145 protein-coding genes, 5 tRNA genes, 1 pseudogene and 1 riboswitch (1 of these 152 cut by a window edge) are annotated in these 167,015 nt (G+C 71.9%); of the genes and pseudogenes, 49 read left to right on the forward strand and 102 right to left on the reverse strand.

Features of this window, described 5'->3' with window-relative positions:
• Window positions 1-90, forward strand: partial view of a CAP domain-containing protein gene (locus tag ACH4F2_RS15245; RefSeq protein WP_398133176.1) — the 3' portion only. 1,092 nt of this gene lie to the left of the window's left edge; only the last 90 of its 1,182 coding nucleotides appear in the window; its start codon lies off the left edge, out of view; its stop codon occupies window positions 88-90.
• Window positions 91-163: 73 nt separating this feature from the next.
• Window positions 164-568 (forward strand): winged helix-turn-helix transcriptional regulator, encoded by a 405-nt coding sequence (locus ACH4F2_RS15250; RefSeq protein ID WP_398133177.1) that lies wholly within the window; start codon window positions 164-166, stop codon window positions 566-568.
• On the opposite strand, the gene mutM is transcribed toward ACH4F2_RS15250, so the two are convergent.
• The 9 genes from mutM to ACH4F2_RS15295 all read right to left on the reverse strand — a co-directional run bounded on the left by mutM (window position 558) and on the right by ACH4F2_RS15295 (window position 9,715).
• Window positions 558-1,418: a bifunctional DNA-formamidopyrimidine glycosylase/DNA-(apurinic or apyrimidinic site) lyase gene (gene mutM / locus ACH4F2_RS15255; RefSeq protein ID WP_398133178.1), complete on the reverse strand. Its 861-nt coding sequence runs from the start codon at window positions 1,416-1,418 to the stop codon at window positions 558-560. The genes ACH4F2_RS15250 and mutM overlap by 11 nt on opposite strands.
• A gap of 79 nt (window positions 1,419-1,497) precedes the next feature.
• On the reverse strand, window positions 1,498-2,340 hold the full coding sequence (gene rnc, locus ACH4F2_RS15260; protein ID WP_398133179.1) for a ribonuclease III: 843 nt from the start codon (window positions 2,338-2,340) through the stop codon (window positions 1,498-1,500).
• A gap of 7 nt (window positions 2,341-2,347) precedes the next feature.
• Window positions 2,348-2,521 carry a 50S ribosomal protein L32 gene (rpmF, locus tag ACH4F2_RS15265; RefSeq protein WP_003951102.1) on the reverse strand — a complete coding sequence of 58 codons (174 nt, stop codon included), beginning with the start codon at window positions 2,519-2,521 and terminating at the stop codon, window positions 2,348-2,350.
• Between the two features lie 2 nt (window positions 2,522-2,523).
• Window positions 2,524-3,168 (reverse strand): YceD family protein, encoded by a 645-nt coding sequence (locus ACH4F2_RS15270; protein WP_398133180.1) that lies wholly within the window; start codon window positions 3,166-3,168, stop codon window positions 2,524-2,526.
• A gap of 143 nt (window positions 3,169-3,311) precedes the next feature.
• Window positions 3,312-4,430, reverse strand: a complete 1,119-nt coding sequence (locus tag ACH4F2_RS15275; RefSeq protein WP_398133181.1) for a cell division initiation protein — start codon at window positions 4,428-4,430, stop codon at window positions 3,312-3,314.
• Window positions 4,431-4,562: 132 nt separating this feature from the next.
• Window positions 4,563-5,042, reverse strand: a complete 480-nt coding sequence (gene coaD, locus ACH4F2_RS15280; RefSeq protein WP_398133310.1) for a pantetheine-phosphate adenylyltransferase — start codon at window positions 5,040-5,042, stop codon at window positions 4,563-4,565.
• A 26-nt stretch (window positions 5,043-5,068) separates the two neighbouring features.
• A complete protein-coding gene (gene rsmD, locus ACH4F2_RS15285) occupies window positions 5,069-5,656 on the reverse strand; it encodes a 16S rRNA (guanine(966)-N(2))-methyltransferase RsmD (protein WP_398133182.1) in 588 nt (195 codons plus the stop codon).
• A 62-nt stretch (window positions 5,657-5,718) separates the two neighbouring features.
• Complete coding sequence (gene recG / locus ACH4F2_RS15290; protein ID WP_398133183.1) at window positions 5,719-7,932, reverse strand: ATP-dependent DNA helicase RecG; 2,214 nt, start codon at window positions 7,930-7,932, stop codon at window positions 5,719-5,721.
• 82 nt (window positions 7,933-8,014) lie between these two features.
• The gene (locus ACH4F2_RS15295; RefSeq protein WP_398133184.1) at window positions 8,015-9,715 is read right to left on the reverse strand and encodes a DAK2 domain-containing protein; all 1,701 of its coding nucleotides are present in this window, start codon (window positions 9,713-9,715) and stop codon (window positions 8,015-8,017) included.
• 268 nt (window positions 9,716-9,983) lie between these two features.
• On the opposite strand from ACH4F2_RS15295, the gene rpmB reads away from it, so the two are divergent.
• Complete coding sequence (gene rpmB / locus ACH4F2_RS15300) at window positions 9,984-10,169, forward strand: 50S ribosomal protein L28 (protein ID WP_013000438.1); 186 nt, start codon at window positions 9,984-9,986, stop codon at window positions 10,167-10,169.
• Window positions 10,170-10,309: 140 nt separating this feature from the next.
• On the opposite strand, the gene thiD is transcribed toward rpmB, so the two are convergent.
• The gene (gene thiD, locus ACH4F2_RS15305; RefSeq protein ID WP_398133185.1) at window positions 10,310-11,107 is read right to left on the reverse strand and encodes a bifunctional hydroxymethylpyrimidine kinase/phosphomethylpyrimidine kinase; all 798 of its coding nucleotides are present in this window, start codon (window positions 11,105-11,107) and stop codon (window positions 10,310-10,312) included.
• Entirely contained in the window at window positions 11,104-12,072 is a 969-nt protein-coding gene (locus tag ACH4F2_RS15310; RefSeq protein WP_398133186.1) for a thiamine-phosphate kinase, read from the reverse strand. The genes thiD and ACH4F2_RS15310 overlap by 4 nt, the downstream gene beginning before the upstream one ends.
• Window positions 12,073-12,328: 256 nt before the next feature.
• Between ACH4F2_RS15310 and ACH4F2_RS15315 the strand changes: the two genes are divergently transcribed.
• The gene (locus ACH4F2_RS15315) at window positions 12,329-12,562 is read left to right on the forward strand and encodes an Lrp/AsnC family transcriptional regulator (RefSeq protein WP_053137604.1); all 234 of its coding nucleotides are present in this window, start codon (window positions 12,329-12,331) and stop codon (window positions 12,560-12,562) included.
• A 295-nt stretch (window positions 12,563-12,857) separates the two neighbouring features.
• Here the strand turns inward: ACH4F2_RS15315 and ACH4F2_RS15320 are convergent, their stop codons facing one another.
• The 3 genes from ACH4F2_RS15320 to ACH4F2_RS15330 all read right to left on the reverse strand — a co-directional run bounded on the left by ACH4F2_RS15320 (window position 12,858) and on the right by ACH4F2_RS15330 (window position 15,936).
• Window positions 12,858-14,015, reverse strand: coding sequence for a D-alanine--D-alanine ligase family protein (locus ACH4F2_RS15320; protein ID WP_398133187.1), 1,158 nt, complete (start codon window positions 14,013-14,015; stop codon window positions 12,858-12,860).
• A 92-nt stretch (window positions 14,016-14,107) separates the two neighbouring features.
• Window positions 14,108-15,118, reverse strand: a complete 1,011-nt coding sequence (locus tag ACH4F2_RS15325) for an NAD(P)H-dependent glycerol-3-phosphate dehydrogenase (protein WP_398133188.1) — start codon at window positions 15,116-15,118, stop codon at window positions 14,108-14,110.
• Window positions 15,115-15,936: a 1-acyl-sn-glycerol-3-phosphate acyltransferase gene (locus tag ACH4F2_RS15330; protein ID WP_398133189.1), complete on the reverse strand. Its 822-nt coding sequence runs from the start codon at window positions 15,934-15,936 to the stop codon at window positions 15,115-15,117. The genes ACH4F2_RS15325 and ACH4F2_RS15330 overlap by 4 nt, the downstream gene beginning before the upstream one ends.
• Window positions 15,937-16,079: 143 nt before the next feature.
• On the opposite strand from ACH4F2_RS15330, the gene cofC reads away from it, so the two are divergent.
• Entirely contained in the window at window positions 16,080-16,718 is a 639-nt protein-coding gene (cofC, locus tag ACH4F2_RS15335) for a 2-phospho-L-lactate guanylyltransferase (protein ID WP_398133190.1), read from the forward strand.
• Between the two features lie 9 nt (window positions 16,719-16,727).
• Window positions 16,728-16,931: a hypothetical protein gene (locus ACH4F2_RS15340; RefSeq protein ID WP_398133191.1), complete on the forward strand. Its 204-nt coding sequence runs from the start codon at window positions 16,728-16,730 to the stop codon at window positions 16,929-16,931.
• Between the two features lie 182 nt (window positions 16,932-17,113).
• On the opposite strand, the gene ACH4F2_RS15345 is transcribed toward ACH4F2_RS15340, so the two are convergent.
• The 4 genes from ACH4F2_RS15345 to leuC form a co-directional block, all read right to left on the reverse strand.
• Complete coding sequence (locus tag ACH4F2_RS15345; protein ID WP_398133192.1) at window positions 17,114-17,770, reverse strand: HU family DNA-binding protein; 657 nt, start codon at window positions 17,768-17,770, stop codon at window positions 17,114-17,116.
• A gap of 137 nt (window positions 17,771-17,907) precedes the next feature.
• Window positions 17,908-18,138 carry a hypothetical protein gene (locus ACH4F2_RS15350; protein ID WP_398133193.1) on the reverse strand — a complete coding sequence of 77 codons (231 nt, stop codon included), beginning with the start codon at window positions 18,136-18,138 and terminating at the stop codon, window positions 17,908-17,910.
• A gap of 276 nt (window positions 18,139-18,414) precedes the next feature.
• The gene (leuD, locus tag ACH4F2_RS15355; protein ID WP_398133194.1) at window positions 18,415-19,008 is read right to left on the reverse strand and encodes a 3-isopropylmalate dehydratase small subunit; all 594 of its coding nucleotides are present in this window, start codon (window positions 19,006-19,008) and stop codon (window positions 18,415-18,417) included.
• A gap of 5 nt (window positions 19,009-19,013) precedes the next feature.
• Window positions 19,014-20,444, reverse strand: coding sequence for a 3-isopropylmalate dehydratase large subunit (gene leuC / locus ACH4F2_RS15360; protein ID WP_398133195.1), 1,431 nt, complete (start codon window positions 20,442-20,444; stop codon window positions 19,014-19,016).
• A 198-nt stretch (window positions 20,445-20,642) separates the two neighbouring features.
• Here leuC and ndgR point away from each other — a divergent pair, with 198 nt between their 5' ends.
• The gene (ndgR, locus tag ACH4F2_RS15365) at window positions 20,643-21,359 is read left to right on the forward strand and encodes an IclR family transcriptional regulator NdgR (RefSeq protein WP_217162275.1); all 717 of its coding nucleotides are present in this window, start codon (window positions 20,643-20,645) and stop codon (window positions 21,357-21,359) included.
• A 102-nt stretch (window positions 21,360-21,461) separates the two neighbouring features.
• Here ndgR and ACH4F2_RS15370 read toward each other — a convergent pair.
• Window positions 21,462-21,886 (reverse strand): annotated as a pseudogene (locus ACH4F2_RS15370) (monooxygenase family protein); the annotation flags it as partial.
• A gap of 142 nt (window positions 21,887-22,028) precedes the next feature.
• Here ACH4F2_RS15370 and ACH4F2_RS15375 point away from each other — a divergent pair.
• Window positions 22,029-22,196 carry a hypothetical protein gene (locus tag ACH4F2_RS15375; protein ID WP_398133196.1) on the forward strand — a complete coding sequence of 56 codons (168 nt, stop codon included), beginning with the start codon at window positions 22,029-22,031 and terminating at the stop codon, window positions 22,194-22,196.
• Window positions 22,197-22,255: 59 nt separating this feature from the next.
• On the opposite strand, the gene ACH4F2_RS15380 is transcribed toward ACH4F2_RS15375, so the two are convergent.
• The 10 genes from ACH4F2_RS15380 to ACH4F2_RS15425 all read right to left on the reverse strand — a co-directional run bounded on the left by ACH4F2_RS15380 (window position 22,256) and on the right by ACH4F2_RS15425 (window position 26,801).
• Window positions 22,256-22,328, reverse strand: a tRNA-Glu gene (locus ACH4F2_RS15380).
• A 28-nt stretch (window positions 22,329-22,356) separates the two neighbouring features.
• Window positions 22,357-22,428: transfer RNA gene (locus ACH4F2_RS15385), tRNA-Gln, on the reverse strand.
• Between the two features lie 21 nt (window positions 22,429-22,449).
• Window positions 22,450-22,522, reverse strand: a tRNA-Glu gene (locus ACH4F2_RS15390).
• A 62-nt stretch (window positions 22,523-22,584) separates the two neighbouring features.
• A tRNA-Glu gene (locus ACH4F2_RS15395) sits at window positions 22,585-22,657 on the reverse strand.
• 41 nt (window positions 22,658-22,698) lie between these two features.
• Window positions 22,699-22,770: transfer RNA gene (locus ACH4F2_RS15400), tRNA-Gln, on the reverse strand.
• 93 nt (window positions 22,771-22,863) lie between these two features.
• The gene (locus ACH4F2_RS15405; protein WP_398133197.1) at window positions 22,864-23,598 is read right to left on the reverse strand and encodes an HAD family hydrolase; all 735 of its coding nucleotides are present in this window, start codon (window positions 23,596-23,598) and stop codon (window positions 22,864-22,866) included.
• Window positions 23,599-23,660: 62 nt separating this feature from the next.
• On the reverse strand, window positions 23,661-24,056 hold the full coding sequence (locus tag ACH4F2_RS15410; protein ID WP_398133198.1) for a Rid family hydrolase: 396 nt from the start codon (window positions 24,054-24,056) through the stop codon (window positions 23,661-23,663).
• Window positions 24,057-24,182: 126 nt separating this feature from the next.
• Window positions 24,183-25,667: a glutamate--tRNA ligase gene (gene gltX / locus ACH4F2_RS15415; RefSeq protein WP_398133199.1), complete on the reverse strand. Its 1,485-nt coding sequence runs from the start codon at window positions 25,665-25,667 to the stop codon at window positions 24,183-24,185.
• Window positions 25,651-26,427: a fumarylacetoacetate hydrolase family protein gene (locus ACH4F2_RS15420; protein WP_398133200.1), complete on the reverse strand. Its 777-nt coding sequence runs from the start codon at window positions 26,425-26,427 to the stop codon at window positions 25,651-25,653. Before ACH4F2_RS15420 ends, gltX begins: the two co-directional genes overlap by 17 nt.
• Before the next feature lie 185 nt (window positions 26,428-26,612).
• A complete protein-coding gene (locus tag ACH4F2_RS15425; protein ID WP_398133313.1) occupies window positions 26,613-26,801 on the reverse strand; it encodes a hypothetical protein in 189 nt (62 codons plus the stop codon).
• Between the two features lie 602 nt (window positions 26,802-27,403).
• Between ACH4F2_RS15425 and ACH4F2_RS15430 the strand changes: the two genes are divergently transcribed.
• From ACH4F2_RS15430 to ACH4F2_RS15465, 8 genes are all read left to right on the forward strand, one after another.
• The gene (locus ACH4F2_RS15430) at window positions 27,404-31,369 is read left to right on the forward strand and encodes a nitrate- and nitrite sensing domain-containing protein (RefSeq protein WP_398133201.1); all 3,966 of its coding nucleotides are present in this window, start codon (window positions 27,404-27,406) and stop codon (window positions 31,367-31,369) included.
• Window positions 31,370-31,378: 9 nt separating this feature from the next.
• Window positions 31,379-31,792: a roadblock/LC7 domain-containing protein gene (locus ACH4F2_RS15435; protein ID WP_003993189.1), complete on the forward strand. Its 414-nt coding sequence runs from the start codon at window positions 31,379-31,381 to the stop codon at window positions 31,790-31,792.
• 110 nt (window positions 31,793-31,902) lie between these two features.
• A complete protein-coding gene (locus ACH4F2_RS15440; RefSeq protein ID WP_003973454.1) occupies window positions 31,903-32,301 on the forward strand; it encodes a DUF742 domain-containing protein in 399 nt (132 codons plus the stop codon).
• Window positions 32,282-32,857 (forward strand): ATP/GTP-binding protein, encoded by a 576-nt coding sequence (locus ACH4F2_RS15445; RefSeq protein WP_055421789.1) that lies wholly within the window; start codon window positions 32,282-32,284, stop codon window positions 32,855-32,857. Before ACH4F2_RS15440 ends, ACH4F2_RS15445 begins: the two co-directional genes overlap by 20 nt.
• A gap of 402 nt (window positions 32,858-33,259) precedes the next feature.
• A complete protein-coding gene (locus ACH4F2_RS15450) occupies window positions 33,260-36,544 on the forward strand; it encodes a nitrate- and nitrite sensing domain-containing protein (RefSeq protein WP_398133202.1) in 3,285 nt (1,094 codons plus the stop codon).
• 10 nt (window positions 36,545-36,554) lie between these two features.
• On the forward strand, window positions 36,555-36,968 hold the full coding sequence (locus tag ACH4F2_RS15455) for a roadblock/LC7 domain-containing protein (protein ID WP_055421938.1): 414 nt from the start codon (window positions 36,555-36,557) through the stop codon (window positions 36,966-36,968).
• A 94-nt stretch (window positions 36,969-37,062) separates the two neighbouring features.
• Window positions 37,063-37,635 carry a DUF742 domain-containing protein gene (locus tag ACH4F2_RS15460; protein WP_398133203.1) on the forward strand — a complete coding sequence of 191 codons (573 nt, stop codon included), beginning with the start codon at window positions 37,063-37,065 and terminating at the stop codon, window positions 37,633-37,635.
• On the forward strand, window positions 37,616-38,197 hold the full coding sequence (locus ACH4F2_RS15465; RefSeq protein ID WP_009314218.1) for an ATP/GTP-binding protein: 582 nt from the start codon (window positions 37,616-37,618) through the stop codon (window positions 38,195-38,197). The genes ACH4F2_RS15460 and ACH4F2_RS15465 overlap by 20 nt, the downstream gene beginning before the upstream one ends.
• Window positions 38,198-38,441: 244 nt before the next feature.
• Here the strand turns inward: ACH4F2_RS15465 and ACH4F2_RS15470 are convergent, their stop codons facing one another.
• The 3 genes from ACH4F2_RS15470 to ACH4F2_RS15480 form a co-directional block, all read right to left on the reverse strand.
• Complete coding sequence (locus ACH4F2_RS15470) at window positions 38,442-38,639, reverse strand: acyl-CoA carboxylase epsilon subunit (RefSeq protein WP_398133204.1); 198 nt, start codon at window positions 38,637-38,639, stop codon at window positions 38,442-38,444.
• Between the two features lie 17 nt (window positions 38,640-38,656).
• Window positions 38,657-40,240: an acyl-CoA carboxylase subunit beta gene (locus tag ACH4F2_RS15475; RefSeq protein ID WP_398133205.1), complete on the reverse strand. Its 1,584-nt coding sequence runs from the start codon at window positions 40,238-40,240 to the stop codon at window positions 38,657-38,659.
• Window positions 40,241-40,394: 154 nt separating this feature from the next.
• Window positions 40,395-42,755 (reverse strand): polysaccharide lyase 8 family protein, encoded by a 2,361-nt coding sequence (locus ACH4F2_RS15480; RefSeq protein WP_398133311.1) that lies wholly within the window; start codon window positions 42,753-42,755, stop codon window positions 40,395-40,397.
• A gap of 167 nt (window positions 42,756-42,922) precedes the next feature.
• On the opposite strand from ACH4F2_RS15480, the gene ACH4F2_RS15485 reads away from it, so the two are divergent.
• Window positions 42,923-43,480 (forward strand): YceI family protein, encoded by a 558-nt coding sequence (locus ACH4F2_RS15485; protein ID WP_398133206.1) that lies wholly within the window; start codon window positions 42,923-42,925, stop codon window positions 43,478-43,480.
• Here the strand turns inward: ACH4F2_RS15485 and ACH4F2_RS15490 are convergent.
• The 13 genes from ACH4F2_RS15490 to ACH4F2_RS15550 form a co-directional block, all read right to left on the reverse strand.
• Window positions 43,467-44,018, reverse strand: a complete 552-nt coding sequence (locus ACH4F2_RS15490) for a cysteine hydrolase family protein (RefSeq protein WP_398133207.1) — start codon at window positions 44,016-44,018, stop codon at window positions 43,467-43,469. The two genes, ACH4F2_RS15485 and ACH4F2_RS15490, sit on opposite strands and share 14 nt — an antisense overlap.
• A gap of 155 nt (window positions 44,019-44,173) precedes the next feature.
• Complete coding sequence (locus ACH4F2_RS15495; protein ID WP_398133208.1) at window positions 44,174-45,526, reverse strand: hypothetical protein; 1,353 nt, start codon at window positions 45,524-45,526, stop codon at window positions 44,174-44,176.
• Between the two features lie 60 nt (window positions 45,527-45,586).
• Window positions 45,587-47,191, reverse strand: a complete 1,605-nt coding sequence (gene cimA, locus ACH4F2_RS15500; protein WP_398133209.1) for a citramalate synthase — start codon at window positions 47,189-47,191, stop codon at window positions 45,587-45,589.
• A gap of 304 nt (window positions 47,192-47,495) precedes the next feature.
• Window positions 47,496-48,761: a TolB family protein gene (locus ACH4F2_RS15505; protein ID WP_398133210.1), complete on the reverse strand. Its 1,266-nt coding sequence runs from the start codon at window positions 48,759-48,761 to the stop codon at window positions 47,496-47,498.
• A 151-nt stretch (window positions 48,762-48,912) separates the two neighbouring features.
• A complete protein-coding gene (locus ACH4F2_RS15510) occupies window positions 48,913-49,524 on the reverse strand; it encodes a TetR/AcrR family transcriptional regulator (RefSeq protein WP_398133211.1) in 612 nt (203 codons plus the stop codon).
• A 149-nt stretch (window positions 49,525-49,673) separates the two neighbouring features.
• Entirely contained in the window at window positions 49,674-50,702 is a 1,029-nt protein-coding gene (locus tag ACH4F2_RS15515) for an agmatine/peptidylarginine deiminase (protein WP_398133212.1), read from the reverse strand.
• Window positions 50,703-50,719: 17 nt separating this feature from the next.
• On the reverse strand, window positions 50,720-52,435 hold the full coding sequence (locus ACH4F2_RS15520; protein WP_398133213.1) for an urease subunit alpha: 1,716 nt from the start codon (window positions 52,433-52,435) through the stop codon (window positions 50,720-50,722).
• Window positions 52,432-53,136, reverse strand: a complete 705-nt coding sequence (ureA, locus tag ACH4F2_RS15525) for an urease subunit gamma (RefSeq protein WP_398133214.1) — start codon at window positions 53,134-53,136, stop codon at window positions 52,432-52,434. The genes ACH4F2_RS15520 and ureA overlap by 4 nt, the downstream gene beginning before the upstream one ends.
• A gap of 272 nt (window positions 53,137-53,408) precedes the next feature.
• Window positions 53,409-54,497: a branched-chain amino acid aminotransferase gene (locus ACH4F2_RS15530; RefSeq protein WP_398133215.1), complete on the reverse strand. Its 1,089-nt coding sequence runs from the start codon at window positions 54,495-54,497 to the stop codon at window positions 53,409-53,411.
• A 259-nt stretch (window positions 54,498-54,756) separates the two neighbouring features.
• A complete protein-coding gene (locus ACH4F2_RS15535; protein WP_398133216.1) occupies window positions 54,757-55,800 on the reverse strand; it encodes a 3-isopropylmalate dehydrogenase in 1,044 nt (347 codons plus the stop codon).
• A 75-nt stretch (window positions 55,801-55,875) separates the two neighbouring features.
• The gene (locus ACH4F2_RS15540; protein WP_398133217.1) at window positions 55,876-56,007 is read right to left on the reverse strand and encodes a hypothetical protein; all 132 of its coding nucleotides are present in this window, start codon (window positions 56,005-56,007) and stop codon (window positions 55,876-55,878) included.
• A gap of 304 nt (window positions 56,008-56,311) precedes the next feature.
• A complete protein-coding gene (gene pruA / locus ACH4F2_RS15545; protein ID WP_398133218.1) occupies window positions 56,312-57,952 on the reverse strand; it encodes an L-glutamate gamma-semialdehyde dehydrogenase in 1,641 nt (546 codons plus the stop codon).
• A 49-nt stretch (window positions 57,953-58,001) separates the two neighbouring features.
• Complete coding sequence (locus tag ACH4F2_RS15550; protein WP_398133219.1) at window positions 58,002-58,928, reverse strand: proline dehydrogenase family protein; 927 nt, start codon at window positions 58,926-58,928, stop codon at window positions 58,002-58,004.
• Window positions 58,929-59,093: 165 nt separating this feature from the next.
• Here ACH4F2_RS15550 and ACH4F2_RS15555 point away from each other — a divergent pair, with 165 nt between their 5' ends.
• From ACH4F2_RS15555 to ACH4F2_RS15575, 5 genes are all read left to right on the forward strand, one after another.
• Entirely contained in the window at window positions 59,094-60,491 is a 1,398-nt protein-coding gene (locus ACH4F2_RS15555) for a PucR family transcriptional regulator (protein WP_398133220.1), read from the forward strand.
• A 218-nt stretch (window positions 60,492-60,709) separates the two neighbouring features.
• Window positions 60,710-62,203 (forward strand): ABC transporter substrate-binding protein, encoded by a 1,494-nt coding sequence (locus tag ACH4F2_RS15560; protein ID WP_398133221.1) that lies wholly within the window; start codon window positions 60,710-60,712, stop codon window positions 62,201-62,203.
• The gene (locus tag ACH4F2_RS15565; RefSeq protein WP_398133222.1) at window positions 62,200-63,984 is read left to right on the forward strand and encodes an ABC transporter permease subunit; all 1,785 of its coding nucleotides are present in this window, start codon (window positions 62,200-62,202) and stop codon (window positions 63,982-63,984) included. The genes ACH4F2_RS15560 and ACH4F2_RS15565 overlap by 4 nt, the downstream gene beginning before the upstream one ends.
• Entirely contained in the window at window positions 63,953-64,912 is a 960-nt protein-coding gene (locus ACH4F2_RS15570) for an ABC transporter ATP-binding protein (protein ID WP_398133223.1), read from the forward strand. Before ACH4F2_RS15565 ends, ACH4F2_RS15570 begins: the two co-directional genes overlap by 32 nt.
• A complete protein-coding gene (locus ACH4F2_RS15575; RefSeq protein ID WP_398133224.1) occupies window positions 64,909-65,586 on the forward strand; it encodes an ATP-binding cassette domain-containing protein in 678 nt (225 codons plus the stop codon). Before ACH4F2_RS15570 ends, ACH4F2_RS15575 begins: the two co-directional genes overlap by 4 nt.
• Here ACH4F2_RS15575 and ACH4F2_RS15580 read toward each other — a convergent pair.
• A complete protein-coding gene (locus tag ACH4F2_RS15580; RefSeq protein ID WP_398133225.1) occupies window positions 65,573-66,157 on the reverse strand; it encodes a TetR/AcrR family transcriptional regulator in 585 nt (194 codons plus the stop codon). The genes ACH4F2_RS15575 and ACH4F2_RS15580 overlap by 14 nt on opposite strands.
• An 84-nt stretch (window positions 66,158-66,241) precedes the next feature.
• Between ACH4F2_RS15580 and ACH4F2_RS15585 the strand changes: the two genes are divergently transcribed.
• Window positions 66,242-67,789, forward strand: coding sequence for an MFS transporter (locus ACH4F2_RS15585; RefSeq protein WP_398133226.1), 1,548 nt, complete (start codon window positions 66,242-66,244; stop codon window positions 67,787-67,789).
• Window positions 67,790-67,843: 54 nt separating this feature from the next.
• On the opposite strand, the gene serA is transcribed toward ACH4F2_RS15585, so the two are convergent.
• The 6 genes from serA to ACH4F2_RS15615 form a co-directional block, all read right to left on the reverse strand.
• Window positions 67,844-69,433, reverse strand: a complete 1,590-nt coding sequence (gene serA / locus ACH4F2_RS15590) for a phosphoglycerate dehydrogenase (RefSeq protein WP_398133227.1) — start codon at window positions 69,431-69,433, stop codon at window positions 67,844-67,846.
• A 267-nt stretch (window positions 69,434-69,700) separates the two neighbouring features.
• Window positions 69,701-70,699: a ketol-acid reductoisomerase gene (gene ilvC / locus ACH4F2_RS15595; protein WP_030866292.1), complete on the reverse strand. Its 999-nt coding sequence runs from the start codon at window positions 70,697-70,699 to the stop codon at window positions 69,701-69,703.
• A gap of 117 nt (window positions 70,700-70,816) precedes the next feature.
• Window positions 70,817-71,341, reverse strand: coding sequence for an acetolactate synthase small subunit (gene ilvN / locus ACH4F2_RS15600; RefSeq protein WP_398133228.1), 525 nt, complete (start codon window positions 71,339-71,341; stop codon window positions 70,817-70,819).
• A gap of 21 nt (window positions 71,342-71,362) precedes the next feature.
• A complete protein-coding gene (locus ACH4F2_RS15605) occupies window positions 71,363-73,204 on the reverse strand; it encodes an acetolactate synthase large subunit (protein WP_398133229.1) in 1,842 nt (613 codons plus the stop codon).
• A gap of 241 nt (window positions 73,205-73,445) precedes the next feature.
• Entirely contained in the window at window positions 73,446-76,568 is a 3,123-nt protein-coding gene (locus ACH4F2_RS15610; protein ID WP_398133230.1) for a putative bifunctional diguanylate cyclase/phosphodiesterase, read from the reverse strand.
• Between the two features lie 416 nt (window positions 76,569-76,984).
• Window positions 76,985-77,926: a 2-hydroxyacid dehydrogenase gene (locus ACH4F2_RS15615; protein WP_398133231.1), complete on the reverse strand. Its 942-nt coding sequence runs from the start codon at window positions 77,924-77,926 to the stop codon at window positions 76,985-76,987.
• Between the two features lie 75 nt (window positions 77,927-78,001).
• Between ACH4F2_RS15615 and ACH4F2_RS15620 the strand changes: the two genes are divergently transcribed.
• Window positions 78,002-79,000, forward strand: a complete 999-nt coding sequence (locus ACH4F2_RS15620; RefSeq protein WP_398133232.1) for an aldo/keto reductase — start codon at window positions 78,002-78,004, stop codon at window positions 78,998-79,000.
• Between the two features lie 95 nt (window positions 79,001-79,095).
• On the forward strand, window positions 79,096-80,265 hold the full coding sequence (locus tag ACH4F2_RS15625; protein ID WP_398133233.1) for a PQQ-dependent sugar dehydrogenase: 1,170 nt from the start codon (window positions 79,096-79,098) through the stop codon (window positions 80,263-80,265).
• Between the two features lie 9 nt (window positions 80,266-80,274).
• On the opposite strand, the gene ACH4F2_RS15630 is transcribed toward ACH4F2_RS15625, so the two are convergent.
• From ACH4F2_RS15630 to ACH4F2_RS15655, 6 genes are all read right to left on the reverse strand, one after another.
• Complete coding sequence (locus ACH4F2_RS15630) at window positions 80,275-80,469, reverse strand: DUF6191 domain-containing protein (RefSeq protein ID WP_398133234.1); 195 nt, start codon at window positions 80,467-80,469, stop codon at window positions 80,275-80,277.
• Between the two features lie 38 nt (window positions 80,470-80,507).
• On the reverse strand, window positions 80,508-83,591 hold the full coding sequence (locus ACH4F2_RS15635; RefSeq protein ID WP_398133235.1) for an AAA family ATPase: 3,084 nt from the start codon (window positions 83,589-83,591) through the stop codon (window positions 80,508-80,510).
• Between the two features lie 104 nt (window positions 83,592-83,695).
• Complete coding sequence (locus ACH4F2_RS15640) at window positions 83,696-83,881, reverse strand: hypothetical protein (protein WP_398133236.1); 186 nt, start codon at window positions 83,879-83,881, stop codon at window positions 83,696-83,698.
• Between the two features lie 230 nt (window positions 83,882-84,111).
• Entirely contained in the window at window positions 84,112-84,699 is a 588-nt protein-coding gene (locus ACH4F2_RS15645) for a hypothetical protein (RefSeq protein ID WP_398133237.1), read from the reverse strand.
• Between the two features lie 35 nt (window positions 84,700-84,734).
• Window positions 84,735-85,319, reverse strand: coding sequence for a GNAT family N-acetyltransferase (locus ACH4F2_RS15650; RefSeq protein WP_398133238.1), 585 nt, complete (start codon window positions 85,317-85,319; stop codon window positions 84,735-84,737).
• Window positions 85,297-87,543, reverse strand: a complete 2,247-nt coding sequence (locus tag ACH4F2_RS15655; protein WP_398133239.1) for an MMPL family transporter — start codon at window positions 87,541-87,543, stop codon at window positions 85,297-85,299. Before ACH4F2_RS15655 ends, ACH4F2_RS15650 begins: the two co-directional genes overlap by 23 nt.
• Window positions 87,544-87,841: 298 nt before the next feature.
• Here ACH4F2_RS15655 and ACH4F2_RS15660 point away from each other — a divergent pair, with 298 nt between their 5' ends.
• Window positions 87,842-89,818 carry a protein kinase gene (locus ACH4F2_RS15660; RefSeq protein ID WP_398133240.1) on the forward strand — a complete coding sequence of 659 codons (1,977 nt, stop codon included), beginning with the start codon at window positions 87,842-87,844 and terminating at the stop codon, window positions 89,816-89,818.
• Window positions 89,819-89,887: 69 nt separating this feature from the next.
• On the opposite strand, the gene gatB is transcribed toward ACH4F2_RS15660, so the two are convergent.
• From gatB to ACH4F2_RS15685, 5 genes are all read right to left on the reverse strand, one after another.
• Window positions 89,888-91,399 carry an Asp-tRNA(Asn)/Glu-tRNA(Gln) amidotransferase subunit GatB gene (gene gatB, locus ACH4F2_RS15665; RefSeq protein ID WP_398133241.1) on the reverse strand — a complete coding sequence of 504 codons (1,512 nt, stop codon included), beginning with the start codon at window positions 91,397-91,399 and terminating at the stop codon, window positions 89,888-89,890.
• A 15-nt stretch (window positions 91,400-91,414) separates the two neighbouring features.
• Window positions 91,415-91,654, reverse strand: coding sequence for a hypothetical protein (locus tag ACH4F2_RS15670; protein WP_398133242.1), 240 nt, complete (start codon window positions 91,652-91,654; stop codon window positions 91,415-91,417).
• Entirely contained in the window at window positions 91,651-93,144 is a 1,494-nt protein-coding gene (gene gatA, locus ACH4F2_RS15675; RefSeq protein WP_398133243.1) for an Asp-tRNA(Asn)/Glu-tRNA(Gln) amidotransferase subunit GatA, read from the reverse strand. Before gatA ends, ACH4F2_RS15670 begins: the two co-directional genes overlap by 4 nt.
• A 5-nt stretch (window positions 93,145-93,149) precedes the next feature.
• Window positions 93,150-93,446, reverse strand: a complete 297-nt coding sequence (gene gatC / locus ACH4F2_RS15680) for an Asp-tRNA(Asn)/Glu-tRNA(Gln) amidotransferase subunit GatC (RefSeq protein ID WP_003973500.1) — start codon at window positions 93,444-93,446, stop codon at window positions 93,150-93,152.
• 144 nt (window positions 93,447-93,590) lie between these two features.
• Complete coding sequence (locus ACH4F2_RS15685; RefSeq protein ID WP_398133244.1) at window positions 93,591-93,962, reverse strand: DUF4267 domain-containing protein; 372 nt, start codon at window positions 93,960-93,962, stop codon at window positions 93,591-93,593.
• Between the two features lie 85 nt (window positions 93,963-94,047).
• Between ACH4F2_RS15685 and ACH4F2_RS15690 the strand changes: the two genes are divergently transcribed.
• Entirely contained in the window at window positions 94,048-94,650 is a 603-nt protein-coding gene (locus tag ACH4F2_RS15690; protein WP_398133245.1) for a TetR/AcrR family transcriptional regulator, read from the forward strand.
• Between the two features lie 244 nt (window positions 94,651-94,894).
• Here the strand turns inward: ACH4F2_RS15690 and ACH4F2_RS15695 are convergent, their stop codons facing one another.
• The 5 genes from ACH4F2_RS15695 to ACH4F2_RS15715 all read right to left on the reverse strand — a co-directional run bounded on the left by ACH4F2_RS15695 (window position 94,895) and on the right by ACH4F2_RS15715 (window position 102,022).
• Window positions 94,895-97,231 carry a putative bifunctional diguanylate cyclase/phosphodiesterase gene (locus tag ACH4F2_RS15695; protein ID WP_398133246.1) on the reverse strand — a complete coding sequence of 779 codons (2,337 nt, stop codon included), beginning with the start codon at window positions 97,229-97,231 and terminating at the stop codon, window positions 94,895-94,897.
• Between the two features lie 259 nt (window positions 97,232-97,490).
• Window positions 97,491-99,686 (reverse strand): NAD-dependent DNA ligase LigA, encoded by a 2,196-nt coding sequence (ligA, locus tag ACH4F2_RS15700; protein WP_398133247.1) that lies wholly within the window; start codon window positions 99,684-99,686, stop codon window positions 97,491-97,493.
• A 15-nt stretch (window positions 99,687-99,701) separates the two neighbouring features.
• On the reverse strand, window positions 99,702-100,715 hold the full coding sequence (locus tag ACH4F2_RS15705; RefSeq protein WP_398133248.1) for a methionine synthase: 1,014 nt from the start codon (window positions 100,713-100,715) through the stop codon (window positions 99,702-99,704).
• 50 nt (window positions 100,716-100,765) lie between these two features.
• Window positions 100,766-101,455 (reverse strand): SDR family oxidoreductase, encoded by a 690-nt coding sequence (locus ACH4F2_RS15710; RefSeq protein WP_398133249.1) that lies wholly within the window; start codon window positions 101,453-101,455, stop codon window positions 100,766-100,768.
• 27 nt (window positions 101,456-101,482) lie between these two features.
• A complete protein-coding gene (locus ACH4F2_RS15715; RefSeq protein ID WP_398133250.1) occupies window positions 101,483-102,022 on the reverse strand; it encodes a TIGR00730 family Rossman fold protein in 540 nt (179 codons plus the stop codon).
• Window positions 102,023-102,114: 92 nt separating this feature from the next.
• Between ACH4F2_RS15715 and ACH4F2_RS15720 the strand changes: the two genes are divergently transcribed.
• Window positions 102,115-102,438: a DUF427 domain-containing protein gene (locus ACH4F2_RS15720; RefSeq protein ID WP_398133251.1), complete on the forward strand. Its 324-nt coding sequence runs from the start codon at window positions 102,115-102,117 to the stop codon at window positions 102,436-102,438.
• An 86-nt stretch (window positions 102,439-102,524) separates the two neighbouring features.
• Here ACH4F2_RS15720 and mnmA read toward each other — a convergent pair whose 3' ends face one another.
• A complete protein-coding gene (mnmA, locus tag ACH4F2_RS15725; RefSeq protein ID WP_398133252.1) occupies window positions 102,525-103,655 on the reverse strand; it encodes a tRNA 2-thiouridine(34) synthase MnmA in 1,131 nt (376 codons plus the stop codon).
• Window positions 103,656-103,715: 60 nt separating this feature from the next.
• Between mnmA and ACH4F2_RS15730 the strand changes: the two genes are divergently transcribed.
• Window positions 103,716-104,501 carry an N-acetylmuramoyl-L-alanine amidase gene (locus ACH4F2_RS15730; protein ID WP_398133253.1) on the forward strand — a complete coding sequence of 262 codons (786 nt, stop codon included), beginning with the start codon at window positions 103,716-103,718 and terminating at the stop codon, window positions 104,499-104,501.
• A 3-nt stretch (window positions 104,502-104,504) separates the two neighbouring features.
• On the opposite strand, the gene ACH4F2_RS15735 is transcribed toward ACH4F2_RS15730, so the two are convergent.
• The 3 genes from ACH4F2_RS15735 to ACH4F2_RS15745 all read right to left on the reverse strand — a co-directional run bounded on the left by ACH4F2_RS15735 (window position 104,505) and on the right by ACH4F2_RS15745 (window position 106,277).
• Complete coding sequence (locus ACH4F2_RS15735) at window positions 104,505-105,674, reverse strand: cysteine desulfurase family protein (RefSeq protein ID WP_398133254.1); 1,170 nt, start codon at window positions 105,672-105,674, stop codon at window positions 104,505-104,507.
• Window positions 105,675-105,807: 133 nt separating this feature from the next.
• Window positions 105,808-106,077 (reverse strand): DUF4190 domain-containing protein, encoded by a 270-nt coding sequence (locus ACH4F2_RS15740; RefSeq protein WP_398133255.1) that lies wholly within the window; start codon window positions 106,075-106,077, stop codon window positions 105,808-105,810.
• A gap of 32 nt (window positions 106,078-106,109) precedes the next feature.
• Window positions 106,110-106,277: a hypothetical protein gene (locus ACH4F2_RS15745; protein WP_398133256.1), complete on the reverse strand. Its 168-nt coding sequence runs from the start codon at window positions 106,275-106,277 to the stop codon at window positions 106,110-106,112.
• A gap of 115 nt (window positions 106,278-106,392) precedes the next feature.
• Here ACH4F2_RS15745 and ACH4F2_RS15750 point away from each other — a divergent pair, with 115 nt between their 5' ends.
• On the forward strand, window positions 106,393-107,100 hold the full coding sequence (locus ACH4F2_RS15750) for a TetR family transcriptional regulator (RefSeq protein ID WP_398133257.1): 708 nt from the start codon (window positions 106,393-106,395) through the stop codon (window positions 107,098-107,100).
• Between the two features lie 138 nt (window positions 107,101-107,238).
• Here ACH4F2_RS15750 and ACH4F2_RS15755 read toward each other — a convergent pair whose 3' ends face one another.
• Together ACH4F2_RS15755 and ACH4F2_RS15760 are read right to left on the reverse strand one after the other, a co-directional pair.
• On the reverse strand, window positions 107,239-108,099 hold the full coding sequence (locus tag ACH4F2_RS15755; RefSeq protein ID WP_398133258.1) for a thioesterase family protein: 861 nt from the start codon (window positions 108,097-108,099) through the stop codon (window positions 107,239-107,241).
• Between the two features lie 82 nt (window positions 108,100-108,181).
• A complete protein-coding gene (locus tag ACH4F2_RS15760) occupies window positions 108,182-108,967 on the reverse strand; it encodes a TioE family transcriptional regulator (RefSeq protein WP_398133259.1) in 786 nt (261 codons plus the stop codon).
• A gap of 58 nt (window positions 108,968-109,025) precedes the next feature.
• Between ACH4F2_RS15760 and ACH4F2_RS15765 the strand changes: the two genes are divergently transcribed.
• Window positions 109,026-110,249 carry an erythromycin esterase family protein gene (locus tag ACH4F2_RS15765; RefSeq protein ID WP_398133260.1) on the forward strand — a complete coding sequence of 408 codons (1,224 nt, stop codon included), beginning with the start codon at window positions 109,026-109,028 and terminating at the stop codon, window positions 110,247-110,249.
• A gap of 16 nt (window positions 110,250-110,265) precedes the next feature.
• Here the strand turns inward: ACH4F2_RS15765 and ACH4F2_RS15770 are convergent, their stop codons facing one another.
• The 9 genes from ACH4F2_RS15770 to ACH4F2_RS15810 all read right to left on the reverse strand — a co-directional run bounded on the left by ACH4F2_RS15770 (window position 110,266) and on the right by ACH4F2_RS15810 (window position 120,221).
• Window positions 110,266-110,925: a trimeric intracellular cation channel family protein gene (locus ACH4F2_RS15770; protein WP_398133261.1), complete on the reverse strand. Its 660-nt coding sequence runs from the start codon at window positions 110,923-110,925 to the stop codon at window positions 110,266-110,268.
• Between the two features lie 69 nt (window positions 110,926-110,994).
• Complete coding sequence (locus ACH4F2_RS15775; RefSeq protein ID WP_398133262.1) at window positions 110,995-112,302, reverse strand: ABC transporter ATP-binding protein; 1,308 nt, start codon at window positions 112,300-112,302, stop codon at window positions 110,995-110,997.
• Window positions 112,303-112,325: 23 nt separating this feature from the next.
• Window positions 112,326-113,423 (reverse strand): ABC transporter ATP-binding protein, encoded by a 1,098-nt coding sequence (locus ACH4F2_RS15780; RefSeq protein ID WP_398133263.1) that lies wholly within the window; start codon window positions 113,421-113,423, stop codon window positions 112,326-112,328.
• On the reverse strand, window positions 113,420-114,418 hold the full coding sequence (locus tag ACH4F2_RS15785) for an ABC transporter permease (RefSeq protein ID WP_398133264.1): 999 nt from the start codon (window positions 114,416-114,418) through the stop codon (window positions 113,420-113,422). Before ACH4F2_RS15785 ends, ACH4F2_RS15780 begins: the two co-directional genes overlap by 4 nt.
• Window positions 114,419-114,525: 107 nt before the next feature.
• On the reverse strand, window positions 114,526-116,328 hold the full coding sequence (locus ACH4F2_RS15790) for an ABC transporter substrate-binding protein (protein ID WP_398133265.1): 1,803 nt from the start codon (window positions 116,326-116,328) through the stop codon (window positions 114,526-114,528).
• 70 nt (window positions 116,329-116,398) lie between these two features.
• The gene (locus ACH4F2_RS15795; protein WP_398133266.1) at window positions 116,399-117,406 is read right to left on the reverse strand and encodes an ABC transporter permease; all 1,008 of its coding nucleotides are present in this window, start codon (window positions 117,404-117,406) and stop codon (window positions 116,399-116,401) included.
• A gap of 314 nt (window positions 117,407-117,720) precedes the next feature.
• On the reverse strand, window positions 117,721-118,518 hold the full coding sequence (locus ACH4F2_RS15800; RefSeq protein WP_398133267.1) for an enhanced serine sensitivity protein SseB C-terminal domain-containing protein: 798 nt from the start codon (window positions 118,516-118,518) through the stop codon (window positions 117,721-117,723).
• A gap of 190 nt (window positions 118,519-118,708) precedes the next feature.
• Entirely contained in the window at window positions 118,709-119,473 is a 765-nt protein-coding gene (locus ACH4F2_RS15805) for an enhanced serine sensitivity protein SseB (RefSeq protein ID WP_398133268.1), read from the reverse strand.
• 79 nt (window positions 119,474-119,552) lie between these two features.
• The gene (locus tag ACH4F2_RS15810; RefSeq protein ID WP_398133269.1) at window positions 119,553-120,221 is read right to left on the reverse strand and encodes an AAA family ATPase; all 669 of its coding nucleotides are present in this window, start codon (window positions 120,219-120,221) and stop codon (window positions 119,553-119,555) included.
• 180 nt (window positions 120,222-120,401) lie between these two features.
• Window positions 120,402-120,496, forward strand: a riboswitch (glycine riboswitch).
• Window positions 120,497-120,652: 156 nt separating this feature from the next.
• Here ACH4F2_RS15810 and gcvT point away from each other — a divergent pair.
• The 4 genes from gcvT to ACH4F2_RS15830 all read left to right on the forward strand — a co-directional run bounded on the left by gcvT (window position 120,653) and on the right by ACH4F2_RS15830 (window position 125,060).
• Entirely contained in the window at window positions 120,653-121,786 is a 1,134-nt protein-coding gene (gene gcvT / locus ACH4F2_RS15815; protein WP_398133270.1) for a glycine cleavage system aminomethyltransferase GcvT, read from the forward strand.
• A 152-nt stretch (window positions 121,787-121,938) separates the two neighbouring features.
• Window positions 121,939-122,316 (forward strand): glycine cleavage system protein GcvH, encoded by a 378-nt coding sequence (gene gcvH, locus ACH4F2_RS15820; RefSeq protein WP_398133271.1) that lies wholly within the window; start codon window positions 121,939-121,941, stop codon window positions 122,314-122,316.
• Window positions 122,317-122,330: 14 nt separating this feature from the next.
• Window positions 122,331-123,593, forward strand: coding sequence for a serine hydroxymethyltransferase (gene glyA / locus ACH4F2_RS15825; RefSeq protein ID WP_109036270.1), 1,263 nt, complete (start codon window positions 122,331-122,333; stop codon window positions 123,591-123,593).
• A gap of 99 nt (window positions 123,594-123,692) precedes the next feature.
• On the forward strand, window positions 123,693-125,060 hold the full coding sequence (locus ACH4F2_RS15830; RefSeq protein ID WP_398133272.1) for an L-serine ammonia-lyase: 1,368 nt from the start codon (window positions 123,693-123,695) through the stop codon (window positions 125,058-125,060).
• Window positions 125,061-125,227: 167 nt separating this feature from the next.
• Here ACH4F2_RS15830 and ACH4F2_RS15835 read toward each other — a convergent pair whose 3' ends face one another.
• From ACH4F2_RS15835 to ACH4F2_RS15860, 6 genes are all read right to left on the reverse strand, one after another.
• Entirely contained in the window at window positions 125,228-126,460 is a 1,233-nt protein-coding gene (locus ACH4F2_RS15835) for an FAD-dependent monooxygenase (protein WP_398133273.1), read from the reverse strand.
• Complete coding sequence (locus tag ACH4F2_RS15840) at window positions 126,457-127,854, reverse strand: MFS transporter (RefSeq protein ID WP_398133274.1); 1,398 nt, start codon at window positions 127,852-127,854, stop codon at window positions 126,457-126,459. Before ACH4F2_RS15840 ends, ACH4F2_RS15835 begins: the two co-directional genes overlap by 4 nt.
• Before the next feature lie 213 nt (window positions 127,855-128,067).
• The gene (locus tag ACH4F2_RS15845) at window positions 128,068-130,611 is read right to left on the reverse strand and encodes an FtsX-like permease family protein (protein WP_398133275.1); all 2,544 of its coding nucleotides are present in this window, start codon (window positions 130,609-130,611) and stop codon (window positions 128,068-128,070) included.
• Window positions 130,608-131,435: an ABC transporter ATP-binding protein gene (locus tag ACH4F2_RS15850; RefSeq protein ID WP_398133276.1), complete on the reverse strand. Its 828-nt coding sequence runs from the start codon at window positions 131,433-131,435 to the stop codon at window positions 130,608-130,610. The genes ACH4F2_RS15845 and ACH4F2_RS15850 overlap by 4 nt, the downstream gene beginning before the upstream one ends.
• 487 nt (window positions 131,436-131,922) lie before the next feature.
• The gene (locus tag ACH4F2_RS15855; protein ID WP_398133277.1) at window positions 131,923-132,630 is read right to left on the reverse strand and encodes a response regulator; all 708 of its coding nucleotides are present in this window, start codon (window positions 132,628-132,630) and stop codon (window positions 131,923-131,925) included.
• Window positions 132,627-133,853, reverse strand: coding sequence for a sensor histidine kinase (locus ACH4F2_RS15860; protein WP_398133278.1), 1,227 nt, complete (start codon window positions 133,851-133,853; stop codon window positions 132,627-132,629). Before ACH4F2_RS15860 ends, ACH4F2_RS15855 begins: the two co-directional genes overlap by 4 nt.
• Before the next feature lie 319 nt (window positions 133,854-134,172).
• Between ACH4F2_RS15860 and ACH4F2_RS15865 the strand changes: the two genes are divergently transcribed.
• A complete protein-coding gene (locus tag ACH4F2_RS15865; protein WP_398133279.1) occupies window positions 134,173-135,600 on the forward strand; it encodes an MFS transporter in 1,428 nt (475 codons plus the stop codon).
• A gap of 76 nt (window positions 135,601-135,676) precedes the next feature.
• Here ACH4F2_RS15865 and ACH4F2_RS15870 read toward each other — a convergent pair whose 3' ends face one another.
• Complete coding sequence (locus ACH4F2_RS15870) at window positions 135,677-136,411, reverse strand: D-Ala-D-Ala carboxypeptidase family metallohydrolase (protein WP_398133280.1); 735 nt, start codon at window positions 136,409-136,411, stop codon at window positions 135,677-135,679.
• Between the two features lie 178 nt (window positions 136,412-136,589).
• Here ACH4F2_RS15870 and ACH4F2_RS15875 point away from each other — a divergent pair, with 178 nt between their 5' ends.
• Window positions 136,590-137,147, forward strand: a complete 558-nt coding sequence (locus ACH4F2_RS15875; RefSeq protein ID WP_398133281.1) for a glycoside hydrolase family 25 protein — start codon at window positions 136,590-136,592, stop codon at window positions 137,145-137,147.
• A 90-nt stretch (window positions 137,148-137,237) separates the two neighbouring features.
• On the opposite strand, the gene ACH4F2_RS15880 is transcribed toward ACH4F2_RS15875, so the two are convergent.
• Both ACH4F2_RS15880 and ACH4F2_RS15885 read right to left on the reverse strand, forming a co-directional pair.
• Window positions 137,238-137,450: an EF-hand domain-containing protein gene (locus ACH4F2_RS15880; RefSeq protein ID WP_398133312.1), complete on the reverse strand. Its 213-nt coding sequence runs from the start codon at window positions 137,448-137,450 to the stop codon at window positions 137,238-137,240.
• 47 nt (window positions 137,451-137,497) lie between these two features.
• Window positions 137,498-138,412 carry a MerR family transcriptional regulator gene (locus ACH4F2_RS15885; protein ID WP_398133282.1) on the reverse strand — a complete coding sequence of 305 codons (915 nt, stop codon included), beginning with the start codon at window positions 138,410-138,412 and terminating at the stop codon, window positions 137,498-137,500.
• Between the two features lie 48 nt (window positions 138,413-138,460).
• On the opposite strand from ACH4F2_RS15885, the gene ACH4F2_RS15890 reads away from it, so the two are divergent.
• On the forward strand, window positions 138,461-139,099 hold the full coding sequence (locus ACH4F2_RS15890) for a GNAT family N-acetyltransferase (protein ID WP_398133283.1): 639 nt from the start codon (window positions 138,461-138,463) through the stop codon (window positions 139,097-139,099).
• A 27-nt stretch (window positions 139,100-139,126) separates the two neighbouring features.
• Here ACH4F2_RS15890 and ACH4F2_RS15895 read toward each other — a convergent pair whose 3' ends face one another.
• The 5 genes from ACH4F2_RS15895 to ACH4F2_RS15915 form a co-directional block, all read right to left on the reverse strand.
• Window positions 139,127-139,738, reverse strand: a complete 612-nt coding sequence (locus ACH4F2_RS15895) for an ADP-ribosyltransferase (RefSeq protein ID WP_398133284.1) — start codon at window positions 139,736-139,738, stop codon at window positions 139,127-139,129.
• A gap of 97 nt (window positions 139,739-139,835) precedes the next feature.
• Complete coding sequence (locus ACH4F2_RS15900; protein WP_398133285.1) at window positions 139,836-140,339, reverse strand: ATP-binding protein; 504 nt, start codon at window positions 140,337-140,339, stop codon at window positions 139,836-139,838.
• A gap of 273 nt (window positions 140,340-140,612) precedes the next feature.
• Window positions 140,613-141,380: an enoyl-CoA hydratase/isomerase family protein gene (locus tag ACH4F2_RS15905; RefSeq protein ID WP_398133286.1), complete on the reverse strand. Its 768-nt coding sequence runs from the start codon at window positions 141,378-141,380 to the stop codon at window positions 140,613-140,615.
• A 149-nt stretch (window positions 141,381-141,529) separates the two neighbouring features.
• Window positions 141,530-142,792, reverse strand: coding sequence for an Ig-like domain-containing protein (locus tag ACH4F2_RS15910; protein WP_398133287.1), 1,263 nt, complete (start codon window positions 142,790-142,792; stop codon window positions 141,530-141,532).
• 154 nt (window positions 142,793-142,946) lie between these two features.
• Window positions 142,947-144,179: an Ig-like domain-containing protein gene (locus ACH4F2_RS15915; protein ID WP_398133288.1), complete on the reverse strand. Its 1,233-nt coding sequence runs from the start codon at window positions 144,177-144,179 to the stop codon at window positions 142,947-142,949.
• 168 nt (window positions 144,180-144,347) lie between these two features.
• Between ACH4F2_RS15915 and glgX the strand changes: the two genes are divergently transcribed.
• From glgX to ACH4F2_RS15930, 3 genes are all read left to right on the forward strand, one after another.
• Window positions 144,348-146,600: a glycogen debranching protein GlgX gene (gene glgX, locus ACH4F2_RS15920; RefSeq protein WP_398133289.1), complete on the forward strand. Its 2,253-nt coding sequence runs from the start codon at window positions 144,348-144,350 to the stop codon at window positions 146,598-146,600.
• A gap of 96 nt (window positions 146,601-146,696) precedes the next feature.
• Window positions 146,697-146,792 (forward strand): putative leader peptide, encoded by a 96-nt coding sequence (locus tag ACH4F2_RS15925; RefSeq protein ID WP_395577316.1) that lies wholly within the window; start codon window positions 146,697-146,699, stop codon window positions 146,790-146,792.
• Between the two features lie 94 nt (window positions 146,793-146,886).
• Window positions 146,887-148,287 carry a sulfatase gene (locus ACH4F2_RS15930; RefSeq protein ID WP_398133290.1) on the forward strand — a complete coding sequence of 467 codons (1,401 nt, stop codon included), beginning with the start codon at window positions 146,887-146,889 and terminating at the stop codon, window positions 148,285-148,287.
• Between the two features lie 13 nt (window positions 148,288-148,300).
• Here the strand turns inward: ACH4F2_RS15930 and ACH4F2_RS15935 are convergent, their stop codons facing one another.
• The 4 genes from ACH4F2_RS15935 to ACH4F2_RS15950 are packed head-to-tail and all read right to left on the reverse strand — an operon-like array spanning window position 148,301 to window position 151,891.
• A complete protein-coding gene (locus ACH4F2_RS15935; protein ID WP_398133291.1) occupies window positions 148,301-148,945 on the reverse strand; it encodes a response regulator in 645 nt (214 codons plus the stop codon).
• Complete coding sequence (locus ACH4F2_RS15940) at window positions 148,935-150,206, reverse strand: sensor histidine kinase (protein ID WP_398133292.1); 1,272 nt, start codon at window positions 150,204-150,206, stop codon at window positions 148,935-148,937. The genes ACH4F2_RS15935 and ACH4F2_RS15940 overlap by 11 nt, the downstream gene beginning before the upstream one ends.
• Before the next feature lie 36 nt (window positions 150,207-150,242).
• A complete protein-coding gene (locus tag ACH4F2_RS15945) occupies window positions 150,243-150,992 on the reverse strand; it encodes an ABC transporter permease (protein ID WP_398133293.1) in 750 nt (249 codons plus the stop codon).
• Window positions 150,989-151,891 (reverse strand): ATP-binding cassette domain-containing protein, encoded by a 903-nt coding sequence (locus tag ACH4F2_RS15950; protein ID WP_398133294.1) that lies wholly within the window; start codon window positions 151,889-151,891, stop codon window positions 150,989-150,991. Before ACH4F2_RS15950 ends, ACH4F2_RS15945 begins: the two co-directional genes overlap by 4 nt.
• 148 nt (window positions 151,892-152,039) lie before the next feature.
• On the opposite strand from ACH4F2_RS15950, the gene ACH4F2_RS15955 reads away from it, so the two are divergent.
• The 7 genes from ACH4F2_RS15955 to ACH4F2_RS15985 all read left to right on the forward strand — a co-directional run bounded on the left by ACH4F2_RS15955 (window position 152,040) and on the right by ACH4F2_RS15985 (window position 163,333).
• Window positions 152,040-153,968 (forward strand): ABC transporter ATP-binding protein, encoded by a 1,929-nt coding sequence (locus tag ACH4F2_RS15955; protein ID WP_398133295.1) that lies wholly within the window; start codon window positions 152,040-152,042, stop codon window positions 153,966-153,968.
• Window positions 153,965-155,839 (forward strand): ABC transporter ATP-binding protein, encoded by a 1,875-nt coding sequence (locus tag ACH4F2_RS15960; protein ID WP_398133296.1) that lies wholly within the window; start codon window positions 153,965-153,967, stop codon window positions 155,837-155,839. The genes ACH4F2_RS15955 and ACH4F2_RS15960 overlap by 4 nt, the downstream gene beginning before the upstream one ends.
• A gap of 26 nt (window positions 155,840-155,865) precedes the next feature.
• The gene (locus ACH4F2_RS15965; protein WP_398133297.1) at window positions 155,866-157,665 is read left to right on the forward strand and encodes an ABC transporter ATP-binding protein; all 1,800 of its coding nucleotides are present in this window, start codon (window positions 155,866-155,868) and stop codon (window positions 157,663-157,665) included.
• Window positions 157,662-159,425 (forward strand): ABC transporter ATP-binding protein, encoded by a 1,764-nt coding sequence (locus ACH4F2_RS15970; RefSeq protein WP_398133298.1) that lies wholly within the window; start codon window positions 157,662-157,664, stop codon window positions 159,423-159,425. The genes ACH4F2_RS15965 and ACH4F2_RS15970 overlap by 4 nt, the downstream gene beginning before the upstream one ends.
• Window positions 159,426-159,512: 87 nt before the next feature.
• Window positions 159,513-160,364, forward strand: coding sequence for a phosphotransferase enzyme family protein (locus ACH4F2_RS15975; RefSeq protein ID WP_398133299.1), 852 nt, complete (start codon window positions 159,513-159,515; stop codon window positions 160,362-160,364).
• A 328-nt stretch (window positions 160,365-160,692) separates the two neighbouring features.
• Complete coding sequence (locus ACH4F2_RS15980; RefSeq protein WP_398133300.1) at window positions 160,693-162,732, forward strand: M4 family metallopeptidase; 2,040 nt, start codon at window positions 160,693-160,695, stop codon at window positions 162,730-162,732.
• 91 nt (window positions 162,733-162,823) lie between these two features.
• Entirely contained in the window at window positions 162,824-163,333 is a 510-nt protein-coding gene (locus tag ACH4F2_RS15985; RefSeq protein ID WP_398133301.1) for a DUF1990 family protein, read from the forward strand.
• Window positions 163,334-163,400: 67 nt separating this feature from the next.
• Here the strand turns inward: ACH4F2_RS15985 and ACH4F2_RS15990 are convergent, their stop codons facing one another.
• Window positions 163,401-166,019 carry a glycosyltransferase family 1 protein gene (locus ACH4F2_RS15990; protein ID WP_398133302.1) on the reverse strand — a complete coding sequence of 873 codons (2,619 nt, stop codon included), beginning with the start codon at window positions 166,017-166,019 and terminating at the stop codon, window positions 163,401-163,403.
• Between the two features lie 312 nt (window positions 166,020-166,331).
• Between ACH4F2_RS15990 and ACH4F2_RS15995 the strand changes: the two genes are divergently transcribed.
• Window positions 166,332-167,015: maltotransferase domain-containing protein (locus tag ACH4F2_RS15995; protein ID WP_398133303.1), on the forward strand; the 684-nt coding region annotated here is incomplete at its 3' end.

Consider the following 167,015-nt stretch of genomic DNA (forward strand, 5'->3'; position numbering starts at 1 on the left):
AACATCCTGAACTGCGACTTCCAGACCCTGGGCGTCGGAGTCCACTTCGGCTCCGGCGGCCCCTGGTGGACCCAGAACTTCGGCTACTAGCCACGCCCGGGAAGCACGGTCCGCGTCTCAGCGCCGTCTGCGGCGCCGCGCTGTGCTCACGTACGCTGGGCGTATGTCGACGACGCAGGAGCGCACGGAGGAGCCGGGCCTCCCGTTCGACGTGTTCTCCAGGGCCTGTCCCTCGCGCGGCACCCTGGAGCACGTCACGGGGCGTTGGGGCGCGTTGACGCTCGGCGCGCTGTACGAGGGCTCCTTCCGGTTCAACGAGCTGCGGCGCCGTGTCGACGGCGTCAGCGAGAAGATGCTGGCCCAGACCCTGCACGCGCTGGAGCGCGACGGCCTCGTGCACCGCGAGGCCCAGCTCGTCAACCCGCCCCGCGTGGACTACGAACTCACGCCGCTGGGGCGCGAGGTGGCCGGGCGGCTGATGGCGCTCATCCAGTGTCTGGAGGGGCGGATGGACGAGGTGCTGGCGTCGCGCGAACGGTACGACGCGCAGCGGATGCCTACGGTGTGATCCTCGGCGGCCGCTGGCACTTCGGGCAGAAGTAGCTGGAGCGGTTCATCCACGGCCGGCGGCGCATCGGTGTGGCGCAGCGGCGGCAGGGCAGGCCCTCGCGGCCGTAGGCGTCGAGGGAGCGGTCGAAGTAGCCGGACTCGCCGTTGACGTTGACGTAGAGGCTGTCGAAGCTGGTGCCGCCGACGGCGAGGGCGGCGTTCATCACGTCGCGGACATGGCCGAGGAGTTCGGCGGTGCGGGGGCGGGTGAGGGTCGCGGTGGGGCGTTCGTAGTGCAGGCGGGAGCGCCACAGGGCCTCGTCCGCGTAGATGTTGCCGACGCCGCTGATCAGTGACTGGTCCAGCAGGGCCCGTTTGATCGTGGTGCGCCTGCGGCGCAGCGCGAGGTGGAACCCCTCGTCGTCGAAGAGCGGGTCGAGGGGGTCGCGGGCGATGTGCGCGATGACGTCCGGCAGTCCGTCGGGGGTGGTGTCGTGCAGCGACAGGCCGCCGAAGGTGCGCTGGTCGACGAAGCGGAGTTCGGTGCCGAGGGCGTCGGTGAAGCGGACGCGGACGCGCAGGTGCTTCTCGGCGGGTGCCTCGTGCGGCTGGACCAGCAGCTGGCCGCTCATGCCGAGGTGCGCGAGGACCGCCTGACCGGTGTCCTCCAAGGGCAGCCACAGGTACTTGCCGCGGCGGCTGGGCATGCCGATGCGGTGGTCCTTGAGGCGGTGGGCGAAGTCGTCGGGGCCGGCGATGTGCCGGCGTACCGCGCGTGGATGCAGGACCTCGGCGTCGGCGACGGTGCGGTGGGCGACCCAGCGCTCCAGGCCGCGCCGTACGACCTCGACCTCGGGCAACTCGGGCATGGCTTCCCCCTCGGGTGGCCGGTGGACGAGCCGAACGCCCGCCCCGGGAGCGGGACGGGCGTTCGGAACGTGCGGTGGGTCAGGCGGAGGCCGACGGTGAGTCGGCGGTTTCGGTGACTTCGGCGACCGGCCGGTCCGCCGTCGCCCTGGCGCGCTCGTCCGCCGCGGCCCGGATGGACCTCCACGCGGATTCCGCGGCCTGCTGCTCCGCCTCCTTCTTGCTGCGGCCGGTGCCGGTGCCGTACGAGACGCCTCCGACGCGGGCGGCAGCAGTGAAGGTCTTCTCGTGGTCCGGGCCGGTCTCCGTGACCAGGTACTCGGGGACGCCGAGCCCTTCGATCGCGGTGAGTTCCTGGAGGCTGGTCTTCCAGTCCAGGCCGGCGCCGAGGTTCGAGGACTTCTCGATCAGCGGGTCGAACAGGCGGTGCACCAGTTCGGAGGCCGCGTCGAGGCCCTGGTCGAGATAGACCGCGCCGATCACCGCTTCGAGGGTGTCGGCGAGGATGGACGCCTTGTCCCGGCCGCCCGTGCCCTCTTCACCGCGGCCGAGCCGGATGAAGGAGCCGAGGTCGAGCCCGCGGCCCACCTCCGCCAGCGCACGCGAGTTGACCACCGCGGCCCGCAACTTGGCCAGCTGGCCTTCGGGCAGGTCGGGGTGGGTGCGGTACAGCGTGTCCGTGACGACGAGGCCGAGGACGGAGTCACCGAGGAACTCCAGCCTCTCGTTCGTCGGCAGACCGCCGTTCTCGTACGCGTAGGAACGGTGGGTCAGTGCACGCACCAGAAGGGCGGACTCGAGCTGATAGCCGAGCCGCCCTTCCAGAAGCGTGTGGGACGAGGCCTGGGTGTCCGCCTTCTTCTTGGCGGGTGGGTCCGCCTTGGCGTCTTCCGCCTTCTTGGGGACTGACACAGTGCCTCTCACCAGCCGCTCAGACCTCGAGGACCTGGCGCTTGTTGTAAGTGCCGCAAGACGGGCACGCGATGTGCTGCTGCTTGGGCTCGTGGCAGCGCTCGCACGCAACCAGGGTGGGGACCGCAGCCTTCCACTGCGACCGGCGGTGGCGCGTGTTGCTGCGCGACATCTTCCGCTTCGGAACAGCCACGGCTACTTCTCCTGCTTCTCGTCGACGCCAGGTTCGGCGCCGCTCATCTCGTCCTTCTCGCCGTCTCCGAGTGAACCGGCGAGTCCCTGCAAAGCCGCCCAACGAATGTCGACGGCGTCGTGGTGGTGGTCCGGGTCGTCCGCCAGGCGTGCTCCGCACTCGGAGCACAGACCCGGGCAGTCTTCCTGGCACACCGGCTGCATCGGCAGTGCGAGCACCACCGCGTCGCGCAGCACGGGTTCGAGGCCGATCAGTCCGTCCTCGACGAAGAGCCTGTCCTCGTCTTCCTCGGCGTCGTCGGCCGGTTCCGCCACAGGGCGGCCCCGGTCGTCGGCGTCAGGGTACGAGAACATCTCCTGGAAGTCCGCCACAAGCTGCTGCTCGAGCGGCTCCAGACACCTTACGCACTCCCCCTCGGCCTTGGCACGGGCGGTGCCTGTGACGAGCACCCCTTCCATGACCGACTCGAGCCGGAGATCGAGTTCCACCGGGGCGCCTTCCGGCACTCCGATGACTCCCTGGATACCGAAGTCCCGGGGAGCGTCGACCGTGCGGGTCAGGCGCTGCAGCGCACCGGGCCGCCGTCCCAGCTCGTGTGTATCGAACACGAGAGGGTTGCGGTGGTCGAGGCGCGCGTTCAGAACCATTCCTGCTTTCGGTCTTCGTAGCTTGGGGGACTGCCCTTCGGTGTTCCCGGGCAGCGCCGATCGCGGACGTACACGCGACCGAAGAGCCAGGATACTGGACCATTCGCTCACGGCCCAATCCGGCCGTGGGACCGGTGCGCGGGCTAGAGGCCGCGCCCCTGTTCGTAGGCCCTCAGCTGCTCGGCGCTGATCATGCTGGTGTCGAAGAGGCTGGTCTCGTCGAGGGTCTGCGGCTGAGCCTGCGGAGGCTGAGCGGGTTGTGCGGGCTGCTGGGGCTGTGCGTAGCCCTGCCCGCCGCCGTCGTACGCGTGCTGCTGGGGGTCGTACTGGTAGGTGTACGGGTCCGCTGTCTGCTGCTGGTAGCCGTACGGGTCCGGCTGGCCCCCGTAGGTCTGCTGGTAGCCGGCGTAGGGATCGGGCTGCTGGGCGTAGCCGTACTCCGGCTGCTGCGACGGCATCTCCGGCACGGCCTGTACCGGTACCTGGGCCGCCGCCGGCTGCTGCTCGCCGTACTCCCGCTGCCGGGGCTGCCCGGCGGGGGCGTCGGAGAGGCCCGCGAGGTCGGCGAGGTAGTCCGCGTCGCTGGAGTGCTGGACGGTGGTCAGGTCGTCCGCGAGGGCGCCGAGGTCGTCGGTGGCGATGCGGCCGTGCAGCTTCTGGCGGCCCCGGCCGACCGCGTCCAGGGTCTTGGCCAGTACGGCCTCGAAGGCGCCGAGCTTCGTGTCGACGTAGGTGTCGGCGTCGCGGCGCAGGGTCTCCGGGTCGTGGCTGCGCTCGGGGGCGTCCTCGTCCTCGTAGCCGTTCTCGTCGAGGCCGGGTCCGGTGCCGAGGAGCTTCTCACGGCCCCGGCCCACGGAGCCGAGGGTCTTGGTGAGGACGACCTCGAAGTTGGCGAGCTTGGAGTCGACGTAGTCGTCGGCCTCGGCGCGGACCTCCTCGGCCTCCTGGCGGGCCTCGGTGAGGATCCGGTCGGCCTCGGCCTGGGAACGACGGGCGACCTCGGTGTCGGAGATCAGGGAACCGCGCTCGGCGTGCGCGCCCTCGATGATGCGGTCGGCCTCCTGGCGGGCCTGCGCGACCATCTGCTCCCGGTCGCCGATCAGCTCCTGGGCCTGGGCGAGGGAACCGGGCAGCTCGGCGCGCAGCTCTTCGAGCATCGAGAGCAGTTCGGCGCGGTTGACCACGCACGAGGCCGACATGGGCATGGCGCGGGCGCCGGAGACCATCGCGGTGATCTCGTCGAGCTTCTTCTGCACGTCCACCGTGTGTGCTCGCCACTCTCTACAGCTGTGTTGGAGACGGACGGGACGACTGTACGACCCTGGGGTGTCCGGGGGACACCGGGTGACGGATTGTCAGCCTCCGGGAGCTGCGGGGCGGGCGCGGGGGCTCGCTCAGTCCTTGCGCAGGCGCTCGGACAGGGCTTCGAGGACCAGCGGCGGCACCAGGTGGGAGATGTCGCCACCCCAGGTCGCGACCTCCTTGACCAGGGAGGACGACATGAAGCTGTAGGTGGGGTTGGTGGGGATGAACAGGGTTTCGACGCCGGAGAGGCCGTTGTTCATCTGGGCCATCTGGAGTTCGTAGTCGAAGTCGCTGACGGCGCGCAGGCCCTTGACGATGGCCGGGATCTCGCGCTGCTTGCAGAAGTCGACGAGCAGACCGTGGAAGGACTCCACGCGGACGTTCCCGTACTCGGCGGTGACCTGGCGGATGAGGTCGATCCGCTCCTCGATCTCGAACAGGCCCTTCTTGGACCGGTTGATCATCACCGCGACGTAGACCTCGTCGTAGAGGCTGGAGGCACGGGCGATGATGTCGAGGTGTCCGTTGTGGATCGGGTCGAATGACCCGGGACAGACGGCGCGGCGCACTTGAGTTCCCTCGCTCTCCGGTCCGGTCATCGTGCGTCTTCGCACGTAGAGGCGGCGTGACCGTACCAAAACGTTCCCTCGCCGTAGCGACGGGCCCGGATCGCGTCGAAGCCGTGCGGCCAGCGGAATTCGCCGCCCCTGGTGCTGCGCTCCACGGTGACGAGCGCTTCCCCGGTGAGCCACCCCTCCGTGCGGAGTGTGAGCAGGATCTCCCGGAGATCGTCGTCCGAGACGGCGTACGGGGGGTCCAGAAAGACGATGTCGTACGGCTCGGCCGGGGCCGGAGTGCGGATGATCTGTTCCGCTTTGCCCGCCCGGACCTCGGCACCGGGCAGGCCGAGCGCCTTGACGTTCTCCCGGACCGTACGGGCGGCGCGGGCGTCGGCCTCGACGAGCAGGACGTGCCCCGCTCCCCGGGACAGCGCCTCCAGGCCGACGGCGCCGGAACCGGCGTACAGGTCGAGGACCCGCTCGCCGTCCAGCGGGCCGCCCAGCAGGGACTGCCAGGTGGAGAAGAGGCCCTCGCGCGCACGGTCGGAGGTGGGGCGGGTGCCGGTCCCTGACGGAACGGTGAGGCGGCGTCCGCCGGCCTTGCCGGCGATCACGCGGGTCATCTCTGGATCCTTGTCGGTGTTCGACGTGCTCGGGTGGACGGGCGGTGTCCGTCCCCAGTCTCTCAGCCCTTCTCCAGGTACTGCTCCCTCTCCTCGTCCAGGAGGGCGTCCAGGGCCGTCCGCAGACCGGGCAGGCCGGTCAGCTCGGGGTCGGCGGACACCACCGCCACCGCCTCCTCCCGCGCCTCGGCGATGATCTCCTCGTCCTCGATGACGGCGAGGACGCGCAGGGAGGTGCGGGCGCCGGACTGGGCCTGGCCTAGGACGTCGCCCTCGCGGCGCTGTTCGAGGTCGATGCGGGAGAGCTCGAAGCCGTCGAGGGTGCCGGCGACGGCGTTCAGGCGCTGCCGGGCCGCGCTCGCCTCGGGCATCTCGGTGACCAGCAGGCACAGGCCGGGGGCGGAGCCTCGGCCGACGCGGCCGCGCAGCTGGTGGAGCTGGGAGACACCGAAGCGGTCGGCGTCCATGATCACCATCGCGGTGGCGTTGGGGACGTTGACGCCGACCTCGATGACGGTCGTCGCGACCAGGACGTCGGTCTCCCCGGCGGCGAAGCGGCGCATGACCGCGTCCTTGTCGTCGGGCTGCATGCGGCCGTGCAGGACTTCGACCCTGAGGCCCTGGAGCGGGCCTTCGGCCAGCTGCTCGGCGATGTCGAGGACCGCGAGCGGGGGCCGCTTCTCCGCGTCCCCCTCAGAGGGCTGCTTGGTGTTCTTCTTCGGGTCGTCGTCCTCGTCGCCGATGCGCGGGCAGACGACGTACGCCTGGTGGCCGCCCGTCACCTCCTCGCGGACCCGCTCCCAGGCCCGGGCGAGGAAGTGCGGCTTGTCGGCGGCGGGGACGACATGGCTGGCGATCGGGGAGCGGCCGGCCGGGAGCTGGTCCAGGACGGAGGTCTCCAGGTCGCCGAAGACGGTCATGGCGACGGTGCGCGGGATGGGAGTGGCGGTCATGACGAGCAGGTGCGGCGGCTGTTTGCCCTTGCCGCGCAGGGCGTCGCGCTGCTCGACGCCGAACCGGTGCTGTTCGTCGACGACGACCAGACCGAGGTCGTGGAACTGCACCTTGTCCTCGATCAGCGCGTGCGTGCCGATGACGATGCCCGCCTCGCCGGTGGCCAGGTCGAGCAGGGCGTGACGGCGGGCGGCGGCGCCCATCGAGCCGGTCAGCAGCACCACCTTGGTGGCGTGTTCGGCGCCGCCGAGCATGCCGCCCTCGGCCAGCTCCCCCATCATCTCGACGACCGACCGGTGGTGCTGCTGGGCGAGCACCTCGGTGGGCGCGAGCATCACGGCCTGCCCGCCGGCGTCCACGACGGCGAGCATGGCGCGCAGGGCCACCATCGTCTTTCCCGATCCGACCTCCCCCTGGAGCAGCCGGTGCATCGGGTGGTCGGTGGCGAGGTCGTCGAAGATCTCCCGGGAGACCTTCCGCTGGCCGTCGGTGAGGGTGAAGGGGAGGCGGTCGTCGAAGGCCGTGAGCAGGCCGTCCGGGCTCGGTTTCCGGGGGACGGCGGGGAGTTGGGTCTCGGCGTGGCGACGGCGGGCGAGGGCGACCTGGAGGACGAAGGCCTCGTCCCACTTCAGACGGGCACGGGCGTCCTCGATGTCCGCCTTGGTGTGCGGGCGGTGGATCTTCAGGAGCGCTTCGGGGAGGGAGACCAGGCCACGCCCCTCGCGCAGGGAGCCTGGGAGGGGGTCGACGGCCTGCTGCGCGCTGGGCAGCACCGTCTGGATCGCCTTGCCGATCTTCCAGGACTCCAGCTTGGCGGTGGCCGGGTAGAGGGGGATGAGGGCGCCCGCCCAGGACTCGACGCTCTCGGCCCCGTCGTCGTCACCGCCGCGCAGCAACTCGTAAGCGGGATGGGCCAGTTGCAGCCGGCGGTTGAAGACGGAGACCTTGCCCGCGAACATCGCGCGGGTGCCCGGCAGCAGCTCCTTGTGGGGCTTGTGGACGCCGTGGCCGAAGAAGACCAGCTGGAGGCGTCCACTGCCGTCCGTGATGGTCACTTCGAGCCGCTGCCCCTTGCCGCGCGGCGCCTTGGCGGAGGCGAAGGTGTGCAGGCGGGCGTCGGCGACCTGGGCCACCACCGTGACGTGCTCGTCCATGGGCAGGTCGGCGAGGTGGGTGAGCTGGCCGCGCTCCTCGTATCTGCGGGGGTAGTGGTGGAGGAGGTCACCGACGGTGTGCAGGCCGAGATGCTCGGCCATCACCTTCGCGGTGGCGGGGCCGAGCACCTTCTTCAGGGGTTCTTGCAGTGCGGGCACGAGATCCATTGCACACCACGCCACTGACAACGGCCCCACACCTCCCGGGGAAACCCCTGGGAAACGCCGGGACGCTCCGGTATGCGCCGCGTCACTCCACGCCGATCAGCAGCGGCGCGCCCTGCCGCCCGCCCCGGTAGACCACCGTGTCGACGGCGAGGTACGTCTCGCGGACGCGGGCCTCCAGGTGGGCGGCGACGGTCTCGGGGGCCTCGTCACCGAGGACGAGGGTGACCAGCTCGCCGCCGGCCGCGAGCATCCGGTCCAGGACGGTGGCGGCGACCTCCGTGACGTCCGCGCCGATCACGGCCACGTCGCCGTCCACGAGGCCGAGCACGTCGCCGGCCTGGCAGATGCCGGCCGTGGTCCAGGCCTGGCGTTCGGCGATCGCGACCTCGGCGTAACGGGTGGCGCCGGCCGCCGAGGTCATCGCCACCACGTCCTCGTCGAAGCGTCGCTCGGGTTCGTGCACGGCGAGCGCGGCGATGCCCTGGACCGCGGAGCGGGTCGGGATGAGGGCGACGCGGATGCCCTCGGCGCGGGCCTGCTCGGCCGCGGCCGCGGCGGTGTGGCGCAGTTCGGCGTCGTTGGGCAGCAGCACGACCTCGCGTGCGTGGGCCCGTCGTACGGCCTGGACGAGTTCCCCGCTGGCGGGCGGCTCCCCGGGGCGCGCGAGCACGGTGGTCGCGCCGGCCTCGGTGTACAGCCCGGCCAGGCCCTCCCCGGGCACGACTGCCACCACGGCGCGCTGGGTGCGCTCCCGGGGCGGGCGCCCGGTCCCGGTGGCGCGTGCGTCGCCGTGCCCGAAGTGGGTGATGCGGATCCGGTACGGCCGCCCGGCCTCGACACCCGCCTCCACGGCGGCGCCCGCGTCGTCGACGTGCACGTGGACGTTCCACAGGCCGTCGCCGCCCACCACGACGAGCGAGTCGCCGAGGGCGTCGAGTCGCTGCCGCAGCCGTGCCACGGCAGCGTCCTCGGCCTCCAGAAGGTAGATCACCTCGAAGGCGGGACCGTTCCCGTCTCCCTCCTCCACGGCGCACTCCCCAGGCGGGTGCTCGCCGTCGTGCGGCACGCGCGCGTGCGGCACGACGCTCGCTCCGGGCCCCGGCGCCCGGCCCGTGAAGGTCTCCACCAGGGCCGCGAGCACCGTCACAAGGCCGTGTCCGCCGGCGTCGACCACTCCGGCGCGCTCCAGGACGGGCAGCTGGCCCGGGGTCGCGGCGAGCGCCTCGCGGGCTCCCGCGTAGGCCGCGCGGGCCACCGCCGCGCAGTCGCCCTCCGCCCCCTCGGCCGCCTCGGCGGCGTCGGCGGCGGCCGAGGCGACGGTCAGAACGGTGCCCTCGACCGGGTGGGCCACGGCCTGCCGGGCGGATTCCGCGGCATGCCGCAGGGCCAGCCGCAGGCCCGGACCATCGGTGTGAGCGGGCTCGTCCCCGGCGGTGAGCACCTGGGCCATACCGCGCAGCAGCTGCGCGAGGATCGTCCCCGAGTTGCCGCACGCGCCGATCAGCGCGCCGTGCGCCATGGCACCCACGGCATCGGCCAGCGAAGGACCGTCGCCGTCGTCCGGTTCCCCGGCGTCCACCTCGTGCGCCGCGAACACGGCCTCCACGGCGGCGACGGCCGACTCGACGGTCAGATACAGGTTCGTGCCGGTGTCCCCGTCCGCGACCGGATAGACGTTGATCGCGTCGATCTCCTCACGCGCCCGCCCCAGCGCGCGCAGCGACAGACCGCACCAGGTGCGCACCGCCAGAGCGTCGAAGAACCTCTGCGGCACCTGCGCCACCTGCGCCTCCCTGAGCTGCTGGACGTGGCAGGCAGCGTAGACCTTGGGAGGGTGTCCGCCGGAAGAGGGCCGGGGACGGGCCTCTGAGCTGCCGTGGTAGTTTCGTTGTACGGGAGCAGCCGTTGTATGCTGCTCCGGTTGCCCGATCCCGATCGGGCTCTCCCCCCTGGCACCGCCACTCAGATACCGGACCGTTCGCGGCTCCGGAACCTTGATCCCGGCATGCCGGGGTCAACCGTAAGTGCATCTGAAGTCTTTGGAGTGACCCGTGGCTGCCAACTGCGACGTCTGTGGCAAGGGGCCGAGCTTCGGCAACAACATCTCGCACTCGCACCGCCGTACGTCCCGTCGCTGGAACCCGAACATCCAGCGTGTGCGTACCGTGGTCGGCGGGACGCCGAAGCGCGTGAACGCTTGCACCTCGTGCATCAAGGCCGGCAAGGTCTCGCGCTGACGCGTCAGCTGAGCGCGCGGCCACGGCCTGGTCCGCTGCATTGAGCCGGTCCATCTCCGGGTGGGCCGGCTTTTTGCCGTGCCGGGAACCTGGCGCGGCAGGCAGTCCCGCCCTACGCCGCCCCCTCCCCTCCCGGGCGCTCAGCCGTGGTCCCGCCCGAGCGCCCAGCCGTGGTCGACCGGTCCGATGCCGGCGCCGAGCGCGAATCCGGCCCCGATCGCCCCGGTGACGTACTCCTTCGCCGCCGCGACCGCGTCCGGCACCGACCGCCCCTTCGCCAGCCCGCACGCGACGGCCGACGCGAGGGTGCAGCCCGTGCCGTGGGTGTGCCGGTTGTCGAGGCGCGGTGCGCGCAGCCAGTACTCCTCGGAGCCGTCGGTGAGCAGATCCACGGCGTCGCCGCGCAGATGGCCGCCCTTGATCAGGACCCAGCGCGGACCGTACTCCAGCACGGCCGCCGCCGCGCGGCGCAGATCGGTGTCGGACTCGACCCGTACGCCGGTGAGTTGCCCGACCTCGTCGAGGTTCGGGGTGGCGACGGTCGCCACCGGCAGCAGCTTGGTGCGTACGGAGTCCAGGGCGGAGGCGGCGAGCAGCGCGTCCCCGTGCTTGGAGACACCGACCGGGTCGACGACGGCCGGGGCGTCGGTGCCGCCGATCAACTCGGCGACCGTCTCGACCAGATCGGCGGAGGAGAGCATCCCGGTCTTGACCGCCTGGACGCCGATGTCGTCCACGACGCTGCGGTACTGGGCCCGCACCGCCTCCACGGGCAGCTCCCAGGCGCCCTGCACGCCGAGCGAGTTCTGCGCGGTCACGGCGGTGAGCACACTCATGCCGTGCGTGCCGAGGGCGAGCATCGTCTTCAGGTCGGCCTGGATGCCGGCGCCGCCGCCGGAGTCGGAGCCGGCGACGGTGAGGACCAGGGGCAGGCTCATGACTCCACGTCCTCGCCGAAGTGGTCCCAGCCGCCCTTGCTGGTCCAGGGCGCCCCGTCGACGGTCACCTGGGGCAGTGCGGAGGGGTTGAGGACCTCGCCGATGACCTTCCAGCGGGCGGGCAGCTTCACGTCCGGCGGGAAGGTCGCCACGATCGCGTGGTCCTCTCCCCCGGTGAGCACCCACTGCATGGGGTCGACGCCGACGGCCTGGCCGATGTCGTTCATCTGGGACGGGATGTCGATCTGCCCGGAGCGGATGTCGATCCTGACCTTGCTGGCCTCCGCGATGTGGCTCAGGTCGGCGATCAGTCCGTCGCTCACGTCGCACATCGCGGTGGCACCGAGGCCCGCGGCGGCCGGTCCCGCGTGGTACGGCGGCTCCGGGCGGCGATGGGCCTCGACGAAGGCGCGCGGCGAACGGAAGCCCCGGGACAGCACGGCGAACCCGGCCGCGGACCAGCCCAGCCAGCCGGTCACCGCGACGAGGTCGCCGGGCTGGGCGCCACCGCGGGTGACGGGCTCCAGGTTGCGCAGGTCACCGAGCGCGGTGATGGAGACGGTGATCGTGTCGCCGCGCACCACGTCACCGCCGACCACGGAGGCACCCGCGACCTGGCACTCGTCGCGCAGCCCGTCCATCAGCTCGGTCGGCCAGGTCACCGGCAGTTCGGCGGGCACGACCAGGCCGAGCAGCAGCGCGGTCGGTACCGCGCCCATGGCGGCGATGTCGGCGAGGTTCTGCGCCGCCGCCTTGCGGCCCACGTCGTACGCGGTGGACCAGTCACGGCGGAAGTGCCGCCCTTCCACCAGGATGTCGGTGCTGGCCACCACCCTGCGGTCGGGCGCGGCGACCACCGCGGCGTCGTCCCCGGGGCCTACGCGGACCGCCGGGGTGGTGGTGAGACGGGAGGTGAGCTCCCTGATGAGCCCGAACTCCCCGAGCTCACCAACAGTGCCCTTCATTGCCTTGGCTCCCCTTCTGTCCCTGTCCGTGCCCGGTCGCGCGTCATCTCTGTCCTCGTTACGGTCGAATGACCGTCGCCGTCCCCGTCACGGGCAAAACGACCGCCGCCACGGTCGGCCCGGCCGTCAACCCGTGTCATTCCGGCACCCCGGCGCGCGAGGCCCGTGCCCCGCGGGTCTCCCCGCGGAGAGCGGCGACGCGATACCGTGGCGTTCCTTTTCCCCGCATGATCCTCGCGGCCGCTCTGGAGGTTTCGTGGTACAGGCGTACATCCTGATCCAGACGGAGGTCGGCAAGGCGTCGACCGTCGCCGAGACGATCAGCAAGATCCCTGGCGTGATCCAGGCAGAGGACGTGACAGGACCCTACGATGTCATCGTCCGCGCCCAGTCCGACACCGTCGACGACCTGGGTCGCATGGTGGTCGCCAAGGTCCAGCAAGTGGACGGCATCACCCGGACCCTGACCTGTCCGGTCGTTCATCTCTAGCCCCCTTCCGTCCGCTCGCTCCCGCACCGCTGGTCGCCGCCGCAGGCTGCTCCCTCAGCAGACGACAGCGAGTCGGCGGCGGTTCCAGGCCCGGGCACGTCGGTCACCAAGCCGTGGCGGAACGCGGACAAGACGCTGACGTCGGCGGATGGCGAACTGGAAAACCCGCTGATCATACTGCGCTGCGGGGCGGGGCGACCCACGGAGGGACGTACGCGCCCCACCGGTCGCGCGGAAGGCGATCCCCTCGGGGATCGCCTTCCGGGCCGTGCGACGAGCTGATCCCAGCGGTACGTCAGCGCAGTCCCGTGGACCGCCGCAGCGCCGCCTGGACCAGCCGGTCCACCAGCTCCGGGTAGCTCACGCCGCTCGCCTGCCACATCTGCGGGTACATGGAGATCGGCGTGAAGCCGGGCATCGTGTTGATCTCGTTGATCACGAACTCGTCGTCCTCGGTGAGGAAGAAGTCCGCGCGCACCAGTCCCTCGCAGGAGGCCGCGTCGAACGCCGCCACTGCGAGCCGCTGGACCTCGGCGGTCTCCTCGGACGTGAGCGGGGCGGGCACGACGCCGGGGGTGGAGTCGATGTACTTGGCCTCGAAGTCGTAGTACGCGTGCTCCGAGGGCGGCGGGATCTCGGCGGGCAGGGAGGCCCGGGGGCCGTCCTCGAACTCCAGCACCCCGCACTCGATCTCCCGGCCGCGCAGCGCGGCCTCCACGAGGATCTTCGGGTCGTGGCGCCGGGCCTCCTCGATCGCCTCGTCGAGTCCGGAGAGGTCGTCGACCTTGGTGATGCCGATCGACGACCCCGCGCGGGCGGGCTTCACGAACAGCGGCCAGCCGTGTTCGCCGGCGAAGTCGACGATCTTCGCGCGGGCCGCGGAGCGGTCCTGCGCCCACTCGCGGGGCCGGATCACCTCGTACGGGCCGACCTTCAGCCCGTACGAGGTGAACACGGCCTTCATGTACTCCTTGTCCTGGCCGACGGCGGAGGCGAGCACGCCCGCGCCGACGTACGGCACACCGGACAGCTCCAGCAGGCCCTGGAGGGTGCCGTCCTCGCCGTACGGGCCGTGCAGCACGGGGAAGACGACGTCGACCTCGCCCAGCGCCTTGGGCACCGAACCGGGTTCGCTGTAGACGACTTCGCGGTTGCCGGGGTCGACGGGCAGGACCACGCCGCCCTCGGTCGACTCGGCCAGTTCCTCGACGTCGGGCGTACGGCGATCCGTGATCGCCATGCGTTCCGGTTCGTCGGCGGTGAGGGCCCAGCGGCCGTCCCTGGTGATGCCGATCGGCAGGACGTCGTACTTCGTCCGGTCGATGGCCGCGAGGACGGCGCCGGCCGTGACCACGGAGATCCCGTGTTCGGAGCTGCGCCCGCCGAACACGACGGCCACACGCGGTTTGCGAGGCGGCTGCTCGGGGCTCTGGGGGAGGTTCTCGGTGCTCATATCGCGTCGAGAGTACCCGCCCGTAGGGCCCCGAGACAGCGTCCCGGGGGCCGCGTGGCGCGGGTCGCGACCAGGTTCCGTTCCGGCGTCGCTCAGCGTCGTTCCGGCTTCGCGCTGCGCGACATCAGCTCCTTGAGCGCGACCACCGGAGGCTTGCCCTCGTGCACGATGCCGACGACCGTCTCGGTGATCGGCATGTCGACTCCGTGCCTGCGGGCCAGGTCGAGCACCGACTCGCACGACTTGACGCCCTCGGCGGTCTGCCTGGTGACCGCGATGGTCTCCTGAAGGGTCATGCCCTTGCCGAGGTTGGTGCCGAAGGTGTGGTTGCGGGACAGCGGCGAGGAGCAGGTCGCCACCAGGTCGCCGAGACCGGCCAGTCCGGAGAACGTCAGCGGGTCGGCGCCGAGGGCGACCCCGAGGCGCGTGGTCTCGGCGAGGCCGCGCGTGATGAGGGACCCCTTGGCGTTGTCGCCGAGGCCCATACCGTCCGCGATGCCGACGGCCAGCCCGATCACGTTCTTCACGGCGCCGCCGAGTTCGCAGCCGATGACGTCGGTGTTGGTGTACGGGCGGAAGTACGGTGTGTGGCAGGCGGTCTGAAGTCGCTGGGCGACGGATTCGTCGGGGCAGGCGACCACGGCGGCGGCCGGCATGCGGGCGGCGATCTCCCGGGCCAGGTTGGGTCCGGTGACCACGGCGATGCGCTCGGCGCCGACCTTGGCGACGTCCTCGATCACCTCGCTCATCCGCATCGCGGAGCCGAGTTCGACGCCCTTCATCAGCGACACCAGGACGGTGCCGGGCGCCAGCAGGGGCGTCCAGTCGGCGAGGTTGGCGCGCAGCGTCTGGGACGGGACCGCGAGGACGGTGAAGTCGGCGTCGCGCGCGGCCTCGGCGGCGTCGGTGGTGGCCCGCAGGTTCGCGGGGAGTTCCACGCCGGGCAGGTAGTCCGGGTTGGTCCGGGTGGAGTTGACGGCGTCGGCGAGTGCGGCACGGCGCCCCCACAGGGTGACGTCGCACCCCGCGTCGGCGAGGACCGCGCCGAAGGCCGTGCCCCACGATCCGGTGCCGAAGACGGCCGCCTTGACGGGCTTGCTCACGTGCTCTGCCCTTCTGCCCGCGGTCCCTGCGTGTGTGCCCGCGTCGTCTGTGTCTGCGCCTGGGCCCGAGTCTGGGCCTTGGCCTGCCTCTGCGTCCGCAGCCGCTGCTCGATCCGCTCCCGGCGCGGGTCGTAGGGGGTTTCGGGCGCCTTCTCGCCGCGGATCTCCTCCAGCTGGCGGGTGACGGCGGCCATGATGACCTCGGTGGCCTCCTTCAGCACCTCCGCGGTCATCTCCTTGTCGTAGAACCGCGACAGGTCGACCGGCGGCCCCGCGAGCACCTGGTGGGTCTTGCGCGGGAGGAGGCTGGGCTTCTTGGCGTACGGCGGCAGCAGTTCGTTGCAGCCCCACTGGGCGACCGGAATCACCGGGCACTTGGTCTGCAGGGCGACGCGCGCGGCACCGGTCTTGGCGGTCATCGGCCAGCCGTCCGGGTCGCGGGTGAGGGTGCCCTCGGGATAGAAGGCGACACACTCGCCGCGTTCCACGGCGTCGATCGCGGCCCGGAAGGCGCTCAGCGCGTCCGTGCTCTCGCGGTAGACGGGGATCTGCCCGGTGCCCCGCATCGCGGCGCCGACGAAGCCTTTCCTGAAAAGGCCACTCTTCGCCAGGAATCGCGGGACGCGACCGGTGTTGTACTGATAGTGCGCGTACGCGAAGGGGTCGACGTGCGAATTGTGGTTCACGGCGGTGATAAATCCGCCGTCGGCCGGAATGTTGTGCATTCCCCGCCAGTCCCGCTTGATCAGAACCACGAGCGGCGGTTTGCAGATCACCGCGGCCAGGCGGTACCAGAAGCCGATTCTGCGGCGGGGCACGCTGACACCTTTCCTCCAGGGCCTGGGGCCGGACAAGTGTCGCCCCGGGCCGCCCGTCTGTCGAGAACACCGTACGCCCCGGAGAGTGAACCGCCAGGTCGCCCAGGTGACAATGGCAGCGACGAGAGAAGGACGGAACGCTCGTGCAGTGGACCTTGGTCGTACCCGTGAAGGCCCTTGCCCGGGCCAAGAGCAGGCTGTCGAACACCGCGGACGACGGGGTGCGGCCGGACCTCGCGCTGGCGTTCGCCCAGGACACCGTGGCAGCCGCGCTGGCCTGCCCGGCAGTGGCGGATGTGGCAGTAGTCACGGATGACGTCCGGGCCGGACGGGAGCTGGCGGCGCTGGGCGCGGGGGTCATCCCGGACGAGCCCGGCGGCGGCCTGAACGCCGCCCTGGCGCACGGGGCGGTTTCGGTACGGGCGGCACGTCCCGAAAGCCCGGTGGCCGCGCTCAACGCCGATCTCCCCGCGCTGCGGCCGGCCGAATTGGCTCTCGTGCTGGCGGCGGCCACACAATTCCCGCGGGCTTTTCTCCCGGACGCCGCCGGAATCGGCACGACCCTGCTGACCGCGGCTCCGGGTCAGGAATTGGCCCCCGCATTCGGCACGGATTCCCGGGCCCGCCACCGCCTGTCCGGCGCGGTGGAACTGCGGCTCGGCGCGGTGGATTCCGTACGGCAGGACGTCGACACCGGCGGTGATCTGCGCACCGCGCTGGCGCTGGGGGTGGGACCCCGTACGGCCGCGGTGGCGGCGCGGTTGCTGATCGCCGGGCAGTAGGCTGCGGACATGCAGGCGACCGCATACACGTACGACCCGGAAAGCCGCAGCGGGCAGGTGCTGCTCGACGACGGCACGCCCCTGCCCTTCGACACGGCGGCGTTCGACGCGGGGGGCCTGAGACTGCTGCGGCCCGGTCAGCGGGTACGGATCGAGACCGAGGGCGCGGACACGGACCGCCGGGTCACGCTGGTCACACTCCACACCTTCTGATCCGCGCGGATCCCGTCCGATCGCACCGTTCCCGGCTGATCCGCGCAGTCCCCGTCGCACCCTGCCGGACTCCGAACACGCCGCGGGCCGGACTCCGAGAGGGAGTCCGGCCCGGCGCGTGAGTGCCCCTGTGCCCTGTGCCCGTTCGCCTGCCGCTTCCTGCTGTTACCTACTGCTACCTGCTACTTCTTGCGGGCGGTGGCCTTCTTGGCGGTGGTCTTGCGGGCGGTCGACTTCTTGGCGGGGGCCTTCGTCGCCGTCGCCTTCTTCGCGGGCGCCTTCTTGGCCGTGGTCTTCTTCGCCGCCGCCGTGGTGGTCTTGGCGGTGGACTTCTTGGCGGGGGCCTTCTTCGCCGTGGCCGTCTTCGCCGCGCCGGCGGTCTTCGCGGGCGCCTTCTTCGCCGCCGCGGTCGCCTTCTTGGCCGCGCCCGTGGCCTTCTTCGCGGCGCCCGTGGCCTTCTTGGCGGCGGCCTTCTTGCCCGCGGCCTTGGAGATGGTGGGCGGCGGGCCGGACAGGCTGCCCTTGGGCGCCTTCTTGACCGCGATGTCGTTCTTCGGGAGCTTCTTCGAGCCGCTCACCAGGTCCTTGAAGCCCTGTCCCGCGCGGAAGCGCGGCACGGAGGTCTTCTTGACCCGAACCCGCTCGCCCGTCTGGGGGTTGCGGGCGTACCGGGCCGGGCGGTCGACCTTCTCGAAGGAGCCGAAGCCCGTGACCGAGACCCGGTCGCCCGAAACCACTGCACGGACTAGGGCGTCCAGGACCGCGTCGACAGCGTCGGCGGCCTGCTGCCGGCCGCCCAGCTTGTCGGCAATCGCTTCTACGAGCTGCGCCTTGTTCACGTCTTCCCCTTCGGAGACATCGCCAGAACGAATGTGTTCAAGCTTTTTCGCACGTTAGGCAGATATATACCGCAAATCAAACACGAAACGGGCTAATCACCCTTGTGCCGCAACGGACTCGGGCTGTCCCGGCCTGTTCAGCCTTCCTCTTCGGGGAATCGCCCCTCGTCGAGGTCCGCGGTGAACCGCTCCAGGCGCCTTGCCGCACCGGCGAGATCGTGTTTGGCCGCGGCCGTAATGACCAGCAGCTTCCGGGTCAGCGCCATCCGTACGCCCTCCGGGACTTGCAGTGCGCGCACTCTTGTGTGCGCTTCCTTGAGCCGGATCGCGACCGCCGCATAGAGCTCGAGTTGGCCGTCGTGTTCCATGCACAGATTGTGCCATCTGGGGCGAGTTGTCGCCTGCGCAGGGGGCAACTGCCGCCTCGAACACCCCTCGGAGCACATCCGGAAGGCATGCTTCCATAACCCTCCTACCCCAGCAACCATGCCTCTGACGTGGGAAGTTGAGCGGCTCGGCCGTGACACACGCGTGCGCCCGGCACCAGAAACGGCTGTACCCCCGATCGATCCGATCGGGGGTACAGCCGGTGTGTTGGGTGGCCGAAACTCGACCTTGCGGGGGCCTGTGAGGCCGCCCGGGAATCAGGCCTGGAGGGTCTGCGGCTTGAACGACGGGCGCTTCTCCTCGTACGCGGCGATGTCCGCCTCGTTCTGGAGGGTGATCGAGATGTCGTCCAGCCCGTTCAGCAGCCGCCAGCGGGAGTTCTCGTCCAGCTCGAAGGAGGCGGTGACTCCCTCGGCGCGGACCTCGCGGGATTCGAGGTCGACCGTGATCTCGGCCTGCGGGTCGTTCTGGGTGAGCTCCCACAGGGCGTCCACGGTCTCCTGGTCGAGGACCACCGTGAGCAGGCCGTTCTTCAGCGAGTTGCCGCGGAAGATGTCGGCGAACCGGGAGGAGATCACGGTCTTGAAGCCGTAGTTCTGCAGCGCCCAGACGGCGTGCTCACGGGAGGAGCCGGTGCCGAAGTCGGGGCCGGCGACCAGGACCGTGGCGCCCTCGCGCTCGGGCCGGTTGAGCACGAACTCCGGGTCCTTGCGCCAGGCCTCGAACAACCCGTCCTCGAACCCGTCCCGGGTCACCTTCTTGAGCCAGTGGGCGGGGATGATCTGGTCGGTGTCGACGTTGCTGCGGCGCAGCGGGACAGCCCGGCCGGTGTGCGTGGTGAATGCTTCCATGACTCTCAGACTCCAGCGGGCGTGGGGACGTCGGCGGCGGACAGGTCGGCCGGGGAGGCCAGGTGGCCCAGGACCGCCGTCGCGGCCGCGACCTGCGGCGACACCAGGTGGGTGCGGCCGCCCTTGCCCTGCCGCCCCTCGAAGTTGCGGTTGGAGGTCGACGCGGAGCGCTCACCCGGGGCCAGCTGGTCCGGGTTCATGCCCAGGCACATCGAGCAGCCCGCGTGGCGCCACTCGGCGCCGGCCTCCTTGAAGACGACGTCCAGGCCCTCGGAGACGGCCTGCAGTCCCACCCGCGCGGAGCCCGGGACGACCAGCATCCGTACGCCGTCGGCGACTTTGCGGTCCCGGACGATCTCGGCGGCGGCGCGCAGGTCCTCGATGCGGCCGTTGGTGCAGGAACCTACGAAGACGGTGTCCACCCTGATGGAGCGCAGCGGCTGACCGGCCTCCAACCCCATGTACTCCAGGGCCTTTTCGGCGGCGAAGCGCTCCGAAGCGTCTTCGTACGAAGCCGGGTCGGGGACGTCGGCGGAAAGCGGTGCGCCCTGGCCCGGGTTGGTGCCCCAGGTGACGAACGGGGACAGCTCGGCGGCCTCGATGACGACCTCGGCGTCGAACTCGGCGCCGTCGTCCGTGCGCAGCGTCTTCCAGTACTCGACCGCCGCGTCCCAGTCCGCGCCCTCGGGGGCGTGCGGGCGGCCCTGGAGGTAGGCGAAGGTGGTCTCGTCGGGGGCGATCATGCCCGCGCGGGCGCCGGCCTCGATCGACATGTTGCAGATGGTCATGCGGGCCTCCATCGAGAGCTTCTCGATGGCCTCGCCGCGGTACTCCAGGACATAGCCCTGGCCGCCGCCGGTGCCGATCTTCGCGATGATCGCGAGGATCAGGTCCTTGGCCGTGACGCCGTCGGGCAGTTCGCCGTTGACGGTGATCGCCATGGTCTTCGGGCGGGTCATGGGCAGCGTCTGGGTGGCCAGCACGTGCTCGACCTGGGAGGTTCCGATGCCGAACGCCAGCGCGCCGAAGGCGCCGTGTGTGGAGGTGTGCGAGTCGCCGCAGACCACGGTGGTGCCGGGCTGGGTCAGGCCCAGCTGCGGGCCGACGACGTGCACGACACCCTGCTCGACGTCGCCCAGCGGGTGCAGCCGGACGCCGAAGTCCGCGCAGTTCTTGCGCAGCGTCTCCAGCTGGACCCGGGAGACCGGGTCCGCGATGGGCTTGTCGATGTCGAGGGTGGGGGTGTTGTGGTCCTCGGTGGCGATGGTCAGGTCGAGCCGGCGCACCGGGCGGCCGCTCTTGCGGAGGCCGTCGAAGGCCTGCGGGCTGGTCACCTCGTGCAGCAGGTGCAGATCGATGAAGAGGAGGTCGGGCTCGCCTTCGGCGCGCCGGACGACGTGGTCGTCCCAGACCTTCTCCGCGAGTGTCCTACCCATCGCTTTCCCTCCGGCCGGCGACGAAGCGCCGACCCAACTAGAGATCTTGGGGAAGCGGCGCCCGCACCCCTGTGTTTCCGGGCAAACCGCCACCAGGCCCTTCGGTCACGGGCCGTTGTGACTTCCTGCCGTCCAGAGTGGCGGGTTCCATGGAAAATTGAACTTGCGTTTCACAGAGTGAGACGGGAGTATCGTTGCATGGACAACAGTAGCGGCGTCGGCGTTCTGGACAAGGCGGCCCTCGTCCTGAGCGCTCTGGAGTCCGGTCCGGCCACCCTCGCGGGGTTGGTCGGTGCGACCGGACTGGCACGACCCACGGCCCACCGCCTGGCCGTGGCGCTGGAGCACCACCGCATGGTGGCGCGCGACATGCAGGGCCGGTTCATACTCGGCCCGCGCCTGGCCGAACTGGCCGCGGCGGCCGGCGAGGACCGCCTGCTCGCCACGGCGGGCCCGGTGCTCACCCACCTCCGTGACATCACGGGCGAGAGCGCCCAGCTCTACCGCCGCCAGGGCGACATGCGCATCTGCGTGGCCGCCGCCGAGCGCCTGTCGGGCTTGCGGGACACCGTCCCGGTCGGTTCCACGCTCACCATGAAGGCCGGCTCGTCGGCGCAGATCCTCATGGCCTGGGAGGAGCCCGAGCGTCTCCACCGCGGTCTGCAGGGCGCCCGCTTCACGGCGACGGCCCTGTCCGGCGTGCGGCGCCGCGGCTGGGCCCAGTCCATCGGCGAGCGGGAGCCGGGGGTGGCGTCCGTCTCCGCGCCCGTGCGCGGCCCCTCCAACCGCGTGGTGGCCGCCGTGTCCGTCTCCGGCCCCATCGAGCGTCTGTCGCGGCACCCGGGCCGTATGCACGCCCAGGCGATCATCGACGCCGCCGGCCGACTCTCCGAGGCCTTGCGCCGCACGGGCTGACCGCACCCACGCGCGCTCCCCGTCGGGAAGGGCCGGCCTCGACGCCGCGGCGGCCCTTTCCCGGCCGGGGCGCGCACCAGCCGCGCTCAGGCGGCCTTCTCGTCCACCGTCCCGTGGGGCGAGCCGATCCTTCGCGTACCGCCCCCGGGCCTCCAACGGCACCTGACCGTGCGCGTCCGCCGGCCCGAACGCCGGCATGTCCCCGTGGATCGCCTCGTACGACTCCTGCGGCGCGACGTACGCCTCGCGCCGGATGCCGACATGACCACGCACCTCGCTGTTCCGGTCCATCCGGTTCACCCGCGCCCGCACGACACGGTGGAACGCGTCCGCCGCGCTCGCGTACGCGTACAGCTTCTCCTTCGACTCCCCGTACTGGACGACGTAGTACGTCCGCGGGGAGGCCGTGAGCGGCACCTTCGACCACAGTCCCCGTTCCGGGGCCCGTTTCGGCTCCGCCGGCATCCGGAACATCGCCGGCATCACGGACGGCCAGTGGTGCTCCCCCAGAACCTGTTGATGCGCATCCCGATCAGCAGGACGACGAGGTCCCCCCGAGCTGACGTGCCTCTCCCCCGCGTACCGGGCGCTGGTGACGGCAGTGGCCACGTTCCGCCGGCTCGGCTGCGACTGGGGGGGGCCGAACAGCTCGCTCCGTACGCGGAGTTGATGCACCGCACGGCCGTCCTGGACCTGGACGACCTGGAGCGGTACTCGACGGAGGCGGAGCGGGTGGAGTGCGCGGTCCTGGGGGCGATCCTCGACGAGCCGGTGTTCCAGGCGCTGCACCGGCCGGCGCAGGAGGAGAAGACCGCGCGGCGGTACGGCTTCGAGTGAGAGCCGGGGCGGGTGAGCACAACGAAGGCCCTCCGCCGAAGCGGAGGGCCTTCTCGATGTACCCCCGACCGGATTCGAACCGGCGCTACCGCCTTGAGAGGGCGGCGTGCTAGGCCGCTACACAACGGGGGCGTGGACTCTGCGTTTCCGCAGGTCCGAGCTGGTCTACCTGGACTCGAACCAAGACTAACTGAACCAGAATCAGTCGTGCTGCCAATTACACCATAGACCAATGATGGTTTAGACCAGTCAGTACCCCCGACCGGATTCGAACCGGCGCTACCGCCTTGAGAGGGCGGCGTGCTAGGCCGCTACACAACGGGGGCCCTAGCGATCCTGCATCGAAGACGGCGGGAGCTACCCTGACTGTCCTCGCGGGAAGGATCTGTACCCCCGACCGGATTCGAACCGGCGCTACCGCCTTGAGAGGGCGGCGTGCTAGGCCGCTACACAACGGGGGCTTTGTGGAGTTGACCTCCACGACGCAGATGAGCTCTACGAGCTGGCCTACCTGGACTCGAACCAAGACTAACTGAACCAGAATCAGTCGTGCTGCCAATTACACCATAGGCCACTGGAACGCAAGCCCCGGAGGGGATCTTGTTCTAGCTTCGCGCTTCCGGTTCCCGGCCCTTTCGGCCCGCTCTCCGGCGGCGCAGGAAGAACATTACCCGAAGGTGGACGGGGCTCCAAAACGGGTATCGGCGCCGAGGAGCGCAGGGAGTTCGGAGAGGGATGCGATACGGCGCGGGCCGACGGGCGGGTCGATGGTCGCGTACGCGCCACCGCGGTCGATCCACACCGACAGCAGACCGGCGTCGGCGGCTCCGCGCCCGTCGATCTCCGGGTGGTCACCGACGTAGGCGACCTCCCGCGGGGCGAGGCCGAGGGCGTCGCAGGCGGCCAGGAAGGCACCGGGCTCGGGCTTGGAGACGCCGAGCTCGGCGGCGCACAGGATGGCCTCGAAGCGGTCGTGCACGCCGAGGACGCGCAGCTTGCGGTCCTGGACGGTCAGGCTGGAGTTCGAGAGCACGGCGTGCCGGTGGCTGTCGGCGAGGGCGTCGAGGACGGGCACGACGTCCGGGAAGAGGGACCAGGCGGCCTCGTAGTGCGTGACGTACCGCTGGAACCAGTCGTCGGCCTCGGCGTCCGTCAGCTCCGGCCGGCCCAGGAAGACCCGGGTGCGGTCGCGCCGCTGTGTGACGAAGTCGACCTCGCCGGCCGCGAACCGGGCCCACTGCTGGTCGGTGATCTCCCGCCAGCGCACGAGGGCCTCCTCGGCCGACCCGTACCCGGCGAGGAGCCCTTCCGCCACGAGATGGGCCCGCATGCCCTCGCGGTCGGCGGTGGTGTAGTCGAAGAGGGTGTCGTCGACGTCCCAGACCACGGCTTTGATCGACATGTGGTCCAGCCTAGGCGGCCCGGGCGGGGGGCGTCGGGAGAAGCCGACCGGGAGACGAACGTCTACCGAGCGGCGAGCCCCTCGGTCTCGATGAGCATCCGCGGGTCGGACAGAGCCCTGACCTCGGCCAGGAGGCTGGCCGGACGGCAGTCCGCATCGGCCGGCACGCTCAGCACGACGTCGTAGTCGGCCGTCACCGCCTCGATGTCGACGGTGAGGATCCTGATCCGGACGAGGTCGCTCGGGGCGAACCCGGCGGTGTGCAGCGTTTCGCCCGGGCGCCGGAACGTCAGCCGGATCCGGCCTCGGATGTCGCCCACGGCGGCGATACCGCCCTGGTCGTCCCGGGCCTCGTGACCGGCGACCACGAGCCAGCGCTGCGGCTGTTCGAGAACGACCGCCCGGTTGCAGGCCGAGCAGTCTCCGAAGAAGCGTGGATCGACGTCCTCACGGCGCAAGCCCCCAGTCTGCCGAGACGGCACCGGCGGCGCCGGTCCGCGTGACCCGGGCGGGGTACGGCGGTTACGGCGGTACGCCGAGGGGCGGCAGCCCTTCACGGCTGCCGCCCCTCGCACGTCGGTGTCCTACGCCGCGAGCCTCGCCAGCGCCGCGTCGATCCTGGCCAGCGTCTTCTCCTTGCCCAGGACCTCCAGGGACTCGAAGAGGGGCAGGCCGACCGTGCGGCCGGTGACGGCGACGCGGACGGGGGCCTGGGCCTTGCCGAGCTTGAGGCCGTGGGCCTCGCCGGCGGCCAGGACGGCCTCCTTGAGGGACTCGGGGGACGTCCAGTCGGCCGCGTCCAGCTTCTCGCGGGCGGTGCGGAGCAGGGCGTCCGAGCCCTCCTTCATGGCCTTCGTCCAGCTCGCCTCGTCGAAGACCGGCTCCGGCAGGAACAGGAAGTCGACGTTGTCCGTGATCTCGGAGAGGACCTTCAGGCGGGTCTGGGCGTGCGGCGCGATCGCCTGCCACGCGGCCTCGTCGAAGTCCTCCGGCGCCCAGGGGGCGACGGGGGCCTTCAGCCACGGGCGGCAGCGCTCGGTGAAGTCCTTCACCTCCAGCAGGCGGATGTGGTCGGCGTTGATCGCCTCGCACTTCTTCAGGTCGAAGCGGGCCGGGTTGGGGTTGACGTCGGTGACGTCGAAGGCCGCGACCATCTCCTCGATCGTGAAGATGTCCTGGTCGGCGGAGAGCGACCAGCCGAGCAGGGAGAGGTAGTTGAGCAGGCCCTCGGGGAGGAAGCCGCGCTCCCGGTAGAGGTTCAGGCTCGACTGCGGGTCGCGCTTGGAGAGCTTCTTGTTGCCCTCGCCCATGACGTACGGCAGGTGACCGAAGGCGGGGGTCTCCTTGGCGATGCCCAGCTCGGTCAGCGCCTTGTACAGGGCGATCTGGCGGGGGGTGGAGGAGAGCAGGTCCTCGCCGCGCAGGACGTGGGTGATCTCCATCAGGGCGTCGTCGACCGGGTTGACGAGCGTGTAGAGCGGGGCGCCGTTCGCACGGACGATGCCGTAGTCCGGGACGTTCTCGGGGAGGTAGGTGATCTCGCCGCGGACCAGGTCCGTGAAGGTGATCGCCTCGTCGGGCATCCGGAAGCGGACGATGGGCTCGCGGCCCTGCGCGACGTACTCCTCGACCTGCGCGTCGCTCAGGTCGCGGCAGTGGCCGTCGTAGCCGGAGGGCTTGCCGGCGGCGCGGGCGGCCTCTCGGCGGGTGTCCAGCTCCTCCTGGGAGCAGTAGCAGCGGTAGGCGTGGCCGGCGTCCAGGAGTTTGACCGCGACATCCTTGTAGATGTCCATGCGCTGCGACTGGCGGTACGGCGCGTGGGGGCCGCCGGTCTCGGGGCCCTCGTCCCAGTCGAAGCCCAGCCAGCGCATCGAGTCCAGGAGCTGCTGGTACGACTCCTCGGAGTCGCGGGCCGCGTCGGTGTCCTCGATGCGGAAGACCAGCGTGCCCTGGTGGTGCCGGGCGAACGCCCAGTTGAACAGGGCGGTGCGGACCAGGCCCACGTGGGGGTTACCGGTGGGCGAGGGGCAGAAACGGACGCGTACGGGTGCGCTAGCCACGCTTGACAACCTTGTTGGTGAGAGTGCCGATGCCTTCGATGGTGACGGCGACCTCGTCGCCGACGTTGAGGGGGCCGACGCCGGCCGGGGTGCCCGTGAGAATCACGTCGCCGGGGAGCAGCGTCATCGCCTCGGAGATGTTGACGATCAGATCCTCGATGGAGTGGATCATCTCGCTGGTGCGGCCGAGCTGGCGCTGGCCGCCGTTGACCGTGAGCTGGATGGTCAGGTCGCCCGGGTCGAGGTCGGTCTCCACCCAGGGGCCCAGCGGGCAGGAGGAGTCGAAGCCCTTGGCCCTGGCCCACTGCTTCTCGCGGCGCTGCACGTCGCGGGCGGTGACGTCGTTGGCGCAGGTGTAGCCGAGGATCACGTCCTTGACGCGTTCGCGCGGGACCTCGCGGCACATGCGGCCGATGACCACGGCGAGCTCGGCCTCGTGATGCAGTTCCTCGGAGAAGGAGGGGTACTGGATCGCGTCGCCGGGGCCGATGACCGAGGTGGACGGCTTGAAGAAGGCGAACGGGGCGTCGGGCACCTCGTTGCCGAGTTCGCGGGCGTGCTCGGCGTAGTTGCGGCCGAAGGCGACGACCTTGTTGGGGAGTACGGGCGGCAGGAGCCGCACCTTGCTCAGGGGCACCTTGGTGCCGGAGAGCTCGAAGTCCGCGAACGGGATGCCCTTGATGATGTCGAGGACGAGCTGGTCCGGCTGGTCGCCCTCGACCGCGCCGAAGGCGACGTTCCCGTCGATGGAGAACCTGGCGATGCGCACGGGTTGCTTGGCCCCTCGCTGAGCTGGCTGGGAGTCTGACGCTCCAGGCTAACGCGGCGGGCAGGCCTCACAGGGCGGGCGCCTCGCGCATGACGTACCGGGACCCCCGAGGGGCGGCGGTCCGTGGGGCGCGGGCGCCCGTGTGCCCGTAGTGCCGGCTGAACGATCGACGGCCGGGTGGCGTACTACTGCGCGGCGGTGGCCGCGACCGGGATCTCCATCAGGATGGTGCGCCGGGGGTTGGCGGTCTGGGTCGGGAGCTCGACGGCGTGCTCCGGCTGCTCCGGCGTCTGCAGCTCGGCGGCGGCGTCGAGGTGCGCCAGCGTGGTGCGTCGCGGGTTGGCGATCTTGTGGAACATCGTCGTCGTCTTCACGGTTGTACGAGACCCTGTCGTGTCCGGGCGCCGGAGGGCTGCAAGAACCCCTGCGAGGGCGCGGGTTGTCGGTTTTGCCTTCTCTGTAAAACGTCAGGCTAAACATGCGATTCCCCGCCAACCTGAGCCGAGCTCATGATCTCCGTGTGAGTTTGCTCACTCATCAAGGGTCAAACCGGTCAATTCCGGCTCGCGCGACACCCCGACGAAACCGACATTGCCCATCTGAAGCCATCATTCCGCTCCTGATCATGTCGACTGGGACACCCCCTGCACCCCGGCGACTCGCGGACGTATGTCCGCTTTACGGGTGATCATTTTCTACGTCCGGTGACCCACCCCTCACGTGCTGTCACGTGGGTCACGGGACGGCCCACGGGCCTTGTTGGAGATCCTGCACTGTGCTGGAATTCCACGGACCGCTGCGGGATCGAGCCGGTGCACAGGGGGCGCACACCAGCGCCGAGCGGCGGCGAGAAGGGGGACCCAGCACCGGTCACTCACGACCGCCAGGGGGGGCGTATTCAGGGCGCCCCTATGACGCCGACACCGTGCCCAGCCGTTCACGCGGCCGGGCGCCTGGTCCAGAGGTTGCGACGCTAGTGCAGGGACGTTTCAAGAGGGATGGCAGCGCTTCGGCCGAGCCGGAGCCGCACGGCGGGACTGGCCCCAAGGCCGTCGGCTCCTCGCCCCAGCACGCCCAGAACCAGGGCCAGGACCAGTCCGGCGACGGCGGGGACCGCGCCGGGCGCCCCGGCCAGGCTGCGGCCTCGTCCGCTCCCGGCCAGAAGCCGCCCGCGAAGCCGGCCAAGGGCTCGACCGGTCCCGGCCCGCGAATAGCCCTGCGCAACTGGCGGATCTCCACCCGTCTGGTGTCGCTGCTCGCGCTTCCGGTGGTCGCCGCCACCTCGCTGGGCGCGCTGCGCATCAACCAGTCGATGGACGACATCCAGCAGCTCGACAACATGAAGCTGCTGACCGAGATGACCAAGCAGGCCACCGAACTGGCCGCCGCGCTCCAGGAGGAGCGCGACCAGTCCGCCGGCCCGCTGGCCCACGGCTCGACGTCCGCCGCGATCGCCGTCAAGGGCGACCGGGAGAAGACCGACCGGGCCCGGAAGAACTTCCTCGACAGCTCCGAGGCGATCGACGCCGCCAGCAAGGACGGCAACCTCGTCGGCGTCCGCGACAGCCTCGTCGGCCTCGCCGGCGACCTGAACGACCTGGAGCGGATCCGGAGCAGCGCCTACCAGGCCAAGGACAACTCGACCCAGACGGTCGAGGCCTACCACCGCCTCATCACCCACCTGCTCGACCTCTCGCAGGACATGGCGGAGGCGACCAGCAACCCCGACATGATCCAGCGCACGCGCGCGCTGTCGGCGTTCTCCTCGGCCAAGGAGTACGCCTCCATCCAGCGCGCCGTCCTCGCGGCCGCCCTTCCGGCGAGCAACACCACGAAGGGCAGGCTCGCGGAGAACGACCGGCTCTACGCCGAGTCCGCGCTGCAGAGCCAGAAGTCCGAGATCCGAAGCTTCACCAGCATCTACGGCGACGGAGCCGAGGAACTCCTCAAGCCGATCTCCGAGGGCAACGCGGTGATCGAGTCGTCCGACGAGTACGCCGGTCGCGCGCTCGGCAAGAAGGACGCCATCGGCGGCCTGGACAAGCGCTCCTACCAGGACTGGCTGGACGACAGCTCCACCAAGATCCAGCAGATGAAGAACATCGAGCTCAAGCTGCTCGAGGACATGGAGCAGCAGGCCCGCGAGCTGCGCAGCGAGTCCGAGCGCGAGGCGATCATCTCGGGTGTGCTGATCCTGCTGGTGCTCGGTGTCTCGCTGGTCGGCGCCTTCGTCGTGGCCCGCTCCATGATCCGCTCGCTGCGCCGCCTGGAGGACACCGCGACCAAGGTCGCCCAGGACCGCCTGCCCGAGCTGGTCAAGCAGCTCTCCGAGACCGACCCGCAGGACGTCGACACCTCGGTGGAGTCGGTCGGTGTGCACTCCCGGGACGAGATCGGCCGAGTGGCCTCCGCCTTCGACGACGTGCACCGCGAGGCGGTCCGCCTCGCCGCGGAGCAGGCCCTGCTGCGGGGCAACGTCAACGCGATGTTCACCAACCTCTCGCGCCGCTCCCAGGGTCTGATCCAGCGCCAGCTCTCGCTCATCTCCGAGCTGGAGTCCCGCGAGGCCGACCCGGACCAGCTGTCCTCGCTGTTCAAGCTCGACCACCTCGCGACGCGTATGCGCCGTAACGGTGAGAACCTCCTCGTCCTCGCCGGTGAGGAGCCCGGCCGTCGCTGGACCCGTCCGGTCCCGCTGGTCGACGTGCTCCGCGCCGCCGCTTCCGAGGTGGAGCAGTACGAGCGCATCGAGCTGGCCTCCGTGCCGACCACCGAGGTCGCCGGCCGCGTGGTCAACGACCTCGTGCACCTGCTCGCCGAGCTGCTGGAGAACGCGACCTCGTTCTCCTCCCCGCAGACCAAGGTCAAGGTCACCGGTCACGCGCTGCCGGACGGCCGCGTGCTGATCGAGATCCACGACACGGGTATCGGCCTCTCTCCGGAGGACCTGGCCGCGATCAACGAGCGGCTCGCCTCGCCGCCCACCGTGGACGTCTCCGTCTCCCGCCGCATGGGTCTGTTCGTGGTCGGCCGCCTCTCGCAGCGCCACGGCATCCGCATCCAGCTGCGTCCGTCCGACTCCGGTGGTACGACCGCGCTGGTCATGCTGCCCGTCGACGTCGCCCAGGGCGGCCGCAAGCCGCAGCCCAAGCCGGGCCAGCCGGCCTCGGGCAACGGCGGTCCCGCTGCCGCGCAGGCCGCGGCGGGCGTCGCGGCGGCCCGGCGTGGTGGTGGCCAGGGCGGCGGCGCTCTCGGCGGCGGTGCCTTCGGTGGCGGTGGCGGTGCCCTCGGCGCCGGTGCGCCGGGCGGCGGCCGGCTCGGTGCCGGTCAGGGGCCTCGGGCTGCACTGCCCGGGCGCGACTCGGGCGGACGCCCGGGTGCGCCGGGCGGCGGGCGCGGGCCCCAGTCCCCGGCGGGGCCGAACCAGCAGAACCGCCCGGCTCCGGCCGGCGCGGGTGCCGGTGCGGGCGCGGGTGCCCATGCCGGTACCGGCCAGGCGCCCGGTGCTCCGCAGGGTCTGCAGGCCGCGGGCCTGAACGCGCCGCAGGGCCAGGACGCCTCGGTCTTCGGTGGCGGACGCGGCCCCTCCGCACCCCCGCAGCGCGGCAAGCGCCGCGGGAACGGCGACGCCGAGCAGGGCCGCCGTCCGCAGCTGCCGCCTCGCGGTGGGCCGCGGGCCGAGCTGCCCGGCGGCAACCCGCAGCCCCGCACGCCCAGCTGGAGCGACGAGAACGCGCAGCCGCCCGTGCCGCGTGCCTCCCTGGACGGCCCGCGCGGCCACGAGGAGCCGGACAGCTCCCGTACGGACCGCACGCCGCGTTTCGACGACCGGCAGGGCCCGGCCGCGACCACCGAGATGCCGGCGATCCCCCGGACCGCTGAGGCCCAGGGCCCCGGCGCCACGGCCGAGTTCGCCCGTCCGGACTTCGACGCCCCGGCCCCTCGCCAGGACGACCCGCAGAACACGGGCCAGTTCGCCCAGCCCGGACAGGGCCAGTACGGCCAGGAGCAGTACGGGCAGAACCAGTACGGCCAGAACCAGTACGGGCAGAACCAGTACGGCCAGGACCAGTACGGCCAGGGCGGTGTGAACGCCCCGCAGAACGACCAGTTCGCGCGGCCCGAGCCGGCCGCTCCGCAGCAGAACGGCGGGTCCTTCGTCCGCTCGGACGTCTTCGGCAGCCAGCCCGGTCAGGCGGGTCCGAGCGACCCGGCCCCGACCGACCCGTTCACCGGCGCCCAGGGCCATGACAACGGTTCGACCGGGCAGCACCGTCTGACGGAGCGTCAGAACCCGGCCACGACCGGCCAGTTCGAGCGCCCGCAGGTCAACGGCGCGCAGGGCGGCAACGAGTTCGGTGTACCGCGGCCGCCGGCCCCGGCGCAGCGTCCCGACCACCAGGAGCCCGCGGGCGCAGGCGCCAACGGGAACTCCCCCGCGGCCGCGGCGCAGCAGCCCGGTGACGGATGGGCGCTCCCGCCGGCCTCCGGTCCCGGTGACGGCCGTACGCCGCTGTTCGACACGCTGGAGACCAACTGGTTCCACGGCGACCGCGAGGCGAGGGCGCAGCAGGACGCGCCGGCCGCGGCCCCGGAACCACAGGCCGCCCAGCCCCAGACCCCGGCGGCCCCCCAGCGGCCCGCCACCTCCGCCTGGCGCAGCTCGCCGAACGACGACCTCGTCCGGCAGGCAGAACGCGTCCGGCAACCGGCCGCGGGCGGAATCACCACCTCCGGCCTTCCGCGCCGGGTCCCCCGGGCCAACCTCGTCCCGGGAACAGCTCAGCAGCAGTCGCAGCAGAGCGGTCCGCAGGTGTCGCGTGCGCCCGACGAGGTACGCGGCCGGCTGACCAATCTCCGTCGGGGAATCGCACAGGGCCGTCAGGCCGGTACCAACCAGACCGGCAGCTATCCGCGGCCCACTCACCAGCAGGAGCGTTAGTTGAGCCCGATGAGCCAGGCGGCACAGAACCTCAACTGGTTGATCACGAATTTCGTGGACAACACCCCAGGGGTGTCCCACACCGTCGTCGTGTCCGCCGACGGACTCCTTCTGGCGATGTCGGAAGGCTTCCCGCGCGACCGCGCCGACCAGCTCGCGGCCGTCGCCTCGGGGCTGACCTCGCTGACCGCCGGGGCATCCCGGATCTTCGAGGGCGGCAGCGTGGCACAGACGGTCGTGGAGATGGAACGCGGGTTCCTCTTCCTCATGTCCGTCTCGGACGGCTCGTCCCTGGCCGTCCTCGCCCACCCGGAGTGCGACATCGGTCTCGTCGGCTACGAGATGGCACTCCTGGTCGACCGCGCGGGGGCGGTACTCACGCCCGACCTGCGCGCTGAACTACAAGGAAGTCTGCTCCACTGAAGGGCCCCGGCACCACCCGTGTTACCAAATCACCGTCCGGCCGCCACAATCCCCCCACCGGCCCCGTCAGACGGCACGACTGACCAACTGCTGTCCCGCCCGGAGGATTCATGACCCCGCCCACCGCCTCTCATGATCCGTACGCGGAGCCGTACGAGGACGAGGGCGACCAGCCGCTGGTACGTCCGTACGCGATGACCGGCGGCCGGACGCGGCCGCGCTATCAGCTCGCCATCGAGGCACTGATCAGCACCACGGCCGACCCGGCAGCGCTCATGGGGCTGCTTCCCGAGCACCAGCGCATCTGCCACCTGTGCCGCGAGGTGAAGTCGGTTGCCGAGGTGTCGGCCCTGCTGGCGATGCCTCTCGGCGTGGCCCGGATCCTCGTCGCGGACCTCGCGGAGGCCGGGCTCGTCGCCATTCACCAGCCTGGCGGCGACGAGAACAACGGCGGTGCGCCTGACGTGACACTGCTCGAAAGGGTGCTCAGTGGACTTCGAAAGCTCTGACGGAGGTCGGGCGACCACCTCCGCGAAGATCGTGGTGGCCGGCGGCTTCGGCGTCGGCAAGACCACGTTCGTGGGCGCCGTCTCCGAGATCAACCCGCTGCGCACCGAGGCCGTGATGACCTCTGCCAGCGCCGGGATCGACGACCTCACACACGCCGGGGACAAGACGACCACCACGGTCGCCATGGACTTCGGCCGCATCACGCTCGACCAGGACCTGATCCTGTACCTGTTCGGCACGCCGGGCCAGGACCGGTTCTGGTTCATGTGGGACGACCTGGTGCGCGGCGCCATCGGCGCCGTGGTGCTGGTGGACACGCGGCGGCTGGCCGACTGCTTCCCCGCGGTGGACTACTTCGAGAACTCGGGCCTGCCGTTCGTCGTCGCGCTCAACGGCTTCGACGGCCAGCAGCCGTACAACCCGGACGAGGTCCGCGAGGCGCTGCAGATCGGACCGGACACCCCGATCATCACGACCGACGCCCGGCACCGCGCCGACGCGAAGTCGGCGCTGATCACGCTGGTGGAGCACGCGCTGATGGCACGGCTGCGGTAGGTCAACCGGCGGTCACAGAGAAGTCGGCGGGGTCCTACGGCACTTGTCGTAGGCGGAACGGAGCCGGCTGTGTCCTTTGACACGGTCGGCTCCACCGTTCATAACGTTTCGGCAGAGGAATCGGGTGGTACCAACACGCGACGCGGTCAACTGGTCTCGCTGTGCGCACGAACGCCCCGTCTTTTGACGGGCCTCGCTCTTTATGACCGTTTTACGCGGGGCTTACATCACGTGTAACCCCCGCGTTCCACTGTTTGGAAGAGCGCTGGTCGCCGTGCTGGAATGCCAGAACTGCCCAATGGTCAAAGACGTACTCAGCAGTAGTGCGTACTCGATGACGGACTGGGCTCTGAGACACAGCGGCACGACGAATGTGCCGACCGCCGAGAGGTTGTTGGTCGAGTGAGGCGAAGCAAGAACAGTCCCGAGCCATCGGCCCGGGGCAACTTCACCCCGCCGCCGCGCGCAGCGGCGCCCGCCCCCGAGCCCGCTGCGGAACCCAAGGCCCAGCCCGCCCCGAGCGGCGGCCGTGTCTCGCCGCGCAACTGGCGGGTGACCACCCGGCTGAACGCCATCCTGCTCATACCCGTGCTGGTCGGCCTCGTCATGGGCGGCTTCCAGGTGAAGAGCTCGATCGACACCTGGCAGGACGCCGAGGACGCCGAGAGCACCGCGCGCCTGGTACAGGCCTCCCTCGGCTACGCGGGCGCCCTCTACAACGAGCGCGACCTCACGGCCGCCCCGCTGCTGCAGGGCAACGGCCAGGAGGACGCCACCGTCACCAAGGCACGCAAGGCGACCGACGAGGCGGCCGACACGTTCGACGAGGCGGCCCAGGGCATGCCCGGCAAGGCCGGACTGGAGCGCCGGCTGAAGGTGTTCCGCGAGCAGGAGCCCAAGCTCCAGACGCTGCGCGTGGCCGCGTACACCTCCAAGCTCAAGGGTGTGGAGACCGAGGAGGGCTACACCGGGATCGCCCACCCCCTGATGGAGTTCGCCAACGAGCTCGGTCTGGGCACCGGCAACATCACCTCCTACGGCCGCACCGTCTACGCGATCTCCCTGACCAAGGCGGCGCTCTCACTGGAGCGCTCCATCGGCATGCACATGCTGGTCAAGCCGGGGCCGGACCCCAGCCACCTCGCCAGCCAGCGCGTCGCGCTCTCCTCCTACGCCTACTTGGAACGCATCGCCATCGAGGAGTACATCGGCGGCGGTACCGAGGCGGACGCGCAGAAGCTCGAGGACGCCCAGGCGCGGCTCAAGACGGACGGGGCGGCCATGGCCGAGGAGGCCAAGGCCAAGGACCCCGACTACGTGCCGCCGCCGGCCAACCCGACCACGATGGTCTCGGAGCTCGCGGGGCTGGACTCCACCGGCACCGGTGCGCGGGCCGACCTGGCCGAGCAGGGCATCACGCCGGAAAACTGGTGGGCGGTCAACACCCTCAAGTTCGACGCGTACGGCAAGATCGAGTCGGACCTCGCCGACAAGGCGGTGACCGAGGCGTCCACGATCGCCGACGACGCCGAGCGGGACGCCTACATCACGGGTGCCGCGGTCGTGATCGCGCTGCTCGCCGCGTTCATCCTGGCCGGCATGGTGGCCCGCCAGATGAGCCGCTCCATGCGCCAGCTGCGCAACGCCGCCTTCGGCATCGCCGAGCAGCGCCTGCCGATGCTGGTCGACCAGCTCTCCCGTACCGACCCCGGCCGGGTCGACACCCGGGTCCAGCCGATCCCGATCACCTCCACCGACGAGATCGGCGAAGTCGCCCGCGCCTTCGACCAGGTGCACCGCGAAGCCGTCCGGCTCGCTTCCGAGCAGGCCATGCTGCGGGGCAACATCAACGCGATCTTCACCAACCTCTCGCGCCGCAACCAGTCGCTGATCGAGGGCCAGCTGAGCCTGATCACCGACCTGGAGAACAACGAGGCCGACCCCGACCAGCTGGAGAACCTCTTCCGGCTGGACCACCTCGCCACCCGTATGCGCCGCAACGGCGAGAACCTCCTGGTCCTCGCCGGCGAGGAGCCCGGCCGCCGCTGGGACCAGCCGGTCCCGCTGGTCGACGTGCTGCGTGCCGCCTCCTCCGAGGTGGAGCAGTACGAGCGCATCGAGCTGTCCGGCGTGCCTGAGGCCGAGATCCACGGCCGGGCCGTGACCGACCTCGTGCACCTGCTGGCCGAGCTGCTGGAGAACGCCACCACGTTCTCCTCCCCGCAGACCAAGGTCCGCGTCACCGCGACCCGTCTTCCCGACGGCCGTGTGATGGTCGAGATCCACGACAAGGGCATCGGCCTGACCGCCGAGGACTTCGCGGACATCAACCACAAGCTGGCCAACCCGCCGACCGTGGACGCCGCGATCTCGCAGCGCATGGGCCTGTTCGTGGTCGGCCGGCTGTCCGACCGGCACGGTATCCGCGTCCAGCTGCGCCCCTCCGGCGAGCAGGCGGGCACCACCTCCCTGGTCATGCTCCCGGACGCCATCACCCACGGTGGCGGCGGCGAGCAGCAGGGGCGCGACGAGTTCACCGTCTCGCAGATCATCCCGGAGCAGAACTTCCAGGGCGGCGAGAGCTTCGCTCAGGTCGGCCAGCCCATGCGGACCGCCGCCGAGCTGGGCTTCGACGACAGCAGGTACTCCGAGGTCCCCGACGACATACGCGAGCTCGACCCGGTCGGCCGCTCGCTGATGCGCGAGGAGCGCCGCGCGGCCCTGGAGGCGCAGGCGCACCCCGAGCTGCCCGGTCCGGCGGAGCACGGGCGGCCCGAGAACGCCGATGCGCCCGGCTTCCAGGACCAGTTCACGGGGCAGCAGCCGGGCTTCGACCAGGGTCGGGGCGGCTACCCGGAGCAGCAGACGGGCGCCTACGACCAGCAGTCGGCGTATCCGGACCAGCAGCAGGCGGCGTACCAGGAACCGCAGCAGCAGTCGTACGGCGATCAGTACTACGCGCCGAACGGCGGTCCGCAGCAGAACGGTGGCTACCCGGCCGACGGCGGCTACCCGGACCCCTCCTTCGCGGAGCCGGGCCAGGGCGAGCACCAGCCGGCGGGCTCCGGCGCCCAGGAGGCCTACTCGGCCTTCGAACAGCGGCGCTACCAGGACGACTGGCCTCAGCAGGACGGCTACCGGAACGGCTATCCGGACCAGTACCCCGCGGGTGCTCCGGCGCCGGAATCCACGCAGGCCGCTGACGGGACCGAGGCGGACCGCGTAGGCTTCGACCGTCCGGGTCCGGCCCCTTCCGCCGCCCACGAGATGACCGACGCCGGTCTTCCCCGCCGCGGCTCGGCCGTGAGCGGCGCCGGCGACGCGGGGCGCGTGGACCAGGAGGCACCGGCCGCCGCCGCACCCGGCGCGGGCGGCGAGGACAACTGGCGGTCGGCGAACGACGACCGCTGGCAGCAGGCCTCGGCACTGCGCAAGCCCAGGGCGGGCGGGGTGACCTCCTCGGGTCTGCCCCGGCGGGTACCCAAGGCCAACCTGGTCGAGGGCGCCGCCGAGACCACTCCACAGGGAGGCCCCCAGGTCTCCCGCGCCCCGGAGGACGTCCGGGGCAGGCTGAGCAACCTGCGCCGCGGCGTCGAGCGAGGCCGCAGTGCAGGCAGTGAAACGAACGGCCAGGACACAAGGAATGAACACCGTGGTCCTGACAGCACCTACAACCAGGAGCGTTAGTGTGAGCCCGATGAGCCAGGCGGCGCAGAACCTGAACTGGTTGATCACCAACTTCGTGGAAAACACCCCGGGGGTGTCCCACACGGTGGTGGTCTCCGCCGACGGACTCCTTCTGGCGATGTCCGAAGGGTTCCCGCGCGACCGTGCCGACCAGCTCGCGGCCGTCGCCTCCGGTCTGACCTCGCTGACCGCCGGTGCCTCGCGCATCTTCGAGGGCGGCAGCGTGAACCAGACAGTTGTGGAGATGGAGCGGGGATTCCTCTTCATCATGTCCATCTCCGACGGCTCGTCCCTCGCGGTTCTCGCACACCCGGAGGCGGACATCGGTCTCATTGGGTACGAGATGGCCCTTCTGGTGGACCGTGCGGGCACGGTTCTGACGCCCGATCTGCGGGCCGAGCTCCAAGGGAGCCTTCTCAACTAAAGGACAGACGGTGCGTTTTGGCGTCCCGTGGCCGTAAAGTTTCGGGACGCGGCTCCACAGTGATGGATGCCAGGCACAGTCGGAGGAGGAAAAAGTGGCAACACCCCCAGGTGGTCCGTCTTCGGGCAACTGGTCGTACGGCCCTGGCCAGGGCCCGAACGACGGCTCGGCGAACGGATACGGCTACCCCTCCGTGCCGGGCCACCGGCAGCCGTACGCGCCGCAGGGCCCCGGCCCTTCGCCGTACGACCAGCCGCACGCTCCGCGCATCCAGCCCGTGCAGCCGCAGCGCCGCACCCCTGAGCCGGCGCCCGCCGGGGCGTCGAACAACCCCCTGGTGCGCCCGTACGCCATGACGGGCGGCCGCACCAGGCCGCGATACCAGCTCGCCATCGAGGCACTGGTGCACACCACCGCGCAGCCGCACCAGATGCAGGGCCAGTTGCCCGAGCATCAGCGGATCTGCAACCTCTGCCGGGAGATCAAGTCGGTGGCCGAGGTCTCGGCCCTCCTGACGATCCCTCTCGGCGTGGCCAGGATCCTCGTCGCCGACTTGGCGGAGGCGGGCCTGGTCGCCATCCATCAGCCCGGCGGCGACGAAAACGCCGGCGGCCAGCCAGACGTGACACTGCTCGAAAGGGTGCTCAGTGGACTTCGCAAGCTCTAGCGGAGGGCCTTCCCGCTCCACCACTTCCGCGAAGATCGTGGTGGCGGGCGGATTCGGCGTGGGCAAGACGACGTTCGTCGGCGCCGTCTCGGAGATCAACCCGCTGCGCACCGAGGCCGTGATGACATCCGCGTCCGCGGGCATCGACGACCTCACCCACACGGGGGACAAGACGACCACCACGGTCGCCATGGACTTCGGACGTATCACGCTCGACCAGGACCTGATCCTGTACCTCTTCGGTACACCCGGCCAGGACCGTTTCTGGTTCATGTGGGACGACCTGGTGCGCGGCGCCATCGGTGCGATCGTGCTGGTCGACACGAGGCGGCTCGCCGACTGCTTCCCCGCCGTCGACTACTTCGAGAACTCCGGCCTGCCGTTCGTCATCGCCCTCAACGGCTTCGACGGCCAGCAGCCGTACAACCCGGACGAGGTCCGCGAGGCGCTGCAGATCGGACCGGACACCCCGATCATCACGACCGACGCCCGGCACCGCGCCGACGCGAAGAGTGCGCTGATCACTCTCGTGGAGCACGCGCTGATGGCGCGGTTGCGCTAGCGGCACAGGCTGCACCCCGTCGGCGCGGGGTTGCGCGACGCCCCCTGCGGCCAATGGGCTGCCGGGGGCGGTTTCGTTGCCGGGCGCGGGTGGGTTGTGGCTGGTCGCGCCCACGCGGCGGAGCCGCACATCGAGACAACCCCCGCGCCCCTGGATCGTTGCCCCAGCCGGCGTCGAACACAGAGCCCTCATCCCATGCGAAGGGGCCCCCTCCCGGTGGAGGGGGCCCCTTCGTCGACTCAGGTCAGCGCCAGCTGTGCGGCGCGCGGAAGCCCGGCTCGCGTTCCAGGCGGCGCCAGCCGGCGCGGACGCGGCCGCCGCCGTGGACCGGGGCGATCTCGGCAGGGCGGGCGGCGGCACGGGCCAGCAGGAGGGCCGTGATGGCGGCGACTTCCTCGGGCTCGGCGTGGCCCTTCTCGACGCGGATGTCGGGAGTGGACATGGAAGTGGCTCCTCGGGTCACTGCGGCGGGTTGCCGTGCTTGCGGGAGGGCAGGTCGGCGTGCTTGGTGTGGAGCATCGCCAGGGACCTGATGAGCACCTCGCGGGTCTCGGCGGGGTCGATGACGTCGTCGACCAGGCCTCGTTCGGCCGCGTAGTAGGGGTGCATCAGCTCGGCCTTGTACTCCTTGACCATGCGGGCCCGCATGGCCTCGGGGTCCTCGGCCTCGGCGATCTGACGGCGGAAGATGACGTTGGCGGCACCCTCGGCGCCCATCACGGCGATCTCGTTCGTCGGCCAGGCGTAGGTGAGGTCGGCGCCGATGGACTGGCTGTCCATGACGATGTAAGCACCTCCGTACGCCTTGCGCAGGATGAGCGAGATGCGGGGCACGGTCGCGTTGCAGTAGGCGTAGAGCAACTTGGCGCCGTGGCGGATGATTCCGCCGTGCTCCTGGTCGACGCCCGGCAGGAAGCCGGGTACGTCCAGGAGGGTGATGATCGGGATGTTGAAGGCGTCGCACATCTGGACGAAGCGCGCGGCCTTCTCGCTGGCCTCGATGTCCAGTACGCCGGCCAGGGCCTGCGGCTGGTTGGCGACGATGCCGACGACCTGTCCGTCGAGGCGGGCCAGCGCGCAGATGATGTTGCGGGCCCAGCGCTCGTGGACCTCGAGGTACTCGCCGTCGTCGACGAGTTCCTCGATGACCTTGGTCATGTCGTACGGGCGGTTGCCGTCCGCCGGGACCAGGTCGAGGAGGGTGTCGCCGCGGCGGTCCGCGGGGTCGGTGGATTCGGCGCGGGGCGGGTTCTCCCTGTTGTTCTGGGGGAGCAACGACAGCAGGTAGCGCACCTCGGCGAGGCACGTCTCCTCGTCGTCGTAGGCGAAGTGGCAGACGCCGCTGGTCTCGGCGTGCACGTCGGCGCCGCCCAGGCCGTTCTGCGTGATCTCCTCGCCGGTGACCGCCTTGACCACGTCGGGACCGGTGATGAACATCTGCGAGGTGTCGCGGACCATGAACACGAAGTCGGTGAGGGCGGGGCTGTAGGCCGCGCCGCCCGCGCACGGGCCGAGCATCACGCTGATCTGCGGGATGACCCCGGAGGCCTTGGTGTTGCGCTGGAAGATGCCGCCGTAGCCGGCGAGGGCGCTGACGCCCTCCTGGATGCGGGCGCCGGCGCCGTCGTTGAGGGAGACCAGCGGGGCACCGGCCGCGATGGCCATGTCCATGATCTTGTGGATCTTCGTGGCGTGGGCCTCGCCCAGTGCGCCGCCGAAAATCCGGAAGTCGTGCGCGTAGACGAAGACCGTGCGGCCCTCGACCGTGCCCCAGCCGGTGATGACACCGTCGGTGTACGGCTTCTTGGCCTCCAGGCCGAAGCCGGTAGCCCGGTGCCGTCGCAGTTGCTCGACCTCGCGGAAGGAGCCCGGGTCCAGGAGCAGTTCGATCCGCTCCCGCGCCGTCAGCTTGCCCTTGGCGTGCTGCGCCGCCGTCGCCTTCTCGCTCGGTCCGGCCAGTGCCTGGGCACGGATCTCGTGCAGTTCGGCCACTCGCCCGCGCGCGTCCGTCGGCTCACCCGGCGCCTCATCCAAAACGGTCATGTAGCGACTCTACGAAGCTCACCAAGGATTGCGAGCCGTCGACTCCGTACAGTCTCCAGCGCGTTTTCCTGGTAGCACTGAACAGAACCCCTACAGCATGCAGCCGTTTCGACTGCTCAGAGGGCCTCATGCTTGTAGGGGTCACACAAAGCCTTCAGCTGAGAGTCACCTCACATTCGTGGGTGGTACATACCACCCCTGGAGTGACGCGGAGGTGCAGTCGGCGGCCTGTCGCGAGGATCTCGACCGTCTCGTCGGCCCGTGCCACCGCCCGCACCGGGCGGTCCCAGACGATCTCCAAGGGTGCTCCGGTACGCGGTGGTTCGCTCACGCAGAGGGTAGCGGTGCGGCCTCGGCGGCGGATCAGCACACTGGCCCCCGCCGTCGTGGTGAGCGGGCCCGCCGTGCCCGCCTGCCAGAAGTTCGCGGCCGTGAGGCCGAGTGGGGGAACCGCGACCGCCTGGCACCGTTCGTCGTTGGCGAGGACCGTGAGCCGGCGGTGGTCGGCCGCGCGCCGGGCGACCGCCCGGCGGGTGGCGCCCGGCATGAGGACGTAGACGTAGGCGGCGCCGGCCGGATCCGTGCCGTGGTCCAGCCAGAGGGTCTGCCAGCGGCGGGTGCGGCGCTCGGCCGTGCTGGTGGTGTTGATGTCGGCCCAGGCACCGGTGCGGTCCTCGCGCAGGGTCCGCAGATCGCCCTCGGGCACGATCCAGCCTCCGTGGCCCTCCAGATGGGCCCAGTGCCGGCCTCGGACGAGCGCCTGGGTGCCGCCCTCCCCCAGATTGCGGTTGTCGACGACCGTCTCGACCGGGACACCGTCCGCGCAGGTGATGCCGGCGCCCAGGCAGACCACCGCGTCGTCGGCGAAGAACCAGGACTTGCGGGCTTCGAGGGTCGAGCCGAGCCCCTTGAGGTGCTGTCCGACCGCCGCGTACTCGCCGTCGGTCGTGCCGCCGACCCAGCGCGCGTCCGGCCTGGGCTCACCCCACTCGCCGCCCTCCCGGTCGGCCAGGCGTTTGGTGGAGACGGTGGTGCCGGGCAGCCGGTACCAGTCGACGGTGGGCCAGAACCAGTCGGTGTACTGATCGGACCGGCCCGCCCTCGTCCCGTTCGCCCACCAGGTGAGCATGCCCGCGCCGGTGTGCCAGCCGCGCGGGTTCTCGCCGTTGCCGCACTCGTAGTGGGCGATGCGGTCGCTGGCCATGGCGAGGCCCGCGGTGAAGGCGGGGCGGCGGTGCACGGCGCGGTCCATGGCCGCGAAGAGGCGGTGCCCGGTGGGCTCGGGCGCGGCCTCGCCGGGGGCGTCCGCGATCGCGTGCAGCCGGGCGAGGTCGGCGACCGGGAACTGCGGTGCCGTCAGGACGGGGGTGACGGTGTCCCGTTCGATCCAGCCCTTGATCCGCGCGTGCCAGCGTTCGCGCTCGGCGTCGCTCGCGCCGCCGGCGAGGACCGCCATGGCGGCGATGAGCTGCTGCCCGTGGAAGTGGTCGCTGCGCATGACGCGCAGGTCGTCGCTCTTGAGGTGACCCCGGCTGATGGCCCGCCCGTTGACGCCGTCCATGACCAGTCCGTCGTGGATGAGGGGCGCGTAGGCGTGCTCGACGCTGTCGAGGATGATCTGCCTGCCGGGGTCCGTCACCTCCCACGGCGAGCCGGCGAGCAGGGTGAACAGCCGGCCGAGTCCGTCCAGCATGACCTGGCCGTACGTCCCCGAGTAGGCGACCCGGGTGTGCTGGACGAACGAGCCGTCGGCGTGGAGGCCGTCGCCCTCGGTGACGTACGGGAAGACCGGCGAGAGGGCGTCGCGGGCGAGGGCGATCTTGCCGGGGTCCCGGCCCAGGATGCCGCGCAGGGCGACGGAGCGGCAGAGGTCGACGCGGTTGGCGCCGGTGGAGGTGCCGGTGTAGTCGCCGAGCATCGCGTCGGGGACGAAGTGGTCGACGGCGGCGCAGGCGGCGGCGGTGCGGTCGGTGCCGAGGTGGTCGTACAGGGCGGCCGTGATGTCCGTCAGGAGGCGGGGGCTGCCGATCTGCCACTCCCACCAGTTGCCGTAGCGGGTGGTGGCCGGGTTGTAGACGGTGGCCGAGAGGTGGTCGAGGCCCCGCAGGATGTCGGCGAGGAGGGCCTCGTCGCCGGTGGAGCCGGTGCCCTGCTGGACGTACGCCTGGGCCATGGTCCACAGGCGGCCGTAGGCGAAGGTGATGCCCGCGGGCGGGTCGAAGGGGTGGCCGGGCCACAGGGAGGTGGGGGTGGGGGCCATGGTGGCGCGGTGTGCGCGGGCGCGGGCGCCGGTTTCGGCCAGGCGGGAGGCGTACGGTTCGGCGGCCGGGTCGTAACCGTCGCCGAGGGCGATGGCGAGCCAGCGCCGGCGGAGGGTGTCGTAAGGGTCGGCGGCGGGGACGGCGGCTGCGCCGAGGGCGGGGATGAGTGCGGCGGCCAGGGCGGCCGCGAGCAGGACGGTGCGGCGGGTGGGTCCGGTGCCGGTCCGATGGGCGTACGGCCGCTGGAAGGTCATGCTCATGTCTATTCCCCGAGGCGGGGCCCGTCAGCCGGCGGCGCGGCGACCTCTCGCACGACTGTTGAAACTTGAACTGAATGGGACTACAGTCGTGGCCGTTGGATTGATTGAAAGTTCAACATCGGCATGCGACATCACGATCGGCCCCTTTCCTGGAGGACACCGTGACCACCACTCCCGACCTCGCCACGCTGACCGGCGCGTACACGATCGACCCCGCCCACACGACGATCGGCTTCACGGCCCGCCACGCCATGGTCACCAACGTCAAGGGCAAGTTCCTGGACTTCAGCGGCTCGCTCCACCTGGACGGCGCCGACCCGTCCCGCTCCACGGCCTCCCTCGACATCACGATGGACAGCATCGACACGGGGTCCGCCGACCGCGACGGCCACCTCAAGAGCTCGGACTTCTTCAGGACGGACGAGTTCCCGAAGATGACCTTCCGCTCCACCGGCGCGCAGGCCCTGGGCGACGACGCCTACCGCGTCACCGGCGACCTCACGATCCTCGGCACCACCAGGCCCCTCACGATCGACCTGGAGTTCAACGGCGCCGCCAAGGACCCCTTCGGCAACGAGCGCGTCGGCTTCGAGGGCAAGTCGGAGATCAAGCGCTCGGAGTGGGGGCTCACCTGGAACGCCGCCCTGGAGACCGGTGGCGTGCTGGTCTCCGACAAGATCAAGCTGAACTTCGACATCTCGGCGATCAGGCAGGCCTGAGCTCGACGTCGGCGGCGGCCCGGACCCGGATACGGCGCCCGGGCCAGCCGATCATCCGGTAGACCGCGTTGCAGTGGGCGATCGAGCGCTCCGCGGGAACCAGGCCGTCGGCGTCCGCCTCGCCACGCCGCGAGGTGGTGTGCCCGTCGGCCACGACGACCAGGTCGTAGCCCCGGCTCAGCGCCTGCCGCGCCGTGGTGTCCACGCAGACCTCCGTGGCGAAGCCCGTCACGATCACCTCGGTGACGCCGAGCGCCTGGAGGATCTCGTCGAGGGCGGTGCCCAGGAAGCTGTCCGGGGTCGTCTTGTCGACGACCGGCTCCCCTTCCCGGGGCGCCAGCTCGGGCACGACCCGCCAGCCTTCGGTGCCGGGCACCATCCCCTCGCCCCGCTGCCGGACGGTCACCACCGGCACACCGGCCGCCCGGGCCCGCTCGCTCAGCCCCGCGATCGCGTCGACCGTCCCGCAGGCCCGGTGCGCCATGGCGACCGTGGCGTTCTGTATGTCGATGACGAGGAGCGCGGGGGTGTACGGCATGGGCTCACGCTAGCGAACGGGAACTCGCCGGGTCCGCCCGTACGGCGAACTCGCGCGCAGGCACTGCCCGGGTTCTCTCGGTCGTGCCGCCCGCTGAAACGCGTCAGCCTGCCCTCCGCGGGGCGGTGACGGCGGGGCGCCGCACCGCCACCCGGTCAGAAGCCGCCGCCGAAGTCCCCTCCGCCGCCGAAGCCGCCGCCACCGCCGAAGTCACCGCCGCCGAAACCACCCCCGAAGTCGCCGGGGTCGAAGTCGGCGCCGGAGACGTCGCCGCCGTCGTATCCGCCGAAGTCGCCGTAACCGGCGCCGTAGCCGGCTCCGTAGGCGGGGCCCGCCATCATGCTGCCCAGCATGGTGCCGAACAGCAGGCCGGGAAGGATGCCGCCACCGAAGTAGCCGCCCGCCCAGGGGCCGTAGGCCGGGCCCGCGTCCCAGTAGGGACGTCGGCCGTACTCGGTGTCCACCTCGCGGATCATCGGGTCCCGGCCGGCGGACAGCCGGGTCCGGTCGGCCTCGCAGACGGGCACCTCACGGGTGGCGCCGCCCGGTGGCGTCCAGGTGACGTCGGCGACCGACGGGCCGTGGCGCGGGTCGAAGAAGCAGGGCGGCCGGCGTTCGGGCAGCGGCCTGCCCTCGCGGCGGGCGGCGAGCTCGGCGAGCGAGAAGCGGCCGTCCTCCAGGGCCTGGGTGACGGCCCGGACGTCCTCCGGTTTTCGGGCGTCCGCCATGTACGTCTTGGCCTGCTCGTAGGCGTCGAGGGCGCGTGCGTAGTCGGTGCGCATCGCGTCGTCGGCGCGCGGCTCCGCCGGGTGGAAGTCCAGGCGGTCGAGTTCCTCGCCGAACGCCGTGATGTCCTCGTCGACCACGACCCGCAGCCTCTCCAGTGCCTCCCGCTGCTCCTCCTCCCGGCGGCGCCGGTTGCGGCGGGAGAGCGCGTAGACGCCCGCGCCGCCGACGGCCACGACCGCACCCGCCGTGATCAGGGCGCCGGTCGGCGCGGAGGCGTCGCCGGAGTCCCAGGACGTGGGCGCGGAGCCGCGCACGCTGCGCAGCGCGTCGTCGACGAAGTCGTTGAGCTGGGCCTTGGTGTCGCCCGCGCCCTGCACGGCCGTGACCAGGTTGTCCACACCCTGGCGGCTCAGCACTCTGCTGTCGGCGCGCGCGTCGAACTCGTCGCCGAGGCGGACGCCGTACAGGCCGGTGATGCCGGTCTCGGTGCGGAGGTTCTGGAAGAGGTTCTGGGTCGGGTAGTCCGCCGGGAGGACCGCCACGAAGACGGGTTCGTTCGAGTCCTCGATCTTGTCGGCGAGGGCCTCCGCGTCCGCCGACGACAGCAGGTCGGAGGCGGCAGGGTCCACGTACACGGGACTTTCGCGCAGGGCTGCGCCGATCTCGGAGACGTCGGTGGCCGCCTGCGCGCCGGGCGCACCGGCCATCAGTACCGCCAGCGCGGCGACGACCGGCGCGATCAGGAGGCGTATGAGGGCTCGAACACGTACGTCCGCCATACGTTCGAAAGTACCCGAATCGCCCCGAATAAGACATCAGTACGGGCGAGGAAAACCGGCTCACCCGGCGGGCGCGACCCCCGCCCGCAGCAGCCCGTACGTGTACGCGTCCTCCAGGGCCTGCCACGAAGCGGCGATGACGTTCTCCGCGACGCCCACCGTGGACCACTCCCCCGTCCCGTCGCTCGTGGAGATGAGGACCCTCGTCGTGGACTGGGTGCCGTGCACGCCCTCCAGGATGCGGACCTTGTAGTCGACCAGGTCGAGCTTGGCCAGCTCCGGGTAGATCTTCTCCAGGGCGACGCGCAGGGCACGGTCCAGGGCGTTGACCGGGCCGTTGCCCTCGGCCGTGGCGACGATGCGCTCGCCCTTGGCCCAGAGCTTGACCGTGGCCTCGTTGGCGTGGATGCCGTCGGGGCGGTCCTCGGCGATGGAGCGCCAGGACTCGACGTCGAAGTACTTGAGGGGACTGCCCTCGGCCTCCGCGCGCAGCAGGAGCTCGAAGCTCGCGTCGGCGGCCTCGTACGTGTAGCCCGCCAGCTCGCGCTCCTTCACGCGCTCGACGACCCGGCCGACCAGTTCGCGGTCGCCGCCGAGGTCGATGCCGAGTTCCTTGCCCTTGAGCTCGATGGAGGCGCGGCCGGCCATGTCGGAGACCAGCATCCGCATGGTGTTGCCGACCTGTTCGGGGTCGATGTGCTGGTACAGGTCCGGGTCGACCTTGATGGCGGAGGCGTGCAGGCCGGCCTTGTGGGCGAAGGCGGAGACGCCGACGTAGGGCTGGTGGGTGGAGGGGGTGAGGTTGACGACCTCGGCGATGGCGTGGGAGATCCGGGTCATCTCGCGCAGCCGGCCCTCGGGCAGCACCTGCTTGCCGTACTTCAGCTCCAGCGCGGCCACGACCGGGAACAGGTTGGCGTTGCCGACGCGCTCGCCGTAGCCGTTGGCCGTGCACTGGACGTGGGTGGCGCCCGCGTCGACCGCGGCGAGGGTGTTGGCGACGGCGCAGCCGGTGTCGTCCTGGGCGTGGATGCCGAGCCGGGCGCCGGTGTCGGCCAGCACGGTGGCGACCACGGCCTGGATCTGCGCCGGGAGCATGCCGCCGTTGGTGTCGCACAGGACGACGACGTCGGCGCCCGCCTGGGAGGCGGCGCGGACGACGGCCTTCGCGTACTCGGGGTTGGCGCGGTAGCCGTCGAAGAAGTGCTCGCAGTCGACGAAGACCCGGCGGCCCTGCTCCTTGAGGAAGGAGACGGTGTCGGCGACCATCGCCAGGTTCTCGTCGAGCGTGGTGCGCAGGGCGAGCTCGACGTGCCGGTCGTGGGACTTGGCGACCAGGGTGATCACCTGGGCGCCCGATTCCAGGAGCGCCTTGACCTGGTGGTCCTGGGCGGCGGTCGTGCCCGCGCGGCGGGTGGAGCCGAAGGCGACCAGCTGGGCGTGGTTCAGGTCGATCTCCTGCTGGGCGCGGGCGAAGAACTCGGTGTCCCGGGGGTTCGCGCCGGGCCAGCCGCCCTCGATGAAGCCCACGCCGAAGTCGTCCAGGTGCCGTGCGATGGCCAGCTTGTCCGCGACCGTGAGGTTGATGCCCTCGCGCTGCGCGCCGTCGCGCAGGGTGGTGTCGAAGACGTGGAACGAATCGTCGAGTTCGCTGGGTGCGGTCATGATCTGAAGGCTCCTGTATGGGATCTCGGTCTACCGGAATGACCGGTTCCACCGTCCGTCTATGATCCCTCGCGCTCTCTTCCCGGCTGGGGGTGGGCCAGGAAAACGAAAAACCTCTCGCGGGTGCGAGAGGTCTGCGCGCGGGTCGAGGACGACGGTGTCCACCCGTACCTGGTCGTACGTGGTGGTCACTGCGGACCGGCGCGCCTGCTGCCAATAATCATGGCGAACGAGAGCACGCGGGCAGTCTGGCACAGTCTGTCCCCGTGCTCACCGTCCGTCTCAGGATGCGAGCAGTGGATGTTCAGCGCAGGCGTCGCACGAAGCCGTCGTAGTGGCCGTTGGTGTCCCCCGGGACCAGTTGCGCGGAGTCGCTGCCGAGGCCGATGCGCCGGGCGTCCGCGCTCACCCAGGACACCGTCACGGAGGCGTCGGTCACCGGGCCCCCGGCGACGGACTCGCTGACCGTACGGGTGGTGCCGTCGCGCAGGTCACGCAGGTAGACGTTGGCCGGTCCGAGCCGTCCGTCCGCCGACCGGGGGTCCGCCTGGTAGGCCAGGTACCGGCCGTCCGGGCTGAGCACCGGTTGACGCGGCCCCTCCTCGCCGGCCGTTCCGGGACCGACGCGGCGGGTGACGTCCGTGCGCAGGTCGCGGACGTAGAGGTGGGTGTCGTCCCCGGGGGTCTCGCCCGGCACCAGGTCGTCGCCCCAGTACTGGAAGGCGATGGTCCGGCCGTCCGCGGAGAGCGAGGCGGGCAGCGCGTACCGCTCGGCCGGGGTGCCGTCCGCTCGGACGTTGACCCGCTCCTCGCTGCCGGTGCGTCGGTCGTGGACCCAGGTGGCGCCGCCGGAGCTGCGCGGCACCATCTGCGTGTACGCCACGTGGCGGCCGTCGGCGCTGATGGCCTGCAGCAGGGCGGGGTCGGTGGGGCGGTCGCGGTTGCTGATCCGCTCCACGGCGCCGGTGCGCCGGTCGAGGACGTACACGGCTCCGAAGAGGTCGCCGGGTTCGTGCTCCATCCGGTCGGCCTTGGCGTTGAAGGCGACGTAGCGGGCGTCCCCCGACATGACGGCGCCGCCCGCGTGGGCGGAGCCCCCGTCGAGGCCGACGCTGATCCGCTCGGTGCGGCCGGTGCGCCGGTCGTGCAGGTAGATGTCGTACGCCCCGGCGTCCGCGGGCGGGATCTCCCGGTCGACCAGGTTCCGGGCCTGGGAACGGAACAGGACGTGACGTCCGTCGGAGCTGATGGCGAGCGCCGAGGAGTCACCGTCGGCCTGCGCACCGTCCGGGCCCACGTTGACCCGCTCGACGGTTCCCTCGCGCAGGTCGCGCACGAAGACGTCCGCGAGCGCGTTGGTGTCGCCGGGTACCAGGTTGGACGCGTATCCCGAGAAGACCGCGAACCGGCCGTCGGCGCTGAGCTGCGGGCCGTACGAGTCGCCGTCGCCCTGCTCCCCCGTCGCCGCCAGCGTGACCCTCTCGGTCCCCGGCTTCGGCGCCGCTGCCGCCGAGGTCGCCGACAGCGCGACCATCGCCCCCGCGAGCACCGCGACGGACGCTCCACGCATGGATCTGAGCACGATTCCCGACCTGAGCACGATTCCCCCTGTTTCCCCGTTGACGCCTTCCCCCGGCCCCGCGCCGAGGGGCTCCCCCGATCCAAGCCCATCGCACGCCACAGGGTCAATCACCCGTATTGCGTACAGCCCGGGCGCGGGGTCAGACGTCCGCGAGGAGACCGCTCGCCAGGAACTCCCTCACGTGGCCCAGGACTTGGTCCCGGTCCGTGCCCCGCAGCCCGATCGCCACGTGGATGGCGAAGCCGTCGAGGAGGGCGCGCAGCCGGGACGCGAATCGGTCGGGGTCGACGCTGCGGAACTCGCCGCGCGAGATGCCTTCGGCGAGCAGCGCGACCAGGTCGCGGTGCCAGGCGCCCTCGATGGCGGCCTGCCGGTCGCGGGCCTCGTCGGCGGCGTTCTGCGAGCGGTTCCAGACCTCCAGCCACAGCGTCCAGTGCGGGTCCCGGTGCCCGTCGGGGACGTAGAGGTCGACGTAGGCGTCGAGGCGTTCGCGGGACGTGCCGGGACGGGTGAGGAGCCGGCCTCGTTCGACGCCGAGGCGGCCCTCGCTCCACTCCAGGGTGCGCAGCAGCAGTTCGTCCTTGGAACGGAAGTAGTAGAGGAGGTGGCCACTGCTCATGCCGACCTCTCGGCCGAGCGCCGCCATGGTGAGCTTCTCCAGGCCGCGCTCGTGGATCATCTCCATGGCGGCGGCGAGAACGGCCTCGCGCGGCGGGGCGGGGGTGCGGCGACGGGCGCCGGGGGTGCTCATGCGGAGGTCACCCGGGCCGCGGGCCGCGCGCCGTCCGGGGTCGGCGGCCCGTGGCGCCGCGGGCGTTCGGACACTTCGGGCAACGGGCGCGGCCGCTCGGTGAGGTGGTGGCCGGGGGCCGTGCGGAGCAGGACGTTCACCCGTATGTTCTACCTGACGGCGGTCTTCGGCTGCTGCTGCGTGATGCAGTGGATGCCGCCGCCGCCCGCGAAGATCGTGCGCGCGTCCACCAGGGTCACCGTCCGCCGCGGGTGGAGCCGGCGGAAGATGCCGGCCGCGATCTCGTCGTGCGGGTCGTCGAAGGCGCACAGGACGACGCCGCCGTTGCAGAGGTAGTGGTTGATGTACGAGTAGTCGACCCAGTCGCCCTCCTCGTCCTTCAGGACGGTCGGGGCGGGTACCTCGACGACCTCCAGGCGGCGGCCCCTGGCGTCGGTCTGGCCGCGGAGGATCTCCAGGTACGCCTGGGAGCGGGCGTGGTCGGGGTGGGCGGGGTCGCGCTGGCTGTGCACGACGACGGTGCCCGGCCGCGCGAAGGCGGCGACGATGTCGACGTGGCCCTGGGTGCCGTACGTGCCGTAGTCACCGGTCAGGCCGTGCGGGAGCCAGATGGCCTTGGTGGTGCCGAGCTTGGCGTGGATCTCCGCCTCGACCTGCTCGCGGGTCCAGCCGGGGTTGCGGCCGGAGCCGAGCTGGACGGTGTCGGTCAGCAGGACCGTGCCCTCGCCGTCGACGTGGATCGCGCCGCCCTCGTTGACGAGCGTGCTGCCCAGCACGGGGGCACCGGTGAGATGCGCGACATGGCGGGCGATCTCGGAGTCGTGCTCCCAGCGGGCCCAGTCCTGGGCGCCCCAGCCGTTGAACACCCAGTCCACGGCGGCCAGGCCGCCCTGCCCGTCCGTCACGAAGGTCGGGCCGATGTCCCGCATCCAGGCGTCGTCCAGCTCGCGCTCGACCAGGTCGACGTCCGGGCCGAGCAGTTCGCGCGCCGAGTCGCCCTGGCCGGGTCCGTGCACCATCGTCACCGGCTCGAAGCGGCGCACCGCGCGGGCGACGGACGCCCAGGCCGCACGGGCCTCGGCCAGTTCCTCGGCGCCGCTGAACGTCGGGTTGGGGCCGGGCCAGGCCATCCAGGTGCGTTCGTGCGCGGCCCACTCGGGGGGCATGCGGAAGGTCATGGAGGTGTCCCAGGAGGTCAGAGGAAGTAGAGGCGGTTGAGCGAGACGGAGTCGGCCGGTTCCGAGCGCAGCGGGTCGCCGTCCAGGGTGACCAGGCCGGTGCGCTGGGCGACGTCGACCACGCCGGTACGGGAGTTCAGGCGCAGGTCGGCCGGGCCGATGCCGCGGGTGCCGCGCACGGCGACCCTGCGGCGCCGGGTCGGCATGGTGTCGCCGCCCTGGTCGAGAGCGGCCTGCGCGACGAAGGCCACCGATATCTCGGCGGGCGTGGCGCCGTGCGCGCCGAACTGCGGTCCGAGGACGAGGGGCTCGCAGGTGTCGGTGGCCGCGTTCGGGTCGCCGACCACGCCGTACGCCGGGAAGCCCGACTTGAGGACGAGCTGCGGCTTGGCGCCGAAGTACTCCGGGCGCCACAGGACGATGTCGGCGAGCTTGCCGGCCTCGATGGAGCCGACCTCGTGGGAAAGGCCGTGGGCGATGGCGGGGTTGATGGTCAGCTTGGCGATGTAGCGCAGGACGCGTTCGTTGTCGTGGCCGCCGTCGGGGGCGCCGAACTCGGCCTTCATCTTCCCGGCCATGGCGAAGGTGCGGCGGACCGTCTCGCCGGCCCGGCCCATGCCCTGCGCGTCGGAGGAGGTGATGCCGATCGCGCCCAGGTCGTGCAGCACGTCCTCGGCGCCCATGGTCCCGGCGCGGATGCGGTCACGGGCCATGGCGGCGTCGCCCGGCAGCTCCGTCTTCAGGTCGTGGACGGAGACGATCATGCCGTAGTGCTCGGCGACCGCGTCCCGGCCGAAGGGCAGGGTGGGGTTGGTGGAGGAGCCGATGACGTTGGGGACACCGGCCATCTTCAGCACGTTGGGGACGTGTCCGCCGCCGCAGCCCTCGATGTGGAAGGCGTGGATGGTGCGGCCCTCCAGGACGCGGAGGGTGTCCTCGACGGAGAGGCACTCGTTCAGGCCGTCGCTGTGCAGGGCGACCTGGACGTCGTGTTCCTCGGCGACGCGCAGGGCGGTGTCGAGGGCGCGGGTGTGGGCGCCCATGTCCTCGTGCACCTTGAAGCCGGACGCGCCGCCCTCGGCCAGCGCCTCGATCAGGGGCGCCCGGTCGGACGACGATCCCCGGCCCAGGAAGCCGATGTTGACGGGCCAGGCGTCGAAGGCGCCGAACGCGTGCTTCAGCGCCCAGGGCGAGTTGACGCCGACGCCCCAGACAGGGCCGAACTCCTGCCCGATGACCGTCGTCACACCGGACGCGAGCGACGCCTCCATGATGCGCGGGGAGAGCAGGTGGACGTGGGTGTCGACGGCCCCGGCGGTGGCGATGAGGCCCTCGCCGGAGACGATGGACGTACCCGTGCCGACCACGACGTCCACGCCGTCGAGGGTGTCGGGGTTCCCGGCCCGGCCGATGGCGTGGATCCGGCCCTCGCGGATGCCGATGGAGACCTTCCGGATGCCCTGGGCGGCGTCGATCACGACGACGTTGCTGATGACGACGTCGCAGGTCTCGCGCACCGCGGCGGCCTTGAGGTGGAGTCCGTCGCGGGCGGTCTTCCCGAAGCCGGCGAGGAACTCGTCGCCGTGGCGCTGGGCGTCGGACTCGACGCGGATCACCAGCCCCGAGTCGCCGAGGCGGAGGCGGTCGCCGGCGCGGGGGCCGTGGGTGGCGGCGTAGGCGCGGGGGTCGACGTGGACCGACTCGCTGACCTCGCGTCCCTTCGACCGGCTCATCGTTCGCCTCCTACCGGCGCTTGTCGCGCGGCGCCCAGGTATCCGCAGGCCGCCGCCCGCCGCAGGGCCTCCTCCTTCGCTCCCGGCGCGTCCAGCGGCCCGTCGACCAGACCGGCGAACCCGATCGCGACCCGCCGCCCGCCGATGGGCACCAGGCCCACCTCGGCGCTCTCCCCGGGACCGAAGCGGACCGAGGACCCGGCGGGTACGGCGAGGCGCATGCCGTAGGCCCGCTCGCGGTCGAAGTCCAGGCGCGGATTGGCCTCGAAGAAGTGGAAGTGGGAGGTGACGGAGACGGGCACGGTCGCGGTGTTGGTGACCGGGAGGTGTACCGCCGCCTCCGGTTCGGCGTGGCCGGGGCCCGGCAGCAGGGCGCCCGGCGCCCGCTCCCCGAGTCCGCCCCCGATCGGGCCGGAGACGACCGCGAGCCGGGAGCCGTCGTCGAAGACGGCCTCCACGTGCACCTCGGTGACCACGTCCGCGACGCCGGGCAGCACGTCGTCCGGGCCGAGTACGGAGCGGGCCCGCTCGACCGCCTCCGCGAGGCGGGCGCCGTCGCGTGCGGCCTCGCACACGGTGTCCGCGATGAGCGCGGTCGCCTCCGGCACGTTCAGCCGCAGGCCGCGGGCGCGGCGGGCGCGGGCCAGCTCGGCCGCGCCGAAGAGCAGCAGCCGGTCACGTTCCGTGGGAGTCAGTCTCACGACGCGACACCTCCTTGCCATCCATAAGTTCGAGCAACACTCTAAACCTGGATCCCATGGAAAAGAAGCATCGATGGATCCGCCTGTAGGCATGACTTCGAGCGCTGCTCTAAACGGTGGGCAAGGTGGTGCACGTGCTGCCGCCCCCGCGCCCTGCTTCGGCAGGGCCCGGGGGCGGCAGACTCAGCCCGTCCGGTGTCCGGGAGGGAGGCCGTTCAGCGGGGGGACGGGGACGGAGCCTCCGGCAGCGCCACGCACCGGCGCCGGGTGCCTCACGCCAGGCGGTGCATCCACCCGTGCTCGTCCTCGGCGGTGCCGCGCTGGATGTCCAGCAGGGCCGCGCGCAGACGCCGCGTCACCTCGCCCGGCTCGCCCCCGCTCTGCTGCCACTGCGCCCCGGCCCGCTTCACCGTGCCGACCGGCGTGATCACCGCCGCCGTTCCGCAGGCGAAGACCTCCGTGAGGGTGCCGTTCTCCGAGTCACGCTGCCACTGCTCGACGGAGACACGACCCTCCTCGGCCTCGTAGCCGAGGTCGCGGGCGACGGTGAGGAGGGAGTCGCGGGTGACGCCCTCCAGGATGGAACCGGTCAGGGCCGGGGTGACGATCTTGTCGCCGTACACGAAGTACAGGTTCATGCCGCCGAGTTCCTCGACCCACTGGTGCTCGACCGCGTCGAGGTAGCAGACCTGGTCGCAGCCCTTGGCGGCGGCCTCGGCCTGGGCGAGGAGGGACGCGGCGTAGTTGCCGCCGGTCTTGGCGTCGCCCATGCCGCCGGGGACGGCGCGGACGCGGTCCTCGGAGACCCAGATGGAGACGGGCTTGACGCCGCCCGGGAAGTAGGCGCCGGCCGGGGAGGCGATGACGATGAAGAGGTACTCGTTGGCCGGCTTCACGCCCAGGCCGACCTCGGTCGCGATCATGAAGGGGCGCAGGTAGAGGGATTCCTCACCGCCGTGCGCCGGAACCCAGCTCTGGTCCTGCCGCACCAGCGCGTCGCACGCCTCGATGAACGTCTCCACCGGCAGCTCAGGCATGCCGAGCCGACGCGAGGACGCCTGGAAGCGCTGCGCGTTCTTCTCCGGGCGGAAGGTGGCGACGGACCCGTCGGGGCGCCGGTAGGCCTTCAGTCCCTCGAAGATCTCCTGCGCGTAGTGCAGGACCATGGTGGCCGGGTCGAGGGAGAGCGGGGCGTACGGAACGAGCTGACCGTCGTGCCAGCCGCGGCCCTCGGTCCACTTGACCGTCACCATGTGGTCGGTGAAGTGGCGGCCGAACCCGGGGTTGGCCAGGATCGCCTGCCGCTCTGTGTCGGAGAGCGGGTTGGCGGAGGGCTTGAGCTCGATCGTGGGCGTCGTCATGGGTTGATGTCCTTCACCGGTTTGGTTGTGACGGGCCGCGGTCACGCCCGTACGGCCGGTGGCCGGTGCCAGGACGTCCGAGCATTCCCTCAGGTCGCGGCTTCGCGTTCGATTATCGCGCGCCGCCCGTGACGGATGAAGCGGGGTGAATGCGGCCCAGGGTTCGATGGTCGCACCTTGCGGACGCAGGAGAAAGCCGCCGGGTGCCTTGTTTCTTGGACCCGGCGGCTTCGAAAGGTTGGATTTCGAGTGCGCCGGGTCAGCCGGCTACTCGTACGGCGAGCGCGTCGCCGATCTCGGAGGTGCTCCGGGCGGGCAGGTCACCGCGTGCGCCGAGGTCGGCGGCGACGGCGTCCTCGATCCGGGCCGCCTCGGCGTCGTGGCCGAGGTGGCGCAGCAGCAGGGCGACGGACAGGACGGTGGCGGTGGGGTCGGCCTTGCCCTGGCCAGCGATGTCGGGCGCGGAGCCGTGCACCGGCTCGAACATCGAGGGGAAGTCGCCGGACGGGTTGATGTTCCCGCTGGCGGCGACACCGATGCCGCCGGAGACGGCCGCGGCGAGGTCGGTGATGATGTCGCCGAAGAGGTTGTCGGTGACGATCACGTCGAAGCGCTCGGGCTGGGTGACGAGGTAGATCGTGGCCGCGTCGACGTGCATGTACTCGGTGGTGACGTCGGGGAACTCCTCGGCCACCTTGTCGAAGACGCTCGTCCACAGGTGACCGGCGAAGGTCAGCACGTTGTTCTTGTGGATGAGCGCCAGCTTCTTGCGCGGGCGGGCCTGCGCGCGGGCGAAGGCGTCGCGGACCACGCGCTCGACACCGAAGGCCGTGTTGACGGAGACCTCGGTGGCGACCTCGTGCTCGGTGCCCTTGCGGATGGTGCCGCCGTTGCCCGTGTACGGGCCCTCGGTGCCCTCGCGGACGACGACGAAGTCGATCTCCGGCTGGCCGGCGAGCGGGGTGGCGACGCCCGGGAGCAGCTTGGACGGCCGCAGGTTGACGTGGTGGTCGAAGGCGAAGCGGAGCTTGAGCAGGAAGCCGCGCTCCAGCACACCGGACGGCACCGAGGGGTCGCCGATCGCGCCGAGGAGGATGGCGTCGTGCGCCTTGAGGGCGTCGAGGTCGGCGTCGGTGAGGGTCTCACCGGTGGCGTGGTAGCGCCGGGCGCCGAAGTCGAACTCCTTGGTCTCCAGCTTCACATCCTGCGGAAGGACGGCGGAGAGGACCTTCAGGCCTTCGGCCACGACCTCCTGGCCGATGCCGTCACCGGGAATCACTGCGAGATTGAGGCTGCGAGACATGACGGCACCCTACCCCTCGTCCCACGGGATGACATGCGGCGTCCGGCATGCGGACGCCGGCCTGTCACCTCCGGCTCAGTGGCCGGTGGCGCCGCCGTTGTCACGGCGGTCGAGGGAGCGCTGGAGGGCGGCGGCCGCGTTCTTGCGGTCGGAGTCACTGGTACGGGGGAGGTGGCGGACTCGGCGGCGGACGGTCGTCTCGGCCATGGGAATCGTCTCCTTCGGCGCGCGGGAGCACGGAAAGCGAGTGGTGCGGGGAGACGCCGGAAGGGCGGGGAGCGCGGTGCCGCAGGGGTTGCCTGCACGGGGCCCGGCTCACGACCGCCATTCGCTCGATCGAGCGGGACGTTCGGCTCCTACAAAAATAGGGGAGCACAGAGCGTCTGTCTCCACAGTTACTCGGACTTCCTACTATCTGAGACAGTGCCGTCGGTCACTCTGCCGTGACCTGCGAAAACGTCGGACGGGCCAGGTCGGGGGGAGACCTGGCCCGTCCGGGATCGGGTGGGCGTCAGCCCATGTGCGGGTACGTGTAGTCGGTCGGCGCGACCAGCGTCTCCTTGATGGCGCGGGTCAGGGTCCAGCGCATCAGGTTCTGCGGGGCGCCCGCCTTGTCGTTGGTGCCGGAGGCACGGCCGCCGCCGAAGGGCTGCTGGCCGACCACGGCGCCGGTCGACTTGTCGTTGATGTAGAAGTTGCCGGCCGCGTAGCGCAGCTTCTCCATCGTGTAGGCCGCCGCGGCGCGGTCGCCCGAGATGACCGAGCCGGTGAGCGCGTAGTCCGACACCGACTCCATCTGGGTCAGCATCTCGTCGTACGCGTCGGCCTTGCTGTCGTCGTACACGTGCACGGCGAGGAACGGGCCGAAGTACTCGGTGCGGAAGACCTCGTTCTCCGGGTCGGTGCACTCGACGACCGTCGGGCGGACGAAGTAGCCGACCGAGTCGTCGTAGGAGCCGCCCGCGACGATCGTGCAGGTCTCGTCGGCCTTGGCGCGGTCGATGGCGGCCTTGTTCTTGGCGAAGGACCGCTCGTCGATGACGGCGCCCATGAAGTTCGACAGGTCGGTGACGTCACCCATGGTGAGGTAGTCGACCTCGGCGGCGAACTCCTCCTTGAAACCGTCGTTCCAGATGGACGCCGGGATGTACGCGCGGGAGGTGGCGCTGCACTTCTGGCCCTGGTACTCGAAGGCGCCGCGGGTCAGGGCGGTCTTCAGCACGGCGCGGTCGGCGCTCGGGTGGGCGACCAGGAAGTCCTTGCCGCCGGTCTCGCCGACCAGGCGCGGGTAGGTGCGGTACTTCTCGATGTTGTTGCCGACCGTCTTCCACAGGTGCTGGAAGGTCTTGGTCGAGCCGGTGAAGTGGATGCCGGCGAGGTCCCGGTGCTCCAGGGCGACCTCGGAGACCGCGATGCCGTCACCGGTGACCAGGTTGATGACGCCCTTGGGCAGCCCGGCCTCCTCCAGGAGCTGCATGAGCAGCACGGCGGCGTGGGTCTGCGTCGGGGACGGCTTCCAGACCACCACGTTGCCCATCAGGGCCGGGGCGGTGGGCAGGTTGGCCGCGATCGCGCTGAAGTTGAAGGGCGTGATCGCGTAGACGAAGCCCTCCAGCGGGCGGTGGTCCATGCGGTTCCACACGCCCTGGGAGTTGGCCGGGGGCTGCTCGGCCAGGATGCCTCGGGCGTAGTGCACGTTGAAGCGCCAGAAGTCGATCAGCTCGCAGGGGCTGTCGATCTCGGCCTGCTGGGCCGTCTTGGACTGGCCGAGCATGGTGGAGGCGGCGATGGTCTCGCGCCACGGGCCGGACAGGAGCTCGGCGGCGCGCAGGATGATCGCCGCGCGGTCGTCGAAGGACATCGCGCGCCATGCCGGGGCGGCGGCCAGGGCGGCGTCGATCGCGTCCTGGGCGTCCTGCTGGGTGGCGTTCGCGTAGGTGCCCAGGCGCGCCTTGTGGTTGTGCGGCTGCACGACGTCGAAGCGCTCGCCGCCGCCCATCCGCTTCTCGCCGCCGATGGTGCAGGGCAGGTCGACCGGGTTGTCGGCCAGCTCCTTGAGCTTGACCTCCAGACGGGCACGCTCGGGCGAGCCGGGGGCGTAGCCGTGCACCGGCTCGTTGACGGGGGTGGGGACCTGGGTCACAGCGTCCATGGGTTCCGTAGCTCCTTGACTTCAGCGGGTTGTGCGAGCGGGTGCGGGCTCAGCCCTTGGTGACCATCGAGCGGGCGAAGAACCGGAGGTTCGCCGGCTTCTCCGCCAGACGGCGCATGAAGTAGCCGTACCAGTCGGTGCCGTAGGCGGTGTAGACGCGCATGCGGTGTCCCTCGGCGGCCAGCCGCAGGTGCTCGTCGCCGCGGATGCCGTACAGCATCTGGAACTCGTACTCGTCGAGCTTGCGCCCGGCGGTGCGGGCCAGCTCCTGCGCGATGGAGATCAGGCGCGGGTCGTGGGACCCGATCATCGGGTAGCCCTCGCCCTCCATCAGCGTCCGCAGGATGCGCACGTACGCCTTGTCGATCTCGTGGCGCTGCTGGTACGCGACCTCGGCGGGCTCCTTGTAGGCGCCCTTCACCAACCGTACGCGAGAGCCGCTGTCGGCGAGCCGGCGTGCGTCGCCCTCGGTGCGGAAGAGGTAGGCCTGGATGACGCAGCCGGTCTGCGGGACGTCCTTGCGCAGTTCGTCGTGGATGGCGAACATCGAGTCGAGGGTGGTGTGGTCCTCGGCGTCGAGCGTGACCGTGGTGCCGATCTCGGCAGCGGCCTCGACGACCGGGCGGACGTTCTTCAGGGCCAGCTCGTGGCCGCCGTCCAGCGCCTGGCCGAACATCGACAGCTTCACCGACATCTCGGCGCGGGTGCCGAGGTCCAGCGGCTTCAGCCGGTCGATCAGCTCCAGGTAGGCGTCGCGGGCGGCCTCGGCCTGCGCGGGGTTGGTGATGTCCTCGCCGACGACGTCCATCGTCAGTTCCAGGCCCTGGTCGGTGAGGTCCCTGATGATCGGCACGATCTCGTCGACCGTCTCGCCGGGGATGAACCGGTCCACGACCGGCTTGGTCACCGGCGCGGCCGAGACCAGACGACGCATCCGGTCGCTGCGCGACGCAGCGAGAATCACGGGACCCAGCACGGGGCACCTCCACTTACCAACCAACACGAGGCCGCCTGCCCGGTGAACGGGGGACGGCACGGAGAACCACCGTGAAATCTAAGGATCCTCCCGATCGTCGGCCATCGACAGCTGTCACGCATCCGTGCCGCAGATCTCAGACAGATGTATGAGTGAGGCGCGCAAATGCGGCAGAATGCCCGGGTGACGACGGATTCCAGGGGTGACTACCAGGAGCTGGTCGACGAGATCTCCGAGCTGCTGGGCGCGCCCGCGACCCTGGAGAACCGCGACTTCGAGCTGATCGCCTTCGGCGCGTACGACAGCGAGGGCGACCTCGACCCCTCGGCCCTGGACCCGGTGCGCACCCGCTCGATCCTCACCCGGCGCTCCACGGCGGCGGTCCGGGCCTGGTTCGAGGGCTTCGGCATCACCCGCGCGAGGGGCCCGGTCCGCATTCCGCCGACCCCGGAGGCGGGGGTGTACCGGGGGCGCACCTGTCTGCCGGTACGCCATCGGGACGTCGTCCTCGGCTACGTGTGGCTCCTGGACACCGAGCCCGGCCCGACGGAGCCCCAGCTGACGGCGGCCATGGAGGTCACCGCCCGGATCGGCGCGCTCCTCGCGGACGAGGCGCAGCACGGCGCGGACCTGAGCCGGGAGCTGCGGGCGGTGCTGACCGCCGAGCGGGACTGGCAGCGGGACATGGCCGTGGCGGAACTGCGCACCGCGCTCGGCGCCCGCGCGGACACCCCGCACGCGGTGGTGTGCGTGGTCCCCTGGCCGTCGGCCGGCCCCGACGACGCGCCGTCGGTCCGTACGGTGCCGGGGGCGACGGCGCTGTGCACGATGCCGTGGGAGGGGGGCACCTCCCAGGCGCTCGGGCCCGGAGGGGCCGCGGGCCAGTCGCTGGCGCTGCTGGTGCGGCTGCGCTCGGTGGACGTGCCGGCCCCGGCGGCGTCGGCGGCGGGGCGGCTGCTGGAGCGGGCGAGAAGCGCCGGCGGGTCGGCCGACGCCCGGGCCGGCACCGCGGGCGGGACGGGGACCGGGGTGGGAGCCGGGGCGAGGACCGAGGCGGGAGCCGGGGCAAGGGCCGGAACGGGAGGCGGCAGAGGGACCGGGACGGGAGCCGGGGCCGGAACGGGAGCCGCCCGAGGGGCCGGGGCCGCGGCCGGGGTCGCGGCTGGGGTGTCCGCGCCGCGCATCGGCCTGGCGGAGCTGGGGGACGCCTGGCGTGAGGCGTCGGCGGCGGCCCGGGCGGCGCGCGCCGAGAGCCGGTTCGGCCCGGTCGCCGAGTGGACGTCCATCGGGGCGTTCCGCCTGCTGACCGCGTTGCCCGCGCGGTCCGCCCACGATCCCGCCGTACGCGTGCTGCTCTCCCCCGCCCACCGCGAACTGGCCCGCACCGCCGAGGTCTACCTCGACCGCGCGGGCCAGGCCGGCCGTACGGCCGCCGAGCTGGGTATCCACCGCCAGACCCTGTACTACCGCCTCTCCCGCGTCGAGCAGCTCACGGGCCTGGACCTGGACGAGGGCGAGGACCGGCTGCTGCTGCACATGGCACTGAAGAGCGCGCGTCTCTGACACACGGTCACGGCAGCGACACACGGTCACGGCTGCATTTCGGCCACACCTCGGGCACCCGGGGCGCTTCTCTCGGGGCGCTCCTCGGGGAGCCTCTCGGGGCGGCACCTCGGGGTGCTTCTCGGGATGCTTCCCGGAGTGCTTCTGAAAACGATTGTCATCGTGCTACGGTCATCCAACGCTCAACCTTTGACCGGCCCTTTACCCGGAGTGACCCCGTGCGCGTCCCCGCCCGCCTCCTGCCCCTCCCCGCGGCCCTCGCCGCCTCCGCCCTGCTCACCGGCTGCTTCGCGTCCACGGAGGCCACCGGCACCGGCGCGGACGGGGGCGAGCGCATCCGCGTCGCGATGATGCAGCCGCCCCGCTCGGGCCTGTCCCCGCTCTCCGACGACGCGTTCAAGCTGTCCCGCTGGTCCACGGCGGAGACGCTCGTGAAGCTGAACGCGGACGGCGACGCCGAACCCGCGCTCGCCACCGAGTGGAAGCAGTCCGGCCGGAGCTGGACCCTCACCCTCCGCGAGAACGTCACCTTCCACGACGGCACCGACCTGACCGCCGAGGCCGTCGTCCGCTCCCTCACCGAAGCGGCCACCGCCTCCCCCAAGCCCCGCATCCTGGACGGCGTCGAGCTGACGGTGGAGGAGGGGGACGCCGGCACCGTGGTCGTCACCACCGCCGAGGAGGACCCCCTGGTCCCGCAGCGGCTCAGCTCCCCGCAGCTGTCGGTCCTCGCGGCGAAGGCGTACCGGGGGAAGACGGTGGACCCGGTCGGCACCGGCACCGGCCCCTTCGAGCTGACCGAGGTCAACGGCACCTCCTCCGCCGCCCTCGACCGCTACGACGACTACTGGGGCGGCACGGCCAAGGCGCCCGGCATCGACGTGACGTTCGTGCCGGACGGCACCGCGCGTGCCGCCGCCCTGCGCAGCGGCGAGGCCGACATCGTCGAGGCGGTGCCCGTCTCGCAGGCCGCGCTGCTGGACGAGGAGCTGATCACCGAGGTGCCGATGCCGCGCACCAACACGCTGTACCTCAACACGGAGAAGGGCGCCTTCGCGGACCCGGCGCTGCGGGCGGCGGCCCGGGAGGCGATCGACGCCGAGTCGATCGTGAAGGGCGTGTACGAGGGGCGGGCCGACGTGGCAGAGGGGCTGCTCGGGCCCGCGCTGCCGTGGGCGTCCGGGCTGCGCGAGCCGGTGCGGCGGGCGCAGGCGGGCGACCCCTCAGGGAAGAGCATCACCATCGGCACGTTCACCGACCGGGCCGAGCTGCCCGAGGTGGCCGCCGCGCTGCAACAGCAGCTGAAGAAGGCCGGGTTCCAGGTGAAGCTCGAGGTCCGCGAGTACGCCAACATCGAGTCCGACGCCCTGGCGGGCGCGTTCGACGCGTTCATCCTCTCCCGCGCCACCGTCCTCGACTCCGGCGACCCGGCCGCCTACCTCTACAGCGACTTCGCCTCCGACGGCTCCTTCAACATCTCCCAGCTCGCCGACCCGGCCGTGGACAAGGCCCTGCACAAGGCGGGCACCACCCCGACCGGTGACGCCCGGCGCCGGGCCGTCGTCGACGCGGAAGCCGCCGTGCTCGCCACCGACGCGGCCGTGCCGATGCTGCACGAGCGCGTGATCCAGGGCGACGCCGCCGACGTGGTCGGCGCGGCCCACGACCCGCGCGAGCGGGAACTGGTCACGCTCGACACGCACGTCGAGTGAGGCCGACCGCAGCGGGGGTGACGCGCGCAGTCTCCCTCGTCGCCGTGCTGGCCGCCGTCGGCCTGCTGCCCTGGCTCTCCGGCCGGGACCCGGCGCTGACCGTGCTGCGCGCCCGGTCCGCCGAGCAGGAGCCGACCGAGGAGGCGCTGTCCGCGATCCGCCGGGACCTCGGCCTGGACGCCGGCCCGTTCTCCCTGCTGGGCGACTGGGCGGGCGGGCTGCTCCGCGGCGACCTCGGCACCTCGTGGGTGTCGGGGACCGAGGTCCTGCCGTCCGTCGTCTCCGGGCTCCAGGTGTCGCTGGGGCTGATGGCCGCAGCGCTGGCGGTAGCGGTGCTGCTGGCGGTGGCTCTGGTGGCGCCCGTACTGGTGCGGGGGCGGGGGTCGGCCGGGGCGTTCGCCGCGATGGCGGCCGCCGTCCCCGAGTTCCTGCTGGCGACGGTCGGGTTGCTGGTGTGCGGGGTGTGGCTGGGGTGGCTGCCGACGTCCGGCTGGCAGGGGCCCGAGTACCTGGTCCTGCCCGCCGTCGCGCTCGGCGTCCCGGCGGGCGGCCTCCTCGGGCGGCTGGTCGCGGACGCGCTGCCCGCCGTACTGGACGAACGGTGGGTGGAGCTGTGGCGGGGCGCGGGAGTGAGCCGTGCCCGCGTCTCGGCCGCCGCGCTGCGCCGCGTACTGCCGCCGCTGGTCCCGCAGTTCGGGATGGTCGCCGTCGGACTGACGGGCGGCGCGGTCGCGGTGGAGACGGTGTTCGCGGTGCCCGGCATCGGGCGTACGGCGCTGGGGGCGGCCAAGTCGCAGGACCTGCCGCTGCTCCAGGGGGCCGTCCTCGCCCTGCTCGCCCTGGGCCTGGTCACCGGCGCGCTGGCCGCCCTCGTACGACGCCGGCTGCTGGGCCCCGCCCTGCGCGACGCCGGTCTCTCGCTGCCCCCGGCCCGCCCGGTCCGGGCGCACCCGGCGGTCCCGGCCGTCCTCGCCGCCGTCCTGCTGGCGGCGATCGGCTGGGGCCTGCTGCGCGACCCGTACGCGGTGGACACGACCGCCCGGCTGGCCGCGCCCTCCTGGGCGTACCCGCTGGGCACCGACGGGCTCGGCCGCGACGTGCTGGCCCGGCTCGGGCACGGGGCCGCCTCGACGGTCGGCACGGCGGCGGCCGTCTGCCTGCTGAGCCTGCTGGCCGGGCTGGCGCTGGGCTTCTGCCCGGGGATCGCGGCGGGCGCGGCGGACATCGCCAACGCCCTGCCGCCCGTGATCGTCGGCATCCTGGTCGCGGCGGCCGCCGGTCCCGGCACCGGCGGCGCGGCCCTCGCCGTCGCGCTGATCTCCTGGCCGCCACTGGCCGCGCACGCGGCGGCGCTGGTGCAGGAGGTGCGGGCGTCGGCGTTCCTGACCGCGCAACGCGCCATCGGCGCACCACCGCTGTGGATCCTCACCCGGCACGTCCTGCCGTCCGTCGCCGCCCCGGTCGCCCGCCACGCCCTCCTCCGGCTGCCCGGCATCGCGCTCGCCCTGGCCTCCCTGGGCTTTCTGGGCCTGGGCGCACAGCCGCCCGCCCCCGAGTGGGGACTGCTGCTGGACGAGTCCCGCGCCTACATCGAACGCGCCCCCTGGGCGGCCCTGGCCCCGGCTGTCGCCCTCGCCCTGCTGGCGGGGCTGGCGGTGTCGGGAGCGGCGCTCGCACGGGGACGCGGTTCCCGCCGTGGCCCACGCTCCACGACCGCTTCCCGCCCCGCTCCCCGGAAGGAGACCGCCGATGCCACCCGAGCCCCTGCTGTCCGTGTGTGACCTGCGTATCGCCTTCGGTCCGGCACAGGCCGTGCGCGGCCTGTCCTTCGACCTGCGCCCGGGCGAGGTCCTGGGCGTCGTCGGGGAGTCGGGCGCGGGCAAGTCCCTCGTCGCCCGCGCACTGCTGGGCATGGTGCCGCGGGGCGCGAGCACGAGCGGGAGCGTCCGGTTGCGGGGGGCTGCCGACCTCGCCGCCGAGCGCGGGCGGCGGATCGCCCTCGTCCCCCAGGACGCCCTGTCCGCCCTCTCCCCCGTCCACCCGGTCGGCGACCAGCTCGCCGCCGCCGTACGGTCGGTGCGCCGCGTCTCCCGCAAGGAGGCCCGGGCCCGGGCGGTGGCGGCCCTCGACCGGGTCGGCATCCCCGACGCCGTCCGCCTGGCGCGGGCCTACCCGCACGAGTACTCGGGCGGTATGCGGCAGCGCGCGGTGATCGCCATGGCGACGGTCAACGAGCCGGACGTGGTCGTCGCCGACGAACCGACCACCGCGCTGGACGAGGAGCGCCGCGATCAGGTGCTGCGCGTGCTCGCCGAGCAGCGGGAGGCGGTGGGTGCCGCCCTGGTCCTGGTCACCCACGACCTGGACGTCGTACGCGGCCACGCGGACCGCGTGCTGGTGATGTACGCCGGACGGACGGTCGAACTCGGGCAGGCCGAGCGGGTGCTGTCCCGCCCGCGTGCCCCGTACACGGCGGGCCTGCTGGCCTCGCTCCCGCAGGACGGCCCCCGACGCCGCCGCCTCCCCGCCCTCCCCGGCACCCCTCCCTCCCCGGACGCCCTCGGCCCCGGCTGCGCCTTCGCCCCGCGCTGTCCACTGGCGGCGGACCCGTGCCGGACGGCCGACCCCGTGCCGCAGACGGTGGACGGCCGGCTGGTCGCCTGCCACCGCGCGGCCGAGATCCCCGAACCCATCAGGGAGTTCGCGTGAACGACTTCCTCGACGTCCGCGACCTGGTCGTCCGCTACGGTCCGGTGACCGCCGTGGACCACGTCTCCTTCACCCTGGACGCCGGTGAGACCCTCGCCCTGAACGGCCCCTCCGGCTGCGGCAAGTCCTCCACCGCCCTGGCGGTGCTCCAGCTGCGCCGGCCGGACGGCGGCGAGGTCCGCTTCGAGGGACGGGAGCTGACGGGCCTGTCCGAGCGCGAGCTGCGGCCGCTGCGCCCTCGCATGCAGCCCGTCTTCCAGGACCCCTACGGCTCGCTCAGCCCCCGCCACCGCGTCCGCGACGCGGTCGCCGAGCCGCTGAAGGTGCAGGGCCGCTGGAATGCGGCCGACGGCCCGGACCGGGTGGCCGAACTGCTCGACCGGGTCGGCCTGGACCCGGCGTACGGCGACCGCCGCCCGCACGAGCTCTCCGGCGGCCAGTGCCAGCGCGCGGGCATCGCCCGCGCCCTCGCCTCCGAGCCCCGCCTGCTGGTCCTCGACGAACCGGTGTCGGCGCTGGACGCCTCGGTGCGGGCCGGGGTGCTGAACCTGCTCGCCGACCTCCAGGACGAGCTGGGCCTCGGCTACCTGTTCATCTGCCACGACCGGGCCGTCGTACGGCATGTCGCGGACCGGGTGGTCGAGATGCGGGACGGGCGGATCAGCTCCGGTTGACGGCCTCGACCACCCGGCGCAGTCCTTCGGCGAGCTGCTCCGCCTCGGGCGCGCTCTTCGGATCGAAGGTCCACTGGGCGATGAGTCCCGTCATCAGGGTCACGTAGAACAGGCCGACGGTGTCCGCGGTCTCGTCCGAGACGTCCTCCTCCCGGCCCCCCATGAGCGAGGGGACGAGCCCCCGCCCCGCCTCCCGCTGGGCGCGCGCCAGGTGGTCGCGCACCTCCGGCATCCGGTCGCCCATGACCAGGACCTCCATGCTGAGACGCCACAGCGAGCCGGGCTCCCGCATGGTGCCGATGATGTTGGCCCACACTCCCTGGAACCGCTCGACCGAGCCGGGTTCGGTGTCGCGCACGACGCTTCCGTCCCCCTCGAAGGCGTCGCCCATCCCCTCGACCAGCGACACGTACGCCTGCGCGAGCAACGCGTCCTTCGACCCGTAGTGGTAGCCGATCGACGCCAGGTTGGTGCCCGACTCCTTGACGATGTCCCGCGCGGTCGTGCGCGCGAAGCCCTTCTCCAGCAGGCAGCGCTTCGCGCCTTCGAGCAGATCCTCACGGTGTCCCATCGGACCACTCTACCCCGCGATCCATACAACTGTCCTATACGAGCGTACTAGACAGATGTATAATACGTACGTACAGTCACCGCCATGACACCGAACCCGCCCCGCGCCGGCCGCCGTGAGTGGACCGCGCTGACCGTGCTGATGCTCCCGCTCCTCCTGGTCTCGATGGACGTCTCCGTCCTCTACTTCGCGGTCCCCGAGATCAGCGCGGACCTGGAGCCGAGCGGCACCCAGCAGTTGTGGATCTTCGACATCTACGGCTTCGTACTGGCTGGCCTGCTGGTGACGATGGGCTCGCTGGGCGACCGCGTCGGCCGCCGCAAGCTGCTCCTCATCGGTGCGGCCGCCTTCGGCGCCGCCTCACTGCTCGCGGCCTACGCGCACAGTGCCGAGACGCTGATCGCGGCCCGCGCGGCCCTCGGCATCGGCGGCGCGACGCTGATGCCGACCACGATGGCGCTGGTCCGCACGATGTTCACCGACCCCGCCCAGCGGGCGAAGGCGATCGGGCTGTGGTCCGGGGTGATGACGGCCGGGATCGCACTCGGCTCGGTGATGAGCGGCGTTCTCGTCGAGCACTTCTGGTGGGGCTCGGTCTTCCTGGTCAACCTGCCCGCGATGGCCCTGCTGCTGGTCCTCGGGCCGGCGCTGCTCCCCGAGTCGAAGAACCCCTCCCCCGGCCGCTTCGACCTGCTGAGCGTCCCCCTGTCGATGGCAGCGGTCCTGCCCGTCATCTACGGACTGAAGGAGCTCGCCGCCGAGGGCTGGAACGTCCGGTACGTCGTCTCGATCACCGTCGGCCTGCTGTTCGCCGCGCTGTTCGTGCAGCGCCAGCGCACCTCGGCCTCGCCGATGATCCCCCCCGCCCTCTTCCGCGGCCGCGGCTTCACCCCGGCGCTCGTCCTCAACACCGTGTCGGCCTTCGGAATGATGGGCTCGGCGTACTTCACCACCCAGTACCTGCAGTCGGTCCTGGGCAAGAGCTCGCTGGAGGCCGCGCTGTGGAGCCTGCTGCCGTCGGTGCTCATCGGTGCCGCCGCACCGGTCGCCGCCCAGCTGGTCCAGCGGGGCGTCGAGCGCGCGTACGTGGTGACGGGCGGTTTCCTCATCTCGGCCGGCGGATACGGGCTGCTGGCCCTGGCCGACACGGACTCGCTGTGGCTGGTGCTGGCCGCGTGCGGTGTCCTGGCCGCCGGCATCGTCATCGTGATGTCCCAGCTCACCGACCTGGCCCTGAGCTCTGCCCCGGTCGAGAAGGCGGGCGCGGCCTCTTCCCTGCTGGAGACCGGCACCGAGTTCGGCGGCGCCCTGGGCATGGCCGCCCTCGGTTCCATCGGTACGGCCCTCTACCGTCACGGCATGCCGTCGGACGCTCCCGCTCCGGCCCGGGAGACCCTGGGCGGCGCCCTGGCCGTCGCCGCCGAACTGCCGGGGCGCGCGGGAGACGCCCTGACGACGGCGGCACGGGAGGCGTTCACCGACGGAATGCGGGGTGCCGCGCTCGCCGCGGCGCTGCTGCTGGTCGTGGCGGCCGGACTGGCGGCGGCGGGACTGCGGCGCATCCGGGTGCGGGAGGAGGCGGACACGGAAAACGCCGGACAGGCTGATCGGCTCAGCCCGTCCGGCGTGTGAGGACGAGCCCGTTCAGGGCGAACGGGGGTCCGGGGGCGACGCCCCCGGGTCACGTCAGACCAGGTTCACCGAACGGGCCGACGTCGCGCCGATCTCCGCCGAGACCTCGGCCAGCACCCCGGAGGGCACCGTGTCGTCGACGGTCAGCACGGCCAGCGCCTCGCCGCCGACCGTCGCGCGGGCGACCTGCATGCCGGCGATGTTGATGCCGGCCTCGCCGATGACGCGGCCGACGGTGCCGACGACGCCGGGACGGTCCTCGTAGCGCAGGACGACCATGTGGTCGGCGAGGGCGAGGTCCACGTCGTACTCGCCGACGGCGACGAGCTTCTGAAGGTGCTTCGGGCCGGCCAGCGTGCCGGAGACCGACACCTCCTCGCCGTCCGAGAGGGTGCCGCGCACGGTGACGACGTTGCGGTGCTCCGGGGACTCCGAGCTGGTGGTCAGCCGGACCTCGACGCCGCGCTCCTGGGCGAACAGCGGGGCGTTGACGTAGGAGACCGTCTCGTCGACGACGTCCTCGAAGACGCCCTTGAGCGCGGAGAGCTCCAGCACCTTCACGTCGTGCTGGGTGATCTCGCCGTAGACCTCGACGTCGAGGCGGACGGCGACCTCGCCGGCGAGCGCGGTGAAGATGCGGCCGAGGCGCTCGGCGAGCGGCAGGCCCGGCTTGACGTCCTCGGCGATGACGCCGCCCTGCACGTTGACCGCGTCGGGGACCAGCTCACCGGCGAGGGCCAGGCGCACCGACTTGGCGACGGCGATGCCGGCTTTCTCCTGGGCCTCGTCGGTGGAGGCGCCGAGGTGCGGGGTGCAGACGACCTGGTCGAACTCGAACAGCGGCGAGTCGGTGCAGGGCTCCTTGGCGTACACGTCCAGGCCGGCGCCGGCGACGCGGCCCTCCTTGAGCGCCGAGTACAGCGCCTCCTCGTCGACGATGCCGCCGCGCGCGGCGTTGACGATGCGGACGCTCGGCTTGACCTTGCGCAGCGCCTCGTCGCCGATCAGGCCGAGGGTCTCGGGCGTCTTGGGCAGGTGGACGGTGATGAAGTCGGAGACCTCGAGCAGCTCGTCCAGCGACAGCACCTTGACGCCCATCTGCGCGGCCCGGGCGGGCTGCACGTAGGGGTCGTAGGCGACGACCTTCATACCGAAGGCCGACATGCGCTGCGCGACGAGGGCGCCGATGCGGCCGAGGCCGACGACGCCGAGGGTCTTCTCGGCCAGCTCGACACCGGTGTACTTGCTGCGCTTCCACTCGCCGTTCTTCAGCGCGGCGTTGGCCTGCGGGATATTGCGGGCGGTCGCGACGAGCAGACCGCAGGCCAGCTCGGCGGCGGTCACGATGTTGGAGGTCGGGGCGTTGACCACCATCACGCCGGCCTTGGTGGACGCGGAGACGTCCACGTTGTCCAGGCCGACACCGGCGCGGGCGACGACCTTGAGCTTCTTCGCGGCGGCGATGGCCTCGGCGTCGACCTTGGTCGCGGAGCGGACCAGGATCGCGTCCACGTCGGCGATGGCGGGGAGCAGCTCGGCCCGGTCCGCGCCGTTGCACTGGCGGATCTCGAAGTCGGGGCCGAGCGCGTCCACGGTCGCGGGCGACAGCTCTTCAGCGATGAGTACGACGGGTTTCGAGCTCACGTGAGTCCTCACAAGTCCAATGCGGACGGCCGTCCCGACGGCCGCATGCGGTGGAGGGTTGGTGGCCGCGTGGAAGACGCACGACGCTGTGGGCCTGACGCGTATGTTGTCAGCAGTCTAGTGGCGTGGCGGAGGTCGTCCTGCGCCTTGGCGGAAGGATCACCCGTCCGTGGCTGGACGAGTTGGACAACGCCGCCCCCACGACGTTACCCGGGGTTAGCCGAGGGGGCCGGAGCGGTGTGCTCCGGCCCCCTCGGCCATGAGGTCTTACGCCTCTTCGTCGACCCAGCTCATGAGCTTGCGCAGCTCCTTGCCGGTGGTCTCCAGCAGGTGCTCGGAGTCCTGCTGCTTGTACTCGTTGTACTTCTTCAGACCGCCGTGGTACTCGTCCATCCAGTTCTTGGCGAACGTGCCGTCCTGGATCTCGGCGAGGACCTTCTTCATCTCGGCCTTGGTGGCGTCGGTGATGATCCGCGGGCCGGTGACGTAGTCGCCCCACTCGGCGGTCTCGGAGATCGACCAGCGCATCTTCTCCAGGCCGCCCTCGTACATGAGGTCCACGATCAGCTTCAGCTCGTGCAGGCACTCGAAGTACGCGATCTCCGGCTGGTAGCCGGCCTCGGTCAGCGTCTCGAAGCCCGCCTTGACCAGCGCGGCCGTACCACCGCACAGGACGGCCTGCTCACCGAACAGGTCGGTCTCGGTCTCCTCGGTGAAGGTCGTCTTGATGACGCCGGCGCGGGTGCCGCCGATGCCCTTCGCGTACGACAGGGCCAGCGCGAAACCGTTGCCCGTGGCGTCCTGCTCGACGGCGGCGATGCAGGGAACGCCGCGGCCCTCCTCGTACTGACGGCGCACCAGGTGGCCCGGGCCCTTCGGGGCGACCATGCAGACGTCCACGCCGGCCGGGGGCTTGATGAAGCCGTAGCGGATGTTCAGGCCGTGGCCGAAGAACAGGGCGTCGCCGTCCTTCAGGTTGTCCTTGATGTGCTCCTCGTAGACCTGGGCCTGGATCGGGTCCGGGACGAGGATCATGATGACGTCGGCCTCGGCGGCGGCCTCCGCCGGGCTCACCACGCGCAGGCCCTGCTCCTCGGCCTTGGCCTTGGACTTGGAGCCCTCGTGCAGACCGACGCGCACGTCGACGCCGGAGTCGCGCAGCGACAGGGCGTGGGCGTGGCCCTGGCTGCCGTAACCGATGACCGCGACCTTGCGGCCCTGGATGATGGACAGGTCGGCGTCGGCGTCGTAGAACAGCTCGGCCACTGGGTTCTCTCCTTGTGTGCAGGTGTCGCGTCCCACCGTATGCCGGTGGGCGGAAGGAAGTTTCGGGGTCTCGGAATGCGGGCGGCCGACATACGCGCCGACCGCCCGTTTCCGACGTTATGCGGACCGGTCGAGTGCGCGCAGCGAGCGGTCCGTGATCGAACGGCCGCCGCGGCCGATGGCGATCGTGCCGGACTGGACGAGCTCCTTGATGCCGTACGGTTCCAGCATCTTGAGCATCGCGGACAGCTTGTCACTACTGCCGGTGGCCTCGATGGTGACGGCCTCCGGGGAGACGTCGACGGTCTTGGCGCGGAAGAGCTGGACGATCTCGACGATCTGGGAGCGCGTCTCGTTGTCGGAGCGCACCTTCACCAGGACGAGTTCACGCTGGACGGCCTGGGCGGGCTCCAGCTCGACGATCTTGAGCACGTTGACCAGCTTGTTGAGCTGCTTGGTGACCTGCTCGAGCGGGAAGTCCTCGACGCTCACCACGATGGTGATGCGGGAGATGTCGGGGTGTTCGGTGACGCCGACGGCGAGGGAGTCGATGTTGAAGCCGCGGCGGGAGAAGAGGGCGGTGATGCGCGCCAGGACGCCGGGGGTGTTCTCCACCAGGACGGAGAGCGTGTGCTTGGACATGGTCTCTTCGGTCTCTCTCGCTCAGTCGTCTTCGTTGTCGCCGAAGTCGGGGCGGACGTCCCGGGCGGCCATGATCTCGTCGTTGGAGGTGCCGGCGGCGACCATCGGCCACACCATCGCGTCCTCGTGGACGATGAAGTCGACGACGACGGGGCGGTCGTTGATCGAGTTCGCCTCCTCGATGACCTTGTCGAGGTCGGCGGGGTCCTCGCAGCGGATGGCGTAGCAGCCCATGGCCTCCGACAGCTTCACGAAGTCGGGGACGCGGGTGCCGCGGGCCTGGGGGTTGACGTCCTCGGGGCCCGAGTGCAGCACGGTGTTGGAGTACCGCTGGTTGTAGAACAGGGTCTGCCACTGGCGGACCATCCCGAGGGCGCCGTTGTTGATGACGGCGACCTTGATCGGGATGTTGTTCAGGGCGCAGGTGGTGAGTTCCTGGTTGGTCATCTGGAAGCAGCCGTCGCCGTCGATCGCCCAGACGGTCTGCTCGGGCGCGCCGGCCTTGGCACCCATGGCGGCCGGGACGGCGTAGCCCATGGTTCCGGCTCCGCCGGAGTTCAGCCAGGTGGCGGGCTGCTCGTACTTCACGAAGTGCGCGGCCCACATCTGGTGCTGGCCGACGCCGGCCGCGAAGATCGTGCCCTCCGGTGCCAGCTGCCCGATGCGCTCGATGACCTGCTGCGGGGAGAGCGAACCGTCCTCGGGCTGGTCGTAGCCGAGGGGGTAGGTGTCGCGCCAGCGGGACAGGTCCTTCCACCAGGCGCTGTAGTCACCCTGGTTGCCCTCGCTGTGCTCCTTCTGGACGGCCTGCACGAGGTCGGCGATGACCTCGCGGGCGTCGCCGACGATCGGCACGTCGGCGGCGCGGTTCTTGCCGATCTCGGCCGGGTCGATGTCGGCGTGGACGATCTTGGCGTACGGGGCGAAGCTGTCCAGCTTGCCGGTGACGCGGTCGTCGAAGCGGGCTCCGAGGGCGACGATCAGGTCGGCCTTCTGCAGCGCGGTGACGGCGGTGACCGCACCGTGCATGCCCGGCATTCCCACGTGCAGCGGGTGGCTGTCGGGGAACGCGCCGAGCGCCATCAGGGTGGTGGTGACGGGCGCTTGGGTGAGTTCGGCGAGGACCTTCAGCTCGGCGGTCGCCTGCGCCTTGAGGACGCCGCCGCCGACGTAGAGCACGGGGCGCTTCGCGGCGGTGATGAGCTTGGCCGCCTCGCGGATCTGCTTGGCGTGCGGCTTGGTGACCGGGCGGTAGCCGGGCAGGTCCATGACCGGCGGCCAGGAGAAGGTGGTCCTCTTCTGGAGGATGTCCTTGGGGATGTCGACCAGGACCGGTCCGGGGCGGCCGGTGGAGGCGATGTGGAACGCCTGCGCGATCACCCGCGGGATGTCCTCGGCCTTGGTGACGAGGAAGCTGTGCTTGGTGATCGGCATGCTGATGCCGACGATGTCCGCCTCCTGGAAGGCGTCCGTGCCGATCGCGGAGGACACCACCTGCCCGGTGATCGCGACCAGCGGCACGGAGTCCATGTTGGCGTCGGCGATCGGGGTGACCAGGTTGGTGGCGCCGGGTCCCGAGGTCGCCATGCAGACGCCGACCTTGCCGGTGGCCTGCGCGTAGCCGGTGGCCGCGTGACCCGCGCCCTGCTCGTGGCGGACCAGGACGTGGCGCACCCTGGTGGAGTCCATCAGCGGGTCGTAGGCCGGAAGGATCGTGCCACCGGGAATGCCGAATACGGTGTCGGCGCCGACCTCCTCGAGCGAGCGAATGAGGGACTGCGCACCCGTGACGTGCTCGGGGGCGGACTGTCCTCCGGATCGGGGCCGGGGCTGCGGGTGAGCCCCGGTGGCCTGCTCGGTCATCGGCATTCTCTTCTCGATGCTGAGGGTTTTTGCGAGGTTTGTACGAAGTGCGGATGCTGCTCGGCAGGTGCCTGTGCAACAAAAAACCCCTCGTGCCATAGGCAAGCGAGGGGAGCGCGTCGGGTGTGGGGCGCTGGTCGTCCGGGTCGGTCCGGACGTCACCAGCTCAGCCGACGCGCTTTCCAAGTACGAGAATTCGGGTGCGCATGGCACTGACCCTCCCCCCGGCACGCACCCACTGTCAAGTGGGTGGGACGGGAGTCTCATCATGTGAGCGGAGGGCCGTGCCACCACCCAGGACGGCGGGCAGCCCGGCGGGGGCGACACCGCCGACGACCTGACCGGCGGCGTTGCCGATGCCGGGGCCGACGCCCGTACCGGCCCCCGCGCCGCCTGCCGTGCCGACACCCTTCGCGTACACGCCCGCGCCACCGGCCGCGAAGGCCGGTTCGGCCGGTCCGTGCGGCACCGGATAGTGGCCGGTGCCGAGCACTCTGCGCAGCCGGTACTCGTCCAGTGGTCCGGAGAACGCCATGCCCTGCCCGTGCGTGCAGCCCATCGCGCGCAGGGCGACGATCTGCTCGGGCAGGTCCACCCCGTCGGCCACGGACTTCAGCCCGAGGTCGGTGGCGATGCGCAGCAGACCACTGGTGATCTTGTGCAGCCGCGCCGACTCCACCACGCCCTCGACCAGGCCGCGGTCGAGCTTGAGGACGTCCACGGGGAGTCGCCGCAGCGCGGTGATCGCCGCGTAACCGCTGCCGAAGCCGTCCAGGGCGACGCGGACGCCCACCCTCCGCAGGGCGTTCAAGCGGCGGTCGAGTTCGTCCAGACCGACCCGTGGGTCGATGTCCGACAGCTCGATCACAAGAGAACCGGGGGGAAGTCCGTGCCGGGTCAGCAACGCCTCCACGGACCCCAGCGGCATGGACCGGTCCAGCAGCCGACGGGCGCCGACGCGTATGGCAACGGCCACCGGCAGTCCGGCCCCCGCGCGTTCGGCGGCCTGTTCCACGGCCTCCTGGAGCACCCAGCGGTCCAGTTCGGCGGTCTTGTCGCCGCCCTCGGCCACGCGCAGGAACTCGGCGGGGGTGAACAGCACCCCCTGCGAGGAGCGCCAGCGCGCCTGCGCGCAGACCGACGTGATCCGGCCGTCCGTCAGGGAGACCACCGGCTGGTGCAGCAGCGCGAACTCGCCGTCGTGCAGCGCGGCTCTCAGGCGCGTGGCCAGCTCGGCCTTGCGTACGACGTCCTGCTGCATCTGCGGCCGGTACAGCTCGACCCGCCCCTTGCCGGCCGCCTTGGCGCGGTACATCGCGAGGTCGGCGTTGCGCAGCAGCTCGCCCGCGCCGAGGCCCGGTTCGGCGAAGGCGACCCCGATGGAGGCGTTGACCCGGACGTCACTGCCGTCGATGAGGTAGGGCTGCGAAAGGGTCATCCGGAGACGGTCGGCGAGTTCCAGGATGTGCCCCTCGCGGGCGGCCCGGTCCCGGGCGCCGTCCCCGACGATCAGGGCCGCGAACTCGTCGCCGCCCAGCCGGGAGGCGGTGTCCCCCTTGCGGACGGCCTCGTGGAGTCTGCGGGCGGCCTGCACGAGCAGCTCGTCGCCGGCCTGGTGTCCGATGGTGTCGTTGACGGCCTTGAAGCCGTCGAGGTCGATGAAGAGCACCGCCGTGCCGCGCAGGGCGGCACCGCGGTCGGAGGCACGGCGGCCGGACAGGGCCTGCTGGACGCGCCGGGTGAACAGGGCGCGGTTGGGCAGGTCGGTCAGCGGGTCGTGTTCGGCGTTGTGCTGGAGCTGCGCCTGGAGGCGCACTCTCTCGGTCACGTCCCGGCTGTTGAAGATCAGGCCCCCGTGGTGGCGGTTGACGGTGGACTCGACGTTGAGCCAGCCGCCCTCCCCGGAGCGGAAGCGGCACTCGATGCGGGTGGTGGGTTCCTCGACCGGGCTCGCGGCGAGGAACCGGCGTACCTCGTGCACCACGCAGCCGAGGTCCTCCGGGTGGATGAGACCGGCCAGCTCACTGCCCACGAGCTCCTCTGCCGGGCTTCCGTAGACCCCGGCGGCGGCCGGGGAGACGTAGCGGAGGATGCCGTTGGGCGCGGCGATCATGATGACGTCGCTGGAGCCCTGCACCAGGGAGCGGAAGTGGTTCTCCTTCTGGGCCAGTTCCTGGGTGAGGGTGATGTTGTCGAGCAGCATGATGCCCTGGCGCACGACGAGCGCGAGCACCACGGTGCCACCGGTCAGCAGCACCACTCGGTCGACGCTGCGGCCGTTGAGGACGTTGTAGAGGATGCCCAGCGTGCAGACCGCGGCGGCCAGGTACGGCGTGAGCGCGGCCAGGGACCCGGCGATGGGACGGGTGGCCGGGTAGCGGCCGCGCTCGCCCCCGGGCCCCGGCACGGTCAGGGGCACGGAGGTGGACTCGTGGCCGGCGGCACCGCGTGGTCCGGGCACGTCCTCGCGCGTCACGCCGGTGTGCCCGTCAAAACCTTCCTCGTCGGACGGCCGCCCGCGCCGGGTCGCCGCCCAGGGGGCGTACGCGAGCAGCAGGGAGCCCGCGAACCAGCCCGCGTCGAGCAGTTGGCCGGAGCGGTAGTTGTTGTGCAGCAGTGGGGAGGTGAACAGGGCGTCGCACATCACCGTCAGGGCGAGCGCGCTGACGGCGGTGTTGACGGCCGACCTGCAGACGGGCGAGCGCCTGAAGTGCAGCGCGAGCACCATGCTGACCAGTGCGATGTCGAGCAGCGGGTACGCCACCGAGAGCGCGGACCGTGCCACGCTGGACCCGCCCCCGGCCTTCGCCGCCTGGGCGAGCGCCAGGCTCCACGCCAGGGTCAGCAGCGATCCGCCGATCAGCCAGGCGTCGAGGCCGAGGCAGATCCAGCCGGCCTTCGTCACCGGCCGTTTGGCCAGCACCAGAAGCCCCACGATGGCGGGCGGCGCGAAGCACAGGAAGAACAGGTCCGCGTAGCTGGGGCTGGGCACGGGCTGACGCAGGACGACCTCGTACCACCCCCAGACCAGGTTGCCCAGGGCCGCCATCGCCGAGGAGAGGGCGAACAGCAGCCAGGCCGGTCGGAAGCGGACGCGGCGCCCGCGGGCGTAGAGGAAACAGGAGACGGCTGCGGCAGTCGCGGCGGCGCTCAGCCCGAAGTCGCCCATGATCTTGGCGACGTAGTCCGAACCCCAGCCGAGTGCGGAACCGACGGCGTATCCCGCGCAGACCAGGGCCAGCGCGAGCTGGCGGACGAGGGCCGGTCCGGCGACGGCAGCCGACGGCCGGGGCGGCGGCGGCCCGGGGGTGGGCTGCGTCCGCAGCGCACCGTCCAGGGTGGGCACGGGGGACGGCGGACTCACCGGGGCCTCCCGGTCCGCACCGCTCCCGCGTCCCCCGGTCCCCGGTGCGGCGGGTGGTGCTGCCCGCGCCCGCTCGGCCGGCGCCGGTGAGGGCCGTACTGACCGTGGTGACCGTCGGGGCGGCCGCGCTGACCGCGTCTGCGCGTGGCCATGATCGTGGTCGTGGTCGTGCGCCAGGGTCGTCGGCGGCGGCTCCGCCGCGTCGGGTCGTTCGTCCATAGGCCGTGCATCGCCCGTCGCCCCCCTCACAGTCTGAGATGTCCATCCCCGGCGCCGAACGGTGCGCGGCGCATCCCCTGTCGGACGATACACCAGGATCGTCACTCAGGGACATAGGTCCTCTACGCTCCGTGACGACCAGCGGATATGCGCGTACCCTGCGCATCCGAGGAGTCGCGGAGGGTACCTGAAACGGATTACGCGCCCGTCGTCAACATCACGTTGCGCAGCGGCTCCTGGTTCACGAAACGGCTCAACTGGTCAACCAGCAGCCGCTTGGCGCGGGGCAGGAAGGCGGAGGTCGGCCCCCCTGCATGCGGGCTGACGAGTACGCCCGGAGCCTGCCACAGGGGATGGCCCGGCGGCAGCGGTTCGGGGTCGGTCACGTCGAGGGCGGCGGTGAGGCGGCCGCTCTCCAGTTCGGCGAGCAACGCCTTCGTGTCGACGACGGGGCCGCGCGCGACGTTGACGAGCAGGGCGCCGTCCTTCATCCGGGCCAGGAAGTCCGCGTCGACCAGGCCGCGGGTGGCCTCGGTGAGCGGTGTGGAGAGGATGACGACGTCGGCCTCCGGGAGCAGCGCGGGGAGTTCGGTGAGTGGGTGCACCGGACCGCGCGCCGTGGTGCGGGCGGAGCGCGCGACGCGCACCACCGGCGCGACCTCGAACGGCACGAGCCGGTCCTCGATCGCGGCGCCGATCGATCCGTACCCGACGACGAGGACCTTCCGGTCGGCGAGCGCGGGCCGGAACCCGCCGAGCCACTCGCCCCGGTCCTGCGCCCGGACGAAGTCGGGGATGCCGCGCAGTGACGCCAGGATCAGGGCGAGGGTGAGTTCCGCGGTGCTGGCCTCGTGCACGCCGCGCGCGTTGCACAGCCGTACGCCCGCGGGCAGGTGCTTCAGCCCGGGCTCCACGTGGTCGATGCCGGCGGAGAGGGTCTGGACGACCCGGAGGGAGCGCATCCGAGGCAGCGGGCGTACGCCGATCCCGCTGGGCTTCATGTAAGGGACGACGTAGTACGCGCAGTCGGCCGGGTCGGCGGGGAAGGTCTCCTCGCCGTTCCAGTAACGGTAGACGGGGCCCTCGGGGAGGCCCTCTATGTCGTCCGGCGGGATGGGCAGCCACACGTCAGGAGTCATGGTCGGGAGGCTACGTCAGGGGCGCGGAAGGGCAGAGGTTAGGTTGGGTGGCCTGACGAGGGAGGGTCACGACCGGTGGAGCGCAGGACGATCGGCGCGACGGCACTCGCGGTGGGGGCCGTCGGACTGGGGTGCATGCCGATGAACTGGGCGTACAGCGCGTCGCGGCAGCGCGGCGAGGAGTCCGTCAGGGCGGTGCACCGGGCCCTCGACCTGGGTGCTTCACTGCTGGACACGGCGGACATGTACGGCCCGTTCACCAACGAGCTGCTGCTGGGGCGGGTGTTGAAGGAGCGCCGGTCCGAGGCCTTCGTGTCGACCAAGGTCGGTCTGCTGGTGGGTGATCAGCACATCGTGGCCAACGGCCGCCCCGGCTATGTGAGACGTGCCTGCGACGCCTCGCTGCGCCGGCTGCAGACGGACGTCATCGACCTCTACCAACTGCACCGCGCCGACCCCGAGATACCCGTCGAGGAGACCTGGGGCGCGATGGCGGAGCTGGTCCGGGCCGGGAAGGTACGGGCGCTCGGGCTCTGCGCGGTCGGCGCCCGGTCGGCCCGGCGGCCGGGGGCGCGGCTGCACGACGCGACGATCCGGCAGCTGGAGCGGGTGCAGCAGGTCTTCCCGGTGAGCGCGGTGCAGGCCGAGCTGTCGGTGTGGTCGCCGGAGGCGTTGCGGACGCTGCTGCCGTGGTGCGTGACGCGCGGTGTCGGTTTCCTCGCCGCGATGCCGCTCGGCAACGGCTTCCTGACCGGCACGCTGACGCCCGGGCAGGGCTTCGAACCGGAGGACCTGCGCGCCCGGCACCCCCGCTTCACCGCCGAGATGATGGCCGCCAACCAGCCGATCGTGGCCGGGCTGCGCCGGATCGCGGCACGGCACGGCGACGGGGTCACACCGGCACAGGTGGCGCTGGCCTGGGTGCTCGCGCAGGGCAGGCACGTGGTGCCGGTGCCGGGCACCAAGCGGGAACGCTGGGTGACCGAGAACGCGGGCGCGGCGCGGCTGCGGCTGACCGAGCGGGACCTGGCGGAGGTGCGTGGGCTGCCGACGGCGCAGGGGTCGTGGGAGTGACGCGCGCCTGATTGCCGGGTTCGGAATTCGGCGATCGGGAACTTGAAGGGCGCGTGCGGTGTATGACAAGGAGAACCCGCCGCGTCGAAGGGACCATGATCGTGCAACGTCGAGCCGTGTCGGCCGTGTTGACCGCCGCCGCCCTGCTGCTGACGGCCGGCTGCTCCTCCGACGACGGAGATCCGTCGGGCGCGGACGCGAGTACCGGCCCGAGCCGTACGGCGGCGCAGTCGTCCCCCCCGGGCTCGGCCGCCGAACAGACGCCGCCCGCGAAGGGCTCCGTCAAGGTGGTCCGTACGGTCGCCACGGGGCTGGCGAGTCCCTGGGGCCTGGCTCCGCTGCCGGGCGGTGACCTGCTGGTCTCCTCCCGTGACGAGGCCACGGTCACCCGGGTCGACGAGAAGACGGGCGAGAAGACCGAGCTGGGCGAGGTACCGGGGGTGTCGCCGTCCGGCGAGGGCGGCCTCCTCGGCATCGCCCTCTCCCCCGACTACGCCTCGGACCGGATGGTCTACGCGTACTTCACCTCGGCCTCCGACAACCGCATCGTGCGCATGCGGTACGACGAGAAGAGGCCGTCCGGTGAGCAGCTGGGCGCACCGGACACGGTGTTCCGGGGCATCCCCAAGGGCGTCGTCCACAACGGCGGGCGGATCGCGTTCGGACCCGACGGGATGCTCTACGCGGGCACGGGCGAGAGCGGTGACACGGGCCTGTCCCAGGACAAGGAGTCCCTCGGCGGGAAGATCCTGCGGATGACGCCGGACGGTGACCCGGCGCCCGGCAACCCCTTCCCCGACTCCGCGGTGTACTCGTACGGCCACCGGAACGTGCAGGGGCTGGCCTGGGACGACAAGCAGCGGCTGTTCGCGGCGGAGTTCGGACAGAAGACCTGGGACGAGCTGAACGCGCTCAGGCCGGGCGACAACTACGGCTGGCCCGAGGCGGAGGGCGAGTCCGGCGGCTCGGAGTTCCACGACCCCCTCGCCCAGTGGAGCACCGACGAGGCCTCCCCCAGCGGCATCGCCCACGCCGAGGGCTCCGTGTGGATGGCGGGCCTGCGCGGCGAGCGGCTGTGGCGCGTGCCGCTGAAGGGCACGGAGGCCGCGGCCGACCCGCAGGCGTTCCTGGAGGGCGAGTACGGCCGGCTGCGCACGGTGGTGGCGGCGGGCGGCGACAGGCTGTGGCTCGTGACCAGCAACACGGACGGCCGGGGCGACGCCAAGGGCGGCGACGACCGGATCCTGGAGCTGCGGGTGACGTAGGCGCCGCCGTCACTCGTCCTCTGGGGAGGTCTCCGTCTCCGCGGGACGTGGCAGGTGGACGACGACCTTGCCCGAGGTGAGGTCTATCGGGCCGCGGCCCCGGTCGCCGTCACCGACGTCCTCGCGGGTCAGTTCCAGTCGGTTCTGCTCGTCGCGGGTGTGTTTGCGGCCCGGGGAGAAGAGTTCCTCGAATGCGTTGAACACGGAGCCTCCGTCGGTCGGCGTCCCGTCCAGCGTAAGCCTCACTCCGCGGAACGGGACGTGAGCCGTTCGGCCGGGAACAGCGCCAGCCGGTGGGCCATCGCCGCCGCCTCGCCGCGGCCGGAGACGCCGAGCTTGGCCAGGATGTTGGAGACGTGGACGCTGGCCGTCTTCGGGGAGATGAAGAGTTCCTCCGCTATCTGGCGGTTGGTCCGGCCGTCGGAGACCAGGCGCAGGACGTCGCGTTCCCGGTTGGTGAGGCCCAGCGCCTCGACCGGATCGGCGGGTACGGCCGGCTCGGTGGCGCGGCCCAGCGTGATGCGGGCGCGCTGCGCGAGCAGGGCCGCCGCGTCGGCCAGCGGCCGGGCACCGAGGTGGCGGGCGACGGTGAGGGACAGACGGAGCAGTTCCGTGGCGCGGGCGCGCTCGTCCTCGCCGCCGGCCGCCAGCAGGGCGCCGGCCAGCCGGTGCCGGACACGGGCGAGTTCGTAGGGCCGCTCCAGGCACTCGAAGGCGGTGACCGCCTCCGACCAGGTCTGCGGGGTGTCGCGGTCCTCGGCGCGGTGGAGTTCCGCACGGACCCACTTCTCGTGGGCGAGCCAGACCGGGGCGCCCGTCGCCAGGGACTTGGCGGTCCTGGCGAGGCGTTCGAGCACCTCGGCGCGGCCCTCGTCGGCGGCCGGCAGACCGCGTGCGTCGGCCTCGGCCTCGGCGGCGGACAGCAGCAGGGGCCAGCCGTAGCGCTGGGTGCCGGGCGGGAAGCCCGCGTCCAGGGCCCGGGCGAGTTCGGCACGGGCATCGAGGATGCGGCCCTCGGCGGCGGCGAGGCCGAGGGTGAGGGCGGCCAGCGGCAGTCGGTGCTGCGGCATGGGGTCGTGCGTGCCGTAGGCGGCGCGGGCCTCGGCGAGCAGCCGGGCGGCCTCGGCCGTCTCGCCGCGGGCGAGTGCGAGGGCGGCGCGTTTGAGGGCGGCGCCGCCGCGTGGTGCCGGACTCCGGCCCGGGGCTCTGGCCCTGTCCGCGGCCTCGACGGCCTCGTCCCAGCGGCCGAGGGAGATGAGCGTCTCCGCGAGGTTCCCCCAGACCCAGGCCTCGGATTCCAGCAGGCCCATCCGCCGGGTCAGTTCGACGCCCTCGCGCAGGATGCCGAGTGCCTCCTGGGAGCGGCCGACGCTCTCCAGGACCGAGGGCAGGTTGATGTGGCTGCGGGCCACCACGGCGGACCGCCCCTGCGCCACCACCAGGTCTCTGACCTGGTGCATCTCCGCGAGGCCCGCGTCGATGTGTCCCGCGTCGACCATCAGGCCGCCCAGGGTGAGCCGGGCGTTGAGCTCGATGTCGTCGGCGCCCACCATGCGCGCGTACTCGACGGCCCGCTCCGCGGCGGTCACGGCGTCGGGGCCGGGGTTGTGGAGCATCGACCAGTTGGCGGCCATGGCGAGCACCTCGGCGTGCACCTCGGAGGGCGGCAGTCCGCGGACCAGTTCCTGGGCGATGCCGAGCTCCCGCCAGCCGTCGCCGCGGCCCTGGGCCTGGACCAGCAGTGAGCGCTGCGTCCAGAACCAGGCGGCACGCTGCGGGTCCCGGCCGCACGCGTTCGCCCCGGCGGCCTCCTGCTCGTCCTCCAGCAGGCGCAGGGCCCGCTTGGTGATCTTCATGGCGCGTTCGCGCTCCCCGCACAGCCGCCCGGCGACGGCGGCCTCGGCCATCAGGTCCAGGTAGCGCAGGGGCTTGGTGGCGGGGTCGCAGCCGCAGGGAGGGTAGACCTCGGTGTAGTCGACGGGGCGCAGGGTGGCGCGTACGTCGTCGGGGGCGGAGTCCCACAGTTCCATGGCGCGCTCCAGCAGTCGCAGCTGCTCGGAGTAGGCGTGGCGGCGGCGGGCCTCGACGGAGGCGTCCAGTACGGCGGGCAGGGCCCTGGCGGGGTCGTGGGCGTGGTACCAGTAGCTGGCCAGGCGCATCACGCGCTCGGCGGCCGGCACCAGTGTCGGATCGGCGTCGAGGGCTTCTGCGTAGCGGCGGTTGAGGCGGGAGCGCTCGCCGGGCAGCAGGTCGTCGCCGACTGCCTCGCGGACCAGGGAGTGGCGGAAGCGGTAGCCGTCGCCGTCGGGCGCGGGGAGCAGGAGGTTGGCGTTCACGGCGGCCCGCAGTGCCTCGATGAGGTCGTCCTCGGCGAGCCGGGCGACGGCGGCGAGCAGCCGGTACTCGACGGTGGAGCCGCCCTCGGCGACGATCCGGGCGACCCGCTGCGCGCTCTCGGACATGGCTTCGACGCGGACCAGGAGCAGGTCGCGCAGGGAGTCGGTGAGGCCGGCGCAGCAGCCCTCGTGGGCGGCGACGGCGAGTTCCTCGACGAAGAAGGCGTTGCCGTCGGAGCGTTCGAAGATCTCGTCGACCTGGAGCGGGTCGGGTTCGTGCGCGAGGATGCCGGCGATCTGGCGGCACACCTCGTCCCGGGTGAAACGGCCGAGTTCGAGGCGGCGGACGGTGCGCAGCCGGTCGATCTCGGCGAGCAGGGGGCGCAGCGGGTGGCGGCGGTGGATGTCGTCGGAGCGGTAGGTGGCGAGGACGACGAGGCGGCCGGTGCGCAGGGTGCGGACGAGGTAGGCGATCAGGTGGCGGGTGGAGGCGTCGGCCCAGTGCAGGTCCTCCAGGACGAGGACCACGGTGTGCCGGGCGGCGACGCGCTCCAGCAGGCGGGCGGTGAGTTCGAAGAGGCGGGCCATGCTCTCCTCGTCGTGCCGGCCGCCGCCGGCGCCCGGGGCGGTCTCGCCCAGCTCGGGCAGCAGCCGGGCCAGTTCCTCCTCCTGCCCGGCGGCAGCGGCGGCCAGTTCCCCGGGCAGTTGGCGGCGCAGTGCGCGCAGGGCGGTGGAGAAGGGCGCGAACGGCAGCCCGTCGGCGCCGATCTCGACGCAGCCGCCCAGCGCGACGACGGCGTCCTGCCGGCGTGCGGCGGCGGCGAACTCCTCGACGAGGCGGGTCTTGCCGACCCCTGCCTCGCCGCCGAGCAGCAGTGCCTGCGGCTCGGCGGTGTCGGCGCGCACGAGCGCGTCCTGCAACGTGTCCAGTTCGCCGGCTCGGCCGACGAACACGGGACTCACGGACCTGGTCTCCACGGACGAGAGCATCGCACGCGGGTCCGACAACGGGGCGGCGGGTCGCGGGAGGAGGGCGGCGGGCGGAACGGCGACGGGGAGGGCGGCCCTGCGGCCGCCCTCCCCGCTCCCCCGGCTCACGCGGCCCGGGCGAACCGGTGCCGGCGGAACCTGGACGTATGGCTCTCCGCCGGGGCGGCACCGCGGCGGGTTTCCCGGCGGGCGGCGCGACGGGCGCGGACGGCCTCGCGGACCAGCCGGGCCGCGTCGGCGCGGCGGATGAGTTCTGCGGAACGGGTCTGCTGGAGGTCGTACTCGAACATGGTGTGTCCCTCGGTGAGGCGTCGGTGCCGGCTTCGGATTCGGTTCCGGTGCCGGCTTCGGCTTCGCTCGGTTGCGATGCCTCAACCTTCGTCTCCCAGGGGGGTGTGCCACATCGGGTGAGTTCCGCATCTTCGGCACCCGGTCGGGGCCTTAGACATGCGTGAGGGGTCTTAGGGCGTGCGCCAGGGGCGCGCCGTTGCCCTAAGACCCCTCAGAGGCCGCGTAAGCGTCAGCCCACGGCGGGCACGTCCAGGATGACGTTGGTGTACTTGAGCACGGCCAGGACCAGACCGATCACGCCCAGCGCGACACCGGCCCAGGAGACCGACTTGATCCACGCGGCCTGCGGCTTGCCGGGCACGCCGAACGCGGGCCGGACCAGCACCACGACGCCGACGATCAGCGCGATCAGCGCGAAGACGCCACCCCAGAGCGCGGTGGCCTGCCAGGCGTCGCCGTAGCCCCTTTCGAGCATGTCCTGCACGTTCGAGGACGAGGACGTCTCGAGTTGTCCGAAGACCGACTCGCGGTTGGAGGCGACGGTGCCGACCCAGCTCCCCGTCAGCGAGACGAGGCCGAGCCCCGCGGAGACGACGGCGCCCGCACCCTGGCCGACGCCGGTGGAGTCCTCGTTCTCGGTGGTGGCGGAATCGGCGTCGTCCGTCGCTTCGGCATCCGTCGTGGCGTCGTCCTCGGCGGCGTCCGGGGTCCCGGCCTCGGCGTTCTCGGCCTGGGCGCTCTCAGGGGCCTCGGCCGCCTCGTCCGTCTTGTGCAGGTCGGTCTTCACGCCGGTCTCGTCCACTGTCTTCGTTCCCATGTCTCGCACCGTACGGACGCTGTCTGAGAGGTCCCTTAATGATCCTTGTGAGCGGCACGCGCGCGTGCCTCACGTGCCGCACGCCACTCGGGCGCGAGCACCGCCCACACCTCCATGTCCTGGCGGGCACCCCGGTAGGGGAAGCTCTCGCGCAACACGCCCTCACGCATCATGCCGAGTCGCCGGGCCGCGTCGACACTCGGGGTGTTGGCGGACGACGCGTGCCATTCCACGCGGTGCATGCCGCGCTCGTCGAACGCCCAGTCGATCAGTACCCGGGCGCCGCGCGTGACCAGGCCGCGCCCCGTCCCGGCGGGCTCCAGCCAGCAGCCGATCTCGCAGACGCCGGTGGCCGCGTCGAAGACCCGGAAGAGCAGGCCGCCGACGAGCTTGTCGTCCAGCCACAGCCCGTGCAGGAAGCCGCTGTCGGCGGCGTGCCGGTCGGCGTACGCCTGGATCAGCTCGCGGGCGGAGTCGACATCGGTGGCCTTCACCCCGAAGGGGATGTGCTGTGTGATGAACTCCCTGCCCCGGTTCAGGTGGGCCAGGAACTCCTCGGCGTGCCAGGTCTCCAGGGGGCGCAGTTCGGCTCCGTCGTCACCCAGTGATATCGCGTACATCCCGCTTTCGTTCCTCCTCCGCCAGGACGTCCGCCACTTCGGCGTCCGTCGCCGCGGCCAGCCTCTCATGGGCGACGCGGCACTCGGGCGGCTCGATGCTGATGCGCGGCAGGAGCTTGTCCAGCCGCCGCGGCAGCCACCAGTTGGCGCTGCCGAGCAGGTGCATCAGGGCGGGCACCAGGAGCGTACGGAGGACGAAGGCGTCCAGGGCTACGGCGGCGGCGAGCGCGATGCCGAACATGGCGATCACGCGGTCGCCGCTGAGGACGAAGGCGAGGAAGACCGAGATCATGATGACCGCGGCGGAGTTGATCACCCGGCCGGTCTCGGCGAGGCCGACACGGACGGCACGGCGGTTGTCGCCGGTCTCCAGCCACTCCTCGTACATCCGGCTGACCAGGAAGACCTGGTAGTCCATGGAGAGCCCGAAGAGCACCGACACCATGATCACGGGCAGGAAGGGTTCGATCGGGCCGGCGCTGCCGAGGCCGAGCAGTTCGCTCCCCCAGCCCCACTGGAAGATCGCCACGACGACACCGAAGGAGGCGGCGACGGCGGCGACGTTCATCGCGGCGGCCTTGACCGGGATGCCGACGGAGCGGAAGGCCAGCAGGAGCAGCAGGCAGCCCAGGCCTATCACGACGCCGACGAAGAGGGGCAGCTTGCCGACGATGACGTCGGCGAAGTCGTCGTAGCCGGCCGTCACGCCGCCGACGTGCACGTCGAGGGCGGTGCCGGACTCGGCGCGGGGCAGCACCTCGGAGCGCAGCCGGTCGACGAGGTCGCTGGTGGTCCGGGACTGCGGGGCCGACTCGGGTACGACGGTGAGGTACGCGGTGTCGCCGCCGGAGTTGTACGTCACCGGTGTCGCCGCCCGGACGCCCTCGGTGGTGCGCAGGGCGGCGTCGAGGTTGTCCAGCGCGAGCCGGTCCTCGGCGCCGCCGACCTCGGTGACCAGGGTGAGAGGGCCGTTCACGCCGGGTCCGAAGCCCTCGGCGAGGAGGTCGTAGGCCTGGCGGGTGGTGGTGCCCTTGGGGTCGTTGCCCTGGTCGGAGGTGCCCAGGCGCAGTCCCAGGGCGGGCAGCGCGAGCACGGTGATGACGACGAGGGCGACGGCGCCGAGCAGTTTGGGGTGCCGCTCGACCAACGCCGACCAGCGGGCGGCGAACCCGGTCGGCAGCTCGGGTTCGGGGCCGCGCTCGGCGAGCCGGCGCCGCTCGCGCCGGCTCAGGGCGCGCGGGCCGATGTACGACAGCAGCGCCGGCAGCAGGGTCACGGAGGCGGCGACGGTGAGGACGACGGTCAGCGAGGCGGCGATGGCGACGCCGCCCAGGAAGCTGAGCCGGAGGATCAGCATGCCCAGCAGGGCTATGCAGACGGTGGCCCCCGCGAAGACGACCGCGCGTCCGGTGGTCGCGACGGCGTTCTCGGCGGCCTCGGCCACGGAGAGTCCCCGCTTCAGTCCGCGCCGGTGTCTGGTGACGATGAACAGCGCGTAGTCGATGCCCACGCCGAGTCCGACGAGGGTGCCCAGCATGGGCGCGAAGTCCGCGACGGTCATGGCGTGGCCGAGCAGGGTGATGCCGGCGTAGGCGGTGCCGACGGAGACCAGCGCGGTGGCGATGGGCAGCACGGCGGCGGCGAGGGAGCCGAAGGCGAGGAAGAGCACGACCGCGGCCACGGTCACTCCGACGGCCTCGGCGAGATGGCCGTCCGGCGCCTGGGTGAGGGCGACGGCGCCGCCGCCCAGTTCGATCCGGAGCCCGTCGGTCTCGGCCGCCTCCGCGATGTCGACCACGGCCCGCGCCTCGGCCGCGTCGAGGTCCTGGGGGGCGTCCGCGAAGGTGACCGAGGCGTAGGCGGTGCGGGCGTTCTCGCTGATCATGGGCGAGTCGGCGTCGTCGTACGGGTTGGTCACCGAGGCCACCCCGGGCAGGTCCGCGATGCGGTCCAGGGTGCGGGACATGACCTGTTCGACGTCGGCGGCACGGACGGTGTCCGTCGTGGTGTGCCACACGATCGTGTCGCTGTCGCCACCCAGGTCGGGGAAGCCGGAGGCGAGCAGCCGGGAGGCGCGGTCGGAGTCGGTGCCGGGGACTCCGTAGTCGTTGGAGTACGCGGAGCCGGTGACCACGGCGGCCGTGGCGACGCCTCCGAAGGCGACGAGCCACAGCAGGACTGCGACGAGGCGGCGCTGGATGCACCAGCGAGCTAGGGCTGCCACGAGCGTGCTCCCAGGGTGTCCGATTGTGGATCTTTGACCGGGAACAGTCGTTCATGGTGCGAACAGCCCGCAAAGAACGCATCAGCGATGCGAAGTCACTCTTTCAGGCAGAGATGATCGTTTGCTGTTTTCGTGGGCTTATTCACAATATCGCCGCTCCGGCTCCGGGGAACCGCTGGGCGGCGTGGTGCTGTCGTTGACTTGGGCGACGGGTGCCGGGCAAGCTGTCGCGCGCTCACCTACGGCACCACATGCTCGTACTGAGCCACCAACTCAACGACGCCGGGGGGCAATTGACTTGAACAGTGCCATGCACTACATCGGGCCGGACGCGGCACCCGACCGCTACCGGCTCCTCAACTCGATCGGCCGGGGCGGCGAGGCCGTGCTGTACCGGGCGACGATCCAGCTGGACGGCGAGCCCGAGACGGTGGTCGTCAAGGTGCTCGACGCGAAGAACACCCTCACGCCGGACCAGTTCGACCGGCTGAGCACCAAGTGGAACGACCAGGCAGAGCTGCTGCGTTTCGTGGGGCGGCCGGGGGTCGTGGGAGTCCGGGAGCACTTCGAGGGGCCGCCGATCCACTCCCAGGGCGGGGCCGCGACCGCCGCGGGACGGGCGCTGGTCCTGGTCATGAACCACGTCGACGGCCTCGACCTGCGGGACTGGCGCGCCGAACGCACTCTCGCCACGCATGCCGAGCGGCGGGAGGTCGGCCGGGTGCTGGAGCAGCTCGCCGACACCCTCGACTGGCTGCACTCCGGCCGGGCCACCCCGTCCGGGCGCACCGTGATCCACGGCGACCTGTCGCCGGGCAACATCATGGTCGACGTCCACGGCCAGGCCACGCTCGTCGACTTCGGCCTCAGCAAGCTCACCGCGGACCACCAGACCGCGGAGGTCTGGTTCACCCCCGGGTACGCGGCGCCCGAGGTGTTCGACGGCAAGCGCACTCCGAACACGGACCGGTACGCGTTCGGAGCCATCACGTACTTCCTGCTGAGCGGGCAGACGCCGCCCAGCACCCCGGAGCAGCTGCGCGCGGCGCTGGCGGAACTCCCGTCGGTGCGGATGCTCGCCCCGGAGCGCGCCGAGCGGGTCCTCACGGTCTGCGCCACGGACCCGGCCCAGCGGCCGGAGAGCCTGCGCGCCTGGCTGAGCGACGTACGGGACGCGGTGGTGTCGACGACGAACCCGGTGCGGGACGCCGTACCCGCCGGGTTCACCGGCACCCAGCAGCCGCCCACGACGGTGACGGCCGCACCGACGGCTCCGCCGCCGCGCCCGACCCAGGCGCCGCCGACGACGGTGACCGGTTCGGCCGTCTCCGGCCCGGCAGGACCGCAGGCGCCGCCGACCACGGTGACCGGTTCGGCCGTCTCCGGGGCGGGGCCCCAGGCACCGCCGACAACCGTCACGCACTCGCCCGAGTCCGGGCCGGTCGGCGCCCCGGCGGCCCCGGCGGCGCCGGTGGCGGACGCGGGCGGCAGCGAGCCCGGGCGCCCGGCCCCGCTCGGGAGCTTCGGACCGCCCGTCGCGCCGCTTCCCGGTGCCGGGGACGCCACCGGCGCCACCGCCGTTCCCGGTCGGCCGGCCGGCGGGGACAAGGCGCGGCGGGTGCTGGTCCCCGTGCTGGCCGTGGCCCTCGTCGCCTCGCTGGCCGTCATCGGCGTCCAGGCCATGGCCGACGACGGCACCGAGAACGGCGCGTCTCCCGCCGTGACCAGGACGGTCACGGCGACGGCCACCGTCACGGCGGCGCCGGACGCGGCGGTGGAGAGCCCGGTGGCCGACGGCGGGCCGACCGCCGATCCATCCTCGGGCGAGTCTTCGGCGGACACCGGGAACGACGGGGTGGCGGACCAGGCGTCCTCGGTGTCGCTGACGACCTTCGAGACGGTCGCCCAGGCCACTCTCGCCTCACTCGCCGTCGGCGACGGCACCATGAACAACCGGCACTACGAGACGGCTCTCGTTCCCGACGGCGGCGGGGACGAGAAGTGCAGCGGATGGGCCGAGTACAACCTGGGTCGTGAGTGGAAGAACCTCACCATGACCGCCGGTGTGTCCGACGTGTCGGCGAACACGTCGTCCCGCGTCGAGGTGTCCGTGGACGGACAGTCCCTGTTCACCGGGCAGGTCGATCTCGGCAAGCCGCGCGAGCTGAAGATGAAGGTCGAGAACGGGCTGCGGCTGCGCATCGCGTACAGCGACCCGGACAGCAGCTGCGACATGGGCGACCTGCTGCTCGCCGACCCCACGCTGACGAGGTGAACACGAGGGGCGGTGCTCCAGGACACGAGGTCCGGGAGCACCGCCCCGTCACGTGGCGCGGGCGGGCGCTCAGCCCTCGACGCCCAACTTCTCCAGGATCAGCTCCTTGACGCGCGCCGCGTCCGCCTGACCCCGGGTCGCCTTCATGACCGCGCCGACCAGGGCGCCCACCGCGGCCACCTTGCCGCCGCGGATCTTGTCCACGACGCCCTGGTTGCCGGCGATGGCCTCGTCGACGGCGGTGGTCAGCGCGCCCTCGTCGGAGACGACCTTCAGGCCGCGCTTGTCGACGACCTCGTCCGGCGTGCCCTCACCGGCGAGGACGCCCAGGATGACCTGGCGGGCCAGCTTGTCGTTCAGGTCGCCCTTGGTGACGAGCTCGGTGACCCGCGCGACCTGCTCCGGCGTGATCGCCAGCTCGTCGAGCGACGTGCCCGACTCGTTGGCGCTGCGGGCCAGCTCGCCCATCCACCACTTGCGGGCGGAGGCCGCGTCGGCACCGGCGTCGATCGTGGCGACGATCGGGTCCAGCGCGCCGGCGTTGAGGATCGACTGCATGTCGGTGCCGGAGATGCCCCACTCCTCGCGGAGCCGGTTGCGGCGCACCAGCGGCAGTTCGGGCAGGGCGGACCGGATCTCCTCGACCCACTCGCGCGAGGGGGCCACGGGCACCAGGTCGGGCTCCGGGAAGTACCGGTAGTCCTCCGCCTCCTCCTTCACGCGGCCCGAGGTGGTGGACCCCGTGTCCTCGTGGAAGTGGCGGGTCTCCTGGATGATCGTGCCGCCGTCGTTCAGCACGGCGGCGTGCCGCTGGATCTCGAAGCGGGCCGCGCGCTCCACGGACCGCAGCGAGTTGACGTTCTTCGTCTCCGAGCGGGTGCCGAACTTCTCCCGGCCGTGCGGGCGCAGCGACAGGTTCACGTCGCAGCGCATCTGGCCCATCTCCATGCGGGCCTCGGACACGCCGAGGGCACGGATGAGTTCGCGCAGTTCACGGACGTAGGCCCGCGCGACCTCGGGGGCCCGCTCGCCCGCTCCCTCGATCGGCTTGGTGACGATCTCGATGAGCGGGATGCCGGCGCGGTTGTAGTCGAGGAGGGAGTGCGAGGCGCCGTGGATTCGGCCCGTCGCGCCGCCTACGTGCAGCGACTTGCCGGTGTCCTCCTCCATGTGGGCGCGCTCGATCTGCACGCGGAAGGTCTCCCCGTCCTCCAGCTGCACGTCGAGGTAGCCGTCGAAGGCGATCGGCTCGTCGTACTGGGAGGTCTGGAAGTTCTTCGGCATGTCCGGATAGAAGTAGTTCTTCCGGGCGAAGCGGCACCATTCGGCGATCTCGCAGTTCAGTGCGAGACCGATCCGGATCGCCGACTCGACCCCGGTCGCGTTGACGACCGGGAGCGCGCCGGGCATGCCGAGGCAGACGGGGCAGGTCTGGGTGTTGGGGTCGGCGCCCAGTGCGGTCGAACAGCCGCAGAACATCTTGGTGCGGGTGCCGAGTTCGACATGGACCTCGAGGCCCATGACGGGGTCGTACGACGCCAGCGCGTCCTCGTACGACACCAGGTCGGTCGTGGTGGTCACGGTGAAACTTCCCTCTCAGCCCAGCAGGACGTCGTCGTCGCCGAGACGCTTCAGCTCGCGGTACAGGATGGCGAGGTTGGTGACGACCGCGGCGCCCGTCACGACGGCGTCGAGCAGCCGCAGGGTGTCGCTGTCGCTCCGGGCCTTCTTGATCTGCTTGTAGACCCCGACGGCGCCGAACGCCGACGTGGCCATCGAGACGTACAGACCCGACTTGGACTTCTTGAAGCCCTTGGCCTTGGTCAGTGCACTCACAGCGACGGTGCCTCCTCGATCAGCGGGTGGCCCCACTTTTCCACGAAGGCGGCCTCGACGGCGGCGCCGACCTTGTAGAGCCGCTCGTCCTTCATGGCGGGGGCGATGATCTGCAGACCCACCGGCAGGTTGTCCTCGGGGGCGAGGCCGCAGGGCAGCGACATGGCCGCGTTGCCCGCCAGGTTGGTGGGGATGGTGCACAGGTCGGCGAGGTACATCGCCATCGGGTCGTCGGCGCGCTCGCCGATCGCGAAGGCGGTGGTCGGCGTCGTCGGGGAGACGATCACGTCGACCTGCTCGAAGGCCTGCTCGAACTCCTGCTTGATCAGGGTGCGCACCTTCTGGGCGCTGCCGTAGTACGCGTCGTAGTAGCCCGAGCTCAGGGCGTACGTGCCGAGCATGATGCGGCGCTTGACCTCGGGGCCGAAGCCGGCCTCGCGGGTCAGGGAGGTGACCTCCTCGGCGGAGTGCGTGCCGTCGTCGCCGACGCGCGCGCCGTAGCGCAGGCCGTCGAAGCGGGCGAGGTTGGAGGAGCACTCCGAGGGCGCGATCAGGTAGTACGCCGACAGGGCGAGGTCGAAGGACGGGCAGTCCAGCTCGACGACCTCGGCGCCCAGTTCCTCGAGCAGTTCGACGGACTCGTCGAAGCGCTGGATGACGCCGGGCTGGTAGCCCTCGCCGCGGAACTGCTTGACGACGCCGACGCGCATGCCGGCGACGCTGCCGTTGCGGGCGGCCTCGACGACCGCGGGGACCGGGGCGTCGATGGAGGTGGAGTCCATCGGGTCGTGCCCGGCGATCACCTCGTGCAGCAGGGCCGCGTCCAGGACCGTGCGGGCGCAGGGGCCGCCCTGGTCGAGGGAGGAGGAGAAGGCCACCATGCCGTAGCGGGAGACGCCGCCGTACGTCGGCTTGACGCCGACCGTGCCGGTGACGGCCGCGGGCTGGCGGATGGAGCCGCCGGTGTCGGTGCCGATGGCGAGCGGCGCCTGGAAGGCGGCGAGCGCGGCGGAGGAGCCGCCGCCGGAACCACCGGGGATCTTGGTGAGGTCCCACGGGTTGCCGGTCGGGCCGTACGCGCTGTTCTCCGTCGAGGACCCCATGGCGAACTCGTCCATGTTGGTCTTGCCGAGGATGACGACGTCGGCGGCCTTGAGGCGCTTGGTGACGGTCGCGTCGTACGGCGGGATCCAGCCCTCGAGGATCTTCGAGCCGACGGTCGTGGGAACGCCCTCGGTGGTGAAGATGTCCTTGAGCGCGAGCGGCACGCCGGCCAGCGGGCCGAGCTTCTCGCCGCGCGCCCGCTTCTCGTCGACGGCGCGGGCCTGCGCGAGGGCGCCCTCGCGGTCGACGTGCAGGAAGGCGTGCACCTTCTCGTCGACGGCCTCGATACGGGCCAGGTGGGCCTCGGTGACCTCGACGGCCGTCAGTTCGCCGGAGGCGATCTTCGCGGCGATCTCGGCCGCGGTGAGCTTGATGATGTCGCTCATGGCGGTTACTCCTCCCCCAGGATCTGCGGCACCTTGAAACGCTGCTGCTCCTGGGCCGGGGCGCCGGAGAGCGCCTGCTCGGGCGTGAGCGACGGACGGACCTCGTCCGGCCGCATGACGTTCGTCAGCGGGAGCGGGTGCGAGGTCGGCGGTACGTCTTGGTCGGCGACCTCACTGACGCGGGCGACCGCGCCGATGATGTCGTCCAGCTGTCCCGCGAAGTGCTCGAGCTCTTCGGGCTTCAGCTCCAGACGCGCCAGCCGGGCGAGGTGGGCGACCTCCTCGCGCGTGATGCCAGGCATGCAGCGTTCCTCTGGGGTGAGTGTGTGTGGTGTGGGCAAATCGGCTTTGGCAAGTCGGTTTGGCCCAATCCTATGGGGCGGCGCCCCGTGCCCGTTAAACGGTTTCCCCCCGCCGCTGTCTCCCGGCCGCGGGCGTGTCGGCGCTCAGACCGCGAAGAGCAGGCCGGCGCTGATGAGGACGACGACCGCGGTGGCGAAGTGAATGCCGAAGGCCACGGCTTTCGCACCCCCGTGGCGCAGCACTATGAGCGTGTCGCCGAGCGGCACGAGGGCCACGCCCAGCATGAACCACGCCTCGGCGCGGGCGCCCGCGAAGGCCAGCAGCGCCAGCCCCACCAGGCCGAACGTCCCGTCCCTCAGGCCCTTGATCGTCAGATAGGCGCCGGCGTCGCCCCCCGCGTCGGCCGGGACGCCGTAGCCGGTGGCGGCCGGGGCGGGCTGGAACAGGAAGCGGTAGCCGAGGAACAGGCAGAACAGGTTGAGCACGACGGCCAGGGTGTACGCGGCGACGGTCACGACTACTCCTTGCTAGCAGCGCTAGGGATGAGAGTGACGCTAGCAGAGCACCGACAGAATGGCTAGCACTGCTAGACTCCCGGGCATGACGATCCAGAGGCGCCGGGAGCGCGAACGAGCGGAACGCGAGCGACTGATCGTGACGGCCGCGCGGGACCTGGCCGAGGCGGAGGGCTGGGACGCGGTCACCACCCGTCGGCTGGCCGCCGAGATCGAGTACAGCCAGCCGGTCCTCTACAGCCATTTCAAGGGCAAGGACGCGATCATGGCGGCGGTCGCGGTGCGGGGCTGCGAGGAACTCACGGCCGAGCTGCGGGCGTCGGCCGCGGCGGCCGAGGGCACGCGCGGGACGCTGGCAGCGGTCGGCCAGGCGTACACGGCCTTCGCACGGCGGCGCCCCGCGCTCTACGACGCGATGTTCACGCACCGGGTGGACCTGCCGTTCGCCACGCCCGAGGCTCCGGCGGCCCTCCAGGAGGCGTTCGGTGAACTGCTGAAGGCCGTCGAGCCGACCGCGGCGGAGGGCGAGGACCCCCGGCTGCTCACCGAGACGTACTGGGCCGGCCTGCACGGACTGGTGACCCTGATGCGCAGCGGCCGGCTACCGGAGGGGGCCCACGAACGCCGGCTGGCCCTGCTGATCTCTCATTTCGTGCCGCAGAACGCCGCGGACCGCACCGCGGACTGACCCACGGACCGCACGGCGGACCGCACGGCGGGCCGACCCACGGACCGCATGGCGGGCCACACCGCGGACTGACCCACGAACCGCACGGCGGGCCACACCACGGGCCGACCCGCGGACCGCACGGGACGAGCCGGGAGGCCCGCCGGGCCTCGCCCGGTGGACGGCCGCCGGCGGAACCGGCGGACGCCTCCTCGGTGAGGGGCACACTCGTCGGACGAGTGGCAGGGGCCGGCGGGTGGACAGGTCACTCGTCGGTCGCCGCCACGGGCAGCGCGGCGGCAGGCCGCACCCAGCCCCCCGAGCCCCGGGCACGCAGCCACGCCGTCGTCTCCTCGGGCGGCATCGCGGCCGCCACCAGCCAGCCCTGTACGGCGTCGCAGCCCAGGTCGCGCAGGCGCTCCCACGTCTCGTCGTCCTCCACGCCCTCGGCGACGACGAGCAGGCCGAGCGAGTGCGCGAGGTCGACGGTGCAGCGCACGATCGCCGCGTCCTCGGTGTCGACGGCCAGCCGGGCGACGAACGAGCGGTCGATCTTCAGCTCGCTGACCGGGAGCCGGCGCAGGTGGACGAGGGAGGAGTAGCCGGTGCCGAAGTCGTCCAGGGACATCTTCACGCCGTGCCCGGTCAGCGCGTTGAGGGTGTCGGCGGCGCGCTGCGGGTCCTCCAGGAGGACGTGCTCCGTGATCTCCAGTTGGAGCGCCCCCGCCGGGACGCCGTGCCGGGCGAGCCGGGCGGCGACCGCGCCCGCGAAGCCGGGGGTGTGGACGTCACGCGGGGAGACGTTGACCGCGACGGGCACGAACAGGCCCTGGGAGCGCCAGCGCGCGACCTGTCCGAGGGCCGTCTCCAGCACGTACTCCGTCAGATGGGGCATCAGGCCCGAGGACTCGGCGATCGCTATGAACTCGTCCGGCGGCACCTTGCCGCGCTCGGGGTGCACCCAGCGGACCAGGGCTTCCAGGCCCGCGACCTGTCCGTCGAAGCGGACCTTGGGCTGGTAGTGCAGTTCGACCTCGCCGGCGTCCAGGGCCCGGCGCAGGTCGCCCAGCAGCCCGAGGCGGTCCGGGGTGTTGGAGTCCCGCTTGGACTCGTAGACCTCCACGCCCGTACGGTCCCGCTTCGCCTGGTACATCGCCACGTCCGCGCGGCGCAGCAGTCCTTCGGCGTCCAGCGCGTGGTCGGGGAAGACGGCGACCCCGGCGCTGGCCTCCAGGACGAGGGTGAGCCCGTCCAGGTCCATCGGGGAGCTGAGCGCGGCGACCAGGCCCCGGGCCATCCGGGTCACCGACGTGGTGGAGTCGGCGACGGGCAGGAGAACGGCGAACTCGTCGCCACCGAGCCGCGCGGCCTCCGCTCCGCGCGGCAGGGCCTGCCGCAGCCGGTCGGCGGTCTGCAGCAGCAGCCGGTCGCCGGCGAGGTGTCCCAGAGTGTCGTTGACCGACCGGAAACGGTCCAGGTCGATCAGCATCAGGGCGGCGCGGGCACCGATGCGCTCGGCGTCGTCCAGGGCGGTCCAGGTCCGCTCGAGCAGCCACTGCCGGTTGGGCAGCCCGGTGAGCGGATCCCGCAACTGCTCCTCGGCCCGGGCGCGGGCGATCCACAGCGTGGAGTCGAGGGCGATCAGCGGGATGGAGAACAACGGCAGCAGCAGCGGCTTGGCGACGGCGACCACGCAGACCAGCGGGGCGATGCCGAGCAGCGCGACGGCGACCAGGCCATGTCTGACCAGGGCGGTGCGGGCGACGGTGGGCAGGCCGGGGCGGGGTGTCTGCAGGTACCACAGCAGGGCGCGGGTGACGGCGAGGTAGGCGACCGCGACGAGCACCACCTTGGGCGCCGCGTACACCCCCCAGGTGTCCGGGTCCCAGGGTTCCTCCACGGAGGGCACGGAGCCGCAGACGCCCAGCAGCAGGGCGCCCGCGGCGATGCCGAGGATGTCCACCGCGCCGTGCAGGACGCCCTGTCGCCAGCGGCCCCGGCGGGCTATGCCGACCAGGACGACGACGGTGAGGCTGACCATGCCGGCCGGAACCCAGCCGTACAGCATCAGGACGGCGAGGGTGAGGGCGGCGCCGGAGCCGGTGCCGCCCCACCAGCGGGAGCGGCCGAGCATCACCAGATGGCCGACGACGATGCCGGTCAGCACGGCCAGGGACCAGCCGGCGATGCCGGCCGGGAAGAGGGCGTGGCCGTCGGTGAACGCACGGTAGAACCCGGCGCCCAGCACGAAGGCCGCGGCCGCGACGATCGCCGCGGGCAACGCGGGCCAGGACAGGTGCCGTTCGCCGTCGGCGTCGGTGTCGGACAGGACGGAAGGGTGGCGGGCGGCCGACGGCCCGGAGCCACGGGCCGCGTACAGCGTCGCGGAGCCACGGGCGGGGGACGGCGGCGCGGAGCCACGGGCGGGGGACGGCGGCGCGGAGCCACGGGCGGGGGACGGCGGCGCGGAGCCGCGGGAGGCCGCCGCGGGAGGCGGTGCGCCGCCACCGCGCTGCCCGAGCCACCGGCTCACGTGCCACGCGCCCACCCTGCGGCGCAGGCGCTGCCGTGAGCCCGCGGCGGCGCTCTCGGTCGGTTCCATTCCCGTCCCTCTCACAGCCGGCGGTGCCCACGCCACGCGGCCCCCGCCTCGGCCACCCTCAACAGCGCCGCGTCGGACAACCCTTCCCCCTGTCCCTCGGGGGCAGGGGGATGCCCCGACCGCAACTGGGCACGGCAGGCGCACATCTCAACAGTAGGCCGCGGAAGGCTTCCAGGGGCACCGGTCGTCGACGGTTGCCCGAATGCGACCTGGCCACCCGTATGCATCTGGTATGCGCCGATCGGGTGGCCTTCAACCGCTATTCCTCAGCCGAAAGTGCGACGTCGGCCGCCGCTTCGGGTCCTTGTTCGAGCAGGACGGTGAAACCGTCCTCGTTCAGAACCGGCACCTTCAGTTGCATCGCCTTGTCGTACTTCGATCCCGGGTTGTCACCGACCACGACGAACGACGTCTTCTTGGACACCGATCCGGTCACCTTCGCGCCTCTGCTCTGCAGGGCGTCCTTGGCTCCGTCCCGGGTGAACTTCTCCAGTGTGCCGGTGACGACGACGGTGAGTCCTTCGAGCGGGCGCGGCCCGTCGTCCTCCCCCGTCGACCGGTCCTCCAGTGGGACTCCGGCCGCCTTCCACTTGCGGACGATCTCACGGTGCCACTCCTCGGCGAACCACTCCTTGAGGGCTCCGGCGATGATCGGGCCGACGCCGTCGGTGTTCGACAACTCGGCCTCGGTGGCCTGCTCGATGCGGTCGAGCGAACGGAACTCGCGGGCCAGGGCCTGGGCGGCGACCGGCCCGACGTGCCGGATGGAGAGCCCGTTGAGGAAGCGGGCGAGCGGGCGGGCTTTGGCCTCCTCGATGTGCTTCAGCAGGGCGAGGGTGTTCTTCTTCGGCTCGCCCTCCTTGTTGGCGAAGACCGTGGCGATCTTCTCCTCGCCGGTCTTGGGATCGCGCTTGGGCAGTCCGCTGTCCGGGTCGAGGACGTACGCCTTGATGGGCAGCAGCTTCTCGACGGTGAGGTCGAAGAGATCGCCCTCGTCCACCAGCGGCGGGTCGGCCGGCTCCAGCGGCCCGGTCAGCGCGGCCGCGACGACACCGCCGAAGTGCTCGATGTCCAGGCACTCCCGGCCGGCGAGGTAGGAGACGCGCTCGCGCAACTGAGCGGGACAGGTACGGGCGTTGGGGCAGCGGAGGTCGATGTCGCCCTCCTTCATGGCCTTCAGCGGCGTCCCGCACTCGGGGCACTCGGCCGGCATGACGAACTCCCGCTCGGTGCCGTCCCGCAGGTCGGCGACCGGCCCGAGGATCTCCGGGATCACGTCACCGGCCTTGCGCAGCACCACAGTGTCGCCGATGAGCACGCCCTTGGCCTTGACGACCTCCTGGTTGTGCAGAGTGGCGAACTCCACCTCGCTGCCGGCCACGGTGACCGGCTCGACCTGCGCGTACGGTGTGACGCGGCCGGTGCGGCCGACGCCGACCTTGATGTCGACGAGCTTGGTGTTGACCTCTTCCGGCGCGTACTTGTAGGCGATGGCCCAGCGCGGCGCGCGGGCCGTGGAGCCGAGGCGTCCCTGGAGGCGGATCTCGTCGAGCTTGACGACGACACCGTCGATCTCGTGCGCCACGGAGTGCCGGTTCTCGCCGTAGTACGCGATGAAGTCGCGTACGCCGTCGAGGCCGTCGACCACCCTGTTGTGCGGGGAGGTGGGCAGGCCCCAGGTCTTCAGCAGGTCGTAGGCCTGGGAGAGGCGGGTCATGCCCGAGTAGCCCTCCAGGACGCCGATGCCGTGGACCACCATGTGCAGCGGGCGGGTGGCGGTGACGCGCGGGTCCTTCTGGCGCAGCGAACCGGCCGCCGCGTTGCGCGGGTTGGCGAAGGGCTTGTCGCCGGCCGCGACCAGGCGGGCGTTGAGCTCCTGGAACTTCTCCATCGGGAAGTAGACCTCGCCGCGGATCTCCACGAGGTCGGGGACCTCGTCGCCCTTCAGGCGCTCCGGGATCTCGGTGATGGTGCGGACGTTGGGGGTGATGTCCTCGCCGGTGCGGCCGTCGCCGCGGGTGGCCGCGCGGACGAGCCGGCCGCGCTCGTAGGTGAGGTTGACGGCGAGTCCGTCGACCTTCAGCTCGCACAGGAAGTGGTACTCCTGCTCGCCCAGCTCCCTGGCGATGCGCTCGGTCCAGGCGGCCAGCTCTTCGTCGTTGAAGGTGTTGTCGAGGGAGAGCATGCGCGAGCGGTGCTCTACGGCCGTGAACTCCGTCTCGTAGGACCCGGCGACCTTCTGGGTGGGAGAGTCCGGGGTGCGCAGCTCCGGGTACTCCTCCTCCAGCTCCTCCAGGGAACGCAGCAGCCGGTCGAAGTCCGCGTCGCTGACGACGGGGGCGTCCTTCACGTAGTACCGGAAGCGGTGCTCCTCGATCTGCTCAGCGAGCTGCACGTGCTTCTCGCGCGCCTCGGCGGGCACGCTCGTCGTCTCCGCCTGCTTGTCGCCGGCCACCGTGTTGTCCTCCCGTTACTCTGGGTTGTCCGCGAGGGATCTCGCCGCCCGGACGCAGTGGGCGAGCGCCCGGCGGGCGTAGTCGGGGGACGCGCCCGCGAGTCCGCACGTCGGCGTGACGGTGACCGCCTCCGTGAGAAGCCCCGGGTGCAGCCCCAGCCTGCGCCACAGCGTCCTGACACCCATGACGCTACCGGCAGGGTCTGACAATGCGGCATCCGTGCCCGGCACGACACCGGCGAAGAGCCGGGTGCCGGCCTCGACCGCCTCACCGATCACGTCGTCGTCACGCTCGGTGAGGAGCGAGAAGTCGAAGGAGACGCCCGCGACGCCCGCCCGGCGCAGCAGTGCGAACGGCACGTCCGGTGCGCAGGAGTGGACCACGACGGGCCCTTCGCCGTGCACCCCGGCGACGTCCCGGAGCGCGGCCTCGACGACCTGGCGGTCGACGGCCCGGTGGGTGCGGTAGCCGCTGGCGCTCCGCACCCGGCCGCGCAGTACGGCGGTGAGGGACGGCTCGTCGAGCTGGAGCACGAGCCGGGCGCCGGGGACGCGGCGCCGGACCTCTGCGAGGTGCAGGCGCAGCCCTTCCGCGAGCGAGGCGGCGAGGTCGCGGGACGCGCCGGCGTCGGAGAGGACCGCCTCGCCGTTCCGGAGCTCCAGGGCGGCTGCGAGCGTCCAGGGGCCGACGGCCTGGACCTTCAGCGGCCCCTCGTACCCCTGGGTGAACTCCTCCAGGGCGTCGAGGTCTTCCCCGAGCCAGGCCCGGGCCCGCTTGGTGTCACGTCCCGGCCGGTCGCCGAGCCGCCAGCCGCTGGGCTCCACGCGCGCGTACAGCTCGACGAGCATCCCGGCGGTGCGGCCGATCATGTCGGCGCCGGGGCCGCGGGCGGGCAGCTCGGGAAGGTACGGGAAGTCCTCGAAGGTGCCGGTGGCGGTCTTGACGGCCTCACGGGCGTCGTCCCCCGGCAGGGAGCCGACGCCGGTGGCGGGGCCGAAACTCGGGCTGGTCTGGCTGTTGTCGCTCACCCGGCCAGCCTATGCGGGAGGTCGCGTCCGGCGCCCGCCCCCACGTCCCGTCACCGCCCCGGGCGCACCGTCAGGTCGTTGACCTCCGCGTCCCTGGGCAGGTCCAGGGCCATCAGGATCGTCGTGGCGACCGACTCGGGATCGATCCACTCGGCGGGGTCGTACTCCTTGCCCTCCTGCTGGTGGACCTTGGCCTGCATGGGGCTGGCGGTGCGGCCGGGGTAGACCGAGGTGACGCGGACGCCGTTCGCGTGCTCCTCCTGGCGCAGGGCGTCGGCCAGGGCCTTCAGGCCGTGCTTGGAGGCGGCGTACGCGGACCAGCCGGCGTGGGCGTTCAGACCGGAGCCGGAGTTGACGAAGAACACGTGGCCCCGGGCGACGCGCAGCTGGGGCAGGAAGAGGCGGGTCAGCTCGGCGGGCGCGACCAGGTTGACGCCCAGCTGGTGGCGCCAGGTCTTCGGGGTGAGGTCGCCGACCGGGCCGAGGTCGACCACGCCGGCGATGTGCAGCAGCGAGTCCACGCGGTCGGGCAGGGTCTGGTGCGAGAAGGCCCAGGAGAGCTTTTCCGGGTCCGCCAGGTCGCCGACCAGCGTCTTCGCGCCGGGGAACGCGGCCTGCAGTTCCTTCGCCCGGCCCGCGTCGCGCGCGTGCAGCACGATCTCGTCGCCGCGTTCGTGCAGGCGGCGGGTGACGGCCGCGCCGATGCCGGAGCCCGCTCCGGTGATCACATGTGTAGCCATGCCCGCCATGCTCGCATCACCGCGGGCTCACCCGACGCCCTGGCTCTCCTCCAGGTAGGCCAGCGCCCCGACCGGCTCCTCGGCGAAGAACACCAACTCGGTGAGGGGCCGGGGCAGGAAGCCCTCGTCCTCCATCCGGCGGAACTGCTCCTTGAGGCCGTCGTAGAAGCCGGCCGTGTTGAGCAGGACGACCGGCTTGTCGGTGTGCCCGTGCTTCTTCAGCTCCAGGATCTCCGTGGCCTCGTCCAGCGTGCCGGTGCCGCCCACCATGATCACCACGGCGTCGGCCTTCTCCAGCAGCAGCCGCTTGCGCTCGGCGAGGTCCCGGGCGATGACCATCTCGTCGGCGCCCTCGCGCGCCTTGGCCGCCAGGAAGTCCACGGAGACCCCCAGCAGGCGTCCTCCGGACCCCTGCACGCCGTCGGCGACCACCTTCATGAGTCCGACGTCGGAGCCGCCCCACACGAGGGTGTGACCGCCCTTGCCGAGCAGTTCGGCGAACTCCTTCGCGGGGCGCGTGTAGCGCTCGTCGAGGTCGGCGGCGGAGAGGAAGACGCAGATGTTCATGGCGTCCACCGTACGGCCCTGCCCGGAGGGGAAGAACCCGGCCTCCGGGCACGCTGTAGTGACCGAGACCACTGTCACCGAGGAGGACGACCGTGACCAAGGGACACGACATCACCGTCGAGCCGAGCGACCGGCACGTGCGCGTGGTGCACGGCGAGCAGGTGCTGGCGGAGAGCGACAAGGCACTGGTGCTGCGGGAGACGGGCCTTCCGGAGCGGTACTACATCCCGCCCCAGGACGTGCGTATCGACCTGCTGACCCCGTCCGACACGCACACGCACTGCCCCTTCAAGGGTGACGCCTCCTACTGGTCGCTGCCGGACGCGGCGGACGTCGTGTGGGCGTACCCGGATCCGAAGCCGGGGGTGGCGGAGATCAAGGACCACCTGTGCTTCTACGAGGTCGAGGTGGACTGAGCGATGAAGCCCCCGCAGAAGGCGAATTCCGGGGGCTTCTCGCCACGCCGGTTGGTGTCAGGCGGGGCGGCTCACGCCGGGACGGATCAGGCCACACCCGCCGTCGCGCGCGTGGTGGACGCGATGGTCGCCGAGCCCACCACGCGCGTGCCGTCGTACAGCACGATCGCCTGGCCGGGGGCGACGCCGCGCACCGGCTCCGTGAACGTGACCTCCAGGGTCCCGTCGACCAGTTCCGCGCGCACCTCGGTCTCGCCGCCGTGGGCGCGGAGCTGGGCGGTGTAGGTGCCGGGGCCGGTGGGGGCGGTGCCGCACCAGCGGGGCTTGATCGCGCGCAGGGCGTCGACGTCGAGGGCCTCTGCCGGGCCGACGGTGACGGTGTTGTTCACCGGGGAGATGTCCAGGACGTAGCGCGGCTTGCCGTCGGGGGCCGGGGTGCCGATCCTGAGGCCCTTGCGCTGGCCGATGGTGTACCCGTACGCGCCCTCGTGCGTGCCGAGCCGGTTGCCCGCCTCGTCGACGATGTCGCCCTCGGCCTTGCCGAGCCGGTCGGCCAGGAAGCCCTGGGTGTCGCCGTCGGCGATGAAGCAGATGTCGTGCGAGTCGGGCTTCTTGGCCACCGCGAGGCCCCGGCGCTCGGCCTCCGCGCGGATCTCGTCCTTGGTGGTGACGGTGTCGCCGAGCGGGAACATCGCGTGCGCGAGCTGCCGGTCGTCCAGCACGCCGAGGACGTAGCTCTGGTCCTTGGCCATGTCGGAGGCGCGGTGCAGCTCGCGGGTGCCGTCCTCGCGGAGGATCACCTGGGCGTAGTGACCGGTGCAGACGGCGTCGAAGCCGAGGGCGAGCGCCTTGTCGAGCAGCGCGGCGAACTTGATCTTCTCGTTGCAGCGCAGGCAGGGGTTCGGGGTGCGGCCGGCCTCGTACTCGGCGACGAAGTCCTCGACCACGTCCTCCCGGAAGCGGTCGGCGAGGTCCCACACGTAGAAGGGGATGCCGATGACGTCCGCGGCGCGGCGGGCGTCCCGCGAGTCCTCGATGGTGCAGCAGCCCCGCGCGCCCGTACGGAAGGACTGCGGGTTCGCGGAGAGTGCGAGATGGACGCCGGTCACGTCGTGCCCCGCCTCGGCCGCGCGGGCGGCGGCGACGGCGGAGTCGACTCCGCCCGACATGGCGGCGAGGACGCGGAGGGGACGGGTGCGCTGCGGGGTGTCAGTCATAACCCTTCCAGGGTACGGGGAGGCGGGAACCGGAGCGCGCGAGTATGCGTTGAAGATCGCATGGGGGCGAAGCACGAATCCACAAGCTCGGCCGCCGGCGGATCCACGGGCGGGTCCGCCGGTGGATCGACCGGCGGGGCCACGGGCGGGTCCGCCGGCGGGTCCACCGGTGGCCCCAAGGACACGGACCGGCGCATCGGCCGGCGAGCGCTGATCGTCGGTGGTACGGCGGCGGCCGTGGGCACGGCGGTGCTCGCGCGCGACGAGCTGGCCCGCCTGTGGTGGCGGGTGCCGGGAGTCGAGCGGCCACGCGACGAGGGCGCGGTCGACTACGCCGGCGCACGGTGGGTGGCGGCCTCGGACGAGAACTGGCGGCGTGCCGACCGGCCCGACGACTTCGGCGTCGACATGGTGATCGTCCATGTCACGCAGGGCAGCTTCGACAGCGCGGTGAAGGCGTTCCAGAACCCGGAGCACAAGGCGGCCTCGCACTACATCGTCGGGCAGGACGGGCGCGTCACCCAGATGATCCGTGAGCTGGACGTGGCGTACCACGCGGGCAACCGCGACTACAACGAGCGCAGTGTCGGCATCGAGCACGCAGGTTTCGTGGACCGCCCGCAGGACTTCACCGACGAGATGTACGCGGCCTCCGCGCGGCTGACGGCGGGGATCTGCGCGCGGTACGAGATACCCCTGGACCGCGAGCACATCATCGGCCATGTGGAGGTGCCGGGCACCGACCACACCGATCCGGGGCCGCACTGGGACTGGGACCGGTATCTGAAGCTGGTCCGGCGGGCGGCCACGAGCGCCCCCTCCCCCAGCGCGTCGAAGAGCGCCTGACGGCTACGTCAGCCCCGCCGCCCGGGCCCGTTCCACCGCCGGGCCGATCGCCTTGGCGAGCGCCTCGACGTCGGCCTCCGTGGAGGTGTGGCCGAGGGAGAAGCGCAGGGTGCCGCGGGCCAGATCGGGGTCGGTGCCTGTGGCCAGCAGGACGTGGCTGGGCTGGGCGACGCCCGCGGTGCAGGCGGAGCCAGTGGAGCACTCGATGCCCTGGGCGTCGAGCAGGAGGAGGAGGGAGTCGCCCTCGCAGCCCGGGAAGGTGAAGTGGGCGTTGGCGGGGAGACGGCCCGCGGGTGCCGGGTCGCCGCCGAGGATCGCGTCCGGGACGGCCGTACGGACGGCCTCGACCAGGTCGTCGCGCAGGGCGCCGATCTCGCGGGCGAACCACTCGCGCTGCTCGGCGGCGAGGCGGCCGGCGACCGCGAAGGAGGCGACGGCGGGGACGTCGAGGGTGCCGGAGCGGACGTGGCGTTCCTGGCCGCCGCCGTGCAGGACGGGTACGGGGCTGTACTCGCGGCCGAGGAGCAGCGCGCCGATGCCGTAGGGGCCGCCGATCTTATGGCCGGAAACCGTCATGGCGGCGAGCCCGGAGGCGGCGAAGTCGACCGGGAGCTGACCGACGGCCTGAACCGCGTCGGCATGCAGCGGTACGTCGAACTCCGCTGCGACGTCGGCGAGTTCACGGACCGGCATGATCGTGCCGATCTCGTTGTTGGCCCACATGACGGTGGCGAGGGCCACGTCGGCGGGGTCACGGGCGATGGCCTCGCGCAGCGCCTCGGGATGGACTCGGCCGTGGGCGTCGACCGGCAGGTACTCGACCCTCGCGCCCTCGTGTTCACCGAGCCAGTGGACGGCGTCGAGGACCGCGTGGTGCTCGACGGGGCTGGCCAGGACCCGGGTGCGGGCCGGGTCGGCGTCGCGGCGGGCCCAGTACAGGCCTTTGACGGCGAGGTTGTCGGCCTCGGTGCCGCCGGAGGTGAGGACCACTTCGCTGGGGCGGGCGCCGAGGGCTTCGGCGAGGGTCTCGCGGGCCTCCTCGACGGTGCGCCGTGCGCGGCGGCCGGACGCGTGGAGGGAGGAGGCGTTGCCGGTGGCGCCCAGGTGCGCGGTGAGCGCCTCGACCGCCTCGGGAAGCATCGGGGTGGTCGCGGCGTGGTCGAGGTAAGCCATGGTGGGCCCGATTCTACGGGGCACTCCCACCGGGCCTCGGATCAAGGCCGGTCTCTGCACGTTCGGCCACTTGGGGGGCGGCCCGCACGGTCCGCACGGAGGGCGCGGTGGCTCGCCCGGTCCGCGCCGTGACTCACATGCTCCACGACATCGTGTTGTCCGCGGTCATGAACGCCGCCAGGACCAGCAGGTCGGCGATGCCCAGTCCGAGGCCGAGCAGGGCCCGGCCCCGGCGGGCGGTGCCGCGCCACAGGGCGATGCCCGCCAGGACGATGGCGATCGGGCCGAGGAGGACGTTGAGGACGAGCAGGCCGAGCAGGCCGAGGACGAAGGAGGCGACGGCCATGCCGTCGGTGTCGCGGATGCCGGTCCGGTGGGTGGTGGCCGGTGCGGTGAGCTGCATGGTGATCTCCCTACTGGGCGACGGTCCGTGCGTCAGCGGGCGGAAGTGCTCCGTCGGCGGCCGTGCCGCTCGCGGATAGCGAAGACGCCGAGCCAGAGGGCGATGACCAGACCGGCGGCGACGGAGAAGGTGAGCGGGGCGTGGGCGACGGTGCCCAGCACCACGCCGAAGAGCAGGAGCGCGGCGACGAGAAACAGCATGGGGCGGATCCTCCTACCTCTCGCGAACGATTGCGGTAACAGTTGTTCACTGACTTGCCAGCCTAGCGCGCCGCACGGCTTTTCAATTCGAGAGAACAGTTGTTAACTGCATGGCATGAGTCACACCGCAGGCGTTCGGCAGGCCCAGAAGCAGAAGACCCGGCAGGCGCTCCTGGACGCGGCGCTCGGGCTGCTGGAGGAGCAGAGTCTGAGCAGCCTGGGCCTGCGCGAGGTCACCCGCGCCGTGGGCGTCGCCCCGACCGCCTTCTACCGGCACTTCCGCTCCACCGCCGACCTCGGCGTGGCGCTGGTGGAGGAGGCGCTGGGCAGCCTGCATCCGATGATCCGGACCACGGTGTCGCCGGCCGAGGGCAGTGACGAACGGATCGCGCGGGCGGTCGAGTTGATCGCGGGTCACGTGGCCGCGTACCCCGCCCACGTCCGGTTCATCGCCCGTGAGCGGCACGGTGGGGTACAGCCGGTACGGCAGGCCATACGGGAGCAACTGGCCCGGTTCGCCGAGGAGGTGAAGGCCGAGCTGGCCAAGGACCCGGTGTCGGCGGGCTGGAGCGACGCCGACCTGCTGATGCTCGCGGGTCTGTACGTCGACCAGATGCTCGCCACGGGCTCCCTGTTCCTGGAAGCACTGGAGGCACCGAAAACGGCGAAGACGCCGGAGACGCCGGAGACGTCAGAGACGACGGAGACGCCGGAGACCGCGGAGACGTCAGAGACCGCGGAGGAGGCGCGCCGGCGCGCTGCCGACACCGCGATCCGTCAGATGCGGCTGATCAGCCTCGGCCGCCGGCACTGGCTGGACTGACGGTTCGCCGGCCGTCCGCGGACCGGCGTCGAACCGGCCTCGGACCGGGACGCCGGAGGCGGACAGTGCCTCGACGACGCCCCGGTGGACGACGGGACGGCCGGACTCACGGCGCCGGCCTGCCGCGGGGGCCGGGGCTCAGCCGAGCCGGACCCTGGCCAGCTGACGGGACTGGGCCACCAGGCGGTCGGCGCTGTCCCAGACCTCGGCGTCCTCCTCCAGGAAGCCGCCGGCGAGGTTGCGGGTGGTGATGGATACGCGCAGCGGGCCCGGCGCCGGGCGGCACCGCACGTGCACGGTCAGCTCGACCGTGGGCACCCAGCCCTTGAGTCCGAGCTCGAAGGCGGTCGGTGGCAGCGCGTCCACCGCGAGGAGTATCGACAGGGGGTCGGCGTCGCGGCCGTCGGCCAGTCCGAACCAGGCCCGCATCTCGCCCCTGCCCGAGGGCTGCCCGAGCGCCCAGCCCACCGTGGCGGGGTCGAGCTTGAGCGTCAGCCGGTCGGCGATGGCCGAGCTGCCGTCGACGGGGGTGGGACCGTCCTCCGGGCCGAGGCACTGGTCCGTCGGCGGGATCGCGGGCGGCTTCGCCGAGGTGCGGACGTCGTCGGGGAGCGCGTCGAGGTCGCCGTAGGAGGCCAGGACGCGGATGCGCTCGACCTCGTTGCCCTCGCCGTCGTACTGGAAGAGGGAGGCCTGGCCGGTGGAGAGGGTGCGTCCGGTGCGGACGGTCTCGGTGCGCACGACCGCCGGGCCCGGCCGGGAGGCCGTGAGGTAGTGCGCCGAGATGGTGAAGGGGTCGGGGTGCGGGAGGGCGTCCCCGAGGGCGCGGCCCAGGACGGCCAGCAGGTAGCCGCCGTTGACGGCGTTGATGATCGTCCAGCCGGCGGAGAGGTCGATGTCGTAGACGCCGGGGGCGCGACGGGTGACGGTGGTGTCACGGTCGAACTCACTGTCGCCGATGGTGGCACGCGTGGCCGCTGCGGAGGCTGCTTCTGGCATGGCTGCACGGTACAACAAGCAAGCTACTAAGCGGTAGCTTTTCGAGTCGGGTTCGGGCTCCTCATACGCACTCACCCACTCCTCATACGCACTCACCCCTCGTCCGCGCCCACCCCTCGTCCGCGCCCACCCCTCGTCCGCGCTCGCGGAGGTACGCCTCCAGTTCGGCCGCGCCGGCCAGCATCGCCCGTCCCCGGGCGGAGACCCGGCCGTGCCAGTCGCGCAGGGTCGCCTCCAGCGGTTCCAGTCCACCGGCGGTCCGCACCTGGTCGATCACGTGGGCGATCTGCTCCAGGAGATAGCCGCCCCGCCTGAGCTGGTGGGCCAGCCGGGCGTCCCGGACGTCGGCCTCGCCGTAGACGCGGTATCCGGTCAGCGGGTCGCGGCCCGGGCGCACCAGCCCGGCGCACTCCCACTTGCGCAGCGTCGCGGGCCGGATGCCGAGCTCCGCGGCGAGCGGCCCTACGAACGTTCCGCCGGAGACGCCCGCCGCTCCCTCCGGCAGGGGTTCCGCGGCGGGCGCCAGGTCGCGCAGGGCACTCTCCACGGCCCGCAGTGTCCGCCGGTCGTCGAGCAGCTGGGCGTGGCTCTCGTCGATGAGCCGGTACGCCTCGTCCACCGCGTCCTGGTTCACGGCCCGCATGATCGAGGCCGCCGACCGGTGGCCGTGGCCGGGCACCAGGGCGAGGAACGCACCCAGCGCCCGCGCGTGCAGGGGGGTGTAGGTGCGGTAACCGTGGTCCGTGCGACCGGCGGCCGGAAGGATGCCGGCCTCCTCGTAGTTCCGGACGGCCTGCGTCGACAGACCGTGCCCGCGCGCGAGGTCGATCGGCCTGAGCCTGTCACCGCTTTGAAACTTCCGAGCCATGGACAGGACGTTAGCGCGGCAAAGTCTCCACCGGAAGTTCCACGATAGCGTTGAGGGCATGGCTACTGGCATCAAGGACACCGTCCACCCCGTCGAGGCCGCCTCCGTCATGGGGCTGCTCCCCGCCCGGCCCCGCCTGCTCGCCCTGGGCGAGCCCACCCACGGCGAGGACACGCTGCTCGAGATCCGCAACGGGCTCTTCCGGCAGCTCGTCGAGCAGGAGGGCTACCGGACGATCGCGATCGAGAGCGACTGCCTGATGGGCCTGGTCGTGGACGACTACGTCACCTCCGGCACGGGCACCCTCGACGAGGTCATGGAGCGCGGGTTCAGCCACGGCTGGGGGGCGTCGGCCGCCAACCGCGAACTCGTGCGCTGGATGCGCGCCCACAACGAGCGCGCCGACGACGACGGCCGGCCCGCCTCCGAGCGGCTCCGCTTCGCCGGTTTCGACGGCCCGCTGGAGATCACCGGCGCCGCGAGCCCCCGGCAGGCCCTCACCGCGCTCCACGGCTGCCTCGAGCGGGCCGGGGTGGACGCGGGCCTGCTCCCGTGCACCGCGGAGACGCTCGACCGCCTGCTCGGCGCCGACGACCGGTGGACCGAGCCCGCCGCGATGACGGACCCGGCCCGGTCCGTGGGGCGGTCGGCCGAGGCCGGGGAGCTGCGGCTGCTCGCCGACGACCTGGTGTCACTGCTCGACGAGCAGACGCCGCACCTGCTCGCGGCGGCCTCACGGGACGACTGGGACCGGGCGCGCCTGTACGGGCGTACCGCGACCGGCCTGCTGCGGTACCACCACTGGATGGCCGACACCTCGCCGGCCCGCATGAACCGGCTGCTGGGCGTGCGGGACCGGATGATGGCCGAGAACCTCCTCGCGCTCGCCGACCGGGGCCCGGCACTCGTCCACGCCCAGAACTCCCATCTCCAGCGGGAGAAGAGCACGATGCGGATGTGGCAGGGGCCGGTGGAGTGGTGGAGCGCCGGTGCGCTGGTGAGCGCCCGGCTCGGCGGGGAGTACGCCTTCCTCGCCACGGCCCTCGGCACGATCCGGCACCGGGGAGTGGACGCCCCGCCGCCGGACACCGTCGAGGGACTCCTGTACGGGCTCCCGGAGGACCGATGTGTCGTCGACGCCTCGCGGCTGGCCACCGCCCTGGGCGGGACGCGGCCCGCGCACCGCGTGTCCCCCTGGTTCGGCTACGCCTCCCTCGACCCGGCCCACCTGGCCGCGATCGACGGGCTGCTGTTCGTCAAGGACGTCCCGGACCGGCGGTGACGCCCGTCCCCGGGCCTCACTCCCCCTCCGTCACCGTGGACCGCCGGTTCCAGGCGCGCGGGGCCCGCCAGTGGAACCGCAGGGCGAGCAGGCGCAGGGTGAAGGCCGTGACCACCGCGAGTCCGGTGGTGAACGGGGTGAGTGCCTCGTAGCGGATGCACAGGGCGACCATGGCGGCGCCGACGATCGCCGGGACGGCGTACAGGTCGCGGTCCCAGCGCAGCAGCGACGGCACCTCGTTGGCCAGCACGTCCCGCAGTACGCCGCCGCCCACGGCCGTGGCCAGGCCCAGGCAGGCGGAGGCGGTCAGGCCGAGCCCGTAGTCGTACGCCTTGGTCGTGCCGGCGACGCAGAACAGGCCGAGGCCGGCCGCGTCGAAGATGTTCACGCCGGTCTGGAGGCGCTCGACGTGGGGGTGGAGGAAGAAGACCAGCAGGGTGGCGAAGAGCGGGGTGAGGAAGTACCCCAGGTCCGTGAAGGCCGCGGGCGGTACGGCGCCGATGACCAGGTCCCGGAACAGCCCGCCGCCCAGCGCGGTGACCTCGGCGAGGACGGCGATGCCGAACACGTCGAAGTTCTTGCGTACGGCCAGCAGCGCGCCGGAGATGGCGAAGACGAAGATGCCGACCAGGTCGAGGGTGTGCTGGACGGTGGGGCTGAAGAGTTGCTCGTACACCCTTCCATTCTTACCTGCTGATGAGCCCCCGCCTTACAAACGAAGGCGGGGGCTCATCGGTAGGACAGCTCACTTCTCCTTGGCGGGAGGCTCCTCGTCGGCACCCTTGGCGCCCTCGGCACCCTCGGCACCCTCGGCACCCTCGGCACCGTCGGCACTCTCAGCACCCTCGGCACTCTCAGCACCCTCGGCGTCGGCCTCGAGCTCCGCGGCCACCGCCGCCGAGGTCGCCGCCGACTCGGCCAGCGCCTTCTCGGACACCAGCTCCGCCGCCTCCTTGGCGTCGGAGAGCAGGACGACGTCCTGCGGGGCCTGGTCCTCGAAGTTCTCCGGGTGGTGGCAGGCGACCTGCTGGCCGGGGCGCAGCTCCTTCAGCGGCGGCTCGGTCGTCGTGCAGATCTGCGTCGCCTTCCAGCACCGGGTGTGGAAGCGGCATCCGCTCGGCGGCGCGATCGGCGAGGGCACGTCGCCCTTGAGCAGGATGCGCTCGCTCTTCGCCGACTTGCGCGCCGGGTCCGGGATCGGGACCGCCGACATCAGCGCCTTGGTGTACGGGTGCATCGGCGACTTGTAGATCAGGTCGCGGTCGGCCAGCTCCATGATCTTGCCGAGGTACATCACCGCGATCCGGTCCGAGACGTGCCGGACGACGGACAGGTCGTGCGCGATGATCACGTACGTCAGGCCCAGCTCCTGCTGGAGGTCGTCGAGCAGGTTGACGACCTGGGCCTGGATCGACACGTCGAGCGCGGAGACCGGCTCGTCCGCGACGACCAGCCTCGGGTTCAGCGCGAGCGCGCGGGCGATGCCGATGCGCTGGCGCTGACCGCCGGAGAACTCGTGCGGGTAGCGGTTGTAGTGCTCGGGGTTGAGACCGACCACCGACAGCAGCCGCTGCACCTCCTTCTTGACCCCGCCCTCGGGCTCGACGCCCTGGAGCTTGAAGGGGGCGCTGACGATCGTGCCGATGGTGTGGCGCGGGTTCAGCGAGGAGTACGGGTCCTGGAAGATCATCTGCACGTCGCGGCGCAGCGGACGCATCCCGCCGACCCCGAGGTGGGTGATGTCCTTGCCCTGGAACTCGACCTTTCCTGCGGTCGGCTCCAGGAGGCGGGTGATCAGCCGGCCCATGGTCGACTTGCCGCAGCCGGACTCGCCCACGACACCGAGGGTCTCGCCGGACTTCACCTCGAAGTCGATGCCGTCGACGGCGCGCACCGCGCCGACCTGGCGCTGCAGCAGACCCTTCTTGATCGGGAAGTGCTTCTGCAGCCCGGTCACCTTCAGCAGGGTCTCGCCGGGGGCGGCGTCCTTGGTGAGGGTGGCGGTGCCGGCGGCCTCGCTCTGTGTGCCGTCGCTCTGCGCAGGAATGGCCACTGCTTCGTCCTTGGCGTTCTCGCTCACAGCTTCGGCGCAATCTCTTCGGTCCAGATACGCTCCCGCTGCTCCTGCGACATGTGGCAGGCGGCCCAGTGCTTGCTGCCGACCTCGGTCAGCTCGGGGCGGACCGTGCGGGTGACGTCGTCCTTGGGCACGTCGGCGTACGGGCAGCGCGGGTTGAAGGCGCAGCCGGACGGGAGGTTGATCAGGGAGGGCGGGGAGCCCTTGACCGGGATGAGGCGTTCCTGCTGGTCGCGGTCGAGCCGCGGCATCGAGCCGAGCAGGCCCCAGGTGTAGGGGTGCCGGGGCTCGTAGAACACCTTCTCCGCCGGGCCCCGCTCGACGCACCGGCCGCCGTACATCACCAGGAGGTCGTCGGCCAGCTCGGCGACGACGCCCAGGTCGTGGGTGATGACGATGACCGCGGAGCCGAACTCCGTCTGCAGGTCCCGGATGAGGTCGAGGATCTGCGCCTGGACGGTCACGTCCAGGGCGGTGGTCGGCTCGTCCGCGATGAGCAGCTCGGGGTTGTTGACCAGCGACATCGCGATCATCGCACGCTGGCGCATACCGCCGGAGAACTCGTGCGGGTAGCTGTCCACCCGCTTGTCCGGCTGCGGGATGCCGACGCGGTCGAGCATCTCCACCGCACGGCGCTTGGCGGTCTTCTTGTCCACGTCGTGGTGGATGCGGTACGCCTCCACGATCTGCTGGCCGATCGTGTAGTACGGGTGCAGCGCGGACAGCGGATCCTGGAAGATCATCGCCATCTCACGGCCGCGCAGCTTGCGCACGTGGTCCGGGTCGGCGGACAGCAGCTCGGTGCCGTCCAGCCAGATCTCGCCCGAGATCTGCGCCTTGCGCCTGCCGTACTGTCCGGCGGTGTGCAGGCCCATGATGCCGAGCGAGGTCACCGACTTGCCGGAGCCGGACTCGCCCACGATGCCGAGGGTCTTGCCCTTCTCCAGCTGGAAGCTGAGCCCGTCGACGGACTTGACCAGGCCGTCGTCGGTCGGGAAGTGCACCTTCAGGTCGCGTACTTCCAGGAAGGCCTTCGGCGCGGGCGAGGTGCCGGTGGGCTCGCCCACGGCTGCCCCGCTCTTGCTGAGTTCGGTCATGCGAGCCTCACTCGGGGGTCGATCACGGCGTACAGGACGTCCACCACGAGGTTGGCGATCAGCACCGCGAGAGAAGTGATGAGGACGACGCCAAGGATAAACGGCAGGTCCTGGTTCTGGATCGCGTCCAGCACCTTCTGACCGAGGCCGGGGAGGCTGAACGTGGTCTCGGTCAGGATCGCGCCGCCCATGAGGGCGCCGAGGTCCATGCCGAGCATGGTGAGCAGGGGGGTCAGGGTCGACCGCATGGCGTGCTTGCGGATGACGACCTGCTCCTTGAGGCCCTTGGCGCGCGCGGTGCGGATGTAGTCCTCGCCGAGGATCTCCATCATCGTCGCCCGGGTGATCCGGGCGTACATCGCGGCGTACAGGAAGGCCAGGGTGACCCAGGGCAGGATCATGCCGCCGAGCCAGCCGGTGACGCTCTCCTCCAGGGGCACGAACTGACCGTCGATCCAGCCCAGCCCGTAGGAGAAGACCGCCAGGCTGACCAGGCCGGTGAAGTAGATGGGGAGGGAGACGCCCGCCAGCGCGACGACCATCGCGCCGCGGTCCCACAGGGTGCCCCGCTTGAGCGCGGAGAGCACACCGGCGGCGAGGCCGAAGATCAGCCACAGGACGGCCGCACCGAGCGCGAGAGCCAGGGTCACCGGGAAACGCTCGGTCAGCACCGGCCACACGGACTGCTCGGTACGGAAGGAGTAGCCGAAGCACGGCGCGGCGCAGTTGGTGACGTCACCGCCGGCCGCGTAGGTGCGGCCCACGAAGATGCCCTTGAAGAACTCCCAGGCCTGGACGAAGACCGGGTCGCTCAGACCCAGCTTCTGTCGCACACCCTCGACGGCTGCGGGGTCCGCCTGCTTGCCCACGAAGCTCAGGGCGACGTCGACGCCCGCCCACTTCGGGACGAGGAAGAAGATGCCGAAGACCACCAGGATGATGACCACGAGCATCACTGCGGCGGCGAACAGCCGCCTGATGAGATAAGCGAGCACGGGTTGCGGCCCGCTGCGGACCAGGGCCGCCGGAGGTCTTCCGGCGGCCCGCGGTCACGCCGCGCCGGCCTTCACCTGCCTTTCGTGCCGTACGGCGGGTGTACCGGTTACTTCGAGGACTTCAGACCGAGGTTGACGAAGTCGTACATACCGCTGTAGCCGTCGGTGGTGTACACGTTCGCCAGTCGGCTGGAGCGCCAGTTGATGAACTTCTCGAAGACGAAGGGCAGGTAGTACGCGCCGTCCATCACCGTGTGGTTGATCTCCGTGGCGATCTTGGCCTTGCCCGCGTCGTCCAGCTGGGTCAGGTAGTCCGCGAACAGACCGTCGATCTTCTTGTCCTTGATCATCGCGAAGTTGTTGTTCGCGCTGTCGAGGATGTACTCGCTGTGCCACAGCGGCAGACCGTAGCCCTGCACGGACGGGAAGTCCGGGCCCCAGCCCATGATGATGATGCCGTAGCCCTTCTTCTGCACGTTCGCAGGGGCACCGATGGTGCTGGCGTACTGCGCACCGTCGTACTGGTCGATCTCGACGTCGATGCCGACCTTCTTCAGCGACGCCTGGAGGGACTCGGCGGTGGCCACCTCGACCGGCTTGTTGTTGCGGACGGCGATGGTGGTCTTGAAGCCGTTCGGCTGGCCGCAGGCCTTCAGCTCTTCCTTGGCCTTGGCGACGTTGCCCTTCTTGTTCTCACCGGCCATGCCGTACGGGTCGTACTTCTGGCCCTCGGAGCCCGGGACGGACGGCGGCAGCATGTTGGTGCCGATGTCGCCACCGGCGACCGGGCCGCCGCGCGCGGTCTGCAGCGAGACGTGGTCGGCCCCGTAGAGCACGGCCTTGCGGCAGTGGATGTTGTCGAACGGCTTCACGTTCTGCGGGAACGAGGCGTACCGGATGTAACCCGAGACCGGGTTGTCCAGGTTGCCCTTGTGCTCCTGCAGGGCGGTGGTACGGCCCTGCGGGGACAGGCCGGTCTGGGCCAGGTCCAGGTCGTAGTCGCCGGCGATCAGGCGGGCGTCCAGGTCGTTGGCGTTGGAGAAGAACTTGATCGTGATCTTGTCCGGGTACGCCTTGCGGACCGGGTCCGACTCCTGCTTCCACTCGGTGTTGCGGACCAGGGTGAGGTCCTTGCCGGGGTTGTAGGACTCGAACTTGTACGGGCCCGAGGAGAACGGGCGCAGGCCGTACTTGGACTTGGTGTCCTTGTCCTGGCGGACCGGGGACGCCGAGGTCAGGGCCAGCATCTCCTCGAAGTCCGAGTTGGCCGACGGCAGCTTGAAGACGATGGTCTTGTCGTCGGGGGTCTCGATCGCCTTCAGGCCGAGCTTGTCCGCGGACTTGTCCTTGTACGGGCCCTGGTACTCGCCCTTGGGGTCGAGGACGTCCTTCAGGTAGACCGGGCCGCCGGACAGCACGTCCTGGGCCCAGACACGCTCGATGCCGTACTTGACGTCCTTGGAGGTGATCGGCTTGCCGTCCTCCCAGGTGATGCCGTCACGCAGGGTGTACGTGTAGGTCTTGCCGTCGTCCGAGACCTTGGCGAGGCCGGTGGCGAGGTCGGGGGTGACCTGGGCTCCGGCGGCGCCCGGCTCCGTCTTGTTCGTGACGAGCTGGCGGCTGTAGTAGCGGGAGAAGTTCCACATGAAGCCGTAGTAGCCACGCGTGGTGTCCCACGAGTCGGCGTCCTGCGAGCTGGCGAACTTCAGCTCGCCGCCCTTCTTGGCCTCGGAGGCCTGAAGGACCTTGTTGTTGGCCGCGTCGAAGGCGGCCGCGCCGCTCTTCGAACCGCCGCCGTTGCCGCCGTCGTCGCCGCCGCCGCCGCACGCCGCCGTGGTCAGCAGCGCGGCGACCACTGCGGCAGCGGCCAAAGCCTGCTTGCGCCGCCCTGAGGTGCGTTGGGTAGTCACGATCTCGGATCCTCCGGATTAGATGAGAGACCCCGTGCAGGTGCCACGGGTCGCTTGCCGGTACGGCAGGTCAGCGGGAGCCCTTCGGGTCCAGCGCGTCACGCACGCCGTCGCCGAAGAGGTTGAAGGCAAGAACGGTGATGAAGATCGCCACACCGGGGACCACCATGTACATGGGATCCGACTTGTAGTAGTCGATCGCGCTCGAGAGCATCTGCCCCCAGGAGGAGGTGGGCGGCTTGACGCCCACGCCCAGGAAGCTGAGCGCCGCCTCGGTGAGGATGTTGGTGGGGATCATCATCGTGGTGTAGACGATGATCGGCGCCACCAGGTTGGGCAGCAGTTCCTTGAACAGGATGTAGAACCGTCCGGCTCCCAGGGACCGGGCCGCCTCGACGTACTCCCGTTCACGCATCGAGAGTGTCTGGCCGCGGACCACACGACCGATGTAGGGCCAGCCGAAGAAGCCGATGACCAGGATCATCATGAGCAGTCGCACGCCCGTGCCGCTCAGTCCCAGCATGTTGTCGGGCATGACGGAGACCAGCGCGATGATGAACAGCAGCTGCGGGAAGGCCAGCAGGCCGTCCATGACCCGGCTGATGACGGCGTCGACCCAGCCGCCGAAGAAGCCGGCCAGGACACCCAGGACCGTGCCGATGACCACGGCGACCATCGCGGACAGGAAGCCGACGAGCAGCGAGATCCGGGCGCCGTGGACGACGCGGGCGAAGACGTCGCGGCCGTTGACCGGTTCGACGCCCAGCCAGTGCTCGCCGCTGATCCCGCCCAGGGAACCCACGGGGGTGCCGAACAGCGGGTCGATCCTGTCCTCGTTGAAGGCGTTGGGATCCTGCCCGTAGAGGGACGTGATCAGGGGCGCGAAGATCGCGATCACGATGAGGACGAGCACCACGACGCCGCCCGTGAGGGCCAGCTTGTCCCGTTTCAGGCGCTCCCAGGCGATCCGGCCCAGGGAACGCCCCTGTACCGCCTTGGCATCGGCGCGGGCAACCGCCGCTTCCTCGGCAGCACTCGGGGCCGCTTCCGCGGTCGGCTCGTGCAATGGTGCCGTCATCTGGCAGGGACCCCTCTCAACCGGCGGTAGCCGGCCCGCACTTGCCGCTGTAGCGGCGTGGTCAGTCCGTCGTACGCAGGGGCGACCAATCACCCCTTGTTGCGGGAGTCTTCAACGGTTTGGCGATCTGTAGCCAGACTTGACGGGGAATGGATGCGCAACCGTGATGCTGTTTGAGGTGTTCCGTTATCCGGACACTGGGTAACGGGGGCCGGACAGGGATGAGTTGGACATCAGGGGCAGGGTGGGGTCTTACGCCCTCGTCTACGCGCGAAGATGTCCCCGCGCCGTCGGCGGGGCGAGCCGCGCGACGGTCAGTACCGGCCCCCGGCCGGAGGGTATCCGTATCCGCCCGCCGGTGCCTGGGCGGGGGCGGCCACGTGGGCTTCGCGGTCGTAGAACGGGCGGGCGTGGGCCCGCAGCCACATGGCGACCGGATCGTGGGCGTCGGTCATCGCCACCGTCGACACCGGCAGCCCCTCCGGCACGGCGCCGACGGACTGCTGCATCATCGCGCGCACCGCGTCGACGGCCGGCGGGGAGGTGTCGTACACGTCGAGACCGATGGCCAGATACGGCGCCCCCAGCGCCGGCTGCACCCAGGCGCGGCGCAACGCGCGGACCGCCGGGGTGCGGTGGGCGTTCTGCGCGAGCAGGGCGTAGAACTGGGGGACCTCGATGGCCGGTTCGGACAGGCGCAGGGGCCCCGCCGGCTGGCGGTCCAGGCCGGAGGCGATGCGGCGCAGGTCGAGCCAGGGGATGCCGACGCCGCCGCCGGGGGCGTGCGGGTTGAGCCACAGTCCGTAGTGGTCCGGGTAGAGGGCGCGGGCCGCCTCCAGGCCGTCGACCACCTCGTACGACCGGTTCCAGCCGCTGGCCGACAGCTCCTGGGCGGAGGTGACGCAGGGCGCGTAGCCGTAGCCGTCGACCTCCATGTTCCCGTACTGGGCGTCCGGGGAGCCGGCCTGGCCGTGCCAGAGCAGCATCCAGACCTGGCCGGACGTGGGGGTGGCGAGTGCGCGCAGCAGCGCCTCGTAGGCGTCGTAGCGCCCGGGCGTCACCTGGCGCAGCATGTGCTCGACCTGTCCGGTCGTGGTGCCGCTGGCGCTCACGCGTATCGCCCCTTCGAGAAGTTCCCCGGTCGTGAAACCAGCTTAAGGCTCCGCCGGACGCGGGGCGCCTACGCGCTCGGGGCGCGGTGTCCGCCCGCGAGTGCGGGTTCGTCGCGGCTGGTCGCGCCCGCGGCAGGAGCCGCATGTGTCACAGCCCCGCGCCCCCGCGGGGCGCTTCCCTGCCCGGCGCTCACAAGTCCCGGTCGTAGAACGGGCGGACGTTCGCCCGCATCCAGTCGCAGACCGGGTCCTGGGCGGCCTCCAGAAGGACCAGGTTGACCTGGGTCTTCAGGGGGGCCTTGGCGAGGGCCCGGCCCAGGGCGTCGAGGGGGAGGGCTCGGGCGTCGCCCTCCCAGTGGGTGAGTTCGACGCCGACGAACATGACGGGGTCGGCGGTCTCGATGGCGGCCAGACAGCGGCGGGCGGTGCGCACGACGCCGACGGCGGCGAACTCGGCGGAGGCCGCGGCCAGGAAGTCCACCGGGTCGTCCTGCCAGTCCGGCTCGAAGAGGCGGACCCGGCCGCCGGACGCGGGCCCGTCCAGCGGGGTGCGGCCGGCCCGGCACAGCTCGGCCACGGCCGGCGGCGGCAGCGGGATGCCGACCACGCCGTCCGGGTTCACGGCGATGCCGACCTGCGGGGGCAGGCCGCGGGCGAACTCCGCCGCGGGGGCGATGGTGTACGCCATCTGCGCGCCGGCGACCTGGCGGAGCTGCTCCTCGGAGCTGAACACCGGTACGTAGGCCTGGCCGTCGACCTCCAGGGAGGGCAGGTCGAGGGGGCCGTTGTGCGGGCCGCCGCCGTTCGGCAGGGGGATCCACACGAAGCTCCGGCCGAGCACCTCCACGATCCGGCCGCCGGCGCCCGGCACGCCGAGGGAGGCGGACAGCACCTCCTCCAGTTCGTTGCCGGGCCACCCGCCGTGCGGGTGGTGCGCCTGTGCCGGGAAGTCCATCTGTCCGCCTACCGCCTGACTGGTACCGCTGCTGTGACGGGAAAGGCTAACCCGTTCGGCTCCGCGGCCCTACGGTGCGTCACCCCGTGAAGGCGATCCGGCGGAGCCTGTTCGCCGCCGCCCGGTCCAGGAGGATCGCCGAGGTGCAGCCGGCCGGCAGGGTGCCCTCGGTCACCGCGCGCAGCAGGCGGGTGTTGGCCGCGCGGTGCCGCAGGAAGGCGTACCGCGTCACGCCCCGGCCGCGCTCGCGCTGGCCGGCCAGGGCCTCGTCGGCCTCCACGTCGAGCAGCAGCAGGTGCAGGGTGCCCCCGCGGCGGCGGGCCTCGCGGGCCAGCCAGCCGCGCACCCAGGCCTGGGTGCCGCAGTCGTGCACGACGACGCCCTTGCCGGAGCGCAGCGCTCTGCGCAGTCCGGCGTAGTGGGAGAGGCGGACGAGGGGGCGGTAGAGCCCGTACGGCACATAGCGCGGCATGCGGTGGTCCCAGCGGTCCCGGGTGTCCTGGGAGTCGATGCGCGGTCCGCGCACGGTGCGCTTCATCAGCGTGGACTTGCCGCTGCCGGGCAGGCCGGTGATCACCACCAGGTCCCGGGGTCCGAAGAGCAGGGCGTGCGGGCTGCGGCCGCCCCGGTCCCGCAGGTCGCGGACGACGGCTGCGGGCAGTTCGGCGCACGCCCGGGCTGCCGGGGCGACGGGCTGCTCGGGCAGCGCGAGACCCGAGGTCGTGGCGTACGCCGTGGTCCTGTTCACCGTGATCGTCCTCCCCTGGGGCGGTTCACGAGTTCTCATCCCCGTCGAGTGTAAAGAGAAGGTAATGCGCAGGTCTCGCGTTTTCGTGCGCTTACTGCCACAAGCCGGTTACAGACAGCGGCCTGCCCACGAACGGGCGGGGCGTGCAATGATGGCGGCGCCAACTGCATACCGGCCGTTTGAATCCGCGCGGGAGAGTCCCCGGTCGTCGCCGGGGCGCCGAAGGAGCAAGTCCCTCCCTTGAATCTCTCAGGCCCCGTTACCGCGCGGGCGAGGCACATCTGAAAAGCGGGCCGCCGTTCGACGGCTGCCCCACCCAAGGTGCAAGTCCTGGCCGCCGCGCTCCGGTGGTCGTGGCGAACCTCTCAGGTTCCGATGACAGATGGGGAGGACCGACCTCGCCACGTCCTGTCCTGGGAGACGAACGACCGATGAGCAGTACCGAACTCCGCCGTACCGCGCTCGATGCCACGCATCGCGCGCTGGGCGCGACGATGACCGACTTCGCCGGCTGGGACATGCCCCTGCGCTACGGCTCCGAGCGGGACGAGCACGTCGCGGTGCGCACCCGGGCCGGGCTCTTCGACCTCTCGCACATGGGTGAGATCACGGTCACCGGTCCGCACGCCGCCGAACTGCTGAACTTCGCGCTGGTCGGCAACATCGGCAGTGTGAAGCCGGGCCGCGCCCGCTACACCATGATCTGCCGCGAGGACGGCGGCATCCTGGACGACCTGATCGTCTACCGGCTCACCGAAGCCGAAGCCGGGTCTTCCCACTACATGGTCGTCGCCAACGCCTCCAACGCCCAGGTGGTGCTGGACGCGCTGACCGAGCGGGCCGCCGGTTTCGACGCCGAGGTCCGCGACGACCGCGACGCCTACGCGCTGCTCGCCGTGCAGGGCCCCGAGTCCGCGGGGATCCTCGCGTCGCTGACCGACGCCGACCTGGACGGCCTGAAGTACTACGCCGGCCTGCCCGGCACGGTCGCGGGCGTCCCGGCGCTGATCGCGCGCACCGGCTACACCGGCGAGGACGGCTTCGAGCTCTTCGTGAAGCCGGAGCACGCCGTGGAGCTGTGGCAGGCGCTGACCCGGGCGGGCGAGGGCGCCGGGCTGGTCCCGTGCGGTCTGTCCTGCCGGGACACGCTCCGCCTGGAGGCGGGCATGCCGCTGTACGGGCACGAGCTGACGACCGCGCTGACGCCCTTCGACGCCGGGCTCGGCCGGGTGGTGAAGTTCGAGAAGGAGGGCGACTTCGTCGGGCGCGCCGCGCTGACCGAGGCCGCTTCGCGGGCCGAGCAGAAGCCGCCCCGCGTCCTGGTCGGCCTGGTCGCCGAGGGCCGCCGGGTGCCGCGCGCCGGGTACCAGGTCGTCGCCGGCGGCGAGGTCGTCGGCGAGGTCACCTCCGGGGCGCCGTCCCCGACGCTGGGCAAGCCGATCGCCATGGCTTACGTCGACCCGGCGCACGCGGCGCCGGGCACCGCGGGTGTCGGCGTGGACATCCGGGGCAGTCACGAGCCGTACGAGGTCGTGGCGCTGCCGTTCTACAAGCGCCGGAAGTAGACACTGGGCGGACCGCGGGGCCCTCGTCGCCCCGCGCGCGTCCTCGCTGCTCACCAGCGGTTCCAGCAGCGGCTGCAACAGCGGTTCCAGCAGCCCCTCCCTCAGCAGCCCCCCTTCATCAGCACACCCTCGCGTACAGGAGAATCCAGGCCATGAGCAACCCCCAGCAGCTGCGCTACAGCAAGGAGCACGAGTGGCTGTCGGGCGCCGAGGACGGCGCCTCGACGGTCGGCATCACGGAGCACGCGGCCAACGCGCTCGGTGACGTCGTCTTCGTCCAGCTCCCCGAGGTCGGTGCCACCGTGTCCGCGGGCGAGACCTGCGGCGAACTGGAGTCGACCAAGTCGGTCTCCGACCTGTACTCCCCCGTATCCGGCGAGATCACCGAGGTCAACGAGGACGTCGTCAACGACCCGTCGCTGGTGAACTCCGCGCCCTTCGAGGGCGGCTGGCTGTTCAAGGTGCGCGTCGCGGAGGAGCCGGCCGACCTGCTCTCCGCCGACGAGTACACCGCCTTCACCGCCGGCTGAGGAGTCACCACCGCATGTCGCTTCTGAACACACCCCTGCACGAGCTCGACCCCGACGTCGCCGCCGCCGTCGACGCCGAGCTGGACCGCCAGCAGTCCACCCTCGAGATGATCGCCTCGGAGAACTTCGCCCCGGTCGCGGTCATGGAGGCCCAGGGCTCGGTCCTCACGAACAAGTACGCCGAGGGCTACCCCGGCCGCCGCTACTACGGCGGCTGCGAGCACGTCGACGTGGTCGAGCAGATCGCCATCGACCGGGTCAAGGCGCTCTTCGGCGCCGAGCACGCCAACGTGCAGCCGCACTCGGGCGCCCAGGCCAACGCGGCCGCGATGTTCGCGCTGCTCAAGCCCGGCGACACGATCATGGGCCTGAACCTCGCCCACGGCGGGCACCTGACCCACGGCATGAAGATCAACTTCTCCGGCAAGCTCTACAACGTCGTCCCGTACCACGTCGGCGACGACGGCCAGGTCGACATGGCCGAGGTGGAGCGCCTCGCCAAGGAGACCAAGCCGAAGCTGATCGTGGCCGGCTGGTCGGCGTACCCGAGGCAGCTGGACTTCGCCGCGTTCCGCAAGGTCGCGGACGAGGTCGGCGCGTACCTGATGGTCGACATGGCGCACTTCGCCGGTCTGGTCGCGGCGGGCCTGCACCCGAACCCGGTCCCGCACGCGCACGTCGTGACGACCACCACGCACAAGACGCTGGGCGGCCCGCGCGGCGGTGTGATCCTCTCCACGGCCGAGCTGGCCAAGAAGATCAACTCCGCCGTCTTCCCCGGTCAGCAGGGTGGCCCGCTGGAGCACGTGGTGGCCGCCAAGGCCGTCGCCTTCAAGGTCGCCGCGAGCGAGGACTTCAAGGAGCGCCAGGGCCGTACGCTGGAGGGTGCCCGCATCCTGGCCGAGCGCCTGGTGCGGGACGACGCGAAGGCGGCGGGCGTGTCCGTCCTGACCGGCGGCACCGACGTCCACCTGGTCCTGGTCGACCTGCGCGACTCCGAGCTGGACGGACAGCAGGCCGAGGACCGCCTCCACGAGGTCGGCATCACGGTCAACCGCAACGCCGTCCCGAACGACCCGCGTCCGCCGATGGTGACCTCCGGTCTGCGCATCGGTACGCCGGCCCTGGCGACCCGCGGCTTCACGGCCGAGGACTTCGCCGAGGTCGCGGACGTGATCGCCGAGGCGCTGAAGCCGTCCTACGACGCACAGGCCCTCAAGGCCCGGGTGAAGACCCTGGCCGACAAGCACCCGCTGTACCCGGGTCTGAACAAGTAGACACCGCGTGTCCGGGGGCGCCGTGCCCGCCACAAGCGAGCCCGGCGCCCCGCCCCGAAGCACCACCCTCTGCACCACCCCCGTTCTGAGGAGTCCCCCGTGGCCATCTCGGTCTTCGACCTGTTCTCGATCGGCATCGGCCCGTCGAGCTCGCACACGGTCGGCCCGATGCGCGCGGCCCGCATGTTCGCCCGCCGCCTTCGCAACGAGGAGCTGCTGGACTCCGTCGCCGCCGTCCGCGCCGAGCTGTACGGCTCGCTCGGCGCCACCGGCCACGGCCACGGCACACCCAAGGCGGTGCTGCTGGGCCTGGAGGGCGACTCTCCGCGCACGGTGGACGTGGAGACGGCGGACGACCGCGTCGAGACGATCAGGTCCTCGGGCCGCATCCGTCTCCTCGGCGAGCACGAGATCGCCTTCACCTACGACGACGACATGGTCCTGCACCGCCGCAAAACCCTCCCGTACCACGCCAACGGCATGACGCTGTGGGCGTACGACGCGGCCGGCACGGAAGTGCTCTCCAAGACGTACTACTCGGTCGGCGGCGGCTTCGTCGTCGACGAGGAGGCGGTGGGCGCGGACCGCATCGTGCTCGACGACACGGTGCTGAAGTACCCCTTCCGCACCGGCGACGAGCTGCTGCGCCTGGCCCGGGAGACCGGCCTGTCCATCTCCGCCCTGATGCTGGAGAACGAGCGGGCCTGGCGCGACGAGGACGAGATCCGCGAGGGCCTGCTGGAGATCTGGCGCGTGATGCGGGCGTGCGTCGACCGCGGCATGTCCCGCGAAGGCATCCTGCCGGGCGGCCTGAAGGTCCGCCGCCGCGCCGCGAACACCGCGCGCAAGCTGCGCTCCGAGGGCGACCCGCTGGCCCTGTCGATGGAGTGGATCACCCTCTACGCGATGGCCGTGAACGAGGAGAACGCGGCCGGCGGCCGGGTCGTCACCGCCCCGACCAACGGAGCGGCCGGCATCATCCCGGCGGTCCTGCACTACTACATGAACTTCGTGCCCGGCGCCGACGAGGAGGGTGTCGTCCGCTTCCTCCTCGCGGCCGGCGCGATAGGCATGCTCTTCAAGGAGAACGCCTCCATCTCCGGCGCCGAGGTCGGCTGCCAGGGCGAGGTCGGCTCCGCCTGCTCCATGGCGGCCGGCGCGCTCGCCGAGGTGCTGGGCGGCACGCCGGAGCAGGTGGAGAACGCCGCCGAGATCGGCATGGAGCACAACCTCGGCCTGACCTGCGACCCGGTCGGCGGCCTGGTCCAGATCCCGTGCATCGAGCGCAACGGCATGGCCGCGGTCAAGGCGGTCACGGCGGCGCGGATGGCGATGCGCGGCGACGGGTCCCACAAGGTGTCCCTCGACAAGGTCATCAAGACCATGAAGGAGACCGGCGCGGACATGTCCGTGAAGTACAAGGAGACGGCCCGGGGCGGGCTGGCGGTCAACATCATCGAGTGCTGAGGTGCACGCCTCGGCCGGCGCGCAGGCGCACCGTGCGGCCGTCCCGACAACCTCGCACGGCAACCGGAGCCACTACCGGACGTGGAACGTCCGGAGCTGGAAGCCGGCCCCGGCGGAGGCCGGCCACAGCCTCCCGGCAGCGGCCACGTGATCGCCGCGTCGGAGCGTCAACCGTTGTGGAAGCTGTCCCCGACGGGTTCGGGCAGGGTGAGGGCCGAATGGGCGGGCTGTCCCTTCCCGGAGGGGATGGTGCTGAGTCCGCGGAGCCTGTTGTTGCGTTGCTCCAGGGCCCGGGGCGTGGCCGGGAAGAGTGTGGCACCGCCTTTGCCGACCAGCCCCTGGTTCATGGTCACGAACTCGCGGGTGCTGTGTTCGTAGGCGGCGAAGCCTGTGGCGTGGTCCTGGCGGGCCAGGGAGCCGGCGAGCATGTAGGCACCGACGAGCGCGAGGCTGGTGCCCTGGCCGGTGAGGAACGAGGGCGCCCACGCGGCGTCGCCCACCAGAGCGACCCTGCCACTGGACCAGCGGGGCATACGGATCTGGCCGACCGCGTCGAAGAACAGGTCGTCCGTGTCGCGCAGGGCGGCGATCATGCCCGGGACCTCCCATCCCGCGTCGGCGAAGACCGAGGCGACCAGCTCACGCTGGGCTTCCGGGTTGCGGAACGCGTCCGATGGCGGTTGTGGGCTGGCGAAGTTCAGGAAGGCGTGCACTTCGTCGTCGTCCCCCACCGCGTAGAGCGCCGCGGCCCTGCCCGGGCTGTTCCACATCACGGTCTCGTGCGAGAGCCCGAAGGTGTTGGGCATCGTGAACACGGCGAAGCAGTAGCCGAGGTAGTGGTGGAACCGCGCTTCGGGGCCGAACACCATCTCCCGGGTACGTGAGTGCATACCGTCCGCGGCGAACACCATGTCGAACGTGCGCCGGCCGCCCCCGCGGAAGGTGACATCGGCCCCGTGGCCCGACTGGTCGAGGGTGTCGATGGAGTCGTTGAACAGGAACTCCACGTCGTCACGGACCGCCGTGTGGAGCGCGTCGGACAGATCTCCGCGCCGCACCTCCAGGTCCCGTCCCGCGGCACCGCCGGTGACGGTGTGCGGGTGGAGCGAGGCCACTACGCCGCCGTCGCGCTCGAGGAAGGTCAGCCGGCGCAGGTCGATGTGTGCGTCCCGCAGTTGCGGCAGGATCCCCATCCTCGCCACGACGTCCAGTGCGGTGCCGCGCACGTCGATGGGGTAACCACCACCTCGGAACGCGGGCGCCCTCTCGACCACCGTGACCGCGTAGCCGTAGCGGTTCAGCCAGAACGCCAGGGCGGGGCCGGCGATGCCGGCCCCCGAGATCAGGACCGTGCGCCTCGGCGTGGTGCGGATGTCCGCCGGCTGATCGGTGCGGGTCATTCCTTGACTCCTTTGCTCATGGTGCGAGTGACAAGCAGGGCGAGCGCCGTGACGGTGCCGGCGATGACGAAGCCGGTGACGTAGGCCGATTCGGCCGCGACATCCGACCCGGAGGGGGTCGCTGCGGTGAGGAGCGCGCCACCGAGCTGCCCGCCCACGGCGTAGCCGAGCACGCGGCTCACCAGGATCAGGCTGGTGGCGATGCCGGTGTCACTCCGGTCGACGGCTGTGGCGGTGCTGGTCATCATCGCCGTGACGCACAGACCGTTGGCCAGCGCGATCGCCGCCTTGCCGACGACGAGGTGCCAGACCTCGGTGTGCACGGCTGCCAGGGCGGCCAGGGAGACGGCCATCATGACGACTCCGGCGGTGACCACGGCGCGCGAGCCGAAACGCCGGTCCCCGATCCCGCCCAGCGGCCCGGCCAGCGACGCGGCGACGGCGCCGGGCAGCAGGAAGAAGCCGATCTGGGTGGCACTGGCCCCGAATCCGTATCCGTCGCCGGTCTCGTCGAGCAGCTGCGGGACGAGATAGACCGCCATCGAGGTGCCGAGGCATATCACGAACGTCAGCGCACACGCTTTCCACATCGCGGGCCGTGCCAGCATGCGCAGATCGATCATCGGCGAGGCCGCACGCCGTTCGACGGCCACCCATCCGGTGGCGAAGGCGGCCAGCATCACGATGAGGGCGCCGAGCACGAGGGGCTGCGGGACGAGGTCGGGCGCCAGCGCGAGTACGAGCATGAGCGTGACCAGCGTCCCGCTCAGGAGAAGCAGGCCGGGCCAGTCGATCCCGGCGTCGTCCGACCGGCCCGGCGGATCAGTCGGCATCAGCCGGTTCACCAGCAGGGTGGCCCCGATGACCGCGAGCGTCGGCAGCGCGAACATCCAGTGCCGGGAGAGCGTTTCGGCCACGGGCCCGGCCGACAGCGTTCCCGCCATCCCGCCCCCGACGAACAGTCCGCTGACCACCCCGATGGCCACCTTCGACTCTCCCGCGGGGAGGTGTTTGCGCACCACGATGAACGACAGGGGCAGCGCGCCCACCATCGCCCCCTGCAGTACCTGGCCGAGCAGCAGCACGGGCAGATTCGGCGCCAGAGCGGACACCAGACCACCGGCACAGACCACCGCCATCAGCCGGATCAGGATCCGTTTCCCGCCGTAGCGGTCGCCGAACTTGCCTGCCAGCGGTGTGATGAGCGCGCCGGTGATGAGAAGCACGATGCTGAGCAGCGCCCCTTCGGAGGGGCTCATGTCCAGCTCGCGTTGCAGAAGCGGAAGCGTCGGTGTCACCACCGACTCCAGGGCACCGGTGGCGAGTGCCAGTGTGCCGAGAGCTCCGACGGCCGCCTTCCCGACGCGGACCGGGGGAGCCAGAGTTTCGGTCATGAACATCCTTTCCTTCGTTGCCGGGCGAGTGAGGGGGCGTGGAGGGCGGCGGGCGTGGCGCTGCCGCCTTGCGGCCCGCGCCGGGCGCCGGCCCGACCGGGAGCCGGCCAGGGCCGTCGCGGCACAACGCGCTCGCTGCTCCGCGGCCCTCCGCCCGAGAGGTCGTACGGGGCGGGAGCCGACGTGGGGCCGGCTGTCGCCCCGTCGGGGGCGCTACGACCAGCGGCGCAGCGCCGCTCGCGCCGGTAGCGTGACCGCGAGCAGTGCCAGGCCGACGCCGGCGGCGGCGAAGGATCCGTACACCAGCCCAGGCACGTACGGCCCCTCGCCGGTCATGCCGCGCATCATCGGGATGAGCGTGGCCGCGGCGATCGCGGAGCCGAGGATCACGCCTGCCGCGGAGACCAGCAGGCCCTCCCAGCTGAGCATGGTCAGCACTTGGCGCCGGGTGGAGCCGACCAGGCGCAGTGTGCCCAGCTCGCGGCGGCGGTCGAGGACCGTCATCACCAGGGTGTTGGCGGCGGCGACGGCGGCGAAGCCGCCGAGGACCGCGGCCATGGTGTTGTTCATCCAGGCGCCCAGCCTGGCGTCGAGGTTCTGCTCGGTGGCGTAGCCGGAGGCGTCGGTGACCTCGCCCAGGGCGCTGAGTGACTTCTGCGAGCCGCCCCTCACCAGCAACGTGCTGTCGAAGCCCGAGGTGACGTGCCCGGCGAGGGACGCCCGGTCCATGGTCACCGTGGCCAGGCCGAGGCCTCGGCCGTAGACGGCGACGATCTCGGGGCCGGCCTCGGTGCCGTCGGGGAGGTAGAGCGGGAGCCGGTCGCCGACTCCCACGTCCGCCGAGTCCGCGAGGGTCTTGTCGATGGCGATACGGCCCTTGCCGAGCCGGTCGAGACTGCCTTCGCGTACGTCCAGGTCCTGCACCTTCGCCAGCTCGGCGCCGGAGCCGCTGACACCCTGGGCCGCCGCGCCCTGCAGCGACTTGAACTCGCCGGAGCCGGTCGGCACCAGTACCTGCGTGTTCAGCAGGCCGACGGCCGCGTCCACGCCCGGCGCGCGGGCGGCCTGTGCCGACGCGTCCACGGGGAGCCCGGCCGGGTGCGTGACCACGTGGTCCGCGATGACGCCCGCGCGCAGCTGCTTGTCGGCGGCGTGGGTCTCGCTCGTGTGCATGAACACGAGGGTCGAGGCGAAGGCCATGGCGAGGACGATCGGAGTGATCGCGGAGGCGAGGCGGCGGGCGTTGGTACGGGAGTTGGCGGCCGCGAGCTGGGCGGCCGGGCCCGCGCCCCGCAGGGGGAGGCCGAACAGGCCCGCGCACAGCCGCGCCACCAGCGGGCCGAGCAGCGCGACGGCCAGCATGAAGAGCATGACGACGCCGAGGGCGGCGCCGGCCGCGTCACCTCCCGTGGAGCCGGCGGAGACGCCGGTGAGGACTCCACCGCCGACGAGGGCGCCCATGCCCAGCGTCGTACGGACCAGGCCGGGCCGCAGCCGCTCCACCGACGCCTCGGCGAGCGCCTGTCCCGGCTTGATCCTCGCGGGCCGACGCCCGGCCGCCCAGCCGGCAGCGAGGGCGGTGAGCAGTCCCATGGCGACGGCAGCGAGGAGGGGAAGCCCGGAGACGTGCAGGTCCACGGCGCGCGGGATCGCACCGCGGTCCCGCAGCTGCCCGAACCACCAGTGCGCGAGCCCGATGCCCGGCAGGCAGCCGATGATCCCGGCGAGCGGCGCGACGAGCAGCGCTTCTGAGGCGACCGCGCGCCGGACCTGCCGCGGGGTGGCGCCGACGGCGCGCAGCAGCGCGAATTCGCGGGCCCGCTGGGACACGGACAGGGACACGGTCCCGGCCGCGGTGAGGATCGCGACGATGGTGGCGATGCCGCCGAAGGAGCCGCCGATTCCGAAGAGTGTGACCTTGGCGTAGCCGAGGCCCGGGTCCTCGACGGCACCGCGGTCGTCGCCGGTGTGTACCTGGGCTCCGGAGCCGGCCAGGGCCTTCCTGACGGAGTCGGCGAGGGCGTCGGCATCGGTGCCGTGCTCGGCCAGCACGGCGATGGCGTCGGCCTTGCCGGGGTGGCCGGCGAGCGTGGGCGCCTGGGCGTCGGCGAACCAGGCCAGGGCGCCGGCGGCGCCGGCGTTCCGGGCGGTGTCCTCGGATCCGGCCCGGGCGACGCCGGCCACGCGGAAGTCCCGCTGCCCAGCGGCGGTCCGCAGCACCACGGTGTCCCCGACGGCGGCCTTCGCGGCGCGGGCCGTAGCCGCGTCGAGCACGACTTCGCCCTGGTGGGGCGCGGAGCCGGTGGTCAGCGCGGTACCGGTGAAGATGTGCGAGCCCCAACCGTGTGCGGTGAGTACACCGCCGGGAACGGGCAGTTCGCGTGCGCCGGGGCCCACACCTTCGTCCGCCGCGCGCACCGGGAAGGTGAAGTCCGGGACGGCGGCGGCTGCGCCCGGCGCCTCGGCGGCCTTCGCCACCAGCCCGGCGTCCACCCGCGCGGTGTCCGGCAGCGGGACCGCCTCCCTCTCACGGTCCTCACCGCTGCCCGTGACGATGTACTCGTACTGGTCCGCCGCCGCGACGACAGGCGTCTTGGCGTACCGCTCCGGCGGCACCGACGCGCGCAGGCTGGTCTCGAGCAGGATTCCGCAGGTCGAGACGATCAGCGCGGACATCAGCAGCGCGAGGAAGGTTCCCGCGAAGGACGCGGGCCTGAAGCGGACGGCCTCACGGGCGAGTCCGTTGGGGCGCCTCATGCTGCCGCACCCGCCATCGCGCCCGTACGGGAGGTGAGCACGGCCATCCGTGCCGCGATCTGCTCCGCCGAACCACGCTCCAGGCCGTCGGCGAAGGCGCCGTCGGCGAGGAAGAGCACGCGGTCGGCCCAGGCGGCCGCGGCCGGGTCGTGGGTGACCATGACGACGGTGGCGCCGAGGGTGTCCACCGCGTGCCGGAGCAGGCCGAGGACCTCGGCGGCGGTGCCGGTGTCGAGGGCGCCGGTGGGCTCGTCGGCGAAGATCACGTCCGGGCTGGTGACCAGGGCGCGGGCGACGGCCACGCGCTGCTGCTGGCCGCCGGAGAGCTCTCCGGGGCGGCGCCGGGCCTTGTCGGCGAGCCCGACCTGCGCGAGCACCGCGGCCGCCCGGCTGCGGTCCCGGCGCTGCCCGGCGAGGCGCATGGGCAGCAGGACGTTCTGCTCCACGGTCAGTGACGGCAGCAGGTTGAACGCCTGGAAGACGAAGCCGAGGCGGCTGCGGCGGAGCTCGGTGAGCTCGGTCTCGTTCATACCGGTGATCTCCGTACCGCCGAGGCGGACGGATCCCGCCGACGGCCGGTCGAGCCCGGCGGCGCACTGCAGGAAGGTGGACTTGCCGGACCCGGACGGGCCCATGACCGCGGTGAACGTGCCGCGCGGGAGTGCGAGGTCGACGCCCGCGAGGGCGTGCACGGAGCCCGCGCCGCGGCCGTACTGCCGCCGGACACCGCGCAGTTCGACGGCGAGACCGGGTGTGCCCGGTGCGGTGGCCGGGGCCTCCGGTCGGTCGTCCGCCTTCTGACGCTTGCGGCTGCGTAGCCTCATGTTCCGCCCTCTCGCGATGTTCTCGTGCCTACGAGGTGGAGAGTGCGGGGACGACTGCGCGCCGGGCGTCATACCCGGGAGCCAATGTGGAGGTGCTACCACGGTAGGGGGTGGAGGAGGGGCGGGCACCGCCTCCGCCCGGGGCTGCCGGCGAGGGGGGATCCGGAGGGCCGAGCCCCGGCCTGCACCGACATGGGGCATCCCTGCCCTGAGCTCGGGGAAGGGCCGACCCGGCTGCCGTCGGCGCGGTGCGCACGGGGCTTCGTCCGTTGCCGCCCTGCGACGGGGCCCGGAGCTCAGCCCGGCGGGGAGCCGCTTCTCCGGCGGGGGCCGTCCGGGGGAGCGAGCCGCCCCCGACAAGACCGCGACTCGCCCGGCGCGGCTCAGGGATACCGGCATCAGCATCGTGCGGGCACCAGGGCCGCAGGCCGCTGCGTCTGCGACGGCGACGTGCTCGCGGTCCCGGGGCATGGCCCCGGCCGGGGGCCTACTCGCCCGCGGTGACCAGCTCCGATTCGTACGCGAAGACCACCGCCTGGGCGCGGTCGCGCAGGTCGAGCTTGGTCAGGACGCGGCTCACGTGCGTCTTCACCGTCTGCTCGGCCAGCACCAGCGTCTGCGCGATCTCCGCGTTGGACCGGCCGCGGGCCACCAGGGTGAGGACCTCGGTCTCGCGTTGCGTCAGGGCCTTGAGCCGCAGTGCGGGCTTGCCCCGGGCGGCGGGACGCTGCCGGGCGAAGTCCGCGATGAGGCGGCGCGTCACGGAGGGCGCGAGCAGCGCGTCGCCCGCGGCCACGACGCGTACCGCCGCGATGAGGTCGGCCGGCGGCGCGTCCTTCAGCAGGAAGCCGCTCGCACCGGCCCGCAGCGCCTCGTAGACGTAGTCGTCGACGTCGAACGTGGTGAGCATCAGCACGCGCGGCCGGTGTTCCCCCACTGCCTGAGGGGCGTGGGCGGTGCCCCCACCACCCGGCGGGGGCGCGAGGATGCGGCGCGCGGCCTCGAGGCCGTCCATCTCGGGCATGCGGACGTCCATCAGCACGACATCGGGGTGGGTGCGCCGACTCAGCTCGACGCCCTGAGCGCCGTCGGGGGCCTCGCCCACCACGTCGATGTCGCTCTGGGCGGCCAGCAGCGCGGCGAAGCCGGCCCGCACCATGGCCTGGTCGTCTACGATGATGACGCGCGTCGTCACGTGAAGTCCCTTTCGGTCAGGGGAAGTCGGGCTGCCACCCGGAAGCCGCCGTCCGGCAGCGGCCCCACATCGAGGCTGCCGCCTATGATCCGTACCCGCTCGCGCATGCCGACGAGACCGTGCCCGGTGCCGCCCACCTCGAGCGGCGCGGCGGGCGGCTCCGGCGGCGGCCCGTTGACGACCAGAACGGTGAGCCGCGCGCCGCCCTCCGACACCGACAGCGACACCCGCGTCGGGGCACCCGGCGCGTGCCGCACGACGTTCGCGAGGGCCTCCTGGACGATGCGGTACGCGGACAGGCCCACCGCCTCGGGCACGTCGGCGTCGCAGGGGGTGAACTCCACCGGCATGCCGGCCCTCGCTGTCGCCTCCACCAGCTGCCCGATCCGTGTCAGGTCCGGCTGGGGCGCGAGCTCGCCGTGCGCCTCCTCGTTGCGCAGCACGCCGAGGAGCCGCCGCATCTCGCCGAGCGACTCGCGCGCGGTCGCCGCGATGGACGTGAACTCCTCCCGCACATCCGGCGGCAGCCTGTCGAGGCGGTACTCCGCGGTGTCCGCCTGCACCGTGATGACGGACATGTGGTGCGCCACCACGTCGTGCAGCTCGCGTGCGATCCGGGCGCGTTCCTCCAGCAGCATCCGCCGGCCGCGCTCGTCCTCGCTGATCGTCTCCTGCTCGGCCAGCCTGCGCTGCACCTCGTACCGCTCACGGAGCGCACCGGCCATCAGGAGCGCGATGCCGCTGAGCACCGTGAGCACTGTGCTGTTGCTGTTCGTACCGTCGGGAACGACGAACCCCGCACCGATGCCCGCGCCCACCGTCGCCAGCCACACCAGCAGCAGCGTCCGGCGCGGCTCGCGCAGACCGAGGGCGATGCAGAGGCCGACGTACCCGACGATCACCATCGGCGTGAACGGCCACAGGAGCCGCTCCTCGAAGTCGACGGTGCGCAGGACGAGCGCCCCGGCCACATCCGCCACGAAGATCACGCACCAGGCCCGCAGCGGACGGACGACGGCGAGCAGCAGCGGGGCCGCCTGCGCGACCGCCAGCGCGCTCGCGATGCCGCTGTTCAGACCGTAGTCGGCGGTCAGCACCTGGATGGTGGTGGGCAACAGGGCGACGCACAGCACGAACGCCACGCCCCACGGCAGCAGCCGCACCCACCGACGCGAAGCCCCCGCGAACAGCGCTCGCGGCGGCTCCTCCTCCGCTGACGTCATGGGCTCCACCTTATGCGCGGCGGGAAGGCGTCAGGGAACAGGAACGGCTCCCACTTCGCGCAGCTGCCGCAGGGCCTGACGGCAGGAGCCGGTGAGGCCCGGCTCCGCGCAAGGGGACACCGAGGAGGCGGCGGGGCGGGCCGGCGGTCGACATCACCGAGTGCCGACCGGGCGGCGAACGGGCGACGGGGCAGGCGCCCGGCGGGCCGCGGCACCCCTCAGGCACCTCACGCGTCTCACATCATGACACTCGCTTTCCGAAAAATAAGACGCCTGAGATCGTTGCGCTACCCATGTATCGCGCGTGAAAGACCGAGAGATGTCCGCACCGTCCCCCCGCCCCGCTCCCGCCCAGGCTCCCGTCAATTCGCGGTCCCGCGTCCTCATCGCCAGCCTCATCGGCACGACGATCGAGTTCTACGACTTCTACATCTACGCGACCGCCGCCGTCCTGGTCTTCCCCGCACTCTTCTTCCCCGACAGCGACCCGACCACGGCGCTGCTGTCGTCCTTCGCGGTCTTCGGCGCCGCGATGGTCGCCCGGCCGATCGGCGCCGTCTTCTTCGGACACCTCGGTGACCGGCTCGGCCGCAAGAAGACGCTGGTGGTCTCGCTCCTCACCATGGGCATCGCCACGTTCCTCATCGGCGTGCTGCCCACCTACGCACAGGCCGGCTGGGTCGCCACCGCACTGCTCGTGCTCATGCGGCTGGCGCAGGGTTTCGCGCTCGGCGGCGAGTGGAGCGGGGCCGCGCTGGTCGCGACCGAGAACGCCCCCCGCGGCAAGCGCGCCCTGTACGGGACCTTCCCGCAGCTGGGCGCCCCGCTCGGCTTCATCATCGGCAACGGCCTGTTCCTGATCATCGGGGCGCTGCTGCCCTCCGCGGCCGGCGCCGACCCCACCCAGCCCTCCGAGGCCTTCACGAGCTGGGGCTGGCGCATCCCGTTCCTGTTCTCCGCGGTGATGGTCGCGATCGGCCTGTGGGTGCGCTCGCGACTCGTCGAGTCCGCGGTGTTCGCCAAGACCCGCGAGGCCGGGAAGGTCCGGAAGCTGCCGCTGGCCACCGTCGTCCAGGGCCACTGGAAGCAGCTGATCCTGGGCACGTTCATCATGCTGGCGACGTACGTGCTCTTCTACCTGATGACCACGTTCTCGCTGAGCTACGGGCGCACCGCGAAGGACGCCGACGTGCCGGGCCTCGGGTACAGCTACACCACGTTCGTCCTGATGATGATCTTCGGCGTGCTCTTCTTCGCGGTGTTCACCCTGGTCTCCGGCCCGCTCGCCGACAAGTACGGCCGCCGCGCCACCCTGATCTGGATCACCGCCGCGATCGTGGTCTTCGGCCTGGTCTGGGTGCCGCTGATCGACCTGGGCACGTTCGGTGTGGTGCTGTGGCTGGTGCTCGGCTTCACGCTGATGGGCATGACGTTCGGCCCGATGGGCGCGCTGCTGCCGGAGCTGTTCCCGACGAGTGTGCGCTACACCGGCTCCGGCATCTCGTACAACGTCAGCTCGATCCTCGGAGCGGCCGTCGCACCGTTCATAGCGGTGGCGCTGTGGGAGACCGGTGACGGCTCACCGTGGCTGGTCGGCGTCTACCTCTCCGTGATGGCGGTGCTGACGCTCACCGCCCTCCTGCTCAGCAAGGAGACCAAGGACGTCTCCCTGGACGAGGGCGAGGGCGAGGCAGCCTCCGTCGACGAGAGCCCCCGGGCGGCCGCGGTCACCACCTCCGCCCCCTGATCCGACCGGCGTTCACCACCGCCGTACGCCGAGCGCCCCGCGCCCGGCGTACGGCCGCCCGTCCGCTCCCGGTGGCTCAGATGCCGCAGCTGGGAGCCGACCAGTACGGCGACGGGTCGAAGGCGACGTGGGTGTGGTCGTTGTGGCCGGGGTAGCCCGGGCCGAGGATCTCCGAGAAGCCGTGGGTCCTGGACTGCTGCGCGAGCCGGCAGAAGCTGGGCGATCCGGTGAGGTCGGCCGCGTCGCCGTAGAGGTGGCGGCTGGTGGCCGAGCCGCCGACCGCGTTGTTGCAGGCGCGGGAGCGGAAGCCGCTGGAGATGGTGATGGGGACGTCACCGAGGGCGTGCCTCATCGCCTCCAGCTTCCACATGGTCTTCAGCGCGTTCGACTTGGCGGTGGCCGCGGAGACCGCGCCGCCGGACCAGTCGGAGTTGCACTTGTTGAGCTCGGCGTAGCTGAAGTGGACGGGTGTGCAGTCCGCGTCCTGGAGGGCGTAGATCTTGCTGAAGGTCGCGGGTCCGGCGACACCGTCCGCGCCCAGTCCGTACGCGGCCTGGAACTTCTTGACGGCGGCGGCGGTCCGCGCGCCGTACTGTCCGTCGTAGGAGAGCCGTTCGCCGGAGGTCACCCAGCCGGCGACCCGGATCTGGAGCTGGGTCACATCGCTGCCCGAGGACCCCTGGGACAGGGTTCGGTTCCAGGTGTAGCAGGAGTCGGCGTGCGCGGCGCCGGCGGTGGCGCCCACACCGACCACCGCACCCGCCATGAGCATGACAAACGAGAGAAGCAGACGTGACACGCGTCTGAACATCCCGGCCTCCCGACCGTTGAGTCGACCACAACTGGAGCCCAGCGTGCGGCAACGCGCTACGCGCGTCAATGGCGCCCGAGGGAAGGGGAGTCGACGTTTTCGCGTCCGCCGGGGATCACCCGTGCCCCGGCGGGGAATAACCAATTCCCATTCCCCCACAGCCTCTCAGGGAGTCCCCATGCTGCGCGGTATCGACGTCAGCGCGTACCAGTCCTCCACCTACGACACGGACGGTCTCTCCTTCGTCTTCATGAAGGCGACGGAAGGCCGTTCGTACGTCAACCCGAAACTCGCGGCCCAGACGAAGCGGGCCCGCGACGCCGGACTCGTCGTCGGCTTCTACCACTTCCTGTGGCCGGGCAACCTCACCGCCCAGGCCGAGTACTTCGTCTCCAAGACCCCTGAGAAGAAGGGTGACATCCTCGCCGTCGACTGGGAGACGAACGGGGAGGGCACCCACGCGAGCAACTCCGAGAAGGACCGCTTCATCCGGAAGCTGAAGGAACTGCGGCCGGACAGCCGGGTCGTCCTCTACTGCAACCGGCACTTCTGGCTCACCGTCGACAGCACCTCGTACGCCGGTGACGGCCTCTGGATCGCCGACTACGTGTCGGCCGGCAAGCCCCGCATCCAGGCCGAGTGGCGCTTCCACCAGTACACCGACGACCCGGTCGACACCAACGTCGCGGACTTCGCGAGCGGGGCCGCGCTGAGGAAATGGGCCGAGGGTGCCTAGCTCCTGGCCCTTGAGCCCTCGCCGGCCGGGGCGGGCTGTTCCGCGCAGGGGCGCCCCCGGGTGACCGGACGGGCGCCCCTCACGGCGTCGTCACTTGCTCAGGTGGGCCCAGAACTCGTCGAACGACAGCACCTTGTCCCCGTCGAGGTCGCGACCGGCGATGATCGCCTCGGCCACCGACTCGGTGACGTTCCAGTCGCCGCCCTGGGCCAGCGCGGTCTTGAACTCGGCGGCGGTGATGAAGCCGTCCCCGTCCGTGTCGATCCGCTGGAACTGCTTGCGTGCTTCCTCGATGTCCGCCACCGGTCCGCCCCTCATCTCATGCGTGGGTCCTTCTGACGCAGGTCAGATTAGCTGCCCGTTCGGGCACCCAGCGCGGCGACCACCCACCCGAACCGCTCCTCGTAGGCGGACGGGGGCTCCACGCCGTTCACGATCGCGGAAAGCTCCCGGTAGCGGGCGAGGCGGGCGTTGGTCACCGATGTGAGGCGCTCCCGTACGACGGCCGGGTCGGCGTCGCCGATCAGCCCGCGCAGGATGCCGGCGGCCCGCGGCGAGTCCGGCGCGACGTCCTCCCTCAGCGCATCGCCCGCGAGCTTCACCAAGCGGCTCACGAACCACAGGGAGGAGCCGGCGGGGACGTCCGGTCCCCGGTCGGCCGCGTTGAACTCGATCATCCTGCGCATCGTCGCCCGGAACTCCGGGTCCTGGATCAGCTCGGCCAGCTCCACCCAGGCGTCCACCTGCTCGGGGGTGGGGTCGTCGGGCAGGTCCGCCGCGGCGTAGCGAAGGCGGGTGCGGATGTCGGGGTCCGCGGTGTCGATGCCCTCGAAGACCTCCGCCATGAAGTCCTCGATGATGCGCCGTCGTTCGGCGGCGGACAGTCGCGCCAGTTTGTTCATCAGGGTCGTCTCCTCAGCGGTCGAGCCGCGTCGCGCCACGGTCGACAGCACCGCGCGGGTCACCCGCAGGGACCTGATCTGCGCGTCCAGCGCGCTCACATGGGCCGCCGCGACCTGCGCGACCGTCGTCTCGCCGACCAGCACGCGGCGTACGGGGTCCAGGCCGAGGCCGAGTTCGCGCAGTGTGCGGATCAGCTCCAGGCGGGCGACGGATGCCGCGTCGTACAGCCGGTAGCCGCCCGCGGAGCGGGTCGCCGGGGGCAGGGCGCCCTCGTCGGACCAGTAGCGGATGGTGCGCACCGTGAGTCCGGTGGTCCGCGCCAGTTCGCCGATGGTCATGAGTCCGGTGCCGTCGTCGGTCATGTCTGTGAGTCTGGGCCTTCCAGTGGGTGGAGACTCAAGGAGCGCGGTGTGGCGGAGAGCCTGCGGGACATTCTGGACGCGGTGGCGCGGGGCGTCTTCCCGGCGGCGGACGGCGGTACGACCGTCGTGCCCCAGCACGGCCCCCGGGACGCCGGGGTGATCGCCTTCACGGCGCACTCCGTCGTCTTCACGGACGAGGACGAGGGGTGGGTGCGCGAGACGTTGGGCGCGTTGCGCTGTGACGCCCTCGCCGCGACGATGAACGCCCGTTTCCTGGCGGCCTTCATGGAGCGGACCGGGCGGACGACCGACACGATCGACGTGCTGCTGACCGGCGCTCCGCTTCCGGGCCGGCCGGAGGTCGTGCTGACGGAGGTCGCCGATCTGGGGCATCCACGAGTGGTCTCGGCCCGTCGGCGGCGCGACGAGGTGCGGGTGTGGGCGGCGGACGGCGGGGTGCTCGTGCTGGGCCGCGGGGTCGCAGGGCGGCTTGAGGCCGCGGTGGAGGTGGCTCAGGGGGCACGTCACCGGGGGCTGGGGCGGCGCCTGGCGACGGCGGCGCGGCAACTGGCCGGGGGCGAGCCGGTGTGGGCCCAGGTGTCGGCGGGGAACGCCCGCAGTCTGCGGGCGTTCCAGGCGGCGGACTACCGGCCGGTGGGGTCCGAGGCGCTGTTCCTCGGGCCCTGAGACAGGCCCTGTCCTGCTCCGGCGCCGTCAGTGCCAGGGCTGGTAGTGCGGGTTGCTCTCGCACTCGCTCATGATCTCGGTCCTGGTCTGCCTGTCGACCGGGCAGACGCCGATGATGTACTTCCGCTGGATGCCGCCGGGGAAGGCGACCTCGACCTGGTCGGCCCACTTGTGGGTGTCGCCGATGGTCTTGTTGACGTCGATGCCGCCGGGGGCGTCGACGTAGTAGTTGTAGCCGGACTTGTACCAGGTCTTGTAGAGGTCGTGGTCGTAGGTCGTCGAGACGTACGGCGAGGGCTGGTTGACCAGGACGTACTTCTCGATGTCGTACTGGCCGTTCAGGACGTCCCTGGCGTGGAAGCCCTCTTCGAAGACGACCTGCGGGCCCCGGCTGTCACTGCGGTAGAGGGTGCCGCAGGTGGTGCGCCAGACCGGCTCGGGTGTGATGCGGTCGACGTCGACGCCGGGGTCGGCGGCGGCCTTGAGCTTGTCGTCGAACTGGGGGCAGGCGGGGGCGGCCTTGGCGGGAGCCGTGACCGGGGCCGCCGCGCCGGGGGCGGTGGCGGCCGAGGTGGTGAGGACGGCGGAGAGCGACAGCACGGCGGCAGCGGCGCGTCGCCGCAGACGAGTGGTGATCATGCGGGTACGATCCCGGCTCCGCGGTCCCGGGCCGCGGATCATCACCCGTATGTGGCGTGTCCGCCGAACGGGGTTGCACCGAGCGGCAGATGGGCCTTCAGCGGTCCCCCACCCGCATCTCGAACCAGGTCGTCTTCCCGCGCGGCAGCAGATCGACGCCCCACCGGTCGGACAGCTTGTCGACGAGGAAGAGGCCGCGTCCGCTGATGTCCGTCTCCTGCACCGGCATCAGGCAGGGCAGCCCTCGGGAGGGGTCGCGGATCTCGACCCGGATCCAGCCGGGGCGGCGGCGCATGTGCAGGCCGAAGACGCGGGCGCCGGTGTGGCGCACGGCGTTGCCCACCAGTTCGGAGACGAGCAGGACGGTGTCCTCCGTGGCCTTGGGGCCGAGTTTCCACTGGCGCAGGGCCACGACCTGGGCCAGTCGGCGGGCGGTGGCGGCGGACTCGGGGAGGGACGGTAGCGCAACCTCGCGCTCCGTCGGGTTGCCGAACAACTCCAGCGCCTTCACTGCGCGTTCGTCCTCGACCGCCGGCGACCAGCGCGCCGCGGTCGCCCGTCCGGCTCCCCGCGGCTGTCCCGTACCCTCCAGCCCCGCCATGCCCCCATCATGGCCGCCCGCGGAGGGGTCCGAGGCCGTTCCCGCCGAATACGCCCCCGGGCGACCACGGCCCGGCGACGCCCGAACGGCATATGCCACAGGCAGTTCGGGGCCGGGAGCAGCCCCCTGACCTGCACGGACAGCCCAGTACGGGCCGAGCGGCGGACTCCCTCGACAGGACGCGCTTAAGGGTGCGTTAAGGCTGCCGTAAACCGCTCTTTCGAGGGATCCACAATCGGACACCGCGTCAATTGCAAGCACTCCGGGCGAACTTCACAGGAACTTCGCCTTTCCGGGGCCCTCCTCCACGAAGCTGGCCATCCCGCGTTCGCGGTCCTCGGTGGCGAAGAGGCCCGCGAACCAGTTCCGCTCGACGGCGAGGCCGGTCTCGATGTCCGTCTCCAGGCCCGTGTCGATCGCCTCCTTGGCCGCGCGCAGGGCGATGGCCGGCCCCTTCGCGAGCCGCGCGGCCCAGGCGTGCGCCTGCTCGTAGACCTCGGCGGCCGGCACCACGCGGTCCACCAGGCCGAGCGCGAGCGCCTCGTCGGCCCTCACCTGGCGGCCCGTGAAGATGAGGTCCTTGGCCTTGGAGGGGCCGATCAGCCGGGACAGCCGCTGGGTGCCGCCCGCGCCGGGGATCAGGCCGAGCAGGATCTCGGGCTGGCCCAGCTTGGCGTTCTCACCGGCGATGCGGAAGTCGGCGCAGAGCGCGAGTTCGCAGCCGCCGCCCAGCGCGTAACCGGTCACCGCCGCGACCACCGGCTTGGGGATGCGGGCCACCGCGGTGAAGGAGTCCTGCAGGGCACGGGCGCGCGCGATCATCGCCGCGTGGTCCATCACCTGCATCTCCTTGATGTCCGCGCCCGCCGCGAACACCTTCTCGCCGCCGTGGATCACCACGGCGCGGACGTCCTCGCGGCGGGTGGCCTCCTCGGCGAGCTCCTTGAGCCGGTCCTGCGTGGCGATGTCCAGCGCGTTCATGGGCGGACGGTCCAGACGCAGCGTGCCGACGCCGTCCGCGACTTCGAGATGTACGGTCATGCTCCGCAGGTTAGCGGTCGTTCACGCGCCGGGGCACTCGCGGGTGCGTCGTCGGCGCGCGGCCCGCGGTGGATTGCTCGCACCCACGCGGCGCAGCCGCATATCGGGACGGCCCGCGCCCCTGAGGGGCGCGGGTGACGCCCGGCCTGCTACGCCTTCCACTTCTCCCAGGACATGTTCCAGCCGTTGAGGCCGTTGTCCGGGGCGATGGTCGCGTCGTTGGAGTTCTTCACCACGACCACGTCGCCGATGAGCGAGTTCTCGAAGAACCAGGCGCCCGGCGCCTTCTCGTCCCAGCCGCCGCGCACGTCGCGCAGGCCGATGCAGCCGTGGCTGGCGTTGCGGTTGCCGAAGGCGTCGCCGCCCCAGTAGTTGCCGTGGATGAAGGTGCCGGAGGTGGACAGGCGCATGGCGTGCGGGACGTCCTTGATGTCGTACTCGCCGCCGTAGCCGACCGTCTCGCCGTTCATCCGGGTGACGGGGAGCCGCTCGGTGATGACCATCTGGCCGTTCCAGGTCTCGTAGCCGGGGGCGCCGGTGGTGACGGGAATGGTCTTGACGGTCTTGCCGTCCCGGACGACCTGCATGGTGAGCTTCTTGGCGTCGACGACGGAGACCTGGCTGCGGCCGACGGTGAAGGAGACGGTCTTGGCCTGCTCGCCGTAGACACCGTCGCGGCCCTCGACGCCGTCGAGGTTGAGGTCGACGGTGACCTTGGTGCCGGCCTTCCAGTACTTCTCCGGGCGGAAGTCGAGGCGATCGTTGCCGAACCAGTGGCCCGCGACCTCGACGGCCGGCTCGGTCCTGATGCGGATGGCCTTCTCGACGTCCTCGGGGTTGGTGATGCCCCGGCTGAAGCGGATCGAGAACGGCATTCCGACGCCGACCTTCGAGCCGTCCTCCGGTGTGAAGGTGCCCATGAAGGTGTTCTTCGGCGTCAGCGTGGTGAAGCGGGAGTCCTCGGCCGCCGTGCGGCCCTCGGAGTCCTTGGCGACCGCGTGCACGGTGTAGGCCGTGGCGGCGGCCAGGTGGGTGGACGGCGTCCAGGTGGCGCCGTCCCCGGATATCTTCCCGTCGACCTTCGCGCCCTTGGCGTCCTTGACCACGACCTCGGTCAGCTTGCCCTTCGCGGCGGCGACCTCGAGGGCGCCGCTGGTGTCGACGGCCGTGGCCCCGTCCTTCGGGGTGACGGTGACGACGGCCTCGGACTGCCTGCTCTGTGCCGCGGTGGAGTCCTTGGCGTTCTTGCCGCCGTCCCCCGCACCGGCTCCCGAGCCGGCCCCTCCCCCGCCGCACGCGGTGACCGTCAGCAGCACGCCCAGTGCCAGCGCCGGCAGTGCCCTGCCGCGTCCCTTGCCGCCCCGCCCCCGGATGCCGGCCGACGCCGTCCTCGATATCGGACGCACGTTCAACTTGTCTCCCCTCGCCGGGCCTGGTCGGGCCCGCGCCCCAGTGCGCCCGCGCGCGCACCGGCGCATCGTAACCGCAGGCCAGGGGCGTAGGGGACAGAGGGATTGTCACCGTTGCGTACCGAGTTGGCGGCCGGGTGCCGGAATCGGGCCGGCGTCACTTCACCGCGCTGCCCGCCTTCCACTTCTCCCAGTTCATGTTCCAGCCACCGAGACCGTTGTCGGGGGCGACCTTCTTGTCCTTGCTGTGGACCACCTCGACGACGTCGCCGATCAGGCTGCGGTCGAAGAACCAGCCCGCCGGGGTGTCGGAACCGCCGCCCTTCACGTCGCGCAGCCCGACGCAGCCGTGGCTGACGTTGGCCCGGCCGAAGGTGTCCTCCGGTGCCCAGTAGTTGCCGTGCAGGAAGGTTCCGGAGCTGGTCAGGCGGATGGCATGCGGGACGTCGGGGATGTCGTACTCGCCGCCGAAGCCGACCGTGCGGCTGTTCATGCGGGTGACGTCGAGCATCTCGGTGATCACCATCTTGCCGTTGTAGGTGGGGGTCTTCGGCGCCCCCGCGGTGATCGGCACGGTGGTCAGCAGCGTGCCGTCCCGGCGCACCTGCATGGTCCGCGCGGCGGCGTCGACGAGGGAGACCTGGCTGCGGCCGATGGTGAAGGAGAGCTTCTTGTGCTGGAGCCCGTAGATTCCCGGCGCGCCCTCGACGTCGCGCAGGCGCAGGTCGACGGTGACCTCGGTGCCGGGCTTCCAGTACTTCTCGGGCCGGAAGTCGAGGCGGTCCTTGCCGAACCAGTGGGGGCGGATGTCGGTGGCGGGCTTCGCGGTCACCGAGACGGCGCGTTCGACGGCGGCGCGGTCGGTGATCTCCCGGCTGAACTCCAGCGAGACGATCATGCCGGTGCCGACGACGGAGCGGTTCTCGGGGCCGACGTATCCGATGAAGCGTTCCTCGGGTACGTAGGTGGTGAAGGTGGCGTGCCGGGCGGAGCGGCGCCCGTGGCCGTCGAGGGCGACGGCGTCGACGGTGTACTTCGCGGCCAGCGCCAGCCGGTCGTCGTGGGGTTCCCAGCGCAGGCCGTCGTCGGAGATCCGGCCGGGCACCGGGGTCTCCTGCGCGTCCTGCGACTTGACGACCTTCACCGACTCCAGCCGCCCGTCGGGCACCCGGACCGACAGTTTCCGTTCCGGCCGGACGGCCTTGCTGCCGTCGTCCGGGGTGATGCGGATGACCTCCTCGGCGGAGGGTTTGCCGAACACCCCGCCGATGCCGCCGCCGGCACCGCCGTCCGAGGTGCATCCGGCGGCCCCGGCCAGCAGTCCTGCCCATGTCAGTACGGCGGCCAGAGCGGCCCCCGCGCGCCGTGCGCGCCCATGTACGTGCCTCACATCCACCCGTAACGACCGGTCCGCTCTGGGGAAACGTGAGTGCGAGCCATGCGGTGGGCAGAACTGTGGGGAGGACGACGCGACGGGGCGGCGGTCGGGACACCGCGCGCCCTTTTCCCGTCTTCCCGTCCCGGGCACGTCGTTCCACGAGCCGCAGGAGGCTGACAGGTGTCCAGCGCAGCCGAGCAGGAGGCGGTGGCCGGCAATCAGGCCGCCGTGGACGGGCACCCCGCCGTCGTGGTCAACGGCGCGCGGCGTGCCGCGTCGCCGCCCGCCGTGCCGGCCTGGCCGGGCACCCCGGTGCCGCTGGGCGCCCGGTTCCGGACCGGCCCTGACCAGGTGGCGGGGACCAATTTCGCGCTGTGGGCGGGCGGGGCGGAGGCGGTGGAGCTCTGTCTGTTCGACGAACGCGGGGTGGAGAGCCGGGTACGGCTGACGGAGCTCACGCACGAGATCTGGCACGGCTTCGTGCCGGGCGTGCGGCCCGGTCAGCGGTACGGCTTCCGGGTGCGGGGCCGCTGGGACCCGTGGACCGGCGCCCGCTGGAACCCGGCGAAGCTGCTGCTCGACCCGTACGCGCGTGCGGTCGACGGCGACTTCTCCCTGCCGCCCCAGGTGTACGGGCATGTGCGGGACTGGCCCGAGCAGCATGTGGCGGACACCGTGCGCGACGACCGGGACTCGGCGCCGTACGTACCCAAGGGCGTCGTCGTCCACGACGACGACGACTGGGCGGACGACCGGCGGCCGAAGACGCCGTGGGCGGACTCGGTCATCTACGAGCTGCACGTGCGCGGCTTCACCAAGCTGCACCCCGGCATCCCCCAGGAGCTGCGCGGCACGTACGCCGGTCTGGCGCATCCGGCGGCGATCGAGCACCTGACGCGGCTGGGCGTGACGGCGGTGGAGCTGCTGCCGGTGCACCAGTTCGCGCACGAGAGCCATCTGCTGGAGCGCGGCCTGAAGAACTACTGGGGCTACAACTCGATCGGCTATTTCGCCCCGCACGCCGCCTACGCCGCCTCCGGCACCACCGGTGAGCAGGTCGGCGAGTTCAAGCGGATGGTGCGCGCGCTGCACGCGGCGGGCATCGAGGTCATCCTCGACGTCGTCTACAACCACACGGCGGAGGCCGGCGAGCTGGGCCCGATGCTCTCCCTGAAGGGCATCGACAACCGCGGCTACTACCGCCTCCAGTCCGACGCCCGCCGGTACGCCGACTACACGGGCTGCGGCAACACCCTGCACGTCGTCCAGCCGCACGTCCTGCGCCTGATCACCGACTCCCTGCGCTACTGGGTGACGGAGATGGGCGTGGACGGCTTCCGATTCGACCTGGCGGCGGCGCTGGCCCGCTCGATGCACGACGTCGACATGCTCTCCCCGTTCCTCGCGGTGATCGCGCAGGACCCGGTGCTGCGGCGGGTGAAGCTGATCGCCGAACCGTGGGACGTCGGCTCGGGCGGCTACCAGGTGGGCGCGTTCCCGCCGCTGTGGACGGAGTGGAACGACCGCTACCGCAATGCGGTCCGGGACTTCTGGCGGCACGCCCTGCCGGACGTGCGGGAGATGGGCTACCGCCTGTCGGGCTCCAGCGACCTGTACGCGTGGGGCGGACGGCGGCCGTACGCGTCGGTCAACTTCGTCACCGCGCACGACGGCTTCACGCTCCGGGACCTGGTGAGTTACGAGCGCAAGCACAACGAGGCGAACGGCGAGGGCAACCGGGACGGCACCGACGACAACCGGTCCTGGAACTGCGGCAGCGAGGGAGAGACGGACGACGAGGGCGTACGGGCGCTCCGGCGGCGCCAGCTGCGCAACCTGCTGACCACGCTGCTGCTGTCGACGGGGGTGCCGATGCTGGTCGCGGGCGACGAGCTGGGCCGCACGCAGGGCGGCAGCAACAACGCCTACTGCCAGGACAACGAGATCAGCTGGGTGGACTGGAGCCTGCTGGACGACCCGGAGTGGAAGCCCCTGTTCGAGCTGACCTCCCGGCTGATCGCGCTGCGGCACGAACACCCGGTGCTGCGCCGCCGGGCCTTCTTCTCCGGCCGCGCGCACTCCGCGGACGGCCTGCGCGACCTGGCCTGGTTCACGGCCCGGGGCACGGAGATGACGGAGCGGGACTGGTACGCCCCCGCCGCCACCCTCGGGATGTACCTGTCCGGCCGGGACATCCCGGGCCGCGACGAACGCGGCGCCCCGATCGTCGACGACAGCTTCCTGGCCGTCCTGCACGCGGGCGAGGGCCCGGCCGCCGTCGTGCTGCCGGGGCCGCCGTGGGCGGAGCGGTACGAGGTGGTCGTCGACACCAGCCGGGAGCGGCAGGCGGACGCCCCGGGCGGGACGCACCCGGCGGGGGCGGAGGTCACGGTGCCGGCGCGGTCGGTGCTGCTGCTGCGGGTCGTGGGCTGAGCTCTCGTTTCGGCTCGTTTCGGCTCGTTTCCACTCCGTGAACTCGGCGGCGATCTTCTTGACCGGCGTACCGTCCGGCTGGCAGCGTCCCGGGGCATGAGGCCCTCCGCTGCCCGCCGGTGCGTGGGCGTCGCACTCGTGGTGCGACGCCACGTCGACCTGTGCCGGCAGTCCAGCGCCGTCTGTCGCTGACCTGCGCGCCTGCTTCTCCGCCTCTCCTCAGCTTCTCTCTCTTTCCTCACGCCTCTCGTTTCACGTCTCTTCTCCTCTTCCCCAGGGATGACGCATGCCTGAGATATCCCGTCGTGTCTTCGGCGGACTGCTGGGCGGCGGCGCGGTGGGCGCCGTGGCCGCAACGTCCGGGACCGCCGCGGCCGCTCCCGCCGAACGCCCCTTCCGGGCCCGCCCCGGTGCCGCCCGCCCCCGCAGACGCCCCAACATCCTGTTCATCCTCGGCGACGACCTCGGCTGGGCCGACCTGTCGTCCTACGGCGCCCCGCACATCCGCACGCCTCACCTGGACCGGCTCGCCGCCCAGGGCGTCCGGTTCACCCAGGGCTACTCCGGGTCGGCCACCTGCTCCCCGACGCGGTTCAGCCTGTACACGGGCCGGTTCCCGGGGCGCGCGAAGGGGGGCCTGGCGGAGCCCCTCGGCAACCGCTCCCAGGGCCTGGACCCGGACCACCCCACGCTGGCCTCCCTGCTGAAGGGGGCGGGGTACGCGACCGCGCTGATCGGCAAGTGGCACTGCGGCTGGCTGCCGGACTACAGCCCCACCAAGTCCGGCTGGGACGAGTTCTTCGGCAACTTCGGCGGGGCTCTGGAGTACTTCTCCAAGCTCGGCCAGCTCGGCGAGTACGACCTGTACGAGGGCGACGCCACCTATCAGGACCTGCGCTACTACACCACCGTCCTCACCGAGCGGGCCGTCGAGTACGTCGGCCGCGACCACGACCGGCCCTGGCTGCTCAACCTGAACTTCACCACCCCGCACTGGCCGTGGCTCACCGAGGACGACGAGGAGACCGGCGCCGAGATCGCGGCGAGGGTGCGCGCCGGGAAGGTGCTGGGCGGGCTTCGGCACAACGACGGCGGATCGGTGGAGAAGTACCGGGAGATGGTGCGGAGCCTGGACGCGTCGATCGGCGAGGTCCTCGGCGCGCTGCGCCGCTCCGGGCAGGAGGAGAACACGATCGTCGTCTTCGCCAGCGACAACGGCGGTGAGCGCTTCTCGTACCAGTGGCCGCTCAGCGGCGGGAAGTCCGAGCTGCTGGAGGGCGGCATCCGGGTGCCGACCATTCTGCGCTGGCCCGCCCGTGTCGACGCCCGACAGGTCAGCCACGAGCCGGTGTACTCACCGGACTGGACGGCGACCCTGCTGGAGCTGGGCGGCGCCCGGCCGGACCCGGCGTACCCGCTGGACGGCCACAGCCTGGCCGGCTACCTCCTGCGGGGCGAGGACGTGCCCGGGCGCGACCTGTTCTGGCGGGTACGGGGCAACCGGGCGCTGCGACGCGGCGACTGGAAGTACTACCGGGACGCGGACGGCGGGGACCACCTGTACGACCTCGGCACCGACGCCCGCGAGCAGGCCGACCTGGCCGCCGTCCGGCCGGAGCTGCTGGCCGAACTGCGGGCGGCCTGGGAGAGGGTGGACGGCGGGCTGCTGCCCTACCCGGCGTCCTGAGCCGGGCCACGGCTCAGCCGAGGATGCCCCGGTCGTAGCCCGCCGCCACCGCCGCCGCGCGGTCGTTGACGCCGAGTTTGGCGTAGAGGTGGGTGAGGTGGGTCTTCACGGTCGCCTCGCTGATGAACAGTTCACGGGCGATCTCCTTGTTGGAGGTGCCCCGGGCGACCAGGGCGAGCACCTCGCGCTCACGGGCGGAGAGGGGTTCGCCGCCGGGTGTCCTGGGCGCGCGGACGGCGCAGACCAGGCGGGTGGCGACGGCCGGGGAGAGGACGGTGCGCCCCTCGGCCGCCGCGCGGACCGCGGTGAACAGCTCGTCGCGGGGCGCGTCCTTGAGGAGGTAACCGGTCGCGCCGGCCTCGATCGCGGGCAGCGTGTCGGAGTCGGTGTCGTACGTGGTGAGGACGAGGACCTTGGCGCGGGCGCCGCGCCGGGTCAGTTCCCGGATGGCGTCCACGCCCGAGCCGCCCGGCATCCGCAGGTCCATGAGGACGACATCCGGGTCGAGTGCGGCGGCCCGCTCCAGCGCCTCGACGCCGTCCGCGGCCTCGCCGAGGACGCGGAAGCCGGGCGCGGACTCGAACATGCCGCGCAGGCCGTCGCGGACCACGGGGTGGTCGTCGACGATGAGGAGGGAGATCACGGCGTCATCGGTCATGGCGGACCAACGGTACGCGAGCCGAGACGGCCGTTCCCTGGCCGGGCTCCGCCTCGACGGTGAGGGAACCGGCGATGCGCTCGGCGCGGGCCCGCATGCCGTCGAGGCCGAAGCCTCCGCTGGAGGTGCGCTGCCTCACGGCGCCGCGGTCGAAGCCCCGGCCGTCGTCGCGGACGTCGAGGGTGACCTCGTCGCCCATGTAGGAGAGGGTGACGCCGACCCGGCCGGCGGCGGCGTGCCGGGCGGTGTTGGACAGGGCCTCCTGGGCGATGCGCAGGAGGGTGGCCGCCACCTCGTCGTGGAGCGGCTCGGTGGTGCCGGTGACGGTGAAGGCGGCCTGGATCTCCGCGCGTTCGCCCCACTCCGTCACCGTCTTCTTCAGGGCGTCCGGCAGTCCGTCGTCGGCGAGGGCGACCGGGGAGAGGTTGTGCACGGAGCGGCGGGCCTCGCCGAGGCTGTGGCGGGCCAGGGCGAGGGCGCGGTCCATGTGCGCGCGGCCGAGGTCCTGGTCGGGGGTGGCCGCCACGACCTGGAGCTGGGCGATGATGCCGGTCAGGCCCTGGGCGAGGGTGTCGTGGATCTCCGCGGCCAGCCGACGGCGCTCGTCGGCGACCCCGGCCTCCCGGGCCTGGACGAGGAGTTGGGCGTGCAGGGCGGCGTTCTCGTCGAGGGCCTGCTGCAGGGCGGTGTTGGTGCGCTCCAGTTCGGCGATGGTCTCGACACGGGCCTGGGAGCGGGCCTCCTCCAGTTCGGCGAAGTGACCGAAGAGGAACACCAGCATGGCGTTGGCCACCAGGATGGCGCCGAAGAGCACCCATTCCAGCCGCCCGCCCGGCGGCAGCCCGCCCGACTGCGAGCCCGCCAGCGTCACGGCGGTGGCGAACAGCCCGGCCTTGCGCAGGCGGAGGGGGAGCAGGCTCTCGACGCTGAAGTAGCCGATGACGGCGTAGAAGGCGAACAGCGGGTTCACCCAGGTGAGCGCGAACCCGATCGCCCAGCGGATCGCGTAGTGCCAGACACCCGCGGTGGACGGGCCGGGACGGGTGCGGGCCATCCTGCTCCAGCACAGGTGCAGGACGACGGCCGCGCCGATCAGGGCGCCGCACGCCCAGCGCTCGGCCGTGGTCATGCCGAGCGCGTCGGCGGTCGCCCAGGCGATCAGGGTGCTCAGGACCAGCAGGCCGTACGGGCCCCAGCGTTCGAACAACGCCCACCGGTCGTCGAGCGCCGTCGTCTCCGTCATGGCGTCATTGTCCGCCATGCCCGCTCGCCCGGTCCCTGTACTCACTCCCCGTACTCACTCCCAGCGGAACCAGCGCGAGGCCGCCGCCGTGAGCAGCACGGTCCAGGCCGCCAGGACAGCGAGGTGGGTCCAGCCCGGCCAGTCGCCCGCGGCCGCGTCGTTCAGGGCCTGCGCGGCCGCGCCGAACGGGGTCCAGCCGACGATGTCGCCCAGCACGTCGGGCATGGCCTCCACCGGCAGCCACACGCCGGCGCAGAACATGGCGGGGAAGAGCGCGGCCGACCCGACGGCGGTGGCGATCTTGGTCGTGCGGGACAGGGCGGAGAGCAGGGCCCCCAGGGCGAAGGAGGCGAACAGGGCGAGCAGCAGAGCGACGAGGTAGCCGAGCGGCTGCCGCGGCAGCGTCACGTCGAAGGCGAGCCGGCCGACCGCGAGGGCGGCCAGGGCCGAGAGCAGCGCGCCGGCGCCGACCACCAGCATCTGCGCGGTCAGCAGGGCGGCGGGACGTACCGGCGTGGTCGACATCCGGCGCAGGATGCCGTTCTCCCGGTAGCCGGCGATCGTGGGCGGCATGCCCTGGAGCCCGCCGACGATCAGTCCGAGGAGGACGGTCACCGGCACGTAGGCGTCGACCGGTCGCAGGCCGCCGAGGTTCGGGTCACTCTCGCGGAAGGACGGGACGGAGCCCATGATGGCCAGGAGCAGCGTGGGGAAGAGCACGATCCAGAAGACGCTGCCCGGTTCCCGCCCGAAGAGGCGGATCTCCGTCTTCAGTACGGCGGTGTTGAGGACGTCGGTCTTCATGCCGTGGCCTCCGTGAGGTCCAGGAACGCGTCGTCCAGCGTGGCGTCGGTGACGCGCAGCTGGTGGGCGGTGACGCGGGTGCGGGCGAGGAGGGTGACGACGGCGTTGACCGTCTCGTCGGTGCCGGACAGGGTCACGCGGCCGTCATTGTGCTGGACCGAGGCGAGCCCCGGCAGCGCGCTGAGGTCGTCGTCGTCCAGCGGGGCGGACGGCGTGAAGCTGATGACGGTGGCGCCCGCCGACCGGCGGATCAGCCCGGCCGGGGTGTCCAGGGCGGCGACCCGGCCCTTGTCGATCACCGCGATGCGGTCGCAGAGGCGCTGCGCCTCCTCCATGAAGTGGGTGACCAGCAGGACGGTGACGCCGCCCGCGCGGATGTCCTCGATGAGCTGCCAGGTGTCGCGCCGGGCTCGCGGGTCGAGGCCGGTGGTCAGCTCGTCCAGCACCACGATCCGCGGGTCGCCGATCAGGGCGAGCGCGATGGACAGGCGCTGCTTCTGGCCGCCGGAGAGCTTGCCGAACCGGGAGTCCAGCTTCGGGGTCAGGCCGAGGCGTTCGGCGAGCGGGCGCCAGTCGACCGGCTTCGGGTAGAAGGCGGCGTACAGCTCCAAGCCCTCGCGGACGGTGAGTTTGGGCTGGAGTTCGCTCTGCTGGAGCTGGGCGCCGAGGACCCGGGTGACCTTCTCGTGGTCGGCGACGGGGTCGAGGCCGGTGACGCGGACGCGGCCCGCGTCGGGTACGCGCAGGCCGCCCACGCACTCGACGGTGGTGGTCTTGCCGGCGCCGTTCGGGCCGAGGATGCCGAAGATCTCGCCCTCCTCGACGGCGAAGGACACGCCGTCGACGGCGGGTCGGCCGCCGTAGGACTTGCGCAGGTCGGTGACTTCGATGACGGGCATGGCGCCAGCCTGTCGGGGTACGGGCGTGCGGCACATCGGCCGACGCGCTCGAAGGCGCATCAGCCGATCGGCTGATGCGCCCGTACGACCCCGGTGAGCTCGAAAACCCGGTGGGCAGTGTCAGTGGCGAACCGTAGGCTCGCTGCTGATGCCCACGACACCTGTACCTACCAAGGACCCCGCTCCGGACGCCGCGCCTGACCCCGCCGGGGACCGTTCCACCGTACGCGCCCTGCTGCGGCTGTGGCCCTATGTGCGGCCCGTGCGGGCGCGGTTGGGGACCGCCGCGTTCGTGGGGATCCTCGCCTCGTGCGTGGGGCTGGTGATCCCGCTCGTCCTGAAGTGGATGGTGGACGGGCCGGTCGCCGACCGCGATCCGGCCGGCGTGTGGCTCGGCGCGCTGTACCTGCTGCTGCTCGGACTGGCGGAGGCGCTGCTGTTCGGGCTGCGGCGGTGGCTGGTGGCCCGGCCGCTGGCCGGCGTCGAGGCGGGGATGCGGGCGGATCTGTACGGGCACCTGCAGCGGCTGCCGGTGGCCTTCCACGACCGGTGGCCCTCGGGGCAACTGCTGTCGCGCGGGACGACGGACCTGATGCTGCTGCGCATGTTCCTCGCCTTCCCGTTGACGTTCCTGCTGGTCAACGGCGTGACGATCCTCGTCGGCGTGGGCATCATGCTGGTGCAGGACTGGACGCTGGGGCTGGTCATCCTCGGGCCCGCCGTCCCCGTGGTGATCACCTGCGTGATCTTCGAGAAGAAGTACTCGGCGGTGGCGCGGCGCGCGCAGGACCAGGTCGGTGATCTGACGACCGTGGTCGAGGAGAGCGTCCTCGGTGTCCGGATCATCAAGGGGTTCGGCCGGCACCGCAGTCAGGCACGGGCCTTCCACGAGCTGTCGCACACGCTGCGGGGGACGGAACTGCGCAAGGCGCGCCTGCTGGCGGCCATCTGGGCGGTCATCGTGACGCTGCCGGAGCTGGCGATCGGGGCGGCCCTGGTCGTGGGCACGGTGCAGGTGGCGGACGGGTCGCTGTCGGCGGGGACGCTGGTGGCGTTCCTCTCCACGGCGCTGGCGCTGCGGTGGCCCGTCGAGTCGATCGGCTTCCTGCTGGCGATGAGTCAGGAGGCGGCCACGGCCACGGACCGGTACTTCGAGGTGATGGACGCGGAGGTCGAGACCGGCGTGGCCGCGCCGTCCCGTTCCGGGGCCGGTGCGGGTGCGGGTGCGGGTGCGGGTGCGGGCACGGGTGCCGGCACCGACACCGGCGCGGGTGCCGGCACCGACACCGGCGCCCGTCGCGGCGACGGCCTGCGGTTCGAGAAGGTCCGCTTCCGGTATCCCGACGCGCCTCCCGACTCCCCGCCCCTCCTCGACCGCGTCGACCTGCACATCCGCCCCGGCGAGTCGATGGCCCTGGTCGGGGCCACCGGGAGCGGCAAGACCACGCTCACCGCGCTCGTCCCCCGCCTGCACGAAGTGACCTCCGGACGGATCACGCTGGACGGCGAGGACATCACCGCCCTGCCCCGTGAGGAGCTGCGCTCCATGGTCGCCGTGGCCTTCGAGGAGCCCACGCTCTTCTCGGCGACCGTCGGCGAGAACGTGCTGATGGGGGCCGGTGAAGGCGCCGGTGACGAGGAGCTGGGGCGGGCGCTCGCCGTCGCGCAGGCCGACTTCGCGCACGACCTCCCCCAGGGCACCGGCACCCAGGTCGGCGAGCAGGGCCTCACCCTGTCCGGCGGCCAGCGGCAGCGCCTGGCGCTCGCCCGTGCGGTGGTCGGCCGGCCGAGGTTTCTCGTCCTGGACGACCCGCTGTCCGCGCTGGACGTGCACACCGAGGCCGCCGTGGAGGCCGCGCTGCGGCGGGTCCTCGCGGACACGACCGCGCTGATCGTGGCGCACCGCCCCTCCACGGTCCTGCTGGCCGACCGCGTGGCGCTGCTCTCGGGCGGCCGCGTCGCCGCCGTCGGCACCCACCAGGAACTGCTGCGCACCAACGCCGAGTACGCCCGTCTGATGTCCGGGCACGGCGGACACGGGGAATCCGAGGACCCGCAGGAAGGGGACGGCCGATGAGCGCGCCCACGGCCACCGCGCCGGACAGGGAGCAACCGGAGGACGGGGACCCGGCGGCCGGGGAGGCCGACCGCGCGGCCGACGACCTCTTCGACCGGGACGTCCTGCCCAGCCCGCCGGGCGCGACCGGCGCCCTGCTGCGCTCCCTGCTGGCGCCGATGAAGGCCCGCGTCGCCCTCACCACGTTCCTCCTGCTGCTCCAGCAGGCGGCGGTTCAGGCGGGCCCGCTGCTGGTGGCGTACGCCATCGACCACGCCGTGCCGGCCCTGAGGGACGACGACCACGGTCCGCTCGTCGCGGTGGGCGCCGGCTATCTGCTCTGCTCGCTGGGCGCGGGCGGGCTGCAGTACGCGTTCATCGCCGCCGCGGCCCGCGTCAGCCAGGACGTGCTGCTGGACCTGCGCGGCCGGATCTTCCGCCACGCCCAGGCGCTGAGCGTCGACTTCCACGAGCGCTACACCTCGGGCCGGCTCATCTCCCGCTCCACCACGGACGTGGAGTCGTTGCGCGAACTGCTCGACGAGGGCCTGCAGGAGCTGGTGACGGTCATCCTCTCCTTCGTCTACATCGCGGCGCTGCTGCTCTGGCTGGACCTGGGGCTCGGCGCGGTCGCGGTGGCGTCGTTCGTGCCGCTGTACGGGCTGGTGCGGCTGTACCAGCGGCGGGCGGGGCGGGTGTACCGGCAGCGGTCCACGGCGATCGCGGCGGTGATCGTGAAGTTCGTGGAGACGATGAACGGCATCCGGCCGGTGCGCGCCTTCCGCCGCGAGGCCGCCAACGACGCCGGCTTCGCCGTACTCAACCGGCACCACGAGCGGACGAACGGTGACGCGCTGCTGGAGATGGCCCGTTACGTCGTCGGATCGCGGCTCGTCGCCAACACGGCCGTCGCCGGGATCGTGCTGTGGGGCGCCTACCGGGTCGCGGACAGCACGCTGGCGCTCGGCGTGCTCGCGGCGGCGGTGCTCTATCTGCGCCGGCTGTACGACCCGATCGACCGGCTCGGCATGTTCCTGAACTCCTACCAGTCGGCGGCGGCCTCGCTGGAGAAGATCGCCGGGCTGCTGGCCCAGACGCCGTCCGTGCCCGAACCGTCCGCGCCGAAGGAGCTGCCGCCGCCGGCGTCCGAGCACCCCGGGCGCGAGGTCGTCTTCGACGGGGTCCGCTTCGGCTACCGCACCGGCGGCGAGGTGCTGCCCCGCTTCGACCTGACGATCCCGGCCGGGCAGACCGTCGCCGTGGTCGGCTCGACGGGCGCGGGCAAGTCGACGCTGGCCAAGCTGCTCGCCCGGTTCTACGACGCCTCCGACGGCCGGGTCCTGCTGGACGGCACCGACCTGCGCGACCTGGCCGTGCCCGAACTGCGGCGCGGGGTGGTGATGGTGACGCAGGAGGCGTTCCTGTTCTCCGGCACGGTCGCCGAGAACATCGCCATCGGCCGTCCGGAGGCGACGCGGGAGGAGATCGAGGGCGCCGCGAAGGCGATCGGCGCCCACGACTTCATCGCCGCGCTGCCCGACGGCTACGACACCGACGTCCGCAAGCGGGGCGGCCGGATCTCCGCCGGGCAGCGGCAGCTCGTGGCGTTCGCGCGCGCGTTGCTCGCGGATCCGGCGGTGCTGATCCTGGACGAGGCGACCAGCTCGCTGGACGTCCCCGGTGAGCGGGCGGTGCAGCGGGCCATGGCGACGGTGCTGAAGGGCCGTACGGCGGTCGTGATCGCGCACCGGCTCTCCACCGTGGAGATCGCCGACCGGGTGCTGGTGATGGAGCACGGCCGGATCGTGGAGGACGGCGCGCCGGCCGAACTGATCGCCGGGCAGGGCCGGTTCGCAGACCTGCACCGGGCGTGGCGGGACAGTCTGGCGTGAGGGCGGGTCTTCGGGGGGGAGTGGCGATGATCGACGCGTACGAGGATCCCGGCACGCCCGACCGCCGTGGCGGATGGCGCTACCTGGGCTGGCTGGTCGGCCGGCAGTGGTCGCGCTGTCTGGCGGGGGCGGTGCTGGCCAGTGTCTGGATGGTGCTGCTGGCGGCGACGCCGTATCTGATGGCGCGGGCGATCGACCACGGCCTGACGCCCGGTGACATGGGCGCCCTGGCGGGCTGGACGGGTGCGCTGGTCGCCGTCGGGGCGTGCAACGCCTGGCTGGGCGTCATGCGGCACCGCACGATGACGCGGGTGCGGATGGACGCCAACTTCCGCACGGTCAAGGTGGTCGTCGGGCACGCCACGCGGCTCGGCGCGTCGCTGCGCCGGCAGGTGGGCGCCGGGGAGGTCGTCACCATCGGGGTGGGCGACGTGCAGACCATCAGCACCTCCCTGACGGCCGTGGGGCCCGGCGTCGGAGCGGTCGTCGCCTACGCGGCCGTCGGCGGGCTGCTGCTGTCGGTGTCGACGCGGCTCGCCCTGGTGGTGCTGCTCGGGGTGCCGCTGCTCGGCGTGGTGCTCGGGCCGCTCATGGGGCGGTTGCAGGGCAGGGAGACCGAGTACCGGGAGCGGCAGTCCGTGCTGACCGCGCGGATCGGCGACCTCGCGGGCGGGCTGCGGGTGCTGAACGGCCTGGGCGGCAAGGGCCTGGTCGCGGACGCCTTCCGCCGGGACTCGGGGCGGCTGCGCGAGCAGGGCTACCGGGTCGGGGCCGTGACCAGCTGGATCCAGGCCCTGGGGGTGGGCCTGCCGATGCTGTTCCTGGCGCTGGTGACCTGGCTGGGCGCACGGCTGGCCGTGCGGGGGCAGATCAGCGTGGGCGAGCTGGTGTCGGTGTACGGCTACGTGGTGGCGCTGGGCTGGCCGGTGGCGTTCCTGATCGAGATGGGTCACCAGCTCAGCCGGGGCGTGGTGGCCGCCCGCCGGGTGGTGGCGTTCCTGCGCCTGGAGCCCGAGCCGGACACCGGCACCCGCGACGCCCCCGCCGAGCCCGCGGTGCTGTACGACCCGGCTTCCGGCGCCCGCATCCAGCCGGGCCGTCTGACCGCCCTGGCCGGCGCCCGGCCCGCGGACGCCGCCGAGCTGGTCGACCGGCTGGGCCGGTACGCCCCCTCCGAGGTGACCTGGGGAGGAGTCCGGCTGTCCGAGGTGCCCCTCGCCCAGATCCGGTCCCGCATCCTCGTCGCTGATGCGGAGGCCGACCTCTTCGCGGGCACCCTGCGCGAGGTCATAGGCGCCCAGGAGACGCCGGCCGGGGGCGCGGGCGGTATCGACGTGCGGCTCCGCCGCGTGGGCGCGACCGGCCACACCGAACCGGCGACCGCGCGACGGCATACCGGGGCACCCCCTCACGCATCCGTCACTCACGCCATCCATTGCGCCGCAGCGGAAGACATCGTCCAGTCCCTTCCCGACGGCATCGAAACCCCGGTCGCGGCCCAGGGCCGCACCCTCTCCGGCGGCCAGCGCCAACGCGTCCGACTGGCCCGGGCCCTGCTCACCGACCCCGAGGTCCTGCTCGCCGTCGAGCCGACCTCCGCGCTGGACGCCCACACCGAGGCCACCGTCGCGCACCGCCTGCGGGACGCCCGCGAGGGCCGTACGACCGTGGTGGCCTGCACCTCTCCCCTCCTGCTCGACCGGGCGGACGTCGTGCACCACCTGGTCGACGGCAAGGTCGTCGCCACCGGCACCCACCGCGAACTCCTGGCCGGCGAGCCGGGGTACCGGGCACTGGTCTCCCGGGACGACGAGGAGGTCCGATGACGTCCGGAGGACAACTCCCCGTCGCCGAGCGCGCCGACATCCGCCGCGCGGCGGCCCACCTCGTGCGCGCCGACCGGCGCGCCTTCGCGGTCGTCCTCGGCCTCAACGCGCTGGCCGCACTCGCCGGGCTCGCGGGCCCGTGGCTGCTGGGCCGGATCGTCGACGAGGTGCGTGCCGGGGGCGGTGTCAACGCCGTGGACCGGATGGCGCTCGCCATCCTGCTCTGCTCGCTGGCCCAGTTGCTGCTGGCCCGCTGGGCGCGTTACGTGGGGCACCGCTTCGGGGAGCGGACGCTCGCCCGGGTGCGGGAGCGGTTCGTGGACCGGGCGCTGTCCCTGCCCGCCTCGGTCGTGGAGCGTGCGGGCACCGGGGACCTGACGACGCGCGGCACCGCCGACGTGACCGCGGTCGGCACGACGCTGCGCGACGCGGGGCCGGAGCTGTTGGTCAACTCCGTGCAGGCCCTGTTCCTGGCCGCCGCGGTGTTCGTGCTCGACCCGCTGCTCGGGCTGGTCGGCGTGCTGGGGCTGACGCCGGTCTGGTTCGCGCTGCGCTGGTATCTGCGCCGGGCGCGGGCCGGCTACCTCGCCGAGGGCGCGGCCACCTCGGAGGTCGCCGAGAGCCTGACGGCGACGGTGGCCGGGGCCCGCACGGTGGAGGCGTTCCGGCTGGCCGGCCGGCGCGTCACGGTGAACGGGCGGGCACTGGAGGAGTCGAGGCGCACCCGATTCCACACGCTGTACCTGCGCAGCGTCTTCTTCCCGGCGGTGGAGATCTCGTACGTGGTCCCCGTGGCGGGCGTCCTGCTGATCGGCGGTGTCCTGCACACACACGGGTCGGTGAGCCTGGGGGCGGTGGTGTCGTGTGCCGTGTACCTCCAGCAGCTGGCCGGGCCGCTCGACGAGGTGCTGATGCGGATCGAGCAGCTCCAGTCGGGCGGCGCCTCCTTCGCCCGGGTGGAGGGGCTGGCACGTGCTCCGCAGGCGAGGACCGACGACTCGCCGGTGCCGGCGGACGACCGGATCGACGTGTCCGGGGTGCGGTACGCCTACGACCGGGGCGGTGAGGTGCTGCGCGGTGTGGACCTGACCGTGCGGCCGGGGGAACGGCTGGCGGTGGTGGGGCCGTCCGGGGCCGGGAAGACCACGCTGAGCCGGTTGCTGGCGGGCGTGGACGCGCCGACCGAGGGTTCGGTGACGGTGGGCGGGGTACCGGTGGCCGCCCTGGGGCCGGAGCGGCTGCGCCGCCAGGTCGTGCTCGTCACCCAGGAGCACCACGTCTTCCTCGGTACGGTCCGCGACAATCTCCTCATCGCCGAACCGGCGGCCGCGGACGAGCGGTTGTGGTCGGCCCTGGCCACCGTGGGCGCCGAGCGGTGGGTGCGGGAACTGCCCGACGGCCTCGGAGCCGAGCTGGGCACCGGCGGTCACCGCACGGACGGCTCGCAGGCCCAGCAGCTCGCCCTGGCCCGCGTGGTGCTGGCCGACCCGCACACGCTGATCCTGGACGAGGCCACCGCCCTGCTGGACCCGACGACGGCCCGGCACACCGAGCGCGCCCTGGCCGCCGTGCTGGAGGGCCGTACGGTCATCGCCATCGCCCACCGCCTGCACACCGCGCACGACGCCGACCGGGTGGCCGTGATGGAGGACGGCCGGCTCACCGAACTCGGCACGCACGACGAGCTGGTGGCGGCCGGCGGGGCGTACGCGGCACTGTGGGGGTCCTGGCACGGGGAGCCGGGTCCGATGGCCGACTGAGCGGGCGGTCGGCAACACCGCGGTACTGTGCGCTGGTCGCACCGCTGGAAGATCCGTAAGCGCTCAAGGGAGAGGGGCCGGGCGACGATGCAGGCGTCGGAGGTCTCGCGTGCGGTGGCCGCGGCCATGGCGATCGTCTCGTCACTCGGCCTGCCGGCCGACGACGCGATCGTGCTCCATGACTCGAACAAGCTCACTCTGCGCCTGCTGCCCTGTGACGTCCTGGCCCGGGTGGCACCCGTGGCGCAGCAGGTCGCGCGGTTCGAACTCGAGCTTGCTCAGCGGCTCGCGGCGGCCGGGTGCCCGGTGGCCGCTCTCGACCCTCGGGTGGAGCCACGCGTCCATGAGCGCGACGGCTTCGTGGTCACGCTGTGGACCTACTGCGCGCCCGTGGCACCCCGGGAGGTCCCACCGGCCGACTACGCCGACGCGCTCGCGCGGCTGCACGCCGGCATGCGCGGGCTCGACGTCCCGACGCCGCGCTTCACGGACCGGGTCGAGCAGGCGCGGCGGCTCGTGGCGGACCGCGACCGCACGCCGGCGCTCGCCGACGCGGACCGGGAACTGCTCGGCGGCACGCTGCGTGGCCTGGGGCGGGTGATCGGCGAGCGCGGCGGCGCCGAGCAGCTGCTGCACGGCGAGCCGCACCCGGGAAACCTGCTCACCACGGAGAACGGGCCGCTGTTCATCGACCTCGAGACGTGTTGCCGTGGGCCCGTCGAGTTCGACCTCGCCCACGCACCCGAAGAAGTCGGGGAGCACTACCCGGGCGCCGATCAGGACCTGCTGCGCGAGTGCCGGCTCCTCGTGCTGGCGATGATCACCGCGTGGCGCTGGGACCGGGACGACCAGTTCCCGGACGGGCACCGGCTGGGCACGGAGTGGCTCGGCCGGATCCGGGCGGCACTCGGTCAGGACGGCCTGGGCACCCCCGGCTGACCGCGGATCTCCGAGGCCGCGGCCGGCCGGCTGTCGAGGCCGGGGTCCACCACACCCGAGCGGCACCTCCGTATATCGAACGTGAACGCCCGGACAACGAACGATTTCCGGCCAACTTCCTGACGCGCTCCTGACAGAAGGCGCGATCTCCTGCCACTCTTCCCACGGCCGCTCCACAGCGCCCCCACAGCGTCGCCCACCAGCGCTGTGCCGCGGCCAGCTCCTAGCACGTGGTTTCTGCGTACCGAATCAGTACCGCCCGGCCGGCCCACCCGCCGACCGGTCTCCCCTGGCCGCGCGACCCGCGGCCACGCAGAAGGAGTCAGTGTTGAGCAGCAGCACTCCCCACAGACGCACCTCCCACACCGCGTCCCGCACCACCCACCGCCGCGCCGCCGCCGTCGCCCTGGCCGGTGTCGCCGCGCTGATCGCCACGGCGGTCCAGTCCGGCGCCGCCACCGCCGCGCCCGGCCCGGCCTCCGCTCCGGGCGCCGAGTCCGTGAAACTCACCCCCGCCCAGCGCGCCGAGCTGATACGCGACGCCGACGCGGCCAAGGCCGCAACCGCCGGCCGACTGGGCCTGGGCGCCAAGGAGAAGCTGGTCGTCCGCGACGTCCTCAAGGACCGCGACGGCACCGTGCACACCCGCTACGAACGCACCTACGACGGACTGCCCGTCCTCGGCGGCGACCTCGTCGTCACCACCGACGGCGGGAAGACCGAGCGGGTCGTGAAGGCCACCCAGAAGGCGATCGAGCCGGCCACCGTCACGCCGAAGATCTCCGCCGCGAAGGCCGAGACGCAGGCCGTGTCCGCAGCGAAGGCCGCCGGTGCCGAGGCACCGGACGCCGACCGCGCCCCGCGCAAGGTGATCTGGGCGGCGAACGGCACCCCGGTCCTGGCGTACGAGACGGTCGTGGGCGGCCTCCAGAAGGACGGCACCCCGAACGAACTGCACGTCGTCACCGACGCCGCCACCGGCGCCAAGCTCCACGAGTACCAGGCGGTCCACAACGGCACCGGCAACACCCTGTACAGCGGCACGGTGACGCTGGGCACCGCGCAGTCCGGTTCGTCGTACACGCTGACCGACACCACGCGCGGCAACCACAGGACGTACAACCTCAACCGGGGCACCTCCGGCACCGGCACGCTGTTCTCCGGCTCCGACGACGTCTGGGGCAACGGCAGCGCGTCCAACACCGAGACGGCCGCCGCCGACGCCCACTACGGGGCCGCGCTGACCTGGGACTACTACAAGAACGTCCAGGGCCGCTCCGGCATCCGCGGTGACGGCGTGGGTGCCTACTCCCGGGTCCACTACGGCAACAACTACGTCAACGCCTTCTGGTCGGACGGCTGCTTCTGCATGACGTACGGCGACGGCTCGGGCAACGCCAACCCGCTGACGTCCATCGACGTGGCCGCGCACGAGATGACGCACGGCCTCACCTCCAACACCGCGGGGCTCAACTACAGCGGCGAGTCCGGCGGGCTGAACGAGGCCACCTCCGACATCTTCGGCGCGGCCGTCGAGTTCTACGCGAACAACTCCTCCGACGTCGGTGACTACCTCATCGGCGAGGAGATCGACATCAACGGCGACGGCACACCGCTGCGCTACATGGACAAACCCAGCAGGGACGGCGCCTCGAAGGACTACTGGTACTCCGGTATCGGCGGCGTCGACGTCCACTACTCGTCCGGCCCGGCCAACCACTTCTTCTACCTGCTGAGCGAGGGCAGCGGCACCAAGACCATCAACGGTGTCAGCTACGACTCGCCCACCTCGGACGGCCTCCCGGTCACCGGCATCGGCCGCGCCAAGGCGGAGAAGATCTGGTTCCGCGCGCTGACCACGAAGTTCACGTCGACGACCAACTACGCGGGCGCCCGCACCGGCACCCTCGCGGCGGCCGGTGAGCTGTACGGCACCGACAGCGCCGAGTACACGGCGGTGCAGCACGCGTGGGCGGGCATCAACGTCGGCGCGCGCCCGGGCGGCGGTGGCGGCGGCGGCACCTCCTTCGAGAACACCGCCGACGTGGCGATCCCGGACAACGGCGCGGCGGTCACCTCGTCGGTCAGCGTGACCGGGCGGGCCGGCAACGCGCCGGCGAACCTCCAGGCCACGGTCGACATCGTGCACACCTGGCGCGGTGACCTGGTGGTCGACCTGCTGGCCCCGGACGGGACCGCGTACCGTCTGAAGAACTCCAGTTCCTCGGACTCGGCGGACAACGTGAACCAGACGTACACGGTCAACGCCGCCTCCGAGACCGCCAACGGCACCTGGAAGCTGCGCGTACAGGACGTGGCGTCCCGGGACACCGGGCACATCAGCTCCTTCAGGCTCACCTTCCCGTAGGCCCGCGGGCCCCATCGCGGTGACGGCCTGACGGCCTGACGGCGGCCCCCTGGAACCGACGATTCCAGGGGGCCGCCCTACGCTTGTGCCCATGTCCTTCACGTACGACGACGTCGGCGCCACCCGCGAGCAGGGTCACTGCCCGCCCGGCTTCCGCCCCATGCACGTACGCACCCGCCTCGGAGAGGGCGAACCGGTGTTCCGGCGCGCGGTGGAGGCCGTGCTGACCTGGGAGATGCACCGGGAGATGGGCGTCGGCATCGACGCGAGCGCGGAGCGTGCCGCGCCCGGCGTCGACGTCACCGTCACCCTCGCCGGGATGATCAAGGCGCCCTGCCGGATCGTCTGGACCCTGGACGAACCCCGCCGGGCCGGCTGGGCCTACGGCACGCTGCCCGGCCACCCGGAGTCCGGCGAGGAGGCCTTCGTGGTCGACCGGACGGGCGACGGCACGGTCTGGCTGACCGTGACCGCCTTCAGCCGCCCCGCCAAGTGGTACGCCAAGGCCGGCGGCCCGGCAGCCCGTGCCTTCCAGCACGCCTACGCCCGCCGCTGCGGCACCGTCCTTCGGCGGCTCAGCGGCGGCGAGGGGGAGGACTGAACCCGTCCCGATGAGCCCGTCCCGCTGAGTCCGTCCCGCTGAGCCCGCTCCCCGCCGCCCCGGGTGCTCACCGCATCAGCAGCCCCGCCGCCTGGGCCAGCTCGTCCGACGGCACCGCGACCAGCCCCGCCTCCGCGCCGGAGGCCAGCAGCCGGTGCGCGGGCAGGACGCGGACCGTGTAACCGAAGGGGCCGGTGCGGTCCAGGGCCAACGGGCCCTCGTACAGCCAGCGGCCCTCCAGGTCGGGACCGCCCACCGGTTTCAGCGGCACGGTCGTCGCGTCGGTGATCCGGTCCTCGGAGTCCACCCGGCCGGAGACCGCCTGCACCTCGACGTCGTCGGGGGCGAGGTCGCCGAGGCCGACCCGCACCCGCAGCCCGAGCGTCGAGCCCAGCTCCGCGGTGGCGGTGGCGGCGGACGTCTCCACGTGGTCGACGCTCACCCCGGGCCAGGCCGCCCGTACCCGGGCCTTCCACTCGGCCAGCGCACGGGCGGTGTCCGGGTCCATCGCGCGGTGCGCCTCGGCCGCCGGTGCGTAGAGCCGCTCGACGTACTCGCGGACCATGCGGCCGGCCAGCACCTTCGGCCCGAGCAAGCTCAGGGTCCGGCGGACCATCTCGATCCACCGGTCGGGCAGGTCGCTCGCGCCCCGCTCGTAGAAGCGGGGGGTGATCCGCTGCTCCAGCAGGTCGTAGAGGGCGTTGGCCTCTATGGCGTCGCGCCGGTCCGGGTCGGTTCCCGCGCCGTCGGCGGTGGGGATCGCCCACCCGAAGTCCGGCTGGAACCACTCGTCCCACCAGCCGTCGAGGACCGACAGGTTGAGGCAGCCGTTGAGCGCCGCCTTCATGCCGCTGGTCCCGCACGCCTCCAGGGGCCGCAGGGGGTTGTTCAGCCAGATGTCGCAGCCCGGGTAGAGCTTCTGCGCCATGCCCATGCCGTAGTCCGGCAGGAACACGATCCGGTGCCGCACCCGCGGGTCGTCCGCGAAGCGCACCAGCTCCTGCACCAGCCGCTTGCCGCCGTCGTCCGCCGGGTGCGCCTTGCCCGCGACGACGATCTGGACGGGCCGCTCGGGGTGCAGCAGGAGATCCATCAGGCGGTCGCGGTCACGGAGCATCAGCGTCAGCCGCTTGTACGACGGGACGCGCCGCGCGAAGCCGATGGTGAGCACGTCCGGGTCGAGGACGTCGTCGATCCAGCCCAGCTCGGCCGTCCCCGCGCCGCGTTGCCGCCAGGAGGCGCGCAGCCGTTGCCGCACCTCGGTGACGAGCTGCTCGCGCAGGGTGCGGCGCAGCTCCCAGATGTCCTGGTCGGGGATGTCGGCGACCGAGTCCCAGCGGTCCGAGCCGCCGACGGTCAGCGCGTCCTCGGTCCGCTGGACGCCGATCTGCCGGGCGCCGAGCCGGAACACCTCCGGGGCGACCCAGGTCGGAGCGTGCACGCCGTTGGTGACGGACGTGATCGGCACCTCGTCGGCGTCGAATCCGGGCCAGAGTCCGGAGAACATCTCCCGGCTGACCCCGCCGTGCAACAGGGAGACGCCGTTGGCGCGCTGGGCCAGGCGCAGCCCCATCACGGCCATGTTGAACAGGCTGGGCTCGCCACCGGGGTAGGTCTCCATGCCGAGCCTCAGGACGCGTTCGACGTCGATGCGGGGCAGCTCGGTGTCGGGGCCGAAGTGGCGGGCGACCAGTTCGCGGTCGAAGCGGTCGATGCCGGCCGGGACGGGGGTGTGGGTGGTGAAGACGGTGCCGGCCCGGACCGCCTCCAGCGCGGGGCCGAATTCCAGCCCCTCGTCGCAGAGTTCGGAGATGCGCTCCAGGCCGAGGAAGCCGGCGTGGCCCTCGTTGGTGTGGAAGACCTCCGGTGCGGCGTGGCCGGTGAGCCGGCAGTACGTCCGTACCGCCCGGACACCTCCTATGCCCAGCAGCATCTCCTGGAGGAGCCGGTGTTCGCTGCCGCCGCCGTAGAGCCGGTCGGTGACACCGCGTTCGCCGACGTCGTTCTCCTCGACATCGGAGTCCAGCATCAGCAGCGGCACCCGGCCGACCTGCGCCAGCCAGACACGGGCGCGCAGTTCCCGGCCGCCGGGCAGGGCCAGGGCGACGTGGGCGGGGGTGCCGTCGGTCTCCTCGAGGAGGGCGAGGGGCAGCTCGTGGGGGTCGAGGACGGGGTAGTGCTCCTGCTGCCAGCCGTCCCGGGTCAGGGACTGGCGGAAGTAGCCGTGCCGGTAGAGCAGGCCGACGCCGATGAGCGGCACGCCCAGGTCGCTGGCCGCCTTCAGATGGTCGCCGGCCAGGATGCCGAGGCCGCCGGAGTACTGGGGCAGGGCGGCGGTGATGCCGAACTCGGGCGAGAAGTAGGCGACGGCGGCGGGGAGTCGGCCGGGCTGGGCCTGGTACCAGCGGTCGCCGGTCATGTAGTGGTCGAGGTCGTCGGCCACCGCGGTCAGCCGGCGCAGGAAGCGCCGGTCCTCGGCCAGCTCCGCGAGGCGTGCGGGCCGGACGGTGCCGAGCAGCCGTACCGGGTCGCAGCCGGACGCGGTCCAGCACTCGGGGTCGACGGACTGGAAGAGGTCGCGGGTCTCCGGATGCCAGGACCAGCGCAGATTCCGGGCCAGATCGCTGAGCGGCCCGAGGGGGTCGGGGAGAACGGGACGGACGGTCAGTCGACGAATCGCCTTCACCCCGACGACGTTACCGGCGTGATGTGTCCCTCACCGGGGCCTTCGCCCTCAGAACTCCGATTCGGCCTGAACGGCGTCGTTCTGGCTCACCGGACGGGCTAATAACCACCGGCGTGACGATCTCCCGGCGGGGAAGGTGTCCGGTCAGGGTCGTCGCGTGTGTCGACATACGCGTGAGTAGTTAACAAAGTGCCGGATTGCCCACCCGAAGAGTGTGGGAAGGCTCCTGCGGTACGCCCCACATGCACCCCCCGCAGGACCCACCTCCCCAGAGTCATCCGCCCACCCACGTTGACGCGGACAGGAGCGGTCATGCCCGCCACGCACCACTCGTCAGCACCCCCCGCGATGTCGCCGGCGGCGTCCCCGGAGGTGTCCGCGACGGCATCTCCCGCGGCACCCCCCGCGGACGGCACCACCGTCGTCGGACGCATCCCCGTCCTGGACGTCCGCCCGATGGTCCGGCAGGGACGCAGCCCCGCCAAGGCCGTCACCGGCGAGTCCTTCGAGATATCGGCCACCGTGTTCCGAGAGGGGCACGACGCGGTCGCCGCCAATGTCGTCCTCAGAGATCCACGGGGCCGGCCGGGCCCGTGGACCCCCATGCGGGAACTGGCCCCGGGCACCGACCGTTGGGGCGCCACCGTCACCGCCGGCGAGCCCGGACGGTGGTCGTACACCGTCCAGGCGTGGGGCGACCCGGTCACCACCTGGCGGCACCACGCGCGGATCAAGATTCCGGCGGGCATGGACACCGGCCTGGTCCTGGAGGAGGGCGCCCGACTGTACGAGCGCGCCGCCGCGGACGTGCCGAACGGCGAGGACCGGCGTGAGCTGCTCGCCGCCGTCGACGCGCTGCGGGACGAGGCCCGCCCGGCCGCGTCGCGGCTGGCGGCGGCGCTGACGCCCGAGGTGGACGCGGTGCTGGCCCGGCACCCGCTGCGGGAGCTGGTCACCACCTCCGACCCGCTGCCCCTGCTCGTGGAACGCGAACGC

The sequence above is a fragment of the Streptomyces sp. NPDC017890 genome (assembly GCF_044328675.1).
Taxonomy (GTDB): domain Bacteria; phylum Actinomycetota; class Actinomycetes; order Streptomycetales; family Streptomycetaceae; genus Streptomyces.

Excerpts from the sequence above, each read along its gene's own strand:
- ACH4F2_RS15935 (WP_398133291.1), bottom strand. The coding sequence starts at position 148,945 with ATGACCGATGACGCCGTGATCTCCCTCCTCATCGTCGACGACCACCCC.
- ACH4F2_RS15965 (WP_398133297.1), top strand. The coding sequence starts at position 155,866 with ATGATCGACGCGTACGAGGATCCCGGCACGCCCGACCGCCGTGGCGGA.
- ACH4F2_RS15320 (WP_398133187.1), bottom strand. The coding sequence starts at position 14,015 with ATGAGCACCGAGAACCTCCCCCAGAGCCCCGAGCAGCCGCCTCGCAAA.
- ACH4F2_RS15715 (WP_398133250.1), bottom strand. The coding sequence starts at position 102,022 with ATGAACATCTGCGTCTTCCTCTCCGCCGCCGACCTCGACGAGCGCTAC.
- rsmD (WP_398133182.1), bottom strand. The coding sequence starts at position 5,656 with ATGACCCGCGTGATCGCCGGCAAGGCCGGCGGACGCCGCCTCACCGTT.
- ACH4F2_RS15940 (WP_398133292.1), bottom strand. The coding sequence starts at position 150,206 with ATGGCGGACAATGACGCCATGACGGAGACGACGGCGCTCGACGACCGG.
- ACH4F2_RS15470 (WP_398133204.1), bottom strand. The coding sequence starts at position 38,639 with ATGTCCACTCCCGACATCCGCGTCGAGAAGGGCCACGCCGAGCCCGAG.
- ACH4F2_RS15635 (WP_398133235.1), bottom strand. The coding sequence starts at position 83,591 with ATGCTCTCGTCCGTGGAGACCAGGTCCGTGAGTCCCGTGTTCGTCGGC.
- ACH4F2_RS15845 (WP_398133275.1), bottom strand. The coding sequence starts at position 130,611 with ATGAGGCGCCCCAACGGACTCGCCCGTGAGGCCGTCCGCTTCAGGCCC.
- mnmA (WP_398133252.1), bottom strand. The coding sequence starts at position 103,655 with ATGACTGACACCCCGCAGCGCACCCGTCCCCTCCGCGTCCTCGCCGCC.
- ACH4F2_RS15885 (WP_398133282.1), bottom strand. The coding sequence starts at position 138,412 with ATGACCGACGACGGCACCGGACTCATGACCATCGGCGAACTGGCGCGG.
- ACH4F2_RS15510 (WP_398133211.1), bottom strand. The coding sequence starts at position 49,524 with ATGAGCACCCCCGGCGCCCGTCGCCGCACCCCCGCCCCGCCGCGCGAG.
- ACH4F2_RS15875 (WP_398133281.1), top strand. The coding sequence starts at position 136,590 with ATGCTGCGCGGTATCGACGTCAGCGCGTACCAGTCCTCCACCTACGAC.
- glyA (WP_109036270.1), top strand. The coding sequence starts at position 122,331 with ATGTCGCTTCTGAACACACCCCTGCACGAGCTCGACCCCGACGTCGCC.
- ACH4F2_RS15780 (WP_398133263.1), bottom strand. The coding sequence starts at position 113,423 with ATGACCGAACTCAGCAAGAGCGGGGCAGCCGTGGGCGAGCCCACCGGC.
- cimA (WP_398133209.1), bottom strand. The coding sequence starts at position 47,191 with ATGACCGCACCCAGCGAACTCGACGATTCGTTCCACGTCTTCGACACC.
- ndgR (WP_217162275.1), top strand. The coding sequence starts at position 20,643 with ATGGACAACAGTAGCGGCGTCGGCGTTCTGGACAAGGCGGCCCTCGTC.
- ACH4F2_RS15270 (WP_398133180.1), bottom strand. The coding sequence starts at position 3,168 with ATGGTTCTGAACGCGCGCCTCGACCACCGCAACCCTCTCGTGTTCGAT.
- ACH4F2_RS15475 (WP_398133205.1), bottom strand. The coding sequence starts at position 40,240 with ATGACCGTTTTGGATGAGGCGCCGGGTGAGCCGACGGACGCGCGCGGG.
- ACH4F2_RS15310 (WP_398133186.1), bottom strand. The coding sequence starts at position 12,072 with ATGAAGGGCACTGTTGGTGAGCTCGGGGAGTTCGGGCTCATCAGGGAG.
- ACH4F2_RS15760 (WP_398133259.1), bottom strand. The coding sequence starts at position 108,967 with ATGGCTCGGAAGTTTCAAAGCGGTGACAGGCTCAGGCCGATCGACCTC.
- recG (WP_398133183.1), bottom strand. The coding sequence starts at position 7,932 with ATGGATCTCGTGCCCGCACTGCAAGAACCCCTGAAGAAGGTGCTCGGC.
- ACH4F2_RS15540 (WP_398133217.1), bottom strand. The coding sequence starts at position 56,007 with ATGGCCGAGACGACCGTCCGCCGCCGAGTCCGCCACCTCCCCCGTACC.
- ACH4F2_RS15835 (WP_398133273.1), bottom strand. The coding sequence starts at position 126,460 with ATGACCCGCACCGATCAGCCGGCGGACATCCGCACCACGCCGAGGCGC.
- ACH4F2_RS15750 (WP_398133257.1), top strand. The coding sequence starts at position 106,393 with ATGAGTCACACCGCAGGCGTTCGGCAGGCCCAGAAGCAGAAGACCCGG.
- ACH4F2_RS15955 (WP_398133295.1), top strand. The coding sequence starts at position 152,040 with ATGCCCACGACACCTGTACCTACCAAGGACCCCGCTCCGGACGCCGCG.
- ACH4F2_RS15795 (WP_398133266.1), bottom strand. The coding sequence starts at position 117,406 with ATGACGGCACCATTGCACGAGCCGACCGCGGAAGCGGCCCCGAGTGCT.
- ACH4F2_RS15340 (WP_398133191.1), top strand. The coding sequence starts at position 16,728 with ATGCAGGCGACCGCATACACGTACGACCCGGAAAGCCGCAGCGGGCAG.
- ACH4F2_RS15905 (WP_398133286.1), bottom strand. The coding sequence starts at position 141,380 with ATGACCGTACATCTCGAAGTCGCGGACGGCGTCGGCACGCTGCGTCTG.
- ACH4F2_RS15585 (WP_398133226.1), top strand. The coding sequence starts at position 66,242 with ATGACACCGAACCCGCCCCGCGCCGGCCGCCGTGAGTGGACCGCGCTG.
- ACH4F2_RS15695 (WP_398133246.1), bottom strand. The coding sequence starts at position 97,231 with ATGGAACCGACCGAGAGCGCCGCCGCGGGCTCACGGCAGCGCCTGCGC.
- ACH4F2_RS15710 (WP_398133249.1), bottom strand. The coding sequence starts at position 101,455 with ATGGCTACACATGTGATCACCGGAGCGGGCTCCGGCATCGGCGCGGCC.
- ACH4F2_RS15975 (WP_398133299.1), top strand. The coding sequence starts at position 159,513 with ATGCAGGCGTCGGAGGTCTCGCGTGCGGTGGCCGCGGCCATGGCGATC.
- ACH4F2_RS15505 (WP_398133210.1), bottom strand. The coding sequence starts at position 48,761 with ATGCGTGGAGCGTCCGTCGCGGTGCTCGCGGGGGCGATGGTCGCGCTG.
- leuC (WP_398133195.1), bottom strand. The coding sequence starts at position 20,444 with ATGGGTAGGACACTCGCGGAGAAGGTCTGGGACGACCACGTCGTCCGG.
- ACH4F2_RS15435 (WP_003993189.1), top strand. The coding sequence starts at position 31,379 with ATGAGCCAGGCGGCACAGAACCTCAACTGGTTGATCACGAATTTCGTG.
- ACH4F2_RS15740 (WP_398133255.1), bottom strand. The coding sequence starts at position 106,077 with ATGCAGCTCACCGCACCGGCCACCACCCACCGGACCGGCATCCGCGAC.
- ACH4F2_RS15745 (WP_398133256.1), bottom strand. The coding sequence starts at position 106,277 with ATGCTGTTTCTCGTCGCCGCGCTCCTGCTCTTCGGCGTGGTGCTGGGC.
- ACH4F2_RS15765 (WP_398133260.1), top strand. The coding sequence starts at position 109,026 with ATGGCTACTGGCATCAAGGACACCGTCCACCCCGTCGAGGCCGCCTCC.
- ACH4F2_RS15850 (WP_398133276.1), bottom strand. The coding sequence starts at position 131,435 with ATGAGGCTACGCAGCCGCAAGCGTCAGAAGGCGGACGACCGACCGGAG.
- ACH4F2_RS15520 (WP_398133213.1), bottom strand. The coding sequence starts at position 52,435 with ATGAGCCGGTCGAAGGGACGCGAGGTCAGCGAGTCGGTCCACGTCGAC.
- ACH4F2_RS15615 (WP_398133231.1), bottom strand. The coding sequence starts at position 77,926 with ATGACTCCTGACGTGTGGCTGCCCATCCCGCCGGACGACATAGAGGGC.
- ACH4F2_RS15930 (WP_398133290.1), top strand. The coding sequence starts at position 146,887 with ATGCCTGAGATATCCCGTCGTGTCTTCGGCGGACTGCTGGGCGGCGGC.
- ACH4F2_RS15530 (WP_398133215.1), bottom strand. The coding sequence starts at position 54,497 with ATGACGACGCCCACGATCGAGCTCAAGCCCTCCGCCAACCCGCTCTCC.
- ACH4F2_RS15945 (WP_398133293.1), bottom strand. The coding sequence starts at position 150,992 with ATGAAGACCGACGTCCTCAACACCGCCGTACTGAAGACGGAGATCCGC.
- ACH4F2_RS15605 (WP_398133229.1), bottom strand. The coding sequence starts at position 73,204 with ATGACCGAGCAGGCCACCGGGGCTCACCCGCAGCCCCGGCCCCGATCC.
- ACH4F2_RS15970 (WP_398133298.1), top strand. The coding sequence starts at position 157,662 with ATGACGTCCGGAGGACAACTCCCCGTCGCCGAGCGCGCCGACATCCGC.
- ACH4F2_RS15960 (WP_398133296.1), top strand. The coding sequence starts at position 153,965 with ATGAGCGCGCCCACGGCCACCGCGCCGGACAGGGAGCAACCGGAGGAC.
- ACH4F2_RS15690 (WP_398133245.1), top strand. The coding sequence starts at position 94,048 with ATGACGATCCAGAGGCGCCGGGAGCGCGAACGAGCGGAACGCGAGCGA.
- ACH4F2_RS15650 (WP_398133238.1), bottom strand. The coding sequence starts at position 85,319 with ATGTACGCGATATCACTGGGTGACGACGGAGCCGAACTGCGCCCCCTG.
- ACH4F2_RS15625 (WP_398133233.1), top strand. The coding sequence starts at position 79,096 with ATGATCGTGCAACGTCGAGCCGTGTCGGCCGTGTTGACCGCCGCCGCC.
- ACH4F2_RS15985 (WP_398133301.1), top strand. The coding sequence starts at position 162,824 with ATGTCCTTCACGTACGACGACGTCGGCGCCACCCGCGAGCAGGGTCAC.
- ACH4F2_RS15580 (WP_398133225.1), bottom strand. The coding sequence starts at position 66,157 with ATGGGACACCGTGAGGATCTGCTCGAAGGCGCGAAGCGCTGCCTGCTG.
- ACH4F2_RS15515 (WP_398133212.1), bottom strand. The coding sequence starts at position 50,702 with ATGACCTTCCGCATGCCCCCCGAGTGGGCCGCGCACGAACGCACCTGG.
- ACH4F2_RS15440 (WP_003973454.1), top strand. The coding sequence starts at position 31,903 with ATGACCCCGCCCACCGCCTCTCATGATCCGTACGCGGAGCCGTACGAG.
- ACH4F2_RS15405 (WP_398133197.1), bottom strand. The coding sequence starts at position 23,598 with ATGTCGATCAAAGCCGTGGTCTGGGACGTCGACGACACCCTCTTCGAC.
- ACH4F2_RS15535 (WP_398133216.1), bottom strand. The coding sequence starts at position 55,800 with ATGTCTCGCAGCCTCAATCTCGCAGTGATTCCCGGTGACGGCATCGGC.
- ACH4F2_RS15555 (WP_398133220.1), top strand. The coding sequence starts at position 59,094 with ATGCGGCAGAATGCCCGGGTGACGACGGATTCCAGGGGTGACTACCAG.
- ACH4F2_RS15755 (WP_398133258.1), bottom strand. The coding sequence starts at position 108,099 with ATGCCAGAAGCAGCCTCCGCAGCGGCCACGCGTGCCACCATCGGCGAC.
- ACH4F2_RS15950 (WP_398133294.1), bottom strand. The coding sequence starts at position 151,891 with ATGCCCGTCATCGAAGTCACCGACCTGCGCAAGTCCTACGGCGGCCGA.
- gatA (WP_398133243.1), bottom strand. The coding sequence starts at position 93,144 with ATGAGCGACATCATCAAGCTCACCGCGGCCGAGATCGCCGCGAAGATC.
- ACH4F2_RS15735 (WP_398133254.1), bottom strand. The coding sequence starts at position 105,674 with ATGGCTTACCTCGACCACGCCGCGACCACCCCGATGCTTCCCGAGGCG.
- leuD (WP_398133194.1), bottom strand. The coding sequence starts at position 19,008 with ATGGAAGCATTCACCACGCACACCGGCCGGGCTGTCCCGCTGCGCCGC.
- ACH4F2_RS15490 (WP_398133207.1), bottom strand. The coding sequence starts at position 44,018 with ATGCCGTACACCCCCGCGCTCCTCGTCATCGACATACAGAACGCCACG.
- ACH4F2_RS15865 (WP_398133279.1), top strand. The coding sequence starts at position 134,173 with ATGTCCGCACCGTCCCCCCGCCCCGCTCCCGCCCAGGCTCCCGTCAAT.
- ACH4F2_RS15375 (WP_398133196.1), top strand. The coding sequence starts at position 22,029 with ATGCACCGCACGGCCGTCCTGGACCTGGACGACCTGGAGCGGTACTCG.
- ACH4F2_RS15860 (WP_398133278.1), bottom strand. The coding sequence starts at position 133,853 with ATGACGTCAGCGGAGGAGGAGCCGCCGCGAGCGCTGTTCGCGGGGGCT.
- mutM (WP_398133178.1), bottom strand. The coding sequence starts at position 1,418 with ATGCCCGAGTTGCCCGAGGTCGAGGTCGTACGGCGCGGCCTGGAGCGC.
- ACH4F2_RS15645 (WP_398133237.1), bottom strand. The coding sequence starts at position 84,699 with ATGGGAACGAAGACAGTGGACGAGACCGGCGTGAAGACCGACCTGCAC.
- ACH4F2_RS15250 (WP_398133177.1), top strand. The coding sequence starts at position 164 with ATGTCGACGACGCAGGAGCGCACGGAGGAGCCGGGCCTCCCGTTCGAC.
- ACH4F2_RS15730 (WP_398133253.1), top strand. The coding sequence starts at position 103,716 with ATGGGGGCGAAGCACGAATCCACAAGCTCGGCCGCCGGCGGATCCACG.
- ACH4F2_RS15480 (WP_398133311.1), bottom strand. The coding sequence starts at position 42,755 with ATGACCTTCCAGCGGCCGTACGCCCATCGGACCGGCACCGGACCCACC.
- ACH4F2_RS15570 (WP_398133223.1), top strand. The coding sequence starts at position 63,953 with ATGCCACCCGAGCCCCTGCTGTCCGTGTGTGACCTGCGTATCGCCTTC.
- gcvH (WP_398133271.1), top strand. The coding sequence starts at position 121,939 with ATGAGCAACCCCCAGCAGCTGCGCTACAGCAAGGAGCACGAGTGGCTG.
- ACH4F2_RS15840 (WP_398133274.1), bottom strand. The coding sequence starts at position 127,854 with ATGACCGAAACTCTGGCTCCCCCGGTCCGCGTCGGGAAGGCGGCCGTC.
- ACH4F2_RS15455 (WP_055421938.1), top strand. The coding sequence starts at position 36,555 with ATGAGCCAGGCGGCGCAGAACCTGAACTGGTTGATCACCAACTTCGTG.
- ilvN (WP_398133228.1), bottom strand. The coding sequence starts at position 71,341 with ATGTCCAAGCACACGCTCTCCGTCCTGGTGGAGAACACCCCCGGCGTC.
- ACH4F2_RS15925 (WP_395577316.1), top strand. The coding sequence starts at position 146,697 with ATGAGGCCCTCCGCTGCCCGCCGGTGCGTGGGCGTCGCACTCGTGGTG.
- ACH4F2_RS15495 (WP_398133208.1), bottom strand. The coding sequence starts at position 45,526 with ATGGCGGACGTACGTGTTCGAGCCCTCATACGCCTCCTGATCGCGCCG.
- ACH4F2_RS15805 (WP_398133268.1), bottom strand. The coding sequence starts at position 119,473 with ATGGACTTCCCGGCACAGGCGCACCACCCGCACGGCGGGTGGCCCGGC.
- pruA (WP_398133218.1), bottom strand. The coding sequence starts at position 57,952 with ATGGACGCTGTGACCCAGGTCCCCACCCCCGTCAACGAGCCGGTGCAC.
- ACH4F2_RS15870 (WP_398133280.1), bottom strand. The coding sequence starts at position 136,411 with ATGTTCAGACGCGTGTCACGTCTGCTTCTCTCGTTTGTCATGCTCATG.
- thiD (WP_398133185.1), bottom strand. The coding sequence starts at position 11,107 with ATGAGCCTGCCCCTGGTCCTCACCGTCGCCGGCTCCGACTCCGGCGGC.
- ACH4F2_RS15900 (WP_398133285.1), bottom strand. The coding sequence starts at position 140,339 with ATGGCGGGGCTGGAGGGTACGGGACAGCCGCGGGGAGCCGGACGGGCG.
- gcvT (WP_398133270.1), top strand. The coding sequence starts at position 120,653 with ATGAGCAGTACCGAACTCCGCCGTACCGCGCTCGATGCCACGCATCGC.
- ACH4F2_RS15895 (WP_398133284.1), bottom strand. The coding sequence starts at position 139,738 with ATGATCACCACTCGTCTGCGGCGACGCGCCGCTGCCGCCGTGCTGTCG.
- gatC (WP_003973500.1), bottom strand. The coding sequence starts at position 93,446 with ATGCCTGGCATCACGCGCGAGGAGGTCGCCCACCTCGCCCGGCTGGCG.
- ACH4F2_RS15350 (WP_398133193.1), bottom strand. The coding sequence starts at position 18,138 with ATGGAACACGACGGCCAACTCGAGCTCTATGCGGCGGTCGCGATCCGG.
- ACH4F2_RS15640 (WP_398133236.1), bottom strand. The coding sequence starts at position 83,881 with ATGTTCGAGTACGACCTCCAGCAGACCCGTTCCGCAGAACTCATCCGC.